At 47.2% G+C, this 184696-nt stretch carries 152 protein-coding genes, 5 tRNA genes, 2 rRNA genes, 3 pseudogenes and 1 other annotated feature; of the genes and pseudogenes, 107 read left to right on the forward strand and 55 right to left on the reverse strand.

Annotated features, from left to right (window positions below; translation table 11 throughout):
- Positions 1 to 89 (forward strand): 23S ribosomal RNA (locus tag RUW00_RS19240); the annotation flags it as partial.
- A 50-nt stretch (positions 90 to 139) separates the two neighbouring features.
- Positions 140 to 255 (forward strand): 5S ribosomal RNA (gene rrf, locus RUW00_RS19245).
- Positions 256 to 350: 95 nt separating this feature from the next.
- Here rrf and RUW00_RS19250 read toward each other — a convergent pair.
- Positions 351 to 1562, reverse strand: coding sequence for an MFS transporter (locus RUW00_RS19250; protein WP_181445815.1), 1212 nt, complete (start codon positions 1560 to 1562; stop codon positions 351 to 353).
- A 228-nt stretch (positions 1563 to 1790) separates the two neighbouring features.
- Between RUW00_RS19250 and RUW00_RS19255 the strand changes: the two genes are divergently transcribed.
- The 5 genes from RUW00_RS19255 to RUW00_RS19275 all read left to right on the forward strand — a co-directional run bounded on the left by RUW00_RS19255 (position 1791) and on the right by RUW00_RS19275 (position 7784).
- Complete coding sequence (locus RUW00_RS19255) at positions 1791 to 3059, forward strand: aspartate aminotransferase family protein (protein WP_007408029.1); 1269 nt, start codon at positions 1791 to 1793, stop codon at positions 3057 to 3059.
- Positions 3056 to 4006 carry an inositol monophosphatase family protein gene (locus RUW00_RS19260; protein ID WP_014416764.1) on the forward strand — a complete coding sequence of 317 codons (951 nt, stop codon included), beginning with the start codon at positions 3056 to 3058 and terminating at the stop codon, positions 4004 to 4006. Before RUW00_RS19255 ends, RUW00_RS19260 begins: the two co-directional genes overlap by 4 nt.
- A complete protein-coding gene (locus RUW00_RS19265) occupies positions 3981 to 5027 on the forward strand; it encodes a zinc-dependent alcohol dehydrogenase (RefSeq protein WP_003156784.1) in 1047 nt (348 codons plus the stop codon). Before RUW00_RS19260 ends, RUW00_RS19265 begins: the two co-directional genes overlap by 26 nt.
- 231 nt (positions 5028 to 5258) lie before the next feature.
- Positions 5259 to 6692 carry a SulP family inorganic anion transporter gene (locus RUW00_RS19270; protein WP_021495342.1) on the forward strand — a complete coding sequence of 478 codons (1434 nt, stop codon included), beginning with the start codon at positions 5259 to 5261 and terminating at the stop codon, positions 6690 to 6692.
- A 150-nt stretch (positions 6693 to 6842) separates the two neighbouring features.
- Positions 6843 to 7784: a bile acid:sodium symporter family protein gene (locus tag RUW00_RS19275; protein ID WP_088056555.1), complete on the forward strand. Its 942-nt coding sequence runs from the start codon at positions 6843 to 6845 to the stop codon at positions 7782 to 7784.
- On the opposite strand, the gene RUW00_RS19280 is transcribed toward RUW00_RS19275, so the two are convergent.
- From RUW00_RS19280 to RUW00_RS19335, 12 genes are all read right to left on the reverse strand, one after another.
- Positions 7773 to 8525 (reverse strand): alpha/beta hydrolase, encoded by a 753-nt coding sequence (locus tag RUW00_RS19280; RefSeq protein ID WP_103527202.1) that lies wholly within the window; start codon positions 8523 to 8525, stop codon positions 7773 to 7775. The two genes, RUW00_RS19275 and RUW00_RS19280, sit on opposite strands and share 12 nt — an antisense overlap.
- Complete coding sequence (gene feuC / locus RUW00_RS19285; protein WP_038461736.1) at positions 8522 to 9532, reverse strand: iron ABC transporter permease FeuC; 1011 nt, start codon at positions 9530 to 9532, stop codon at positions 8522 to 8524. The genes RUW00_RS19280 and feuC overlap by 4 nt, the downstream gene beginning before the upstream one ends.
- A 1-nt stretch (position 9533) precedes the next feature.
- A complete protein-coding gene (locus RUW00_RS19290; RefSeq protein WP_007609051.1) occupies positions 9534 to 10541 on the reverse strand; it encodes a FecCD family ABC transporter permease in 1008 nt (335 codons plus the stop codon).
- A gap of 19 nt (positions 10542 to 10560) precedes the next feature.
- The gene (locus RUW00_RS19295; RefSeq protein ID WP_003156778.1) at positions 10561 to 11517 is read right to left on the reverse strand and encodes an ABC transporter substrate-binding protein; all 957 of its coding nucleotides are present in this window, start codon (positions 11515 to 11517) and stop codon (positions 10561 to 10563) included.
- Between the two features lie 87 nt (positions 11518 to 11604).
- Positions 11605 to 13200 (reverse strand): bacillibactin transport transcriptional regulator Btr, encoded by a 1596-nt coding sequence (gene btr, locus RUW00_RS19300; protein WP_103527201.1) that lies wholly within the window; start codon positions 13198 to 13200, stop codon positions 11605 to 11607.
- A gap of 137 nt (positions 13201 to 13337) precedes the next feature.
- Entirely contained in the window at positions 13338 to 14582 is a 1245-nt protein-coding gene (locus RUW00_RS19305) for an exo-beta-N-acetylmuramidase NamZ family protein (protein ID WP_280144810.1), read from the reverse strand.
- Between the two features lie 15 nt (positions 14583 to 14597).
- Positions 14598 to 16511 (reverse strand): glycoside hydrolase family 3 protein, encoded by a 1914-nt coding sequence (locus tag RUW00_RS19310; protein WP_022552500.1) that lies wholly within the window; start codon positions 16509 to 16511, stop codon positions 14598 to 14600.
- Between the two features lie 46 nt (positions 16512 to 16557).
- On the reverse strand, positions 16558 to 17841 hold the full coding sequence (gene pbp4b, locus RUW00_RS19315) for a penicillin binding protein PBP4B (protein ID WP_280144811.1): 1284 nt from the start codon (positions 17839 to 17841) through the stop codon (positions 16558 to 16560).
- A gap of 18 nt (positions 17842 to 17859) precedes the next feature.
- Positions 17860 to 19227 carry a PTS transporter subunit EIIC gene (locus RUW00_RS19320; RefSeq protein ID WP_280144812.1) on the reverse strand — a complete coding sequence of 456 codons (1368 nt, stop codon included), beginning with the start codon at positions 19225 to 19227 and terminating at the stop codon, positions 17860 to 17862.
- A 127-nt stretch (positions 19228 to 19354) separates the two neighbouring features.
- Positions 19355 to 20284, reverse strand: a complete 930-nt coding sequence (murQ, locus tag RUW00_RS19325; RefSeq protein WP_029974810.1) for an N-acetylmuramic acid 6-phosphate etherase — start codon at positions 20282 to 20284, stop codon at positions 19355 to 19357.
- Between the two features lie 99 nt (positions 20285 to 20383).
- A complete protein-coding gene (locus tag RUW00_RS19330; RefSeq protein ID WP_007408015.1) occupies positions 20384 to 20860 on the reverse strand; it encodes a GNAT family N-acetyltransferase in 477 nt (158 codons plus the stop codon).
- Between the two features lie 18 nt (positions 20861 to 20878).
- Entirely contained in the window at positions 20879 to 21331 is a 453-nt protein-coding gene (locus RUW00_RS19335; protein ID WP_315956740.1) for a 2-thiouracil desulfurase family protein, read from the reverse strand.
- A gap of 180 nt (positions 21332 to 21511) precedes the next feature.
- Between RUW00_RS19335 and RUW00_RS19340 the strand changes: the two genes are divergently transcribed.
- The 13 genes from RUW00_RS19340 (at position 21512) to RUW00_RS19400 (ending at position 31304) form a co-directional block, all read left to right on the forward strand.
- Positions 21512 to 21583 (forward strand) — tRNA-Glu (locus tag RUW00_RS19340).
- Between the two features lie 3 nt (positions 21584 to 21586).
- Positions 21587 to 21662: transfer RNA gene (locus tag RUW00_RS19345), tRNA-Val, on the forward strand.
- A gap of 5 nt (positions 21663 to 21667) precedes the next feature.
- Positions 21668 to 21740, forward strand: a tRNA-Thr gene (locus RUW00_RS19350).
- Positions 21741 to 21759: 19 nt separating this feature from the next.
- Positions 21760 to 21844 (forward strand) — tRNA-Tyr (locus RUW00_RS19355).
- Positions 21845 to 21848: 4 nt separating this feature from the next.
- Positions 21849 to 21920: transfer RNA gene (locus RUW00_RS19360), tRNA-Gln, on the forward strand.
- A 229-nt stretch (positions 21921 to 22149) separates the two neighbouring features.
- Positions 22150 to 22713 carry an RNA polymerase sigma factor SigW gene (sigW, locus tag RUW00_RS19365; RefSeq protein WP_003156766.1) on the forward strand — a complete coding sequence of 188 codons (564 nt, stop codon included), beginning with the start codon at positions 22150 to 22152 and terminating at the stop codon, positions 22711 to 22713.
- A 13-nt stretch (positions 22714 to 22726) separates the two neighbouring features.
- Entirely contained in the window at positions 22727 to 23353 is a 627-nt protein-coding gene (rsiW, locus tag RUW00_RS19370; protein WP_003156765.1) for an anti-sigma-W factor RsiW, read from the forward strand.
- 164 nt (positions 23354 to 23517) lie between these two features.
- A complete protein-coding gene (cdaA, locus tag RUW00_RS19375) occupies positions 23518 to 24339 on the forward strand; it encodes a diadenylate cyclase CdaA (RefSeq protein WP_003156763.1) in 822 nt (273 codons plus the stop codon).
- Positions 24332 to 25771 carry a CdaA regulatory protein CdaR gene (cdaR, locus tag RUW00_RS19380; protein ID WP_280144814.1) on the forward strand — a complete coding sequence of 480 codons (1440 nt, stop codon included), beginning with the start codon at positions 24332 to 24334 and terminating at the stop codon, positions 25769 to 25771. The genes cdaA and cdaR overlap by 8 nt, the downstream gene beginning before the upstream one ends.
- Before the next feature lie 17 nt (positions 25772 to 25788).
- Complete coding sequence (gene glmM, locus RUW00_RS19385; RefSeq protein WP_007408011.1) at positions 25789 to 27135, forward strand: phosphoglucosamine mutase; 1347 nt, start codon at positions 25789 to 25791, stop codon at positions 27133 to 27135.
- Positions 27136 to 27566: 431 nt separating this feature from the next.
- Complete coding sequence (gene glmS, locus RUW00_RS19390; RefSeq protein ID WP_003156758.1) at positions 27567 to 29369, forward strand: glutamine--fructose-6-phosphate transaminase (isomerizing); 1803 nt, start codon at positions 27567 to 27569, stop codon at positions 29367 to 29369.
- 422 nt (positions 29370 to 29791) lie between these two features.
- Positions 29792 to 30664 (forward strand): ABC transporter ATP-binding protein, encoded by an 873-nt coding sequence (locus RUW00_RS19395; RefSeq protein ID WP_280144815.1) that lies wholly within the window; start codon positions 29792 to 29794, stop codon positions 30662 to 30664.
- The gene (locus tag RUW00_RS19400; protein ID WP_014416781.1) at positions 30642 to 31304 is read left to right on the forward strand and encodes an ABC-2 transporter permease; all 663 of its coding nucleotides are present in this window, start codon (positions 30642 to 30644) and stop codon (positions 31302 to 31304) included. The genes RUW00_RS19395 and RUW00_RS19400 overlap by 23 nt, the downstream gene beginning before the upstream one ends.
- 76 nt (positions 31305 to 31380) lie before the next feature.
- Here RUW00_RS19400 and RUW00_RS19405 read toward each other — a convergent pair whose 3' ends face one another.
- Positions 31381 to 32262: a hypothetical protein gene (locus RUW00_RS19405; protein WP_280144816.1), complete on the reverse strand. Its 882-nt coding sequence runs from the start codon at positions 32260 to 32262 to the stop codon at positions 31381 to 31383.
- Between the two features lie 134 nt (positions 32263 to 32396).
- Here RUW00_RS19405 and RUW00_RS19410 point away from each other — a divergent pair, with 134 nt between their 5' ends.
- Positions 32397 to 33563, forward strand: coding sequence for a DUF4885 family protein (locus RUW00_RS19410; protein ID WP_280144817.1), 1167 nt, complete (start codon positions 32397 to 32399; stop codon positions 33561 to 33563).
- A 52-nt stretch (positions 33564 to 33615) separates the two neighbouring features.
- Here the strand turns inward: RUW00_RS19410 and RUW00_RS19415 are convergent, their stop codons facing one another.
- The 3 genes from RUW00_RS19415 to RUW00_RS19425 all read right to left on the reverse strand — a co-directional run bounded on the left by RUW00_RS19415 (position 33616) and on the right by RUW00_RS19425 (position 35638).
- The gene (locus RUW00_RS19415) at positions 33616 to 34461 is read right to left on the reverse strand and encodes an aldo/keto reductase (RefSeq protein ID WP_280144818.1); all 846 of its coding nucleotides are present in this window, start codon (positions 34459 to 34461) and stop codon (positions 33616 to 33618) included.
- Positions 34462 to 34571: 110 nt separating this feature from the next.
- Positions 34572 to 35264, reverse strand: a complete 693-nt coding sequence (locus tag RUW00_RS19420; RefSeq protein WP_029974786.1) for an LrgB family protein — start codon at positions 35262 to 35264, stop codon at positions 34572 to 34574.
- Positions 35234 to 35638 (reverse strand): CidA/LrgA family holin-like protein, encoded by a 405-nt coding sequence (locus RUW00_RS19425; protein ID WP_003156751.1) that lies wholly within the window; start codon positions 35636 to 35638, stop codon positions 35234 to 35236. The genes RUW00_RS19420 and RUW00_RS19425 overlap by 31 nt, the downstream gene beginning before the upstream one ends.
- A gap of 195 nt (positions 35639 to 35833) precedes the next feature.
- Between RUW00_RS19425 and RUW00_RS19430 the strand changes: the two genes are divergently transcribed.
- From RUW00_RS19430 to RUW00_RS19485, 12 genes are all read left to right on the forward strand, one after another.
- Complete coding sequence (locus RUW00_RS19430; protein ID WP_014416787.1) at positions 35834 to 36265, forward strand: MarR family winged helix-turn-helix transcriptional regulator; 432 nt, start codon at positions 35834 to 35836, stop codon at positions 36263 to 36265.
- Positions 36266 to 36689: 424 nt separating this feature from the next.
- The gene (locus RUW00_RS19435) at positions 36690 to 38075 is read left to right on the forward strand and encodes an amino acid permease (protein ID WP_022552512.1); all 1386 of its coding nucleotides are present in this window, start codon (positions 36690 to 36692) and stop codon (positions 38073 to 38075) included.
- Between the two features lie 92 nt (positions 38076 to 38167).
- Positions 38168 to 38881 (forward strand): YjjG family noncanonical pyrimidine nucleotidase, encoded by a 714-nt coding sequence (locus RUW00_RS19440; protein ID WP_021495325.1) that lies wholly within the window; start codon positions 38168 to 38170, stop codon positions 38879 to 38881.
- Between the two features lie 10 nt (positions 38882 to 38891).
- Positions 38892 to 40022 carry a sensor histidine kinase gene (locus RUW00_RS19445; RefSeq protein WP_240680126.1) on the forward strand — a complete coding sequence of 377 codons (1131 nt, stop codon included), beginning with the start codon at positions 38892 to 38894 and terminating at the stop codon, positions 40020 to 40022.
- A gap of 4 nt (positions 40023 to 40026) precedes the next feature.
- Complete coding sequence (locus tag RUW00_RS19450) at positions 40027 to 40671, forward strand: response regulator (protein WP_053285458.1); 645 nt, start codon at positions 40027 to 40029, stop codon at positions 40669 to 40671.
- A gap of 141 nt (positions 40672 to 40812) precedes the next feature.
- A complete protein-coding gene (locus RUW00_RS19455) occupies positions 40813 to 41748 on the forward strand; it encodes an ABC transporter ATP-binding protein (RefSeq protein WP_191389421.1) in 936 nt (311 codons plus the stop codon).
- 8 nt (positions 41749 to 41756) lie between these two features.
- Positions 41757 to 42944, forward strand: a complete 1188-nt coding sequence (locus RUW00_RS19460; protein WP_280144819.1) for an ABC transporter permease — start codon at positions 41757 to 41759, stop codon at positions 42942 to 42944.
- Positions 42941 to 44083: an ABC transporter permease gene (locus RUW00_RS19465; protein WP_061861794.1), complete on the forward strand. Its 1143-nt coding sequence runs from the start codon at positions 42941 to 42943 to the stop codon at positions 44081 to 44083. Before RUW00_RS19460 ends, RUW00_RS19465 begins: the two co-directional genes overlap by 4 nt.
- 19 nt (positions 44084 to 44102) lie before the next feature.
- Complete coding sequence (locus RUW00_RS19470; RefSeq protein WP_014720660.1) at positions 44103 to 44276, forward strand: hypothetical protein; 174 nt, start codon at positions 44103 to 44105, stop codon at positions 44274 to 44276.
- 103 nt (positions 44277 to 44379) lie between these two features.
- Entirely contained in the window at positions 44380 to 44856 is a 477-nt protein-coding gene (locus tag RUW00_RS19475; protein WP_007408988.1) for a DUF4879 domain-containing protein, read from the forward strand.
- Between the two features lie 80 nt (positions 44857 to 44936).
- On the forward strand, positions 44937 to 45185 hold the full coding sequence (locus tag RUW00_RS19480; RefSeq protein WP_029974790.1) for a sigma-G-dependent sporulation-specific acid-soluble spore protein CsgA: 249 nt from the start codon (positions 44937 to 44939) through the stop codon (positions 45183 to 45185).
- 109 nt (positions 45186 to 45294) lie between these two features.
- Complete coding sequence (locus RUW00_RS19485; RefSeq protein WP_095273293.1) at positions 45295 to 45993, forward strand: YqeB family protein; 699 nt, start codon at positions 45295 to 45297, stop codon at positions 45991 to 45993.
- Between the two features lie 45 nt (positions 45994 to 46038).
- Here RUW00_RS19485 and RUW00_RS19490 read toward each other — a convergent pair whose 3' ends face one another.
- Entirely contained in the window at positions 46039 to 46299 is a 261-nt protein-coding gene (locus RUW00_RS19490) for a hypothetical protein (protein WP_003156732.1), read from the reverse strand.
- Between the two features lie 185 nt (positions 46300 to 46484).
- Here RUW00_RS19490 and RUW00_RS19495 point away from each other — a divergent pair, with 185 nt between their 5' ends.
- Both RUW00_RS19495 and RUW00_RS19500 read left to right on the forward strand, forming a co-directional pair.
- Complete coding sequence (locus tag RUW00_RS19495; protein WP_095273292.1) at positions 46485 to 48104, forward strand: glutamate/serine transporter AimA; 1620 nt, start codon at positions 46485 to 46487, stop codon at positions 48102 to 48104.
- A 403-nt stretch (positions 48105 to 48507) separates the two neighbouring features.
- On the forward strand, positions 48508 to 50397 hold the full coding sequence (locus tag RUW00_RS19500; RefSeq protein ID WP_025650165.1) for a glycosyltransferase family 2 protein: 1890 nt from the start codon (positions 48508 to 48510) through the stop codon (positions 50395 to 50397).
- Between the two features lie 68 nt (positions 50398 to 50465).
- On the opposite strand, the pseudogene RUW00_RS19505 reads toward RUW00_RS19500, so the two are convergent.
- Together RUW00_RS19505 and RUW00_RS23060 are read right to left on the reverse strand one after the other, a co-directional pair.
- Positions 50466 to 50606, reverse strand: a pseudogene (locus RUW00_RS19505) (glycerophosphodiester phosphodiesterase family protein); the annotation flags it as partial.
- A pseudogene (locus RUW00_RS23060) lies at positions 50604 to 50711 on the reverse strand (glycerophosphodiester phosphodiesterase); the annotation flags it as partial. The pseudogenes RUW00_RS19505 and RUW00_RS23060, both read right to left, overlap by 3 nt.
- A 347-nt stretch (positions 50712 to 51058) precedes the next feature.
- On the opposite strand from RUW00_RS23060, the gene RUW00_RS19510 reads away from it, so the two are divergent.
- On the forward strand, positions 51059 to 52261 hold the full coding sequence (locus tag RUW00_RS19510) for a hypothetical protein (RefSeq protein ID WP_315956741.1): 1203 nt from the start codon (positions 51059 to 51061) through the stop codon (positions 52259 to 52261).
- A 74-nt stretch (positions 52262 to 52335) separates the two neighbouring features.
- The gene (locus RUW00_RS19515) at positions 52336 to 52584 is read left to right on the forward strand and encodes a DUF2651 family protein (protein WP_014720665.1); all 249 of its coding nucleotides are present in this window, start codon (positions 52336 to 52338) and stop codon (positions 52582 to 52584) included.
- Between the two features lie 182 nt (positions 52585 to 52766).
- Here the strand turns inward: RUW00_RS19515 and RUW00_RS19520 are convergent, their stop codons facing one another.
- Positions 52767 to 53654: a glycerophosphodiester phosphodiesterase gene (locus RUW00_RS19520; protein WP_280144823.1), complete on the reverse strand. Its 888-nt coding sequence runs from the start codon at positions 53652 to 53654 to the stop codon at positions 52767 to 52769.
- Positions 53655 to 53749: 95 nt separating this feature from the next.
- Positions 53750 to 55084, reverse strand: coding sequence for a glycerol-3-phosphate transporter (gene glpT, locus RUW00_RS19525; RefSeq protein WP_003156725.1), 1335 nt, complete (start codon positions 55082 to 55084; stop codon positions 53750 to 53752).
- A gap of 334 nt (positions 55085 to 55418) precedes the next feature.
- Here glpT and RUW00_RS19530 point away from each other — a divergent pair, with 334 nt between their 5' ends.
- Positions 55419 to 55661, forward strand: a complete 243-nt coding sequence (locus RUW00_RS19530) for a DUF2651 family protein (RefSeq protein ID WP_007408994.1) — start codon at positions 55419 to 55421, stop codon at positions 55659 to 55661.
- 55 nt (positions 55662 to 55716) lie between these two features.
- On the opposite strand, the gene hpaB is transcribed toward RUW00_RS19530, so the two are convergent.
- The 3 genes from hpaB to RUW00_RS19545 form a co-directional block, all read right to left on the reverse strand.
- Positions 55717 to 57162, reverse strand: coding sequence for a 4-hydroxyphenylacetate 3-monooxygenase, oxygenase component (gene hpaB, locus RUW00_RS19535; protein ID WP_315956742.1), 1446 nt, complete (start codon positions 57160 to 57162; stop codon positions 55717 to 55719).
- Between the two features lie 149 nt (positions 57163 to 57311).
- Positions 57312 to 58199 carry a hypothetical protein gene (locus RUW00_RS19540; RefSeq protein WP_095273290.1) on the reverse strand — a complete coding sequence of 296 codons (888 nt, stop codon included), beginning with the start codon at positions 58197 to 58199 and terminating at the stop codon, positions 57312 to 57314.
- 71 nt (positions 58200 to 58270) lie between these two features.
- A complete protein-coding gene (locus RUW00_RS19545; RefSeq protein ID WP_315956743.1) occupies positions 58271 to 60478 on the reverse strand; it encodes a glycoside hydrolase domain-containing protein in 2208 nt (735 codons plus the stop codon).
- Positions 60479 to 60711: 233 nt separating this feature from the next.
- On the opposite strand from RUW00_RS19545, the gene RUW00_RS19550 reads away from it, so the two are divergent.
- Complete coding sequence (locus RUW00_RS19550; RefSeq protein WP_032872692.1) at positions 60712 to 61770, forward strand: DNA sulfur modification protein DndB; 1059 nt, start codon at positions 60712 to 60714, stop codon at positions 61768 to 61770.
- Positions 61771 to 61786: 16 nt separating this feature from the next.
- Positions 61787 to 62848 (forward strand): DNA sulfur modification protein DndB, encoded by a 1062-nt coding sequence (locus RUW00_RS19555; RefSeq protein WP_255247569.1) that lies wholly within the window; start codon positions 61787 to 61789, stop codon positions 62846 to 62848.
- A gap of 353 nt (positions 62849 to 63201) precedes the next feature.
- Here RUW00_RS19555 and RUW00_RS23065 read toward each other — a convergent pair.
- The 3 genes and pseudogenes from RUW00_RS23065 to RUW00_RS19565 all read right to left on the reverse strand — a co-directional run.
- A pseudogene (locus RUW00_RS23065) lies at positions 63202 to 63445 on the reverse strand (IS3 family transposase); the annotation flags it as partial.
- Between the two features lie 87 nt (positions 63446 to 63532).
- Positions 63533 to 64534: an ADP-ribosylglycohydrolase family protein gene (locus tag RUW00_RS19560; protein WP_095273288.1), complete on the reverse strand. Its 1002-nt coding sequence runs from the start codon at positions 64532 to 64534 to the stop codon at positions 63533 to 63535.
- Positions 64535 to 64544: 10 nt separating this feature from the next.
- The gene (locus RUW00_RS19565) at positions 64545 to 66536 is read right to left on the reverse strand and encodes an ADP-ribosyltransferase (protein ID WP_255247568.1); all 1992 of its coding nucleotides are present in this window, start codon (positions 66534 to 66536) and stop codon (positions 64545 to 64547) included.
- Positions 66537 to 66727: 191 nt separating this feature from the next.
- Between RUW00_RS19565 and RUW00_RS19570 the strand changes: the two genes are divergently transcribed.
- From RUW00_RS19570 to trhO, 8 genes are all read left to right on the forward strand, one after another.
- A complete protein-coding gene (locus RUW00_RS19570) occupies positions 66728 to 67198 on the forward strand; it encodes a helix-turn-helix transcriptional regulator (protein ID WP_003156718.1) in 471 nt (156 codons plus the stop codon).
- A 71-nt stretch (positions 67199 to 67269) separates the two neighbouring features.
- On the forward strand, positions 67270 to 68340 hold the full coding sequence (locus RUW00_RS19575) for an iron-containing alcohol dehydrogenase family protein (RefSeq protein WP_095273286.1): 1071 nt from the start codon (positions 67270 to 67272) through the stop codon (positions 68338 to 68340).
- 81 nt (positions 68341 to 68421) lie between these two features.
- Positions 68422 to 69576 carry a phosphoribosylglycinamide formyltransferase 2 gene (purT, locus tag RUW00_RS19580; protein ID WP_003156713.1) on the forward strand — a complete coding sequence of 385 codons (1155 nt, stop codon included), beginning with the start codon at positions 68422 to 68424 and terminating at the stop codon, positions 69574 to 69576.
- Positions 69577 to 70057: 481 nt separating this feature from the next.
- Positions 70058 to 70591, forward strand: a complete 534-nt coding sequence (pssA, locus tag RUW00_RS19585) for a CDP-diacylglycerol--serine O-phosphatidyltransferase (protein WP_007409002.1) — start codon at positions 70058 to 70060, stop codon at positions 70589 to 70591.
- Positions 70582 to 71070, forward strand: coding sequence for a DedA family protein (locus RUW00_RS19590; protein ID WP_003156711.1), 489 nt, complete (start codon positions 70582 to 70584; stop codon positions 71068 to 71070). Before pssA ends, RUW00_RS19590 begins: the two co-directional genes overlap by 10 nt.
- Entirely contained in the window at positions 71063 to 71878 is an 816-nt protein-coding gene (locus tag RUW00_RS19595) for a phosphatidylserine decarboxylase (RefSeq protein WP_315956744.1), read from the forward strand. Before RUW00_RS19590 ends, RUW00_RS19595 begins: the two co-directional genes overlap by 8 nt.
- A gap of 42 nt (positions 71879 to 71920) precedes the next feature.
- Positions 71921 to 72196 carry a hypothetical protein gene (locus RUW00_RS19600; protein WP_315956746.1) on the forward strand — a complete coding sequence of 92 codons (276 nt, stop codon included), beginning with the start codon at positions 71921 to 71923 and terminating at the stop codon, positions 72194 to 72196.
- A 104-nt stretch (positions 72197 to 72300) separates the two neighbouring features.
- Positions 72301 to 73269, forward strand: a complete 969-nt coding sequence (gene trhO / locus RUW00_RS19605) for an oxygen-dependent tRNA uridine(34) hydroxylase TrhO (protein ID WP_014416813.1) — start codon at positions 72301 to 72303, stop codon at positions 73267 to 73269.
- Positions 73270 to 73305: 36 nt separating this feature from the next.
- Here trhO and gltP read toward each other — a convergent pair whose 3' ends face one another.
- Positions 73306 to 74556 (reverse strand): glutamate-aspartate/proton symporter GltP, encoded by a 1251-nt coding sequence (gene gltP, locus RUW00_RS19610; RefSeq protein WP_007409006.1) that lies wholly within the window; start codon positions 74554 to 74556, stop codon positions 73306 to 73308.
- Positions 74557 to 74925: 369 nt separating this feature from the next.
- On the opposite strand from gltP, the gene RUW00_RS19615 reads away from it, so the two are divergent.
- Entirely contained in the window at positions 74926 to 75993 is a 1068-nt protein-coding gene (locus RUW00_RS19615; RefSeq protein ID WP_029973949.1) for a branched-chain amino acid aminotransferase, read from the forward strand.
- Positions 75994 to 76033: 40 nt separating this feature from the next.
- Here RUW00_RS19615 and RUW00_RS19620 read toward each other — a convergent pair whose 3' ends face one another.
- From RUW00_RS19620 to RUW00_RS19635, 4 genes are all read right to left on the reverse strand, one after another.
- Positions 76034 to 77437, reverse strand: coding sequence for an amino acid permease (locus RUW00_RS19620; RefSeq protein WP_315956748.1), 1404 nt, complete (start codon positions 77435 to 77437; stop codon positions 76034 to 76036).
- Between the two features lie 113 nt (positions 77438 to 77550).
- The gene (gene mmuM, locus RUW00_RS19625) at positions 77551 to 78498 is read right to left on the reverse strand and encodes a homocysteine S-methyltransferase (protein ID WP_280144826.1); all 948 of its coding nucleotides are present in this window, start codon (positions 78496 to 78498) and stop codon (positions 77551 to 77553) included.
- 115 nt (positions 78499 to 78613) lie between these two features.
- A complete protein-coding gene (locus tag RUW00_RS19630) occupies positions 78614 to 80050 on the reverse strand; it encodes an alanine/glycine:cation symporter family protein (protein ID WP_053285449.1) in 1437 nt (478 codons plus the stop codon).
- Between the two features lie 24 nt (positions 80051 to 80074).
- Positions 80075 to 81058, reverse strand: a complete 984-nt coding sequence (locus tag RUW00_RS19635; RefSeq protein ID WP_014416818.1) for a glutaminase — start codon at positions 81056 to 81058, stop codon at positions 80075 to 80077.
- A 243-nt stretch (positions 81059 to 81301) separates the two neighbouring features.
- Between RUW00_RS19635 and glnK the strand changes: the two genes are divergently transcribed.
- The 4 genes from glnK (at position 81302) to RUW00_RS19655 (ending at position 85311) form a co-directional block, all read left to right on the forward strand.
- Complete coding sequence (gene glnK / locus RUW00_RS19640; RefSeq protein WP_061861805.1) at positions 81302 to 82594, forward strand: two-component system sensor histidine kinase GlnK; 1293 nt, start codon at positions 81302 to 81304, stop codon at positions 82592 to 82594.
- A 1-nt stretch (position 82595) separates the two neighbouring features.
- Positions 82596 to 83543 carry a glutamine utilization two-component system response regulator GlnL gene (gene glnL / locus RUW00_RS19645; protein WP_007409014.1) on the forward strand — a complete coding sequence of 316 codons (948 nt, stop codon included), beginning with the start codon at positions 82596 to 82598 and terminating at the stop codon, positions 83541 to 83543.
- A gap of 295 nt (positions 83544 to 83838) precedes the next feature.
- Positions 83839 to 84759, forward strand: coding sequence for a macrolide 2'-phosphotransferase (locus tag RUW00_RS19650; RefSeq protein WP_280144827.1), 921 nt, complete (start codon positions 83839 to 83841; stop codon positions 84757 to 84759).
- Between the two features lie 48 nt (positions 84760 to 84807).
- Positions 84808 to 85058, forward strand: a binding site (T-box leader).
- Positions 85059 to 85146: 88 nt separating this feature from the next.
- Complete coding sequence (locus tag RUW00_RS19655; protein ID WP_021495300.1) at positions 85147 to 85311, forward strand: tryptophan RNA-binding attenuator protein inhibitory protein; 165 nt, start codon at positions 85147 to 85149, stop codon at positions 85309 to 85311.
- Positions 85312 to 85349: 38 nt separating this feature from the next.
- Here RUW00_RS19655 and RUW00_RS19660 read toward each other — a convergent pair whose 3' ends face one another.
- Positions 85350 to 85733 carry a DUF2512 family protein gene (locus RUW00_RS19660; RefSeq protein WP_003156684.1) on the reverse strand — a complete coding sequence of 128 codons (384 nt, stop codon included), beginning with the start codon at positions 85731 to 85733 and terminating at the stop codon, positions 85350 to 85352.
- Between the two features lie 153 nt (positions 85734 to 85886).
- Here RUW00_RS19660 and RUW00_RS19665 point away from each other — a divergent pair, with 153 nt between their 5' ends.
- From RUW00_RS19665 to tatC, 4 genes are all read left to right on the forward strand, one after another.
- Positions 85887 to 86315, forward strand: a complete 429-nt coding sequence (locus RUW00_RS19665) for a cell wall hydrolase (protein WP_003156683.1) — start codon at positions 85887 to 85889, stop codon at positions 86313 to 86315.
- A 263-nt stretch (positions 86316 to 86578) separates the two neighbouring features.
- Positions 86579 to 88330 carry an alkaline phosphatase D family protein gene (locus RUW00_RS19670; protein ID WP_014416824.1) on the forward strand — a complete coding sequence of 584 codons (1752 nt, stop codon included), beginning with the start codon at positions 86579 to 86581 and terminating at the stop codon, positions 88328 to 88330.
- Positions 88331 to 88342: 12 nt separating this feature from the next.
- Positions 88343 to 88540: a twin-arginine translocase TatA/TatE family subunit gene (locus RUW00_RS19675; RefSeq protein ID WP_003156681.1), complete on the forward strand. Its 198-nt coding sequence runs from the start codon at positions 88343 to 88345 to the stop codon at positions 88538 to 88540.
- Between the two features lie 61 nt (positions 88541 to 88601).
- Positions 88602 to 89327, forward strand: coding sequence for a twin-arginine translocase subunit TatC (tatC, locus tag RUW00_RS19680; protein ID WP_021495296.1), 726 nt, complete (start codon positions 88602 to 88604; stop codon positions 89325 to 89327).
- Here tatC and pcp read toward each other — a convergent pair.
- A complete protein-coding gene (gene pcp / locus RUW00_RS19685) occupies positions 89324 to 89971 on the reverse strand; it encodes a pyroglutamyl-peptidase I (protein WP_280144828.1) in 648 nt (215 codons plus the stop codon). The genes tatC and pcp overlap by 4 nt on opposite strands.
- A 71-nt stretch (positions 89972 to 90042) precedes the next feature.
- Between pcp and RUW00_RS19690 the strand changes: the two genes are divergently transcribed.
- The gene (locus RUW00_RS19690; RefSeq protein ID WP_280144829.1) at positions 90043 to 91170 is read left to right on the forward strand and encodes an aminotransferase class V-fold PLP-dependent enzyme; all 1128 of its coding nucleotides are present in this window, start codon (positions 90043 to 90045) and stop codon (positions 91168 to 91170) included.
- Between the two features lie 34 nt (positions 91171 to 91204).
- Here RUW00_RS19690 and lmr(B) read toward each other — a convergent pair whose 3' ends face one another.
- Both lmr(B) and lmrA read right to left on the reverse strand, forming a co-directional pair.
- Positions 91205 to 92644, reverse strand: coding sequence for a lincomycin efflux MFS transporter Lmr(B) (lmr(B), locus tag RUW00_RS19695; protein WP_061861808.1), 1440 nt, complete (start codon positions 92642 to 92644; stop codon positions 91205 to 91207).
- A 36-nt stretch (positions 92645 to 92680) separates the two neighbouring features.
- Positions 92681 to 93247 (reverse strand): transcriptional regulator LmrA, encoded by a 567-nt coding sequence (gene lmrA, locus RUW00_RS19700; RefSeq protein ID WP_014416828.1) that lies wholly within the window; start codon positions 93245 to 93247, stop codon positions 92681 to 92683.
- 177 nt (positions 93248 to 93424) lie between these two features.
- Between lmrA and RUW00_RS19705 the strand changes: the two genes are divergently transcribed.
- The 4 genes from RUW00_RS19705 (at position 93425) to RUW00_RS19720 (ending at position 97650) form a co-directional block, all read left to right on the forward strand.
- A complete protein-coding gene (locus RUW00_RS19705; RefSeq protein ID WP_280144830.1) occupies positions 93425 to 94540 on the forward strand; it encodes a type II asparaginase in 1116 nt (371 codons plus the stop codon).
- A gap of 196 nt (positions 94541 to 94736) precedes the next feature.
- Positions 94737 to 95381, forward strand: coding sequence for a lipase EstA (estA, locus tag RUW00_RS19710; protein WP_017419343.1), 645 nt, complete (start codon positions 94737 to 94739; stop codon positions 95379 to 95381).
- A gap of 137 nt (positions 95382 to 95518) precedes the next feature.
- Positions 95519 to 96589: a helix-turn-helix domain-containing protein gene (locus RUW00_RS19715; protein WP_095061498.1), complete on the forward strand. Its 1071-nt coding sequence runs from the start codon at positions 95519 to 95521 to the stop codon at positions 96587 to 96589.
- A 128-nt stretch (positions 96590 to 96717) separates the two neighbouring features.
- On the forward strand, positions 96718 to 97650 hold the full coding sequence (locus RUW00_RS19720; protein ID WP_039062535.1) for an aldo/keto reductase: 933 nt from the start codon (positions 96718 to 96720) through the stop codon (positions 97648 to 97650).
- 43 nt (positions 97651 to 97693) lie between these two features.
- Here RUW00_RS19720 and RUW00_RS19725 read toward each other — a convergent pair whose 3' ends face one another.
- Positions 97694 to 98689 carry a DUF5105 domain-containing protein gene (locus RUW00_RS19725; RefSeq protein ID WP_128496418.1) on the reverse strand — a complete coding sequence of 332 codons (996 nt, stop codon included), beginning with the start codon at positions 98687 to 98689 and terminating at the stop codon, positions 97694 to 97696.
- A gap of 122 nt (positions 98690 to 98811) precedes the next feature.
- On the opposite strand from RUW00_RS19725, the gene RUW00_RS19730 reads away from it, so the two are divergent.
- Both RUW00_RS19730 and RUW00_RS19735 read left to right on the forward strand, forming a co-directional pair.
- A complete protein-coding gene (locus RUW00_RS19730) occupies positions 98812 to 100212 on the forward strand; it encodes a YcdB/YcdC domain-containing protein (RefSeq protein ID WP_280145426.1) in 1401 nt (466 codons plus the stop codon).
- 200 nt (positions 100213 to 100412) lie between these two features.
- Positions 100413 to 101771: a YcdB/YcdC domain-containing protein gene (locus RUW00_RS19735; RefSeq protein ID WP_095273275.1), complete on the forward strand. Its 1359-nt coding sequence runs from the start codon at positions 100413 to 100415 to the stop codon at positions 101769 to 101771.
- Here the strand turns inward: RUW00_RS19735 and cwlK are convergent.
- Entirely contained in the window at positions 101768 to 102271 is a 504-nt protein-coding gene (cwlK, locus tag RUW00_RS19740; RefSeq protein ID WP_061861816.1) for a peptidoglycan L-alanyl-D-glutamate endopeptidase CwlK, read from the reverse strand. The two genes, RUW00_RS19735 and cwlK, sit on opposite strands and share 4 nt — an antisense overlap.
- A 109-nt stretch (positions 102272 to 102380) precedes the next feature.
- On the opposite strand from cwlK, the gene RUW00_RS19745 reads away from it, so the two are divergent.
- The 6 genes from RUW00_RS19745 to RUW00_RS19770 all read left to right on the forward strand — a co-directional run bounded on the left by RUW00_RS19745 (position 102381) and on the right by RUW00_RS19770 (position 108850).
- Positions 102381 to 103502, forward strand: a complete 1122-nt coding sequence (locus RUW00_RS19745) for a response regulator aspartate phosphatase (protein WP_014416837.1) — start codon at positions 102381 to 102383, stop codon at positions 103500 to 103502.
- 115 nt (positions 103503 to 103617) lie between these two features.
- A complete protein-coding gene (locus RUW00_RS19750; protein WP_021495285.1) occupies positions 103618 to 104397 on the forward strand; it encodes a glucose 1-dehydrogenase in 780 nt (259 codons plus the stop codon).
- An 81-nt stretch (positions 104398 to 104478) separates the two neighbouring features.
- Positions 104479 to 106158: a glycoside hydrolase family 13 protein gene (locus RUW00_RS19755; RefSeq protein WP_280144831.1), complete on the forward strand. Its 1680-nt coding sequence runs from the start codon at positions 104479 to 104481 to the stop codon at positions 106156 to 106158.
- Between the two features lie 185 nt (positions 106159 to 106343).
- The gene (locus RUW00_RS19760) at positions 106344 to 107303 is read left to right on the forward strand and encodes a metal ABC transporter substrate-binding protein (RefSeq protein WP_280144832.1); all 960 of its coding nucleotides are present in this window, start codon (positions 106344 to 106346) and stop codon (positions 107301 to 107303) included.
- A 54-nt stretch (positions 107304 to 107357) separates the two neighbouring features.
- On the forward strand, positions 107358 to 108053 hold the full coding sequence (locus RUW00_RS19765; protein ID WP_003156655.1) for a metal ABC transporter ATP-binding protein: 696 nt from the start codon (positions 107358 to 107360) through the stop codon (positions 108051 to 108053).
- Positions 108011 to 108850: a metal ABC transporter permease gene (locus RUW00_RS19770; protein WP_007409044.1), complete on the forward strand. Its 840-nt coding sequence runs from the start codon at positions 108011 to 108013 to the stop codon at positions 108848 to 108850. The genes RUW00_RS19765 and RUW00_RS19770 overlap by 43 nt, the downstream gene beginning before the upstream one ends.
- A 44-nt stretch (positions 108851 to 108894) precedes the next feature.
- On the opposite strand, the gene RUW00_RS19775 is transcribed toward RUW00_RS19770, so the two are convergent.
- The gene (locus RUW00_RS19775; RefSeq protein ID WP_061861820.1) at positions 108895 to 109890 is read right to left on the reverse strand and encodes an LLM class flavin-dependent oxidoreductase; all 996 of its coding nucleotides are present in this window, start codon (positions 109888 to 109890) and stop codon (positions 108895 to 108897) included.
- A 275-nt stretch (positions 109891 to 110165) separates the two neighbouring features.
- Between RUW00_RS19775 and RUW00_RS19780 the strand changes: the two genes are divergently transcribed.
- The 10 genes from RUW00_RS19780 (at position 110166) to RUW00_RS19825 (ending at position 120266) form a co-directional block, all read left to right on the forward strand.
- Positions 110166 to 110762, forward strand: coding sequence for a TerD family protein (locus tag RUW00_RS19780; RefSeq protein ID WP_015239102.1), 597 nt, complete (start codon positions 110166 to 110168; stop codon positions 110760 to 110762).
- Between the two features lie 23 nt (positions 110763 to 110785).
- The gene (locus RUW00_RS19785; protein ID WP_003156648.1) at positions 110786 to 111367 is read left to right on the forward strand and encodes a TerD family protein; all 582 of its coding nucleotides are present in this window, start codon (positions 110786 to 110788) and stop codon (positions 111365 to 111367) included.
- Between the two features lie 32 nt (positions 111368 to 111399).
- Positions 111400 to 111978 (forward strand): TerD family protein, encoded by a 579-nt coding sequence (locus tag RUW00_RS19790; protein WP_003156645.1) that lies wholly within the window; start codon positions 111400 to 111402, stop codon positions 111976 to 111978.
- A gap of 38 nt (positions 111979 to 112016) precedes the next feature.
- A complete protein-coding gene (locus RUW00_RS19795; protein ID WP_003156644.1) occupies positions 112017 to 112790 on the forward strand; it encodes a TerC family protein in 774 nt (257 codons plus the stop codon).
- Between the two features lie 72 nt (positions 112791 to 112862).
- The gene (locus RUW00_RS19800; RefSeq protein ID WP_159353744.1) at positions 112863 to 114485 is read left to right on the forward strand and encodes a YceG family protein; all 1623 of its coding nucleotides are present in this window, start codon (positions 112863 to 112865) and stop codon (positions 114483 to 114485) included.
- Positions 114486 to 114491: 6 nt separating this feature from the next.
- Complete coding sequence (locus tag RUW00_RS19805; protein ID WP_007609246.1) at positions 114492 to 115580, forward strand: toxic anion resistance protein; 1089 nt, start codon at positions 114492 to 114494, stop codon at positions 115578 to 115580.
- A 115-nt stretch (positions 115581 to 115695) separates the two neighbouring features.
- A complete protein-coding gene (locus tag RUW00_RS19810; RefSeq protein ID WP_280144833.1) occupies positions 115696 to 116898 on the forward strand; it encodes an MFS transporter in 1203 nt (400 codons plus the stop codon).
- Positions 116899 to 117279: 381 nt separating this feature from the next.
- Complete coding sequence (gene opuAA, locus RUW00_RS19815; RefSeq protein WP_003156640.1) at positions 117280 to 118536, forward strand: glycine/proline betaine ABC transporter ATP-binding protein OpuAA; 1257 nt, start codon at positions 117280 to 117282, stop codon at positions 118534 to 118536.
- Entirely contained in the window at positions 118537 to 119385 is an 849-nt protein-coding gene (gene opuAB, locus RUW00_RS19820) for a glycine/proline betaine ABC transporter permease subunit OpuAB (RefSeq protein ID WP_003156639.1), read from the forward strand. It begins immediately after the preceding gene.
- Positions 119385 to 120266, forward strand: a complete 882-nt coding sequence (locus tag RUW00_RS19825) for a glycine betaine ABC transporter substrate-binding protein (RefSeq protein WP_014416846.1) — start codon at positions 119385 to 119387, stop codon at positions 120264 to 120266. Before opuAB ends, RUW00_RS19825 begins: the two co-directional genes overlap by 1 nt.
- 34 nt (positions 120267 to 120300) lie before the next feature.
- On the opposite strand, the gene RUW00_RS19830 is transcribed toward RUW00_RS19825, so the two are convergent.
- On the reverse strand, positions 120301 to 121422 hold the full coding sequence (locus RUW00_RS19830) for a M20 peptidase aminoacylase family protein (protein WP_280144834.1): 1122 nt from the start codon (positions 121420 to 121422) through the stop codon (positions 120301 to 120303).
- Positions 121423 to 121557: 135 nt separating this feature from the next.
- Here RUW00_RS19830 and RUW00_RS19835 point away from each other — a divergent pair, with 135 nt between their 5' ends.
- The 4 genes from RUW00_RS19835 (at position 121558) to RUW00_RS19850 (ending at position 126986) form a co-directional block, all read left to right on the forward strand.
- A complete protein-coding gene (locus RUW00_RS19835) occupies positions 121558 to 122991 on the forward strand; it encodes a YfcC family protein (RefSeq protein WP_280144835.1) in 1434 nt (477 codons plus the stop codon).
- A 92-nt stretch (positions 122992 to 123083) separates the two neighbouring features.
- A complete protein-coding gene (locus RUW00_RS19840; protein WP_060563036.1) occupies positions 123084 to 123572 on the forward strand; it encodes a DUF6773 family protein in 489 nt (162 codons plus the stop codon).
- Positions 123573 to 123804: 232 nt separating this feature from the next.
- A complete protein-coding gene (amyE, locus tag RUW00_RS19845) occupies positions 123805 to 125784 on the forward strand; it encodes an alpha-amylase (RefSeq protein WP_280144836.1) in 1980 nt (659 codons plus the stop codon).
- Positions 125785 to 126032: 248 nt separating this feature from the next.
- Positions 126033 to 126986 carry an L-lactate dehydrogenase gene (locus tag RUW00_RS19850; protein ID WP_014416851.1) on the forward strand — a complete coding sequence of 318 codons (954 nt, stop codon included), beginning with the start codon at positions 126033 to 126035 and terminating at the stop codon, positions 126984 to 126986.
- Positions 126987 to 127027: 41 nt separating this feature from the next.
- Here RUW00_RS19850 and RUW00_RS19855 read toward each other — a convergent pair whose 3' ends face one another.
- Positions 127028 to 128560: an MDR family MFS transporter gene (locus RUW00_RS19855; RefSeq protein WP_121984608.1), complete on the reverse strand. Its 1533-nt coding sequence runs from the start codon at positions 128558 to 128560 to the stop codon at positions 127028 to 127030.
- Between the two features lie 114 nt (positions 128561 to 128674).
- Here RUW00_RS19855 and RUW00_RS19860 point away from each other — a divergent pair, with 114 nt between their 5' ends.
- The 3 genes from RUW00_RS19860 to RUW00_RS19870 all read left to right on the forward strand — a co-directional run bounded on the left by RUW00_RS19860 (position 128675) and on the right by RUW00_RS19870 (position 130655).
- Positions 128675 to 129136 carry a MarR family transcriptional regulator gene (locus tag RUW00_RS19860; RefSeq protein WP_003156626.1) on the forward strand — a complete coding sequence of 154 codons (462 nt, stop codon included), beginning with the start codon at positions 128675 to 128677 and terminating at the stop codon, positions 129134 to 129136.
- A 63-nt stretch (positions 129137 to 129199) separates the two neighbouring features.
- Positions 129200 to 129829 (forward strand): LysE family translocator, encoded by a 630-nt coding sequence (locus tag RUW00_RS19865; RefSeq protein ID WP_007409057.1) that lies wholly within the window; start codon positions 129200 to 129202, stop codon positions 129827 to 129829.
- A gap of 64 nt (positions 129830 to 129893) precedes the next feature.
- The gene (locus tag RUW00_RS19870; RefSeq protein WP_015416762.1) at positions 129894 to 130655 is read left to right on the forward strand and encodes a YqcI/YcgG family protein; all 762 of its coding nucleotides are present in this window, start codon (positions 129894 to 129896) and stop codon (positions 130653 to 130655) included.
- Position 130656: 1 nt separating this feature from the next.
- Here RUW00_RS19870 and RUW00_RS19875 read toward each other — a convergent pair whose 3' ends face one another.
- Complete coding sequence (locus tag RUW00_RS19875) at positions 130657 to 131985, reverse strand: amino acid permease (RefSeq protein WP_121984609.1); 1329 nt, start codon at positions 131983 to 131985, stop codon at positions 130657 to 130659.
- 124 nt (positions 131986 to 132109) lie between these two features.
- Between RUW00_RS19875 and RUW00_RS19880 the strand changes: the two genes are divergently transcribed.
- Positions 132110 to 132706, forward strand: a complete 597-nt coding sequence (locus RUW00_RS19880) for a DUF1989 domain-containing protein (protein ID WP_014416855.1) — start codon at positions 132110 to 132112, stop codon at positions 132704 to 132706.
- A 134-nt stretch (positions 132707 to 132840) separates the two neighbouring features.
- Entirely contained in the window at positions 132841 to 133659 is an 819-nt protein-coding gene (gene nadE, locus RUW00_RS19885) for an ammonia-dependent NAD(+) synthetase (protein WP_014416856.1), read from the forward strand.
- Between the two features lie 48 nt (positions 133660 to 133707).
- Here the strand turns inward: nadE and RUW00_RS19890 are convergent, their stop codons facing one another.
- The 3 genes from RUW00_RS19890 to RUW00_RS19900 all read right to left on the reverse strand — a co-directional run bounded on the left by RUW00_RS19890 (position 133708) and on the right by RUW00_RS19900 (position 135602).
- Positions 133708 to 133986, reverse strand: a complete 279-nt coding sequence (locus RUW00_RS19890; protein WP_007609269.1) for an antimicrobial peptide LCI — start codon at positions 133984 to 133986, stop codon at positions 133708 to 133710.
- 179 nt (positions 133987 to 134165) lie between these two features.
- Positions 134166 to 134759: a tunicamycin resistance ATP-binding TmrB gene (tmrB, locus tag RUW00_RS19895; protein WP_280145427.1), complete on the reverse strand. Its 594-nt coding sequence runs from the start codon at positions 134757 to 134759 to the stop codon at positions 134166 to 134168.
- Positions 134760 to 134813: 54 nt separating this feature from the next.
- A complete protein-coding gene (locus tag RUW00_RS19900) occupies positions 134814 to 135602 on the reverse strand; it encodes a sugar phosphate isomerase/epimerase family protein (protein WP_280144837.1) in 789 nt (262 codons plus the stop codon).
- Positions 135603 to 135819: 217 nt separating this feature from the next.
- Between RUW00_RS19900 and RUW00_RS19905 the strand changes: the two genes are divergently transcribed.
- The 9 genes from RUW00_RS19905 (at position 135820) to RUW00_RS19945 (ending at position 146576) form a co-directional block, all read left to right on the forward strand.
- Complete coding sequence (locus tag RUW00_RS19905; RefSeq protein WP_007609271.1) at positions 135820 to 137130, forward strand: MFS transporter; 1311 nt, start codon at positions 135820 to 135822, stop codon at positions 137128 to 137130.
- Between the two features lie 125 nt (positions 137131 to 137255).
- Positions 137256 to 137816: a shikimate kinase gene (locus tag RUW00_RS19910; protein ID WP_003156609.1), complete on the forward strand. Its 561-nt coding sequence runs from the start codon at positions 137256 to 137258 to the stop codon at positions 137814 to 137816.
- A gap of 140 nt (positions 137817 to 137956) precedes the next feature.
- Positions 137957 to 138913, forward strand: a complete 957-nt coding sequence (cah, locus tag RUW00_RS19915; RefSeq protein ID WP_007409374.1) for a cephalosporin C deacetylase — start codon at positions 137957 to 137959, stop codon at positions 138911 to 138913.
- A 65-nt stretch (positions 138914 to 138978) separates the two neighbouring features.
- Positions 138979 to 139764 (forward strand): nucleotidyltransferase domain-containing protein, encoded by a 786-nt coding sequence (locus tag RUW00_RS19920; RefSeq protein WP_021494192.1) that lies wholly within the window; start codon positions 138979 to 138981, stop codon positions 139762 to 139764.
- A 187-nt stretch (positions 139765 to 139951) separates the two neighbouring features.
- Positions 139952 to 140863: a proline dehydrogenase family protein gene (locus tag RUW00_RS19925; protein ID WP_087920787.1), complete on the forward strand. Its 912-nt coding sequence runs from the start codon at positions 139952 to 139954 to the stop codon at positions 140861 to 140863.
- A 17-nt stretch (positions 140864 to 140880) separates the two neighbouring features.
- A complete protein-coding gene (gene pruA / locus RUW00_RS19930) occupies positions 140881 to 142428 on the forward strand; it encodes an L-glutamate gamma-semialdehyde dehydrogenase (RefSeq protein ID WP_101287641.1) in 1548 nt (515 codons plus the stop codon).
- A gap of 91 nt (positions 142429 to 142519) precedes the next feature.
- On the forward strand, positions 142520 to 143974 hold the full coding sequence (putP, locus tag RUW00_RS19935; protein WP_014416862.1) for a sodium/proline symporter PutP: 1455 nt from the start codon (positions 142520 to 142522) through the stop codon (positions 143972 to 143974).
- A gap of 157 nt (positions 143975 to 144131) precedes the next feature.
- On the forward strand, positions 144132 to 145367 hold the full coding sequence (gene putR / locus RUW00_RS19940) for a proline utilization transcriptional regulator PutR (protein ID WP_021494194.1): 1236 nt from the start codon (positions 144132 to 144134) through the stop codon (positions 145365 to 145367).
- 198 nt (positions 145368 to 145565) lie between these two features.
- Positions 145566 to 146576, forward strand: coding sequence for an NAD(P)/FAD-dependent oxidoreductase (locus RUW00_RS19945; protein ID WP_280144838.1), 1011 nt, complete (start codon positions 145566 to 145568; stop codon positions 146574 to 146576).
- Positions 146577 to 146631: 55 nt separating this feature from the next.
- On the opposite strand, the gene cobA is transcribed toward RUW00_RS19945, so the two are convergent.
- From cobA to nirB, 5 genes are all read right to left on the reverse strand, one after another.
- Positions 146632 to 148071 (reverse strand): uroporphyrinogen-III C-methyltransferase, encoded by a 1440-nt coding sequence (gene cobA / locus RUW00_RS19950; protein WP_280144839.1) that lies wholly within the window; start codon positions 148069 to 148071, stop codon positions 146632 to 146634.
- A gap of 66 nt (positions 148072 to 148137) precedes the next feature.
- Positions 148138 to 148458, reverse strand: a complete 321-nt coding sequence (nirD, locus tag RUW00_RS19955; RefSeq protein WP_007409365.1) for a nitrite reductase small subunit NirD — start codon at positions 148456 to 148458, stop codon at positions 148138 to 148140.
- A 20-nt stretch (positions 148459 to 148478) separates the two neighbouring features.
- Positions 148479 to 150896, reverse strand: a complete 2418-nt coding sequence (nasD, locus tag RUW00_RS19960) for an NADPH-nitrite reductase (protein ID WP_209387861.1) — start codon at positions 150894 to 150896, stop codon at positions 148479 to 148481.
- 119 nt (positions 150897 to 151015) lie between these two features.
- Positions 151016 to 153148 carry an assimilatory nitrate reductase catalytic subunit NasC gene (gene nasC, locus RUW00_RS19965; protein ID WP_280144840.1) on the reverse strand — a complete coding sequence of 711 codons (2133 nt, stop codon included), beginning with the start codon at positions 153146 to 153148 and terminating at the stop codon, positions 151016 to 151018.
- Entirely contained in the window at positions 153145 to 155460 is a 2316-nt protein-coding gene (gene nirB, locus RUW00_RS19970) for a nitrite reductase large subunit NirB (protein ID WP_095273258.1), read from the reverse strand. Before nirB ends, nasC begins: the two co-directional genes overlap by 4 nt.
- Before the next feature lie 181 nt (positions 155461 to 155641).
- Here nirB and RUW00_RS19975 point away from each other — a divergent pair, with 181 nt between their 5' ends.
- The 6 genes from RUW00_RS19975 to RUW00_RS20000 all read left to right on the forward strand — a co-directional run bounded on the left by RUW00_RS19975 (position 155642) and on the right by RUW00_RS20000 (position 161824).
- Positions 155642 to 156847: an MFS transporter gene (locus RUW00_RS19975; protein ID WP_025650328.1), complete on the forward strand. Its 1206-nt coding sequence runs from the start codon at positions 155642 to 155644 to the stop codon at positions 156845 to 156847.
- 189 nt (positions 156848 to 157036) lie between these two features.
- A complete protein-coding gene (locus tag RUW00_RS19980; protein WP_095273256.1) occupies positions 157037 to 158239 on the forward strand; it encodes a GTP-binding protein in 1203 nt (400 codons plus the stop codon).
- 64 nt (positions 158240 to 158303) lie between these two features.
- The gene (locus tag RUW00_RS19985; protein WP_007609290.1) at positions 158304 to 159440 is read left to right on the forward strand and encodes a zinc-dependent alcohol dehydrogenase; all 1137 of its coding nucleotides are present in this window, start codon (positions 158304 to 158306) and stop codon (positions 159438 to 159440) included.
- 14 nt (positions 159441 to 159454) lie between these two features.
- Entirely contained in the window at positions 159455 to 159889 is a 435-nt protein-coding gene (locus tag RUW00_RS19990; RefSeq protein ID WP_014416871.1) for an RDD family protein, read from the forward strand.
- 116 nt (positions 159890 to 160005) lie between these two features.
- Positions 160006 to 160284 carry a YckD family protein gene (locus RUW00_RS19995; RefSeq protein ID WP_396334724.1) on the forward strand — a complete coding sequence of 93 codons (279 nt, stop codon included), beginning with the start codon at positions 160006 to 160008 and terminating at the stop codon, positions 160282 to 160284.
- A gap of 103 nt (positions 160285 to 160387) precedes the next feature.
- A complete protein-coding gene (locus RUW00_RS20000; RefSeq protein ID WP_095273255.1) occupies positions 160388 to 161824 on the forward strand; it encodes a glycoside hydrolase family 1 protein in 1437 nt (478 codons plus the stop codon).
- 40 nt (positions 161825 to 161864) lie between these two features.
- Here RUW00_RS20000 and RUW00_RS20005 read toward each other — a convergent pair whose 3' ends face one another.
- The 4 genes from RUW00_RS20005 to hxlA all read right to left on the reverse strand — a co-directional run bounded on the left by RUW00_RS20005 (position 161865) and on the right by hxlA (position 164241).
- Positions 161865 to 162263, reverse strand: coding sequence for a competence protein ComJ (locus tag RUW00_RS20005; protein WP_022552569.1), 399 nt, complete (start codon positions 162261 to 162263; stop codon positions 161865 to 161867).
- Positions 162264 to 162283: 20 nt separating this feature from the next.
- Entirely contained in the window at positions 162284 to 162721 is a 438-nt protein-coding gene (locus tag RUW00_RS20010; protein ID WP_003156588.1) for a NucA/NucB deoxyribonuclease domain-containing protein, read from the reverse strand.
- Positions 162722 to 163051: 330 nt separating this feature from the next.
- On the reverse strand, positions 163052 to 163609 hold the full coding sequence (gene hxlB / locus RUW00_RS20015) for a 6-phospho-3-hexuloisomerase (protein ID WP_021494205.1): 558 nt from the start codon (positions 163607 to 163609) through the stop codon (positions 163052 to 163054).
- Positions 163606 to 164241 carry a 3-hexulose-6-phosphate synthase gene (gene hxlA / locus RUW00_RS20020; protein WP_014416875.1) on the reverse strand — a complete coding sequence of 212 codons (636 nt, stop codon included), beginning with the start codon at positions 164239 to 164241 and terminating at the stop codon, positions 163606 to 163608. The genes hxlB and hxlA overlap by 4 nt, the downstream gene beginning before the upstream one ends.
- A gap of 231 nt (positions 164242 to 164472) precedes the next feature.
- Between hxlA and hxlR the strand changes: the two genes are divergently transcribed.
- From hxlR to srfAB, 3 genes are all read left to right on the forward strand, one after another.
- On the forward strand, positions 164473 to 164835 hold the full coding sequence (gene hxlR, locus RUW00_RS20025; RefSeq protein ID WP_007409352.1) for a transcriptional activator HxlR: 363 nt from the start codon (positions 164473 to 164475) through the stop codon (positions 164833 to 164835).
- Positions 164836 to 165426: 591 nt separating this feature from the next.
- Positions 165427 to 176181 carry a surfactin non-ribosomal peptide synthetase SrfAA gene (gene srfAA / locus RUW00_RS20030; RefSeq protein ID WP_315956755.1) on the forward strand — a complete coding sequence of 3585 codons (10755 nt, stop codon included), beginning with the start codon at positions 165427 to 165429 and terminating at the stop codon, positions 176179 to 176181.
- A 21-nt stretch (positions 176182 to 176202) separates the two neighbouring features.
- On the forward strand, positions 176203 to 184696 hold an 8494-nt coding region (gene srfAB / locus RUW00_RS23130), incomplete at its 3' end, for a surfactin non-ribosomal peptide synthetase SrfAB (protein ID WP_483861685.1).

Below are 184696 nucleotides of genomic sequence, written 5' to 3' on the forward strand. Positions count from 1 at the left end.
CCTGAAAGATGATCAGGTTGATAGGTCTGAGGTGGAAGTGTGGCGACACATGGAGCTGACAGATACTAATCGATCGAGGACTTAACCAATTTGAATGTATGCTTACTGTTATCTAGTTTTGAGAGAACACTCTCAATGGTTTGGTGGCGATAGCGAAGAGGTCACACCCGTTCCCATGCCGAACACGGAAGTTAAGCTCTTCAGCGCCGATGGTAGTCGGGGGTTTCCCCCTGTGAGAGTAGGACGCCGCCAAGCTAACTTAACCCAGTTCATCATGAACTGGGTTTTTTATATGAAAGATCACATAGATATATAAAGCTAATGCCTTTGAAAGGCATTAGCTTTTTTGTTTACATTGATTTTGCTTTGCTGTTGTGATGTTGAAGATTGTTTGATTTTATTGTCTCGAGCATTCTTAAACTGAACACAATCAGCAGCATAAGGAGCATCAGTGCAGTAAACAGCCAGAACGCAGTTTGTGCGGGATATTCATCTAAGCTCCAGCCGACGGCTATCGGAAGGAGTGAACCTCCTAATCCGTTTGAAGCGAGCAGAATACTGGTAGTTGTTTCTGTCTTTCCTGGATAAAAATGATTCGTGATGATTAGGGCTATTGCAAACATGCCTGCCATGAACAGTCCTAAAAAGAAGCAAAGGGCAAAACCGAACCATACGTTTTTACTTAATGCTAATACGGTAAGTGCTGCCAGACCGCCAATGCTTATGAGACGAAGATAACGGTGATATGTCAGCTTTTCTGATACCGGGCCTGTTAATAACCTTCCGATGATCATACCCGTCCAATACACTGTAACTGTTATTGTTGCCAAAGAGTTGGGGATATCCCATTTCTCAGCGAAGATGGAGGGGATAAAATGTACAATGGAAACTTCACTGCCGCCGTAAAAGAAGAAGTAAGCACCCGCCAAGGCAATAAACAGCAATCCTTGTGACCGATAACCGGTGCTTTCTTTTTGAGTGTCAGCAGAAGAGACCTCTTTGCGGATGAGAAGCTGATCAATACTGCCGAAACTCATCTGCTTCCATGCGATTAGAAGTGCAAAACTGGATAACCCTAATACTAAAAAAGCAATTGTCCACATGTGGTTGTTGATAAGAAAGCCTGAGAGCAGAGGCATGAACAGCGCACCTAATCCGTAGGCCACTTCCATCTTGCTCATGGCCACAGCCTGTCTTTCTTTAATAGCGGTGAGGATGATCGTGCCTACGCAGGATTCCACCAGTCCGGCGCCAAGCCCTGCGATGCTGACGAGAAAAAAGAGCAGCGGCCAGGGCGGCAGGAAGGTGATGAACATTTCACAGCTGATGAGTGCCAGGCCAAAGATAACGACGTTTTTGCGCCCAAGCTTTTTCACCATGTATGGCATTCCGATGACACCGATGAGAAAGCCCATGAACTGAGAGAATACCAATACTCCGCCATTACTGTAGCTTTGTGAATAATGTGTGAGTAACTCAGGCAGTACGGCTCCCAGAATAACAAGTGTAAAAGCAATCGATCCATAAGAAAAACAGCTTATCCACAGCAGACGAGTTTTCATCATTTTATCTCCTTATTGGTAAAATAATATTTCTCTCTACTCATATGACATGATGATTTTACAAAAAATCCAAGTATTGTTACTATATCACATAACTTTTTCTCGTACATCCCTTATGGTAACGTTAACAAATTGTTAACATTTTTTACAAGAAAGATCGTTGACATTATTTTCAATAATTTATACGATAAAAAGCGAAATTCTAATAATTTCATAGGGGTGGTATTTGTGGGAACGAAGGAAATCACGAATCCAGACAGCTTGTATTACAGTGTTGACGATGTAGTAATGGAGCGCGGAGAAGGGATTTACCTGTACGATCAAGAGGGAAATGAGTACATTGATTGCGCTTCTGCCACATTTAACTTGAATTTAGGATACGGTAACAAAGAAGTGATTGATACGGTTAAAGAACAAGCCGATAAGCTGATCCATGTGACATCATCCTTTCAAACAGACGCCGTAAATAAACTGGCAGAAAAACTAGTAGAAATCGCCCCCGATAATCTCACAAAAGTACACCCTAAAGTCAGCAGCGGTTCCGGTGCAAATGAAGGAGCTATTAAAATGGCTCAGTATTACTCCGGAAAAACCGATGTCATCTCCTTATTTCGAAGCCACCTCGGACAAACGTATATGACTTCCGCTTTGTCCGGCAACTCATTCAGAAAAGAACCTTTCCCGCCGCAAATTTCTTTTGGCCTGCAAGTCCCCGATCCGTATTGCAGCCGCTGTTTTTATAATCAGAAACCTGATTCATGCGGTATGCTGTGCGTAGAAAGAATTAATGATTTTATTGAGTATGCGAGCAATGGAAAAATTGCCGCCATGATTATTGAACCGATATCCGGAAACGGTGGAAACGTCGTTCCGCCTAAAGAGTATTTTAAACAGCTGAGAAAGCTTTGTGATGAACATGATATCGCCCTGATTTTTGATGAAATTCAGACCGGGTTCGGACGGACGGGTAAAATGTTTGCCGCGGACCACTTCGATGTGAAACCTAATATGATGACGGTAGCAAAAGGGCTCGGGGGCACAGGCTTCCAAGTCGCCGCCACTCTGACGGAGGACAAGTATACCGGGCTTCCGGGGTATACGCACTCCTTCACGTACGGCTCAAATGTGATGGCCGCCGCTGCCGCGTGTAAAACCATAGATATTATGCAGCGCCCGGGATTTTTGGAAAATGTAACGACAGTCGGTCATTATATTATGGATCGCTTAGAAACAATGAAAGAGGATTTCGCTTTTATTTCTGAGGTAAGAGGCGTCGGTCTTATGATCGGTGTGGAGATTGTTAAAGAGAACAATGAACCGGATGTGGAGCTGACCAATTATATTGCTAAACGGGCAATGGATTACGGGCTGATTCTCCGGACATCCCGTTACGGATTCGGAAATGTATTTAAAATCCGTCCGCCTTTAACCATTACACTTAGTGAAGCCGAAGTGCTCTGCTACAGACTTCGCAAGCTATTGGAGGAAATCAAGTGAGAGATTATATCATTGGGCTTGGACAATTTGTTTATCAAAAGGTGAAAAATCAAAAAGGCACGCTGAAAAACCGGCTCGTAAACGGCTATTCTCCGGGAGGCGACGCCCAATTTAACATAGACGCCGCTGCTGAGGAGGCGGTGCTGGATTATATTCAAGAAAAGGGCCATCCGGTTGCTTTTTACACGGAGGATGGCGGACTGAAGCTGATTGGAGAAGATCCGCAATATATTTTAATTGTAGATCCGATAGACGGAACGCGCCCGGCCGCCGCGGGGCTTGAAATGTCGTGTATTTCGATTGCGCTTGCTTCGTATAAGCCAAACGCAAAGATTAAGGATATCGAATTTGCTTTTTTACTTGAATTGAAATCAGGCGCTTATATGTACGGTGATATATACAGCGATGCGATTCATTTTGAAGGGTATCATGGAGAATTGCCGAATTTGAGCGGAGTGCGGGATATTAAAAATATGTTTTGGAGCCTTGAATTTAACGGGCATCCGGCGCAGCTGATGACGGACGCATACGGCCATCTGATTGACCAGTCGGCCAATAATGGCGGGGTTTTTGTTTTCAACAGCGCTTCTTATTCGATTTCGCGAATTATCACGGGGCAGATGGATGCTTATGTGGATATCGGCAATCGTCTGCTGAAAGATGATCCGAAGCTGCTTTCAGATTTTCAGCAGGTCGGGAACGGGCAGGTGCTGCATTTGTTTCCTTATGATATTGCCGCAAGCGTCTTTTTGGCGAAGAAGGCGGGAGTGGTCATTACGGATGCATACGGCCGGTCTTTGGACGAAACGCTTCTGACAGATTTAAGTTATCAGAATCAGCAATCATGTATTGCGGCATCAACGAAGGAGCTTCATCAAACATTGTTAGACCAAATCCGCTGGGGCAGAAAGGAAGAGAAATATGAAGGCGTTGGTCTGGACTCCTAATGATAAGCTTGAATATCAAGAGGTGGACGAGCCTCAAATTCGGAAATCCAATGATGTGAAAGTGAAAATTTTCGGAACCGGTATCTGCGGAACGGACTTAAATGTGCTGAAAGGAAAAATGAATGCAACCCATCATATGATTATGGGGCATGAATCGGTGGGAGCGGTCGTGGAAATCGGACCGGACGTGACAAATGTAAAAGTCGGAGACCGCGTCGTGATAGATCCTACGCAGTTTTGCGGGAAATGTCATTATTGCCGGAGAGGGCTGACGTGTTATTGCGAAACCTTCGAGGATTGGCAGCTCGGAATCGGGGCGCACGGAACGTTTGCGGAATATTACGTGGGGGAAGACAGGTTCATGTACAGAATTCCGGATTCAATGGAATGGGAGCGGGCCACATTGGTTGAGCCTCTCTCCTGTGTGCTGAATGTTGTGGACAAGGCTTCGATTCAGCCGGAGGACTCGGTCTTGGTTTTGGGGTCGGGACCGATCGGACTGCTTGTGCAAATGATGGTGAAAAAACTGGCGCGATTGACGGTTGCGACTGAAATAGGCAGTTTCCGAAGCGAGGCGGCGAGCCGGATATCGGATTATGTCTACCACCCTGAAGCATTAACCGTGGATGAAGTGAAACGGATTAATCAAGGAAGAAAATTTGATGTGATTTTTGACGCGATCGGCAATCAGCTTGATTGGGCTTATCCTTTTATTGAAAAGGGAGGCAGAATCGTGCCGATGGGCTTTGATGATACGTATGAGATGACGGTCAGGCCGTACCAGCTGCTGTCAAACGGCGTGACGATTGTGGGCACAGGTGAAGCCCGCCAGATCATGGAGGCCGCGTTAGCATGCGCGTCCGACCTTCCGCAGCTCTATGATTTTATTACGGAAAAGACGGAACTGAAGAATTATGAAGAAGCCATTGATCATCTCATGGGCATCGACCCGGTGACAAAAGAAAGAAAGGATATCAGCGCAATAAAAACGATTCTTGTGTCTGATCCGGAACTTTTATAAAAGCGGAAACGGCTCCAGTGAGAGTCGTTTTCTTTTCTTATTTATACGGTCTTGCACATTTCTTTAAAGTTTAATATGATACTCTTTGTTAACAATTCCTTTCCTCAATGACATTATACTCTGAGCGTGTCCTCTTTTTCCCCGTAAGCCTGCCTCATATTCCCCAGATGAAAATCAATGTTTCCAACTGATAGGGTGCGGATATTTACAGTGAAAAGGAGTCGTTATCATTTGAAAGATTATACGTTACAGCAGCAATGGTTCGGGAATGTCCGTAAAGACATTCTGGCCGGTATTCTGGTTGCTCTCGCTCTGATCCCTGAGGCGATCGGATTTTCAATTATTGCAGGTGTCGATCCGATGGTCGGCCTTTATGCATCATTTTGTATCGCGATTATTATTTCTATCTTCGGCGGCAGACCGGGAATGATTTCAGCCGCTACGGGTTCAATGGCGGTTGTCATGGTGACATTGGTGGCTGATTACGGGCTGCAGTATTTGTTTGCGGCAACCATTTTGACAGGTATTATTCAATTTATTCTTGGTGTCAGTAAGATCGCGAAATTGATGAAATTTATTCCGCGTTCGGTCATGATCGGATTTGTGAATGCTTTGGCGATCTTGATTTTTTCTGCGCAGCTGCCGCAGTTCAAAGGAGCTTCATGGGTCATGTACGCCATGCTTGCCGGATCACTGGCTATCATATATCTATTGCCGAAGGTTACGACGGCTGTGCCGTCTCCGCTGGTGGCGATTATTGTCATGACGATCATTGCGGTGGTCTTCCATGCGGATGTCCGCACGGTCGGTGATATGGGCGGGATTACAAGTTCACTTCCGCATTTCTTGATACCGGATGTTCCGTGGACGTTTGAGACATTGCGGATTATTTTCCCGTATTCACTGGCGCTTGCATTCGTCGGATTGCTCGAGTCATTGCTGACAGCCCAGATCATTGATGAAATGACGGATACGGTTAGTGATAAGAACAAAGAAAGCCGCGGACAAGGCATCGCCAATATTGTGAACGGATTTTTCGGAGGCATGGCCGGATGCGCCATGATCGGCCAGTCTGTCATTAATACGAAAGCCGGCGGACGCGGCCGGTTATCGGCTTTTACGGCCGGCGCGTTTTTAATGTTTTTAATTGCCGTATTAAGCGGTATCGTCATGAAAATTCCGATGGCTGCGCTGGTGGCCGTGATGGTTATGGTGTCCATCGGCACGTTCGACTGGTCATCGATTAAAGGTTTACGGAAAGCGCCCCTTACTGATTCGATCGTTATGGTTATTACCGTCGTGACGGTCGTCCTGACAAATGATTTATCAAAGGGTGTCTTCGCGGGTGTGCTGCTAAGCGCGATCTTTTTTACGGCTAAAATTTCTAAGCTGAAGATTGTGTCACATTCCGAACAGAAAGATGTCAGAACATATAAGGTAACGGGACAAATCTTTTTTGCTTCCGTGTCTGAACTGATGAATGCCATCGTTTATGATGAAGACGTGAAACGAATTGTCATTGATTTGACCGATGCCCACGTGTGGGATGATTCGGGAGCGGCGGCTCTTGAGAAAATTGTCGCCAAATGTAAAGAATACGGAATTGAGGCTGAATTAAAGGGATTAAATCAGAAAAGCCGAGATTTAATGAAACAAATGGCATAGAATTTGTGAAGTCCGGATGAATATATCCGGGCTTTTTTTCGGTTAAATTTGTGGGTTTGCATTGTTATAATGAATGAGATTTGAAAACCGTATATAGGAGACTTGCATATGATGTGGCTACAGAAGTTGAACCAAGTGTTGGGGAGAATCATGCCGCTTTTGACTCCGTCAAGTGTGGCGGCGGGTGTGCTGTTATCTCAGCATATCAGCTGGATGGCCGGCGCTGTGCCGTGGATATTTGCATTTATTACATTTACGGGCAGTCTGAGTGCCAATTTTCAATCGCTGAAGCGCAGTATCGAGAAGCCGCTCCCGATGATCATGGCATTGTTTGTTCTGCATATTTTCATGCCTGTTTTTGCATGGGGAAGCGGCCATCTGATTTTCAGCGGTGACCCTTTAACTGTGACGGGGCTGATTATGGGTGTGGTGATTCCGACCGGAATTACGAGTTTGATTTGGGCTGCGATGTATAAGGGAAATGTCGGATTGACGCTGTCTATTATCCTGGTTGATACCGTGCTTTCTCCTTTTATCGTACCGTTAAGCCTGTCTGTCCTGGCCGGGGCGAATGTTCAGATGGATGTGTGGGGAATGATGAAAGGGCTGGCGGAGATGGTGGTGATTCCGTCCATCGCAGGGATGATGGTCAACCAGTTTTCCCCGCCGGTAAGGACTCAGGCGATAAGCCGGTCGCTGTCTCCTTTTTCAAAAATCTGTCTGATGATTGTCATTGCCATTAACAGTTCGGAAATCGCGCCGTATGTCACGCACGTGGATATCAAATTTGCGGGCATCGCAGGCATGGTATTTTTTATTGCCATGACGGGTTATGCCGTGGCTTGGCTGATCGGAAGACTGATGAAGCGGAGCCAGGATGAAATCGTGTCTCTGATTTATACAGGGGGCATGCGCAATATCAGCGCCGGAGCCGTTCTCGCCGTGTCTTTCTTTCCGTCTCAAGTGGCGGTTCCGGTCGTCATCGGGATGCTCTTTCAGCAAATCCTTGCCGCTTTGTTCGGCTATTTGCTGAGACGCTTTGAACTTAAGCCGGTCGTGATGAAGTATGAAAAAAACCGCTCAGCTACGTGAGCGGTTTTTTCCGTACAGCCAGCTTAGTGCTGCATTGAATTGTCGTTTGAATGCTTCTTGATGGTGCACGGCGCCTTCTTCAACAGTGAAAGAGAGCTGAGATTGAGAAAAGCCTTTTTGCCTCAGGCTTTCATGCACGTCTTTATTTTGTCGGATCATGGTGTTTTGGATGTTGTTTTTATGCTCAGCTTCGCGGCTGCCTACAGACATATAGATACGCCGCCGTGCCGGACGCAAAGATGCGGAGCGGACATAATCTGCTGATTTTTCATACCAGAAGGAACCGGAAATACAGCCGATTCTGCCGAATATTACAGGCTTTTGTAGCATCGCGTATATCGAAAACAGTCCGCCTAATGACGCGCCGATCAGGCCTCTTGTTTCCGGATGTGCAGAAATGTGATGCATATCTTCTACAGTTGGAATGATGGCATCTGTCAGCTCCTCGAGAAAGAGCCTCCCTTTGCCGCCGAAATCATGAAATGCAGGGCTCAGGGAAGGCGCGGGCCACGGTGTGTACTCATCGAGCCTGTCAGCCGGTTTGATGCCGGCAAAAATCAATTCGGGAAGTGTTCCGTTCGCAAATTGGGATTCAAGCTTATCCATCTGTTCTAAAAACAAAGAACCCCCGTCCAGTACGTACACACAGGGTAAAGCCCCTGTTTGAACCGAATAGGAGGGAGGAAGATACACAGTGCATTCCTTTCCGTTTATCCGGTGTTCTGTAAGGGTGCCTCTCATGCATCCAGCCCCTTCTTCTGCTTAAACAGAAGAAAAAAGAAATAAGGAACGCCGAGAATCGCAAGAATAATTCCCGCCGGCACTTCTGAAGGCTGAAAGAACAATTTGCCCGCAAAGTCGGCGGATATGACGAGGAGCATACCGACCAATCCGCTGACCGGTAATGAGTATCTGTGCTCAATCCCGGCGAGCCTGCGGGAAATATGGGGCGCGATCAGCCCGACAAATGCCATGCTGCCCGCTGCGGTTACACATGCGCTGATCAAAGCGATGCAGGCAATGAGTAAAATCGTTTTTTCTTTATTGGTTGAAACACCGAGACTTTTCACCGTGTCCTCATCGAAACGAATGGTATCCAGCAATGACGTTTTCGCCATAAGAAGAGGAATGAACAAGATCAGCCACGGAAGGATCGCCGTAATGGTCATCCAGTTTGCCGACCAGATGCTGCCGTTTTTCCAAACCATCGCCATCTCATAATCCTGCGGGTCCATTTTTAATGAAAGAAATAAAGACAGCGCGCTGAATCCTGAATTCATGGCGATCCCGACGAGAATAATTCTGCCCGATTCCAGATGCCCCCGGTGCCAGGCGAAAATATAGATCAGCACGGCCGCCATCAATCCTCCGATGAGGCCGAAGACAGGCATACCCATCGCAGAGGCAAGTGCCGTCGCTTCAGATTGTCCCTGAAACAGAAGCATAAACGCGACGATTCCCGCTCCGGCTCCTGCATTAATGCCCAGAATACCGGGATCGGCAAGCCCGTTTTTGGTAATGGCCTGAATAACGGCTCCGGCTATCCCCAATCCGAGCCCGATGGCAGCAGCCATGACAATGCGCGGCAGCCTCAGCTGAAACAGCAAAATGTCATATTGCGGATTCGGATGGATGCGGAAAAGCGTACTGAGCAGTTCACCCGGCTTTGCGGAAAAAGAACCGCTTGTCATGCTGAAATAGCTTACGAGCAATATGAGAGCAATCAGAATGATATAAATTCCGGCCATTTTACGCACCACGCTGATCCCCTCCTTTTCTTTTAATCAAATAAAGAAAGAAAGGAACACCGATGATAGAAGTGACAACTTCAATAGGCGTCTCAAACGGATAATTGATGAATCGGCTGGCAAGGTCGCAAAGGGTCAGGAAGACGCCGCCGATGATGCACGCGCATGGGATCAGCCTGCTGTAGTCCGATCCGACGAGAAAACGTGTGATGTGCGGAACGACCAAACCGACAAAGGCAATTTTTCCGGCGAGTGCCACCGAGCTTCCGGTCAATATGACAACGGCCGCCATCGCCATGAGTTTGATGGTTCTTTTCTGCTGTCCCAGACTTTTTGAAATGTCGTCTCCTAATGATACGGCAGTGACCTTTTTGCTGAGAATCATGGCCGTGATGATTCCGATCGCAAAAAACGGGACGGCCAGTTTCAAAAAATCAGGGTTCATTTGATGCAGTCTCGCACTGTACCAAAAACTGAGATCCTGCGAAATTTGAAAATAAATCGAAAGCGCAGCCGACAGACTGCTGAGAAGCATACTGGTCACCGTTCCGATAATGGCAAGCTGCACCGGGGTAAAACCGCCGGGAAGAATGGAGGCCAGCCCGAAAACAAGAGCGGCGCCGAATGCGGAACCGATAAACGAGTATATGATCATTTCAATGGATGTCGATTGAGGGAGCAATACCATGCAAAGGGTGATGATAAAAGCGGAGCCGTCCGACACACCCATGATCGAAGGCGAGGCCAGATAGTTCCGTGTGATTCCCTGCATGAGCGCTCCGGAAACAGCAAGGGCGGCGCCGATAAACATAGCGCCGGCAGCCCTCGGGATTCTTGAATGCCATATGATCTGATGGTCGGTATTCTCCGGATTAAAGTGCAGCAATGCGGAGAACACGGTATGGAAGTCAAGCTGCTTTGCGCCGTATAAAACGGAAAGCAGCAGTGACAGAACAATGGCAATCGGTGAAGCAATGATAATAATGTGTGTCCGCCGTTTTGCATACATGTGAAAAACCTACTCTTTATTAGTCTTGAGTCAATTTGTCAGCCGCAACCTGTAAGAAGCTGATTTTACTCCATGCGGTTCCGCCTTGGGCTAATGGGTCAATCGTATTGACGTATACATGGTCTTTTTTGACTGCCTTCAGGCTCTTCCAGATCGGATTTTTCTCTAAGTCTTTCAAAGCGTCCGGCTTATCTGCGTTTTCGTCATCAGAGAATTGTACGAAGATATGGTCAGGGTTCATTTCGCTTAATTTTTCAAGAGAAATCAGTTCCTGCGCTTTCGCCGCTTTGACTTCGTCCGGCGCCTTCAGGCCTAAATCACCGTAAAGCGTGGAGTTGAAATATACTTGTTCAGGATAAATATAAATATTGCCTTGTCTGATTCTGATGACCAGCGCGTTTGACTGTTTCGCTTTGCTGTTGATCTTTGTTTTTGTCTTTTTCAGGTCCTGTTCGTAATCTGCGATGATTTTTTTCGCTTTTTTCTCTTTATCTGTAAGCTGGGCGAGCAGCATCATGTTTTCTTTCCAGTTTGATGAGATATGAGAGACAGGGATCGTTTCAGCGGTGCCGCTCAATTTTTTCAACGTTTTTTCCGGGAATTTGGTTGATGCCAGAATGACGTCCGGCTGCAGCTCAAGAATTTTTTCCATGTTCGGCTGCATTTTTTCTCCCGTTGATACGGATTTATCTGTAATATCTTTAAACAGTTCCGGGAATTTGCCGGAGAAAGAAATTGCTCCTGCCGGATGAACGTCAAGCAATTTGGCGTCTTCCATTGATTCTACGCTGCCTGTAATGGCGATTTTGTCAGTCGGCGCTTTGACTTCATATGTTTTTCCTAGATATTCGATTTTCTTTTTATCTGAAGAAGCGTCCTTTCCTTTACTTGCTGTATCGGATGTTTCTGAGCTTCCGCAAGCCGCGGCCGTGAAAGCCAAAAGCAAAATCATGAAAGCGAATGCCAATTTCTTCATCTATTGTTCCTCCTGTTCAATTGATAACTATTATCAATTGGAATTATAGAGAATGAATTGGGATAAGACCATGGATAATTTCCGGCATTACCATGGACGATCTTCGGATAAAATGGAAATGCTTTGCTCGATCATCCGCTGATGTCCGCTTGGAGAATATTCAATCCACGGGTCAGATGAAATGGGAAACACGCGTTTATTGCTGACGGCTCTAAGGTTCTGCCATATCCCGGTCTGCTGAATCCGCTGAAAATAACGAAGCGTTTCCGGTTCTTTACAAGTGAAAAGCATGATGCAGTCAGCTTGGCAATCCGCCAGCATTTCCAAGGAAATCTTTTCGTCAGGAGCAAAAGATTCCGGTTTTGCGGAGGCAAAGCCTAAATCACCGAAGAAGACATCCTCAATACTGTTGTTATGGGCGATGTACATATTTTCTTTATATACACGGACAAATAAGAACCGCTGATGCCGCACGTGTTTAAGAGCATCTTTCGCTGAATGGGCGAGACTTTGATAAGCTTTAAGCCAGTGCCGCGCTTCCTGCTCTTCATTCAAATATGCGGCTGTGCGAAGAAACTGGTCTCTCCAATTCTCTTGAGCCGGAAGGTAAAAAACGTCAGTGATGTCATTCAGGCGCTGTTTTTCTTCTTCACTGACAGAATCAAGACTGAAAATGATGTCCGGAGCAGCTTGGGACAGCGTGTGCAGGTTCTCTTCCCAATTTGCATTATAACGGTAAGCACTCAGGTGAACCGGAATATCGGAAGAGAATTGTTTGTAATAATAGGCCGTCCATTTCGGGTGCAGCGCCGCAGCGTAAGGCACGTGATGCAGAGGAATCAGATGTCCCATCGTTTCTTTTCCGTACGCGGCCATTTTTATGCGCCTTTTTTTCATATAGCTTGTAGGTGAGCTGCCGGTATGTTTTTTAAAGATGCGGCTGAAATAAAATTCGTCCTGGTAGCCGATTTGATGAGCGATATCCCGCAGTTTGCAGTTTGCCTTGGCCATCAGTTTTTTCGCATTGGTTATGCGGATGTCTGTGATATATTCAGTTACGCTCTGCCCGTATAGTTTTTTAAAGGTTTCACTGTAGTGCTTGGGACTGATTCCCGCCATATGAGCGAGCTGGGTGAGCGTGATTTTTGTGTCGGACTGAGCATGTATGAATTGTTTTGTCTGTTCGATCGCCGCTTTCGTATTATTTTGATGGCATACTTTTGCGGCATAAAGGTCGTACATCAGCTGCTGAAAGTCGGCTGTATATTTCATTTTCTGCAATGCATCCGCCGATCGCACGTTTTCAGAAAGTGACTGAAGCCGGCTTGTCAAATGATCAACCGTTTGTATACTCATTTGCTGAAGTCCGTGGAAGATGTCTTCCCCGTTATCCGGAAGCATCGCTTCATCATCTGATGAATAGGAGAAAACACGGAGTCTGACGATATACAAATGGATGCCGCCTGACGATATAGGGGCAATATTGAATGTCTCATCACAAGGACAGATGTAGAGCGTTTCCTTCTGCAGCGGAAAGCTGTCTGTTCCGATATCAATTTGTCCCTCGCCTTTCACATGAAAGACCAATACGGGGGAATCAGTGAGCTGATGCTCTGACAGAAGGTCGGCTGTTTTTTTTACGGAGATGATATCAATGGGCTGAAAGAATAATGTGTTTTTCATGAGAAACCACCTTTTAGGAAACATTCATTTAAATGATAACTGTTATCAATGAAATTGTACCAAATAAATGAATGTTTTCCTATAAAAAGCGGAAATGTGAAATGCGTCAAAATGTTACACGTGTAACACGAATTTTGTCAGTATATGAGGTATTGTTTTCTTAGAGTTTTGAATTGGTCCAGCCGGCGTTGATATGTGCCGGTGATGTCTTCAATGGAAGCGCCTTTTTCTATTTTTTTGCGTACCCAGCCGTTACCGATCAGCTTGTCAAAAGAGCCTGTCGGCAAGAATGAAAAGTCATTCGGATATAAGTCATGCATGGTTTTCAGAATGGAAAGCCCTGTTTTTGCCGCTTCAAATGTGTTTCTGTTTGTTACGTAGACTTGTACGCCGTGGCACAGCTTGCCCTGGTGCTTGGAGAAGCTGGGGATAAATGATGCGGCTCTGAAGGTGACGCCCGGAAGCCTGAGACTGTTCAGGCGTTCTTCGAGCTCGGTGATTTTCATATAAGGCGCGCCGATCAGTTCAAACGGCTTTGTCGTGCCCCTTCCTTCGGATACGTTTGTGCCTTCGATTAGTCCTGTCGCCGAATATGCGAATATGCTGTCCGGGGTCGGGATATTAGGCGAAGGGAGGACGAACGGCAGGCCGGTATCTTCAATCGTCATCGTCCGCTTCCAGCGCTTCATTTTTACGACGGTGAGGTCGGCGCCAATATGAAACTCTTTATTGAATAAAAGAGCAAGCTCACCGATCGTCATGCCGTGCTTCAGCGGGATCGGATACAGTCCGACAAATGATGCGTAATCCGGTTCAAGAACCGGACCGTCCGGATTTCGTCCGCCTTGCGGATTCGGCCGGTCCAACACATAAAAAGGTATGCCTTTTTCTTTGGCCGCTTCCATGGCATAGGCCATTGTATAAATGTAGGTGTAGTATCGCGTTCCGACATCCTGAATATCGAAAATCAGCACATCTGTATCTTTCAGCATGTCAGGCGTCGGTTTCCTCGTTTCCCCGTACAGGCTGTAGACGGGAAGCCCTGTTTTTTCGTCTATATAGGATGTGACTTTGTCTCCGGCCTGAGAATCGCCGCGGACACCGTGCTCCGGTCCGAATAATGCCGTCAATTGGATGTCTGGTGCCTCATACAGCACGTCAACGCTGCTTTTCAATGAATTGTTCACACCGGTCGGGTTGGTGATCAGCCCGACCCTTTTTCCCTTCAGTTCCTGTTTATAATCTTTCAGCAGGCGGTCGATGCCTGTTTGGATGCTTGGTTTCTTGGCGGTATGAAGGTTTCTGTCAGAAGCCGCCGAGACTGCCGTCATGGCACTGATGACGACTAATCCGGCAAGAAGCGCAGCCGTTTGTTTTTTCATGATCAGTCCTCCTGTTTAAAGCGGTTTTCCGGTCTTCAGATTGATACCGAAACCATAAGGATAGAGTGTCGTTCCCGGATGAGTGACGGAAGGAATGTCAGCGGGCAGCCTGCCTTGCGGTTTTGTCTGTCCGAATATCGCTTCAATGCCTGCCGGAATGTTTGGCTGGAGAAATTGTCCGTCTGTATATCCTTTAAAGCCGTAGACTGCGATAAGGGCTTCAGCTTCTTCAAAGTTCGCAGCGTCATATGGATTACGCAGGCTCATCAGCACAAAGGGTTTTTGGTTTGATTGTGCGGCTTTCATGACGGCCCGCGGAAATGCAGTCGTCCACTTGCCGGGATCTGTGACGGAATCATCAATCACGCCGTCGTTTACGACAGGGTCATTTTTCACGACATAGGAGCCTGTAATCACGTAATCCGCGTCGGATATCAGCTTTTTGTGCTCATCATGAAAAGTGCGCTCGGCGAAGTTCATTTTACTGATGGTTACCGGCCGGATTTTTTTCTTCTTGATGAGCTGCCGAATGGTTTGTTCCATTGACGCTGTTTGATCTTCATAAGGAGCGGCAATGAGAACGCGGCTGTTCTTTTTCGGTTTGAATGGGAGCGTGCGGTTTTTGTTTTGTAAGACGGTGACGGACCTTTCCGCGATTTGTTTTTCAGCTTTCAGGTGATTTTTGCTGCCGACGGTTTTCTTTGCTTTTGAAATCTTCTTTTTCAGATTTGTCTCTTTCGGTGCGGGATATATCCCTCTTTTTATTTTCAGGGAAATGATGCGTTTCACCGATTTGTTAATTTGCTGAAGCGGAATTTCCCCTTTTTGTACCGCCTTTTTTAAAGCGGAATGAACCCGGGCAAAGCGGTTTTCCGTTTGCAGTGATGTCACTTGGGCCGGCATCAGGGCAATATCGACTCCTGCTTTTACTGCCATGACGACCGCCTCTTCTTGGCCGAAATGATCGGCTATGGCTTTCATATTTAATGCATCCGTAACGATGACGCCGTTAAATCCCATTTCCTCACGGAGAAGATGAGTCATCACTTTTTTCGAGAGTGTGGCGGGTACGAGGATGTCTGAACCGTCCAGCTTGCTTTTATAGGTTGTATCGTCAAAAGCGGGAAATTGCACATGGGCTGTCATGATCATATCAGCTCCGGCCTGAATGGCCTTCCGGAACGGATAAAGTTCAATCTGACGCAGCCTTTCTTGATTGTGGGTGACAAGCGGAAGGCCGTAGTGGCTGTCGACATCCGTGTCGCCGTGTCCCGGGAAATGTTTGACGGCGGCAGCGACATCCTGCTTTTGCTGAGCCTTCATTGAGGCAAGACCGAGTGAAGCTGTCAGATCTCGGTCTGAACTGAACGACCTGACGCCGATGACAGGGTTTCCGGGATTATTATTGATATCGAGAACGGGAGCGAAATTCGTATTAATGCCCAGTGCTTTCAGTTCTTTCCCGATAATGGCGCCGGTCTGGGACGCGTAGGCTGTTTTTCTAGCGGCTCCGAGCGCCATATTGCCTGGGAAATGAGTGCCTTCACCAAGTCTAGTTACGATGCCGCCCTCCTGATCAATGCTTAATAATAGCGGAATGTCAGGGCTCGCCTTTTGAAAGGCATCTGTCAGGCGTACCGTTTGCTCAGTGTTTTTCACATTTTCTGCAAATAAGATAACACCGCCGAACCGGTACTTTTGAATAAGCCCTGCGACTTCGTCATTCATTTGGGTAAGAGCCTCAGGTGATGACTGCCCCTTTTTTTGCCAATTGCGAAAATCAGGCATGAGCATCTGCCCTAATTTCTCATCTAATGTCATACGGGATACCGCTTGTTCCGCCTGTGACGGAATGTCCGGTTTTGTCGATGCATGATGCGTGCCGAAAACAATGAACAACAGTAATACAGCTGAGATGACAAGTTTCATGATGGTGCCCTCCTGCCGTCATAGTTTGGACAAAAGACATGGGTTGTCATTCAATGGCTTCATAAATCGTTTTTATGACGCTGCCGTAGCTTCCGGTCGGGAAATGATCCCCTTCAAAAACATTCGGGTTTTCACCGGGGCTGACGACGGGGGAATGCTTTTTATTGGTCAAAAGTGCGATCCCCAGCTTATAAGCAGGATCAATAATCGTGACGGTGCCGGTCCATCCCGTATGGCCATATGCCTGCCTGCTTGCATAAGGGCCGAACATCCACTCCATATCCGGGCTGCCGTTTTTCCGCCAGCCGAGAGCGAAAGTCGGATCAGAGGATGCCGCCGTTGTGAACAAATCGGCCGTTCTTTTATTGAAGAGAGAAACGTGTTTATAACTGCCGCCGTTCAGCATGACTTGAAGAAGGACGGCCATATCATCAGCTCTGGAAAACAGCCCGGCGTGACCGGACACCCCTCCCATTGAGTAAAATGCTTTTTCATCGTGAACTTCCCCCTGCAGCGTATACGTCCTGATGTGAGGGAAATGGATGACTCCGTCACGTGTGTTGCCTAAATGTTCAGTAGCTGCGAATGCTTTTTCTTTAAAGCCTTTTTGCAGCGGGTTGAACAGTGTGTGCGTCAGTTTCAGCGGTTTGTACAGTTCTTGTTCCGCATAGGCATCAAGGGTTTTTCCGGTTATGTTTTCAATGATGCAGCCGAGAAGCATGTAACCGATATCGCTGTATACGTGTTTTGTTCCAGGTTTGTATTCAAGCGGGATTTGGGTGAGAAAACGGATCGTTTTCTCCCGTTCTTGTGAATACAAAGGGCCTGCGGTGTCCGGCTGATAGAAATAAAAGCTTGCCGGCAGACCGGATTGGTGCTGGAGCACATCGATGACGCGAATGCGGTCTTTTTCTTGAATCGGATCGCTTTTTCTGTCTTTGAAATCAGGAAGGTAAGCCGAGACTTTTTGATACACATCAAGCTTTCCCTGGCTGACGAGTCGCTGTAATGCAAAATTGGCCGCGTACATTTTTGTATTGGAAGCTAGATCAAACATGGTTGATGTTTTCATTTTTTTCGGACGGGATAAAAGGGTGTTCCCGTCATATTTTTTGCTGTAGCCGTATGCTTTCTTTTTGATCACCCGTCCGTCCTTTACGACGACGAGGACGGCTCCGGGGAATCCTGCTGCGATGTCTTTTTCAATCATTTGATCAACCTTTCTGAGCTTTGCTGCGTCGTATAATTTGGATTGGGCTTCGGCTTTGTGCTGCGGCAGGAAAGAGAGGCTGATGACCATCGTGAGTATGGCGGCTGTCAGTGTTTTCATATTCTGATCCCTCCCGGTTTAGTCAAATTCAGCAGCCATGTCATCCTTAAATCCGAACGCATAAGTGAAGACAAAGCCCGCCGCGTAAGAGATGAAGAGACCGATGATATACAAAACGATTTGAGCCGGCTGTACGAGAAACGAGAGCGGAAGGCCGGAGACACCGATTGAAAAAGTAGCCACCTGAAAATGGGCTTGAAAGGCGCCGCCGATTCCCGCCCCTAAACACGCCGTCAAAAACGGCCGGCCGAGCGGGAGCGTGACGCCGAAGATGAGCGGCTCTCCGATTCCGAGCAGACCGGATGGAAGTCCGCCGCCGATCGCTCTTTTCAATGAGGCTTTTTTTGTTTTCATAAAGATTGCGAAGGCCGCCCCTACTTGACCCGCGCCTCCCATCGCGAGAATCGGAAGAAGCGGGTCATCTCCGATTGATCGGATTAATTCCAAATGTACGGGGGTCAAGCCTTGATGCAGGCCGGTGACGACAAGCGGCAGGAAGGCGGCTCCCAGTACAAACCCTGAGAGCACTCCCCCGACATTCAGCAGTGACAATAAACCTGTTGTAATCAGATCAGAAATAAAACCGCCTGCAGGGATAAACACGACATATGTCACCAGCCCGGTGATAAGTAAAGACAATGTAGGCGTGACGATAATGTCGATGGATTGATGGACGTACTTTCTGATAAACCGTTCGGTATAAGCGATAAAAACCGCAGCGAAAAGAACGCCGATTAATCCTCCCCTGCCCGGGAGCAGATTCTCTCCGAACAAACTGATATTGGCAATCTCAGGGTTAAGGATCAATATGCCCGCAAGGCCGCCCATCGCGGGAGTCCCGCCGAATTCCTTCGCCGTGTTGATGCCGACAAGGACGCCGAGGTAAGCGAATAAGCCTGAACCGATAACCGTTAAAATAAGTGCGATTTGGGATTCTTTCGGGAGCCAGCCGGCCTGAATGACGGCTTTCGTAATACCGGTGATTAAACCTGATGCAATGAGTGCGGGAATAAGGGGGATGAAGATGCTTGATATTTTTCTCAGAAACAGTGTGATGGGTGTGGTGTTTTTTCTGTTGAGATCGGCTTTTTTCCGTGAGGCGGCTTCTTTTAAATCAATGTTTTTTCCGGATGACATAAGTTTTGCGAAAGCGTCGGCGACATGATTGACGACACCCGTGCCAAGGATGATCTGCAGTGTTTCGGCTTCGACGACGCCTATTACCCCGTCAAGCCGTTTCAGCGCTTCAATATCCGTTTTGTCCTGATCTAAAGGTGTAATCCTCAGGCGTGTCATACAGTGGGTAAAGCCTGAAATATTCGATGAACCGCCGCAATTGTCCAGGATATCTTTGGCCAGTGACTGATAAAATGCCTCTTTGCTCATGGAGATCCTCCTTTGTCCGTACGATTTTTCCCGGGGAGCTGTGCCTGAAACGCGTCCTAAAAGCGCCTGCGCCGATCATGAAAACGGCGCGGGCTCGTAAAAACACATTATTTCCACCAAAGAACGATCAGCGTTCTTTTTCTTTTGAAACGTGCTGTTCAATGGCTTTGTCAATGAAGCCGTCTGATTCTTTGAGCAGTGCCTTCGCGTGTGTTTCGTCCGAATTCGTCTTCAGCATGACGATTGCCGTTTTGACATGGCTGCCTGCGGCCTCAAGCGTTTCTTTTGCCTTGTCGTACGGAACGCCCGTGATGCTTTGGATAATGCCGATTGCGCGTTCTTTCAATTTTTCGTTGCTGACATGAACGTCCACCATTAAATTTTCGTACACTTTGCCGCTTTTGATCATCACGGCCGTGGAAATCATGTTCAGAATCATTTTATGTGCCGTCGCCGCTTTCATTCGTGTTGACCCTGTAATCACTTCGGGGCCGACGACGACTTCAATGCTGTGATCGGCATAAGTGCTGATCAATGAGTGTTTATTGCATGTGAGCGCGACGGTTTTGGCGCCGATTGTTTTTGCGTATTTCAGCGCACCGGCCGCATACGGCGTGCGCCCGCTTGCCGCGATGGCGATCACGGTGTCTTCTGCGGTAAGCCCGATCGTTTTGAGATCGAGAGCGCCGGTTTCCTCGCTGTCTTCTATACCTTCAGCCGCTTGCAAAAAGGCGTCTGCCCCTCCGGCCATCAGACCGATGACGGTGTCGGGACTTACGCTGTATGTAGGCGGGCATTCAACCGCATCCAGTACACCGAGCCTGCCGCTTGTGCCCGCTCCCGCATAAATCAGCCTGCCGTTTCGCCGTAAGGACTGATGGGCGAATTGAACGGCAATCTGAATATCGGGCAGCACCTGCTGAACGGCTTCAGCCACTTTGAAATCCTCTTGGTTAATGATGCGGAGAATTTTCATTGTGTCTGCTTGATGGATTGAAGCGGTCTGCGGATTTCTGGTTTCTGTGGTCAATCTGTGAATGTTAAGCCGGTCTGTCATGATTGTACCCTCCCAAGTCGTTAATACTTGAAGTATATGGGCTTCTGAATAGATGTTTCAAGAAAAATCGGCAGGGATGAGATGAATAATCAAGCGCTTTCACAAAAAATGATGCAGAATATGCTGTTCACCGATCGGGCCGATCCTGCGCCGCCCTTTATCAATAAAACCGGAAGACCGGTACAGGTTCTTTGCGCGATGATTGCGATGGTTTACAGCAAGCACGATTTCATCACACCAAGGAAAGTAATTTGCGACAAAAGCGGGGAGCTGCAGCATCGCTTGTTTGGCATAACCTTTTCCCTGATGCGGCGCATGTAAGGACAGCGCACTCAGCAAAATGGCAGACACATTGTTCGAATACGGGGCAATGGTTTCTTTTGAGGTATGTAAAATAAAAAAACCGACGGGGCGGTCTTCTTTTAAAATGACTGTCGGGTAGCGATCCCGGATGACAAGAGCCTGCGGCAGTACATCTATCGGCAGAGCTGTGAACTTTTTATCTTCTTCACTCAGCACAAACCCGTTAAGCCCGTCTGCATGCTCCGGTTTATAAAAGGACAGGGCTACATCCATGATATCTACTCTCCTTTTTTATAATTGATCCAATTCATCTTCTGATAGAACACGGCAGCCTGCCCGTTTTAAAAGAGCGGAAGTGATGCCGTCTCCGAGTATTTTTTTTCCTGAGAAAGTGCCGTCATAGATAAAGCTGCTGCCGCAGGACGGGCTGTTTTCTTTAAGGATGACCGTGGCGGCGCCTATTTCTTTTGCGTATGCTAACGTTTTTTCCGCGCCGTCCATATATAAAGCCGTAACGTCTTCGCCTGATGCCGTTACGATTTTTGCCGTTCCGTTCAGCACGTCTTCGCCCGTGCCGCCGATGATTTCCGCCGGTTCGCGGGGAGTGGTGAAGCCGCCCAATAGTTCGGGGCAGACCATAACAGCTTTCTTTTCTTCTACGAGTCTGCGGATTTTTTTCGAAGCGGCGTGAGAACCGTTATACCTGCATTCGATACCGCCGAGACAAGAGCTGACTAAGATCATCTGTGTCCATTCCCTTCAATATTTTGATACTTTCATCATAAATGAAATAAGAGAGGAGGGATGAGTTTTTCAGTTAAAAAACGGGTAAAAAAGTTTGAAAATAAAAAAAATAATTTTTCTCTTTACAAATGGGGTACAACCTGTATATAATAACTTTTGTCAGCTCGACGCGGACACAACGGCCCGTTGGTCAAGCGGTTAAGACACCGCCCTTTCACGGCGGTAACACGGGTTCGAATCCCGTACGGGTCATATGGAGGATTAGCTCAGCTGGGAGAGCATCTGCCTTACAAGCAGAGGGTCGGCGGTTCGAGCCCGTCATCCTCCACCATATTTGCCGGCCTAGCTCAATTGGTAGAGCAACTGACTTGTAATCAGTAGGTTGGGGGTTCAAGTCCTCTGGCCGGCACTGTTTTTCAAAAAAATACGGAGGGGTAGCGAAGTGGCTAAACGCGGCGGACTGTAAATCCGCTCCCTCAGGGTTCGGCAGTTCGAATCTGCCCCCCTCCACCATTTTTGGGCTATAGCCAAGCGGTAAGGCAACGGACTTTGACTCCGTCATGCGTTGGTTCGAATCCAGCTAGCCCAGTCTCAGACACCTTTTGCATAAAGGTGTCTTTTTTTATCAGCATTTTGTTTCGATTTCTGATTGTTCATCAGATATACTATTTTTAAGCTGCTGTTAAGGCAGTATATTCTGTATTTTCCATCTACACCCTGCCTGAAATTTGGTAAAATAAATGTAATAAAAAAATGAAACCTTTTAAAACAATCAACGTATAGATACAGACCGGTGAAGGGCAGAGGTAAGATAAAACATGGAAAACCTGATTAAAAAAAGAATCAAGCAAGTCAAAAAAGGCGATCAAAATGCGTTTGCAGAAATCGTTGACCTTTATAAAGATAAGATTTACCAGCTTTGCTACCGCATGCTCGGCAATGTTCACGAAGCGGAAGATATTGCGCAGGAAGCTTTTATCAGAGCTTATGTCAATATCGACAGTTTCGATATCAACAGAAAGTTTTCAACTTGGCTTTACAGAATTGCGACCAACCTGACCATTGACCGCATCCGCAAGAAAAAGCCTGATTACTATCTGGACGCAGAAGTAGCGGGAGCAGAAGGGCTGACGATGTATTCGCAGATCGCCGCGGACGGGGTTCTCCCTGAAGACGCCGTATTGTCATTGGAGCTGTCGGACACAATTCAGAAAAAGATTTTAAAGCTGCCTGACAAGTACAGAACGGTTATTGTATTAAAGTATATTGACGAACTCTCTTTAATTGAAATCGGGGAGATTCTGAATATCCCTGTCGGCACCGTCAAGACAAGGATACACAGAGGCAGAGAGGCTCTTAGAAAACAATTGAGGGATCTTTAAGTGGGGTGATGAAATGAGCTGTCCTGAACAGATCGTGCAGCTTATGCATAAGCATCTTGATGGAGATATCCTTCCTGAAGATGAAAACGTATTAAAACAACATTTGCAGTCATGCGGGAATTGCAAACGGCATTTTCATGAAATGGAGAAATCCGTAGCACTCGTCCGAAGCACATCGCATGTCACGGCCCCTGCTGATTTTACTGCCAAAGTTATGGCGAATCTTCCAAAAGAGAAAAAACGCGCTTCTGTAAAACGATGGATCAAAACTCATCCGATGATTGCAGCCGCAGCGGTTTTTGTGATTTTAATGGGCGGCGGTTTTTTCAACAGCTGGCATAATGACCACAATTTCAGTGTGTCCAAACAGCCGAACCTTGTCGTGCAGAATCACACGGTCACCGTCCCTGAAGGCGAGACCGTAAAGGGCGATGTCACAGTAAAAAACGGCAAGCTGTTCATTGAAGGAAAAGTCGACGGCAATGTGACCGTCGTCAACGGAGAAAAATACATGGCCTCAGCCGGACAAGTCACCGGGCAGATTGAAGAGATTAACCAATTGTTTGACTGGGTCTGGTACGAACTGAAATCGGCGGGCCAGGGCGTCGTGAGCGCTTTGGACCCGAATGAAGATGAGTAAAGCGTATAATCGCTTTACTCTTTTTTGTGCATCGCCGCGCTGGCTCATTTCACTTGAGAAATCAAAATGTGGTATAATGAGCACGCTATATGATGTACATATTGCTCATGCAGCACAATTCATAACAGAAAAACGAAATGACTGAATTCTTGGAGGACGAGGAAATGGCTTTTGAGGACATCCCATTTTTGCAATACCTCGGCAATGCCGTTGATATTCTCCTTGTTTGGTATGTGATATATAAATTAATCATGGTCATACGCGGGACGAAGGCGGTTCAGCTTTTAAAAGGAATCGTCGTCATCGTATTGGTCCGGATGGCCAGTTCATATTTGGGACTCAGCACGCTTCAGTGGCTGATGGACCAAGCGATAACATGGGGATTTTTAGCGATCATCATTATATTCCAGCCTGAGCTGAGACGGGCGCTTGAACAGCTCGGACGGGGCCGGTTCTTTTCCAGGAGCGGAACCCCCGTGGAGGAAGCGCAGCATAAGACAATTGAAGCGATTACAAAATCGATCAGCTACATGGCGAAACGCCGCATCGGCGCACTCATCGCGATTGAGCGCGATACGGGAATGGGCGATTATATTGAGACGGGCATCCCGCTTAATGCGCAGGTCAGCTCGGAGCTTTTGATTAATATCTTCATCCCGAATACACCGCTGCATGATGGAGCGGTCATTATGAAAAATAACGAGATTGCGGCGGCTGCCTGTTATCTGCCGCTTTCTGAAAGCCCGTTTATTTCAAAGGAGCTGGGGACGCGTCACAGAGCGGCTGTCGGCATCAGTGAAGTGACGGACAGCTTAACCATTATTGTATCTGAAGAGACGGGCGCCATCAGTGTGGCCAAAAACGGAGACCTTCACAGAGAATTGACGGAAGAAGCACTGAAAGAAATGCTTGAAGCCGAGTTTAAGAAGAACGCCAGAGATACTTCTTCTAACCGCTGGTACTGGAGGGGCAAGAAAAATGGATAAATTCTTAAACAACCGCTGGGCTGTAAAGATCATTGCATTGCTCTTTGCGCTGCTGCTTTACGTTGCGGTTAACAACAACCAGGCGCCGACTCCGAAAAAGCCGGGGGAATCCTTTTTTCCGACATCAACGACTGACGAGGCTACGCTTACTGATATTCCTGTAAAAGCATACTATGATGAAGCGAACTATGTCGTCACCGGCGTGCCCCAGACCGTAAATGTCACGATTAAAGGCTCGACAAGTGCGGTGAAAAAGGCGAGACAGACGAAGAATTTTGAGATATACGCCGATATGAATAAGCTGAAGACCGGGACTCATAAGGTCGAATTGAAGGCGAAAAACGTATCGGACGGACTGACGATCTCCATTAACCCGTCAGTCACGACGGTTACGATTCAGGAAAAAACGGCTGAGAGTTTTCCCGTGGAAGTTGAATACTACAATAAAAGCAAAATGAAAAAGGGATACACCCCTCAGCAGCCGATTATCAGCCCGAAAAACGTGCAGATTACAGGTTCGAAAAATGTGATTGATAACATTTCACTTGTCAAAGCATCCGTGAACCTTGAAAATGCAAATGAGACCATTGAAAAGGAAGTGAAGGTGACCGTCTATGACAAAGACGGCAACGCACTTCCTGTTGATGTTGAACCGTCAGTCATTAAAGTGACAGTTCCCGTAGCCAGTCCGAGCAAAAAGCTTCCTTTCAAAATCGAAAGGAAGGGAAGTCTTCCGGGCGGGGTGAGCGTTGCGAGCATTGACTCGAATCCGAGTGAGGTGACGGTTTACGGCCCGCAGGATGTGCTGGATTCACTTGAATTTATTGACGGCGTATCTCTTGATTTAGGCAAAATTGATAAAGATACCGATATCAATGCCGATATCCCGCTTCCTAAGGGTGTCACCAAGGTATCACCGGAAAAAATCACGCTTCATGTTAAAGTGGACAGTGAAGACAAAAAGGATTTTGACAATGTCGGAATCAAGACGGTCGGACTGGGAGGCTCACAGCAGATTGAGTTCCTCGATCCTGAATCGCAGGCGATAAATATTACGGCCAAAGGCTCTCCCGCCAACATTAAGGCGCTGAAAAAGTCAGACATTGAACTGTATGCCAATGTCTCGGACTTGGATGACGGAGAGCACTCTGTAAAGCTTGAAGTAAACGGCCCGCAAAACGTCACATGGTCCCTGTCAAAAGACACGGTTAAGATCAAGCTGACTTCTAAGAAAAACACAAGTTCAAATAAAAATAACGGCGGTTCCGCTGATTCCGGCAATAAGAACGGCACAAGCGGAGACGCAGACAAAGACAAGAACAAGAACCGGGAAGACGACACTGACAGCGATCAGAATAAAAGTCAAAACCAGGATCAAAATCAAGACCAGGATGAAGACGGATCAAGTGCTGATTCTTCTTCAACAGAATGAAAAAGGAGCGATACAAAATGGGCAAGTATTTTGGAACAGATGGTGTAAGAGGTGTTGCCAACAGCGAGCTTACGCCAGAGCTGGCCTTTAAAGTTGGGCGTTTTGGCGGTTATGTCCTGACCAAAGATAAGCAGCGCCCGAAAGTGCTGATCGGCCGTGATACACGTATCTCCGGACATATGCTGGAGGGAGCCCTTGTCGCCGGACTTTTATCGATCGGAGCTGAAGTGATGCGCCTCGGCGTTATTTCTACGCCGGGGGTATCCTATTTAACGAAAGCCATGGATGCTGAGGCGGGCGTCATGATCTCCGCTTCTCACAACCCCGTACAGGATAACGGAATTAAATTTTTCGGAGGGGACGGCTTTAAGCTTTCTGATGAGCAGGAGGCCGAGATTGAACGTCTCATGGATGAACCGGAAGATAAGCTGCCGAGACCGACAGGCGCGGACCTCGGGCTTGTGAACGATTATTTTGAAGGCGTTCAAAAGTATCTGCAATTTTTAAAGCAGACGGCGGACGAAGATTTCACAGGCATTCATGTAGCGCTTGACTGCGCCCATGGTGCGACATCTTCCATTGCGACGCACCTTTTTGCCGATCTCGATGCTGACGTATCTACAATGGGGACGTCTCCGAACGGATTAAACATTAATGATGGCGTCGGTTCTACACACCCGGAAGCGCTGAGTGCTTTCGTCAAAGAAAAAAACGCCGATATCGGCCTTGCGTTTGACGGAGACGGCGACCGCCTCATTGCCGTTGATGAAAAAGGAAACATCGTCGACGGTGATCAAATCATGTACATATGCGCGAAGTATTTGAAATCAGAGGGCCGTCTGAAGGATGATACCGTCGTATCGACCGTGATGAGCAACCTCGGTTTCTACAAAGCGCTTGAAAAAGAAGAAATCAAAAGCGTTCAAACGGCAGTCGGCGACCGCTATGTCGTAGAAGCGATGAAAAAAGACGGCTATAATGTCGGCGGCGAGCAGTCAGGGCACCTTATTTTTCTTGATTACAACACTACCGGCGACGGTCTTTTGTCCGCGATCATGCTTGTGAATACGCTGAAGGCGTCCGGCAAAACCCTTTCAGAACTTGCGGATGAAATGAAAAAATTCCCGCAGCTCTTAGTGAATGTGAAAGTGACGGATAAATATAAGGTAGAAGAAAACGCTAAGGTGAAGGCCGTTATTTCTGAAGTGGAAAAAGAAATGAACGGAGACGGCCGGATTTTAGTGCGCCCGTCAGGCACCGAACCGCTCGTCCGCGTGATGGCCGAAGCGAGAACAAAAGAGCTTTGTGACGAATATGTCACAAAAATCGTGGATGTCGTGCGGACAGAAATGGGAGCGGAGTAGCGAAGTTTATAAGCAGAGAGCGAACAAGACAAGTGCGATCAGCATAATATGGTAGTAAACATGATGCCGGGGCGGCAAAAAATAATTGACCGTCCTTGGCACATGCTGTAAAATCAAGCTTGTTCAGCCTTTGTTTTTCGCTTGCAGGAAAGGCGGGATTGTTTGCATCTTTTATAATTACAGCGCCCGAACTAAGCGCCCGAAAAACGGCTTAGTTGACGAGGATGGAGGTTATCGAATTTTCGGCGGATGCCTCCCGGCTGATTCATTTAGATCACAGCCGTAAGGATTTCTTCAAACCGGAGGGGCGACTCTCCGAACAAAGAGAAATCACATGATCTTCCAAAAAAACATGTGGGAGGGGACGATTGAAAGTCCCCTTGTAATTTGACTTTCTTCGTCTCCTTTTGCACCTTTAGGAGGAAGAAAATATGTGTGGAATTGTAGGTTACATCGGTCAGCTTGATGCGAAAGAGATTTTGTTAAAAGGATTAGAGAAGCTTGAGTACCGCGGTTATGACTCTGCCGGTATCGCTGTGGCGAATGAGCAGGGCGTGCATGTGTACAAAGAAAAAGGCCGCATCGCCGACCTTCGTGAAGTGGTGGATCACACGGTTGAATCTCAAGCGGGAATCGGCCATACACGCTGGGCGACTCACGGCGAACCAAGCTTCCTGAACGCTCACCCGCATCAAAGCGCACTCGGCCGCTTTACACTTGTTCACAACGGTGTGATCGAGAACTATGTTCAGCTGAAGCGCGAATATCTTGAAAACGTTGAACTGAAAAGCGACACGGACACTGAAGTAGTCGTTCAAATGATCGAGCAATTTGTGGCGGGAGGACTCAGCACAGAAGAAGCGTTCCGCAAAACACTGACTCTGTTAAAAGGCTCTTACGCAATTGCATTATTTGACGGTGAAAACACAGACACCATTTACGTTGCAAAAAACAAAAGCCCTCTGTTAATCGGCCTTGGAGATACGTTTAACGTCGTGGCATCTGACGCAATGGCTATGCTTCAAGTAACGAATGAATACGTTGAGCTTTTGGACAAAGAAATGGTGATCGTGACAAAAGACGAAGCCGTGATTAAAAACCTTGACGGTGAAGTCATGACACGTGCGTCTTATATCGCTGAGCTTGACGCCAGTGATATCGAAAAAGGCACATACCCTCACTACATGTTAAAAGAAACGGATGAGCAGCCGCTTGTCATGCGCAAAATCATCCAAACGTATCAGGACGAAAACGGCAGACTGGCCGTGGCCGGCGATGTCGCTGACGCCGTAGCGGAAGCGGACCGCATTTATATCGTGGCTTGCGGAACGAGCTACCACGCTGGTCTTGTCGGGAAACAATATATTGAAATGTGGGCAAACGTACCGGTTGAAGTGCATGTAGCGAGTGAATTCTCTTACAACATGCCGCTTCTGTCTAAGAAGCCGCTCTTTATCTTCCTTTCTCAAAGCGGAGAAACAGCGGACAGCCGCGCCGTGCTTGTTCAAGTCAAAGCGCTGGGTCACAAAGCGCTGACGATTACAAACGTTCCGGGATCAACGCTTTCCCGTGAAGCGGATTACACATTGCTTCTGCACGCAGGCCCTGAGATCGCGGTTGCATCAACAAAAGCGTATACGGCTCAGATTGCCGTCCTCGCGATCCTTGCATCCGTTGCAGCAGAACGCAACGGCGTTGATATCGGTTTTGATTTAGTCAAAGAATTAGGTATCGCGGCAAACGCCATGGAAGCCCTCTGCGACCAGAAGGACGAAATGGAAATGATCGCGCGTGAGTACCTGACTGTTTCAAGAAACGCTTTCTTCATCGGCCGCGGCCTTGACTACTTCGTTTGTGTCGAAGGCGCCCTGAAGCTGAAAGAGATTTCTTACATCCAGGCGGAAGGCTTCGCCGGCGGCGAGCTGAAGCATGGAACAATCGCTCTGATTGAAGAAGGAACACCGGTCTTTGCGCTTGCGACACAAGAACACGTCAACCTGAGCATCCGCGGTAATGTGAAGGAAGTCGCAGCCCGCGGCGCCAACACTTGCATCATCTCGCTGAAAGGCTTAGAAGACGCAGACGACAGATTCATCCTGCCGGAAGTCAACCCTGCGCTTGCTCCGCTGGTTTCTGTTGTGCCATTGCAGCTGATCGCTTACTACGCTGCACTGCACCGCGGCTGTGACGTTGATAAACCGCGCAACCTTGCGAAGAGTGTTACGGTGGAATAATATATTTAACCCCTTTGGTTATTAGCCAGAGGGGTTTTTTAATGCGGAAATGAGAAATCATACTCTTTGCGATTGTAAAGAAATCCCCTTTTATATATTGAAAAGGAATAACACCTGCTTTATAATACGAGATGCATTCCGGTTAACATCCATAAATGTAATCATTAGTAAATCGTTTTGTGCATGCCTCATCGGAAAGTAATCACCTCCAGCAATTTTCATCATGAATATTCCATTATATAACCGTAATCAATCGATTACACATCCACATTATGATTAAAAAAGACTTTAAAATCTCTTTTGTATTTGCCGACTCCTGATCCATTATGAATACCTCGACTAGATATGAAAATAACAACATTTTTGCAATAATCCGGTTCAATTCTTAAAAAAGTCCTGACAACAATGATAGGAGTGGAATGATGTCAAACCTTTTAGAAATCAGAAACATCAGCAAATCTTTTGGTCATAAAGCTGTTTTAAAAGATGTCACATTCAATGTGCCTGCCGGATCCATTGTCGGTTTTATCGGTGATAACGGCGCAGGCAAATCAACAACATTTAAAACGATATTAGGGTTAATCTCTCAAGATAGAGGTAAAGTGAAAATCTTTGGTGAGGAGAATCTGGATAAACATATAAAGTTCAAAGAAGATATTGGGGTCGTATTTGATGCGATGAATCTGCCCGCGCATCTTACGATAAAACAGCTGAATCATGTATTTAAAAAACTATTCGGTGCTTGGGACCAAGACAATTTTTATCGGTTGGTTCAATCTTTCTCTTTACCTATGGACAAAAAAGTAAATACATTCTCGCGCGGCATGTCAATGAAGTTATCAGTAGCTGTTGCTTTGTCGCATAATGCAAAATTATTACTCCTGGATGAAGCAACGGGAGGGCTTGATCCCTCTTCAAGAGATGCTCTGTTAAATGAATTAAAAAGCTTTGTGAGTAAAAGCAACGGCGGTATTTTACTTTCATCGCACATTATGACTGATGTCGAGAAGATAGCCAGCCATATCATTATGATGAAAGATGGCGAAATTTTATTAAATGAAGAGAAAGACAAGGTTCTTGAAAGCTATACTGTTATAGACGTTGATGAAGGCCAATTGGCTGAGCTTGACGAAGATATCGTTCTAGCAAAAAGGAATCATGGATCTTATTGGAGTGTGCTTGTATCGGATCGACAGAAATTGCCAAATGGCGTAACGGCCAACACCATTTCCATAGAAGAAATCAGCGTCTTTTTAACGAGGAGTGAAAACATTGAGAGGTCTGTTACTGACTAACTATTACTTGGTTTATCGAAGTTTCTTTGCATACACGGGGTTGGCCATATTGGTATCAGCAGTCATTTTTTATTTTGGGGATGCTTCAATGCATCGTTTTGTTGCTATGCTGATTATTTTGTTTGTCGTCATGCCCGCACTTGAGGTTATAAAGTATGAGAGCAAGTCTGGCTATGACAGGTATGTCCTGACTTTACCGGTCAGCAGAACAAATATTGTTCAAAGTCACTATGTCTTTTATCTTTTGATTGTTGTGATCGGAGCTGTAATATCTTATGGTATTTTCCTTGTATACAGCCTGGGTTCTGATGAACCAATTGACGGCATATTGAATATTGTCTCTTTTGGAACGTTCATCGTTCTCTTTGCCGGTGCAATCGTTTATCCTCTTCTCTACATGATAGGCCCGGAAAAATCCGATGCTATCGTGATTGGAGGTGCAATGGGGGGACTTTTTGCTACCTTTGGATTGCAAAGTGTTGTTGGGTATGCAGCAGAACAAGTACCGCTGTCATTTTTGCACATAAATCCTTCTTTATATGTTCCGATTATATATCTCATGATCGGCGTTATCTTATATATCATTTCATTTTTCATTGCCGCGGCTATCTATCATAAAAAAGAATTTACAACAGGATAAGACAAGGAACGGGCTCATAAATTCACTTAAACTTCAAGCAGACAGCCGCTCGCATAATGGGCGGCTGTTCTTCTAATTAATACTGTGATGTCACATCGTACTCATAATCAATCTTCAATTTCACATTTTTCATAGTCGATTTTGCTGTTGCAAGTGTGTTGTATTTAAAATTCCAGATGCTTGAGACTGAGAGGTTATCATCCAGTGTGATACCGTAATTTCCTTGAGTGGAGCTGTTTGCGAGTGCGCGGTGCCACACTTTATTTTCTTCAGACATTATGCAGTGTCTTGTGTTTCCTTGGCTTGGTGTTTGAGTCGCGGCGGTACTGATTCTTTTCACTATGGCGTCTTTTGGAATGCTTGTTTGTTTGGTTAAGTCGAGCCTGAGAACGGTTGAATCTGATCCATTCGGACTGAGGTTTGTATTTCCTTTATTTTCAGCCGTGCCGCTGAATGAGAAGGTCTCGCTTCCGGTTTTGATTCGATCGTAAATGGAGAGTGTAAAGTATATATCGTCAGTGTATGAGCCGCGGGACACTTTCACGTAGAACGTCTCGTTGTTTTCTTTCGCATCTGTAATGGCATAGATAAAAGGAAGCGGCGTATCAGGGTTTATCACTTCTGTGCCTTTACTGATCAGCACTTTGTTTTTATTATAAATTTCAATGCTCATTCCCTTGTATTCACTTCTTGTTGAGCTCCTGACATAGAGTCTTTCTCCCTTATTTGCCGTGAAAGTGAAGTACGATTCTTTTTCCCCTTCCGGCAATATGGCAGTATCAATATTTTTATATTTCCAGTAGCCTACTGGATTGGCAGTTTCAAATGAGTGATTTCCTGTAATAGCGCTTATTTGTGATGAGTTCTTTTGAGACGCAGAGGCTGAGGCTGAAGGTGCAATCAATACGCCTGATAATACGATTGCACTGACAAATAGCATAGATACATACTTTTTCATGGAAAAATCCCCCTTTTTGACTACATCATACATAAAAACCCTCATGATGTAAACATTTGTTATTTTAGGTTAAAATCAACTGGAAAACAGCCGATACAAACACTAGAACATCATCTCAAGCGGAGGTTAAAAACATGCGCCTAAACGCTCGTTATATAAAAAATCAAATAATGGCTCAGCAAGTGCTTCAGCGGTATTCTTCCAAAACAAATGGGAAAGATGCGGCAAAAGGGCCGGACAGCTTATTGATTCAGGCAAGCGGGACCCGCGATCTGAGCCAGATGAATTATTCAAGGAGCGGTGTCACTGAGAAAGGGAGCAGCCTGTCCCGTTTATATCAATCTGCAAATCAGAAAACGATTACGGATAATGGGAATGAGACGGTAATAGACGCTGATAATCCGTATGAGTCTGAGAGTGATATTGCGAGCAAGATTCTTGATGAGAAATACAGCCGTATCAATGAAATCAATAAACGAAAATCAGATCCTTTGCGTTATATTAAGGACAAATACCAGCGTGCCGATTCACCTTATTTCAGGAGTGATTTATCAGAATCAGAGCGTCAGGCCGCTTATCATAACGAAACGGAATGGCTGTTTAAGGGAAAAGCCCAGAGCTATGATTTCCGTGATGCGGCGTTTCGGGGTGAAACGCTCAACGGAGAGATTCAAGTCGAAAATGAAAGGGTGTTTCAGCGGGCGCAGGTGAATCAGCAGATAGATATGCTTTTTCATCGGAATCATATTCAGATTCCGGAGGGTGCGAATCTTACATTTACGATATCACCGATTGATTATCTGTTAAAAGTGAGCGGGACTGACGATAAAGAGCTCACTCAGCAGATTGAAGCCGTCTTAAACTCCGGGGAAAACAGCAAAGAGCTGTTTGCGCACATCATTCGCAGCCGGAGTGATGACTCCTCGCAGTTTACGCCGGAAACATATGAGAAATATCAAGTCGTTCGGGAAATGTATGAGGTGACCGGCTATCATCTGAAAGACTTGCAGATCGTGGACGGAAAGTACGTCACAGAAGACGGCCGTGACCTTTTAGACGTCTATAAGGAAGCGCTGCAGCACGATCCTTTGCTGAGACATACGGCGGCAGAAGCGGCTGCCCATTACGGACAGGGGCTCACGAAGCTTGCGAGAACGGGTTATGATGCCATTCCTGATTTGGTGCTGTCCATTGAGTATAAAAACGGATCTCTGCGTGATGTCGGCCAAAGCAGGCAATACGGATCTGGAGATACAGGTTGGCTTTCTGAATGGAAACGGGAGCTGGGTGTGCGTATATAAATTGAGAAAAAAGCTGACGAATGATGCCGTCAGCTTTTCTTTATGTGTTTTCTTAAAACTCCTCATACTCCGCCGGGTCTTGGCCGTTTATGCGTCCGTCGGGGCGGGTAAGCGAGTCGATGATGTTCATGTCGTTTTCATCAAGAGAGAAATCAAAAACGGAGATGTTTTCAAGCTGGCGCTCGGGCGATGCTGATTTTGGAATCGGGATGGCGCCCAGCTGGATATGCCAGCGTAAAATGACCTGAGAAATGGTTTTGCCGTATTTGTCCGCAATCCGTCCGAGTTTTTGATCGTTCAATACTTCACCGGCGCGGGATAACGGACTCCATGATTCTGTCACGATGCCCTGTTCTTCGTGCCATTGGCGCTGCTGCTGCTGATTAAAAGCGGGATGCAGTTCTATTTGGTTGATGCCTGGCTTTACGCCGGTTTCACGTTCGAGCCGTTCGATATGCTCAGGCAGGAAATTGCAGACGCCGATGGATCGGATCAGGCCCCATTTTTTCGCATCAATCAGTGCCTGCCATGCTTCCGTGTAACGGTCTTGTTTCGGATTCGGCCAATGGACGAGATACAGGTCATAGTAGTCCAGACCGGCGCGGTATAAAGATTCTTGGATGGTTTGTACAGCTTTGTCATAGTCATGGTAGCGTCCGGGCAGCTTGGACGTCACGTATAGCTGTTCTCTCGGAACAGAGCTTCTGCGGATGGCTTCTCCGACCGTCCCTTCATTTTCATAGTTATAAGCGGTGTCAATCAGACGGTAGCCGATATCAATGGCGCTGGTAATGGCATGAACGCCATTGTTTCCATTAAGAGCGTATGTACCGAAGCCGATCGCGGGAATGCTTGTCCCATCCAGCAGTTTCTTTTGCGGAATTGCTCCAGTCATCATTAAATCCCTCCTTGTTTTCTACTTTACCATTATTCTTACAAATGAAACATAATAATGGAAGGAAATGAGATGATCCGCACATGAAAAAAGCTGACGGAGAACCGTCAGCTTTAAATTTGAAACATCCATGCTACGACGGGGCCGAAGACCGACCCTAACACGGCGCAGAGCGTCATGGAAACAGAACTCATGGAGACCGTTAATTCTCCGTACTCCATTGCTTTTGAGGTGCCGAGCGCATGGGAAGCGCTCCCGAATGCAATTCCTTTCCCGAGTGAGCTGCGGATGCGGATCCACTTGAGAAGCAGCGGTCCTAAGATAACGCCGGAAAACCCTGCGATCATCACGAACACGACTGTCATGGAAGGGACACCGCCGATACCGGACGCAATCTGTATGGCGACAGGCGTCGTAATTGATTTTGGGATAATTGACAAAATCAAACTCCGGCTGATGCCGAACAGCTCTGCAAATAGCAAGCCGCTGACCATTCCGGAGAATAAACCGGCCAACACGCCGCCGATGATCGGAAACATATACTTGATTAACACCCGGCGCTGCTTATAAAGCGGGTATGCCAAAGCCACCACGGCGGGGCCGAGCAGTGAATTGATCCATTGGCCGCCGATCATATAGTCTTTATACGAAATATGAAAAACAAGCAGCACGGCGATGATGAAAATCGTAGTCGTCAAAACCGGTATGAGAAAGGGATATGGAAAGCGCACATATAATTTCACCATAGCCAGATAGGCGGCGGCCGTGAACAAAATTATAAGGATTGCGATACATGTTTGCTGCACTTCTTTTTCTCCTTTCTCTGATTGGCTTTGTGCTCTAACAGCTGGCTGGCGTACCCTGCGGCGATCATTGTGACGATGGTGCTCAGCACGATGATCAGAAACAGAGCAGCCCCGCTGGCGGAAAACAGTGACGGGTAATTGATGACGCCCGTCATGGCCGGAATGAATAACAGCGGAAGAAAAGACAGCAAAAATCCGGCTCCGTCTTCAATCATTTTGACGGGAATAATCTTAACCGATAAACATATGATCAGCAGGATCAAACCGATGATACTTCCGGGAATGGGCAGGTGAAAGAACTGCTGAACGGCTCCCCCGATAAAGGAAAATGCGAATAAAATAATGATTTGCAAGATGATGCGTATGACTTTCACGACAATGCTGTTCTTTGGAGAAGAGCAGCTTCCCCCTTTCTTGATGCTTCGATATGTTTCTTTACTTTTTGCGCATATATTTGTACTATACAAATATATGTATGCAAAATCTTTCTATATGTTTTCTGAGTAAATGTGCATATGTTTGTATTATACAACTAATATTGCTGTTGTCAATTGTAAGGAGTGAGGCTGTTGTCAAAACAAGATCCGATTGAATTAATTGAATATGAGCTCACCACTTTTATCAGGAGAGCTGTTTATCTTGATAACTCCGACCGTAAAATCGGACATCTGGAAAGGGCTGCGTATTTGTTATTACGGCAGCTGGATGAATTCGGACCGGCGCGTGTAAAGGAATTAGCCGAATCTTTTAAGCTGGATATTTCCACATTGTCACGCCAGGCCGCGGCCTTGGAGTCGAAAGAGCTGATCCAGCGTTTTTCCGATCCTTCTGACGGGCGGGTCAGTCTGTTTGCGATTACGAAGCTTGGCAAACAGAGGTTAAAAGCTGATAAAAAGATGCGTCTTGATCGATACCGACATATGCTTGACGATTGGTCAGGCGATGAAAAAGAAATGTTCGGCCGGCTTTTGCTGCGGCTGAATGAGGCATTTATCGATTAATGTATGATTTTTGCCGGTTAAGCAGGATTATGGCGTATACAAGGGAGAATGGAAGAGAGTAAGACTTTACGCCATTCTGCTTAGCAAAAATAATATTGAATAGGGGGCGGAACATGTTTCTCCAGGGACATCCTGTTTCTCGGAGGCTGCGGCATTTATTATCTCAATATTCATAATTCAATAAAAATGAAAGCGCTTTATTTTTAGTCTGTTGGTTTAGGGTGCAAGGTGTTTACCTGAAAAAAACAATTGTATTTTCCACGAAAATTTATTATGATGGAATAAGGAAATTGGAGATTATATAACAATAGAAAGATAGAATATTTCTAATATTGCGGGAAATGAAGAGTGAGTTAGGTTCAACAGGTGCACCTTCTGCTTCATTATTTCACATATATCAGAGCTGTTAAGAGGAGGAAGCGAAGTGGCAAACAAAGAATTAAAGAGAGGCTTAGGCGCGCGTCATATACAGATGATTGCGCTGGGCGGCACGATCGGTGTCGGTTTATTCATGGGGTCATCCAGCACGATCGGATGGACCGGGCCGTCTGTCCTGCTGGCTTATGCGATCTCAGGTATCTTTATCTTTTTTATCATGCGTGCGATGGGCGAAATGCTCTATGTAGAGCCGAGTACAGGGTCGTTTGCGACGTTCGGCCATAAGTATATACATCCGTTAGCCGGCTATATGACGGCGTGGAGCAACTGGTTTCAATGGGTGATCGTCGGGATGTCTGAAATTATCGCCGTCGGTTCGTATATGAAATATTGGTTTCCTGATCTGCCGGCATGGATTCCCGGCATTATCGCCATGGCCATTCTCGGTGCGGCGAATTTAATTTCGGTAAAATCTTTCGGTGAGTTTGAATTTTGGTTTGCCATGATCAAAATCGTCACCATTATTCTGATGATTGTGGCCGGAATCGGGATTATTTTCTTCGGTTTCGGTAACGGAGGGCATGCGATCGGATTATCTAATTTATGGTCGCACGGCGGTTTCTTTACAAATGGTTTTTCAGGATTTTTCTTTGCTTTGTCTTTGGTTGTTGCGGCCTATCAAGGGGTCGAGCTGATCGGAATTACGGCAGGAGAAGCGAAGGACCCGCAAAAAACGCTGCGAAGCGCGATTCAGAGTATTATTTGGCGGATTTTAATTTTCTACATCGGTGCGATTTTCGTCATCGTTACCGTATATCCGTGGAATGAGCTTCACTCACTCGGCAGTCCGTTTGTTTCGACATTTGCGAAAGTCGGGATTACGGCGGCGGCCGGTTTGATTAACTTTGTTGTGATTACCGCTGCGATGTCCGGATGCAACAGCGGGATTTTCAGTGCGGGACGCATGCTTTATACATTGGGCGTGAACGGACAGGCCCCGAAATTCTTTAAGAAAGTTTCTTCGAGCGGTGTGCCGATATTCGGTACGCTTGCGGTATTAATCGGACTTGTGATCGGTGTCGTGCTGAACTACATCGCGCCTCCGAAAGTTTTTGTCTATGTGTACAGCGCGAGTGTGCTGCCGGGAATGATTCCGTGGTTCGTCATTTTAATCAGCCATCTCGGTTTCAGAAGAGCGAAGGGCGCTGAGCTTGATAAGCATCCGTTTAAGATGCCTTTTGCGCCGTTTACAAACTATTTGACGATCGCTTTCTTACTCATGGTATTGATCGGCATGTGGTTTAACAAAGATACGCGGATTTCTTTGGTTGTCGGGGTGATTTTCCTGGCGATTGTGACGGTCAGCTATTATGCGTTCGGTATCGGCAAGCGCATGCCTGGTGAAAAATCGAAAATAGAAGACGCTGTATAATTCAAAAAGACACCTCTCTTACAGGGGTGTCTTTTTCGGCTTGTCCGCGAGTGGTATACTGGTTAAAAAAAGCAGAACCGGGGGAAACATCGATGAGTCATTACCGTACGTTATTATTTGATATAGACAATACGCTGCTGGATTTTACCGCTTCAGAAACCGATGCTCTTCAAAAATTGTTTCAAGGTTCAAAGCTGGAGCTGACGGCAGAGGTGGAAGCCCGTTATAAAGCGTTAAATCAGGGGCTGTGGAAAGCGTTTGAAGAGGGGGAAATGACCCGCGATGAAGTGGTGAATACACGGTTTGCCCTTTTGTTTAAAGAATACGGCCTCGAAGCCGACGGCGTGCTGTTGAATCAGGCGTACCGCCAATACTTAGAAGAAGGGCACCAGATGATAGACGGAGCTTATGAGCTGATTGAACGGCTGAGTCCTTTATTTGATTTATACATCGTGACGAACGGCGTCTCAAGATCACAATATAAGCGGCTGGGCGACTCCGGTCTGTATCCGTTCTTTAAAGATGTGTTTGTATCTGAGGACACGGGTTTTCAAAAGCCGATGAAGGAATACTTTGATTACGTGTTTGCGAGAATTCCCGGTTTTTCTGCCGAGGGCGGGCTTATTATCGGCGATTCACTGAGCGCGGACATAAAAGGCGGTCAGATGGCGGGAATTGATACGTGCTGGTTTAATCCCGGAAAGAAAGCAAATGAGTCCGGAATCATCCCGACGTATGAAATTCATTCGCTTGATGAGCTGTATGATGTGCTGAACGTGGAGCGGAAAGCCGCCGCTCATTTGTAAGGAGAATACGATGAAGATTGCACATACGAAGTTACTGATCAGGGGTTTTGCATTACTATCAATCTTTCATGCGATTCTTCAGCTTCCTCCCGGCCGGGGGGAGCTGAAGGTTTTTTTGTCTGTGCTCGTGATGATGCTGACGGCTAATGACTGCCTGCGGCCGCTGTATATGAAGAGAAGGCCGGCTATATATCAAGTCTCTTTTCTCCTGAGCAGCGTTATGGCGGGAGTTCTTTTGTACAATGTCTATAGTGTGGGGACACAGGCCGTAATGGTGCTTTTATTGGCGGAGGTGCTTATTACTGATAAGCAGATTTCGGCTGTTTTGTTAACGATGAATGCCGCCGCATTTGCCGCAGCTTTATACGCCGGCGGAGCGGGTGTCAGTGATATCGTGCCGCCATACTTCATCATGTTTGCGGTGATTTATTTATATCGGAAAAACCTGCAGGAGAAGTCAAAGGTTGAATTGCTGAACCGAGAGCTGAAGATCGCTAATGATACACTGAAGGAATATTCAGACCGAATTGAGGAACTGGCCGTTACGAAAGAAAGAACAAGAATTGCGCAGGAGCTGCATGATTCTCTCGGTCATTATCTGGCTGCTCTGAAAATGAATTTGGAATTTGCCGGGAAGACAGCCGGGCATCAGCCGGACAAAGTGAAGCAGATCATTCATAAGGCGCATGATCTTACGAAAGAATCCATTTTAAAGCTTCGCCAGGCCGTTATGCTGCTGCAGGGCTCTTTGCCGGGGCGGGGATTTGAGCAAGAGCTCCGTGACATTTTCAGCCATTTTCAAGAGGCGGGAGGCATACGCTTCGAGCTGGAGATGGACGCGGCCATAGAAGCGGAACAGCCGGATGTGAAGCATTGTCTTTATCAATCCGTTCAGGAAACGATTACGAATGCGATAAAGCATGGACATGCTTCATATGTTTCTGTCCGGATTCAAAAAAACCGAAACATGATATTGGCGCATATTCATAATAACGGCTCAGCCTGCGGAACGATCATAAAATCAAATGGTCTGAAAGGAATTGAGAAAAGAGCAGCCGCACTTGGCGGAGAGGCTGTTTTCTCGTCTGGGAAGGAAACAGGTTTTGACGTGAAAATAAGGATTCCATGCAAGGAGGAATAATCAAGTGAATGTCATGATTGCAGACGACCAGTCCATTGTGAGAGAGGGGCTGAAAATGATTCTGAGTCTTCACGAAGGAATTCAAATATCGGGAGAGGCTTCTTGCGGCGAAGAGGTTCTCCGGCTGCTTTCTCAAACCGAAACTGATGTGATTTTGATGGATATCAGAATGCCCGGTATGGACGGAATCGAAACGACAAAAGCGGTAAAAGCGCGATATCCGTCCGTAAAAGTCATCATTCTGACAACGTTTGAAGATGATCACTATATTTTTGCCGGGCTGAAAAGCGGAGCCGACGGCTATCTCTTGAAGGATGCTGATTCAGATGAAATTATCGCCTCCCTTCAAGCCGTTTATGAAGGGAAGATGATGCTGAATCCCAAAATCACGGTTTCCGTCGTAAAAGCGCTGAACAATATGGAGATCCCTGCGGTGCAGGAAGAGCCGCAGTCAAAGCTGACGGAGATTCTCACGCCGAGAGAGCTTGATGTGGCGAAACACATTATGGAAGGCAAAAGCAATAAACGCATTGCCGCAGACTTATTTCTGACTGAAGGCACTGTGAAAAACTATGTATCCAGAATCCTCGATAAACTTGAAGTGTCAAACAGAACCGAGCTTACTTTATATTTGCAAAAATTGGTATAACCCCGCTTCACCCTCCTCTCTCCCTTTTTATCACTAAACATATGACGAAAGTAATATCCATATCGAGTACGAAAGTGAATAGAAAACAAGGATTGCCGAGAGTAGAATAAGTGCAGACATGACACAAGGAGTGCTGCACGAATGCTCGAATTAACGGATTTGACAAAGAAGTACGGCGATTTTACCGCTGTCAATCATATATCACTGCGCGTCGAAAAAGGAGAGATATTCGGTCTGCTGGGACCAAACGGCGCCGGTAAATCAACAACGGTGTCGATGATCAGCACCGTGCTCCCGCCGACGGGCGGAACAATCTGCATTGACGGAACTTCATTACACGAACAGCCTGCGGCCATAAAAAAAGTGATGGGAGTCGTCCCGCAGGAAATCGCTTTATATCAAGCGTTAAGCGCAAAGGATAATTTGGCTTTTTTCGGGAGTCTGTACGGACTGTCCGGTAAGGAACTTTGTAAACGGGTTGATGAAGTGCTGGACATCATCCAATTAAAGGAACAGCGAAACCAAAGGGTATCTGAATTTTCAGGCGGCATGAAAAGACGGGTGAATATCGGTGCCGCGCTAATGAATGAACCGAAACTATTCATTTTAGATGAACCGACCGTCGGAATTGATCCGCAATCCAGACATCATATTCTTGAAACCGTGAAGACGTTAAATCAAGAAAAAGGGATGACCGTCATCTACACGAGTCATTACATGGAAGAGGTCGAATACCTCTGTGAAAAAGCGGCGATCATGGATCACGGCTCAATCATTGCCTGCGGGACGAAAGACGAATTGAAGCAGTCAGCCAAAGCCTCTGATACCTTGATCGTGAATGCAGAGGGGCTGAATGATGATGCCGTTAAAAAAATCCGCCGCATTCCCGGTGTTGCCGAGGCTGCTGTCAGCCAGCAGACCATTACGATGCTCGTCTCTGCGGCAGATCGCAATATCCTTGATATTGCGGATGATATCAGGAAAACCGGTATCACCATTAAGGGCATTCATTTCGAGGAAGCCAATCTGGAAAGCATTTTCCTCCGGCTCACCGGCAAAACGCTGCGGGATTCATAGGGGGCGTCATGAAAATATTATTCAGGCTGATCTTATTAGATTTTCGGTTATTGGCCGGAGCAAAGTCTTTCTATATAAAACTGATTCTGTTTCCGGCACTGATGATTTTTATTTTAGGAACGGTTTTTCACGGCGATTCGAAAGTGAAGCCATTTCAGACCGCGTTTTATAATGCGGATCACGCGGAGAGTTCTTTGGGCGACGTATTAAAGAATGACGTGCTGAAACAAACTGATCTCATCCGTGTAAAAGACATAGGCAGTTACCAAGAAGGGAAACAGCTTGTCGAAAGCGGCAAAGTCTCCGTTTTTGTATACGTGCCGAAAGGTTTTGCAAAAGCGGCAGAACACAATGAAAAAACAAGTATCAAAGTCATCTCGGACCAACAAGGCTCTGTAAACGGAGACATTGTGGAAATGATGGCTGATTCGTTTGTCACCAGAGTAAAAGCGGAGATCAGTGAAGAAAAAGCGGTGCTGAAGAAGTCGGGACATCTGTCAAAGGGAGATGCCAGCAAAATCATCAGCGGCCTTTCGGGTGAACGTGAACAGGCTGTCACCATTCCGAAACAGTCGGCCGGCAATCACGCGGCTCCGATTGATGCGATGCAGTATTATTCAATCGCAATGGTCGTCATGTTCTCCATTATGACCGCGTTTGCGCTCATTCACGGGATAGTGGAAGAGAGACAGCAGCACACGTTATTCAGAATCAAATCAATGCCTGTTTTACGTATCCAGTATGTGGCGGGTAAGCTTTTGGGAATCATGCTTGCCATCCTTATGCAAATGGCTGCCGTCATCATCGCAAGCAGCATCTTGTATCAGGTAAAATGGGGCAATTTGTTTGAAATATTGCTGGTTACGATTGTTTATTCATTTACGATCGGCAGTATCGTGCTTCTTTGGGGGGTTACTGCAAAAAACCACGAGACCGTCTCAAGCATGGCGGCTCCCATTTTATACGGATTCAGTTTTTTAGGCGGAAGCTTTATCGCAAAAGACGGCTTGCCTGACAGTTTGAAAATCGTGCAGGAGCTGATACCGAACGGCAAAGCGATCAACAGCTATGTCAGTGTCACGCAGCATGCCGGTCTGAGCGGTATTCTGGCGGATTTGGCAGAGCTTGCCGCCATCGGCGCCGTGTTTTTATGTTTGACCATCTGGGTGTTTAAACGGAAGGAGGCTGTTTCATGACGCAGCTGTTATTCATGATCAGACATCAGCTGAAACTGATGCTGCAAAATCGCGCTGCCATCTTTGCGACGATTTCCGCCCCGCTCCTTCTCACATATTTCTTTTCCTTTTCTGCGGATGGCAGTCAGCAGAAGGAAGTATATGTAGCTGATGAGGATCAGAGCGCCTATTCAGCGCAATTTATGAAAATGATTCAGACAGCCGGCCATATAAAAGTCACGAAGGTCACGGAGGACGTATTAAAAACAAAGGTTAATCATCAGGATATTTCCTTCGGATTGCTGATCGGCTCTCATTTTGAAGAAAAATTATTTTCCGGAGATGAATTGAACGTTTCATTTATTCAGAATGAAGAAAAGGGTGATGCTGTTTTGACAGAGCAGCTGATTGCGCAGCAGGCGGGCGCGCTGAAAAAAATAGTCCGCGATGCAAAAGTGATATCCCGCACGCTGCACACCGACGGGAAGCAGGCGGCAGCTGATCTCTTGAAGGATATTCAGGGTCATTCCGCCGTCAATGTTGACCGCCATCACGTTTATGAAGGCGGACAGGCAGCCGACAGACTTATCGGATTTTTAGTGATGTTTATCTGGTTCGTTGCAGTCCAAAGCCTGCGATCATTTATAGATGAACAAGAAAATCATACATATGACAGATTGCTGAGCACGCCCGTTTCCTATACGGCATATGCAATCTCTAAGTTTGCGGCGGCGTATCTTTTTGGACTTCTCCATATTATCGTGATCCTCGCTGCCGGAACATTCATGCTGCATATCCGTTTTGCTGATCATGTTTTTGCTGCGGGAGCGGTGCTTGCGGCCTGCTCGTTTGCGCTGACTGCTGTAACGATGGCCGTGATACCGTTCATGAAGAGCCAAAAGCAATTCACGTCGCTTGCTTCCGTTTTTATAGCTGTCACGGGTTTATTGGGAGGGGCTTTCTTCACTTTAGACGCGGCTCCGGAGTACATGCGGATGCTGTCGTTGTTTACTCCTGAAAAATGGGCGATCGGCGCATTTCAAAACAATGGCGGAGGCAGCATGCAGATCGTGCCGCTGAGCCTGTTTCTTGCTGCCGGTGCAGTGTCATTGGTCTTATCACTTTATATGATAAACCGTCATATGAAAAAAAACGGTTAGAAGGGTGGCTGCTTTTTATATGGCAGAAATAATCGGAATCATAGAATTGCTCGCGGGAGCCGCAATGAACGTATGGATCGGGAGGCTCGGAAAAACCTTTTTCGGTAAAGATGACAGAAGTTCGAGAGTCGTGTTAAGAATCTGCGGCATCTTTCTCATGATCAACGGCGTTTCAAGAGCGTTTCATATCTAGTTCACAAAGTGTTCCGGACTCTTTTGTAAAATGTAATCTTTTTCCTTGTAAATCGTGTAAAATAGTATAGGATTCTACGAAAAGAATAAGAGGGGGAAGAAACATGAAAAAGAGACTCGTTATGCTATTCGCGGCAGCCGCCGCTGTTTTGTTGCTTGTGAGCGGGTTGTGGGCTCCATCAGCGTCTGCGGCGCCGGCTCCTGCTTTAACACAAATCCGTATTATCGGTGTGACGTCTGACGGTCAGAGTTACCAATGGGAAAATATCGGGCCGAACCAAATCAGCGCATCAAAACCGATGAAGGGTACAACGGGTTATTTAGCCGTATATTTCCAAGGGTATCCGAACAATAACACGATCCAGGCGTTTAACAACGGAACGAATATTACAAATCTTACGTCAAAAGCGCTGGAAGATGAATATACGAAAAACGGCAATATCGTTACAGGCTATATTAAATATTACAGTGTTCCTCTTTCTTATGTCAGTTCAGGAACGTTCTCTTTCTCCGCAACGGGGCTGAACGGGCCGTACACACCGTTAAGCAGCGGATTTTTCTCCATTCAGGTACAGAGTTAAAACAGCCGCCCGGTGCTTTCATGTATAGTTTTTCTCTCTTTCCGGGAAGCTATTCCTAAAGAAAAGGGAGGGCTTACATGATGGACAGGACACTCGGATATTTGCGCGAGTCGCTTTCGAACCACTTGGAGCATGATGTGTGCCGAGGGATTTATAAAAAGCTTCAGGTGAAGCATTATGAAAATGAGGGCGAGTTTGTGAAAGATCTAAATGATTTGGAAATGGATGCGCTGAATCAGGTGCTTGAAAAGGAAATCAAATATGCTGAGAACGAGCAGGATGAGAAGCGCACGATGGAATTGAATGAAGTATATGAGCTCCTGTTTTAAAAAGCCTCCCGGCGGTCGGGAGGCTTTTTATTGTTTCGGAAACAGTTTACAGAATCATCCAACTCTTTGTATAATGGATAGTTGTGAAAAAAACAGACGGAGGAGAAACATGAACGAAATAAAAAAACAGACGGTTCTTGAGTTATCATCGGTTGAAAAAGCTTTGGTTTTTCTGGTGCCGCCATTATTGGGGCTGGTCATCGGATGGTTTCTGCCGGCCATTGCGAAATGGGCCGTAACATTGGATTGGCTGCCTGTTATCGGGCCGCTGGAAATGATCGCTTCTTTTCACGGATGGAAGGCTGCGGCTGTCATCGCCGTTATCGGCTTAATCGGGGGAGTGTGGCTGACGCGGACTGTTTTTAAAGAATGTCTTACGGCGGTCGTGACGGACAGCGAGGTGTCCTTAACCATATATAATGAAGAAAGCGTGTTTTCGAAAGACAGCATTTCCGGTGTGTTTACGGATGAGAAGCATCTTGTCTTATTAGGCACTGAAGGACAGGAGCTTTTTCGGGAGAAGCTTGAGCCGGCGGTTGAAAAAGCGGCTGATGCGTTTCGCGCGCATGGGTATGCCTGGCTGGGGACGGAAGATCCTTTTAAAGAAGAATACAAACGGTGGGTGCCGGACACGCCGGATTTGGAGCCGGGGGCAAATGCTCTTTTAAAAGCGAGAGAAAAGGCGCTGAAAGAGGAGGAAAAGGCTGATGCGAAAGAGCTGAAAGCGGAAATATCCAAACTGGGCATTACTGTGCGGGAGAAAGGATCGCGCCAATATTGGCGGACCTATAAAACGCCGTCTGCATAAAAAAAGCTGCCGCCGTTTGATACGGCCGGGCAGCCTGGGAACAGATTATTTCTTCTTGTCATCATAATATTGAACCGGGTACATGGAGCCTTCGGATACCATTTTGTTATCTTCAATATCTTCGGGATGCGGGTTGCCTGCTTTGTTGACGGGGAATGATTCAATATCCTGCTTCCCGGAGAGCGATGTTTTCATATTGCGGATAAAGTTCATCACCTTTTGGCGGTTTGATTTATCTTTGAGCAGGTAGGAAGTCACTCCGACAGTCGACACGGCAAGTCCTGAAATGAGCAGTTTTTGTTTCACGATAAAAACTCCTTTCTATTTCTGGCTTGCAGTAGTTATTCCCGCTTAACGGCTGTTTAAACATCTGAAGGGTAATTTTGGCTTTCCGCTTTAATGCGATAAAGATTGACAAATCTATTTTCAGAATAATATTATAAATATATGATAGCGCTGGAGTCATATTTTAATTGAAAGGTGTTAACTTTATGAATCAATTACATCGCAGAATGGGAACGTTTGCACTCATGATGGTCGGACTTGGGTCGATGATTGGCTCCGGCTGGTTATTCGGGGCGTGGCGGGCGGCTCAGATTGCGGGACCTGCCGCAATTATTTCCTGGATTATCGGTATGATCGTTATTTTGTTTATCGCACTTTCTTACAGTGAATTGGGTTCAATGTTCCCGGAAGCCGGGGGAATGGTAAAATATACTCAATATTCTCACGGATCATTTATTGGATTTATCGCAGGATGGGCAAACTGGATTGCGATTGTTTCCGTTATTCCGGTGGAAGCGGTTGCGTCTGTTCAATATATGAGCTCATGGCCGTGGGAATGGGCAAAATGGACAAGCAATCTCGTTCACAACGGCACTCTTACGGGAGAGGGGCTCGGCTTCGCATCCGTATTACTGATTATTTACTTTTTACTGAATTTTTGGACAGTTAACTTATTTTCAAAAGCGAATTCATTGATTACTATCTTTAAAATCATTATTCCGGGGCTGACAATCGGAGCGCTGCTGTTTACCGGTTTTCACGGCGGAAACTTCACATCCGGTTCAAGCATTGCGCCGAACGGCTGGGCAAGCGTGCTGACGGCGGTGGCTACATCGGGTATCGTATTTGCGTTTAACGGGTTTCAAAGCCCGATTAACATGGCCGGAGAAGCAAAAAATCCCGGCAAATCGATTCCGATTGCGGTTGTCGGTTCGCTGCTGGTCGCAACCGTCATTTACGTCCTATTGCAAATCGCATTTATCGGTGCGGTTGAACCTTCCATGATCGTTCACGGCTGGAGTCACCTGAACTTCAACTCTCCATTTGCCGATTTGGCGATCGCATTGAATATCAACTGGCTTGTCATTATTCTTTATGCGGACGCGTTCGTTTCTCCGTCAGGAACGGGTATCACTTATACCGCTACGACGTCACGCATGATTTACGGCATGGAAAAAAATAAATATATGCCGAGCATTTTCGGAAAGCTTCATCCGCTGTACGGCGTGCCGCGCCAAGCGATGATTTTCAACCTGATCGTATCGTTTATCTTTCTGTTTTTATTCAGAGGATGGGGCGTGCTTGCTGAAATCATTTCCGTTGCGACGCTGATTTCTTATATCACGGGTCCCGTGACGGTGATGACGCTGCGGCGGACGGCGGCGGATTTGTACCGGCCTCTCCGTCTGAAAGGCCTCAGCGTGGTTGCACCGCTCGGCTTCGTATTCGCGTCTCTCGTGCTGTATTGGGCGCGCTGGCCGTTAACAGGGCAGGTGCTGTTTATCATTTTGATCGGCCTGCCGATTTATTTCTACTACCAAGCGAAAGCGAAGTGGAAAGGATTCCGCAGAAACTTTAAAGGCGGCGTCTGGATGGTTGTCTATCTGCTCAGCATGATGGTCATTTCATGGCTCGGAAGTGAAAAATTCGGCGGTCTGAACATCATTCCGTACGGCTGGGATATGGGGCTGATCGCAATCGTTGCCCTTGCCTTCTATGCGTGGGCGCTGAAGAGCGGATTCAAGACTGAGTATTTGAAAGACGCCAAAGCAATCAATGATCAATTAAAAGACGGACAGGCGGAAGCCGCTGCCGGAAAAGAGTAAGTTATAAAAAGTTGAAGTTTTTGAGAGTCTGGGCCTGTAAGCGCAGGACAAAGGCACCTTTAAGTTGAAAAGCAGGTATCATACCTGAAAACGACTTAGAGGTGTTTTTTTATGGGTAAATTAAAAATCCGCAAAGTATCGTAATTAGGATTAAATGAAGTGAGCTTTCCAAATTCAAAGAGAAATGAATCAAAGCATTTGTTAGGGATCTTATGGAAAATCCAATTTAATTACTGGAAATATTCCATCTTATTATCTAGATTACGGTGGCTAGGTTTAAAAACACATTAAAATTTTTAACCCATATTTATAAAAGAAAGAAATTATGGTAAACTTTTAAAATTGGATTCGAATAATTCTGGACTTGTTTTTATATAGGAAACAATAATTAAGGAGAAAAAAGATGATATTTACTGTAGCTATTCCGGTTTATAATGATCAAAACACAATTAGAGATTGTCTCGATAGCGTAGTGAACCAAACAGTTGGAGAGGACAAACTTGAAATTATCTGTGTAAATGATGGTTCAACTGATAAAAGCGGTAATATTTTAGATGAATACATGAGCAAGTACAAGTTTATTAAAGTAATTCATCAGCAGAATAGCGGCGCACCTGGCAGACCGAGGAACAAAGCTATAGAAGCAGCAACAGGTGATTATATTTATTTTCTAGACGGAGATGATTATTTAGGACCTGAAGCTTTAGAAAAGATGGAAGAAAAAATAGTTCAGTATCAAAGTGATATAATTATCGGCCGTTATGAAGGAATTAATAGAGGTGTTCCTGTGGCTGTATTTAAAAAGAATCCAGATTGTTTTTCCTTCCCTGGTTCCAATGCTCTTTTTACGATGAGTGCTCAAAAGCTATTTAAACGGGAGTTATTAATTAAACATAATATTCGTTTTCCGGAACACTTCTCTCTAGGAGAAGATCAACCGTTTATGATTCAAGCGTATGCATATTCAAATTCCATAGCCCTTGTTAAAGATTACCCATGTTATTATTTGACCAATCATCAAACAATAGGAAGGGTTCAACTTACTAAGAAACCATTATCAGGTAAAAGTTTTATGTTCAGAATCGAAGAAACATTGGCATCTATTGAATTACTGAACCTTGAAACAGATAAAAAACGGCTGATTTTCTTTCATTACTGGGAAAGGATTATGGAAGTGGAGTTAAGCGCTCTGATTTCAAAGTCTTTTCTAATTGAAGATAAAATCTATATTTTTAATACATTAAAGAAAATGCTTGACAAGTACCAATACTTAGATTACTACCAGCAGTTTTCTTCCCGCCATAAAATCTTATTACGTTTAATTGAGAAAGGACAATTGGAGGATTTAATTGCTTTCTGGTACGCTGAAAAACAACCTGGTAACATGGTAGTACAACATGGGAAGGTCTATCCAAAACCAGAATTAGCATACAATTTGGCCTTGCATGAGTCCATTTCCTTTCATCGTAATAATAAATTTGAAGGAGAAATAACAAAAATAGAGAAATTAGAGAATGCCGTTTTGTTAGAGGGTTTTTGTTATCATTCACATGTTGACTCCTCAAATGAGCGTTTATTTATCGAAGTCTCTTTGAGAGAACAAAAAGATAAAACAATTTCATTTCCAGCTTATAGAAGCCTTTTTGAAAAAAAATATCCTTTTGAAATAGATACGCAAATTATAAAAAAAGAAAAAGTTACTTATTTTTATGCATATATTTCTATAGAATCTTTACTCCATTTAAATAGCGAAGATGGTATATTAGATTTAAGATTAATTAGTAAGATAGAAGATTATACGAAATCATTGAGATTAAAATCGAAAGAAAGCGTTTATTTAAAAAATGCTTCTTATATTGCAAAAGGATGTAAAGAACCTATCGTTATAAACTCGTATCTAACTAAATGGGGTAATCTTTCTCTTGTTGTTAAACATCAAATGTTACATTTTAAAAACTTTGTGTTAACCTGCAGCGGTTCTAGGATTAAAGGACATTTTGATTGTGAAACAGATTTAAGTTTTGGAGAACAAAATTCTTTCCAGGTGAATTTTGGAAGGTTTCTTGTGTTTAAACCTGATGTGGTACTTAAAGATTCTACCCGAAAAAAAATGTCATATGATTTTAGTTTTGAAGTAACTAAGCAGGAGTTAAAACAAATTAAGCTAAAAAAGAATGCAGAAGTGATTATTGGTCATTTGCAACAAAGTGTTCCTGTTATTTATAAGGGCAAATCTATTAAAGCAAAAGTTAAGAATATACTAAGACCGTTATTTAAAGGGAGAAATATTTAAAATTAATATTATAAAACTGCACGCGATATACGTGCAGTTTTTGTTTTGAAATCTTTAGATTCGTAAACCTATTGATCCCTATTAGATTTAACAAAATTAAATATATCCGAATAGTTGGTAAACACACCGGTTACGCCCCAATTCAGCAGACGGCGCATGTCCGCTTCGCTGTTTACGGTGTAAGAATGAAGCAGAAGGCCGTGGCTGTCAGGAGACAAAAGGTTTCCTTTTCCCACCGCCGATACAGGCGTGACGATGAGTGACAATAAACCGAATGAAAGCAATACTAAAGCAAACAACTTATGTTTCCGCATGTTTTCTTCCGCCTTATCAATAACTGTCTTCCGTATTAAACAATGAATGTAAAAGATATGTTGGGCAACTATTAATCTTTTATGTGTTTCTTTCTTCTCCGTAACTTCATCCGTTTTCCTGTACTCCAAGTCAAAGTTTTAGAGACAAAACAAATAATTAACCACAGAGAAAATATAGTACGCAAGTCGTGTTTGAAATAATTGTATAATAAATTAAAATATAGAAAAATAAACAAATAATTGATGGTAATAAGTATGAAAAAGCGAAAATTTTTTGTAACATTCTGCATCGTCACTCCCTAAGTTTATTTAGGGAGTCATTATTATTTTAAGGAGTGAGATTATATTTGAACAAAATTAAGTGGTTAATTATAATTGCGGTCATAGTATTAATAGGTATATTTATATGTATCGGAACTTTTAAATATACTAATACAGTTTCTGATGTTAAACAAACTGAAACAGAAAAAGAAAAGAATTTCTTGAATGATAAAATTGCAGCTATATATTATTCAGCTACAATAGATTACCCTAAAGATGGGAGTTATACTGTATATATTGATGAAAAAGGAAAAGCAACAGCTGTAAAAGGAGATGCTATTGAAGTTGGAACTATTGCACAAGATGAAAAAAACATAGTTAGACAGGACAAAAAAGAAGTTTATATGATAGGCGATAACTTTAAAAAATTCCCGATGCAACATCAAGTACATACAAGTTATGGGCAATCATCAGGCCATTTAATAAAAGAAAATATCTTTTATTTTTTGAATAATCAAGGAGTCGGTGAAAACCATTATAATAGTTTAATCAGATGGGGTAACGGCAGTGGATTTCATGAAAAGATTATTCCGGGTTTCTATACAAGTACCGGTAATGACGGTGAATATATTTACGTGATAAATGAAGATTCTTCAATCAAAACACCGACTTTTCAGGGTATTAAAATAGATAAAGATAAAGTTACAGTAGGGAAAGGAACAACAATTCCTATATTAAATGAAGAAAATTGGAGTGTTTATTCACAGATAATAGTTAAAAAAAGCTCAGCCTTTTTTATACTATATAACCAAACGGATAAATCAAACAAAGTACAATTCAAAGTAGCAGAAATTGATTTAAAGCATAATAAGTACAAAGGGGCTTTTCCTTTAGGCAGCTATAATATCCCTGAGGAAATTTCTCAACTGGCAATTCCTCTTTCCACTAATAACTTTTTTGTGAAAAATGACACTTTATATCATTTGGCAGCTAATTCAATACTTTATACTTTCGATCTGAAAAGTATGAAGCCGGGAAAAAAAATCCCGTTAAATAGGTCGACAAAATTTGAAAACCAAGCAAAATTCACTTATTTTGACGAGCCTAAAATTTTCTTGTTAGAAATAAGCAAGGGCGGGAAATATGTGATTAATTCTTACTCTTATAAAAACGGAAAAAAATTAAAATCTACTCCTATCAGAGGACTTGAAAAAATTATTAACAATACCCATGTTTCTGAATATGACTTTTTTATGATTAAGAAAAACAAAGAAGTATGGAGTGATTAGATACATTTTTTAAATCGCTAGACAGCTGAGTGAGTATACTTAAGGGGAAATTAAATTCACAAAGGAGAATAATAATGGATGAGCTAGATCTTGCTTTTGGTATTTTACCACTTTCTATTATCGTCTTATCGATTATATTCACTTATATTTTCAAAAAAGTGTATATAATGCCGCTTGTCAGTATAGTTGTTTCTGTCATATTAATGTTTACTGTTTTTAATCTATCCTTCTGGGGATGGGTGGTTGTCTATGGTTTAGTATCACTTGTATTATCGTCTATTACAAATAGTATAAGAAAGAAAATAGATAATAGAAATAAATAATTATATCCTTTTGTTTAAAAAGGTATCACAAGTAATTCATCATTACAGTGATACCTTTTTACAATTAAGGTGAGTCTCAGCCTTTTAATAATATGCTCCGCCCGCTACATAACCCATGATGGCGTTTGCATTATCGGACAAAAAAACATGGGTTCGGCATCATTTCCGAACCCATGCTGGCTTTATGATTTGTATTCTTTTTTAACCTTTTGGAATATATCCGCATAGTTGGTAAACACACCGGTTACGCCCCAATTCAGCAGACGGCGCATGTCCGCCTCGCTGTTCACGGTATAAGGATGAAGCAGAAGGCCGTGGCTGCGAATGTTTCGGACATTTTGAGCGTTCAGCGCTTTGTAATCCGGTCCGATTCCGACGGCATATGTTTTAATGTCCGTTAAATCTGCGTCAGTCATTGACGTCATCTGTTCCGCTTCAAGCAATTGGACGGCGGGAAGTTTCGGATCGAGCTGTTTGATTTTCAGAAGGCTGTCCCTGCTGAAAGACTGAATGATAACTTGTCCAAGTTTCGCATGCTTACCTGCCAATTTGTATTTTTTCAGTGAAGCGATCAGTTTTTCTTCCATACCCGGATATGTTTCGGGCGCCTTTGTTTCAATATAATAGTTTGCATGTCTGCCGAACCGTTTTAACACGTCATCAAGTGTGGGAACGCGAAGTCCGGCGTATTGCGGTTTTGCTTTTTCCGGATAGGCCTTATTGAACCAAGAGCCGGCGTCGAGCTTTTGAATCTCGGCTAATGTATGATCCTTCACCCAGCCTTGTCCGTTTGTGGTGCGGTCCAGTTTTTCATCATGCATGACGATCAGCTTGCCGTCTTTTGTCATTTGTAAATCCAACTCAATATAGTCAGCCTTCATTTTTTGCGCAGTTTCAAAAGAAAGGATCGTGTGCTCCGGGACATACCCCGAAGCACCGCGATGGGCAATGGTCAAAATTCTGTCAGGAGACAAGAGGTTTCCTTTTCCCGCCGCCGATACAGGCGTGACGATGAATGACAATAAACCGAATGAAAGCAATACCAAAGCAAACAATTTATGTTTCCGCATGTTTTCTTCCCCCTTAAAAATCAATATCTGTCTCTAGTGTAGAAAATCGTTGTAAATGCTGTACTGCAAAAATATTAATCTTTTATGTTGTTTTCTTACACATGCTCCGCCCGCTTGCCCGTATTCCACGTCATAGCCAAGAAGACGATGGACAGCACGCATGAGGAGATAAGCATGATAAAGCCGCCGTTCCAGTCAAAGCGGTCTACGACATAACCCATGATGGCGTTGGCGAAAGCAGAGCCTCCGATGTAGCCGAAAAACCCGGTTAAGCCGGCTGCCGTTCCCGCCGCTTTTTTAGGCGCAAGGTCAATGGCCTGAAGCCCGATCAGCATGACAGGTCCATAGATTAAGAAGCCGATGCTGATCAGCGCGATATTATCGATGAGCGGATGACCGGCAGGGTTAAGCCAGTAGACCAATACAGCGATAAATACGCCGGCCATGAACAGTACGCCTGCCGGCGCGCGGCGGCTTTTGAAAAACCGGTCGCTGATCCAGCCGCACAAAATCGTTCCCGGAATTCCCGCATATTCATAAAGGAAATAAGACCATCTGGAGTCTTCAGGAGAGAATCCTTTCGCTTCCGTCAAATAAGTCGGCGCCCAGTCAACGACACCGTACCGTACGAAGTAAACAAAGACATTGGCAAATGCGATATACCACAGAAATTTATTATTCAGCACGTATTTGAAAAGAATTTCTTTGGTCGTCATCTCTTTTTCCTGGTCTTTGAACGCATGTTTCGGATAGTCATTCCGGTATTCTTCAATCGGCGGAAGCCCGCAGGATTGCGGCGTGTCCCGAACGAGAAGAACAATCACAAATGAAATGACGATGGCGATAATCGCCGGAAAGAAAAACACGCTTTTCCAAGTAACAAACATGGCGATGCCGAGAGTCACGAGCGGGGCGAGAATACCTCCGCCTATGTTATGGGCGACATTCCATATCGACATTTTCGTGCCGCGTTCACTGATGGAAAACCAATGAGCCATCGTTCGTCCGCAAGGCGGCCAGCCCATTCCTTGAAACCATCCGTTAATAAACATAAAAATGAACATAATCGTCACGCTTGACGTGACCCATGGCATGGAAACAAATAAAATGTTTACGACACCTGACAAAAACAGACCTGTCGCAAGGAAATACCTCGGGTTGCAGCGGTCAGACACCATCCCCATAATAAATTTACTGAAGCCGTAAGCGATTGATACGGCCGCAAGCACCAAGCCGAGTTCCCCTTTTGAAAACCCTTGTTCCTGAAAATAAGGAATAGCGAAGGCAAAGTTTTTGCGAAGCAAATAATACCCGGCATACCCGATGAAAATCCCCAAAAATACTTGCAGCCTGAGCCGTTTATAGGCCGCATCCGTCTTTGAATCATCCAATCTCTCAATATGCGGAGCCGGCTTAAACAATTGAAACATCATATCCTCCCCTTTGCTGAACGTCTATCATGATGTATGTATGACTCCTTTCCTTGAAAATGACAAAAAGAACCAGAAATCACCCTTGTGAAAGGGCGGGGTTTCCTGGTTCTCCTCATCTCCATCCAAAAATCATTAACTTGTGTATGATAGCGCTTTCTTAAATTATCACAGTCTGACGTGAATGTAAACGCTTTAAGGAAAGTTTTCATTTTTTTGAATAAATAACCGGAGGGAATATCAGCCGGAGCGCGAAAGATTTGAAGTACTCGATTTTGTACTCAGGCATAAGATGTGTTAGGCCGAACTAAGAAAAGCGAAGGGAGTGCATCTGTTGATTGATGAATTGGATTTTGCGTTCGGTGTTCTGCCGCTTTGTATCATCATCTTGTCAGTCGCCGGAACGTATCTGTTTAAAAACGCGTTCATTATGCCGGCTGCCGCTTTAGCCGTTTGCCTTATATGCACATTTACCGTACTGAATTTCTCGTTTATCGGGTGGGCCGTTGTGTATACGCTTGTCTCTTTCGCGTTATCGCATATTACGATGGTGGTGATCAGCCAAAATAAAAAATAGGATCGGCGGCAGCCGATCCAGCTATCAAAAGCAGAGATGCGCTCTCTGCTTTGTTTTATTTATGAATGTGCAGGAATTCCTTGATGACCGCGGTCTGTTCTTCTTTCGGATAGCTTCTGTACAGATGGCTGGTTAAGCGGACGGGGTCACCGAAGAAGTACCGCTCATATTGTGTCTGTCTTGTTCCAAAGGGGCTCATGGTCAAATCCCATGCGAGGCGGAACACTTTTACCCGGTCCTCAGCGTTCAATTCGGCCGCCTGCAAATATTGGTCAAGGTCTCCTCTGATGTCCGATTTGAACGATTTTTCAGTCGGCAAAGTTACCATTCCGCTTGCTCCGATCAGCTGAATGATTTCCGTGAAGCGCGGGTAAATGTCGGGAAAAATCGCGCTGACCACACGAAGCGGAGTGACACTCGGACGCATATAACCCCATTCATCTGTTTCCGCATCATTCTCCGATTTTTCCAAAAGGGCTTTCATCGTTTCCAGACCGGTGATGATTTCAGCCATCTTAGCCTGAATATGCTGATATTCGCCCACATCTATCGCTTCGACAAGCGTTTGGGCGAGACCCAGGAGAAACTCCGTCTTTACAATTTGTCTCGTGATAACTTGATGAAATGCGAAGGCGTTAAAAGAACTTTTCATATTAAAATCAAAAGCCGCCTCGTAATTATTATAAAAAAATACGCGTTCCCAAGGGACCAAAACGTGATCAAATACAACGATAGAATCCATTTCTTCATATCTTGAGCTGAGCGGATAATCAAACGCTGATTTTCCGAGTACGAAAGATTCCCTGCAGATGAATTTTACTCCCTTTGTATTGGAAGGGATTGAAAAAGCGAACGCTTCATCCGATTCAAAATACATTTTAGGCAGAGAAACCACGAGCACTTCATCCGTCAGGCCGCCTTGTGTGGCTAAAATCCGGGCGCCGTGTATGATGAGGCCTTTTTCATTTTTATCGACGACTTTTGCCGAGATAGGTGTCGGCGATACGTTTACACCCATTTGTGAACGATTCACCTGAGGGGTGATAAACGTGTGCGTAAAAGAAAGATCCTGTGCAGCAGCGCGTTCGTACAGCGCTTGAACATGTTCCGGAAAACAATGATCGCGGTCTTTCAAAAGCGCGGCGGAGGAGGCGAAGCTCATCAGCACGGTATTCATATAATCCGGGCTTCGTCCCATCATTCCGTGCGTGTGTCTGGCCCAATGTTCGAACATGTTTCTTCTTCTTTTTACGTCTTCTTTCGTTTTCGGCTGCAGGTATGAAAGCCCGGCCCGTTCTTTTTTACCGGGAAGACTGTAAGTCATTTGATCTTTCATGTCCGGTTTCGTTTGCAAATCATAAAGAGAGCGCTTCGTTTCCAGAAGGCCCTTAAATGCGGGATGTTCAGAAATCTGTCCCTCGATCTTTTCACCATCGAGCCAAATCTCATTTCCAAGCTGATTTAATCGGTCAATGAACATTTTGCCATTAATGATACCCATCATGTCGCCCTTCTTTCTTTGCAGATCCACTACCTCATTATATTGAAAACGAAATTGGGTGTTCCGGTTATTTCCAAAGAGGAAGAGCCTTTTTTGATAAGGGGGGTGAAAGGATTGCATAATAAAAAACCCCTTAAGCAGAGGGGTTTTTAACTGATCATGTCTTTGTATCGTTGTTCGAGGACAAAGTCTATCATTCCGGTGATACGGGTGTTTTCAGCGTTCTTTGTAAAGTGAGGAATGGAGTGCAAAGGCCCTTTTTGGTACAGTTTCAGCAGTTTTATTAGATATATTAAGCCCCTGGCGAATAAAAAAAGCAGGAGATACGGAAGTAGGCGGGGAACATGAACATAGCTGACTTGACCTGAGAAAAGTGCAGTCAGAAACATAGCAATAACGCTTCCGATAAAAATCCATTTCATAAAATCAAATAATGAGGAGTCAGGTTTGGAAAACTGATTTTTCAGCTTGAATAACTTCTCAGTATCTTGTTCTTCAAGACATTTCATCAGTTCTTCATCATTTTTACAAGAGCTAATCTGCTTCATGCTTTCTTCGAGTGTATCATCACTTTGTTTACCGCCCGCTAAAGAAGCCAGTGTACGATATTTCTTTTCCAGATTTGTATTTATCATATTTATAACCCGGAAGGAGTAAGTGTTTCTTCTTAAGCGGCTGTCAGGTAACCGGTCTTTCTTTTCGCGCGAAAAAAACATATAAAACGCGACAATACATCCGATTGTAAACAGTGAAAACACTGCCGGCAACAGATCAGATAAAATGGGAATAGGTATGAGTGTTTTGACTTGAATAAACAAGAATGAAGTGAAGATCAACGCTATCACTATACAGCAAAAAGCAATCTTCATGAGCATTTGAAAAGGAAGAGCCGGAGCAGAGTAATAGTACTTTAAAAGACTGAGCGTATGTACATCCTGTTCAGCTAAAAAGTCCATCATTTCTTGTTCATTCTTACATTTTAACAATCTTTGTGCGGTTTGCTTTGCTGTGTTAAATGCAGATTGATTTTCATTCAATGAGTGAAACCTCCAAAAAAATAATAGGAATAAAACTGCATGAATGAGACATTCATGCAGTTTTTCTTTGATTAGTAGAGATCAGTCATATAAGCGTAAAGAGCTAACAAAAATACGGCAAATTCAGTTACCGTTTCTACAGTTTTATTCCCAGTCGGTTTTTCAACTGTAAGGATTTTAGAGGTAAAATAGAAAGCAGACAGGCCTGCAACAATAACGAGGCCTGAAGGGAGAAGATCCCAGTCCTTCGCTAATTCACTTTCTGCAGCTGAAACCGGTACACCTTTATACGTTTTAATTCTAAACGTAAACATGGTCGTAAGTCCAGTTGTGGACCCATCGGCAACTGGAATGTCAGGTGTATAGATTTTAATTGAAACATCTAATGATTGAGCAGATGGGGTCACTGCCATTTCCAGATAACCGTTTCTTACAGATAGGCTCAGATTGTCTAATAAATTTTGATAAGAACGGATGTCTGAAGCCGTAAGTATTGTTTGTGTATCTCCCAGTAAACCAGTAACATAAGCGCCGGGCTTTCCATTCGTTATTGTCATTGTATTAGCAGACCCCTCACTTGGGATCGTATACAGAATTGAAGTAGACAATAAGATATCTAAAGTTGGAGAGGCTAAAATGGTTTCGGTTGTATCGAATTCGAACATCATATTGGCAAGACCGGATGCATTCTCTAAATCTGGAATTGTTGACAGGATATTGGTTAATGTGTTTAATCTTGCATCATACACAGGATCAGAAGGCGGATGGACGCTGCTTGCACCCGAGTCTTTTCCGGAGTATCCGTCTTTGTCAATGGCGACTTTTCCCGCTCCGCTTCCGATCGTTCCTTCATAAAATTGATCAAAAGCCCAGTTTTTCGGCATCGGGTATCCGAGGTTTTCGCTGAATCCGGTCGACATGTTAGCCGTAAAGCTATATTTGGTCAGACCTGCTTCTGACGTCCGGATACAAATGTTTCTCGGTCCGTATACCCCGATTTCATATTTCGGCGCAGTTGAGAACGCCTGCATTTTCATAAAAGCTGACTTGATTTCTTGAAAGTAAGGGATGATTTTATCTGTGACTTCATAATCATACGCATCGAAATCGACGGCAAAGTAAATGGTCGTTCCTGACGGGAAGCCTAATCTTCGGGCGGCTGATGCAGCGCTGTACGCATCTCTCGTTCCTTGGTCTTTTACAAAATAAGAAGATTCATAGCCGCCGTCCTGATAAATCGGAAATACGCTTAAGCCGGCATTGAAAATCGTGGAAAGTTCTTTTGACGTTAACGCTTTCGATGTCAGTCCGCTGCTTGTCCGCACATTCCCGGTCAGATATCTTCCCACGATCTTATAGCCATTCTCACGCAAAGTTTTAGCCGTATCTGCCGTCAAAATGGCAGCGGTGTCACAAGCTGAAGCAGCACGGGTTGTGTCGCCTGAGCTTGATAATAAAGCTTTAATCGTCGGCATGTCCGCATAACCAGTCTGCGGCAGGCACATAAACTTTTGGAAAGCTTTCACTGCCGAGACAACTCCGACGCCGTATTTTCCGTCGAATTCACCGGGATCAAACGCTTCCCCATTACAGTAAAGCGCGTATTGAACAATCAAAACAAAGCCTGTCCGTGAATCGCCGGGAGTCAAGGTAGGACATAAGCTGGTCGTTCCGTTTCCGAAAAATCCATTGGCGACGCTTGTGCTCATGCCTTCTTCTTTTTGCAGAGCATAAATGAGAGCCTTGTTTGTACCGCGGGCATATAAGCCGTCACAAGGCATCAAGCCGATGTAGTCATTGTAATCCCGGTTCAGGTTCTGCTGGATTTGGCGGATTCTTTTGTCGCCTCCCTCTACTAACCGAAAAGCGCTCATATCCAGCAAGGCTTTCATAATGAGTGCCGTGACGATGCCGTCTTGCTTAGTGAGCCCGGCCGCTTTTTGAAACTCTTTTACAGCGCTTTCGGTATTTTCATAGAAAACGCCTGAAAATCCGCCGGGGTTAAAACCTTTACACCACAGCGCCCCTTGCAGAATGTAATTCATGTTTGTCGGCTTAGAATCGGGAGCTTGCTTTTTCAACGGTTTAAACAATCTTTGTGTCGTCGGTCCGAAGTTATCGGCAGGTTCTGAAATACCAAGTTCAATTTGAAGCGCCCGTGTCAGACCGTAAATGGTATCCCAGCCCGTTTTTCCGTTTTCCGGCACCTTGTTGTATCCGTGTCTGCCTTTGTACGTTTCATTCAGCCATTGTTGTGTTTCCAGGACCATTTCGTCCATTGCAATCCCTCCATTGCGTGTAGTGTGCGTTCATTCATAGGTGGCAAACGTATGACGAGAAAAAGTGATTGTAAAGGTATAAAGATGAGTAATTTATATAGGAATAGGAAGGTTATCAGGTATATAGGGTAATTAAAGTAAAAAACATATAAATATCCCTTTATTTATCTGAATGTTTAATCTATAATAAATTTAAACACATAGATAACATTGAAATACAAAGGAGTGACGGCATGAGTCTAAGAATATTGGTTGAACCTGAAAGTAACTTTATAACAATGTTTGGATTAAAAGGAAAGCAATTTGGTTACGATGTGATTTCATGTCAATGTACAGTTGATTACATACTTAAATTTTTGGATGTAGATAAAAGTGTTCAAAGAGAAATAGCAGAAAAACAGGTTTCTAATATAAGTAAATATATACAATACGGAATGGAGGGCAATGATATCTATTTTCCTCCACTGATTTTTTCTGCGAGAGGTAAAGGGAAGTTTGAACATGATAAAAGCCAGTTTCATTTACATAATGGTGAGAAAATGGTGATACTGGATGGTCAGCACAGAATTGAAGCGTTCAAAACGTTGAAAAAGAGGATAGAAGTTAATGGTGCTGATCCAAAAAAGCTTGAGTATATAAACGAATTCCCATTAACAATTCAGATTTATTCAGACTTAAATAAAAAACAAGAAAGGCAACTGTTTACTGATGTTAATACTAAATCTTCGAAAGTAAGTAACACCTTGTTAATAATGTATAAAGATAATGATTTAAATGGAAAAATTGTTAAAGAAATAATCAATGATCATCCATCTATTTCTCCTGATAAATTTGAAATACGTGCTCAAAGAACAACTACTAAACTTATGACCGCATCTACTCTATACAATATTGGTTTAGCTTTAAATGACGGTACCCTACAAGTGAAAAATAATACCTCAAAGATAAATAAAGAAAACTTTCCTGAATATAAAAAAAGGTTAGAGGACTTCTTAACGCTTTTGCTTAAGTATGCACCCTCACAGGCTTTAGATAGAGACAAATATTTCATCTTGAATCCTTATGTGCTACAGGGTATTGCAAGATGTATATACTCCCTGAGAGAAAACAATAATGACTTTAATATGGAAACTTTCTTTTTAAGTATTTTTTCAAATGTTGACTGGACACATAAAAATAAAGAACTCAAACAATTAGGAATCCCTTTTAATCCAAAAACAAATAAATACAGATTCACGGTTGGAACAAGAACAGCAATTCGAATTACCAATATGTTGCTACAAAAAGTGTAGGGAGAAAGGGGCTTTGATGGTGTTCGAAAAAAGGTTAAAAGGTCTTATTAATTTAATAAATGGAAAAAATAAAGGCATTATGACTACCCAGCTATCAGTTAGAGATTTGTTGGACATTTACGAGATTGATAATAGAGTCAATAGAGACATTAATTATTCTCGACTAAGCTCACTTGCCAAATATATTGATTCGTATGACTCTGGTATTGGAATATTTTTGCCTTCTTTTGTCCTGGTTTTTAAAGGAGACCCTATTAATTTTTATGATAGAAGCACTAAAGAATTAGTATTGCCAGAAGGTTTTAAGTTAAGAGTCATTGATGGACAACATAGAATAAAAGGAATGGAATATCTTTTAAAAACTATAGTTGATACTGAAAGGAAAGAACAAGTATTAAACAGTATAGTTAGTGCTCAGATCTACTTTGGTTTATCTGATAAAGATCAAAAGAATGTTTTTGTAGACATAAATTCAAACGCAAAAAGAGTTTCTATGTCATTAATCTCGAAATATGATACAAGAGAGGTTATGAGAGTACTTATTAGAGACATATATCAAATTAACAAATCCCTACAAGTTGCTGGTGTAGAATTCGAAAAAAGTAGAATAGTGAGACCAGGGAGTAAGTTATTTAGCACGAGTGCACGTTTGAATACTTTTCTGACTTTACTTTTATTTGGTAAGGCTAAGTTGAGTAAAACAAACGAGCAGATCTTAAAAGATAATTATGATGATGTATTAAGCTTCTTAAATAAATTTTTCGATGTTTTTTTTGAGATATTACCTGATCAGTTAGGAGATGTAACTAAATATACATTGGGACATGAAGCTTTGCAAAATGCAATAGCGCTATATTTACATGAATTAATTATGATTGAATCAATAAACGTTATAGGGTGGAAGGATTGTTGGGAACAGGAAGTTGAAAAATTGGGGGAATTTGATTGGACCATAAAAAATACTCATTTTACGGAATTCATGATTGACAGCAGATCTGGAAATAAAAAAGGGTTTAAGACTTTTATTGATAGGCAATATGATGGTATATTAGAAATTCTAAAAACACAACTAGACTAATTTAATTGTAAGATATACAAGTTTTTTTACACTTTAATATGCTGAAATTAATAAGAAGCCATACTTTATTTTAATAACCTTTTACATTTTTGTTTTGCATATATGGTTTCAATTAGTTCGGGTTGTTAATGTCCTGTAATTTTCTTTCTATCAATATCATCACAACGGGATAATGTAGAGTATTCCTTAAGTTGTTGCTGTTACAGTCTCATGCAAGCATGAAAGCATAGAGCCCGGGTGAAGAATAAAAAACAGATCGTCAATAGGAGACTGATCCCTGTTTTTTTGACGGGGATCAAAATGCTTTTAAGCAGCCAGCTGTCGGTATGTGACCGGCAGCTAGTTGTTTAGTTTAGATAAAGATTTTCTGTCTGTAGTTTCTCTGATTCGGAGGAATACGCTGGACCTTTTTTGTAAGTGTATTGCTTTCGAAACAGGCTGTGTGAATCTGTGTGTATCCCAGCTTTATTATTTGACCCATGTTGAACCTGCTTATCAATACTCAATTCTGCATAATCTTTTTCATAAGCCCGCCCTTAGTCTCATCTCGTCAGCCTTCTGTTTGACTTCAACGCCATAGAAAAAATAGCTCCACATTTTATTGATCCGTTTTCAAATTTGAAAGTGTTTTTGTTTGTCTCATAGTAGGGGGCAGTTTCACCACGATCTGTTTATTGCTTAAATCTATTGAGCCGCTCTCTTATAACAATATTGAAAAAATCTTTCACATAGGTCTAAAATATCTTGTTTTCTTGTCAGTGTATTAATCCACTCTTCTGGAATACTATTGATCTCATAGCACATGCCGGCTAACGTACCTGTAAGAAAAGCGATAGTATCTGTATCTCCTCCCAGGTTAACTGCTTCTAAGACAGCATCCCTATAGTTTGTATGTTTAAAGAAACACCACAATGCAGCCTCAAGAGAATGCACAACATAGCCGTCAGAGATAATATCTTCTTTTTTCGCATCTAAAATAGATTGATCAAACACGCGTCTGTAATGTACCAATTCATCTCTATATTTTATATCCTTGGATAGTTCTGACCTGCAGGTTTCTGTTGCTCGTTCAAAAGCCCGAGCTGGAGTATTATTATTAAATAAATGGATGAGAAATTGTATATAAACAATACAGGCTAGTGTAGATCTTGGATGCGCATGTGTTAATTCCGCCCACCGTTCAATTTCCCTTTTTCTTGTCGTGAAGTCTTTTTCATTGCATAAGATAAAAACTAAAGGAGAAATGCGCATTAACGCGCCGTTGCCGTTATCAAACTCAGTGATTCCGCCGCATTGACGAACGTTTTTCTCTTTTAAAAAGCGCTCAATGGCTTCATCAGTTGTTCGACCGATATCAAACATATGGCCGTGCGGTGTCCAATAACCATCTTCCCGGTATGAGGTGAATTTTTCCATCAATTCAATTTCGCCATTTTCCTCAATTAAATTTTCTATCAAGCATAATGTCAATGATGAATCATCTGACCACGTCCCCGGGGGCTGATTGTAAGTACCGTATCCGGTCATGCCGTTTACTTCTAAATTCCTGTCCTTGAATTCCACGGGTACACCCAGTGCATCCCCGACAATACCTCCCAATATCGTTGGGAAAAGTTTCTCTTTTATAGATAAGCCTAGGTAAATACGGTCATCGTCGTTCCATCTGTCTTTCATTTTTCTTCTCATTGGTTTGCACCTACTTTTTAATTAAATCTAATACTAAATGTATTTTTTCATCTGCATCGAGTTTAGCATCTCTAATAATCATCTCATGTCCGGAGTTTAAAAGAATCTCTGCCTCTTCTGGAAAGTGGCTTACTTTCGCAATATAGGCTCCGTTAGTTCCTTTAGGAACATTGATGGAATAGGAAACTTTCTTATAATCAAAAGCTGATTCCTTAAGGAGGGCAGTGCTCGTGAAAGCATCGTCTTTTATTCTCTGCCCAACTAAATTATTTATGAGCCCTTCTGTCAGCACTTCGTCTCTAGGCAGGATCTTTCTTAAAGCAATTAAGTCTGTACCGCGATAAACAACAATGTCTTCGGGGATTTTTGCCTTTTCCAGCGCACTATGAATATCAGTAATTTTTGTAGGATTAATTCCATTTAATGAGCTATTAACGCCGCGCAAATACGCATTGATATCTTCATAATAGTCTCCGGTATAATCAATTAGAGCTTGTTTTTCTTCCGCAGTAAGAGAATTTATCCATTTGTCATAATGTTTTTCTCCCCAAATATGTGCCTGTTCTAGATTATCTATTTTTCGAGGACTTGTTTCACTTATATCCAGATCCCTTTTGTCCCTGAAGGACCCGTTAAAATTTAATAAGGTCTCCTGCTTCACATCAATTGCTTTCCCCGCCGGAGAAGGTGATTCTCCAATTCCGGCAAGCGCAGGCTTCCAGGGTTGAGAAATCGAGCTTTTTCCTTTTGTGTAAATTCCAGCTGCTACTTTTTTCTGATCCGCAATAAAGGTCTTCGCTTCCTTCGTCACAAATCTCCCGGCCCTTGTCACTCCGGTGACTTCTCCGGCGCCTTTTGCTCCTAAGAGGGAGACAGCAGCGTAAGCGATATAGTGGGTGCGGCTGTAGGTGTCACCGTGAATGATGTTTTCATTCCATGAAGTTTTGAAGGATTGAACCATATAATCGAATGTTTCCGGTGCATTGTAAATGGCGCCGATGAGTTCTTGTCCGGCTTTGGCCTGTTCTATTGTTCCTGCGTGTCCTTGTGCTCTTTGCAGCCAGATTGCGAAATCGTAAGCGCCAATGACGGTGTCTTTTCCTGCATCCCATATCCCAAGCGTAATGCCTTTTGCCCCGTCGACGAGCATTTGTCCGGCTTGGCGCATGGCTTTTAGCTGGACGAGGCTTGAGTAATATTGTAATTGTTCGGCGCTCATGTTGTCAGCCCCGAGTTTTTCTGCAATGTTTATATATTCATCCGGGTCAGAAATGCGGTCCAGTTTTTTCTGTAAAAAGGCGGTTTCTTCCTGCTGTTTCATTTTGATGTATTGATGGGCTTGTTTTTGCATGCTGTCTTTTCTTTTATATACGTCAGTATCGTGAAATGCTTTGGCGTTAAAAGATTGCGGACCGCCTGCTTTACTTGTTAAGTTGGCCAGCGTCCGGAAGAAGGCTTCAACTTCGTGTTCAAGCGCTTCAGATTGAGCGTACTCGTGTACCAGTTTTGCGTCGAGTTTATGTAAGTGTTCTGCTGTTTGCCGTTTTTTGTGATCGGAGGCATCAAGTTTGCCGGTAACCGAAGATTTGTCAAACGGTGATAAGGACAAAATGTCGTCAATTGATCCTAAAATTCGGCTGATCTCATCATGCTGGCCATCAATGATATGGTAAGCTCTTTGCCCGGCATGCTTAAGCTCACTATCAAGAAACGATTCTTCCAGCAAGTCATGCCGGCCGAAGCCCGCCTGTTCTATTTCTCTTGGGATGCTTTTGAAAAAAGTAATTTTCATGTCGCAGAGATCAAGCCAAAGCTCTGCTCCGGCGGCCTGTTCAGAATAGAAGGCTTTAATGGCGTCCGCGCCTTTTCCTGACATGGCGTCCGTATTTGCAATGCCGTGAAACTGCTGTTTTAAAGCAATCATGTCATCTTTCGTTTTTTGATAAGCTTTCAGACGGCTGTTTGCTGATTGAATGAGAGTATTGGTTTCGAGTAATTTCATATACAGTGTCCTTTCGCCTGATTTTCTCCGACCGTATTTTACCATGAAAATGCCAATTTCTGTTCGTAAATTGAGAAAAAGGGGAAAAGGGTACTTTTTTACCGATTCTTTTGATTCGTTTGAAAATGTTCTGATATAAAAAAGGCGTGCCGCGGTGTAAAATGGCTATATTGATAAATATGGAGGTTGAGATGGATCAAGATTATATGACTGAGCTTGTCTCAGTCCAGCTGAAGAAAATCCGGTCGGAGAGAGGCTACACACAGGAGAAAATGGCGGATGTGATCGGCCTTTCTAAAAAGTCGCTGGTGCAGATTGAGAAAGGGCGGGCGCTTGCGGAATGGCCGCACGTTGTGGCGGTTTGCGCGCTTTTCAGATCAAGTGAAACACTGCAATCCGTATTAGGAGATGATCCGCTGGAGGTCATTGAAACGGTTGCTCACCGCACAATTGACAGGCCGAAGGGGAAGACGATGGGCGGCAAGGTGTGGTGGAAAGCCATCGAGAAAAAAGGCGAGTTCCGCTTGCAGCAGCATTTGATTTCCCACCATTACCGCATCCTTGATTCCTATGATGATCTGTGGTTCAGCAGTTTTGAAAAGGCAGAGGCTTTGGAACGGCTTGATGAGCTGTTTTTGGAGGCGGAAGAAGCGAAGCGCTGAGCACCTCCGGTTGATGTATTTTCTGACAAGTGGGAAAATATATATAAATTCCAGCCAAAGGAGAGATTCGAATGAAGCCTGAAGATATCGTCCGAAGCGGCCCGAATCAGTACATATGCAAGGAAGGAATCGCAAAAGAGCTTCCGGGGCTGCTGGAGACATTCAGAAAACCCGTTATTGTGACCGGAATCAAATCCTATCAGGCGTTCTCCGATTACAGCGGCGGTTCTTCCTGGGATGTGATTCAGCATAAAGGATACTGTTCACCTGAGGCGGTGCGTAAGGTCTGTGAGCAGGCGGAAGACGCGGATGTGATCATCGGTATCGGAGGCGGCACGATTTTGGATTTGGCAAAAGCGGCGGCAGACCGGCTTGATATAGAGGCTGTGATGGTTCCTTCCATTGCGGGGACGTGTGCGGCAAGTACGCCGTTGAGTGTCATATATGATGAGAGCGGCAATTTTATCAGAGTGGATTATCATAAGCGTTCAAGCTATTTGACGCTTGTTGATCCGCTGTTTTTGCTTTCCTCTCCCATTGAATATATGAAAAGCGGGATCGGTGATACGCTGGCGAAATGGTATGAGGCTGAGGCGGTCATCAGAAATACGGAGGAGGCGGCGCCGCTGATGGCGCAGGCGGGGCTGAGACAGGCGGAATATATCCGTAATCTGTTATTGCGTTACAGTGAAACGGCCGTCGGAAGCATGGAGAAAGGCGAGCTGTCCGTGCCGTTCATCCATACGGCGGAAACGATCATTATGCTTGCGGGAACGGTCGGCGGGTATGGCGGCCGTTTGTGCAGGATGGCAGGGGCGCATGCGGTCCACAACGGACTCAGTTTTCTTCAAGAGACACATCAGGTGCTGCATGGCCAGAAGGTTGCTTACGGCATATTGGTGCAGCTCGCGCTTGAGAATCGGAGACCTGAGATTGAAGAGCTGCTTCCGTTTTACCGCCGGCTCGGTTTCCCCGTCAGCCTCTGTGATCTCGGCATCCTTGACAACCATGAGGAAGCCAAGCGCCGCATCGCTTCTCACGCCTGCCGGGCGGAAGAATCGTTATGCTTAATGGGGCAATATCGCGAGAAGGACGTGTCAACGGCGATTGAATCGCTCGAATCAGAACAAAAGACAGGATAGAGTTTGTTATCTATCTTGTCTTTATTTTTTGAATATTTCCGTTATAATGAGTGGGGTATAGAAAGGGAGGGGCCAAAGGACATGTATCAGGCGAAGAAGATGTTGTTATTAGGATCAGGCGAGCTGGGGAAAGAAGTCGTCATTGAAGCGCAGCGGCTCGGGGTTGTCACTGTAGCCGTTGACAGCTATGAGCATGCTCCCGCCATGCAGGCCGCGCACAAAAGCTATGTGATTGATATGCTTGATAAAGCGCAGGTCAGAGAAGTCATTGAGAAAGAAAAACCGGACTTGATCGTGCCGGAAGTGGAAGCCATTGCGACGGATGAGCTGCTGAAGCTTGAGGAAGAAGGTTTTCACGTCATTCCGAATGCGCGTGCGGCAAAGCTGACGATGGACCGTGAAGGCATCAGACGGCTTGCGGCAGAGACGCTTCATCTTCCGACTGCCGGCTATGAATTCGCGAATACATATGAAGAATTTAAAGAAGCGGCGGAAACAATCGGCTTTCCGTGCGTGGTAAAACCGCTGATGAGCTCTTCCGGAAAAGGGCAAAGCGTGTGCCGCTCGGCTTCCGGGCTGAAAAGCTGCTGGGACATGGCGATGGAAGGCGGCCGGGTGAAAAACGGCCGGGTCATCGTTGAGGAATTCATTCCGTTTGAATCAGAAATCACTCTTCTGACAGTGCGCGCGGCGAACGGTACGTCCTTTTGCGCGCCGATCGGACATGAACAAAAAGACGGTGACTATATTGAATCATGGCAGCCTCATCATATGACGGAACAGCAGATTGAAGAGGCGAAACACATTGCGAAAAGCATTACGGACGAGCTCGGCGGATACGGTTTGTTCGGGGTGGAGCTTTTCCTTACTGAAGATAAAGTATATTTCAGCGAGGTGTCTCCCCGTCCGCACGATACGGGACTCGTTACGCTTGTAACGCAAAATTTGTCGGAGTTTGCGCTGCATGTCCGCGCGGTATTGGGATTCCCGATTCCGGAAATCACTCAGCTGTCGCCGGGGGCAAGCCGTCCGCTGAAGGCGCCAAAAGAGCTTGCTGATTATGCGGTTGAAGGTTTGGAGAAGGCTTTGGCGGTAAAAAGCACTCAGGTCCGCGTATTCGGTAAACCCGTCACGAAAGTTGGACGCCGTATGGCGGTTGCGCTTTCTGCAGCTGAGACCGTTGAAGAGGCCAGAGAAAGAGCGGCCGAAGCACTCAGTCATTTATCAATTACATAAAATGATCTTAAAAGGCGTTTTTACCGTAATGGTAAGGCGCCTTTTTTGTTTGGACAGACTATATACTGGAAAACGGGGTTGTGAGATAATGTATGGGCCGCTTTGTATCAGTCAGACTTTTCAACTCTTGAAACTTTTTATGTCCGCAATCGTTATATGTAATGTTCTCATTTCACTGAGAAGGAAATAACAATACATCATACGGCTTTTCATTCATCAAGAACGGACAATCCGGATCGCGGCATGGAATATTTAAGCAGGGTAATCCGGAATAGAGGAAACCATGATTGCTTACCTTAATATGAACGGCGAAAAAACAAAAATCACCAGATTAGATTGTTCAAATAACACCAAATGCTGTATAATAAAAGAATTTGAATGATAGCATTGAAAGAATTCCATTTTATGTTTCCGTAAAATGGAGTCTTTATGCATACGCAGTCCGATTTGATATGGTTTTAATTGGAGGTTTGTGTAAACTGTGAATTATATACCTAGTATGATTACAATTGGAAATTTTATTTGCGGGCTCTTATCGATTCATTCCCTTTTGTATCATAATATACACTCTGCGGTGATCTTTATTTTCACCGGGATGTTTCTTGATTTCTTTGACGGTTTGGCCGCCCGTAAGCTGAACGCGGTATCGGAGATGGGAAGAGAGCTTGACTCCTTTGCTGATCTCGTGACGTTCGGCGTAGCGCCGTCCATGCTCGCTTACAGTGTTTCACTATATACGATTCCGTTCATCGGAATTTTAATCGCGCTTTCCTACAGCATCTGCGGGATGATCCGTCTTTCCAGATTTAATATTGAACAAAGCAAGCTGCCGACGTTTATCGGGATGCCGATTCCGTTTGCGGGTATGTGTCTTGTCATTTTGAGCTTTATCAATAACGCTTTTCTTCTGGGGGCGGGAACGATCGCGCTCGGTTATTTAATGGTCAGCAACATTAAATTTCCGCACTTTAAAAAACAGGCGCCTGAAAACCTGGAGAGCAGAAGATGGAATTAGTTCAGCAATTAATATCTGATTACGGATATATCGCAATTTTTCTTATGCTGACACTCGGTATTATCGGATTGCCTATTCCGGATGAAGTCATGATGACGCTTGTGGGCTACTTCGCTCATTTAAACGTGCTGAATTACGGGCTCTCCATTCTGATCAGCTTTATCGGAGCGCTCCTTGGGATGATTATCAGCTACTTCATCGGCAGAAAAGCCGGCCGGCCGTTTATTAATAAGTTCGGAAAATGGGTCGGCCTGAAGGAAAAGAGGATGGAGAAAGTAGACAGGTGGATGAAGAAGTACGGGCCGTACACCATTATTTTAGGTTATTTCATCCCCGGCATCAGACACGTGACCTGCTACTTTTCCGGAATCGGCAGAATGGAATTCAAAACCTACTTATGCTTCGCCGCCATCGGAGCGTTTTTATGGTGTTTTATTTTTATTACTATAGGAAAATTCATAGGAGTAATCAATGTTTAATACTGCCGCTAAAGTTCTTTACCGTTCATTGATTGAACTGACTAATAATCGATTGACGTCTTATCTCATTAAAAACTTCTGTGAATCGAAACTGAGCAAGCCGGTGATTCCGCTGTTTTCCAAACACTATCGCATCAACTGGAATGAAACGGAACGCACGGCTTCTGACTTTGATTCACTGGCGTCATTTTTTATTCGGGATATTAATTTGAATCTCCGCCCCGTGGCAAAAGAGAAGAACGCCATCGTCAGCCCGGTGGACGGCGTCGTTCAGACGGTGGGCATGATTAAACCCAATCAAACTTTCATGGTGAAAGGGAAGGATTATTCGTTCGCCGAACTGACGGGGTTTAAAAGCGCCGATCACAAATATAACGGCGGGTGTTTTGCCGTGCTTTACCTGAGCCCGAGACATTACCACCGCTTCCATTCTCCCGTCAGCTGCACGTATCAGAAGCTGGCCGAGCTGGGGAAACGCTCCTATCCCGTTAATACGATGGGGTTAAAGTACGGGAAAGATGTGCTCTCAAAAAATTACCGTTATGTGTACGAGCTGACCCGTGCTGATCAGCAGATGCTCATGATTCCGGTAGGTGCGATGAATATTAACTCGATCGTTCAGACAAACACCGGAACCAGGCTTGAGACGGGGGAAGAGCTGGGCTATTTTTCATTTGGATCGACCGTTATTTTAGTATTCGAGAAAGATATGTTTACCCCTTCGGATAACCTGACTGAAGGCCGTGAATTACAGGTCGGCCAGATCATCGGTTATGCGGAGTCACAGGAGGAGGCGTCCGCTTTATAAAAGCTGCTCCTCTTTTTTATATGGTGTAAGGAAGTGAACATTATGGAAGAAAAGGATTTGGCAAAGCTGATAGAACAGTACCGGCATACAGGCGATCAGCAAATTCTTGAAGCCGTGCGGGACGCATGCCGGCCTGTCATTGAGGCGCTCATCTCAGAACTGGCTGAAGACAGCGCCGATCTTCTGCGGACAAAAGGCCGTGAACGTTTTCCGTTTATTATCGGCAAGTATCAGACCGCGGCCGGCCTTTCGCTTGATACCTTTTTGCGCAATACGTATCGGTTTTATTTTCAGCAGGTTTTAAAAGGCGAAGCGTGACTGGAAGAAAGAGTACGGACGGAAATGTTCATCTTTCGCCCGTTTTCCTGTATGATATAGTAGAGTGTGCGATCATTAATATAATTGAACAGGGTGTATAAATCATGGAAAAACAATATAGAGTTTTACTTTATTATAAATATGTAAAGATTGATGAGCCTGAGGAGTTCACGGCTCAGCATTTGAAGTTTTGTAAGGAGCTCGGTCTGTTAGGCCGTATTTTGATTTCTGAGGAAGGCATTAACGGTACGGTGTCCGGAACGGTTGAACAGACGGAACAATACATGAATGCGCTGAAAGCTGATCCGCGCTTTGCCGACATGCCGATCAAAATTGACGAGGCTGACGGACATGCATTCCGCAAAATGTTTGTGCGCCATAAAAAAGAATTGGTGACGCTTCGTCTCGAAGATGATGTTGATCCGAATGTCACGACGGGCAAGCATTTGAAACCGAAAGACTTTTATGAGCAAATGCAGGACCCTGACACGATCGTGATCGACGCCAGAAACGACTATGAGTATGATCTCGGTCATTTCCGCGGAGCGGTCAGACCTGATATTGAGGCGTTCCGTGAGCTGCCGGACTGGATTGAAGAGCACAAAGACATGCTTGAAGGCAAAAAAATCCTCACGTACTGCACAGGCGGCGTACGCTGTGAAAAATTTTCCGGCTGGCTGCTGAAAAAGGGCTTTGAAGACGTGTCCCAGCTTGACGGCGGTATCGTCACTTACGGTAAAGATCCTGAAGTGCAAGGGCAACTGTGGGACGGACAGTGCTACGTGTTTGACGAAAGAATCAGCGTACCGGTCAACCGCGTAGAGCACGTTATCATCGGAAAAGATTATTTCACGGGCGAGCCGTGCGAGCGTTATGTGAACTGCGCAAATCCGGCATGTAATAAAAAAATGATCTGCACACCTGAGAATGAATACAAATACATGCGCAGCTGCAGTCACGAATGCCGTACGAACGAACGCAACATGTATGTGAAAGAGCACGAAATGACTCAGGAAGAAATCAATGAACGCCTTGCTTTGATTGAAAAAGAGGATCATGCGGCGATTGATTAATAGAAAAGACCACCAATGAGGTGGTCTTTTTTGTGTTTACATACTTTCTGTCCGGGCGGTCTGGTCTGCCGTGACGGGTCCTTTATATTTGAATGCTTTTTCCCACTTGGACACGACGATGCAGGCGACCGCATGGCCGGGCACGTTGACGCCGGTCCGCGCCATGTCCATGACGCGGTCGACACCGGCAATGATGGCGACACCTTCCGCGGGGAGACCGACGGCATTCGCTGTCGCCAGAAGCACGACGAGTGATCCTGACGGGACGGCGGCAATGCCTTTGCTTGTCATCACGAGGACAAGCATCATCAGAAGCTGCTGAGAAAGCGGCATCTCCACATGAAACGCCTGCGCCAGGAAAATACAGGACACCGATAAATAGAGGCTTGAGCCGTCACAGTTCAGCGATAAACCTGACGGAACCACAAAGGAGACGACCCGCTTCGGACAGCCGTATTTCTCCATCCGATCCATCAGCTGAGGCAGAATGGTTTCTGTGCTTGTCGTGGAGAAAGCGATCAAAAACAGATCCCAAATCATTTTCAGCACTTCAAAGTACTTGATTTTAAAGATAAGCCCCACGATCGGAAACAGAACGAAGAGTATCAGGAACAGCCCGAGGAACACAGTGCCGATCAGCTTCAGCATCGGAAGCAAAAGCGCGATTCCGAATTGCCCGACGGAGGCGGCCATCAGGGCGAGAACGCCGATCGGAGCGGTGACCATCACCATCTGCGTGAGTTTGAACATAATATTTGCCGTGGATTCGAAGAAACTCATGACAGGTGCGGAGGCTTTGCCGATGCCGGCTGCGGCAACACCGAATAAAATCGCGAAAAAAATGACGGCGAGAAGATCGTTTTTCGCCATGACGTCAATGATGTTAACGGGGATAATATCAAGAAGCATTTGTTTCAGGTCGACTACTTTTTCCGTATAGCCGGAAAGCTCGTGAATATCTTTTTTAGCAAGATGAGAGAGGTTAAGGCCGACTCCCGGCTTCAGCACGTTCGCCAATAACAGACCGAGCGCCAGAACAAGCGTCGTAATCACTTCGAACCAAATAATCGTTTTGATGCCGAGACTGCCCATTTTTTTCATACTGCCGCTGCCGGCGGCTCCGATGACAATGGTTGAAAACACGATCGGCACGACAATCATTTTAATCAGGCGGATAAATCCGTCTCCGACGGGCCGCAGCGCCATCCCGAAATCCGGGAAGAAATGGCCGATCAATGCTCCGATGGCTAAAGCGATCAAAATCTGGAATGCGATAAATTTTTTCAAGCGAATCCCCCTTTTACTTGCGCATTTCATACGTAATTCGTGAAGCAGGCGGCAACCACCTTCCTATCCGCCATAAATTTGTCACATTATTGACTGTGCGAAAGAAAGGATTGCTTTACATTATGTAAGCGCAATCATTTAATATGACAGAAAGTCCTCATTGGAAAAAATGAAGGAGAATAAAATAAAGTTAGATTTTCGCTTGAAAATATAAAAAATTGTGATAATTATCCTCTTATAAGTGGTATATTTGATATGATACGGTCAACTGCATTCTCATATATCTGTGCATACAAGATTCGGACAGAGAAAACAGGCAGCTTATAAAAGACTGAAAATTTAAACAATTACAAGAAAGGTGTGCTTTTGTTGAATCAACTGATTGAAAGACGTAAGGTCACAGCAAGAAAAGAAAAACCGGATTCCGCTTCATTGGGATTTGGCAAGTACTTCACAGATTACATGTTTGTCATGGATTACGAAGAGGAGAGAGGGTGGCATGATCCGAGAATCACACCTTATGAACCGGTCCATCTGGATCCTTCCGCATCGGTTTTCCATTACGGGCAGGCCGTATTTGAAGGGCTGAAGGCTTACAGGTCAGAAGACGGCCGGGTGTTGATGTTCCGTCCTGACCAAAATATAAAACGGCTGAATAAATCGTTACGGCGGATGAGCATGCCGCCTCTTGACGAGAAGCTGGCGCTGGAAGCATTGATACAATTGGTGGAGCTGGAGCAGGAATGGATACCGATAGAAAAAGGAACCTCTTTATATATCCGTCCGTTTGTGATTGCGACTGAGCCTTCTTTAGGCGTCCGGCCTTCAAAGCGTTACAAGTTCATGGTTGTTCTGACGCCTGTCGGTTCGTACTACGGCGATCAGCTGAAACCGATCCGTATTTATGTGGAGGATGAGTATGTGCGTGCCGTCACCGGCGGAGTGGGCGACGTCAAAACGTCCGGAAATTATGCGGCCAGCTTACAGGCTCAGCGGAAAGCCGAAGAACTGGGGTATGATCAGGTGCTTTGGCTCGACGGGGTGGAAAAGAAATATGCCGAAGAGGTAGGGAGTATGAATATCTTTTTCATCATAAACGGAGAGGCCGTAACGCCGTCATTAAACGGAAGCATTCTCGGGGGCATCACACGCGCATCTGTGATAGAGCTGTTAAAAAGCTGGGGCATCCGTGTCAGGGAAGAACAGGTCGCCATTGATGACATCTATGAGGCTGCGATGAGAGGCGAGGTGTCAGAGGTATTCGGTACGGGAACCGCGGCCGTCATCTCGCCGGTCGGCGCGCTGCACATTCACGGAGAAACGATTGAGCTGAATAACGGTTTGATCGGTGAAGTGTCAGAAAGGCTCTATGAAACGATTGCCGGCATCCAAGTCGGGAAGGTGCGGGATTCGTTCAGATGGGTGGTTGAAGTATAAATGAAAAAAGAACCCTTGCGCTGCAGGGTTCTTTTTTAGGTTATTGGGATTTTACGGCTTGCACGCGGGCTCTGCTTTTCCGGTTTTTCAAGTAATAAGCGCTGTAGCAAACGGCCATAAATGCAATTCCGCAATAAAGGGCGATGGCCTGGTTCGGATCAAAAGCGATGCCGATACAGGAGGCGAGGCACAGCAGAAAGGCCGCTATCGGTACGGCCGGATATCCCGGCGTCCTGTATTTCAAGTCTGAAAGCTGGTGCCCTTCTGTAAGAAACCGTCTTCGGAACAAAAATTGCGATGCGGCGATGCTCATCCACACAGCCACTACCGCAAATCCTGAGACGGAGACGAGAACAAGATAGACTGTATCCGCTGCAACCACGCTTGACAACAACGACAGAATGCCGCCGATCATACTGAAGATCAGAGCGTTAAAAGGAATGCCTCTAGAAGTCAGTCTGGCAAAGGCGGGATGAAGCTCCCCTTCTTTAGACAGGGACCACAGCATACGTGATGACGCGTACAGCCCTGAATTGGCCGCAGACAGAAGCGCTGTTAAAATGACGAAATTCATCAGATCGGCCGCATAAGGCACGCCGACTCTGTCAAATACCGTGACGAACGGGCTTTCAATCACACCGGCTTCCTTGATGGAGATCATCCCTGACAGCACAAAAATCGTTCCGATAAAGAAAAGCGCCAGCCGCCAGATTGTGGTCTTAATGGCGCGCGGAACGGTTTTTTCCGGATCGGCGCTTTCCCCTGCGGCGATTCCGATCAATTCCGTCCCTGAAAAAGCGAAGTTTACTGAAAGCATTGTCATCAGTATCGGGAAAAAGCCATTTGGAAAAAGGCTGCCGCCATCCGTAAAGTTCGACAGCATAGGTGCGGCCTCACCGCTTTTCATCGGGATGATGCCGAACATCGCCGCTCCGCCCAATAAAATAAACAGTAAGATGGATAAGACTTTAATGCTTGAGAACCAAAACTCCGATTCAGCAAAAAATTTCACGGAGAAGGCGTTTAATAAAAAGATGAGAAGAGCGAATACCGCACTCCACATCCAAACTGAAGTATGCGGGAACCAGCGCTGCATGAAAAGCCCGGCCGCCGTGAATTCAGAGCCCAGCGCCACCGCCCACGTCAGCCAGTACAGCCATGCGACCGTAAAGCCCGCCGCCGGCCCGATATAGGTTTTCGCATAGGTGTGGAATGCGCCCGTCACGGGCATAGCTACTGACAGTTCACCAAGGCAAAGCATGACAAGATAGACGATGCCCGCGCCCAAAAGGTAAGCGAAAATGGTGCCCGCCGGACCCGCCTGATGAATGGTATACCCAGAGCTTAAAAACAGCCCCGTTCCGATCACACCTCCGAGTGATAGCATAAAGAGGTGTCTGCTTTTCATACTTCTCTGAAAATTCGTCTCGTTCTTGTTGTTCATTGTTTTCCAACTTTCTGCGAGGGCCGTTCTAATAAAAAATCTCATGCCGGCGAACGGCACGAGATTCCGGCGAACCGGCTTTTTGAATAGAATATACAAACTATTCCGATTAGTCAAGTTGTTTTTAAGGTCTTGGCCCAATCGGCAATGGCCTGAATGTCCGCAGGTTTCGTCCGGCAGCAGCCTCCGATCAGGCTCACGCCGTTTTCGTACCAGCTTTGCGCGCTTTTTCCGAAATGGTTTTCGCACGCTGCGCCTTTCCAGGTTTTTGTCACTGGGTCATATTGTTCGCCGGAGTTCGGATAGGCGATAATCGGTTTGGATGCTGACCGTTTGATTTCTTCTATCAGCGGCGGAATATGTTCAATCGGTGTGCAGTTGATGCCGATCGCTGCGATTTGGCTGCAGGAGTCGAGCAGGGCCGCGCATTCGGAAATAGGCGTGCCTTCGCTGATATGCCGTCCGTCTTTGGCGCTGAAGCTGATCCATGCATAAGTGCCGGGGAATTCCTCCAGCAGCCTTGTGATCGCTTTTGCTTCTGACAGGCACGGAATGGTCTCGCAGGCCAAAAGATCGGCGCCGGATTCTAAGAGGGCTTTCATCCGGGGGCGGTGAAAGCTGATCAGCTCATCCTCCGTCAGTCCGTAATGCCCGCGATATTCTGAGCCGTCAGCGAGGCTCGCGCCGTAAGGTCCGATAGAAGCGGCGACCAAAGGTTTGGGCCGGTGTAAACGGTTTTCTTCATGCGCCCAAAATTCATCGCGTGCTTGTGCGGCAAGTTCAACAGATGTCTGAATGAGACGTATCGCATCGGTTTCCGGGATGCCGCGCGCTGCAAATCCTTCGATTGTCGATTGATAACTGGCGGTGATCGCGCAATCAGCGCCGGCGGCAAAATATTCTGCATGCACCTGTTTGATCAGTTCTGGTCTCTCCAAAAGAATTTTGGCCGACCACAGATCGTCATGTAAATCACAGCCCATCCGCTCAAGCTCGGTTGCCATCGCGCCGTCTATGATCATCACCGGGTATTCATTTAATATTTGTGTAATGGGATTCATAGGCCTTCCTTTCTGACTTTACTGAAAATATATAAAAAGGGTAATGGACGCTTTTCTCTTTGTCAATGAACCGGCAGAAAAAAGGTGTTCAGGACGCTGCCCGAACACCTTTTGTTTAGGAAATGTGTTTGCCTTTCGCACTTTTCGCGATGTCTGAATACTCCCAGCATTCGATCCCGTCATCATCAGGGAGCACATCTCTGTAAAAGACGGGGTCCTTTCCGGCTTTCTTTTGCCGGACATAATCGCTCAAAGCGGCAAACGCTTTTTTTGACAGAAGGAAAATCGCGATTAAGTTCACGACCACCATTAAGCCCATGAACAAGTCAGCCATATCCCACACAAGCTGGACTTTGGAAATACAGCCGAACAGTACCATTCCGAGCACGCAGATGCGGTAAATGAACAGCCATTTTTTGTTCTGGCTTAAAAATCCGATATTGGTTTCTCCGTAATAATAGTTGCCCATCAGAGCGCTGAAGCCGAACAAAAGCATTAAAACGGCAAGGAAACCTGACGCCCACGCGCCGACATGGTCGCTCAAGGCGGCCTGAGAAAGCGCGATGCCGCTCAGTCCCGGCTGCTGATAAGCGTCTGAAAATAAAATGATAAGCGCCGTGCTTGTGCAAATGACGAGCGTATCCGTCAGGACGCCGAATGCCTGAATGAGCCCCTGTTTCACCGGGTGGCTCGTCGTAGCTGTCGCCGCCGCGTTCGGAGCGCTTCCCATACCCGCTTCATTTGAGAAAATCCCGCGTCTTACACCTTGCATCAAGGCCGCACCTAAAGCACCGCCCGCTGCCTGATCAATGCCGAACGCATTTTTTACGATTAGCGACAGAACGCCGGGCAATTGGGTGATGTTCGTCAGAATGACAAAGAAAGCGACACCGATATATAAAACGGCCAAAACGACTACGATGTATTCCGCCATTTTCGCAATTCGTTTGACGCCGCCGAAGATTACGCCGCCGAAAACCAAGATTAACATAATGCCCAATGTAAGCCGGCTGGTGCCGAATGCGTTTTGAAAGGCGACGCTGATCGTATTGGATTGAACGGAATTAAAAACAACTCCGAATGACAGTGTGATTAATACGGCGAACAGCGCGCCCATCCAGCGTTTCTTCAGGCCTTTTTCCATGTAATAGGCCGGGCCCCCGCGGAATCCGTTTTGATCTTTTACTTTATAAATTTGGGCCAGCGTGCTTTCAACAAAGCTTGAAGCCGAACCGATGACTGCGATAATCCACATCCAGAAAATAGCGCCCGGACCGCCGAGTGCGATCGCAATGGCGATTCCGGTAATATTCCCGGTTCCGACACGCGCCGCCATACTGATGCAAAATGCCTGAAACGGGGAAATGCTGTTTTTTGTCCGGGCGGCCGCGCCTTCCTTCAAAACCCGGATCATTTCCTTCAGCATGCGGACTTGCAGACCCTTTGATCTGAATGTAAAAAACAGTCCCAGAGAAAGAAGCAGTACGATTAACAGTTTTGACCATAAAAAATCATTTGCCGAGCCGATTACATTTTCAAGGAATTCCTGCATCCAATCACCTCTTGGTTCGTTTGATTAAAAAATACTGAGCTCCCACTCCTGTGCGATATGTTTCAGCAGCATGCCGCCGGTCAGGCTGTTGCCGTATTCATCAATGGCCGGACCGTAAATGCCGATGCCGCAGCCGTTATGAAAAGGCTGTTCTCTTCTGGCGCTTGGGGGAACCAATGCCATAATGCCGCCGGATACCCCGCTTTTGGCCGGGACGCCGACGAAAGCCGCATATTTGCCTGACGCATTGTACATCCCGCATGTCAGCATCAGGGCTTTGGCGAGTTTCGCGACATCTTTCGGAATGACCTGTTCCCGTCGGATCGGATGGTAGCCGTCATGCGCAAGTATCAATCCGATTAAAGCGATGTCCTCGGTTGTACCCTCCATGGCGCACTGCTTTAAATACACTTCAAGCGTTTCTTCCACATCCGCTTCGAGAAAGTTCGTTTCTTTTAAATAGTAGGCGAGCGCTCGGTTCCGATGCGCGGTCTGCCATTCAGAACGGAAGACCTCCTCGTGAACGTGAGGCCGTTTTCCTATTAATTTTTCAAAAACGGAAAAGAGATATTCTAATTTATCATGCGCCGTTTCACCCGGAAGCAGCGAGGCGACGGTAATGGCGCCGGCATTGATCATCGGGTTGAAGGGCTTCCCGGGTTTATGGATTTCAAGCCGGATGATAGAATTAAACGCATCACCCGTCGGTTCCACGTCCACACGATCCAGCACGTAAGAAATGCCTCTGTTCATGCAGGCGGCAATAAAGCTGATGACTTTTGAGATGCTCTGCAATGTGAACGGGACATTCCATTCACCGGCATGAATCATTGAGCCATCCGGCTCTAATATGCAAATGCCCAGCTGAGAGTCGTTGATTTCTCCGAGGGCGGGTATATAATTTGCGCTTTTTCCATTGACGGAAAACGGTCGGTAATGCTCGACCCAATCTTGTAAAAGTGAAGCCAGTTCCTCTTTTTCAAGGCGCTCTCTGACCATATCTTTCATAACATTCCTCCTCTATTGCAAGCCTGTCCGAAGCGGAAACCGGTCTTGGAAAACGTTTTCAAAAATAGCGTGTTCCATGTTAATGTATAATGACATCTACAGAATCATACAAAATACGACAAAATCATTCTTAAAATAAGCCGATAGATTTATAAATCAGCCGGAGTGTCCCGCCATTCGGGTCTAAAGAAATTTGCGGACTGTATCGGTCTTGTTCAAAATAGACAGAAGAAGGAAGTGATTATGATCAGGCTCGACTATTTACTGAAAAAAGACGGCTATCTTTTCGCCCTTATGCTGATCACCGTGCCGCTGGCGGGGGAACTGAAATTTTACCCCCTGAATGAGGTATACCGGATCAGCTTCGGCGCCCCGGCTTTTTTCTTTTTTCTGCTGCTGCTTCGACATGTGCCGGCAGTATTGTCAGGGCTGTTGACAGGTGCAGCCGTTGTGGCATTCCGGATCGGCCTGGCGTGCTGGGGAGGAGAGCATGCCGGCTTTACGGAGGCTTTTTTCAGCCAATATCCCAGTTTCTTTTTTTACTTTACATATGCCTGCTTGTTTTATGTGCTGAAGGTCAGGCTTTTTTGGGATCGGCCGCTGATGATCGGGTTTCTCGGTTTTCTCATTGAAATTGCGTCCGATGCCGTTGAAATGACGGTTCAGTTTTCCGGCGGCCGGCAGATTATGATGCCGGACAAGCTGGCGGATATTGCGGTTATCGCTGTTTCTCACACATTTATTGTGCTGAGTTTTTTCAACGTGATGAAGCTGCACGAATCTCAGGTCAGGGAAAAACAAACGAGAAAGCAGCATGAGCACATGCTGATGATTGTGTCTAACTTATATGAAGAAACGATTCATTTGAAAAAAACGCTGAAAACGACGGAGCATGTGACGAAAGAATCCTATCAGCTATATCGGGAAATGAGCGGGAACGACCGGGAGCTCGGGAGCCGAATGCTGCGCCTTGCGGGAGAAATTCATGAAGTGAAAAAAGACAATCAGCGAATATTCGCCGGCCTGTCGAAGCTGATTTCCAATGAGAGATTCCGGGATTACATGAATGCCGCCGCTCTGGTCGGCATCGTCATCCGAATCAATGAAAAATACGCCGAATCTTTAGGCAAGGACATTCAATTCCGGAGCGTGATTGAAGGAGAGCATCCCGAATATCACGTCTTTACCGTCCTGTCGATCTTAAATAATCTGACCGCCAATGCCGTCGAAGCCATGGGTGACAGGGGTGAGATCCGCCTCGCGCTGCGCAGGGCGGAGGGGGAGATGGCCGAATTTGAGGCGGAAGATGACGGTCCCGGCATTCCGGAAAAAATCGGAGAGGTCGTTTATGATCCCGGATTTACGTCCAAATACGATGAATTCGGCACACCTTCAACGGGCATCGGGCTTACTTACGTGAAGGAAATCGTAACTGAACTTGACGGAGACATTTCCTTTCATAACAAGCCAAAAGGCGTCATATTTACGATTAAACTGCCGGTGAAGCATTTGATTGCAGAAAGGATGAACTCATAATATGCGTTTTTTTATAGCTGATGATGACCGGGCGATCCGTTCCATTTTAAAACAGATGATCGAGGACGAGGACTTAGGCGAAGTCGTCGGTGAGGCAGAGGACGGAAGCCAGATTGAAGGGCATTATCTCCATTTTAAACAAGTCGATATTTTATTAATTGATCTGCTGATGCCGGGTCGGGACGGGATTGAGACGATCCGGCATCTTCAGGGATCGTACAACGGAAAAGCGGTGATGATATCGCAGGTGGAGGCAAAGGAAATGGTGGGAGAAGCTTATTCTCTCGGCATCGAATACTTTATCCACAAACCGATCAACAAAATCGAGATCGTCACCGTTTTGCGAAAAGTAAAAGAGCGGATTGAACTGGAAACCTCGATCGGCGATATCCAACACTCGTTAAGCCGTCTTATTCAGCGGAATGAGCCGAAAAAAAGCGGGCCGGGGGGGATGCACGAGAAATCAATCAAAGAAACAGGAAAATTTCTTTTATCGGAATTAGGCATCGTGGGAGAAAGCGGGGCGCATGACCTCATGGCTGTCCTTCACTATTTATTTGAGGATGAACAGGCGGAAAGAAACATCCCGTCTTTAAAGCAGATGTTTACAAACGTCGCCATCCGGAAGCTGGGGCCTGCGGCGGCACAAGCCGAGGTTAACAGAGAAATCAAGGCCTCGGAACAGCGGATCAGAAGGGCCGTCATTCATTCGTTAAACCACTTCGCTTCATTGGGCACAACTGATTTTTCAAACCCCAAATTTGAATATTACGCCTCGAAATTCTTTGATTTCCCCGCTGTCAGCAAGAGAATGAAAGAAATGCAGGCTAAGGAAACCGTGCCGCTTTCTCCGGTTAAAGTGAATATGAAAAAATTCATTCACGTCTTCTTTTTGGAGGCGAAAGATTTACGCGAAGGATCAAAATTTGTCAGCGGAGGCAGCCGGTAAGCTGATAAATAGGGTGTACATATATAGGGTTTTTGTGTAAAATAATGTTAACTAAGAAAGAACGGAGGGGTCCTGATGGCAAGTCAAAATCCGGTTTTCGCACTAATAAAATAGTGTCAATGTCTCTGCCTTGAGCGCGGAGGAAACCGGGATTGTCTGCCTGAATAAAGGAACCTGAAGTAATAGTGAGGGGGCGGCGATTATGCCGCCCTCTTTTTGGCGTCTTCACATATCTCTTTCTCCCCCGCCTCAGGCGAAGCTCTGTGTCAGTAAATAAGGGAAATGGGGAAACGAAGTGACAAAACAAAGGGAAATAGAAACCGTTCTGAACATCGCAAAGGAAAATGGCTTACGGTTAAAATATGAAGGGGCGGACATAAATGAAACGGGTATGGACTTCCAAGTCGTATTTGCTGAAGATGACAGCGGCATGACATGGGTGCTCCGAAAGCCGCGCCGTCCCGATGTTATCGAAAGAGCGGCTGCAGAAAGCGGCGTTCTCGCGTTTCTCCGCAGCCATGCCGCGGTAGCAGTGCCCGATTGGCGGATTCATACACCGGAACTGATCGCTTATCCGAAACTGGACGGAATACCCGCTGCCGCAATTGATCTGGATAAGAAACAGTATGTCTGGAATATGGAACAAGAGCCGCCTTCAGACGGTTTTGTCGGCTCGCTTGCCGCGGCATTAGCTGAGCTGCACGGGGCAGACCCGGATGCGGCCTCCAGATCCGGAATTGAAATTATAAAACCGGATGACGTCAGGCAAAGGGCGGCGGAATCAATGGATCACATAAAAAAAGAAATCGGGGTCTCAGAGCCGCTTTGGAAAAGATGGCAAACGTGGATAAATGACAGTTCGTACTGGCCTGATTTTTCCGCGCTGATCCATGGCGACTTGCATCCTCCGCATATTTTGATCGGCGAAAATCAGCGTGTGACGGGTCTCCTCGATTGGACGGAGGCAAAGGTTGCCGATCCGGCCAAGGATTTTGTCCTTTATCAAGTGATATTAGGAGAAAAAGAAACAAAACGGCTGATGAAGAGCTACGAAGCTGAAGGCGGGCGCGTCTGGCCGAAAATGCAGGAGCATGTGACAGAATGGCAGGCCGCTTATCCCGTGGAAACGGCGAAGTTCGCGCTTCAAACGGGGCAAGAGGAGCATATGCAAATGGCGCGGGACATGCTCGGCCTGTCCGATCCGAAAAGTTATTGACTTCCGCCGGATGACAGCGTATGATACATTTTAAATTAAAAGAACGGATGAACAATGCTGAGGAAGAGTAAGTACGCATCAGCGCGCGGGGTTCAGAGAGTCGGTGGCCGCTGTGAACCGATCCCCGTCCGGTGCCGAATGGGCTTCTGAATTGCTGCGCTGAAATGACAGTAGGCGGTGCCGGGATTCTTTCCCCGTTATCAAGAAAGGAGTATTGAAACCGTGTGTTTCTGTACTTTTTGAGAGAATGGCTTTTCAGCCGTTAATAAAGGTGGCACCGCGAAAACCTCGTCCTTTGATGGATGGGGTTTTTTTGTGTTGTTAAGGAGGTGATGGCCATGGAAAGTGACTGGAGACGGACAGACAATCAAAAAAGGAGGGATGTTCATGGTGATCGCAACCGACGATCTTGAGCTCACGTGTCCGCATTGTGAAGGAACCGGCCAGGAGCAGGAAGGGACGCCCTGTCCGAAGTGCGGCGCGAAGGGCGTCATATTGACCGCTCAAGGAAACACGCTGCTGCATTTTATCAGAAAGCATATTGATCAGTGAAATCAAACGAAAAAGGCCGTTATCCGGCCTTTTTTACGTTATTCGGACCGGGGTTCTAAAAAACGGGACCCGCCCAAGTCTTTTCTCATCAGATAAATATGGAAAAAATATTCTCCGACGGCGATGATGACGGCGGAAATAAGAGCGGCAAACGCCAGTCTTCCCCCGGAAATGCCCATGGACAGCGGCATTCCCATCAGCCAGACGACAAGAAACGCGATTCCGAAATCAGCGGACGCCGCCGTGATATTATTCCATCTCGGAAGCACGTACAGGTCGCCCGTAAAGTAGGAAACGGCTCCCAGCACAATGGTCATCAGCAGCACGTCGCCGAATGTAAAGCGAAAACCTAAGCCGAGTATCAGATACAGAATAATGATGGTCATAATGCCTTTAATGGCAAGCGCTTTAATGTGTTCCATGCGAATTCCTCCTTATGGAAATCATGTTAGTATGTTTCCTCATAACGTGAAATATAAACCCTTTTTTCGTGAACATTTGTTTTCTGGCTTTTGGCTGTCATCACTGGGCCGCTGCTGAATATGATGAAAGGAGAAAATACGGGAGGTGTCATGATGGCAGTCGTAAAAGCGTCGAGCGCCGATGTCGATCTAATGGCAAGGCTGCTCAGGGCGGAAGCGGAAGGCGAAGGGAAGCAGGGAATGCTTTTGGTCGGCAATGTGGGAATCAATAGGGTGCGGGCGAATTGTTCTGATTTTAAAGGCCTGCGCACCATCAGGCAGATGGTGTTTCAGCCGCACGCGTTTGAAGCGGTGACTCACGGATACTTTTACCAGAGACCGCGTGAATCCGAGCGGAGGCTTGCCCGCAGAAACATTAATGGAGAACGGTTTTGGCCGGCTAAATTCAGCCTGTGGTATTTTAAGCCGCCGGGCAACTGCCCGCAGACTTGGTATGGCCAGCCGTTTGTCGCCAGATTCAGATCCCACTGCTTCTATCAGCCGACAGGTGAGACGTGCGAAAACGTGTACAATACATTTTAATCCCGGGCGCACCGTTCTTAGAATGAACGGTGTTTTTTTAATTTTTTGTGAAGAAAAATAGGAAAAAAGTGCGCTTGACGGATGACAAGCCAAAAAGAAACAGAGGGGGTTTTCTCCCGGCGGGGAAAGGTTTGTCGAAACAATGTGAAAAATGTCTCCCGCCGTCCATTTTTCAGCCTTACAAACCCTTCACACTTCTTCATAGCGGTTTAACACTTCTTTTTTATAATAAGGGCGATCAATGAGACGAAAGGGGAACTGACATGACACATGACGGCCGCTTAGATGAATGGATCAAGGAATTGGAGAACAAAAGCTTTCAGAACAATACGTTTGACCGCCGCGCATTTATACAGGGCGCCGGGAAAATCGCCGGTCTTTCCCTCGGGTTAGCGATCGCGCAATCCATCGGCGCGTTTGAAGTGAATGCCGCTCCGAAATTTTCAAACTATCCGTTCACCCTCGGCGTAGCCTCCGGCGACCCGCTGTCTGACAGCGTCATTCTCTGGACGCGTCTTGCCCCGGACCCGCTGAATGGGGGCGGCATGCCGAAGCAGGCCGTGCCGGTAAAATGGGAAATCGCTACTGATGAACATTTCCGTCACATCGTCAAACGCGGAACGGAAATGGCCAAGCCGAATCTCGGACACTCCGTCCATGTCGAGGCGGACGGGCTCAAGCCCAATAAAGTGTACTATTACCGGTTTAAAAGCGGGCATGAGCTCAGTCCCGTCGGCCGGACGAAAACGCTGCCCGCTCCCGGCGCTGACGTATCCGCCATGACGTTTGCGTTTGCCTCATGCCAGCAGTATGAACACGGCTATTATACGGCGTATAAACATATGGCGAAGGAAAAGCTTGATCTCGTGTTCCATCTCGGAGATTACATTTATGAATACGGACCGAACGAATATGTGTCAAAAACGGGAAATGTCAGGACGCACAGCAGCGCTGAAGTGTATACACTGTCAGATTACCGCAACCGTCATGCCCAATACCGCTCTGATGCCAATCTGAAAGCCGCCCACGCCGCATTTCCGTGGGTCGTGACGTGGGACGATCATGAGGTGGAAAACAATTATGCCAATGTTATCCCTGAAAAAGGCCAATCCGTTGAAGCGTTTGTGCTCAGGAGGGCCGCAGCTTATCAGGCTTATTATGAACACATGCCGCTCAGGCGCATGTCATTGCCGAACGGTCCTGATATGCGGCTGTACAGGCAATTTTCTTACGGCAATTTGGCATCGTTCAATGTGCTTGATACAAGACAGTACAGAGATGATCAGGCCAACGGCGACGGGAATAAGCCGCCTTCTGATGAGTGGAGAGACCCGAAGCGCACATTGATGGGGACAGAACAGGAGCAATGGCTCTTCGGAAATTTAGCCGCCTCAAAAGCGAAGTGGAATGTGCTGGCGCAGCAAATCTTTTTCGCGCAATGGAATTTCGGAACAACCGCCAATCCGATATACAGCATGGATTCATGGGACGGCTACCCGGCTCAGCGGGAGCGGGTCATCAATTTTATAAAAAGCAAAAACCTGAACAATGTCATCGTGCTGACGGGTGATGTTCACGCAAGCTGGGCGTCAAACCTGCATACCGATTTTAACCAAACGAATTCAAAGATTTTCGGAGCCGAATTCGTCGGGACTTCCATTACATCTGGAGGAAACGGGGCGGATAAACGGGCCGATACGGATCAGATCTTAAAACAAAACCCGCATATTAAGTTTTTCAACGATTACCGCGGCTATGTCCGCTGTACGGTGACCCCTGCCCAATGGAGAGCGGATTACAGAGTGGTGCCGTACGTGACGGAGCCGGGGGCTGAGGTATCCACGCGGGCTTCATTCATTTATCAGAAAGACCAGACGGGGATTCGGAAGGTCTCTCAAGCTGCGGTTGCAGGCGGTTTAAAGCAGTCGAACGAGGTGGAAGAGGATCGTTTCTTCGCCCATAACAATGCGCATGAAAAGCAAATGAGAAAGAAACGGGCCAAAATCTCACAATAAGGAGGCACACTCATGTTTTCAAATATCGGCATTCCCGGGTTGATCCTGATTTTCGTCATCGCTCTCATCATTTTCGGACCTTCAAAGCTTCCGGAAATCGGCCGTGCAGCCGGCCGCACGCTGCTTGAATTTAAAAGCGCCGCAAAAACACTGGTCTCAAATGAAGAGCCGGACAAGCAGACGGCTGAGAAAGACAAAACGGCAGGCTGAATCCTGACATGGGGGCAGACGAATCCGCTTCTGCCTCTTTCTCTATAAGGAGGATGTACGATTGGATAAAAAAGAAACCCACTTGATCGGGCATTTAGAGGAAGTCCGGCAGCGTCTCATTAAAACCGTTATCGCCTTTCTCGTGTGTTTTATCGGCGCCTGCTGGTTTGTGCAGGATATTTATGACTGGCTGATCAAGGATTTGGATGGCAGGCTGGCCGTTTTAGGGCCGAGCGAGATTTTATGGGTGTATATGATGATTGCGGGAATATGCGCCCTTACGGCAACGATTCCGGTTGCGGCCTTTCAGCTCTGGCGTTTTACGGCGCCGGCTTTGACCCCGTTTGAACGCCGCGCCGCTTTGCTTTACATTCCGGGGCTTTCGGTTTTGTTTATCATCGGAATTTCCTTCGGGTATTTTGTGCTGTTTCCGATTGTGCTCGGATTTTTAACACAATTATCCGCCGGCCATTTTGACATGGTATTTACGGCGGACAAGTATTTTACCTTTATGCTGAATCTTACATTGCCGTTCGGATTTTTATTTGAAATGCCTCTGGCCGTCATGTTTCTGACACGGCTCGGAATCGTGAATCCAACCCGGCTGGCAAAGGCGCGGAAGCTTTCGTATTTTGTGCTGATCGTCGTCTCTGTGCTGATTACGCCTCCGGATTTTATGTCTGACTTTCTCGTCATGATTCCGCTGCTCGTCCTCTATGAAATCAGTGTGACGCTGTCCCGCATCGTTTACCGGAAGAAATGGGCCGAGGCGCCGTCTGCAGCTTAGTGAAGTTCGCCTCCGCCGGTCTCAATATCGTCCTCATGCGCCGCGGCGGTCACCGCGGCGATTTTGAGCGCTTTTGTCACGAGATCCAGGCTGAGGCTCGGCGCAGACTTCTGCAAGGTTTGCTCCGGAATGTACGGGATGTGTATAAACCCGCCGCGGATGTGGGGATGATGGCAGGCGATTTCATCCATCAGGCCGTAAAAGAGGTGATTGCATACAAACGTCCCCGCCGTGTAGGATACAGCCGCGGGAATGCCTTCCTTTTTGATTTCCTCAACGATCCGTTTGATCGGAAGGCCGGTCCAATAGGCCGCGGGACCGTCTTGAGAAATGTTTTCCCCGACAGGCTGGTTTCCTTCGTTATCCGGTATGCGCGCCTCATTGAGATTGATCGCGACCCGTTCCGGCGTGATCTGCATTCTGCCGCCTGCCTGTCCGACACAGATGATAATGTCAGGCTGATGCTTTTTGATCGCCTTGCGCAGCACGGCAAGAGACTTATAAAAAACGGTCGGCACTTGTTCAGATACGATAGAGGCAGGGCCCTCAGCGGCACCGTTCAGCCGTTTGACCGCTTCCCATGAGGGATTGACCGTTTCCCCGCCGAAGGGGTCAAAGCCTGTCTGCAATACTTTTTTCTCCATATAAAACCCTCCTTTTCTTTTTACCATACTCTATAATGGACATATATTCCTGCCGAAGGGGGAAACATGTCTTGAATTCGCCTCTGATGCAATACCGATCTTTATTTCCGGCGCTCCGCACACATACGATGCTCGCCAGCTGCTCTCAAAGCGCTCTTGCCCTGCCGGTTTCAAAAGCGATCAATGACTATCAGGAAAGCCTGCTTCAGCATGGCGGAAACTGGGAAGAAGCCATTGGACGAACGGAGCAGGCAAGGTGTGAATTTGCGAAATTGATCGGCGCCCATCCTGAAGAAATCGCCGTTTTACCTTCAGTAACGGCTGCTGTCTCGGCCGTCGTTTCTGCTTTACCGGATTGCCGAAAGAAACAGGCGGTGTATACGGAATTGGATTTTCCGGCGATCGCCCACATTTTGAAGGCACAGACTGAGATGGAGCTTTCAGTTGTGCCGTCTGAAGATGGAATGATCCCGTTAGAGCGGTATGAGACATACATATCGGAGCAGACGCTTTTCACCTGTGTGCCCCATGTGTCATATACGTCCGGTTTTGTCCAGGATATGAAGCGCATTGCCGAGATATCCGCAAAGAAGGGATCGCTTCTTTTTGTCGATGCTTATCAATCGGCGGGGCACATCCCGATTGATGTAAAAGAATGGGGAGTTGATATGCTGGCCGCGGGTGCGAGAAAGTATATGCTCGGCATACCGGGAACGGCGTTTCTTTATGTCAGAAAGGAACTTGCCGAACGGCTGAAGCCGAAAGTCACCGGGTGGTTCGGGCAGCAGCGGGCGTCGATGCTGGATTTAACCCGTTTTTCTTATGCGGACGGAGCCAAACGCTTTGAGACCGGAACCCCGGCATTTATCAGCATATATGCGGCACAGGCGGCTTTATCTCTAGTAAACGATGCCGGCACAGACCGCATTCATCAAGAAGTAAAAAAACTCAGCGCATTTGCGTATGAATACGCTTCTGAAAAAGGACTGAATCTCACAGGGCCGCCGTCTGCCGATGACAGACCCGGCATGATTTCCATACGGGATGAAAAAGCGGCGGAAACGGCTGCGCTGTTGAGGCGGAAAAACATCGTATGCGCACCCAGCAGACAAATCATCCGGCTGGCGCCTCATTTCTATAACACGGCCGATGATCTGATCTATGCGATTGATGAACTGGCTGAAGCGCGCGGTATATAAAAAACAGCAGACTCACGGGGAGCCTGCTGTTTTCTTATGAGTGATTCACTTTGACCCGTTTCATAAAGAAAGCGCTGATCAAACCGATAACGGCGACAATCATCGCGAAGATAAAGGCGTGCTGAACGCCCGCAATCAGCGCGTGAGAGTATGCGGAAGGATCATTCGGGTTTTTCACGGTGCTCATATAATTCTTCTGCCCGGCTGCCATGATGCTGACCGCCACCGCAGTGCCGATTGCGCCGGCCATCTGCTGGAGCGTATTCATAATGGCCGTTCCGTCCGGATAAAATTCCGGCGGCAGCTGGTTTAAGCCATTCGTTTGCGCCGGCATCATGATCATGGAAATGCCGATCATCAGGCATGTGTGGAGCACGACGATGAGAATGGCCGTTGAAGCGCCGGTAATGTTTGAGAAAAACCAAAGTACGGCGGCCGTGATGACAAACCCGGGAATGACAAGCCACTTCGGTCCGTATTTATCAAACAGGCGCCCCGTCACCGGAGACATAAAGCCGTTTAAAATACCGCCCGGCAGCAGGATGAGCCCGGACGTAAACGCCGTCAGCATCAGTCCGCTTTGTAAATACATTGGCAATAGAAGCATTGTCGATAAAATAACCATCATACAGATAAATACAATCACGACACCGAGAATAAACATCGGATAGCGGAAAGCGCGCAGATTCATCATCGGCTGTTTCATTGTCAGCTGCCTGATGGAAAATAAGATGAGCGCGATCGCACCGACAGTGAGCGAACCGATAACCGTCGGGCTTGACCAGCCGTCTGATCCTTCGCCGGCATTGCTGAATCCGAATACGATGCCGCCAAACCCGATCGTAGACAGAATAATGGAAAGCACGTCAATTTTCGGTTTTGTAATGTCAGACACGTTCTGCATGTAGGCGATGCCGAATAAAAGAGCCAACACAAGAAACGGCAGGGAAATCCAGAAAATCCAATGCCAGTTCAAATGCTCTAACACAAGCCCTGAAAACGTCGGACCGATCGCAGGAGCGAACATGATGACAAGCCCGATCGTCCCCATCGCCGCTCCGCGCTTATGCGGCGGGAAGATGACGAGGATTGTATTAAACATCAGCGGCAGCAGCAGCCCGGTTCCTAAAGCCTGCACGATTCTTGCCGCCAAAAGAAACGGAAAGCTCGGCGCAAGCGCTGCAATCAGCGTGCCGATAATGGAAAAAGCGAGTGAAACGATAAACAGCTGTCTCGTCGTAAACCATTGCAAAAGCAGACCCGATACCGGGACAAGAATACCGAGAACGAGCAGATAGCCCGTCGTCAGCCACTGGACGGTCGCAGGAGTGATATGTAACTCCTTCATCAGGTCAGTCAGGGCGATATTCAGCGCCGTTTCACTGAACATGCCGATAAACCCTGCCGTCAGTAAAGAAATCATAATCGGCATGACTTTATATTGTTTGGAAGGCTGAGCGTTTTCCAAAATCATTCTCCTCTCTTTCTATACGTACATGTCTCTCGTATTTTATGTCTTCAGCAGGTTCGGGATTTGTTTAGAAATATGGAGGATCGGCATTTTGTCTTTTTTGGCTAAGGACACAATGATGCCGCCTTCTATCATGGCATTTAAAACAGTGCTGATTTCCGCCGCTTTCTCATCAGAAAAACCGGCTGATCTCAATTTGCCCGCGAACAGATTCTCCCATTCCTGATAAGCGCATTGACAGGCCTGCCGGAGCTTTTCGCTCTTTAAAGCCGTCTCGGCAGCCAGTAAACCGACAGGAAACCCTTCAAAGTTCTCCGGACATGTGAATTGGCTTGATAAGTCCTGTAAAAACGCTTGAATGCTTTCCGCAGGATCAGGATGGGCATCAAGGCTTTCTTTTATTTTCATACGGATATAATGGCTCATTTCATTGACAGCCTCAATGGCGAGCTGCTCTTTGCCGTCCGGAAAATGATAGTAAAGAGAACCTTTCGGCGCACCGCTTTCTTTAATAATCTGATTCAGCCCCGTGCCGTAATACCCCTGAAGCTGAAACAGCCTGGTTGCCGCGGCGAGGATTTTTTCACGAGAATCTCCATAGCTCATAATGTTCCCACCTTACTGATTTTTGACAAATTTAAAATATAGTGACTGGTCTATTATCTTGATTTCGCATGACGGTGTCAAGGTTTTTTAACGGTTATTTTCTTCGGGAGGTTGCCTGACAAGCGCGTTGACCGGTGAGAGGAAAATCTTCATAAATAAAGAAAAGGAGAGAAAAGAATGAAAAAACAATTCATGCCCTTCATTACATTTATCACGGCTCTGCTCTTCATCGCGGCCGGCTGCTCCCAATCTCCTCAAGCGAAAGAAACACCGCCCGGGATGGCAGCCGCAGCCCCAGCGAAAAAAGACGGACTTCCGAATATTAAAATTCTTGCCGCCGGCGGCACAATTGCAGGCGCTGCTCCTTCAAAGACGTCCGCTACGGAGTACACGGCGGGGGCAATCGGAGTTGATGCCCTGATTCAGGCCGTTCCGGAGATAAAAGAGGTCGCGCATGTGAGCGGAGAACAGGTTGTGAATATCGGCAGCCAGAATATGAATAACGAGACACTGCTGAAACTTGCAAAACGGGTAAACAAGCTGCTCAAGTCTGATGATACAGACGGCATTGTCATTACACATGGAACAGACACACTTGAGGAAACCGCCTACTTTCTCAATCTGACGGTCAAAAGTGACAAGTCCGTTGTTGTCGCCGGGTCAATGAGGCCGTCCACGGCGCTCGGAGCGGACGGGCCGTCCAACTTATATAACGCAGTAAAAACAGCGGCTGCGCCTGATGCGAAAGGCAAGGGGACGCTTGTCGTATTAAATGACAGAATCGCTTCGGCGCGCTATGTGACAAAAACCAATACAACCGCGGCCGACACATTCAAATCGGAAGAAATGGGTTATATCGGAACAATTGCTGATGACGTCTATTTTAATAACATCATGACCCGAAAGCATACGAAGGATACAGATTTCAAGATAGATAAACTTGATAAACTGCCGCAGGTTGATATTATATACGGCTATCAAAATGACGGAAGCTATCTCTTTGAAGCCGCCGTAAAATCAGGAGCGCAAGGCATTATTTTTGCAGGCCCGGGAAACGGCTCAATGTCTGATGAGGCCCAAAAAGGCGCCGTAAAGTCGGTCAAAAGCGGGCTGGCGGTCGTCCGCTCCACAAGGACGGGAAACGGAACGGTAACACCTAATCGAGAGTATGAAAAAGACCATTTGACAGCTTCAAACTCTCTCAACCCTCAAAAAGCGCGGATTCTTCTGATGCTTTCGCTGACAAAAACGCATGACCCTAAGCGGATTCAAACCTATTTCAATGAGTACTAGGAGGAGAGAACCGGGTGTTCTCTCCTTTTTTGGTATGCCGTATTAAAGCATAAGCGTGCTTTCGGGAAAGGGGCGTCTTTCTCATTTTTCCGCTCTTTTTTAAATTGTTGAAAACAGTAAAAAATACACTATTTTTTCCTTTTCTCCTCTAATAGAATGAAAACTGCAAAAATATTACATAGCAGGAGGAAAGTTCATGAAACATATAAAAAGCAAAATCCTAGTCATCCTTACAGTTTGTATGCTGTCCGTCATTTCCGTATTTGCCTTCCAGCCGACCGTATCGAAAGCCTCCTCAGGGCATAACCCTGTTGTCATGGTCCACGGAATCGGCGGGGCGTCCTTTAACTTCGCGGGAATCAAAACATACTTGGCATCCCAAGGCTGGTCAAGAAAAGAGATGTACGCCATTGATTTCTTAGACAAAACCGGAAACAACAGACACAATGCGCCGAGACTGTCCAATTACGTGAAAAAAGTGCTCAGCGAAACAGGTGCGAGTAAAGTCGATATCGTCGCGCACAGCATGGGGGGCGCCAACACGCTCTATTACATAAAAAATCTTGACGGCGGAGACAAAATCGCAAACGTCGTAACACTGGGCGGAGCGAACGGCCTTGTGACCAACCGGGCGCTTCCGGGGACTGATCCGAACCAAAAGATTTTATATACATCGATTTACAGCTCAGCGGACTTAATCGTCATGAACCCGCTGTCACGGCTGATCGGCGGGAAAAACGTGCAGATTCACGGTGTCGGACACATCGGACTTTTGATGAACAGCCAAGTAAACGGGCTGATTAAAGAAGGTCTGAACGGCGGCGGACAAAATACAAATTAACAGTTTCAAAGCCCCGGAGAATGAGAATATCCCGGGGTCTTTTTTTTCTTCCATATTCTTTTTTCGCCGTAAACCAAGCCCTCTGAAGTTATTTTTGTTAAAATAATAAAGTTATATCAGAATTCGGAGGGTTTATTGTGGGAAAAGTGAAAAGAAATGCCCCTTGCCCATGCGGCAGCGGGAAGAAATATAAAAAATGCTGCGGAAGCAAAGAAGCTGCCATTCCGGCAGACATCGCGGCAAAAGAAGCGAAACAGATTCAGGAAAGCCTAATGGAGTACGCCTTTACAGCACATAGAGACGGCATATCATCATTTATTAACCAGCACGCGTTCATTACGGAGCTGGACAGACAGACAAAAGACATCGGAGTCTTCAACCTCGGTATCTGGGGAATTTTCTTCCGTCCGCTGGCAGGCGGCAAGACGATTTTTGAAGAATATCTTCAGAAAAAAGCCGGCGGCATCAACCGCCCGAAAACACGGGAAATCGTTGAATCATGGACAAGCATGACACCTGCCGTTATGGTGCTTGAAGATGTGAAAGAAGGAATGATTCACTTTGAAGATGTGATGACGAAGAAACAATTCAAAGTGGAAATGGACGTCAGCCAGCAGGATCTTCCGCCGGCGGGAAGCCTGATTCTCGGCTATCCGATCCACGAAGCGGAAAAAGCGGAGTTCTTCATGCAATTTACGATCTTCCCTGTGAAGCGGACCGAAGCTCTAATCAGCAAAGTGAAAAAGGCGGCGGCCCCGGCCCTTGCGGAAGGAAAATCGCCTGAGCGCTTTATGCAGGAAAACTTCGACACTGTGCTGGCCGCTCTTTTAACAACGGCGGAAGAGCCTGAGCAGGCTGCTGAAGAAAAACAGACAGAGTGGGCCAACGACATGGAGAAGGAAACGGCAGACGCCATTGAAAAAGGCCTGAGCGGGGATGAATACCCGGCTGAGCTGGTTCCGGCCGTGATTGATCTGTGGAAAACGTTCTGTGTCAAAAAAACACCGACGATCAGAAAGCCTGAAGCTTTCGCAGCGGCGGTCGAATATTACGTGAACAGCATTTCTCTGAACGGCGCGTCCGTTTCTCAAGCCAAGCTGGCGAAGAAGTACGGCGTCAGCGCCTCAACGATTTCCAGCCGCTATAAGGAAATCGAGGGTGCTCTCACGGATGAAGCCGAACGCTTCGCCGCAGCTCTGACATCTTAATACACAGCAAAAAACCTTGAAGGGCAAACGCTTTTCAAGGTTTTTTCTATAGATAGGCTCTCAGGCAGGATAATTCTTACCGGTTATCTAATACTAAACAGAGCGATAAAAGGAAGGGAGCCTGAGCCATGGATGAGACACGTACGCTGGGCAGGACGGATTTACGGGTAAAGCGTATCGGCTTTGGCGCTAATGCGGTCGGAGGACATAATCTGTTTCCAAATCTTAATGATGAAACGGGAAAAGAACTCATCCGCACAGCGCTGGACGGCGGCGTCAATTTTATTGATACGGCGTTTATATACGGTTTGGGGCGTTCCGAAGAGTTAATCGGTGAAGTTGTCGCAGAGCGCGGTGTGCGGGACAGCCTCGTGATTGCGTCAAAAGGCGCGCACAAAGAGGTCAACGGACAGATCGAGCTGGACAACAGCCGTGAATTTCTCCGGAGTGAGGCGGAAAACAGCCTGAAGCGGCTGAAAACAGACGTGATTGATTTGTATTACGTCCACTTCCCTGACGGCAAAACACCGCTCTCCGAAGTGGCGGGCACGTTAAAAGAACTGAAGGACGAAGGGAAAATCAGAGCAATCGGCGCGTCCAATCTCAGCTTCCGGCAATTGCAGGAGTTTAACGCCGACGGCTATTTAGAGGTTTTTCAATCGGAATATTCACTGATTCAGCGTGAGGCGGAGCACGATCTGCTGCCTTATTGTGAAAAGAACGGCATTTCCTTTATTCCTTATTTTCCGCTTGCTTCCGGCTTGCTGACGGGAAAGTTTACAAAAGACACAGTCTTTGAGGACAGCCGAAAGAACAGGCCGCCGTTTCAGGGAGAAGCTTTTCACCAAAATCTGGAGCGAGTGGATAAGCTTCGGGCCGTTGCGGAGGAAAAAGGGGCGCAGACAGCGCATATCGCACTCGCATGGCTTCTGTCGCAGCCGGCGGTGGATGCGATCATTCCCGGAGCCAAGCGCCCCGACCAGCTGAAACACAATCTGGACGCGCTTCATGTGCAGTTAACCGAGGATGAGGTTCAATATATCAGTGACATCTTTAAGTGAAAATAAAAAAAGGAAATAGCCTGCGCTATTTCCTTTCTTGTTGTCAGGACGTTTTCAAAAACGCTTCTGTCAATCCTTCCAGATCGGCGTCTGTATCCAGATACCACTGGCCGCGGGCGTTTTTCTTCATCTCGATTTCTCTTGTAACGGAAGAAGAAGCCGGTTTCAGGCGCATAAACTCTTCCGGATAGACAGAAAGCAGGTGGCTGACAATTTCGTTTTCATCAGCATCAGGGTGCTTTCCGGCATAGTCTTGCACGCGGTCTTGCAGCTGCCCCGCAAGCGGAGACATATCAAGCGGCGTCACTTTTGCTTCAAGGACGGCTTTTTTGCCTGACATGGATTTGGTATGCACCTTGAGCTCTGTGTTATCCCGAAGCGCTGATGACATGGCGTCAATAATAGCGGTAATGGCTTTTGAATCCGCCTGTTCTTGTGAAATGCCTGCTGAGGTGATAAAGCTGGCTTTCGCCGATTCCTGATATGCGGCGGCCGTCATTTTTTCATTTACACCGGTCAGGCGGGTGAAATCTTTATTGTGCTTGCCGTACAGCATCACATCAATGTATGCGGATAATGCGTCCGCCGGGTCAGGTTTTGCGTTTGAGGCTGTGCCTTTGACTTTCAGTTTATAAGATAAAGGCTTCGCGTCTTTTGCCTGCGGCTGATATACCAATTCATAGGATTTGCCTTCGTCAGCCGTGAAGTACAGATTGCCCGTCACTGTCTTACCCGCATGAAGCGTGCCGCTCTGCAACAAGTCTTCCTTATCGGCCTTGGCTGTTTTCGCGTCATCCTGATAAAGCGAGAAGTCGCTGCTTTTGACGGTAAGCGGGTCTTTGCCCGTATTTTTGACGGTGACCGTTACTTTCAGCGCGGCCGGATGTTCAGTATCGTCGGAAGCGGCCCATGCCGTATCTTTTATTTTCACTTTCGCCGTGCTGCTTTCCTGGCCGCCGCTCGTTTCGCTGCTGCATGCGGCGGTAAATGCCGTGAGAAGCAGAATGAAAAACACGGCGCTCATTTTTTTGATGGACATCTGGTTTACCCCCTGTTGTTATTAATTCGATAGTCATGAAGATGGACAGGTTAATTATACTAGTTTTGTATAAAAGAGTCTTGGTAATCATCAATCTTTTTGGAAGAAAAGGAAGTGTTATGATGAAAAAAGAAGAATTAAAACAGCTCGCTCTCCGGATCGGTAACGTACCTGCCCGCTATGAGAGTAATGTGGAAGAATACCAGGAAGATGAGGTTCTGTTTTGGTGGGAAGATAAGAATGATCCGGAAGCCGGCATCATGGTCGAATTAGACCGGGACGGAAAACTGAAATACTTATCCCGTCCGGCTTTCCGGACTGATCTGCCGGCTCTTTCGGAATCGGACATAGAAAAACGGATGCGGGCGTTTTTAGAAACCCATCGTCCTGGGGCATTGGCTGAGTTCGAATTGGAAAACAGCGGCTCCGCCAATGATGGTGATGTGAGATATTCCTATGTTCAGATGGCTGACGGTCTGCCGCTTCCGCTGACCGGGTTTTACATCGACCTGTCTTTGACAGGGGAAGTAACCGGCTTTTCTTACCAAGGGAAGGCCGATGATCTTGTAAGGCCCGGGACAATTGCGGACAAGCGGGAAGCATTGGCTCACTTTGCCAAACATATTGAAGCAGAGCTGTTGTTCACCGTACTGCATCAGTCCGTCTATGTGCAGGGGGATGACAAGCCCCATCTCGTCTATGAAATCGTGTCTCCGACGCGGCCGATATCGGCCGACCTGAAGGAAGAGAATGCAGAAATAGACGAATATGAAGAGCTGGAAGACGACACGCTGCCGTATGTCCCGATTTCACGCCCTGCACCTGAAGCGGAAAAGATGAGCATCAATGACATGATCGGGCTGCATGACGGTTTTTATAAAGAGAGGGAAACTGATCTTGGAGACGGCCGCATCGGCATTGCCTGGCGTCCTGAAAAAACAAAATCCGTACGGGAAGATAAAAGCTTAGAAAGTCTGTTCAAAGAGCGGAGTGAACACGTATTGAAAACAATGCATGATAAAGAATCGGGCCGGCTCACCGGGGTGATGTCATTTATAAAAGTTGAAGGCGAACCGGTGTTTTCCGAGGAAGAATGCCATCACACGGCCATCCGCTTTTTATTCGCCATGTTTCCGGAAGCGGATCAGTATTTCCGGGTTCAATATGATGAGCCGGATGATGAAGGAGAAAACGTGGGACTTACATATAAGGCTTGTTCGGGCGGCGTTGATTTGCGATTCGGAGAGGGGAGAATCTGTGTCAGCAAAAAGACGGGTCTTGTCACTTTTTATATGCCGCCGGAAATTGATCCGAAAGAGCTCCAGGAAATCGATCCCGTTCCTTCATTGACAATGGAAGAGGCGAAGGATGCGATCCGCCGGGCCATCAAAGCAGAGCTCGCTTGGGATCGTTGTTACGATGACGACAGCTCCGGGAAAGTGTACAGGCTCGTATACAAACCGGTTTTCCCGCGGTTTATTGAGGCTCATACGGGAGAAGTGATTACGAGTTTAATAGGCTGAAGGTCATGGGCGTTCGTCCCGGGGCTTTCAGAGGGAATGTGACATTTGTATGAAAAAGTGCCGCTCTGAATACGGCTCTTTTCCCTCTTTGCTAAAAATAGACACATAAAAGGCACTTTCTTCCCTTTAAAAGGATAAGGGCGTTTTTATATAATAAAAAACAGTTCTTTTTTATACACTCTTCTGAAAGGATGACCCCATTGCTGAAAGAACATCTGAGAAAAAAAGCGCTGGAAATCGGGAACATACCGCCGCACTATGAGCTTGAAATAGAAGATTATGATGAAAAACAAAAAACGAAAGCCTATTATATATGGAAAGATCGTAACCAGCCGGATAAAACGGTCACGATTGAGCTGGGCGACGACGGATCTTTGCTTACTTATTCACGCAACGACTGTCCGAGTTCAGACATACAGCTGTCAGAAGCCGAATTAAAGCTGACGGCTCTTCGGTTTGCGGCGAGACACCGCCCGCTTACTTTTATGAATTTCATCTTTCAGGCGAGGGAAGAACGCAATGGGTGCATCCGATTTATCTATACAAAAAAAGTGCTCGGCCGGCCGCTTCCCGATTCAGGTTTTTTCGTTGATGTAACCAGGAGCGGCTTCGTCGTGCAGTTTATCTATTACGGGGATAAGGGTGAAGCGCCCGTTCCGGAAACATTCGTCGATCGGGAAAAAGTCGTCTCGCATTATATGAGTGTGCTGACATTCAGTCTCGTCTATGATGTGGTCAATTTTGAGAAAATACCGCGTCTCGTCTATGAACCGATTCTGCCGGCTTACAGCTATCCGGCCGGTGAAGATGATATCGTGCCGGATCAGCAGCTTTGCGAAGACAGGAATGAGCCGGCAAAACCGCTTCCCGCGTTTGAACATAAACGGGAAATCAGCCTGGATGAATTAATGGGGTTTACCGCGGATATGGTTCAAACGCGCCGGCGCGATCTCGGGGATGAGATCGGAACGACATGGCGGAAAGGGTCGGTTCCGGAACGGAAAGATTTGAGTATCGAAAGCTATTTTGAAAGCAGCAACAAAAATACAATGAAGATGAAAACGGACAAAAAGACAGGGAAAATGACAGCCTTTAAATCTTTTATTGAGCATCAGGGCCCGGCCTTTTATTCTGCGGAAGAGTGTGAGGCCGTCGCGCTTCAATTTTTATACAAGCTTTATCCGAGAGCGGACGAGTTTTTTAAAATGAACCCGGTGAAAACGGACGGAAGGGGCAGGTTCCGCTTCCATTTTTCCATATGGCATCAGGATATTCCGCTGCGGTTCGGCGCTGCGAGAATACTTGTCAGTCCCGTAACGGGGCTTGTGGAAGCTTACATGGCGCCTGACATTGACCCGGAGCAGCTGGAGAAGATCAATCCGGTGCCGGCCGTTACTCCCGAAGAAGCAAAGGCCGCTTTTTTATCCGATTTCCATCTGCGGCTGGAGTGGCAGCGCGATTTTACGCCGTCCGGCAATGAAGGATATAAGCTTGTGTACAGGCCTGTCTATCCTCCGTACATTGATGCGCAAAAGCGAAAAAAGAAAAGGTTTTATTAGCCAGGGATCATTTGTAAATGAGGATAATCTTTAAAGCCTCTCCAATCGCCTCCCCAATCAAAACCGAGCGTTTTGGCAATCGATACGACCTCAAGCCAATCGGGCGTGCCGTTTCGGTTTCCGTCGTACGTCATATCCCAAATCAGGCTTCCATCCTTTTTTTGCAGGGCGAAGTCGATCGCAAGGCCGTAATTGTGGTAAGATTCCCCGCCTTTTGCGTAGGTGACGATATTTCCTTTTTTTGAACGTCCTTGACGGTACAATTCGTTTTGTTCCTCAATTGATCTGAAACCCTCTGTGATAACGACGGTGATGCCTTTTTTCAGAGCGGCCGTCTGCAATAGCTCCGCATTCTGTTTCACGAGCGGATGAAGAGCGCTTGGAATGGCTCTGTCTTGTAATGCCGTCTGCGGCCTCAATTCTTTCTGCACATAGGAAAAACATAGGTCTGCGGAAAAGAAGAGGATCAAAAGCAGCGCAATTCTGACTGATAGTTTCATGGTGAATTCTCTCTTTCTTTAATTGGTTAAAATCTTTGTTTGCTCACTGCCATAAATTTGCTATGATAAAATATAACATAATTAGTAGCCGGAGGAAGGAGGCAAATCTATGAAATCCAAGATTCCATCTGAAGAAGTGGCCGTAAAGATGAATGAATGGTATAAGCTGATCCGCGCGTTTGAAGCCGATAAAGCTGAAGCGCTGAAGCGGGAGATTCAATTTGAACTCGAAGATATGGAAGAGAACCAGGATTTATTGTTGTATTTTTCATTGATGGAATTTCGGCACCGCATCATGCTGGATAAATTAAAACCCATGAAAGACGGCGACTGCCAGCCTCCGTTCTCTGAAATGCTCACTGAGATTGAGATGAACCAGCAAAAGCTGACCGGCTTACTGGAATATTATTTTTACTATTTCAGGGGAATGTATGAATTTAAGCAGAAAAACTTCATCTCAGCGATTTCTCATTATAAGCGGGCTGAGGAAAAGCTTGAATATGTGGAAGATGACATAGAGAAAGCCGAGTTTTTGTATAAAATTTCTGAGGTGTACTATCATATCAAGCAGACTTTCTTTTCGATGAATTACGCGGGACAGGCGCTTGATATTTACAAGAAATATGAATTATACGGAATGAGAAGGGTGCAGTGCAAATTTATCATTGCCGGAAATCTGATGGACGCCCAGCAGCATAAAAAAGCGCTGGAATACCTCGAATGCGCCTTGGAGCACGCGGAGCGGCTTGATGATCAATATATGATTGCTGCGGCCTATTATAATATCGGGCACTGTATGTACAGTCTGGGTGACTTTTGCAAAGCGGCGGAGGATTTTGAACGGGCGGCCGCCGGATTTGAAGCACACAGCTTCCGGCAGGTCATCCAGGCTGTTTTTTCACTCACGCATATCTACTTTAAAACGGAAAAATACAGTGAAGCCGCCGCCAGCTGCGCGCGGGGCATGAGAAGCGCGGCGGAATGGGAAGATGAGATCTATCTGACGAAATTCCGTCTGATTAAAGAGCTTTATCAGGGGGAAGGCGGACAGGATTCGCTCAAAGAGTATTTTGACATTCTGGAATCAAAAGAGCTGTTGGCTGACACAGAGGAACTGCTTCAGGACGCGGCTCATTTCTTTCATCAACGGGAGAACTACAAAGCGGCATCTTATTTTTTCAGCAGGCTTGTCGGCGTTCAAAAAAGGCTGCAAATGAACAACTACGCATAATGAAAAAAAGAACGAGGGAGCTTCGGTTTCATCGTTCTTTTTATGATCTCTTTTGTTTTCAGCCGATCAAAACCGGGTACATGCTCTGTATTAACATCAGGGAGGAAAAGAGACAATGTATCAGGATTTACAGGGAAAAACAGCAATCGTAACAGGTTCTTCGAAAGGAATCGGAAAGGCCATTGCCGAACGCTTCGGCAAGGAGCGGATGAATGTGGTTGTGAACTACCTCGGTGATTCCGCCGGAGCGGAAGAAGCGGCGGACATCATTGAGAAAGCGGGAGGCCGAGCCGTCACCGTAAAAGCCGATGTATCCTCAGAAGAAGGGATTCAGGCGCTGTTTCATGCCGCGCAGGAGCATTTCGGGGGTGTGGACGTGATGGTCAACAATTCGGGCTTTAACGGAGCCGAAGCGATGCCCCATGAAATGAGCCTGGAGGATTGGCAAAGGGTCATCGACGTCAACGTGACCGGCACCTTTTTGGGGGCGAAAGCGGCACTGAAACATATGCTCGAGCGCGGCAAAAAAGGAACGGTCTTAAACATATCGAGCGTTCATCAGCAAATACCCCGCCCTGAAAACGTGCAGTACTCGGCATCCAAAGGCGGAATCAAAATGATGACGGAAACGATGGCGCTCAATTACGCAGACAAAGGCATCCGGGTGAATGCCATCGCTCCCGGCACGATCGCCACGGAGTCCAATAAGGATCTGGAAGATGAAACACATAAACAGGCCCAGCTGAAAAAAATTCCGATGAACGCCTTCGGAAAACCGGAAGAAGTCGCCGCGGCCGCCGCATGGATGGTGTCGGAAGAAGCGAGTTACGTGACCGGAACGACACTTTTCGTCGACGGAGGCATGACGCTTTATCCGTCTCAGCTGGACAGATAAAAGAGGGGGGAAACCTTCTCTTTTTTGTTTAGGGAAGGATCATAAAGGAAATGGTTCTCTAAAAAACAGGAGGGCCGCAAGATGGCGAATGACTGGTGGAAAGACGCCGTTGTCTATCAAATCTATCCGCGAAGCTTTCAAGATACGAACGGCGACGGCATAGGCGACCTGCGGGGGATTATCGCGCGTCTCGATTATATAAAAGAACTTGGCGCTGATGTGATATGGATCTGCCCGATTTACCCGTCGCCAAACGTTGATAACGGCTACGATGTGACGGATCATCAAGCGATTATGGAATCCTACGGAACGATGGAGGATTTTCACGATCTGCTTACAGAATGCCGCAGCCGCGGATTAAAGCTCGTGATGGATTTCGTCTTAAATCATACATCCACGGAGCATCCTTGGTTCAAAGAGGCGGAAATGAATCCGGACAGCAAATACCGCGATTATTATATTTGGCGGCCGGGCACCGCGGACGGCCCGCCGACCGATTGGGTGTCGGATTACGGACAATCCGTCTGGCAGTACGAAGAACATACGGGCGAATATTACCTGCATATGAACGCCGTCAAACAAGCCGATCTGAATTGGGAAAATCCCGAGGTTCGGCAATCAGTATACGAGATGATGAGATTTTGGCTCGATAAAGGCGTGGACGGATTGCGAATAGACCAGCTTCATCTTCTGTCAAAAAAAGAATATTTGCCGCCATATGAAGATTACATCGCCCGCCGGGCCGATCCGAAGCCTTTCCGGCCAAACGGGGCACGGATACATGATTACTTAAAAGAAATGACGAAAGAGGTATTTTCCAAATATGACGTGATGTCGGTCGGCGAGGCCGGATCAGTGACGCCTGAGGAAGGGCTGGTCTACACGGGAACCGATGAGCATGAACTGAATATGATTTTTCATTTTCAGCATATGGAGCTTGATCAAAAGCCGGGCCAAGAGCATTGGGATGTAAAACCGCTTGAGCTGTCCGATTTAAAGAAAGTGCTCACAGACTGGCAGGAAAAACTGGAACATCAAGGCTGGAATACGCTGTATTGGTGCAATCATGACCAGCCCCGGATCGTATCCCGTTTCGGAGACGAAGGCACATACCGCAAAGCATCCGCCAAAATGCTTGCCGCCCTGCTTTATTTCACGAAAGGCACGCCGTACATTTACCAGGGGGAAGAAATCGGCATGACAAACGCTCCGTTTGACAGAATAGAGGATTATCAAGATATTCAGACCGTCAATATGTATCACAAAAGGGTATTTGAAATGGGCCGCAACAGAGAAGAAGTCATGGCGTCCATTATGGCGAAAAGCCGGGATCATGCCCGTACACCGATGCAGTGGGACGGCAGCAAGAATGCCGGATTTACGGAGGGCGAACCGTGGCTCACGGTCAATCCCAATTACAAAACCGTCAATGCGGCCGAGGCTCAGGATGATCCCGATTCTATATTGAACTTTTACAAAAAACTGATCCGCCTGCGAAAACAGTATGCTGATATCATAAAAGGCAGCTACACGCTGCTGCTTCCTGATGACCCGCAGCTGTTTGTGTATGAAAGACAGGCAAACGGACAAAAACTCATGTCCATCAGCAACGTATCGAAAGAAGAGGCCGCCTTTTATTGGCCGGACGGCTCCGAACCTGAAAGGGCCGAGCTGCTTCTCAGCAACTATGAAAATGACGGCGGCGCGGAATCCCGCATCACATTCCGCCCTTATGAAACAAGAGTTTATCTGCTTGCCTGATATGTGATACGACGCCCCCGTCCATACATGGCGGGGGCTTTTTAGGTAAATCGGATATCAATTTAGAAAAAAATATCTTGCAAAACGTAATTACTTCGTTTTATTATGGTATAGGTAACAAATGAACGAGAAAGTACGCTTTGGAAATCGTCATCATTCTGATTTACAGAACAGGGGGAAACGGCTTGTTTAAAAAATGGAGCGGAATCATTGTCATTGCGGCATGCTTTTTAATCGCGGCGGGCTGCGGCAATTCATCTTCAAAAGGTTCGTCAGGTTCTTCGAAAAGCGGCAAACTGCACGTCGTGACGACCTTTTATCCTATGTACGAATTCACGAAACAAATTGTCAAAGACAAAGGCGATGTAGACATTCTCATCCCGTCTTCGGTCGAACCCCATGATTGGGAGCCGACGCCGAAGGATATCGCCGGCATTCAAAACGCCGATCTTTTCGTATACAACAGCGAATATATGGAGACATGGGTTCCTTCAGCGGAAAAAAGCATGAGCTCTGATCATGCGAAGTTTGTAAAGGCGTCAAAAGGAATTGACTTACTCGAAGGTTCGGATGAAGATGAAGAGGAACATGGACACGGCGGTCATGACCACAGCCACAGCATGGACCCTCACGTGTGGCTCAGCCCGGTTCTTGCGCAAAAAGAGGTCAAAACCATTACGGCGCAGATCGTAAAACAGGACCCGAAGAATAAAGCATACTATGAGAAAAATAGTAAAGAATATATTGCAAAACTGCAGGATCTTGATAAACTATACCGTACAACATTAAATAAAGCGGCGAAAAAAGAATTGATCACACAGCACGCGGCATTCAGCTATCTCGCCAAAGAATACGGCTTAAAACAAGTCGCGATTGCAGGCCTTTCTCCTGAAGAAGAGCCGAGTGCGGCCAAACTGGCGGATCTCAAAACGTTTGCCAAAAAGCATGATGTGAAGATCATCTACTTTGAAGAAGTTGCATCGCCTAAAGTTGCAGATACGCTTGCCGGTGAAATCGGCGCGAAAACGGAAGTGCTCAATACACTGGAAGGTTTAAGCCAAAAAGAAGGGGATAAAGGCATCGGTTATATCGACATTATGGAGAAAAACCTTGATGCACTGAAAGATTCGCTATTGGTTAAATAACATAGTGTGCGCCATGGGGTGCACACTATTTCTATGCGGGAAAGGAAGGTCAGCATGAATCTCGTTACATTACAAGATATCGTTTTTGGTTATTCGCATACACCCGTGCTTGACGGCGTGTCGCTGGAAATCAAAAGCGGCGAATTCGTCGGCATTACAGGACCGAACGGCGCGTCAAAATCGACGCTGATGAAAGTCATGCTCGGCATGCTCAGACCTTGGGAAGGAACGGCCGAGATCAGTAAAAAAAACGCAGCCGGAAAACGCCTGACAATCGGCTATGTTCCGCAACAGATTTCTTCATTTAACGCAGGATTCCCAAGCACTGTTCTGGAGCTTGTGCAATCAGGCCGTTATACGAAAGGAAAATGGTTTAAACGATTGAACGAAACGGATCACCACGAGGTGGAAAACGCGCTGAAGATGGTGGAAATGTGGGATTTCCGCCACCGGAAAATCGGCGATTTATCCGGCGGACAGAAACAGAAAATCTGCATTGCGAGAATGCTTGCGAGCAATCCGGATCTGCTGATGCTTGATGAGCCGACAACCGCGGTTGATTATGAAAGCAGACAGGGTTTCTACGAATTTATGCACCATCAGGTGAAAAATCACAACCGCACCGTCGTCATGGTGACACACGAACAAAACGAAGTACAGCAGTATCTGGATAAAGTCATACGGCTTGAAAGGGGGGAAAAAGGCGGATGGAAATGTTTGACTTGGAATTCATGCGACGAGCTTTTCTAGCGGGAAGCATGATCGGAATTATGGCGCCGATATTAGGCGTATATCTCGTGCTGAGAAGACAGGCGCTGATGGCGGATACGCTGTCTCATATTTCATTGTCGGGCGTGGCCATCGGTTTTTTTCTCAGTACCAATATTACGGCGGCGAGCATTGTTGTCGTCACGATCGGAGCGATCGGCATTGAATACATGCGGCGGGCGTACCGTACATATTCAGAGGTATCTATCGCAATCTTAATGGCGGCCGGGCTGTCGTTTGCGATGTTTCTGATCAGCCTGTCAAAAGGCGGCGCATCGATGAGCATCGATCAATATTTATTTGGATCGCTTGTCACGGTCAGTCAGCAGCAGGTCTATATTATCGGAGGCATTACCCTGCTGATTCTGCTTTATTTCATTATACTAAACAGACCGCTCTATCTGCTTACCTTTGACGAGGCGACGGCGAAGACATCAGGCATTAACACAAACCTCCTGTCAATGTCATTCAGCATCGTAACGGGGCTGGCGATTTCGGTCATTATTCCGATTATCGGCGTGCTGCTCGTTTCCGCGCTCCTCGTACTGCCCGCGGCTTTTGCAATCCGTATTGCCAAAGGGTTTAAATGGGTGTTTGCGGCGGCTATTATTATTTCTCTTTTCAGTGTGTTCATGGGGCTGACGTCTTCGTACCAGCTCGGAACGCCTCCTGGGCCGTCAATCACTTTACTGTTAATCATTCTGCTTCTGCTCGGGTTTACGCTGCAGGGGATTTGGAATGCGTTTAAAAAAGGAAAAGAACGAAAAAACCGCCGTTAAGCGGTGCAGCAGTCTCATCTGCTGCTCCGTTTGACGGCTTTTTTTTACAGAAATATATCAGCAAGACGCTCATATGACTCTTTTTTTGCTTCGAAATCAAAGACGTTGCACAGCACCATCATCTCTTTTGTCTGATACCGCTCGGAAAGTTCAAGCAGACGGCGTTTCACTGCGGCAGGAGAGCCGATCACCATCCGCTTCCTGTTTTCTTCTATCTGTTTACGATCCTCCGGCGAATACGGATAAGCCTTCGCTTCTTCCACACTCGGCACGCGGCTGTCGGCGCCTTTTCCGACACGAAGAAGCCATAAATCCTGGCTTAACGCGAGTTCTTCCGCTTTCTCATCCGTAGCCGCGCATATGACGAAAATGGCACAGAGCGAGGCGGGAGCGGAAAAATGGGCGGAGGCCCGGAAATGGTCCCGATAGATCTGAAAAGCTTTTTCCCCGCGTTCCGGATTAATGAAATGGCCGAAGACATAGCCCGCACCTTGAAGAGCGGCGCGTCTGGCGCTGTTTTCCCCGAGTCCGAGCACCCAAAGCTGCGGAGCTGTTTCAATCAAAGGCGCTGTTTTTATTCCTGCATAAGCATGGTTCGAGGGAATCGAATCTGTCAGAAAGGATGATAAATCCTCAAGCTGCCTGTTAAACTCGGTCATGCTTTTCTTTACCCCGTCTGTGAGGGCGAGCCGGATTTTCGTTGTGCCGCCCGGTGAGCGTCCGACCCCGAGGTCAATCCGGTTCGGATGCAGCGCCTCAAGCTGACGGAAAGTTTCTGCGACTTTATAGGGGCTGTACTGCGGCAGCAGCACGCCGCCTGATCCGACACGGATGGACGTTGTGGCTGCGGCGGTATGAGCGATCATAATTTCCGGCGAAACGCTTGCGAGCCCTCTTGTGCCGTGATGCTCGGCAAACCAGTACCGCTTATAGCCCCATCCTTCACTGAGGCGGGCGAGTTCCGCTGAATGGCGGAGCGTCTCGTGCGGCCCGTTTCCTTTGGATACGGGCGCCTGATCAAGTATGCTTAAATCAATCACTCGTCTGCCCCTTTCCTGACATGTATTGATACAAGGATAGGAAAAATGTTCAGTCCCCGTCAATTTCTTTGTTTTCTCTATTCTCTCCGGAACGAAGGAGAATATAGGAAGTGATTTTTCGCCGTTTTTCGCCAAAAATTCTTATGTTTTATGAAACTTTGATATAATAAAAGACGTATATCTTAATAAACACCGGGATTCTTGTCCCGGAATTTAGTAAAAATGCGCACTTGCGGCGTGCTTAGCGGCACCCTTACAGAATAGGAGTGAATCATATGGCGATCTCTTTACAAAAAGGACAGCGGATTGATTTAACAAAAGGAAAAGCCGGCCTGTCAAAACTGCTGGTCGGACTCGGCTGGGACCCTGTATCATCCGGGGGCTTTTTCGGAAAGCTGTTCGGCGGAGGCGGTGCCAATATCGACTGTGACGCTTCCGTACTGATGCTTGAAAATGATAAAATGACAGACAGCAAAAACGTCATCTATTTCGGCAATCTGAAAAGCCGGTGCGGCGGTGTCGTACATACGGGTGACAACCTGACGGGTGAAGGCGACGGCGATGATGAACAAATTCTCATCGATTTGGCGAAAGTGCCCGCTCAGATTAATAAACTTGTGTTTGTCGTCAATATTTACGACTGCGTCAGACGAAAACAGGACTTCGGCATGATTCAAAACGCGTTCATCCGCGTTGTTGATCAGGCTAATCGCGAAGAACTGGTGACTTACAATTTAAGAGATAACTATTCAGGCAGAACGAGCCTGATCGCGGCTGAAATCTACCGCCAGGACGGCGAGTGGAAATTCGCCGCAGTAGGAGAAGGCACAAACGATACAAAAATCGGCGATATCGTTAACCGATACGCCTAAACGATAAAAAGGAGAGTGCACTCATGGCAATTTCATTGGCAAAAGGACAAAAAGTAGATTTGACTAAAACAAATCCGGGTCTTTCTAAAGTCGTTGTCGGCCTTGGCTGGGATACAAACAAATACGACGGCGGACATGACTTTGATTTAGATTCCAGCGTCTTTCTATTAAATGAAGCAGGAAGATGCGCGTCGCCCGATGATTTCATTTTCTATAATCAGCTTGAAGGCGGAAACGGCTCTGTCGCACATTCAGGCGACAACCTGACAGGCCAGGGCGAAGGCGATGACGAAAGCGTAAGGGTCAACCTGAGCGCGGTGCCTGCCGCTATTGACAAAATTTCATTCGTCATCACGATTCATGAAGCGGAAGCGCGCGGCCAAAACTTCGGACAAGTTTCCAACGCGTTCGTGCGCATTGTCAATGAAGAAACAAATGAAGAGCTGATCCGTTATGATCTGGCTGAAGATTTCTCAATTGAAACAGCCATTATCGCAGGGGAGCTTTACAGACATAACGGCGAATGGAAATTTTCCGCGATCGGCTCAGGCTACCAAGGCGGACTGGCCCGTATTGCGACAGATTACGGCCTGCAAATCGGCTGAACCATATCAAACACAGAAGGGAGAGACAGCACATGGCTATTCAATTGGCGAAAGGACAGCGTGTTGATCTGACAAAAACGAACCCCGGTCTTACAAAAGCGGTGATCGGTTTAGGCTGGGATACGAACAAGTACTCCGGAGGGCATGACTTTGACCTTGACGCGTCGGCTTTTCTTGTCGATGCCCATGACAACTGTGTAAATGATCTTGATTTTGTTTTCTACAATAACCTGGAACACCCGAGCGGGGGCGTCATCCATACGGGAGACAACCGGACGGGCGAGGGCGAGGGAGACGATGAACAAATTATCGTCGACTTCTCAAAAATACCCGCAAATATTGAAAAGATCGGCATCACCGTCACGATTCATGATGCGGAAGCGCGCGGCCAAAATTTCGGACAAGTGTCTAACGCGTTCGTGCGCGTCGTCGATGAAAACAGCCAGAATGAACTGCTTCGTTTCGATTTAGGGGAAGACTTCTCGATTGAAACGGCGGTTGTCGTTTGTGAGCTTTACCGCCATGGGGCTGAGTGGAAGTTTAACGCCATCGGCAGCGGGTTTTCCGGCGGTCTGGCATCACTTTGCCGGAATTACGGCTTGCAGGTGTAAGCAGGAAATTACCGTTTTACTAAATAGGAGGAAAAAACTTGGATTTTCTACATCATATTATGTCGACCTACGCTTCCTTTTTTGATTGGAAAATGTGGGGTGAGGTGCTGACTGACCCTGTATCATGGGGGCTGATCGGTTCCTTGGTTCTGCTGGAAGGGCTGCTGTCGGCCGACAATGCGTTAGTGCTTGCGGTGATGGTAAGGCATCTGCCTGAAAAACAGCGGAAGAAAGCATTAACATACGGATTGTTCGGGGCATATATTTTCCGTTTTATCTTTATCGGGATCGGAATGCTGCTCATTAAGTTCTGGTGGATCAAAGTGCTTGGCGCGCTGTACCTGGCTTGGCTCGTCATTAAGCATTTCTGGATCGGAGAAGGTGATGACGATACGGAAGGCATGAAGAAAAATTCATGGATGGTCCGTACGTTCGGAATTTTCTGGGCCACTGTCGTTTCAGTTGAGTTAATGGATCTGGCCTTCTCTGTTGACAGCATTCTGGCCGCGTTTGCGGTATCGGAAAAAGTGTGGGTGCTCTTGATCGGCGGTATGCTTGGCATTCTCATGATGCGTACAGTCGCAAAAGTATTCCTTGTTTTAATTGATAAAATCCCTGAGCTTGAAAATACGGCTTTTGTGCTGATCGGGATTATCGCCGTGAAAATGGCGGCGAGCGCCTTTGATTATGAAATGCCGCACGTGGTGTTCTTCGGAATCATCATCGCTGCGTTTGTGGTAACGTTTATTATCCACTATTTCAACAAACAAAAGCAGGTTCAAGAGCAAACGGCTGCATCTAAAGAAGAATAAAACAAAAAAGGAGGGAGAGTTCATTTCCTTCCTTTTTTGTACCGATAATCATGAAGAGAAAGGAGGAAAATGATGAAGCAGGAAGAATTGGTGATCCGAAAGGCCGAGCCGGAAAACGATGACTGGGAAACGTTTCTGATGCGGCCGCTGCCGGAACGTCCCGGTTATGAGCGGGAAAACGGGCTGGCGTTTACCCGGCTTGCCGTCCGGATTTTGGGCACTCCTTATGATGAGACGGAGTATTACAATAAGCTTTTCGAGCTGTCTTCTCATGAAAACATCCATGTGTTAAGCGAGACGCTGGATAAGACTATCGCGCCTGAAACGTTTCAGGCGCTCCAGCACATTCATTCCGTCAATCAAAAGGAGAAAGGGCTTTCGGTTTCCAGGTTTGTCGCGTTTCTCGATGGAGGCAGGCTGCTTGCCAAACACGCTGATCCGCTTATGCACCGCCGGCTGAGAACCGCGTTTATGACGCTTTTGGAAACCTTTGCGGACCGGCATGAAAACGGGCTGAATCATCCCGATTTCCGGCGTGTGCTCTTGGATGTGTCAAAGTTTTCGCTGAACCACCTGAATCCATGGCTCGAACAAGCCGATATAGAGCGTGAGATGCCGAAGGTGGTGTGGTATGGAGACGCTACCAAAAGCCAGCTCTATTTTCTCTATTATATAATGCTGATCGGCTGTGACGTCCTATTGTTTCATCCGGCTGCGGAAGATCCGTTCAGCTTGATTGATCCGGATGAGGAACTCAGCTTTGTGATAAAGCTCCCCGCAACAGGCGGCCTTGAGCCATTCCCGAAAGAAAAGCCGGACAGAACGTCCACGACGGCCTACCGGTCAACGAAAGAAATTGAGCATGTGCTGAATCATGAGGAATCTATGATGTATAAGCCTTGGCAGTTCAGGGATCATACCCCGCAGTCCGTGACATTAAAAACGACGTATGATGAGTTATTTCTCATTGCGAAGGAGCGGGCGTTTATCCGGCCGCAATTTAAAGCGGACAGGGAGCGGGTGGCCGTTCCGAACCTTTTTGCGAAAGTGATGGGGGTTTCCAAAGATACGAAAGAATATTGGAACAGACTCCATACCGCCGCAGACTATCAGGAGACACACATGATCCGCAGTTTTCCGTTTACGGAAGAGCTGAAAGCCAACTACCAGTATCACTACAGTCAGGTTTTGAACGAAGAAGGAGCGATTGACGCGGACAGGCTGAAAAGAAGCAACATCTGGCAGTACAAGCATCTGCCTTCAGGTGTGCAGAGCGCCATCGCCAATGTGATTTCTGACATGTGCAGAAACCCCGGGCTGAAGGCTTTGCCCGGCGAGCAGGCAAGGGATGCCGCAATCTATTTGTTCCGCCAGGCGACGAACCTGCCCGCTTCGCTGCTGCAATTGATTCAGACGTTTGATTACGCCCAAACCGTTCCGAAACTCGTTTTATATCATACGGAACAAAATGGCGAACTCACACGTTCTGACGCCGCCGCTCTGTTGTTTTTAAATAAATTCGGCGTCGATATCATCCTGTATAATCCGCCGGGCCATCAGGACATTGAGCATTATATTGAAGAAAGCCAATTTGATGTCCATTGGCTGGAGGACATGGTGTTTCGGCAGGAATATAAGGAGCCGTCACTCGTAAGAAAGCTGTTTAGAACCATTACGCAAAAGCAGGGAGAGTAAATAAACATGACAGAAAATCAAAATCCGCTTGTTCTTGATAAAAATGAAGAAATTTCTGAACAGAAAGCAGATGACATCAGGGTGCAGCTGCGCCAAGACCCTGAAGTGCAGCGCATTTCGCAGCAGATTGACGTGAAAAACCAAATGGAGCTGCTTGAGTACGGAAAAGAACCGGCAGTTGAAATCTCGAAGTTCTCCGACCGCATCTTAAATATGATGAAAACAACAAGTGTCACGGATTCAGGCACAATGCTGACGCAGCTCGGAAAAATCATGGACCGTTTCGACAAAAATGATTTCGATGAACCAAAAGGATTTCTCGCTAAAATGTTCAAACGCGGCAACAGCATGATTGAAAAGATTTTTCAAAAGTACCGCACCCTGGGCGGAGAAATTGAAAAAATCCACGTCGAAATTTCAAAATACAAAGATGAAATGGCAAAGACGAACCATACGCTAGAAGAGATGTATGAAAACAACATTAACTACTACATGGAGCTTGAAAAATATGTCGTTGCCGGGCAGATGAAGCTTGAGGAGATGCAGGCGCTCATTCCTTCTTATGAAGAAAAAGCGGCAGGCGGAAACCAGCTTGCGCAAATGCAGCTTGATACGCTGCGTGACGGGCTTCAGGCGCTTGAGGAGCGTGTGTATGATTTAGATATGGCGCGGATGGTGGCGCTGCAAACGGCGCCGCAGATCCGCCTCCTTCAGCGCGGAAATACGAAGCTCATCGGGAAAATCAATTCCGCTTTCGTCATTACGATTCCGATTTTCAAAAACGGCATCATTCAGGCTGTCACAGTCAAACGGCAAAAGCTTGTGGCTGATTCAATGAGCGAGCTTGACCGCCGCACGAATGAAATGCTGAAGCGCAACGCTGAAAATATTTCAAACCAAAGCGTGGAGATTGCCCGTATGGCAGGCCGTCCGAGCATTGACATTGAGACGATTGAAACGTCTTGGAATACGATTGTCAGCGGTATGCAGGAAACGAAACAGATCGAAGAAGAGAACAGACGTATCAGAGAAGACGGCGCGAAACGGATTCAACAGCTTCAGGATAATATTAAAAACGCAGTCTTAAAGAATTAACGAACACCCCGCTTGCTTACGGCAAGCGGGATTTTTTTGCGAAAAAAGATAATGACAATGTGTAAAGACAGGTGTAAACTTATACGGTAATCATTTTCGATTTGAGGTGCTGCTTATGAACAAACAACCTGCCGTCACTCCGCGAAAACTTCTGGCGATTGCCGGAATGGGCTGGCTGTTTGATGCGATGGATGTCGGAATTTTATCGTTTATTATCGCCGCGCTTCACACTGATTGGAATTTAACACCCGATCAAATGAAATGGATCGGAAGCGTCAATTCCATCGGTATGGCAGCGGGCGCCTTTGTATTCGGAATGCTGGCCGACAGGATCGGCCGGAAAAAAGTGTTTATGATCACGCTGTTATTCTTTTCTGTCGGAAGCGGCATATCCGCTTTCGCAACGGGATTGACGGTTTTTCTCATATTGCGTTTTCTGATCGGAATGGGGCTTGGCGGGGAACTGCCTGTCGCCTCGACGCTCGTGTCAGAAGCGTCCGCTCCCGAAAAGCGGGGACGGATCATCGTGCTGCTTGAGAGCTTTTGGGCCGCGGGCTGGCTTCTTGCGGCGGTGATTTCCTACTTTGTCATACCGTCATTCGGCTGGCAGGCCGCGCTGCTCTTAACGGCGCTGGCCGCATTTTATGCGCTGTACTTGCGGAAAAGCCTTCCGGAATCACCGGCGCATCAGGCATTGCCGCAGAAAAAAAGCATACGCGGGCAGGCGGGAAGTGTCTGGACGAAACCGTATATCCGGCCGACGGTGCTGCTGTCTGTCGTTTGGTTCTGCGTCGTCTTTTCATATTACGGCATGTTTTTATGGCTGCCGAGCGTGATGCTGATGAAAGGATTCAGCATGATTCAAAGCTTCGAATACGTCCTTCTGATGACACTTGCCCAGCTTCCCGGATATTTCTCTGCGGCGTGGCTGATCGAAAAAGCGGGGCGGAAGACCATCTTAGTCATCTATTTGCTCGGAACGGCGGGCAGCGCTTATTTCTTCGGTGCCGCGGATTCACTGGCCATGCTGCTCACAGCCGGCATGCTGCTGTCCTTCTTCAATCTCGGCGCATGGGGCGTGCTTTACGCCTATACACCGGAGCAGTATCCTGCGGCGATCCGTGCGACCGGTTCCGGCACAACGGCGGCTGTCGGCAGAATCGGCGGCATTTTCGGTCCGCTTCTCGTCGGATCGCTTGCAGCCCGGAACGTTTCGTTTACAGCAATTTTCGCCGTCTTTTGTGCGGCTATCCTGATTGCCGTCATCACCATTATTATTCTCGGAAAAGAAACGAAACAGACAGAGCTTGCGCAATGAGCACCCTTTTGGGGTGCTTTTTTTAGTGAGCTGTCTGTTGGCAGACCTATATTTTTCCTTAAAATTCCTTATTTTCAGGAGGCGAAAACTTCTTTTTCCGGGACAATGTCGCAAAAAAATTCTTGTATTTGTAAAAAAAGGATAGGAAATCAGTTTGCAGCACATTCGATGGAAACGTTCTCAAGCCTGATAAAAGCCCGGTTTCCTTTATAATTTATCCTCAATAAGGAGGATTAGAGAGTATTTAGAAGCATACCAGAGGAAAATAAGACACAGGGATGTTTTTAAAGTAATGATACAAAATAAAAGGGATTATGATGTTTGTTTGACTTATTACAAACGTGTTACGGTATTAAAGATTGCTTATTATGGAGGGAAAATATGAATTTGGATGAGAAACCAATTAAGATAAAAGTCGAAAATGTATCTAAGGTTTTCGGAAAACAGACAAAAAAAGCCATTCAGATGCTGTCCAGCGGAAAAAACAAAAAAGAGATCCTGAAAGCGACCGGATCAACCGTTGGTGTCAATCAAGCAAACTTTGATGTATATGATGGGGAGATATTTGTCATCATGGGTCTATCGGGGAGCGGTAAATCAACTTTAGTTCGGCTGTTAAACCGGCTTATTGAACCGACTGCCGGGAATATTTATATTGATGGTGACATGATAACAAATATGTCAAAAGACCAGCTCCGGGAAGTGCGCCGGAAAAAAATCAGCATGGTCTTTCAAAAATTTGCGCTGTTTCCGCACAGAACAATTCTTGAAAATACGGAATACGGCCTGGAGCTTCAAGGCGTCGACAAAAAAGAGCGTGAGCAAAAAGCGCTTGATTCGCTTAAACTTGTCGGTCTTGAAGGCTTTGAACACCAATTCCCAGATCAGCTCAGCGGAGGAATGCAGCAGCGTGTCGGACTTGCCCGCGCATTGACGAATGATCCTGACATTCTTCTGATGGATGAAGCTTTCAGTGCGCTTGATCCGCTGATCCGCAAAGACATGCAGGATGAGCTTTTAGACCTTCATGACTCTGTCGGCAAGACGATCATCTTCATCACGCATGATCTTGATGAAGCATTGCGCATCGGCGACAGAATCGTGCTGATGAAAGACGGTAACATCGTTCAGATCGGGACGCCTGAGGAAATTCTGATGAGCCCGTCCAATGAATACGTTGAGAAATTCGTTGAGGACGTTGATTTATCCAAAGTTCTGACAGCGGGCCACATCATGAAGCGCGCTGAAACCGTGCGGATTGACAAAGGGCCTCGTGTAGCGCTGCAGCTCATGAAGAATCTCGGTATTTCTTCTATTTACGCCGTTGATAAACAGAAACAGCTTCTCGGCGTCATTCACGCGGCGGATGCGAAAAAAGCGGTGGAATCCGACTTATCGCTTCAGGATATTTTAAATACTGAATTTACGACTGTGCACGAAAGCACGTACTTGACGGAAATTTTCGATGTCGTGTCTGATGCGAATATTCCGATCGCCGTCACGGACGATAAGGACCGCATGAAAGGCATTGTCGTGAAAGGCGCATTAATCGGCGCGCTTTCAGGAAATAACGATTATATAAATGTTGAAGATTCTGCTGAACAAGCTCAGGATTCTTCTGTTCAGGGGGTGAAGTAAATGGACAGATTGCCTAGAATTCCGTTAGCAGATATCGTTGACCGGTTTGTTGACTGGCTTACCATGACGTTCGGAGGTTTCTTTGACGGAATCTCAAACGGTTTGGCCGCTTTCGTAAACGCGATTGTGAGCGGTTTGGGTTTCATCCCGTCTATTTTATTGACTGTTATTTTTGCAGCTCTCGCTTGGTGGATCAGTACGAGAGGAATTGCACTCTTTACGTTAATCGGATTCCTTGTTATTGATTATTTGGGTTATTGGTCGCCAATGCTGCAAACGTTGGCGCTTGTCGTCACATCTGTTTTGATTTCCATTATTATCGGGGTTCCGATCGGCATATGGGCGTCTCAGAAAGAAACGGTCCGCCGCATTGTCACACCGATTCTGGATTTAATGCAGACCATGCCGGCTTTCGTATATCTGCTGCCTGCGATTTTCTTCTTTAATATCGGGGTTGTGCCAGGCGTCGTGGCATCTGTTATTTTCGCGATGCCTCCGACGATCCGCATGACGGTTCTCGGTATTAAACAAGTTCCGGCTGATTTGATCGAAGCGACGGAAGCATTCGGTTCAACGACGTCTCAGCGTCTGTTCAAGGTGCAGCTTCCGCTTGCCACAAAAACGATTCTTGCCGGTATTAACCAAAGCATCATGCTTGCTTTGTCAATGGTCGTTATCGCGGCCATGGTCGGTGCGCCGGGCCTCGGTTCTGAAGTATACAGCGCCGTGACACAGTTGAAAACCGGTGTCGGAGTGGAAGCGGGTATCGCGATCGTCATCGTAGCGATTACACTCGACCGTATCACGCAAAACATTAAAGTGAAGAAGAAGAGCAGGGGGAATGCCTGATGCTTAAGAAAATCATCGGTGTCGGCGTTACCGCTGCGCTGGCTCTTTCTTTGGCTGCCTGCGGTTCGCAGACTGATGGTAAGGCAACGGCTGCGGACCAGGTGAACAAAACCATTATCGGTATTGATCCGGGATCGGGGATCATGGCCCTGACGGATGAGGCCGTGAACGATTACGGATTGAAAGACTGGAATGTCGTCACGGCGTCAAGTGCTGCCATGACGGCGACATTGAAGAAATCATATGACCGGAAAAAGCCGATCATCGTAACGGGCTGGACGCCGCACTGGATGTTCTCCAGATACAAGCTGAAGTTCCTTGATGATCCGAAAAAAACGTACGGAACTGCCGAGCAGATTCATACGATTACAAGAACCGGCTTCAGTAAGGAACAGCCTAACGCGGCCAAAGTTCTCAGCCAGTTCAAATGGACGCAGGACGATATGGGAGAAGTCATGATTGCCGTTGAGGAAGGCGAAAAGCCGGCCAAAGCCGCTGCTGAATATGTGAAAAAACATAAAGATCAAGTAGCTCAATGGACAAAAGGCGCTCATAAAGTAAAAGGTGATAAAATCAACCTGGCTTATGTGGCGTGGGACAGTGAAATCGCAAGTACGAACGTGGTCGGAAAAGTATTTCAAGACCTTGGCTATGACGTGAAGCTGACGCAAGTGGAGGCAGGACCGATGTGGACTGCGATTGCGACAGGCAGCGCGGATGCGTCATTGTCTGCTTGGCTTCCGAATACCCATAAGGCATATGCGTCTAAATATAAAGGCAAATATGAAGATGTAGGAACGAGTCTGACAGGCGTCAAGATGGGTCTGGTCGTTCCTCAGTATATGAAAAACGTCAATTCAATTGAAGATTTGAAGAAGTAATGAAGAAAAGCAGCCCTGTAACGGGCTGCTTTTTTTACGCTTCAAACGATTTGAGGACGGCGGCCGTTAATATCTCAACGCCAGTAAAGATGGCGCTTCGGTCAAATGTCATTTGGGGATGGTGAAGTCCCGGCTCCAGACCGCATCCCAGGCCGAGCATCGTCGTTTTCAAGTTCGGCACCTTTAACCCGTAAAAATGAAAATCCTCTCCTCCGGTTGTCACAAGAGGTTCATCCACATGTTCTTCTCCGAGAATGCTGCTGATCGCAGATGCCATGATGGCTTCCGCCTCCTTGTTTCGCTCGGCTGCCGGGAGGCTGTGTTCTTTTTGCAGTTCAATTTTTGCGCCGAATGCGGCAGCCGCCGCCTCACAGGCTCTTTCGGTTTCGGCGGTTAATTTCTCCATGGCGGCATTGGTTTGTGCGCGGAGATCAAGGCTGAACGATGCTTTTCCCGGAATGATATTGGAACTCTCTCCGCCTGCCTGAAGCTTTGTCATCTTCACGGAATGCGGGATGCCGGGATCAAGATGAATGAAGCTGAGTTTTTGGACGAGAAGAGCGGCGATTTCGATACTGTTAAGGCCGAGATGCGGTCTCGCGCCGTGGGCTTCTTCTCCGATAATCAGGCCTTCTATATGCTGGCTTGAGCCATGCAGAATGGACGGTGCGCATCGGCCGTTTGCCGTTTCCTGTACGGGGCGCACGTGCACGCCGTATAAGAAGTCAACATCATCCAGTACGCCTTTTTCAATCATTTTCAGTGCTCCGCCGCCTTTTTCTTCCGCCGGCTGAAAAATAAAGCGGATGGTGCCCTTCGGAAGTTTCGGCTGACTCTTTAAAAGCATCATCGTGCCGAGCGCCATCGTCATATGTGAATCATGTCCGCATGAATGGTTCGCCTGAAAGACACCGTCCACTTCCTGCCACAGCGCGTCAATATCCGCCCGGACAGCCACAACGGGCGAGCCTTCTCCGATTTCGCCGACAACACCGGTACAATCATCAAACGTGCGGGTCCGGCAGCCGGCCTCTTTCAGTTTTTCAGTCAGATATTCAGTTGTTTGATATTCTTTCCAGCTTACTTCGGGATTGGCGTGCAGGTGGTCAAAAATATCCATAATGACTTGCTTTTCATGCTCTGTGAGTCTGTTCATGCCGTAAGTCCTCCTTCAAAAGCTGTCTGTTTTTTATTTTTGATATTGAAAACAGGCAATCGGTCTGTATATAATATAGCACACATATCTGTATTTTCTGAATAGTTTATAAATTTAAAGCGGGATGGTGATGGTATGGCTGTTCCCAAGGCCGAACCTGTATTGAAAAAGAAGAAATTGTTTGTGATGCCTGATGCTTATGTGCTACTGTTCATTGTCGCTTTACTATGCGCGATAGCGTCGTACATCGTTCCCGCGGGGGAATTTGACAGGGTGACAAAGGGCAGTGTGACGTCCGCCGTCCCGGGAAGCTATCATTCTTTAGACCAGTCTCCGGTCAGCCCGATCGCTTTTTTTACCGCGATTCAGGAAGGGATGACAAGTTCCGCGCCGATTATTTTTTTAATCCTGTTTACAGGCGGCACCATTGCGATTTTGGAGAAAACGGGCGCCATCAATGGATTGATCAATAATGTCATCAGTACGTTCCGCACAAAACAGCTGCTGTTTATTGCGATTGTCGGATCTCTATTTTCGATCCTCGGCACAACCGGCATCGTCGTTAATTCCGTGATCGGTTTTATTCCGATCGGCCTGATTGTCGCCCGTTCGCTGAAATGGGACGCCGTGGCCGGAGCGGCAGTCATTTATATCGGCTGTTATGCCGGGTTTAACGCGACGATTTTATCACCTTCACCGCTCGGGTTATCACAAAGCATCGCGGAGCTGCCGCTGTTTTCCGGCATCGGCCTGCGGATTGCCGTCTACATTTGTTTTCTGCTATCATCTATTTTATATATTTATCGGTATACGAGAAAACTCAGAAAAGCAAAGGAAGCCAGTCTGCTGGGGAACGATTGGTTTCCGGCGGCAGGTTCACTCCCGCAGGTTTCTGAGCCGGAGGACAAGCATGTCCCGTTTACTGTCCGCCATAAACTGATTCTGGCTGTTGCGGCTTTGTCGCTTGCCGGCTTTTTATACGGTGCGCTTACTCTTGGCTGGTCTGATTCAGAGATGGCCGCCGTGTTCATTTTTATCTCAATCGTGTCCGGCCTGATTGCGGGAATGGCGGCAAATGATGTCGCAAAAACATTTATTACAGGCTGTCAGGGGCTCGTTTACGGCGCGCTGATCGTCGGAATGGCGAGAAGCATTTCCGTTATCCTGGAACATGGAAAGCTGCTTGATACGGTAGTCAATGGACTTGCGTCACTGCTGCACGGTTTCAGCCCGATGGCAGGCGCAATCGGGATGTATATTTCCAGCGCCCTGCTTCATTTTCTGATTTCATCGGGCTCAGGGGAGGCGGTCGTATTTATTCCGATCTTGGCGCCGCTTGCCGATCTGATGGGCATCACGAGACAGGTCGCGGTTGAAGCGGTCATGCTCGGAGAAGGCGTCGTAAACTGTGTCAATCCGACTTCCGGCGTGCTGATGGCCGTACTGGCTGCCAGCGGCATTCCGTACGTAAAGTGGCTTCGCTTCATGATTCCGCTGGCGCTGATTTGGTTTGTCATCGGCCTCGTGTTTATTTGCATAGGCGTCCTGATCAATTGGGGTCCTTATTAATATTTTTGTCAATGATATTTCGGTTTTATCATTATGAATCGGCAAGATATAATGGGAGTTGTAAGCCATTCTTAATAGTACGGGAGGAAGTCATGAATCAGCGTCGGAACGGACTTTCAAACGTGAATGGAAAGAGTGAGAGTGTGAAAGAGAAAGAACGAATGATTTGGTCAGAAGTCGGAATGCTTGTGGGCACACTGTCTTTGCTTGACATCATCGTACGCGGACTTGTTCTGAACTGTCCGTTTAGGGAATGGGCCGGAAGCTTGGCGGTTTTCTTCATTATAATTGTTTATTATTGCATCAGGGCGGGAGCGTCGGGAATGCTCATGCCGAGAATAGACACCAAAGAAGAACTGAAAAAGCGGGTGAAGCAGCAGCGGATAGATTCAATTGCGGTCACTTTTGCGGCAGCGGCGCTTACGATGTACGACAGGGGGGTTCCCCATACATTCTTTGCTTGGCTGAAAATGATCTTTCTTTTTATCGTCTGCGGAGGCATTCTGTTTCTGCTTCGGTATGTCATTGTGAAGCTGTCTTACAGAAGAGCGATAAAAGAAATAAAAAAGAAATCATCTTGATGGTGGTTTCTTTTTTTGTTTATAAGAGAAAAGTCTTTTTATTTGATAGGAATAAAGATTTGAATTCACTCTGCCGCGTTGCTTTGATAGAGAGTGTGTGATAAGTTCAAATGTAAGCGTTAACAGAATTCTCCAGTCTTCACAACAATTGAAAGGAGGAAGCTGAAGAAAGAGTAAGAGGAATTTTTGACTCCGCAGTCAGTCTTCAAAAATCAAATAAGGAGTGTCAAAAATGTTTAAAAAACGATTCAAAACCTCTTTACTGCCGTTATTCGCCGGATTTTTACTGCTGTTTCATTTGGTTTTGTCAGGCCCGGCGGCTGCAAACGCTGAAACTGCACACAAATCGAATGAGGTGACCGATTCATCGGTCAAAAACGGGACCATCCTTCATGCATGGAATTGGTCATTCAATACGTTAACAGAAAATATGAAAGAGATTCGTGATGCGGGTTATGCAGCCATTCAGACGTCTCCGATTAACCAAGTAAAGGAAGGGAACCAAGGAGATAAAAGCATGTCGAACTGGTACTGGCTCTATCAGCCGACATCGTACCAAATCGGCAACCGTTACTTAGGAACTGAACAAGAATTTAAGGACATGTGTGCAGCCGCGGAAAAGTATGGCGTAAAAGTCATTGTCGATGCGGTTGTCAATCATACCACCAGCGATTATGGCGCGATTTCTGACGAGATTAAGAGTATTCCAAACTGGACCCATGGAAACACACAAATTAAAAATTGGTCGGACCGATGGGACATCACTCAAAATGCATTGCTTGGGCTGTATGATTGGAATACTCAGAATACTGAGGTGCAAGCCTACCTGAAAGGTTTCTTGGAAAGAGCATTGAATGACGGAGCAGACGGGTTCCGCTATGATGCCGCCAAGCATATAGAGCTTCCGGATGATGGGAATTACGGCAGCCAATTTTGGCCGAATATCACAAATACATCGGCGGAGTTCCAATACGGAGAAATCCTGCAAGACAGCGCGTCCAGAGATACTGCTTATGCGAATTATATGAATGTGACGGCTTCTAACTATGGGCATTCCATCAGATCCGCTTTAAAGAATCGTAATCTGAGTGTGTCGAATATCTCCCATTATGCATCTGACGTGTCTGCGGACAAGTTAGTCACATGGGTGGAATCACATGATACGTATGCCAATGATGATGAAGAGTCCACATGGATGAGTGATGACGATATTCGTTTAGGCTGGGCAGTGATTGGTTCCCGCTCAGGAAGCACGCCTCTTTTCTTTTCCAGACCTGAGGGCGGAGGAAATGGTGTAAGATTTCCCGGAAAAAGTCAAATAGGAGATCGCGGGAGCGCCTTATTTAAAGATCAGGCGATCACTGCGGTCAACCAATTTCACAATGAAATGGCCGGGCAGCCTGAGGAACTCTCAAATCCGAATGGGAACAATCAAATATTTATGAATCAGCGCGGCTCAAAAGGCGTTGTGCTGGCAAATGCAGGATCATCTTCTGTCACCATCAATACTTCAACGAAATTACCTGACGGCAGGTATGATAATAGGGCCGGCGCCGGTTCATTTCAAGTATCGAACGGCAAACTGACAGGTACGATCAATGCCAGATCCGCGGCTGTCCTTTATCCTGATGATATTGGAAATGCGCCTCATGTCTTTCTTGAGAATTACCAAACAGAGGCAGTCCATTCTTTCAATGATCAGCTGACGGTCACCCTGCGTGCAAATGCGAAAACAGCAAAAGCCGTTTACCAAATCAATAATGGGCAGGAGACAGCATTTAAGGATGGAGACCGATTAACGATCGGGAAAGAAGATCCAATCGGCACGACATACAACGTCAAGTTAACCGGAACGAACGGCGAGGGTGCATCGAGAACCCAAGAATACACGTTTGTCAAAAAAGACCCGTCCCAAACCAACATCATTGGCTATCAAAATCCGGATCATTGGGGCAATGTAAATGCTTATATTTACAAACATGATGGAGGCGGGGCCATAGAATTAACCGGATCGTGGCCGGGGAAAGCCATGACTAAGAATGCAGATGGAATTTACACGCTGACGCTGCCTGCGAATGCGGATACGGCCGACGCCAAAGTGATTTTTAACAATGGCAGCGCCCAAGTGCCCGGACAGAACCATCCCGGCTTTGATTATGTGCAGAATGGTTTGTATAACAACTCTGGTTTGAATGGTTATCTTCCGCATTAATGGATAGGGCCATCATCACATCAAACCCTTGCTTCTGTTAGGAAATCAATCACGCTGAAAAGATGACAACATCCTAAAACGGTTCCGTTTTAGGATGTTGTCAACAATCTGGAAACCATCACCGGTATTTTTTTGTCCAAAAATCAAACTTTTCTCTTGCAAAAGTTTGTGAAGTATTGCACAATATAAATGTGAAATACTTCACAAGATAAATACAGACACCACGAAACACTGGAGGATGAGCATACATGATGAACGAACGAGTGAACAAAGTAGCATTAATCGGAGCAGGTTTTGTTGGAAGCAGTTATGCATTTGCGTTAATTAACCAAGGGATCACAGATGAGCTTGTGATCATTGATGTAAATAGAGAAAAAGCCATGGGAGATGTCATGGATTTAAATCACGGAAAGGCATTTGCGCCTCATCCGGTCAAAACGTCTTACGGCACATATGAGGATTGCAAGGATGCCGATATCGTGTGCATCTGTGCAGGGGCCAATCAAAAACCGGGCGAAACGAGACTTGAGCTGGTCGAAAAAAATCTCGCCATTTTTAAAAGCATTGTCGGTGAAGTAATGGCAAGCGGATTTGACGGCATCTTCCTCGTTGCCACAAACCCGGTCGACATTCTCACTTATGCGACATGGACATTCAGCGGGCTGCCGAAAGAACGCGTCATCGGCAGCGGCACGACACTGGATTCTGCGCGATTCCGTTATATGCTGAGTGAATACTTCGGAGCCGCTCCGCAAAACGTACACGCCCACATTATCGGCGAGCACGGCGATACCGAGCTTCCTGTATGGAGTCACGCCAATATCGGCGGAGTGCCGGTGCAGCAATTGCTGGAGAAAAATGCAGCTTACAAACAGGACGAGCTGGATCAGATCGTTGACGATGTGAAAAACGCGGCCTACCATATTATCGAGAAAAAAGGCGCGACATATTACGGAGTGGCGATGAGCCTCGCCCGCATCACAAAAGCGATTTTGCGTAATGAAAACAGCATTTTAACCGTCAGCACATATCTGGACGGCCAATACGGTGTTAACGACGTCTTTATCGGCGTTCCGGCCGTCGTCAATCGGAACGGCATCGCAGGTGTGACGGAACTTGAGCTGAATGAAACAGAACAGGCTCAATTCAGCCGCAGCGCAAACGTGCTGAAAGATATTCTCGCTCCGCATTTCGCAGAGTAAACAAAAAAGCAGTACATGACAAACGCCATGTACTGCTTTTTTTAATTCGCTTTTTTCGCCATTTCCTGAGAGGTTTTTACTCTCGCTTTTCCCATAAACAAAATGGTAACGGCCGCAATGACGATCGGCGCCAGCGCAAGCGTAAATACATATGTGATGCTTTGCGACATGGCGTCAATAATGCGATCCAGAATGTACGGCGGAATATGAGCGCGCGTGCCGGCCTGGAAGATCTCCTGCGGATTTCCGATGTTCTGCATCGCGCCGCCCGCTCCTTTCATGCCGCTGAATGAATCTGTGAGCTTATTGGTAAACACATTCGTCTGGACGGTTCCGAAAATCGTCACACCGAGTGTCATGCCGAATGATCTCAAAAACGAGTTTGTTGAGTTGGCGCTTCCGCGGTAACGCGGCTCCAGATCGTTCATGGACGCGGCCGGCAGCAGTGAGAAGTTAAAGCCGACGCCGAATCCTGAGATCAGCATGAATACCGTCAGCATCGTACGCGCCGTATCCGGTGTCATATTGGAAAGCAGCAGCATTCCGATAAAGAAAGCGACCACGGAAATCAGCATTAAATTGCGGAACCGCACTTTCGTCTGGAAAATTCCGCCGATCATACTTCCGATAACAGAACCGATCATCATCGGCGTCAAAATAAAGCCCGCGCTTGTCGCGGTGCTTCCGTACACAGCCTGAACGAAGATCGGGATAAACACCGCTAAAATGACGAACGTGGCTCCGTAAAGGAACGCCAGAATCTGTGCCGTAGCAAATAAACGGTTTTTAAACATCCAAAATGAGATAATCGGTTCTTCCGCTTTTCTTTCCACAATAAAAAAGGCGATAAAGAACACGGCGAATACAGCGAACAGACCGATGATCTGCACGGAGTTCCAATCATACGTTTTTCCGCCGAGCTCAAGAGCGAACATCAGACCGACAATGGAAACCACCAGCGTGATTGCGCCGGCCCAGTCGATTTTCTGTTTCTTGTGTTCAAGGGACTCTTTATAATAACGCAGAATGAAAAACAATGATAAAATACCGATCGGCACGTTGATGTAAAACACCCAGTGCCAGCTGATGGAGTCGGTAATGAGCGCGCCTAAAAGCGGCCCGAGAACGCTGGAAAGGCCGAAAACGGCACCGAACATGCCCGACATTTTTCCGCGTTTTTCCGGCGGAAATAAATCAAAAATGATCGTGAAGGCGATCGGCATCAGCGCGCCTCCGCCGATTCCCTGAATAACGCGGTAAATAATGAGCTGATCCATTGTTTGGGCGATTCCGCATAATGCAGATCCGATTAAGAAAAGAATAAGACCGAATAAAAAGAAACGTTTGCGTCCGTACATATCGGACAGTTTTCCATAAATCGGCATACCGGCCATAACGGCTACCATGTATGATGCCGTCACCCACGCGAACTTATCGAAACTTCCGAGGTCCGCCACGATATTTCCCATCGCAGTGGCAACGATTGTATTATCCATAGCCGACATTAAAATGCCCAGCAAAAGACCGATGACGACAAACTTTGTCGTGGCGTCCTTCGCGGCTGTTTGTTCCATGCTTTTTTCCTCCCATACTTACTTTTGATCATTAAATTTGCTATGATCATATTAGATTTGCCGAAAATTATCTTGATCGTCAAGATAAATTGATTTTATAGGGAGGCCTGTCAGTTGTCAACAAGAAATACCAGAAGCGAGACGGAGGAAACCGCGATACAGTTATTCCGGAAGATGGCCACAAGAACGATCCTTTTTCATCAGGCCGCCGCTCAATCTCTCGGTCTGTTTCCGACCGATTTGAAATCAGCTGATATCTTAAATGAAGCAGGCCCGATGACCGCAGGCGAGCTTGGGAAAAAAACCGGCCTCAGCACAGGTTCGGTAACGGCGCTCATTGACCGGCTCGAAAAAGCGGGATATGTCATGAGGAAAAAAGACCCCGAAGACAAACGGCGTGTGATCATCGTGCCGCTGACAGCAGGAAAAGCGAATGTGAAGCAATTGTTCAGCTCCTTATCCCAGTCCACGATCAGCCTTTGCCGGCAATATAAAGAAGAAGAACTGCGGCTGATATTCGATTTTTTAGGAAAAGCGACGGACATGATGGAAGACGAGCTTGAGAAATTAAAATAATGTATCATAGCACGGCCCATTCATGAATAACTTGTACAAGTTGCATGAATGAGGGGGAAGCCAATGAACATCTTTTTAAGCTACATCGTTCTCGGGCTGTCATTGTCAGCACCTGTCGGACCGGTCAATGCGGCGCAAATTGACAAAGGCATCAAAAACGGCTTTTGGCATGCATGGATTTTCGGTCTCGGCGCTATGGCCGCGGACGGGCTGTATATGATTCTGATCTATTTCGGGCTGTCTCAATTTTTGACCGCTCCTTTTGTAAAAACGTTTTTGTGGCTCTTCGGTTTTTTCGTGCTGACCTATACGGGAGTCGAAACGCTAAAAAATATCAGGGAAGCCATGAATGTCAGAAGCGGAAAAGGAAAACCGGCTTTTTACAAAACATTCGGCGCGGGATTTTTTATTTCTCTTTCCAATCCGCTGAGCATTTTATTCTGGCTCGGCATATACGGCAGCATCCTCGCTAAAACCGCTGAATCCTTCGATGCAAATCAGCTTTTGATTTACAGCTCCGGCATTCTTCTCGGCATTTTGATCTGGGATTTCTGCATGGCGGTCGCCGCGAGCACTTTCAGAAATCTCCTTCATGAAAAAGCGCTCCGCTGGCTGACGGGAGCGGCGGGTGTGTCTTTGATCGTTTTCGGGTTTTATTTCGGATGGCAGGGGATTCAAATGCTCATCTCATAAATAGAAGAGTCACCCATCGCCTATCTCCATCATAACGTATCATGACGATACTGGAGGTGGGCCGATGGCAAGCGAGCTGTACACAAAAAGTTGCCTTGAGGAAAAGTTATTGGATCTGCCAAATTGGCAGAGAATCGCTTTTGAGCTTCTATCAGAAAAAGTAGGCGATAAAGCGGACGCGTTTCCGTGCATTCCCGGACGTCAGGGATTTTTGACAGATCAGCTCCGGATATCCTTTGCGGGTGATCCCCGCGAAGAGGGAACCCCGGAGGAAGTGGGACTACTGCTGTCCGAGTACGGAAAGATCTCAAGGAATACCGGAAAATACGCGTCGCTGCTTGTGATTTTTGATACGCCTGAGGATTTAGCTGAGTATTATTCCATTGAGGCGTATGAAGAGCTGTTCTGGTCTTTTTTAAACCGGCTGAGCGGCTGCGATCCGAAAGACTGGCCGGAAGACATACCGGAAGACCCTGAACATTATAAATGGGAGTTCTGCTTTGACGGCGAGCCGTATTTTATTCTGTGCGCGACGCCTGCGCATGAAGCGAGACAAAGCAGAAGCTTCCCGTTTTTTATGCTGGCGTTTCAGCCGAGATGGGTTTTCGAAGGATTAAATGATTCAACCGCGTTCGGACGAAACATGAGCCGGCTGATCAGAAAACGCTTAGAGGCGTATGATGAAGCCCCTCTTCATCCCCGATTGGGGTGGTACGGAGGAAAAGACAATTTAGAATGGAAGCAATATTTCCTCCGTGATGATGAGACGCAAGTGTCAAAGTGTCCCTTTTCTTATTTGAAGAGACTGTTTAAACCGACGAAATAAGCTATGATCCGGCAGGGCTGTGTCCCTGCTTTTTTTGTACGATCCATGTCACGATCGCAATGACGGCGAGAAAACAAAGGCTGACCAGAAAACCGGGCCGGCTCGATTTCTCAAACAGCGTCCCGTAGACGGCCGCGACAATCAGCACAAGGGCGATAACAATCTGTACGGTTCCCATCTTTGTCGTTTCGAGCAGTTTCTTGCCCGAGAACAAAATGAACAGCCACGTATAAAGAAGCATCAGGCCCGCCGCGGTCGTCATGTGTTCATATATATTTTTCGGCAGCACCAATGACAGGATGATGGAGACGATGAGTCCGGCAAACGTCAATCCGAGCGCAGGCCAGCAGATTTTTTTGTTTTCCTTTAATCTGAAGCATTTCGGCGCATCTCCGTCATCTGCCATCGTACAAAGCAATGTCGTCACGGCAAACAGCGAGGCGACGAGCGTGGAAAATCCCGCAATAATAAAAATCCCGTTAAAAATATCAAGAATGATATCTAAATGAAAACCCTTCAGCGATGTAATAAACGGGCTGTCCTGTTCGGTGAATTTGCCCAGCGGCACTAACAGCAGCGCCAGGCCGAGAGAAATGACGTAAATCACCGCAAGAACGGCAAGCATCAGCCGGCCTGATTTTGAGGCTTCCTCCGGCTTTTTCAAATGCACGGTCATCAGCCCCAAGACTTCAATTCCTCCGAAGGCGTAAAACGCATAAATCAATCCGGTCCATAACCCCATCGCTCCGTGCGGGAACAAATCCTTTGATTCGTTCGGCACCTGCACATCCGGTTTATGAGAAAATATACCGCACAGCGCCAATATGGCGATGACGATAAACATAACAATCGCCGCCGTCTTGACAACAGCGAGCACATTTTCCGTTTTTTGAAAAACGGACAGCCCCGTAAATATAATCAAGAGACCGAGCACCGCATAGATGGAGGCGAAAATCCACAGCGGCACATTCGGAAACCAATGCTTCGTAAATAGCGAGATCGCTGTCAGCTGGCTTCCAGTGATCAGCATCTCGGACGACCAGTACACCCATCCGTTGCTGAAACCGGCCCAAGTGCCGAAAGCCTTTCTCGCATAAGCGCAAAAAGACCCCTTTTCGGGCTGTTTGGCCGAGAGCTTCGCGAGCTGCTCAAAGACAAAATAGGTGCCAAGCCCGGCAATAAGAAATGAGATCAGCGCGGAAAATCCGCTTTTGACAATAGCGATGCTGGACCCGAGAAAAAAGCCCGTCCCGATTGTGCAGCCGACGCCGATTAAGGAGAGCTGCCACCAAGCGAGATTCCCTTTAGGCTGGTCCTGTGATTTACTCATGAAGTTCAACCCCTTTATCAAAGCTTAGATTGCGGCCGTCAGAAGGGGAATATACATCCAATAAATTGCTTTACATGAAACAAACGGCCGGGGTTCATAATAGAAGAAAAAAAGGAGCAGTCTGATGACACAGCAATTTATCGTACCGCCGAAAAAAGGGCTCGGCCTGAAGGTTCACAAAGGGCAGATTATAAAAGTAGTCGATGTGGAAGGGCAGCAGGTGGCTGATTTTACGGCGTATCATGCCAAGGACTTTTATGAACATCTTGATCAGGGCGCGACGATTGATGCCAACCAGTCCATTCATGTAAAAACGGGTGATCATATTTATTCGAATTTATACAAGCCGATGCTGACGCTGATTGAGGATACAGTCGGCAAGCATGACCTGCTGCTTCCCGCCTGCCGTCCGGATATGAACAGGCTTTTATACGGAAAGCATAAAGACGAGCTCCAGGATACGTGCTATGACAATATGAGCGGGGCGCTTGAGCCGTTCGGGGTGCCGCGGCCGCATATGCATTACCCATTTGCCATCTTTATGAACACGGTGCTCGATGAGAAGGGGAACTTATCAGTCGAAACGCCTCTTTCTGACGCGGGTGATTATGTACGGCTCCGTGCGGAAATGGATCTCCTCGTCGCGTTTTCATCCTGTCCGATCGAAAAAGGAAAATGCAACGGAGACAGCATCACGGCGCTGCGGGTGGAAATCAGCTGATCCCGGTGTATTTGATTCACTTAAAATCCGCACCTGTGCTATATTTAACAGAGAGTCGTACATAGTGGCATGATTCATTTTCAGCATGAACGGGAAATGAATCATAAAGAAACAATGCAGGAGGAGTGATTGGGATGAGCATCCAGAAACAAATTATGAATGATCTCCATGTAAAGCCCTCAATTGATCCGAAACAAGAAATTGAGGACAGAGTGAACTTTCTGAAACAATATTTGAAAAAAACAGGTGCCAAAGGCTTTGTGCTCGGCATCAGCGGGGGGCAGGATTCCACGCTTGCGGGACGCCTCGCCCAATTGGCGGCTGAAAGCATCAGAGAAGAAGGCGGAAACGCGGAATTTATCGCCGTCCGCCTTCCGCACGGCACACAGCAGGATGAGGATGACGCCCAAATGGCGCTCAAATTCATTAAGCCTGATAAATCTTGGACGTTTGATATTAAGTCCGCTGTCAGCGCGTTCGCTGATCAGTACAAAAAAGACACGGGCGATCAGCTGTCTGACTTTAACAAAGGAAATGTAAAGGCCAGAATGAGAATGATCGCTCAATATGCCATTGGCGGACAAGAGGGGCTGCTTGTCATCGGAACCGACCATGCGGCCGAGGCGGTGACCGGTTTCTTCACGAAATACGGTGACGGCGGAGCTGATCTGCTGCCGCTGACCGGATTAACGAAACGCCAGGGCAGACGTTTATTAGAAGAGCTCGGCGCGCCGGAACGCCTGTATTTGAAATTACCGACGGCCGATCTGCTTGATGAAAAACCGCAGCAGACTGATGAGACCGAACTCGGCATCACATACAATGACATTGATGATTATTTAGAAGGCAAGGACGTTTCTTCCGAAGTGATTGAGGCGCTGGAAAAACGCTACCTCAGTACGGAGCATAAGCGCCAGGTGCCGGCATCAATGTTTGATGATTGGTGGAAATAGAATGAAAAAACCTCCCTTTTGAAAGGGAGGTTTTTGTTTATCTCATTTTTATTTATCTACACTTTCATAAATCCCTACCCAATACCCTTTGCTGCTGTCATAGTATTTGCTTTTGAAAATCCATTTTGTTCCATCTAAAACGAAAGAAGCAGCGAAGTTGCCGTTAGGGCTTTGAACGAGTTTGATGGCATTAATGCCGGCATCTGCTTTCGTTGAGATTGGGCTATTTTCCACGGATGCTGTTGGTGATGCGGCAAAGGCAGGAGCAGCAGACATCAGTAAGGCAAGAGACAGTGCAGAACCGGTTAACACTTTTTTGAATTTCATTTCGAACACTCCCTTTTCAAATGAAATGTATTACAGTGTTAATAATTAGATGATTATCCATAAAATACCTTCTATGTTTCTGAAATTTTTTTCTTCATTTGAAAAAACATCCCTTCAGAGGGACTTTTTATTTATTGATCCATTTGCATGGGTCAGGGACATGTTTTCAAAACGTTTTTTTATTTGATGCGGATATGATTCAGCTTCACCATCAATCTGTCGGTGAATCTTCGAAGGCTGCCTCTCGAATCAGGCTCAAGAGGCAGATTTGCTTGGGCAGCGATCGTTTCTGCGACCTGCTGAATAGACATTTGGTCTGTATGGAGATGTTCTGTGAAGAGGCTATGAGACAGGCTGTTGATGCAGCGGTCGATTTGTTTTGCGGCCCAGGAGTTTTTTCCTTCCGCTCTGGTGCGCAGGCGTTTCAGCAATGTTTCCTTTGAAGCCAGCAGGGTAAAGTGGTGAATGGTCCGGCCATCCTGTCTCAGCCTGCTGATCATGTCATGGAAGTATTGATCGTTCGTAATGGTCATGGGCACAATGATGATGCCCTGATATGTATCTGACAAATAGGAAAGCATGCTGTAATTGATTTCCCGCCACAGAGGGTAGCTTTGAAAGTCATCTTCAGCGATATCCGGCGGTATCATCGAACGCATCGCAAACCCCATCTTTTCAGGATCATATACGTAAGACGGTTTCAGTCTTCTGTGCAGCTCAAACGCTGTTTGTGTTTTTCCGGAACCGAAAGCCCCATTTATCCAAATGATCATCATGATATCCCCCTTTTTCTATATGATACAAAAAAAGACCCTTCGATCGAAGAGTCAGCGGGAAAAAACAGACGTATATTCGCGGAGCGATTCCTTTATATGCGTAAAGGCATGTTCTCCAAAATACTCAAGAGAAACAAAACCGTCATATTGTCTGTTCATCAGCTCTTTTAAAAATGCTTTTTGATCGAGATCTCCTTGAAAAATCGGAGTTGGCTTGCTGAGATACCAGTTGTCAAAATTCCAGTGATAGTTTTTCAGATGAATGTGGCTGACGGTATGATACAGTTTTTCTAAAGCGGGCATTTGGTCAACGTGATTGACGTGTAGGTTGGAGCCGTCAAAAATGGTGCGGACCCGCGGATGTCCGACATCCTCCAAAAATGCCAGCGCCGCCTCCGGTGTATCCGCGTACGTATCGTAATGAATCTCAAGCCCGATATCGACTCCATAGTCATCTGCGAGCCGTGCCGCCTGCTGAAATTGATCAACCGCACGTTGCCACTTTTCCGGTGATGTCCGATGCGAAGGAAGATTGCCGGCAAAGACTCTGATCAAGGGGCTGTGCAGCTGTCGTGCCGCCCTTAATGCCCTTTGAACATCCTTTAACGCCTGCTTTTCATCCTGAGTGGCGAAGTCAGTGTACAAACTGACGGCAGGCACCCCGATGCCTTCCTCCTGAAGCTGCTGATCAAGCCTGTCGAGCGGGCCGATTTCCTCTATATATTGTTTAGTGTGTCCGTACCACAGTTCGATTCCGTCAAAGGAGTGCTCCTTCGCGAAAGAAATGATGTCGAAAATATGCTTTTTTTTAAATCCTGTCGTGCAAAAACTCAGTTTCATCGGTAATCCTCCCGTAACTGTCTATCATATGTGTACTTTTTCCCCGGGTGCGATACGGATAAACAGGTGAAAAGGGCAGACACTTTTATAAGCGGGGGGTGTCTGCATCCGGTCAGTGCGGCACACAAATTGTTTAGCGCTTTTTTGCGTCAAAGTATTAAATAATTGACCGAAGTGTTGTACAATTAATTTCATTCGAGTAAGGGGGGAGAAGCCATTGAAAAATGAAACGGAGCTGACGGACTTCAGTCCCGTCCGCAATAAACCGACTCGCGCTCGTTATGTGATACTGATTCTTTTGTTTTTTATCACTGCGATTAATTATATAGACCGTGCCAGTGTATCCATCGCCGCCCCGTCCATTCAGACATCGCTGAACATAAGCCCCGCGCTTTTGGGCGTCGTCTTTTCCGCATTCAGCTGGACTTATACGGGAATGCAGATTCCCGGCGGGCTCATTTTGGACAAATTCGGGTCAAAACGGACGTACGGCGTTTCTTTATTGATCTGGTCGGTTTTCACCGGAGTGCAGGCTTTTGCGGCCAGTTTCGGATTTTTATTCGGCTGCCGCCTGATTATCGGGCTGGCTGAATCGCCTGCGTTTCCGGCAAACAACCGGATTGTCACAACATGGTTTCCAAGGCGGGAACGCGCCTTTGCGACGGGTGCTTATACGGCGGGGGAATATGTGGGGCTGGCGTTCGCCACACCGGTTTTATTCTGGGTGTTAACGGCATTTGACTGGCGCGCCGTCTTTATTTCCTCAGGGGTGCTCGGGCTTGTTTTCTCCATTTTCTGGTTCAAAATGTATCACGAGCCGAATCGGTGCCGGAAAGTGAACCGGGAAGAGCTTGATTATATTAGAGAAGGCGGCGGACTGACAGAGGTGTCAGAATCAGCCGGCAGGATCACGTGGCCGGATTTCGTCCAGCTTCTTAAATACCGCAAGCTTGTCGGCTTGTATATCGGCCAATTTGCCGTAGCCTCCACGCTGTTCTTCTTTTTGACATGGTTTCCGACTTATCTGGCGGAGGCAAAGCACATGGCTTTCTTAAAAGTCGGCTTCGCCGCATCAATTCCGTATATCGCCGCCTTTTTCGGCGTATTGTTCGGCGGATATTGGTCTGACGGAATGATGAAACGGGGCGTGTCGGTGAACGTTGCCCGGAAAACGCCCGTCATCCTCGGTCTTCTGCTGACAGGCTCCATCGTGCTCGCGAATGTTACGGATTCTGCTCCTGCGGTTTTGACGATCTTATCCATTGCTTCTTTTGCGCAGGGCATGTCCAATATTTCCTGGACGATGCTGAGTGAGGTGGCGCCAAGCGAAACAATCGGATTGGCAGGAGGCGTGTTTAACTTTTTCGCCAATATGGCCGGTATTATCACCCCGCTTATCATCGGGTTTATCGTTTCTGCGACCGGTTCATATAACGGAGCGATTCTGTTTGTCGGCGCTGTCGCATTTATCGGGGCATTTTCTTATATTTTCATTGTCGGAAAGGTGGAACGCATTACGCTCCGATAGAAAGAAAAACTCATCTCTTCTTATAAAGGATGGGTTTTCTTTCATTGCATTATCTCTATATTTCAATATTGAGTTATCATATAATAAACATAACTTTTTCATTTCTTAGGAGGATTTCGCCGAAGATGAACGCAAAACGTGCCATTCCCGTAAGAGAAAGAAATATCGTACTGATCGGATTCATGGGTGTCGGAAAGACAACAATCGGCCAGCTGGTCGCTAAGAAATTATACAGAGACTTCATTGATATTGATCTGCAGATTGAGAAAGATTTCAATATGTCCATCCCTGAAATGTTTGAGAAAAAAGGTGAAGCCTTTTTCCGTCAGACCGAAAAGGATTATATATTAGATATCTGCCGCAATACGAAATTCAAGATTGTGTCGCTTGGGGGCGGTTCGTTTAAACAAGAGGAAATCAGACAGTGCTGCCTTGAAAACTGTCTCGTGCTCCATCTTGATTTATCATGGGAGAATTGGAAGCAGCGGGCTGATCTGCTGATTGAAAGCCGTCCCGTTCTGCATAACCGTTCCATGGATGAAATGCAGCAGCTCTTTAACGAGCGCCAAAGCATCTATGATAAACATAATTCAAAAGTGGCGACGGATAATCTGGAACCAGAAGAAATAGCCGATTATATCGTAGAAACGTTAAAAATCGGCTGGGACCTGTATCAGCCGATGTAAAAAGAGCCGTGACGCTGTGAGCGCACGGCTTTTTTGTTTTTAAACAAACGTTTATTAAAATGTTTAGAAAATGAGTGTAAAATCGTGTTAAGATAGAGTCAGAAAATTAAATCTTATAAAACAAAGGAGAATAATCGGATATGCAATTATACGACTTGCCGCTCGACCAACTGCAAACCTATAAACCAAATAAAACCGCTCCTCATGACTTTTCGGATTTTTGGGCATCATCATTACATGAGCTTGCAAAGGAAGAGGCAAAGCCTGAATTGAAGGCTGAAAGCTACCCGGCTGACGGCGTGAAAGTATTCCGGCTGACATACCGAAGCTTCGGCAAGGCGGAAATTGAGGGATGGTACGCCGTTCCCGACCGGCAAGGACCGCATCCGGCCATCGTGAAATATCACGGCTATAACGCAAGCTATGACGGGGATATACATGACATCGTAAATTGGGCGCTTCACGGATATGCCGCGTTCGGCATGCTTGTCCGCGGTCAGCACAGCAGCACAGATACAAGCGTCTCACCGCACGGACACGTTCCCGGCTGGATGACGAAAGGGATTTTAGATAAAGATACATATTATTACCGCGGCGTGTACTTAGACGCCGTCCGGGCTTTGGAAGTCATCAGCGGCTTTGATGAAGTGGATGAAACAAGGATCGCCGTCATCGGCGGGAGCCAGGGAGGCGGACTTTCAATCGCCGCGGCGGCACTATCTGATATTCCGAGAGCGGTTGCGGCCGATTATCCTTATTTAAGCAATTTTGAGCGGGCCATTGATGTCGCTCTTGATGAGCCGTATCTTGAGATTAACTCCTTTTTCAGAAAGAACGGCAGCCCTGAAACGGAGAAGGCCGCGATGAATACACTGGCCTATTTTGATATCATGAATCTGGCGGACCGCGTAAAGGTTCCGGTGCTCATGTCCATCGGGCTGATTGACCGCGTGACTCCGCCGTCGACGGTGTTTGCCGCTTACAATCATCTGGAAACGGAAAAAGAATTGAAGGTTTACCGGTATTTCGGACATGAATACATACCTTCTTTCCATACGGAAAAGCTGGCCTTTCTGAAAGCGCATCTGAAAGGCTGACGACAGCGAAAAGCCCAAGTACTTGGGCTTTTTTCAGGAATGATCACGGAAAAGGACGGATACAGATGGAACAAAGGATCATCGAAGAATTAAAACGAATTGAAGCACAGCACGGCGTCAAGGTGCTTTACGCCGTAGAATCAGGGAGCCGCGCATGGGGATTTCCGTCAAGCGACAGCGACTACGATGTACGGTTTCTCTATGTGCCGAAAAAAGAATGGTACTTTTCGATCGAACCGCATAGGGATGTCATAGAAGAGCCGATTCATGACATGCTTGACATCAGCGGCTGGGAACTGAGAAAAGCGCTTAGGCTTTTTAAAAAATCAAATCCGCCTCTTTTGGAATGGCTCTCTTCTGAGATGATCTATTATGAAGCTTTCTCAGCGGCTGAAAAGCTTCGAAAACTGAAAATCCGCGCCTTTTCGCCTGAAGCCGGCATCTATCATTATCTCAATATGGCAAAACGGAATGAAAAAACGGAACTGCGGGGCAGTGAAGTGAAGATTAAAAAGTATTTTTACGTTCTGCGTCCTCTCCTTGCCTGCAGATGGATTGAAACATTCGGCTCCGTACCGCCGATGTCATTTCCCGTACTGGCCGATGCCTTATTGACGGATGAAGCGCTCATTTCTGAAATCAATACACTGCTTACAAGGAAAAAAAGCGGTCAGGAGCTGGCTCCGGAACCGAGAAATACGATCATTCATGCATTTATAGAAGAAGAAATAGAACGCATCGGGCACTATGTCAAAACGATCAAAACGCCGAAACCTGACATAACGGAGGAACTGAATCGGCTATTGATTCAGACCGTCGAAGAGGCGTGGGGGGAAAAAGGCGGAAATTGACGATTGCCGTCATTTCCGTCCGCCTTTTTTCGGCATAATCCGCCTGCTATCTAAGAAGCTGATTGTGGTAAAACCACAAAAATTAATCAGAATCTTTGTATTTTTAGAATATTGTGAGAGGATGTTTTGTCCATTTACAATAGACTCATACAAATACTTCTTAGATTGCGGGGTGTTAAGGTTGGAAGTGATTACAAGAGATTTTTTCTTATTTTTATCCAAGAGCAGCTTTCTCAATAAGATGGCGCGAAGCTGGGGAAGCCGTGTGGCAGCCGGCAAAATCATCGGAGGAATGGATTTCCGCAGTTCTATCCCGACAATCCGACATTTGAACAGCCAGGGGCTGTCAGTTACTGTCGATCATTTGGGGGAATTTGTCAACAGCGGTGATGTCGCGAAAGAACGCACCGAGGAGTGCATGCAGACCATCGCCTTAATCGCTGATGAACAGCTGAATTCCCAAGTGTCATTAAAAATGACGTCTTTAGGTCTTGATATAGATCTCGATCTCGTCTATGAAAATATGACGAAAATCCTCCAGACGGCTGAAAAACATAAAGTCATGGTGACGATTGACATGGAAGATGAAACGAGATGCCAGAAAACGCTGGATATCTTTAAAGACTTCCGGAGCCGGTATGAATATGTAAGCACCGTGGTGCAGGCTTATCTGTACAGAACGGAGAAGGATCTTGATGACCTCAGCCCGCTGAATCCGTTTCTGCGGCTTGTCAAAGGGGCCTATAAAGAATCGGAAAAGGTGGCCTATCCTGAAAAAAGCGACGTCGATGAAAATTATAAAAGACTCATCCGCAAACAGCTTTTAAAAGGACATTATACGGCAGTTGCCACGCATGATGACAAAATGATCGAGTTTACAAAACAGCTTGCCAAAGAGCACGGCATTCCAAACGACCGTTTTGAGTTTCAGATGCTGTACGGCATGCGCTCGCAAACCCAGCTCAGCTTGGTGGAAGAAGGATACCGCATGAGAGTCTACCTGCCTTACGGGGATGACTGGTACGGCTATTTCATGAGACGGCTCGCCGAACGCCCCTCAAACATCGCATTCGCCTTTAAAGGGATGACTAAGAAGTAAAAAAGGGAGAGATGACAATGACTACACCTTATAAACACGAACCATTCACAAATTTCCAAGATCAATCGAACGTTGAAGAATTTAAGAAAGCGCTTGCGACGGTAAATGAGTATCTGGGAAAAGATTATCCGCTCGTCATCAACGGTGAAAAGGTAGAGACGGAAGCGAAAATCGTTTCAATCAATCCGGCTGATAAAGAAGAAGTCGTCGGAAAAGTGTCAAAGGCGTCCCAGGAGCACGCTGAGCAAGCGATTGAGGCAGCTGCGAAAGCATTTGAAGAGTGGAGATACACATCCCCTGAAGAAAGAGCGGCCGTTTTGTTCCGCGCAGCTGCCAAAGTCCGCCGCAGAAAGCACGAATTCTCCGCCCTGCTCGTCAAGGAAGCGGGAAAACCTTGGAACGAAGCTGATGCAGATACGGCGGAAGCCATCGACTTTATGGAATACTACGCGCGCCAAATGGTTGAATTGGCAAAAGGCAAGCCGGTCAACAGCCGCGAAGGCGAGAAAAACCAATATGTATACACGCCGACTGGAGTGACAGTTGTTATTCCGCCGTGGAACTTCTTGTTTGCGATCATGGCAGGAACAACAGTGGCGCCGATCGTTACTGGAAACACAGTGGTTCTAAAACCTGCGAGTGCTACACCTGTTATTGCAGCAAAATTTGTTGAGGTGCTTGAAGAGTCCGGATTGCCAAAAGGCGTAGTCAACTTTGTGCCGGGAAGCGGAGCAGAAGTAGGCGATTATCTTGTTGACCATCCGAAAACAAGCCTTATCACATTTACGGGATCACGTGAAGTCGGTACGAGAATTTTCGAACGTGCGGCGAAAGTGCAGCCGGGACAGCAGCATCTGAAACGCGTCATTGCAGAAATGGGCGGTAAAGATACGGTTGTCGTTGATGAAGATGCGGACATTGAATTGGCGGCTCAATCCATCTTTACATCAGCATTCGGCTTCGCGGGACAAAAATGTTCTGCAGGTTCACGTGCAGTTGTCCATGAAAAAGTGTATGATCAAGTATTAGAGCGCGTCATCGAAATCACTGAATCAAAAGTGACGGCAAGCCCTGACAGCGCTGACGTGTATATGGGACCTGTCATCGACCAAGGTTCTTACGACAAGATCATGAGCTACATTGAAATCGGAAAAGAAGAAGGCCGTTTAGTAAGCGGCGGCACCGGAGATGATTCAAAAGGCTACTTTATCAAGCCGACGATCTTCGCTGACCTTGATCCGAAAGCCAGACTCATGCAGGAAGAAATTTTCGGGCCTGTCGTGGCGTTTTCTAAAGTGTCAAACTTTGATGAAGCTTTAGAAGTGGCCAACAATACTGAATATGGTTTGACAGGCGCGGTCATTACAAATAACCGCAAACATATTGAACGGGCGAAACAGGAATTCCATGTCGGCAACCTGTACTTCAACCGCAATTGTACGGGAGCGATTGTCGGCTACCATCCGTTCGGAGGCTTCAAAATGTCCGGCACTGATTCAAAAGCGGGCGGCCCGGATTATTTGGCCCTCCACATGCAGGCGAAAACAATCAGTGAAACGTTTTAAGAGGGACTGAATGGGCATCCTCCTCGCGGGGGGTGTCCATTTCACCATAAACATATAAAGCGGAGGAGGAAATGCCATAGCAAACATTCAGTTGATTATTTCCATTTGTATTTATATGGCGGGCATGCTGTTTATCGGTTATTTCGCCTACAGACGGACGTCAAATCTGACGGATTACATGCTCGGGGGGCGTTCTTTAGGCCCTGCCGTCACAGCGCTCAGCGCGGGAGCGGCGGATATGAGCGGATGGCTCTTGATGGGGCTTCCGGGCGCCATGTTCTCGACAGGATTAAGCGGCGCTTGGATTGTGCTCGGGCTTGTGCTCGGGGCGTGGGCGAACTGGCTTTTCGTGGCGCCGAGGCTGAGAACGTATACTGAAAAAGCGGGGAATTCCATCACCATTCCGGGTTTCCTTGAAAACCGTTTCGGTGATCATACGAAGCTTCTCAGACTGTTTTCGGGTCTTGTCATTCTCGTCTTTTTCACATTTTACGTATCATCCGGCATGGTATCCGGAGGCGTCTTATTCAACAGCATTTTAGGGTTGAATTACCACACGGGACTGTGGGTCGTGACAGGCGTCGTTGTCGCCTACACCTTGTTCGGAGGCTTTTTGGCGGTAAGCTGGACGGACTTTGTTCAAGGGATCATTATGTTTGCGGCGCTTATTCTCGTGCCGATTGTGACGATTTTCCATACGGGCGGCCCGGGGGAAACCGTTGCCGATATCCGTTCCGTCAATCCGGAACTGTTTAATATGTTCAAAGGGACGACCGTCCTTGGCATTATTTCTTTATTTGCGTGGGGGCTCGGCTATTTCGGGCAGCCGCATATTATTGTGCGCTTTATGGCGATCACATCTGTGAAAGAAATCAAACGCGCCAGACGGATCGGAATGGGATGGATGATTTTGTCTGCACTAGGCGCGCTGTTTACGGGTCTTGCGGGAATCGCGTATTACCACCAGCACGGACTGAAGCTGGCTGATCCGGAAACCATTTTTATTCAGCTCGGCAATATTCTGTTCCACCCGATTATTACGGGATTTCTCATTTCTGCGATTTTAGCGGCCATTATGAGTACGATTTCGTCTCAGCTGCTCGTTACGTCCAGTTCTTTAGTAGAGGATTTGTATAAGTCCATGTTCAGGCGTTCGGCTTCTGATAAGGAACTCGTATTTCTGGGGAGAATGGCAGTGCTTGCGGTGTCAATCATCGCTTTGGTGCTCGCTTGGGAGAAAAACAACACGATACTTGGTCTTGTCAGCTATGCATGGGCGGGATTCGGCGCGTCATTCGGGCCGGTCGTACTGCTCAGTTTATTTTGGAAACGGATGACGAAATGGGGGGCACTCGCCGGCATGATTGCGGGAGCGATTACCGTAATCATTTGGGCGAATGCCGGTCTTTCAGACTTTTTGTACGAAATCATTCCGGGCTTTGCTGTAAGCCTTGCCGCTGTATTTGTCGTCAGCTTATTGACACAGGCTCCGTCAAAAGATGTCACAGATCAGTTTCATGATTACCGTGATACACTTTCTCAATAAAAGCAAGGAACGAGAGGAAGAAGGGACCGCCCTTTTTCCTCTTTTCACGATACAGGCTTTCGGATCGTTCCGTTTTGGGAATATGTGAATTTTTTTCTATACAAAAAGTCACCCCGCAGAGTATGATAAAGATAAAAAGAGCATAGGAGAAATAGGTATGGAAGAGCTTTTAGAGAGAGTTTTTTCATTTACGGACATTGATAAATTAATTGATTTCATCAGTTATGAATTGCAGAAGCCCGTTATTCTGGAAAGCGCGGATTTCTTTTTGCTTGCCTATAATTCTTACTACATTAATCACTTCGACTCCGCCAACCAGCAGACGATATTTTCAAAAAAATGCCCCGTGCAGATTTTTGAAAGGTTTCTGAAGGACGGGGTGATCGAAAAGCTGAAAACCGTTCCTGAACCGTTCCGTGTCGAAAAAATAGACAGTATCGGACTGAATCAGAGAGTGGTTGTAAGCGCAAAACATAAAGGGGAAGTGATGGGCTACATCTGGATTCAGGAGCTCGACCGAAACTTGACGGACGAGGAGCTCGACTTTTTATATGAAACTTCATTCCATGTCGGAAAAATCATCTATAAAACGAACCGGCTGAAACAGGAAAAAGAAGAGAGAGCGGAAGACCTGGTGAAAAGGGCGATCTTTCAGCAATTCTCCTCTGAAAAGGAGTTCAGGCGGGAAGCGGAAAAGATGAACGCCGTGCTGCCATCGGTTTTTTCGGTAGTCGTCCTGCACGCCGCAAATGGGGATGGGGAGGCAGTCGAAGATGTGAAGGAAAACATCAAATCGTACTTGAATTTGCGGGATAAAGTCAGTCACGTCTTAACCATTGATTCCAATATTGTCATCGTCGTCGCAAGCTTCTCGCAAAAAAGCTCCGGCACTTCGGCAGCATCTGAATTCATCCACAAACTGCTGACTCATTTTCACTTTCAGAAGATCCCCACTCCCATCTATATCGGAATCGGCAATGAATACAGCAGCATCCTGAAGCTCGGCAAAAGTTATATAGAGGCCCTTGAAGTCATAAAGGCCGCCGAAATTACCGGAAACCAGGAAAATATCCCGTACGAATACAGTAAGCTCGGGATTTACCGCTATCTTGAAAGTATCGAAGAAAAAAACGCCTCACTGGAATATGTAAACAATGATTTAGCGTTATTAAAAGCCAAAGACAGAGAAAGCAGTACAGAACTGCTGAAAACGTTAGAAATCTATCTCCTCAATAACTGCAAAACAAAACCAGCCGCAGAACAGCTTTTTATTCATCAAAACACATTGAACTACCGTATCAAACAGATTCTTGACATGACATCAATTAATTTAAACGACTTCAGGACAAGGTGCCAGCTGTATCTCGATATCATGCTGATGAAAAAGAGATAAAAAAGAAACCAGTCGCCGTACTGGTTTCAGTTTTAATACCTTCCCGCTTATCAATCTCAGAACCTCACTTCTGAATCACTCCTTTCCCGCAAGATGAGAAATGAATAAACACTGCTCCTCAATATGTGTTATACTTTCATTGATATTGATTCTCAATTAAAGATATATGAAGTATAGATATAAACGGGAGGCAGAACGATGGCGGAAAATCATGAGGTGTACGACGTCACGATTATAGGCGGAGGCCCGATCGGCCTGTTTGCGGCTTTTTATTGCGGGATGCGCGAGCTGAAAACGAAAGTGATCGAGTTTCTGCCGCGGCTCGGAGGGAAAGTGTCTATGTTTTTCCCCGAAAAAATCATCCGTGATATCGGCGGAATACCCGGGATTGCCGGAGAACAGCTGATTAAGCAGCTGAAGGAACAGGCTGCGACATTTGAGCCGGATATCGTGTTGAATCAGCGGGTGACCGGATTTGAACGGCTGGATGACGGAACCATTGTGCTGGAAAGTTCCAAAGGGGAAAAGCACTATACACGCACGGTGATTTTGGCCGTCGGCATGGGAACGCTTGAGGTCAATGAACTTGACAGCGCGGATGCGAGCCGTTATTCGGGAAAGAACCTTCATTATAAGGTGGAGAAGCTTGATGCGTTTCAGGGGAAGCATGTCGTGATTTCCGGAGGGGGAGATACCGCGGTTGACTGGGCGAATGAGCTGGAACCGATTGCGGCGTCTGTTACCGTCTTGCACCGCAGGGAGGAGTTCGGCGGTTTGGAAAGCAGCGTGGCGAAAATGAAGCGGTCTTCCGTGCGGGTGCTTGCGCCGTATCGTCTGAAGCTTCTCAACGGCACAGGGGAACGGATCGAGAGCGTCACCGTTTGCCAAACTGAGTCCGGACTTTCTGAAGTCATCAAGCTTGATGAGCTCATTATCAACCACGGGTTTAAAATTGATCTCGGTCCGATGAAGGACTGGGGGCTTGAGATTGAAGAAGGCAGGATTAAAGCTGACAGACATATGCGGACGAATCTTCCGGGCGTGTTTGTCGCCGGTGACGCCGCCCACTATGAAAGCAAGCTCAGATTGATTGCCGGCGGTTTCACGGAGGGGCCGACCGCCGTGAACAGCGCCAAAGCCTATTTGGACCCGCAGGCGGATCAGATGGCGATGTATTCGACTCACCATAAAAAATTGGTGACACAATAAAAAAGGGCTGACCCCCGATGTTGAGCCTGGGGGGTCAGAAAAGCATTCCGGCGTATCAGCCGTGAACGAGCATGTCTTTCATTTCATTTCGTATAAACGCAAATAACTGCTCCTGGTTTTTCACGGCGGTAAACCCGCAGCCGGCGGGGACGTCTTCGCCCATGCAGATGACGGGAGGGCGGTTTGCTGACGAATCCGGTGATATGCCGATTTGTTTTCCGGCGCTGATCAAATGCTGAGCGGATTCTTTGCCCGTACAGATAATCATTTGCAGAGGAGACTCACTGATCGTGCGTTCGATCATGGAAGTGAACCGCTCATCCGCGATATGTTCATGGGTGATATAAAGCGGGCATGATTTTGAGTCTGACAAGTTTTCTGCTGCTTGACGGCTTCCTACAATGAGTGAATGCGGAGAATCAATTTGACATTCGGATAGGAGAAAGCCCCGTTTTGTCAGTTCCGTCTTTGCGGCCTCAGTCGCTGCATTCAGGCTTGCGGTCACCCGGCGGATGTCGATCTGCTTGAAAGCCAGTGTGTCAAAGAATTCGCATACCGCAAGGCGCGATGTGAAAAATAGTTGTTCAAAGGTGCTGATCTGTTTCAGGATGTTTTCGTTTGCGGGCATTTTTTTAACGATCCGCTTCGGCCATTCGATAACATCGGCGCCATACTCGCGCAGCTTGTCTGTCAATGTATGTTCTTCATCGCCATGAGTGACAACCATGATATGCCGCCCGATGAACGGTTTGCTTTCAAACCAGCTGTGTGTTTGAAAATTGACAATATCACCGATGACGATAATGGCAGGGTTGGTGATGTTTTGGCTTTGAACTTTTTCATGGATATCCTGAAGCGTTCCTTTAACGCTCCGCTGCCGCCCCCACGTCCCCCATTGAATGACGAGTACGGGAACGGAAGGGGATTTTCCGTACTCCGTAAGCTGCCGGCATATAAATGACAGATTTTTAACGCCCATGTAAAACACAAGCGTTTGAACGCTTCGGGCAAGCCCTTCCCAGTCGAGATTCGGCCTGCCTTGCAATGATGTATCATGAGCGGTGATCATCGCGAAGGACGAAGCGAAATCACGATGAGTGACGGGGACTCCCGCATACAGCGGCGCTGCGATTCCCGAGGTGATGCCGGGCACCATTTCGTAGCGGATGCCGTGCTGATGAAGCGCCTCCGCTTCTTCGCCGACTCTGCCGAACACACTTGGGTCTCCGCCTTTCAAGCGGACGACGGTGCAGCCCTCCGCCGCTTTTTCAATCAGCAGGGCATTTATCTCAGACTGTTTCATAAAATGACGGTCGGGCAGCTTTCCGCAATAAATGAACCGGCAGTCCGGTGAGGCATATTCAAGAAACTTTGGGTTTGCGAGCCGGTCATACAAAATGATATCCGCTTTCTCCAGAGCCTGTTTTCCTTTTACGGTGATCAGCCCCGGGTCTCCTGGTCCGGCACCGACAAAATATACGATTCCGTTTTTCATGATGGCGTCATCCCTTCAGCAATTTAAAAAATGAAGGACCACTTGAAAAAGTGATCCGGTCTTTGCTCAATACAGGAGGTATACATTCTCTCCTTCAATCAGTGTTTCGTATGTTTTGACACAGCCATGATCCGGCTCTTGGACTTTTCCGTCTTCTAAGGAGATTTTCCAGTCATGCATCGGGCAGAAGACGTATTCTCCGCTGACGATGCCTTCAGCCAGGACGCCCCCTTTATGGGGACAGCGGTTTTCGACGGCGCGGACGCTCCCGTCAGAAAGCTTAAATACGGCAAGCTCTTTATCTTCTATATATACGGTTTTTCCTAGCTCCTCGGGTAATTCGTTTACTTTGCCTATGCAAACCTTTGTCATATCTTTATTAACCATGTCCGTTCCCCCTTACTGTTTTATGAAGTCGTGACGACATTTTCGAATAGATCTTTAGATGCTTTTTTATCTTTAAGGAAGTATTGCCACGGATCTTTGTGGACAGAGAGTGTCTCATTCATTCTGTCGTTGAGCTCCTGCCGTTTTTCCGGATCGTTTAATACGGATTGGACATGAGATAAACCGACGCGCTCAAGCCATGCGGATGTCCGCTCCAGATAGTTTGCCGTTTCTCTGTAGTACTGAAGGTAAGCCCCCGCATATTCTAAGACTTCTTCATTCGTTTTTACTTTCATCAGCAAATCACCGGCGCGCAAATGGGTTCCGCCGTTTCCGCCGACATAAAGCTCCCAGCCTCCGTCGATGCCGACAACGCCAAGGTCCTTAATGCCTGATTCCGCACAGTTCCGAGGGCAGGCGGACACGGCCATTTTAACCTTATGAGGCGTATTGAGCCCTTCGAATTTTTTCTCAAGCGCAATGCCCAGTGCCATGGAGTCTTGCGTGCCGAAGCGGCAGAATTGTTCGCCTACGCACGTTTTTACCGTGCGGAGTGTTTTTCCGTACGCGTAGCCTGACGGCATATCAAGCTCGGCCCATACTTTCGGCAGGTCTTCTTTTTTGACGCCGATGAGATCAATCCGCTGGCCGCCGGTCATTTTAACGAGCGGGATCTCATATTTGTCGACGACATCGGCGATCTTGCGGAGATCCTGAGAGTTGGTCACGCCGCCGTACATACGGGGCACGACTGAGTATGTTCCGTCTTTTTGAATATTGGCGTGCATCCGTTCGTTCACAAAACGGGATGTTCTGTCATCCTCGTATGTAGCCGGATTAATCATGCCTAAGTAGTAGTTGAGGGCAGGACGGCATTTGGAGCAGCCCTCCGGCGTTTTCCAGCCGAGCACGTTCATGATTTCTCTTGTATGGGACAGCCCTTTGGCTTTGATTTCTTCTACGACTTCATCTCTCGACAGTGATGTGCAGCCGCAAATCGCTTCTTTTTGCGCGGACGCGTCAAATTCTGAGCCCAGTGTATATTGAAGAATGTCTTCCACGAGCGGTTTACAGCCTCCGCAGGAACGGGATGCCCCGGTGCATGCTTTGATTTCGTCCGTTGATGTGCAGCCTTTTTCCTGAATGGCTTGAATAATCGCGCCTTTTGAAACGCCGTTGCATCCGCAGATGATTTCATCGTCGCTCATCGCCGCGGTCATGCTTGCGCCTGCTTCCTGGTCAAGAGGCTGTAAGATTGATATCTTGGAAGTTTCGGAGATATCGGCTTCTTTTTGAATCATTGAAAACAGGCGGCTGCCCTCGCTGCTGTCGCCGAACAAAACAGCGCCGACAATTTGATTGCCCCTCAGGACGATTTTTTTATAAATGCCGTCCTGCTCATCGAACACTTTAATCGCTTTTTTGTCCTCTGATTCGTTAAAGTCACCGGCAGAGAAGACTTCGACGCCTGATACCTTTAATTGAGTGGAGAGAACGGAGCCTTCATACGGTTTTGTTTCAATGCCGCAAATATGCTTTGCGAGCACTTTCGCCTGTTCATAGAGCGGCGCCACAAGACCGTATGCGATTCCGCGGTGCTCGGCACATTCACCGACCGCGTAAATGTGCGGAATGTCAGTCTGCATATAATCATTAACAATGATTCCGCGGTTTACCGGAATGCCGCTTTCTGTGCCAAGCTGTGTATTCGGGCGGATGCCGACCGCCATGACGACCAGGTCAGCTTCGATGCTTGTGCCGTCTTTGAAGCGTACGCCTTCGACACGGTCAGTACCGAGAATTTCTTCGGTTTGCTTTTCAAGGAAAAAGGTCATGCCTTGTTTTTCTAATTCGTTTTGCAGCAGGCGTCCCGCCGCTGCGTCAAGCTGGCGCTCCATCAGGAATGGGGCGAGGTGGATGACAGACACGTCCATTCCGAGATTCAGCAGTCCGCGTGCGGCTTCCAAACCCAGCAGTCCTCCGCCGATGACGGCTGCTTTTTTATATTGTTTTGACGCGGCGAGCATCGTGTCTGTATCTTTTATGTCCCGGAATGCCGTGACGCCTTGTTTGTCTGCGCCCGGAATCGGAAGGATAAAAGGGACAGAGCCTGTCGCCAGGATGAGTTCATCGTAAGGCTGGATTCTGTCTGCATCGGTGATGAGGGTTTTGTTTTCCGTGTCGACTTTGATGACTGTTTCACCGGTATACAGCTGAATGTTGTTTTCTTTGTACCAGTTCCAATCGTTTAACGTAATGTCTTGAATGTCGGTATCGCCTTGCAGCACTTTTGACAGAAGGATTCGGTTATAGTTGGGATGAGGTTCGGCCCCGAATATTGTAATCTCAAATTCGTCTTTTGAAACACGCAGTATTTCTTCAATCGCTCTTACCCCGGCCATTCCATTTCCAACAAGGACTAGCTGTTTTTTTCCCATCAGATGATCCGCTCCTTATCTTTGTTTTTTTTAGCGTAGCACAGCAAAAACAAATATTTAAGATGCATGTTATGAAATGTAACAAAAAATACTAAAAAATCTAAAAAATTTATGAAAAATTATATAGGGCTGATTCGTACCGCGCACATCTTAAAACCGGGCATTTTACAGTCCGGGTCCAAGGCTTCACCAATTAAATCGTTGACGTTTTGCGTGTCAGACCAATGGATGGGGACAAACAACGTGTCTTTTCGTACGTTCTCCGACCATCTGCTCCGGACCGTGATGCTGCCCCGGGGGGATTCTATCTTCACGAGAACACGGTCTTCGATATGATAGTCGGCCGCCGTTTTTGGGTGGATTTCCACAAAGGATTCGAAATGTCTTGCAGCCAAGGCAGAGCTTTTTCTCGTTTGGACACCCGTTAAGTAGTGAGACATGACTCTGCCTGTCGTTAAATAAAGCGGATAATCGGCTGTCGGCTTCTCTTTCGGGATGGCCGGTTCGTTTGGAATCACACTTAATGCCGCTTTTTGATCCGGATGAGCAAATGATTCTGTAAACAAGCGCGCAGTTCCGGGATGATCAGATTCCGGACACGGCCAATGAATGCCGCCTTCACGTCTGAGCCTGTCGTATGAGATGCCTGAATAATCGGCAACCCCGCCTCGGCTCGCTTCTCTCAATTCGTTAAAGATTTCCTCCGCCGACGTATAGGGAAAATAATGCCCTTTACCAAGAGCCGAGGCAATGTCACAGATAATCTGCCAATCATGTTTCGCTTCTCCGGGACATGGCCGGCTCGCTTCTCTTAATGTCACGCGGCCTTCTGCATTTGTCATCGTGCCTTCGTCTTCCAAATAAGAGGACGCGGGTAAAATCACATCCGCGAATGCCGCGGTCTCAGAAATAAATAAGTCAACTGCGACAAAGAATCTCAGTTTCTTGATTGCCTGCTTGACGAAATTCGCATTTGGGCCGGAAACAGCCGGATTGGAACACATGAGAAACAGTCCTTTGATGTCGCCGCTATCTATTTTTTCTATCATTTCATAGGCTGAGACGCCTTTTCGCGGCAGCTCATCCTGATGAATCCCCCACACCTTCGCAATATGCGCCCGGTGTTCTTCAATTTCGATAGAACGGTAGCCCGGAAGCTGATCCGCTTTTTGGCCGTGTTCTCTCGCGCCTTGTCCGTTGCCTTGACCGGTAATCGCCCCGTAACCTGAGAAGGGCTTGCCGATTTTTCCGGTGATCAGCACCATATTTAAGAAAGCTTTCACCGCCGCGGTACCGTCAGTCTGCTGTTCGATCCCCCGCGCTGTAAACAGCATGCCGGATGTTTCCTTGGCAAACTTCACGGCGGCCTTTCGCATATGCTCCAAAGGAACACTTGTCTGCTCGGAGATCTCTTTCAGATCCAAAGCGTCGGTATGCCGTTTGAGCTTATTGAATCCGTCTGTGCGGGTGCGGATAAAGTCTTTGTCTGTAAGCTGTTCGTCAAAGCAGATTTTGACGAGTCCGTTTGCCAGGGCGGCGTCTGTGCCGGGCTTGATTTTCAGGTGAAGATCGGCTATTTTGGTCGTCGCCGTTTCCCGGGGATCAATGGCGATAATGTAAGCCCCGTTTTCTTTCGCTTTATCAAAATACGGCATGATCGTCGGCTGGCATTCCGCGATATTCGTGCCTGCCAGGATGATGACACGTGTATGCGGAATGTCCGATAATGGATTCGTCAGGCCCCTGTCCGCGCCGAATGTCTGGCCGGCCGCCGTTGCTGCGGCAGACATACAGAGCCGCCCGTTGTAATCGATGTATTTCGTCTGTAAGCCGACCCGTGCGAACTTTCCAAGCAGATAGGCTTCTTCATTTGTAATTGAGGCGCTCCCATAGACGGCCATCGCATCATTGCCGTGTTCGGTTTGGATCAGATTGATTTGTTCCTTTATGCGTTTCAGTGCTTCAGCCCAAGAGACAGGCACAAATTCACCGTTTTTTTTAAGCAGGGGGCGTGTAATGCGGGAAGAGTGCACGGCATGCTGATGGGCATTCATGCCTTTTGTACATAAACGGCCATGTGTCGTCGGATTATCAATGCCGATTGCAGTGTATTTCTTCCGTGCCGCGAAGGTTTGTTCCGTAAGCTGCATTTTGCATTGCATGCTGCAGAACGGGCATTGCGTCTCATATGTTTTTTCCGATTGGACATCTTGCAGTTTGTCACGGAAATAACGGAGCATCGGTTCAGTCAAAAAGCTTCATCCTTTCGTATGGCATTTTCCCGGCAGACAGGCAGGGATATGTCTGAACGGAGATTTTTCAGAAGCTGTGTCCGCATATCTTCTTCAAACAGCATTTCTCTGATATGGACGAGGCCGAGTCTGTCAACCCATTGATAAATCGCTTCGTTGTAGTGAGCCGTTTCGCGATAATATTGAATAAGGCCTTTCATCATAGCGGCGATACTGTCTTCGTTATTCGTCACACAAAAAAGGCTGCCGGCGCGGGCTTGTTTTCCGCGGACGCCCCCGATATAAATTTCCCAGCAAGTTTGTGTCTGAAGCGCGCCGATATCCTGAATGTAAACATCGGTGCAATTGTTTTCACATGACAAGCTGACGGATACATAAGCGGGGACGGCAAGTGTGTCGGTATCTCGTTCAATCCTGCTTGCCAGCTCTTGAAAGGAGCGATGCTGTCCGCACGTACATGCTTTGATTTGAATCGTCCAGCGGTGCCGGGGGGAGAAAACCGGCATGTTCAGTGCTTTTCTGATGCTTGCAAGGTCATTTGGCCTGATTCCGGAAAGCTTCAGCCGGTGACTGTCAGTAATTGAAACGCCGGGGATGCCGTATGTTTCAATGACGTTTGCGATGTTTTTGAGCTCTGCCGCACTTGTCAGTCCGCCGTACATTTGCGGAATCAGGGTGCATGTCTCTTCTGCCGATATTTCATTGAACTGCATAAAATCAGGCCGCATCCTTTCCAGGTAGTAGTGAAGCGCCGGAATACAAATGCGGCAGCCGTTTTCTGTTTTCCAGCCGATCTCTTTCATTACCTCGGCGGCATCAGTGAACGGACGGCGCCGAAGTTCCGCGATGACTTCTTCTTCCGTCAAATCGGTGCAGCCGCAAAACGAAGGCTGGCGGGAAGGTTTTGTGTAATCATCGCTTGCCATATACTTCAGCAAGTCTTCGACGAGCGGCCTGCATCCTCCGCAAGACCCGGACGCTTTTGTCATGTGCTTCACTTCCTCCGCGGTTTTTAAGCCATATTTGTTCACCGCTTCTTCAATGGAGCCCTTGGTCACTGAGCTGCATTGGCAAATGGTTTCATGGGGAGGCATGGATTCAAAGGATATACCGCCTTGATCCGGTTCTATGAGCTGTTTTTTCACGATGGAAATGTCTCTTTGCTTCACAAGACTGTCGAGAAGCCGCTGTTTACCGCGCGTGTCCCCGAATAAAATAAAGCCGGCCGGTTTATCGTCCTCAAAGAGCGCTTTTTTGTAGATGCCTGCATGATCGTCATGGAACAATATGCCGGCTGTGTGTTCATCCTCGTGCACCTTTCCTGCCGACCATACATCAATACCAGCTATTTTTAAGGCCGCAGATTGTGCAAAGCCTTGAAACCCTTCACACGGAACGCCGCATAGATGCTGTGCGAGCACTTTTCCCTGTTCATAAAGCGGTGCAGCCAATCCGTATACAATCCCGTCATGCTCCGCGCATTCACCGACGGCATACACATTCGGTTTGTTCGTCTGCATGAATTGATTGACGATGATTCCTCGGTTCACTGAAAGTCCGGCAGATGCAGCCAATCGGATATTGGGCCTCACACCGGCGGCCATGACAATCAGGTCTGCTTCTATGGAAGAACCGTCTTTGAAACGGATGCCTTCCGCCCGTGAGTTTCCTGTAATGGATGCCGTGTCTTTCTCTAAAAGAAAGACTAAGCCTTTTCGCTCCAGTTCTTTCTGCATCAGATGGGATGCCGTTTGATCAAGCTGTTTTTGCATAATGGCGGAAGAGTGGTGAATGACGCTGACGTCCATGCCGAGCTGCCGTAAGCCGACGGCCGCTTCAAGACCTAATAAACCGGCGCCGATGACCGCCGCCTTTTGATACCGGCCGGCCGCATTGATAAGGGATTGGCAGTCTTCTATTGTCCGAAAGCCGCAGACGCCTTCTTTCTCTGCTCCGGGTATGGGGAGAATATAAGGAGAGGAGCCAGTTGCCGCGATGAAATGATCGTAAGTCATGCTGCGCTTCCGATCCGTTGTGACAACCTGCCGTTCTGTATCAATGTGTACAACCGTTTCTCCCGTGTAAAGCGTAATTCCGTTTTTTTCGTACCATTCGCGGCTATTCAGCGTAATGTCATCAAGCGAAACCTCACCTTGTAAAACGGAGGATAAGAGAATGCGATTGTAATTGGGATGAGGTTCGGTTCCGAAAATAACAATCTCAAACATGTCACGGTTCATCTTTAAAATGTGTTCAATACAGCGGATTCCGGCCATTCCGTTCCCTGCTGCAATTAATCGTTGTTTCTTCATTCGCCAAACCTCCTTTGCAGCTGCCTGTAAGTTTTGCTTCTCTATGAGAAATTATGGCACATTGCCTGATTAACGCATTAAATGTGTCGCATTATCTTACACATGTCTTTTCCGGTGAATGCCGGTCATATATTCTTGATTCAGCAATTTGAAATGATAGAAGACCGGAAAGGAGAATGTTATGAAGCTGTCGGAATTAAAAACAAGCGGCCATCCGCTCACTCTGCTCTGTTCCTTCTTATATTTTGATGTGAGTTTTATGATTTGGGTCATGCTGGGGGCGCTCGGCGTTTATATTTCTCAGGATTTCGGGTTATCTTCTTTTGAAAAAGGGTTTGTCGTGGCTCTGCCGATCTTATCAGGATCTGTGTTTCGGATCATTTTAGGCGTGTTAACGGACAGGATCGGTCCGAAGAAAACAGCCGTGATCGGGATGCTGATTACAATGATCCCGCTGCTTTGGGGGGCATTCGGCGGCCGTTCTTTGACTGAGCTGTATGCGATCGGCATTCTGCTGGGCGTGGCGGGCGCAAGTTTTGCTGTCGCGCTTCCGATGGCGAGCCGGTGGTATCCGCCTCACTTGCAGGGGCTTGCGATGGGGATAGCAGGTGCCGGCAACAGCGGCACTTTGTTTGCGACATTGTTCGGTCCCCGCCTTGCGGAACAGTTTGGGTGGCACAGTGTAATGGGAATTGCGCTTCTTCCGTTGATGATCGTTTTTATACTGTTTATCGTCATGGCGAAGGACTCTCCTGCACAGCCCGCACCGCAGCCGCTTAAAAACTATCTTCACGTTTTCAGGCAGAAGGAGACATGGTGTTTCTGTCTTTTGTACGGCGTCACTTTCGGAGGTTTTGTGGGATTATCAAGTTTTTTGGCGATTTTTTTCGTTGATCAATATCAATTGTCAAAAATCCATGCCGGTGATTTCGTCACAATATGTGTTGCAGCGGGCAGTTTCTTTCGCCCTGCAGGAGGCTGGATTTCAGACCGTGCGGGAGGTGCGAAAGTTCTCGCTGTACTGTTTATCATCGCGGCTCTGTGTATGGCGGGAGTCAGCAGCCTGCCTCCGCTTTCAACGGTGATCGTTCTGTTGTTTATCGGAATGATGGCGCTCGGTATGGGCAACGGAGCAGTATTTCAGCTTGTCCCTCAGCACTTTGCAAAAGAAATTGGTATGGTGACGGGAATCGTCGGAGCGGCCGGCGGCATAGGAGGTTTTTTCCTTCCCAATATTTTAGGATCATTGAAGCAGATGACGGGAACTTATGCGATCGGTTTTATCTCTTTTTCATGTATCGCATTGCTCGCATTTGTGCTTGTTCTGGCCGCAGGCTATTTTTGGAGAAAAAGCTATGGCACTGAAAACAGTCCTGCGGATGTTTAAGTTTGGGCGGAAGACACGTATGACAGCGTGTCTTTTTTATGATTGATTATTTTTCACTTGATTTTAAACGGAGAATATATCAGAATAAATAGTAACGGTTACGATTTATAACAATGTACATCATGATGAAAAAGGGGCAGGTGCGGGATATAAATCGTAATCATTCTATTTTGTCAGGAGGCTATTTATATGAAAAAAATTCCGGTTACAGTATTGAGCGGCTATCTTGGTGCTGGAAAGACGACCGTTTTGAATCATATTTTACAAAACCGCAACGGTTTAAAAATTGCCGTCATCGTCAATGACATGAGCGAAGTAAATATAGACGCGGGATTGGTGAAGCAGGGAGGCGGCTTGTCAAGGACGGATGAGAAACTCGTAGAATTATCCAACGGCTGTATCTGCTGCACGCTGCGTGAGGATCTATTAGTCGAAGTTGAGAAACTCGCGAAAGACGGCAGATTTGATTATATTGTGATTGAATCAACAGGGATCAGCGAACCGATTCCCGTTGCCCAGACATTTTCTTATATAGATGAAGAAATGGGTATTGATCTGACAACATTCTGCAGGCTGGACACAATGGTGACCGTGGTGGATGCAAACCGCTTCTGGCATGATTTCCAGTCCGGTGACAGCCTTCTTGACCGGAAGGAAGCGGCGGGAGAAGAGGATGAACGGGTGATTGCCGATTTATTAATTGACCAAATCGAGTTTTGTGATGTGCTCATTTTAAATAAATGCGACATGGTGGGCGAAAAAGAGCTTGAACAGCTGGAAACGGTCCTTCGCGCATTACAGCCCCGTGCCAGACTGATCCGGTCCGTCCGCGGAGAAGTGCCCGCCGAATACATATTGAATACCGGTTTATTTGAGTTTGAGGAAGCGAGTTCATCAGCAGGATGGATAAAGGAACTGACGGCAGGTCATGAAGCGCACACTCCGGAAACGGAAGAGTACGGCATCACTTCGTTTGTGTACTCGCGGCGTCTGCCGTTTCATACCGCTCGTTTTGACAGCTGGCTGCATCAATCAATGCCTGACAACATTGTGCGCGCAAAAGGAATTGCTTGGTGCGCAACCCGCAACAGCCTTGCGCTGCTGATGTCTCAGGCGGGTCCGGCGGTTTCGATTGAGCCTGTTTCTTATTGGGTGGCGGCAATGCCGAAACTTGAGCAGGAGCAGATCAAACAGCAGGAACCGGAGATTCTGGAAGATTGGGACGACCAATTCGGAGACCGTCATACGAACCTGGTGTTTATCGGAACAGATTTAGATGAAGCAGCCATTACAAAGGAATTGGATCAGTGCCTGCTCACGCCGTCTGAGTTCGATTCCGACTGGTCGCAGCTTGAAGATCCTTTTCAATGGGATATTCAGCGGGCCGAATAACATACCGGCCAAGTTTAGAAGCAGGTGAAAAGGGAAGGAGTGATGAAAAAGGAGCTGACCAAGTGTGAAAGCACTGACATACCAAGGAAAAGAACATATGGAAGTGAAAGAAGTCCCGGCACCCGCCATTCAAGATGAGAGAGATGTCATCGTTCGAATCACCGCAACCGGGATATGCGGTTCAGACCTTCATTTATATAAAAACGGAATACCCGCCGATCCGGGTTATATCGTCGGGCATGAGCCGATGGGAATCGTTGAAGAAACGGGCAGTCAAGTCAAAAAGCTGAAAAAAGGCGACCGGGTCGTGATTCCTTTTAACATCGGCTGCGGAGAATGTCATTATTGCAAGCACCAGATGGAAAGCCAGTGTGATGAATCTAATCCAAATCCTCATACAGATGCCGGCGGCTTATTCGGTTTTTCGGAGTTTAACGGTAATTATCCCGGCGGGCAGGCTGAATATTTACGTGTTCCTTATGCTGATTTCTCTTCTTTTCTGGTTCCGGCAGACAGTGAGCTTGAAGATGAGCAGGTGCTGCTTCTGTCAGATGTCATGCCGACCGCCTTTTGGAGCGTCCAGCACAGCGGAGTGAAAAAAGGAGATACAGTCGTGATTCTGGGATCAGGTCCGATCGGCTTAATGGCGCAAAAATTCGCGTGGAAAAAAGGAGCTAAACGGGTTATCGCAGTTGATCAAGTCCCGCACCGCCTTGAACATGCGAGACGCATAAACGGAGCAGAGACCTTCAATTTTTCAGAACATGATGAGATCGGGAAACTGCTGCATGAACAAACGTCAGGGGGCGCGGATGTAGTGATTGATTGTGTCGGAATGGACGGCACGCCGCTTTCAAAAGAAAAAACAGAGCAAAAACCGAATCAGTTCGGAACGATCAGTCCGATTCTTACAGCATCAGAAGCCGTTAAGAAGTTCGGAACCGTGCAGCTCACGGGCGCATACATTTCTGAAGCGGACGGCTTTCCGCTCGGCGATTTTTTCACACGCAACGTTTCTTTAAAAATGGGCCAGGCACCCGTTATTCATCTGATGCCGATGCTGTATCAAATGATCGAACAAAATGAAATTGATCCGACGGATATCATTACACACAAAATGAGTCTTGCGGAAGCTCCTGCTGCATATGATATATTTGACAAAAAAGAAGATGGCAACATTAAAGTGATTTTGAAGCCATAGCGAGGAGAAACACGATGAATATTTACAGACCGGCGGGATTTTGGATCAGATTGGGAGCCGTGGTACTCGACTATTTAATTACTTCAGTGCCTTTGGCGATTATTTTTATGCTGGCAACAGGAAAAGATCCGAATGAGAGCGCAATGATCAGCATTATTTTGACTCTTTATGGTATTTTGCTCCCTGTATACTGGAACGGTTATGTTATCGGCAAAAAGATCTGCGGTATCCGCATCGTCAAAAAAGACGGAACTCAGGTAGGCTTTCTCACTATGATTTTGAGAGTGCTTGTGGGCGGCCTGATATATGGCGTGACGTTTGGAATCGGTGTGATCGTGAGCGCATTCATGGTCGGAATGAGAGAAGACAGACGGTCAATCCACGATTTTGTAGCGGGAACGTATGTCACATACGCGCTGCCGGACGAATCGATTGAAAAGAGCGAATAATTTCGCTCTTTTTTTGCATAAAAAATGGATGGGGGAGCAACATATAACAAACGTTAAAGGAGGAAAGAGTCATGAAAAAAGCTGCATTGTCTTTAGCTGCGTTTTTCATTACAGCAATGGTTTTCACAATGCCGGCACACGCCGCCGGAACAAAAATGCCTTCAACAATGTCACTCACGGAACAGCAGAAAAAAGAAATTGAATCACTTGAAAAAGAAGTGCTCGAAAAACGAAAACATGTCATATCCAAATATGTTGAGTACGGGGTCCTGCCGAAAGAAAAAGCAGAACATATTAAACAGCATATGGACAGGCGCTTTAACATGATGAAACAAAATGGGTTTGTCCCGAAGCCTCCGCCTCATAAATTGGAAAAGCGGCATTATCATTCTTAAGCATCCGGCAAGCCGGATGCTTTTTTGTTTTTATCGGGATTGCTCTGAAACGCGTTTCATAACGTATGATATCAATATCATACGCATCAGGAGGATGAAACACATGATACATAAAAAACAGGGCCTGTTCCCTGATACATTTCTATGGGGGTCAGCCTCGGCTGCCTATCAGGTTGAAGGAGCCTGGAATAAAGACGGTAAAGGACCTTCAGTATGGGACTTATTCACGAAAATACCGGGTAAAACGTTTAAAGGCTCAAATGGTGATACAGCAGTCGGCCATTATGAGCGCTATAAAGAAGATATCGCCTTGATGGCAGAAATGGGTTTGAAAGCTTACCGATTTTCTGTCAGCTGGCCGAGAATTTTTCCGAATGGCAGAGGGGAAATTAACGAATCAGGGGTCGCATTTTACGAAGACTTGATCGATGAATTGATTTCTAACGATATTGAGCCGGTGCTGACTCTTTATCATTGGGACTTGCCTCAGGCGCTGATGGATGAATACGGCGGCTTTGAATCAAGAAAAATTATTGATGATTTCAATGATTACTGCATTGCGTTATACAAAAGATTTGCCGGCAAGGTGAAATACTGGGTCACGTTAAATGAGCAGAATTATAATTTTCATAACGGGTTTATTACAGCTGCACATCCGCCTGGCGTAAAGGACAGAAAACGATTTTATGAAGCGAATCATATCGCATTTTTAGCTAATGCCAAAGCGATTGACTCCTTCAGACAATATGTTCCTGACGGTTTGATCGGCCCGAGCTTCGCTTATTCACCGGCTTATCCGCTTACAAGTCACCCTGAAGACATAACTGCATTTGAAAACGCAGAGGAATTTATGAACCATTGGTGGCTTGATATGTATTGCCGGGGGACTTATCCGCAAATTCCTTTCAATTATTTAAAGGAAAAGGGCTGGGCGCCCGCCATTGAAGCCGGGGATATGGAATTGCTTGCGAAAGGCAAGCCGGATTTTATCGGTGTTAATTATTATCAGACGATTACGTACGAAAGAAATCCTCTTGACGGTGTATCGGAGGGGAAAATGAACACGACTGGTCAGAAAGGGACAAACCAGGATACCGGTATACCGGGGCTGTTTAAAACGAAAAAGAATCCTAATCTCGTGACGAGTAATTGGGATTGGACGATTGACCCGATAGGTCTGCGCATCGGCCTCCGGCGTATAACGAGCCGCTATGAGCTGCCGGTTTTTATAACAGAAAACGGGCTGGGGGAATTCGATAAAATAGAAGAAGACGGCTCAATTCAGGATGACTACAGAATTGACTATTTACGCTCCCATCTTGAACAGTGCAGAGAGGCCATTAGTGATGGAGTTCATCTCATCGGCTACTGCAGCTGGTCATTCACGGATCTGTTAAGCTGGCTGAACGGCTATCAAAAACGCTACGGTTTTGTCTATATCAATCGAGATGAAGAAGATGAAAAGGATTTGAAACGGATCAGGAAAAAAAGTTTTTATTGGTATCAGAATGTAATTGAAACAAACGGTAAAAGTTTATAAAAGTTCCCTGAGAGAAATATGATTCTCTCAGGGATTTCTTTTACATTGCGGCTGCATCAATAATATACGTATCCGCATGAAGATCGGATATTTCGGCAGGCACTGAATAACAGGTAAGGCTGTATCGGCCTTTCGGAATATTAAAAGAAAGCCGCTTTGACATCACGCTTTCAATCTCAATTCCATCTTTTACAGCCTCAAAGGGAACAGTCGCTTTTTTCTCATAGGATGTTACCGGTTCACTTGTGTTAAGCCTGAGGACGATAAATGCCCTCGTATTTCTCCTTGCCTCAAATGAAACAGCTCCGTCAGCTTCCGCATATCCTTTTTCAATGGCTTCATCGGTCCAATCGATAACAGGCGGTTCTGAATCTTTTTGGAAGATTGTAAATTGATGATAAGAAATGGCCAGTTCTTGCGGTTTCCATGATTTAATCAATGCGCTGTTCCTCCTGTTTTTTACTTGATTTTAAATAATACTCTCGTTCCGTCGGGATCATTGGTAAGCTGGTGTCCGACCCAAGAGCCGGCTCCGCGGTTGTCTGCCGGAGAAATATATTCTACGGAGGCGTTGTTTCCGCCCTGTTTACAAACCGCCATCGGCCATTCATCCCTATCGTATCCCGTTTTGACAGGCACATGTTTAAGAGATTGCTCACGCCGCTTATGTACTCCGTCTCTGTCAATGGTGCATATGCTGGAATGTCCTTCTTTTATCGCGTCCTTAATATGCTTTGCTGTTTCCGGATATCGATCGGACGGAAATAGGATTACTTTGTCGTAATCACTCTTCTGAACGGTCTGCTCGTTATCGGAGAAAAGATCACCCTTGATCAGGGCCGCGACTGCTCCGGCAATGATGATAAGAACAAGCAGCAGTGCTTTTAATGTTTTCAAGAGTATCAATCACCTCCAGTTTTAAATTGCTGTAAAGCTGGTCCAAGAATAAAGCAGAATCGGCCGGCTGTAAAGCTGTTAAAATATATTTCTCAGCCGCAATTCAGCTGAATATCTGTAAAACCATCCGCACAAATCAACTTTATTCATTAAAAATTCGATCAGAAAGTGTTTTTTGCCGTTTCCCTATTCAGAAATGAATGGTTGCGGGTGTATCGTCAATTGACTTATTATAGCGATAAGCTCACCGGCGAGGTATCTTCGTCTGCGAGTGTCGTGCGAAACAGGACGATAAAAAGACGGCCATCTGATAAGAAGGCCGTCAGCAAATCATTCCAGATTCGCATGCTTTGTAAACATGTCTGCTGAATTCAATTCTTTTTTCTCCATGATTTTTAGAATAACCGCATCGTAGAACAGCAGAAGAGTTTGTTCGAATAAAGAACCCATCGGCTGAATCGTCTTTCTGTCTCCGCCGGTCTCTTCCTTAGGAGAGCCGGGAATCGTTATTGTAAGATCCGCAAGTTTGCCGAGACTTGAAGCGGGGTTAATCGTTAATGCAGTGATGATGCCGTTAAGGTTTTTGGCTTTTTCAGCCGTATGAAGCAGACTTTTTGTTTCGCCTGAGCCTGAGCCGATGATGACGAGACCGCCTTCTTGGAGGGGAGGGGTAAGCGTCTCACCGACGATGTAAGCGTTCAGGCCGATGTGCATCATCCTCATGGCGAACGCTTTAGCCATAAAGCCGGAACGTCCCGCTCCGGACGTGAAGATTTGATCTGCCGATAAAATCTGATCCGCAAGCTTGTCAGCTTCACTGTCGGATATTAATGCTGCGGTGCGGGATATTTCATTTAGTATTTCATGTAAGTATTCAGTCGTTTTCATGATCCTTGTGTGATCAGCTGTTTCATTTTAGCAGCAGCATCCGCTTTATTGTCAGCTCCCGTAATGCCTCCGCCGACAATGATTAAATCTGGGTTTTGTTTGATGGCTTCAGGAAGCGTATCAAGTTTAATGCCTCCGGCAATTGCGGTTTTAGCGCTCTTGACCGCTTTTTTAATCGCCGTCAGTTCCTCGAATGAATTTTTTCCTTCTGCTTGAAGATCATAACCTGTGTGAACACATATATAATCAACACCGAGTTGGTCAATTTCTTTTGCCCGTGTTTCAAGGTTTTTTACGTTAATCATGTCGACGAGGATTTTTTTCTGCTGTTTTTTTGCTTCGGCAACCGCCCCTTTGATTGTTGAGTCGTCTGTCGCCCCTAAAACGGTGATGATGTCGGCTCCCGCTTCTGCCGCTTTCATGATCTCGTAACCGCCTGCATCCATGATTTTAAGATCGGCAAGCACTTTCAAGTGAGGAAAGGCTGTTTTCATTTCCTGCACGGCTTTCAGTCCTTCATTAATGACAACGGGAGTGCCGATTTCTACAACATCTATATATTGTTCGACCTCTTTCACAAGTTCAATTGCTTCCGGGATATTTACTAAGTCTAATGCCAGCTGTAATTCCACTTTATATCCACTCCTCTTTTTCATGTATTTCCATTCTATAGAGTGCTCCGCATGTTGAGAAGTACGCACTTTGAAGTCTAATAGTTACTTTGAGGATACTGTCCCCGCAGGCAATGCGCTTTGATTCAGCAAAACTGCGTGGTAGTATAAACTGACGAAAGTTGGGTGAAAAAGTAAGCGTGTATGAATAGATGATGACCGTACAAAAAGTAAGAGGAAGGAGAATTATCCGTGAGCCGAATGGATGAGAAAACGTTTAATTGCGAAAAGGAATTGACGCTTGCCGTGATAGGCGGGAAGTGGAAAATGCTGATTATGTGGCACTTGGGAAAAGAAGGGACGAAGCGGTTTAATGAGCTGAAAGCTTTAATTCCGGATATTACGCACAAAATTCTTGTGAATCAGCTCAGGGAGCTGGAGCAGGATCTGATCGTTCACAGGGAAGTTTACCCTGTCGTCCCTCCGAAAGTGGAGTATTCTTTAACGGCGCAAGGAGAAAGCCTTATGCCGATTCTGGACGCCATGTATAAGTGGGGAAAAGATTATATGGAATTAATCAACATTGATAAAACTGCAATAAAGGAATCTTTTTGAAGTGCTCTATGTAAAATAGAGTGCTTTTTTTGCGGTTTAATGAAATCATATTGCGAACATTCGGGCCGTCTGTTTCGGTTCTTGCGCTGTTTTTTCCGGGTCAGCTTACGTACGTAAATTTTTTTCATTCTGTCATAACTGGATATTCGACAGATTTTCATTATAGTTTAAAGATTTTTAATTTTACGTAAATAATATTTTTGAAAATAAATTGCGGGATGCCGCAAAATACCCTCTGGATTCGTCGGATTTTTTTTCGGTGTGCCGCATGAAACTTTTCACCCATTTTTCGGTGATAAAAACAATATTTTCATATAAAGTGAACGTAAGTAGATATATAGAAATACATGCAGAAATAGGTAAACCTTTCGTGCTTACAATCAATGGCTTTTTGTCTTGATTTCTCATAAATTTGATGCCGCATTTCGGACTGCGCGGGTGAACGGATGACGGATTTCGGCGGTGATTGAATCGGGATCGTTTTTGGAGGTAAGTGGTTCTTTTGGCTTGAGAATGAGTTAGGGACATAGAGGGAGGCTGTTTCTAAGGGAGAATTGACAACTTTATCTTAAAAAGGGGAGGCGCACACATATGGAAATAACTTTTTATCCTTTAACAAATGCTCAAAAACGTATCTGGTATACAGAAAAATTCTATCCGAACACAAGCATTTCAAATCTAGCCGGTTTCGGGAAACTCATTTCTGAAGACGGCGTACAGGCTCATTACGTTGAGAAAGCGATACAGGAATTCGTCCGGCGGTATGAGTCGATGAGAATCCGTCTGCGGCTTGATGATGAGGGGGAGCCCGTTCAATATGTGAGCGAATACCGTCCGCTCTCTATCGGGCACACGGATATCAGGCAAGCCGGCTGCTCTGCGGACGAGCTGTCCAAATGGGGGCGTGAAGAAGCCGGCAAGCCTCTGGCGTTATATGATCAGGATTTATTCCGTTTTTCCGTGCACACGATCAGTGAAAATGAGGTCTGGTTTTACGCTAATGTGCATCACATTATTTCAGACGGGATTTCCATGACGATTCTGGGCAATGCGATTACTGATATTTATTTGGAGCTTTCAGGCGGGACAAGTGAGGAACAGACGGAGATCCCTTCTTTTATTGAGCATGTGCTGACAGAGCAGGAATATGTGCAGTCGAAGCGGTTTAAAAAGGATCGGGATTTTTGGAACGGGCAGTTTGAGACCGTGCCGGAGCTTGTGTCCCTGAAACGGAGCCAGGCAGATGCGGGTCTTGATGCAAAACGGTTTTCTCAAGAAATTCCTCACGACTTATATGGCCGCATTCATTCATTCTGCGAGGAGCATAAAGTCAGCGTACTGTCTCTGTTCCAGTCAGCTCTGATCACTTATCTCTACAAAGTGACCGGTCGTGATGACGTTGTCACGGGTACGTTTATGGGAAACCGGACGAATGCGAAAGAAAAGCAGATGCTCGGGATGTTCGTATCTACGGTGCCTGTGCGGACAAGCGTTGACGGAGGACAGTCGTTCTTGGAATTCGTTAAAGGCCGGATGAAGGATCTGATGAAAATTCTCCGCCACCAAAAGTATCCGTATAACCTGCTTGTCAATGATTTGCGCGCTTCGAAAAGTTCGCTGAGCAGATTGTTTACGGTGGCTCTGGAGTACCAGGTGATGCAGTGGCAGAAAAAAGAGAATCTGTCCTTCCTGACAGACCCTATTTTCAGCGGAAGCGGTACAAATGATATTTCAATTCATGTGAAGGAACGATGGGACACCGGGAAATTGACAATTGATTTTGACTATCGCAGCGACATTTTCAAGGGGGAAGAGATTGAATCTGTTTCTGAACGTTTGATCACGCTGATTGAAGATGCGATTTCATCTCCTGATCGCATAATTGATGAACTTACTCTTCTTTCTGAATCCGAGAAAGAGCGGCTGCTGAAACGGGCCTCCGGCAATCCGGTGAATTACCGCAAGGAGATGACGATTCCGGGGCTGTTTGAAGAGAAAGTGAAGTCACTGTCTGACAAACCCGCGGTTGTGTATGAAGGCCGAACATTGTCCTATCGCACATTGCATGAACAGTCAGGACGTATTGCCGGACGCCTTCTTCAAGCCGGGATATCAGCCGATTCTCCTGTCGCGGTGCTGCTTGGCCGTTCTGAGCGTGTCATTGCGGCAATATTGGGAATTTTGAAAGCGGGCGGCGCCTATGTGCCGATAGATCCTGACTTTCCGGCGGATCGGATTCAGTACATTTTGGAGGACAGCGGAGCGAAGGCTGTTCTGACGGAAGCCGGAATACAGGCGCCTGCAGCGGATGCCGAACGGATTGATTTTGACGAGGCTGTTCAGTATGAGACGGCTGCGGACGGTGTCGGCATTCAATCAGACCGGCTGGCTTACATCATCTACACGTCAGGTACAACGGGGCGGCCGAAAGGCGTGATGATTGAGCACCGGCAAGTTCATCATCTGGTGCAATCACTGCAGCAGGAGATTTATCAATGCGGTGAGCAGACGTTAAGAATGGCGCTTTTGGCTCCGTTTCATTTTGATGCGTCCGTCAAACAGATTTTCGCTTCGCTTCTTTTGGGACAGACGCTTTATATCGTGCCGAAAACGACTGTGACGAATGGCTCGGCACTGCTGGACTATTATCGTCAAAACCGGATTGAAGCCACTGACGGAACGCCTGCGCATCTGCAGATGATGGTTGCGGCGGGAGATGTCAGCGGAATTGAATTGCGCCACATGCTCATTGGGGGAGAGGGCCTGTCCGCGGCTGTTGCTGAACAGCTGATGACGCTCTTTCATCAATCGGGCAGGACGCCGCGTCTGACGAATGTCTACGGGCCGACAGAAACGTGTGTAGATGCGTCCGTGCATCAGGTGTCAGCGGATAACGGAATGAATCAACAGGCGGCGTACGTTCCGATCGGAAAACCGCTCGGCAACGCCCGTCTGTATATATTGGATAAGCACCAGCGGCTTCAGCCCGACGGCACGGCCGGTGAGCTGTATATCGCGGGTGACGGTGTAGGCCGCGGCTATTTAAATCTTCCGGATTTGACCGCAGAGAAGTTTTTACAGGACCCGTTTAACGGAAGCGGCCGCATGTACCGCACGGGTGATATGGCGCGCTGGCTGCCGGACGGGACGATCGAATATATCGGCCGTGAAGATGATCAGGTGAAAGTCCGCGGCTACCGTATTGAGCTGGGAGAAATTGAAACGGTGCTCAGAAAAGCTCCGGGCGCGGCGCAGGCCGTCGTGCTGGCACGGCCGGATCAGCAGGGCAGCTTAGATGTCTGCGCATATATCGTTCAGGAAAAAGGAACCGAGTTTCACCCTGCCGAGTACAGGGAGTATGTGTCCAAGCACCTTCCTGATTACATGGTGCCCGCTTACTTTACAAAAACGGACGAAATTCCGCTCACGCCGAGCGGGAAGGCGGACCGCAAAAAGCTGTTTGCGCTTGATGTGCAGGCTGTCAGCTCATCCGAATATGCCGCGCCGAGAAATGAAACGGAGGAAATGCTCACCGTCATCTGGCAGGAAGTCCTCGGAATGGACAAGGCGGGCATTTATGATCATTTCTTCGAGTCAGGCGGTCATTCATTAAAGGCAATGACGCTTCTGACGAAAATTCATAAGCAAATGGGCGTTGAAATTCCGCTGCAATACTTGTTTGAGCATCCGACGATTGCGGCGCTTGCCGATTATGCGGAAAACCGAAACGAAGGACCGGCATTCAATGCAATTGAGCCGGCTGAGAAGCAGGCGAGCTATCCGCTTTCGCTCGCTCAGCAGCGGACTTATATCGCGAGCCAATTTGAAGACGCGGGAGTCGGATATAACATGCCGGCTGCGGCCATGATTGAGGGCGCTTTAGACCGTGAAAAGCTTGAGCGTGCATTTTCTGCCTTAATCAGCAGGCATGAAGCGCTCAGAACATCGTTTCAATCAGAGGACGGCACGCCGAGACAGGTGATTGGCGAGCATGTTCCGTTTCATATTGAAATGATCGAAGCGCGCGGAAGAACGAATGAACAGGTCATGAAGGACTTTGTGCGCCGTTTTGATTTATCTGAGGCGCCGCTGTTCAGAATCGGCCTGCAAACGCTCGGTCACAATCGCCATCTGCTGCTGTTTGATATGCATCACCTGATTTCTGACGGGGTGTCTATTTCCATCATGCTGAAGGAACTGGCTGACATCTACGGCGGAAATCAGCTGCCTGAATTGCGCATTCAATATAAAGATTATGCCGTATGGCAGGCGGAACGGGCGAAAGAAGGCTACAAGAAGGAGCGGGCGTACTGGAAAGAAGTCTTCAGCGGGGAACTGCCGGTGCTTCAGCTGCTCCCTGATTATCCGCGGCCGCAGGTGCAAAGCTTTGAAGGTGACCGCGTGTCCGCCAAGCTGCCGAAAATGCTGCGGGAACGGCTGCAGAAGCTTGCCGAGAAAAACGGAGCCACCCTTTACATGGTGCTGTTATCGGCATACTATACGCTGCTTTCTAAGTATTCGGGACAGGAAGACATCATCGTGGGAACACCGTCAGCGGGAAGAAATCACTCCGATACCGAGGGGCTCATCGGGATGTTTGTCAACACGCTCGCGCTGAGAAGCTCCGTGAAGCAGGATCAGACATTTGCCGGCTTGTTAGGTCATGTGCGCAAGCAGGTGCTGGATGCGTTTTCCCACCAGGATTATCCGTTTGAGTGGCTGACCGAGGAGCTGAACGTGCCCCGGGACATGAGCAGGCATCCGATATTTGACACGATGTTCAGTCTGCAAAATGCTTCGGACGGAATTCCGGAGATCGGTAATCTGACGCTGGCTCTTCATGAAACAAACTTCAATATCGCCAAATTCGACCTGACCATGCAGGCCCGGGAAACAGCGGAAGGCCTTGCGCTTGATTTGGATTATTGCACGAAGCTGTTTAAGCGCTCAACTGCGGATCGCATGCTTGCGCACTATGTCCGTCTGCTGGAGAGCGCGGCAGCTCAGCCGGATGCGAAAATCAGCGAATATGATCTGCTTTCTGAACGGGAGGCTTTGACTCAATTACAGCAGTTCAACCCGGAACGCACGGCATACCCGAAAGAGCAAACGATCGTGCAGATCTTTGAAGAACAGGCCCGAAAGAACCCTGGCCGGACGGCTCTTCAGTTCGAAGGGGAAACCCTGTCGTATCAGCAGCTGAATGAACGCGCCAACAGACTTGCGCGGCATATTCTTTCGGTCGGAGGAGGCGGAAAAACCGCGGCTGTTCTGTGTGAACGGTCAATGGATATGATTGTTTCCATTATGGCTGTGTTAAAAGCGGGGTCCGCCTATGTGCCGATTGATCCTGAGCATCCGGTTCAGCGGATTCAGCATTTCTTCCGCGACAGCGGGGCGAATGTGCTCCTGACTCAGCAAAGCCTCAAGCCGCTTGCGGAAAAGGCCGGTTTTCAAGGCGTCATTGTGCTTGCTGATGATGAGGCGAGCTATGAAAAGGACTCTCACAATCCAGCATTGCCGTTTGATTCCAAAACGATTGCCAATCTCACTTATACATCAGGCACGACGGGAACGCCGAAAGGAAACATCGTCACACATGCCAACATTTTGCGGACGGTAAAAAATACGAACTATTTGACCGTTTCTGAAGAGGACACAGTGCTCGGTCTGTCAAATTACGTCTTTGACGCTTTTATGTTTGATATGTTCGGTTCGCTGTTAAACGGTGCAAAGCTTGTGATCGTCCCGAAAGATACGGTGCTGGATATGTCACGCCTGTCCCGTGTGATCAAACGGGAGAACGTCAGCATTCTGATGATTACGACGGCCCTGTTCCACCTGCTTGTTGATATGGAGCCGTCCTGTCTGACGACGCTTCGGAAAATCATGTTCGGGGGCGAAAGAGCGTCTGTAGAACATGTCAAAAAGGCGCTGGCGGCAGTAGGAAAAGGAAGACTGCTTCATATGTACGGCCCGTCGGAAAGCACGGTGTTTGCGACATACCATCCGGTGGATGTCATTGAAGAGGATACGCTCTCCGTTCCGATCGGGAAACCGGTCAGCAATACGGAAGTCTTTATCATGAACTCAGCCGGACGCATTCAGCCGGCGGGTATCGCGGGAGAGCTGTGCGTCAGCGGGGAAGGTCTCGTAGAAGGGTACTACAACCGTCCTGAACTGACGGAAGAAAAATTTGTAAAGCATCCGTTTAAGGAAGGTGAACGGATGTATAAAACGGGCGACTTGGCCAGATGGCTGCCGAATGGCGATATCGAGTTTATCGGACGTATCGACCATCAGGTGAAAATCCGCGGTCAGCGGATTGAGCTTGGCGAAATTGAGCATCAGCTCCAAAGCCATGACCAGATTCAGGAATGCATTGTGCTCGCTGTGGATCAGGGCGCGGGTGACAAACTTCTTTGCGCGTATGTTGTCGGCCTCCGAGAAATCTCTTCCCGGGAGCTGAGGGAGCATACGGCGAAGGATCTGCCGGCTTATATGATTCCGTCCGTCTTTATTCAATTGGATGAACTGCCTCTTACAGGGAACGGAAAAATCGACAGACGGGCGCTGCCGATGCCGGATGTGACCGCAGCGAATGCCGTGGCATATACGGCGCCGCGCAATGAAACAGAACAAAAACTGGCGGATATTTGGGCTGAGGTGCTGCAAATGGAACGTGTCGGCGTCCATGATCAGTTCTTTGAGATCGGGGGCCACTCGTTAGCGGGGATGAAACTGCTGGCCCTTATCCAGAAGACATTCGGCGTGCAGCTTACCTTAAAGGATCTGTTCACTTCTCCCACGGCTGCGGGGCTGGCGCAGCTGATTGAAGGGGCTGAGCGGAAGGCGGCTGAGAGCATCGCACCGGCGGCCGAGCGGGAAACGTATCCGGTTTCTTCACCGCAGAAGCGGATGTTCGTGCTTCAGCAGCTGGAGGGCGCTGAAACAAGCTATAACATGCCGTCTGTGCTCCGCTTAAAAGGAAAGCTTGATGCAGAAAAGCTGAAATCCGTCATGAAACAGCTGACAGAACGCCATGAAGCCTTCAGAACGACATTTGACATAAAGGATGGAGAAACGGTTCAGCGCATATGGGCGGAAGCTGATATCGACATGGAATATTATGAAGCCTCTGAAGAAGATGCTGAACGGATTATTCAGAGCTTTATCCGGCCGTTCCGCCTGGATCAGCTTCCTCTCGTCAGAACGGGACTGGTCAAGCTGGCTGAACATGACCACCTGCTGCTGTTTGATATGCACCATATCATTTCGGACGGCGCTTCAGTCGGCGTGCTGATAGATGAACTGTCCCGCTTATATGGCGGCGAAACGCTTGAGCCGCTGCGGATTCATTATAAAGACTATGCGGTATGGCAGCAGAAATTTATTCAATCAGAGCAGTACCGCAAGCAGGAGGAGCATTGGCTTCGGGAGCTTGACGGCGAGCTTCCGGTATTAACGCTGCCGGCTGATTACAGCCGTCCGGCCGTGCAAACCTTTGAAGGAGACAAGCTGGTCTTTTCTCTGACTGAGGAACAGACGTCGGCTCTTCGCAGTCTTGCGAAACAAACGGATTCTACCATGTACATGGTGCTGCTGGCGTCATACAGCGCCTTTCTCTCAAAACTGAGCGGACAGCATGACATCATTGTCGGCTCGCCGGTTGCGGGACGGTCACATGCGGATCTCGCAAACGTCATCGGTGTTTTTGTGAATACACTCGCGCTTCGTACGTATCCGGAGGCGGACAAAACGTTCACGGACTATCTTAAAGAAGTGAAACAAACCGCTTTACATGCATTTGACGCGCAGGATTATCCGCTTGAAGACCTTCTGCAAAAGGTTGAGGTGCAGCGTGATACGAGCAGAAATCCGCTGTTTGATGCGGTATTCTCAATGCAAAATGCAAATGCGGAAGATCTGGTCATGGAAGGAATTGAGCTGAAGCACCATCCGTTTGACAGAAAAACAGCCAAGTTTGACCTGACAATGACGGCTGAGGACACAGACGAAGGCTTAACGTTTGTGCTTGAATATAACACCGCGCTGTTTAAACCGGAAACGGCAGAGACATGGAAGCATTACTGGCTTCATCTGTTAGAAGCCGCAGCGGAAAATCCGGCTGCGAAACTTTCTAAGCTTTCATTGGTGAATGAAACAGAAAAACAAGCCCTCCTTAATGCATGGAAAGGAAAAACACTTTCTGTGCCGCGGGACAAAACGGTTCACCGTCTCTTTGAAGAAACGGCCGCCCGCTACGCGAACCGGCCGGCCGCGGCATACAACGGCGCGAAATGGACGTACGGCGAGCTGAACGCAAGGGCGAACCGGATCGCGCGCATTCTCATGGACTGCGGCGTCACGGCTGACGAGCGTGTCGGCATCCTGACGAAACCGTCCTTGGAAATGGCCGCGGGCGTACTCGGCGTCCTGAAAGCGGGCGCGGCATTTGTGCCGATTGACCCCGACTACCCGGAAGAGCGGATCAGCTACATTCTGCAGGACAGCGGCGCCAAGCTTCTTCTCACACAGGAAGCGCTGGGCGTGCCGGAAAGCTACAAAGGAGAAACGATCCTGCTTGACGGCGGACGCTCCATTCTGAGCCTGCCGCTTGATGAAAACGATGAAGCGAACCCGCAGACGGAAACAACGGCGGATCATCTCGCTTATATGATTTACACATCAGGAACGACCGGACAGCCGAAAGGTGTCATGGTCGAACACCATGCGCTGGTGAACCTGTGCTTCTGGCATCACGACGCATTCGCCATGACGGCGGATGATAAAAGCGCCAAATACGCGGGCTTCGGTTTTGACGCCTCCATCTGGGAGATGTTCCCGGCATGGACCATCGGCGCGGAACTTCACGTCATTGACGAAGCGATCCGGCTGGATATCACCCGCTTAAATCACTATTTCGAAGAGCACGGCGTGACCATCACCTTCCTGCCGACGCAGCTCGCCGAACAATTTATGGAGCTGGAAAATACCTCTCTCCGCATGCTTCTCGTCGGCGGCGATAAGCTGAAGCGGGCGGTGAAACAGCCGTACACGATCGTCAACAACTACGGCCCGACGGAAAACACCGTCGTCGCGACAAGCGGCGTCATCAATCCGGAGGAAGGATCGCTTTCGATCGGACGGGCGATTGCCAATACGAGAGTTTATATTCTCGGCGACGGCGATCAGGTGCAGCCGGAAGGCATTGCCGGTGAATTGTGTGTGGCCGGCCGCGGTCTGGCGCGCGGATACCTGAACCGTGAGGAAGAAACGGCGAAGCGGTTTACCGCAGATCCGTTCGTGCCCGGCGAGCGCATGTACCGGACCGGCGACCTCGTCAAATGGAACGCGCAGTGCGGCATTGAATACATCGGCCGTATCGACCAGCAGGTCAAAGTGAGGGGCTACCGGATCGAGCTTTCAGAAATCGAAGTCCGCCTCGCCCGGCTTGCGGACGTTCATGACGCAGCGGTGACGGCGGTGGAAGACAAAGCGGGCAATACCGCGCTTTGCGCCTATGTCGCGCCTCAGCAGGACGATATCGAAACGCTCAAAGCCGCGCTGAAAGACACGCTGCCTGACTACATGGTGCCGGCGTTCTGGGTGGAGATGGACGAGCTTCCGGTCACCGCAAACGGAAAGATTGACAAAAAAGCCCTGCCGGAACCGGACATTGAAGCGGGAAGCGCCGCGTACAAAGCGCCGGAAACGGAGATGGAGACGCTGCTTTCCGACATTTGGCAGGAAGTGCTCGGTCTTGATCAGATCGGCGTAAGCGATAATTTCTTCACGCTCGGCGGCGACTCGATCAAAGGCATCCAAATGGCGAGCCGCCTGAACCAGCACGGCTACAAATTGGAGATGAAAGATCTCTTCCAGCACCCGACCATCGAAGAGCTCGTCTCCTACGTGGAGCGTACGGAAGGCAAGCAGGCCGACCAGGGACCTGTCGAAGGCGAAGCGGAGTTAACGCCGATCCAGCGCTGGTTCTTTGAGAAAAACTTCACGGACAAACACCACTGGAACCAATCCGTCATGCTTCACGCGAAAGACGGCTTTGATCCGGAGATAACAGAAAAAACATTACATGTCCTGACGGTGCACCATGATGCGCTCCGGATGATTTATCGTGAACAAAAACCGTATTACAGAGGGCTTGAGGATGCGTCTGTTGAACTGAACGTCTTTGAGCTGAACGGACCTGCTGAAGACCATGAGGACCGTATCGAAAGGGAAGCAGACCGTCTTCAAAGCAGTATTTCACTGGAAACAGGACATCTGCTGAAAGCCGGGCTCTTCCGGGCTGAAGATGGAGACCACCTTCTTCTCGCAATCCATCACTTAGTCGTGGATGGTGTATCTTGGCGGATTTTACTGGAGGACTTCACGTCCGTTTATACGCAGCTGAAGCAAGGCAATGAACCCGCGCTGCCGCCGAAAACACATTCATTCGCCGAATTTGCCGAGAGAATCAAAGAATACGCAAATACGAAGGCGTTTCTGAAAGAAGCGGATTACTGGAGAGAGCTTGAGGAAAAAGAGGTATGCACTCAGCTTCCGAAAGACAGGCAGTCTGGTGATCAGCGTATGAAACATACGAGAACGGTCAGCTTCTCTCTGACGCCTGAACAAACTGAACAGCTGACGACAAACGTACATGAAGCCTATCACACCGAAATGAACGACATCCTGCTCACGGCGCTCGGATTGGCGCTGAAAGAGTGGACGGGTGAAAACACGATCGGCGTTCATTTGGAAGGCCACGGGCGCGAAGACATTCTTGACGGCTTGAATATCACCCGGACGGTCGGATGGTTTACGAGCATGTATCCGATGATCCTTGAGATGAAGCACGCCGACGATCTTTCATATCAGCTGAAACAAATGAAAGAAGACATCAGACACATCCCGAACAAAGGAGTCGGCTACGGCATTCTGCGTTATGTAACGGCGCCTGAGCATAAAGAGAATCTTTCATTTGAGATTGATCCGGATATCAGCTTTAACTACTTAGGCCAGTTTAATGAGATGTCGGATTCCGGCTTATTTACAAGATCCGGGATGCCGTCAGGACAATCGCTGAGCCCTGACACAGAGAAGCCGAATGCGCTTGATATTGTCGGATTTATAGAAAACGGGCAGATGACGATGACGTTTGCCTATCATTCTCTCGAATTTCATGAAAAAACCATTCAATCGTTCAGTGACAGCTTTAAAGGGCACCTCTTGAAAATCATAGATCACTGCCTGGCCCAAGACGGACCTGAGCTTACGCCTAGCGATCTTGGCGATGATGATCTGACGCTTGATGAACTTGATAAATTAATGGAAATTCTCTAACAGAAAAGACAGAGGTGACATATGAGCAAAAAATCAATTCAAAAGGTGTATGCACTCACACCGATGCAGGAGGGAATGCTGTATCATGCGCTGCTTGATCCGCATTCTTCCTCCTACTTCACACAATTAGAGCTTAGGATCCACGGAAGCTTTCAGCTGGAGCTTTTTGAAAAAAGCGTCAATGAGCTGATCCGGACATATGACATCCTGCGTACGGTATTCGTGCACCAGCAGCTTCAAAAACCGCGCCAAGTCGTATTGGCGGAGCGGAAGACGAAGGTGCACTATGAAGATATCAGTCAATTAGATGAAGCGCGCCAAACCGAATATATTGAACGCTATAAACGCAGCGTGCAGCAGCAGGGCTTTCATCTGGCGAAGGATATTCTCTTTAAAGCGGCGGTGTTCAGACTCAGTGAGAAGGAGCTGTATCTCGTCTGGAGCAATCATCATATCGTCATGGACGGCTGGAGTATGGGCGTTTTGATGAAAAGCCTGTTCCAAAACTATGAAGCGCTTCGTGCCGGCCGGCCCGCCGGGGGAAGCCAGGGCAAACCTTACTCTGACTATATCAAATGGCTCGGAGGCCGGGATTATGAGGAGGCGGAACAATATTGGAGCAGCCGCCTGGCGGATTTCGAACAGCCGAGCCTGCTCCCGGGCCGTCTGGCAGCAGAAAAGAAAGACTACCAAAATGAAGAATATTCTTTTGTCTGGGATGAGGAGCTGGTCGCGCAGATTCAGCAGACCGCCAACCGGCATCAAGTCACGGGGCCTAACCTGTTTCAGGCCGTTTGGGGTGCGGTGCTCAGCAAATACAATTATACAGACGATGTGGTGTTCGGCACCGTCGTATCAGGCCGTCCTTCAGAAATCAACGGCATAGAAACGATGGCGGGGCTGTTCATCAATACGATTCCCGTCAGAATCAAGATTGACAAAGATGCAGCCTTTTCGGACGTGATGGCGGCAGTTCAGAAAAACGCCGTGGAAGCCGAGCGCTATGATTATGTGCCGCTCTATGACATTCAAAAGCGCTCCGCCCTGGACGGCAGCCTCTTGAATCATTTGGTCGCGTTTGAAAACTATCCGCTGGACAAAGAGCTGGAAAACGGGGGCATGGAGGAAAGACTCGGCTTTTCCATTAAAGTGGAACATGCTTTTGAGCAGACGAGCTTTGATTTCAATCTCATCGTGTATCCGGGAAAAACGTGGACTGTCAAAATCAAATACAACGGAGCGGCTTTCGCCCATGATGCCATCGAACGAACGGCGCACCATCTGACCCGCATGATGAAAGCCGCGGTCGGAACGCCTGACGCGCCTGTGCGGGAACTCGGCCTTGTTTCAGGCAAAGAAGAGCGGCAGATTGTTGAGGTATTCAATGATACGAAAACGGCGCTTCCGGAAGAGGAGGCCGTTCACCGTTTGTTTGAAGCACAGGCAAACCGGACGCCTGCAAGCAGCGCAATAAAAGAAGCGGGACGCGAATGGACCTACCGTGAAGTGAACGAAGCGGCCAACCGCCTGGCGAGACGCCTTGTGAAGAGCGGGCTGGAAAAAGGCCGGACCGCCGCTATTATGAACGACCGGTCTGCGGAAACCGTTATAGGAATGCTTGCCGTCCTAAAAGCAGGCGGCGCATATGTGCCGATTGATCCGGCTTTTCCGGAGGACCGTCTCCGCTTTATGGCGGAAGACAGCTCGATTCGGCTCGTGCTGACGGTTCAGGCATATCAAGAACAAGCGGGCGCATTGCAAGTCCCGGTCGTCATGCTGGATGAAAGCGCGGATGAAACGGTAAGCGGAACAGACTTGAATCTCCCCGCTGGCGGCAACGACTTGGCGTATATCATGTATACATCCGGATCGACCGGCAAACCGAAAGGCGTCATGATTGAACACAGAAATATCATCAGGCTCGTCAAACATTCGAATTACGTGCCGGTTCATGAAGAAGACCGGATGGCGCAAACGGGAGCCGTCAGCTTTGATGCCGGAACCTTCGAAGTCTTCGGCGCATTGCTGAACGGAGCGTCATTGCATCCGGTGAAAAAAGAGACGCTGCTTGACGCCGGACAATTCGCCCAATTTCTGAAAGAGCAGCGGATCACGACCATGTGGCTGACGTCTCCGCTGTTTAATCAGCTTGCCCAAAAGGATGCCGGCATGTTTAACACGCTCCGGCACCTCATCATCGGCGGTGATGCGCTTGTGCCGCATATCGTCAGCAAAGTGAGGAAGGCATCACCGGAGCTGTCGCTTTGGAACGGCTACGGGCCGACGGAGAATACGACGTTTTCGACGAGTTTTCTCATTGATCAGGACTACGACGGCTCGATCCCGATCGGGAAGCCGATCGGAAATTCCACTGCGTACATTATGGATGAAAACCGCAACCTCCAGCCGATCGGCGCGCCCGGTGAGCTGTGCGTCGGCGGAAGCGGAGTGGCAAGAGGCTATGTGAATCTGCCTGAATTAACGGAGAAGCAGTTTGTACGCGATCCGTTCAGACCGGATGAAATGATATACCGGACGGGGGACTTGGCGAAGTGGCTTCCGGACGGCACGATCGAGTTTCTCGGCAGAATTGACAACCAAGTAAAGGTCCGCGGTTTCAGAATTGAGCTCGGCGAAATCGAGGCGAAAATCAGCCAGGCGGAGAATGTGACGGAATCTGCGGCTGTGATCCGGAAAAATAAAGCGGATGAAAATGAAATCTGCGCTTACTTTACCGCAGACCAAGCCCTTTCGCCGGAAGACCTGCGCAAAACGCTTTCGGAATCACTTCCGGAATACATGATTCCGGCGCACTTCATCCAGATGAATCAGTTTCCGCTGACGGCGAACGGAAAGATTGATAAAAAAGCGCTGCCTGAGCCTCAGGCTGAAGCCGTTCAAAAAGAATACGTAGCGCCGAAAACGGAAGCGGAGCAGAAACTCGCGGACATTTGGGAAGGCATTCTCGGTGTAAAAGCGGGTGTGACTGACAATTTCTTCACGATTGGCGGACATTCTTTAAAAGCCATGATGATGACCGCTAAAATTCAGGAGCACTTTCAAAAAGAAGTGCCGATTAAAGTGTTATTTGAAAAGCCGACCATTCAGGAGCTTGCGCATTATTTGCAGCATGAGAGCGAGGAGGAGCAGCAGTTTGAACCGATCCGACAAGCGCCTTATCAGAAGCATTATCCTGTTTCCTCAGCACAGCGCAGGATGTATATCCTTAATCAGCTCGGACAGGCCAGCACGAGCTACAACGTCCCTGCTGTACTTCTGCTGGAAGGATCAGTAGACAAAAAGCGTCTTGAGGAGGCCATGCAGGCATTAATCAACCGTCATGAGACACTGCGTACGTCGTTTGACATGGCAGATGGAGAAGTCGTGCAGACCATTCATAAAAATGTGTCGTTTGAGCTTGAAACCGCCGAGGGCCGGGAAGAAGATGCAGAAGAGCTGACAAAAGCCTTTATCAGACCGTTTGCGCTCAACCGCGCGCCGCTTGTCCGTTCGAAGCTGATCCGGCTTGAAGAAGACCGGCATCTTCTGCTGATTGACATGCACCACATTATTACGGACGGAAGCTCAATGGGCATTTTCATCGGTGATCTTGCGAAGCTTTATCAAGGCACGGAGCTTGCGCTGCCAAAGATTCATTATAAGGATTTTTCAGTCTGGCAGCGTGAAAAAGCAAATCTCGATCAGCACGAAGCCTACTGGCTTGATACGTTCAAAGGCGATCTGCCGGTGCTGGATCTGCCGCTTGATTTCCCGCGTCCTGCCGAGCGCAGTTTTGAAGGGGAACGCGTCATCTTCGGGCTTGATAAACAGGTGACGGCGCAGATTAAGAAGCTGCTGGCTGATACGGATACGACGATGTACATGTTCTTGTTAGCCGCTTTTCAAGTGCTGCTGTCCAAATATTCGGGGCAGGAAGACATCGTAGTCGGGTCTCCGGCGGCCGGAAGACAGCATCCTGATCTCCAAGACGTGCCGGGCATGTTTGTCAACACAGTTGCGCTTCGGTCGCATCCTGCCGGCAAAAAAACGTTCAAACAATTTCTGGATGAGGTGAAAACAGCGAGCCTTCAAGCTTTTGAGCATCAAAGCTATCCGCTTGAAGAATTAATTGAAAAACTGCCGTTAACGAGGGACACAAGCCGGAGTCCGCTGTTCAGCGTGTTATTTAATATGCAGAACATGGAGATCCCGGCCCTGCGGCTCGGAGATTTGGAGATTTCTTCATACTCCATGCATCATCATGTCGCTAAATTTGATCTTTCCTTAGAAGCGGCTGAACGCGGAGAAGAGGTCGGATTGAGCTTTGATTACGCGAAAGCCTTATTTGCGGACGAAACCATCCGCCGCTGGAGCGCTCATTTTGTCAACCTGATTAAAGCCTGCGCTGAAAATCCGGATATTCAGCTGTCCGACGCAAGCCTGCTGTCCGCTCCTGAACGGGAAGCGCTCCTTTCTGATGAAAAACGTACGGAAGCGGATTTGCCTGAGGGCACTTTTGTTTCGCTGTTTGAACGGCAAGCGCAAAAAACGCCTGATCTCACGGCGGTTGCGGGCGGAACAAGTCTGACATATCGTGAGCTTGATGAACGCTCGAACCGGTTTGCCCGCCACCTTCAGGCTTGCGGAACGGGCAGTGAGGACATCGTGGCCATTATGATGGATCGTTCGGCCGACTTGATTACCGCGATTCTCGGCGTCATGAAAGCCGGAGCGGCATTTCTCCCGATTGATCCGGAGACTCCTGAAGAGAGAATCCGCTACTCTCTTGAAGACAGCGGAACGAAGCTTCTGGTCGTCAATGAGAGAAACATGACCGCTGCCGCCGTTTATAAAGGAAAAACGATCGTAATGGAAGACGGAGAATGGCAGAACGAAAGCGCCAGCCGGCTTGAAACGAAGCCCGGCGCCGACCAGCTTGCCTATATCATTTATACTTCGGGAACAACGGGCAAACCGAAAGGCGTCCAGCTGGAGCATCGCAATCTAATCAATTATGTCACATGGTTCAGCCGTGAAGCCGGTTTGACCGAAGCTGACAAATCTGTGCTGCTGTCTTCTTACGCATTTGATCTCGGCTATACGGCTATATTCCCGATTCTTCAGGCGGGCGGCGAGCTGCACATTGTGCCGAAAGAGACGTACACCGCGCCTGATCAGCTTGGTGAGTATATACAGAAAAACGGCATTACGTATATGAAACTGACGCCGTCATTGTTCCATATGATCGTCAATACAGCCCGTTTTACGTCAGAACGCCGTTTCAGCCCGCTTCGTTTAGTGGTGCTCGGCGGAGAAAAGATCATCACGTCCGATGTCCGCAAGTTTCATGACGTATACGCCCATACCGACTTCATCAATCACTACGGGCCGACGGAAACGACGATCGGCGCCATTGCCGGACGGATCAATATGGAGCGCCTTGATCAATATGAGCAGCGTCCCGTCATCGGCCGCCCGATCGCGAATACCGGCGCGCTTGTATTGGACGGAGCAATGCAGCTCGTGCCTCCGGGCGCAAGCGGCGAGCTTTATATTACCGGAAAGGGGCTTGCCAGAGGATATCTTCACCGTCCGCAGCTGACGGCGGAGAAATTTCTCTCAAATCCTTTTTCACCGGACAGCCTGATGTACAAAACGGGAGATGTCGTCCGCAGGCTTTCTGACGGGACGATTGAATTTATCGGCCGTGCGGATGATCAGGTGAAAATCCGGGGCTACCGCATTGAATTAAAAGAGGTTGAAACCGTGCTGTTAAGCGTAAACGGCATTCAGGAGGCGGTCGTTCTCGCAGTCAGCGAAGGCGGGCTGCCGGAACTGTGCGCGTACTATAAAGCCGGCAGCGAGCTGAAAGGCTCTGAGCTTCGCAAACGGCTTTCCGAAACACTGCCGTCTCATATGCTCCCGGCCTATTTCGTGCAAGTAGACCGCATTCCGCTCACAGCCAACGGAAAAACCGATAAAAACGCCCTCCCGAAACCGGGCGTCAGCCAAACGGCGCAAACAGCTTCAGCCTTGCCGGAAACGGAATTGGAGGAAAAGCTGTGCCGCATTTGGAAACAGACACTCGGTACGGATACGCTCGGCATCGACGATAATTTCTTTGATTATGGCGGGCACTCTTTAAAAGGCATGATGCTCCTCGCCAATATTCAGGCTGAACTGGACAAAACGGTTCCGTTAAAAGCGCTGTTCGAACAGCCGACTGTCCGCCTGCTTGCCGCATATATCGAAAAATCAGCGGTATCTGAGGGATATCGGATGATCTCACCGGCAGACAGTGTAGACGCGTACCCGTTATCATCCGCCCAAAAACGGATGTACGTCCTGAACCAGCTTGACCGGGAGACAATCAGCTATAATATGCCGTCCGTTCTTCTGATGGAAGGAGAAGTCAATATTTCAAGGCTTCAGGAAGCGCTCAATCAGATGATCAATCGCCACGAGTCTTTGCGGACGTCCTTTATCGATCAAAACGGCCGCCCGATGCAGCAGATCGCAGAACAGGCTGACATCGACCTGCACATCTTTGAAGCAGCGGACGAGGAGAAAGCGGATCTTATCATTCAGGCATTCATTAAGCCGTTTGATCTGAGCGCGGCTCCGCTCATTCGGGCCGCTCTTGTCAGACTGAACGAAAAGAAACACCTGCTGCTGCTGGATATGCATCATATTATTGCCGACGGCGTGTCCAGAAGCATGCTGGTCAAAGAGCTCGCTCATCTTTACAAAGGCGGAAGCCTGCCGTCGCCGAACCTGCACTATAAAGACTTCGCCGTCTGGCAGAATGAACCTGAGCAGGCCGAACGGATGAAAGACCATGAGCGTTATTGGCTCTCCGCATTTTCCGGCGAGCTTCCTGAATTGAATCTGCCGACTGATTTTCCCCGTCCGCCGGTCCAAAGTTTTAAAGGACAATCCGTCCGTTTCAGAGCGGGGCGTGAAACGGAAAAAGCGGTGCGTGAATTAATGGAATCATCGGGAGCGACTCTTCATATGGTGCTTCACGCCGTGTTCCATGTCTTTTTGAGCAAAATCACGGGGCAGCGCGATATCATTATCGGCTCGGTGACAGCCGGAAGAACGAGCGCCGAAGTTCAGGAAATGCCGGGGATGTTTGTCAATACGCTTGCGCTTCGCAATGAAACGCGCAAAGAGCAGACCTTCGCCGGGCTGCTCGAACAGGTGAAACAAACCAATCTCGACGCGCTGGCGCATCAGGATTATCCGTTTGAGGATCTGATCGGAAAGCTTGACCTGCCGAGAGATATGAGCCGAAATCCGTTGTTCCAAGTCATGGTGACGACAGAAGATCCGGATAAAGAAACACTGGAACTGGAGAACCTGCGCATCACTCCGTATGAGTCGAACCAAGGCACGGCGAAATTCGATCTGACACTCGGCGGGTTTACGGATCAAGAAGGCCTCGGCCTTCAGTTTGAATATGCGACTGATCTGTTTAAAAAAGAAACAATTGAAAAGTGGAGCGCCGGGTTCCTGCGGATTCTGAAGCAAGCGGCAGAAAGCCCGGACAGAAAGCTGCCTGAGATTTCACTGATCAGCGATGCTGAAAAACAAGCCCTCCTCAACGCATGGAAAGGAAAAACAATTTCTGTGCCGCGGGACAAAACGGTTCACCGTCTCTTTGAGGAAACGGCCGCCCGCTACGCGAACCGGCCGGCCGCGGCATACAACGGCGCGAAATGGACGTACGGCGAGCTGAACGCAAGGGCGAACCGGATCGCGCGCATCCTCATGGACTGCGGCGTCACGGCTGACGAACGTGTCGGCATTTTGACGAAACCGTCCTTGGAAATGGCCGCGGGCGTACTCGGCGTCCTGAAAGCGGGCGCGGCATTTGTGCCGATTGACCCCGACTACCCGGAAGAGCGCATCAGCTACATTCTGCAGGACAGCGGCGCCAAGCTTCTTCTCACACAGGAAGCGCTGGACGTACCGGAAAGCTACAACGGAGAAACGATTCTGCTTGACGGCGGACGCTCCATTCTGAGCCTGCCGCTTGATGAAAACGATGAAGCGAACCCGCAGACGGAAACAACGGCGGATCATCTCGCTTATATGATTTACACGTCAGGAACGACCGGACAGCCGAAGGGTGTCATGGTCGAACACCATGCGCTGGTAAACCTGTGCTTCTGGCATCACGACGCATTCGCCATGACGGCGGATGATAAGAGCGCCAAATACGCGGGCTTCGGTTTTGACGCCTCCATTTGGGAAATGTTCCCGGCATGGACCATCGGCGCGGAGCTTCACGTCATTGACGAAGCGATCCGGCTGGATATCACCCGCTTAAATCACTATTTCGAGGAGAACGGCGTGACCATCACCTTCCTGCCGACGCAGCTGGCCGAACAATTTATGGAGCTGGAAAATACCTCTCTCCGCATGCTTCTCGTCGGCGGCGATAAGCTGAAGCGGGCGGTGAAACAGCCGTACACGATCGTCAACAACTACGGCCCGACGGAAAACACCG

This window comes from Bacillus sp. IS1 (genome assembly GCF_032461585.1).
GTDB lineage: Bacteria > Bacillota > Bacilli > Bacillales > Bacillaceae > Bacillus > Bacillus velezensis.

What these genes read in the sequence shown, in the direction of transcription:
- RUW00_RS19250 (WP_181445815.1), bottom strand. Translation starts at nt 1,562, where the DNA reads ATGAAAACTCGTCTGCTGTGGATAAGCTGTTTTTCTTATGGATCGATT.
- RUW00_RS19265 (WP_003156784.1), top strand. Translation starts at nt 3,981, where the DNA reads ATGAAGGCGTTGGTCTGGACTCCTAATGATAAGCTTGAATATCAAGAG.
- RUW00_RS19275 (WP_088056555.1), top strand. Translation starts at nt 6,843, where the DNA reads ATGCCGCTTTTGACTCCGTCAAGTGTGGCGGCGGGTGTGCTGTTATCT.
- RUW00_RS19280 (WP_103527202.1), bottom strand. Translation starts at nt 8,525, where the DNA reads ATGAGAGGCACCCTTACAGAACACCGGATAAACGGAAAGGAATGCACT.
- feuC (WP_038461736.1), bottom strand. Translation starts at nt 9,532, where the DNA reads ATGGCCGGAATTTATATCATTCTGATTGCTCTCATATTGCTCGTAAGC.
- RUW00_RS19290 (WP_007609051.1), bottom strand. Translation starts at nt 10,541, where the DNA reads ATGTATGCAAAACGGCGGACACACATTATTATCATTGCTTCACCGATT.
- RUW00_RS19295 (WP_003156778.1), bottom strand. Translation starts at nt 11,517, where the DNA reads ATGAAGAAATTGGCATTCGCTTTCATGATTTTGCTTTTGGCTTTCACG.
- btr (WP_103527201.1), bottom strand. Translation starts at nt 13,200, where the DNA reads ATGAAAAACACATTATTCTTTCAGCCCATTGATATCATCTCCGTAAAA.
- RUW00_RS19305 (WP_280144810.1), bottom strand. Translation starts at nt 14,582, where the DNA reads ATGAAAAAACAAACGGCTGCGCTTCTTGCCGGATTAGTCGTCATCAGT.
- RUW00_RS19310 (WP_022552500.1), bottom strand. Translation starts at nt 16,511, where the DNA reads ATGAAACTTGTCATCTCAGCTGTATTACTGTTGTTCATTGTTTTCGGC.
- pbp4b (WP_280144811.1), bottom strand. Translation starts at nt 17,841, where the DNA reads ATGAAAACACTGACAGCCGCCATACTCACGATGGTCATCAGCCTCTCT.
- RUW00_RS19320 (WP_280144812.1), bottom strand. Translation starts at nt 19,227, where the DNA reads ATGAGCAAAGAGGCATTTTATCAGTCACTGGCCAAAGATATCCTGGAC.
- murQ (WP_029974810.1), bottom strand. Translation starts at nt 20,284, where the DNA reads ATGACAGACCGGCTTAACATTCACAGATTGACCACAGAAACCAGAAAT.
- RUW00_RS19330 (WP_007408015.1), bottom strand. Translation starts at nt 20,860, where the DNA reads ATGGATGTAGCCCTGTCCTTTTATAAACCGGAGCATGCAGACGGGCTT.
- RUW00_RS19335 (WP_315956740.1), bottom strand. Translation starts at nt 21,331, where the DNA reads ATGATCTTAGTCAGCTCTTGTCTCGGCGGTATCGAATGCAGGTATAAC.
- sigW (WP_003156766.1), top strand. Translation starts at nt 22,150, where the DNA reads ATGGAAAACCTGATTAAAAAAAGAATCAAGCAAGTCAAAAAAGGCGAT.
- rsiW (WP_003156765.1), top strand. Translation starts at nt 22,727, where the DNA reads ATGAGCTGTCCTGAACAGATCGTGCAGCTTATGCATAAGCATCTTGAT.
- cdaA (WP_003156763.1), top strand. Translation starts at nt 23,518, where the DNA reads ATGGCTTTTGAGGACATCCCATTTTTGCAATACCTCGGCAATGCCGTT.
- cdaR (WP_280144814.1), top strand. Translation starts at nt 24,332, where the DNA reads ATGGATAAATTCTTAAACAACCGCTGGGCTGTAAAGATCATTGCATTG.
- glmM (WP_007408011.1), top strand. Translation starts at nt 25,789, where the DNA reads ATGGGCAAGTATTTTGGAACAGATGGTGTAAGAGGTGTTGCCAACAGC.
- glmS (WP_003156758.1), top strand. Translation starts at nt 27,567, where the DNA reads ATGTGTGGAATTGTAGGTTACATCGGTCAGCTTGATGCGAAAGAGATT.
- RUW00_RS19395 (WP_280144815.1), top strand. Translation starts at nt 29,792, where the DNA reads ATGTCAAACCTTTTAGAAATCAGAAACATCAGCAAATCTTTTGGTCAT.
- RUW00_RS19405 (WP_280144816.1), bottom strand. Translation starts at nt 32,262, where the DNA reads ATGAAAAAGTATGTATCTATGCTATTTGTCAGTGCAATCGTATTATCA.
- RUW00_RS19410 (WP_280144817.1), top strand. Translation starts at nt 32,397, where the DNA reads ATGCGCCTAAACGCTCGTTATATAAAAAATCAAATAATGGCTCAGCAA.
- RUW00_RS19415 (WP_280144818.1), bottom strand. Translation starts at nt 34,461, where the DNA reads ATGATGACTGGAGCAATTCCGCAAAAGAAACTGCTGGATGGGACAAGC.
- RUW00_RS19440 (WP_021495325.1), top strand. Translation starts at nt 38,168, where the DNA reads ATGAGTCATTACCGTACGTTATTATTTGATATAGACAATACGCTGCTG.
- RUW00_RS19445 (WP_240680126.1), top strand. Translation starts at nt 38,892, where the DNA reads ATGAAGATTGCACATACGAAGTTACTGATCAGGGGTTTTGCATTACTA.
- RUW00_RS19455 (WP_191389421.1), top strand. Translation starts at nt 40,813, where the DNA reads ATGCTCGAATTAACGGATTTGACAAAGAAGTACGGCGATTTTACCGCT.
- RUW00_RS19460 (WP_280144819.1), top strand. Translation starts at nt 41,757, where the DNA reads ATGAAAATATTATTCAGGCTGATCTTATTAGATTTTCGGTTATTGGCC.
- RUW00_RS19465 (WP_061861794.1), top strand. Translation starts at nt 42,941, where the DNA reads ATGACGCAGCTGTTATTCATGATCAGACATCAGCTGAAACTGATGCTG.
- RUW00_RS19470 (WP_014720660.1), top strand. Translation starts at nt 44,103, where the DNA reads ATGGCAGAAATAATCGGAATCATAGAATTGCTCGCGGGAGCCGCAATG.
- RUW00_RS19475 (WP_007408988.1), top strand. Translation starts at nt 44,380, where the DNA reads ATGAAAAAGAGACTCGTTATGCTATTCGCGGCAGCCGCCGCTGTTTTG.
- RUW00_RS19480 (WP_029974790.1), top strand. Translation starts at nt 44,937, where the DNA reads ATGGACAGGACACTCGGATATTTGCGCGAGTCGCTTTCGAACCACTTG.
- RUW00_RS19485 (WP_095273293.1), top strand. Translation starts at nt 45,295, where the DNA reads ATGAACGAAATAAAAAAACAGACGGTTCTTGAGTTATCATCGGTTGAA.
- RUW00_RS19495 (WP_095273292.1), top strand. Translation starts at nt 46,485, where the DNA reads ATGAATCAATTACATCGCAGAATGGGAACGTTTGCACTCATGATGGTC.
- RUW00_RS19500 (WP_025650165.1), top strand. Translation starts at nt 48,508, where the DNA reads ATGATATTTACTGTAGCTATTCCGGTTTATAATGATCAAAACACAATT.
- RUW00_RS19515 (WP_014720665.1), top strand. Translation starts at nt 52,336, where the DNA reads ATGGATGAGCTAGATCTTGCTTTTGGTATTTTACCACTTTCTATTATC.
- RUW00_RS19520 (WP_280144823.1), bottom strand. Translation starts at nt 53,654, where the DNA reads ATGCGGAAACATAAATTGTTTGCTTTGGTATTGCTTTCATTCGGTTTA.
- glpT (WP_003156725.1), bottom strand. Translation starts at nt 55,084, where the DNA reads ATGTTTCAATTGTTTAAGCCGGCTCCGCATATTGAGAGATTGGATGAT.
- hpaB (WP_315956742.1), bottom strand. Translation starts at nt 57,162, where the DNA reads ATGGGTATCATTAATGGCAAAATGTTCATTGACCGATTAAATCAGCTT.
- RUW00_RS19545 (WP_315956743.1), bottom strand. Translation starts at nt 60,478, where the DNA reads ATGGACGAAATGGTCCTGGAAACACAACAATGGCTGAATGAAACGTAC.
- RUW00_RS19550 (WP_032872692.1), top strand. Translation starts at nt 60,712, where the DNA reads ATGAGTCTAAGAATATTGGTTGAACCTGAAAGTAACTTTATAACAATG.
- RUW00_RS19555 (WP_255247569.1), top strand. Translation starts at nt 61,787, where the DNA reads ATGGTGTTCGAAAAAAGGTTAAAAGGTCTTATTAATTTAATAAATGGA.
- RUW00_RS19560 (WP_095273288.1), bottom strand. Translation starts at nt 64,534, where the DNA reads ATGAGAAGAAAAATGAAAGACAGATGGAACGACGATGACCGTATTTAC.
- RUW00_RS19565 (WP_255247568.1), bottom strand. Translation starts at nt 66,536, where the DNA reads ATGAAATTACTCGAAACCAATACTCTCATTCAATCAGCAAACAGCCGT.
- RUW00_RS19570 (WP_003156718.1), top strand. Translation starts at nt 66,728, where the DNA reads ATGGATCAAGATTATATGACTGAGCTTGTCTCAGTCCAGCTGAAGAAA.
- RUW00_RS19575 (WP_095273286.1), top strand. Translation starts at nt 67,270, where the DNA reads ATGAAGCCTGAAGATATCGTCCGAAGCGGCCCGAATCAGTACATATGC.
- purT (WP_003156713.1), top strand. Translation starts at nt 68,422, where the DNA reads ATGTATCAGGCGAAGAAGATGTTGTTATTAGGATCAGGCGAGCTGGGG.
- RUW00_RS19590 (WP_003156711.1), top strand. Translation starts at nt 70,582, where the DNA reads ATGGAATTAGTTCAGCAATTAATATCTGATTACGGATATATCGCAATT.
- RUW00_RS19595 (WP_315956744.1), top strand. Translation starts at nt 71,063, where the DNA reads ATGTTTAATACTGCCGCTAAAGTTCTTTACCGTTCATTGATTGAACTG.
- RUW00_RS19600 (WP_315956746.1), top strand. Translation starts at nt 71,921, where the DNA reads ATGGAAGAAAAGGATTTGGCAAAGCTGATAGAACAGTACCGGCATACA.
- trhO (WP_014416813.1), top strand. Translation starts at nt 72,301, where the DNA reads ATGGAAAAACAATATAGAGTTTTACTTTATTATAAATATGTAAAGATT.
- RUW00_RS19620 (WP_315956748.1), bottom strand. Translation starts at nt 77,437, where the DNA reads ATGAACAACAAGAACGAGACGAATTTTCAGAGAAGTATGAAAAGCAGA.
- mmuM (WP_280144826.1), bottom strand. Translation starts at nt 78,498, where the DNA reads ATGAATCCCATTACACAAATATTAAATGAATACCCGGTGATGATCATA.
- RUW00_RS19630 (WP_053285449.1), bottom strand. Translation starts at nt 80,050, where the DNA reads ATGCAGGAATTCCTTGAAAATGTAATCGGCTCGGCAAATGATTTTTTA.
- RUW00_RS19635 (WP_014416818.1), bottom strand. Translation starts at nt 81,058, where the DNA reads ATGAAAGATATGGTCAGAGAGCGCCTTGAAAAAGAGGAACTGGCTTCA.
- glnK (WP_061861805.1), top strand. Translation starts at nt 81,302, where the DNA reads ATGATCAGGCTCGACTATTTACTGAAAAAAGACGGCTATCTTTTCGCC.
- glnL (WP_007409014.1), top strand. Translation starts at nt 82,596, where the DNA reads ATGCGTTTTTTTATAGCTGATGATGACCGGGCGATCCGTTCCATTTTA.
- RUW00_RS19655 (WP_021495300.1), top strand. Translation starts at nt 85,147, where the DNA reads ATGGTGATCGCAACCGACGATCTTGAGCTCACGTGTCCGCATTGTGAA.
- RUW00_RS19660 (WP_003156684.1), bottom strand. Translation starts at nt 85,733, where the DNA reads ATGGAACACATTAAAGCGCTTGCCATTAAAGGCATTATGACCATCATT.
- RUW00_RS19665 (WP_003156683.1), top strand. Translation starts at nt 85,887, where the DNA reads ATGGCAGTCGTAAAAGCGTCGAGCGCCGATGTCGATCTAATGGCAAGG.
- RUW00_RS19670 (WP_014416824.1), top strand. Translation starts at nt 86,579, where the DNA reads ATGACACATGACGGCCGCTTAGATGAATGGATCAAGGAATTGGAGAAC.
- RUW00_RS19675 (WP_003156681.1), top strand. Translation starts at nt 88,343, where the DNA reads ATGTTTTCAAATATCGGCATTCCCGGGTTGATCCTGATTTTCGTCATC.
- pcp (WP_280144828.1), bottom strand. Translation starts at nt 89,971, where the DNA reads ATGGAGAAAAAAGTATTGCAGACAGGCTTTGACCCCTTCGGCGGGGAA.
- lmrA (WP_014416828.1), bottom strand. Translation starts at nt 93,247, where the DNA reads ATGAGCTATGGAGATTCTCGTGAAAAAATCCTCGCCGCGGCAACCAGG.
- RUW00_RS19705 (WP_280144830.1), top strand. Translation starts at nt 93,425, where the DNA reads ATGAAAAAACAATTCATGCCCTTCATTACATTTATCACGGCTCTGCTC.
- estA (WP_017419343.1), top strand. Translation starts at nt 94,737, where the DNA reads ATGAAACATATAAAAAGCAAAATCCTAGTCATCCTTACAGTTTGTATG.
- RUW00_RS19720 (WP_039062535.1), top strand. Translation starts at nt 96,718, where the DNA reads ATGGATGAGACACGTACGCTGGGCAGGACGGATTTACGGGTAAAGCGT.
- RUW00_RS19725 (WP_128496418.1), bottom strand. Translation starts at nt 98,689, where the DNA reads ATGTCCATCAAAAAAATGAGCGCCGTGTTTTTCATTCTGCTTCTCACG.
- RUW00_RS19730 (WP_280145426.1), top strand. Translation starts at nt 98,812, where the DNA reads ATGAAAAAAGAAGAATTAAAACAGCTCGCTCTCCGGATCGGTAACGTA.
- cwlK (WP_061861816.1), bottom strand. Translation starts at nt 102,271, where the DNA reads ATGAAACTATCAGTCAGAATTGCGCTGCTTTTGATCCTCTTCTTTTCC.
- RUW00_RS19745 (WP_014416837.1), top strand. Translation starts at nt 102,381, where the DNA reads ATGAAATCCAAGATTCCATCTGAAGAAGTGGCCGTAAAGATGAATGAA.
- RUW00_RS19750 (WP_021495285.1), top strand. Translation starts at nt 103,618, where the DNA reads ATGTATCAGGATTTACAGGGAAAAACAGCAATCGTAACAGGTTCTTCG.
- RUW00_RS19755 (WP_280144831.1), top strand. Translation starts at nt 104,479, where the DNA reads ATGGCGAATGACTGGTGGAAAGACGCCGTTGTCTATCAAATCTATCCG.
- RUW00_RS19765 (WP_003156655.1), top strand. Translation starts at nt 107,358, where the DNA reads ATGAATCTCGTTACATTACAAGATATCGTTTTTGGTTATTCGCATACA.
- RUW00_RS19770 (WP_007409044.1), top strand. Translation starts at nt 108,011, where the DNA reads ATGGAAATGTTTGACTTGGAATTCATGCGACGAGCTTTTCTAGCGGGA.
- RUW00_RS19780 (WP_015239102.1), top strand. Translation starts at nt 110,166, where the DNA reads ATGGCGATCTCTTTACAAAAAGGACAGCGGATTGATTTAACAAAAGGA.
- RUW00_RS19785 (WP_003156648.1), top strand. Translation starts at nt 110,786, where the DNA reads ATGGCAATTTCATTGGCAAAAGGACAAAAAGTAGATTTGACTAAAACA.
- RUW00_RS19790 (WP_003156645.1), top strand. Translation starts at nt 111,400, where the DNA reads ATGGCTATTCAATTGGCGAAAGGACAGCGTGTTGATCTGACAAAAACG.
- RUW00_RS19800 (WP_159353744.1), top strand. Translation starts at nt 112,863, where the DNA reads ATGAAGCAGGAAGAATTGGTGATCCGAAAGGCCGAGCCGGAAAACGAT.
- RUW00_RS19805 (WP_007609246.1), top strand. Translation starts at nt 114,492, where the DNA reads ATGACAGAAAATCAAAATCCGCTTGTTCTTGATAAAAATGAAGAAATT.
- RUW00_RS19810 (WP_280144833.1), top strand. Translation starts at nt 115,696, where the DNA reads ATGAACAAACAACCTGCCGTCACTCCGCGAAAACTTCTGGCGATTGCC.
- opuAA (WP_003156640.1), top strand. Translation starts at nt 117,280, where the DNA reads ATGAATTTGGATGAGAAACCAATTAAGATAAAAGTCGAAAATGTATCT.
- opuAB (WP_003156639.1), top strand. Translation starts at nt 118,537, where the DNA reads ATGGACAGATTGCCTAGAATTCCGTTAGCAGATATCGTTGACCGGTTT.
- RUW00_RS19825 (WP_014416846.1), top strand. Translation starts at nt 119,385, where the DNA reads ATGCTTAAGAAAATCATCGGTGTCGGCGTTACCGCTGCGCTGGCTCTT.
- RUW00_RS19830 (WP_280144834.1), bottom strand. Translation starts at nt 121,422, where the DNA reads ATGAACAGACTCACAGAGCATGAAAAGCAAGTCATTATGGATATTTTT.
- RUW00_RS19835 (WP_280144835.1), top strand. Translation starts at nt 121,558, where the DNA reads ATGGCTGTTCCCAAGGCCGAACCTGTATTGAAAAAGAAGAAATTGTTT.
- RUW00_RS19840 (WP_060563036.1), top strand. Translation starts at nt 123,084, where the DNA reads ATGAATCAGCGTCGGAACGGACTTTCAAACGTGAATGGAAAGAGTGAG.
- amyE (WP_280144836.1), top strand. Translation starts at nt 123,805, where the DNA reads ATGTTTAAAAAACGATTCAAAACCTCTTTACTGCCGTTATTCGCCGGA.
- RUW00_RS19850 (WP_014416851.1), top strand. Translation starts at nt 126,033, where the DNA reads ATGATGAACGAACGAGTGAACAAAGTAGCATTAATCGGAGCAGGTTTT.
- RUW00_RS19855 (WP_121984608.1), bottom strand. Translation starts at nt 128,560, where the DNA reads ATGGAACAAACAGCCGCGAAGGACGCCACGACAAAGTTTGTCGTCATC.
- RUW00_RS19865 (WP_007409057.1), top strand. Translation starts at nt 129,200, where the DNA reads ATGAACATCTTTTTAAGCTACATCGTTCTCGGGCTGTCATTGTCAGCA.
- RUW00_RS19870 (WP_015416762.1), top strand. Translation starts at nt 129,894, where the DNA reads ATGGCAAGCGAGCTGTACACAAAAAGTTGCCTTGAGGAAAAGTTATTG.
- RUW00_RS19875 (WP_121984609.1), bottom strand. Translation starts at nt 131,985, where the DNA reads ATGAGTAAATCACAGGACCAGCCTAAAGGGAATCTCGCTTGGTGGCAG.
- RUW00_RS19880 (WP_014416855.1), top strand. Translation starts at nt 132,110, where the DNA reads ATGACACAGCAATTTATCGTACCGCCGAAAAAAGGGCTCGGCCTGAAG.
- nadE (WP_014416856.1), top strand. Translation starts at nt 132,841, where the DNA reads ATGAGCATCCAGAAACAAATTATGAATGATCTCCATGTAAAGCCCTCA.
- RUW00_RS19890 (WP_007609269.1), bottom strand. Translation starts at nt 133,986, where the DNA reads ATGAAATTCAAAAAAGTGTTAACCGGTTCTGCACTGTCTCTTGCCTTA.
- tmrB (WP_280145427.1), bottom strand. Translation starts at nt 134,759, where the DNA reads ATGATCATTTGGATAAATGGGGCTTTCGGTTCCGGAAAAACACAAACA.
- RUW00_RS19900 (WP_280144837.1), bottom strand. Translation starts at nt 135,602, where the DNA reads ATGAAACTGAGTTTTTGCACGACAGGATTTAAAAAAAAGCATATTTTC.
- RUW00_RS19910 (WP_003156609.1), top strand. Translation starts at nt 137,256, where the DNA reads ATGAACGCAAAACGTGCCATTCCCGTAAGAGAAAGAAATATCGTACTG.
- cah (WP_007409374.1), top strand. Translation starts at nt 137,957, where the DNA reads ATGCAATTATACGACTTGCCGCTCGACCAACTGCAAACCTATAAACCA.
- RUW00_RS19920 (WP_021494192.1), top strand. Translation starts at nt 138,979, where the DNA reads ATGGAACAAAGGATCATCGAAGAATTAAAACGAATTGAAGCACAGCAC.
- pruA (WP_101287641.1), top strand. Translation starts at nt 140,881, where the DNA reads ATGACTACACCTTATAAACACGAACCATTCACAAATTTCCAAGATCAA.
- putR (WP_021494194.1), top strand. Translation starts at nt 144,132, where the DNA reads ATGGAAGAGCTTTTAGAGAGAGTTTTTTCATTTACGGACATTGATAAA.
- RUW00_RS19945 (WP_280144838.1), top strand. Translation starts at nt 145,566, where the DNA reads ATGGCGGAAAATCATGAGGTGTACGACGTCACGATTATAGGCGGAGGC.
- cobA (WP_280144839.1), bottom strand. Translation starts at nt 148,071, where the DNA reads ATGAAAAACGGAATCGTATATTTTGTCGGTGCCGGACCAGGAGACCCG.
- nirD (WP_007409365.1), bottom strand. Translation starts at nt 148,458, where the DNA reads ATGGTTAATAAAGATATGACAAAGGTTTGCATAGGCAAAGTAAACGAA.
- nasD (WP_209387861.1), bottom strand. Translation starts at nt 150,896, where the DNA reads ATGGGAAAAAAACAGCTAGTCCTTGTTGGAAATGGAATGGCCGGGGTA.
- nirB (WP_095273258.1), bottom strand. Translation starts at nt 155,460, where the DNA reads ATGAAGAAACAACGATTAATTGCAGCAGGGAACGGAATGGCCGGAATC.
- RUW00_RS19975 (WP_025650328.1), top strand. Translation starts at nt 155,642, where the DNA reads ATGAAGCTGTCGGAATTAAAAACAAGCGGCCATCCGCTCACTCTGCTC.
- RUW00_RS19980 (WP_095273256.1), top strand. Translation starts at nt 157,037, where the DNA reads ATGAAAAAAATTCCGGTTACAGTATTGAGCGGCTATCTTGGTGCTGGA.
- RUW00_RS19990 (WP_014416871.1), top strand. Translation starts at nt 159,455, where the DNA reads ATGAATATTTACAGACCGGCGGGATTTTGGATCAGATTGGGAGCCGTG.
- RUW00_RS19995 (WP_396334724.1), top strand. Translation starts at nt 160,006, where the DNA reads ATGGTTTTCACAATGCCGGCACACGCCGCCGGAACAAAAATGCCTTCA.
- RUW00_RS20000 (WP_095273255.1), top strand. Translation starts at nt 160,388, where the DNA reads ATGATACATAAAAAACAGGGCCTGTTCCCTGATACATTTCTATGGGGG.
- hxlB (WP_021494205.1), bottom strand. Translation starts at nt 163,609, where the DNA reads ATGAAAACGACTGAATACTTACATGAAATACTAAATGAAATATCCCGC.
- srfAA (WP_315956755.1), top strand. Translation starts at nt 165,427, where the DNA reads ATGGAAATAACTTTTTATCCTTTAACAAATGCTCAAAAACGTATCTGG.